This is a genomic window from Kitasatospora sp. NPDC087271, assembly GCF_044744605.1.
GTDB lineage: Bacteria > Actinomycetota > Actinomycetes > Streptomycetales > Streptomycetaceae > Kitasatospora.
The window spans coordinates 1-225,599 of the sequence record NZ_JBIUYQ010000004.1; the positions used below are offsets into that span (position 1 = coordinate 1).

Annotated in this window: 207 protein-coding genes, 2 tRNA genes and 1 riboswitch (1 of these 210 running past the window's edge); of the genes, 115 read left to right on the plus strand and 94 right to left on the minus strand. The window is 73.1% G+C overall.

Annotated elements, in window-relative coordinates:
- Positions 1–130: 130 nt before the first annotated feature.
- Entirely contained in the window at positions 131–1,078 is a 948-nt protein-coding gene (locus ACIO9K_RS08780) for an ROK family protein (protein WP_363619089.1), read from the minus strand.
- 293 nt (positions 1,079–1,371) lie between these two features.
- On the opposite strand from ACIO9K_RS08780, the gene ACIO9K_RS08785 reads away from it, so the two are divergent.
- Positions 1,372–2,652 carry an extracellular solute-binding protein gene (locus ACIO9K_RS08785; RefSeq protein WP_363619090.1) on the plus strand — a complete coding sequence of 427 codons (1,281 nt, stop codon included), beginning with the start codon at positions 1,372–1,374 and terminating at the stop codon, positions 2,650–2,652.
- A gap of 49 nt (positions 2,653–2,701) precedes the next feature.
- On the opposite strand, the gene ACIO9K_RS08790 is transcribed toward ACIO9K_RS08785, so the two are convergent.
- On the minus strand, positions 2,702–3,052 hold the full coding sequence (locus tag ACIO9K_RS08790) for a cupin domain-containing protein (RefSeq protein WP_363584874.1): 351 nt from the start codon (positions 3,050–3,052) through the stop codon (positions 2,702–2,704).
- A 67-nt stretch (positions 3,053–3,119) separates the two neighbouring features.
- Here ACIO9K_RS08790 and ACIO9K_RS08795 point away from each other — a divergent pair, with 67 nt between their 5' ends.
- Together ACIO9K_RS08795 and otsB are read left to right on the plus strand one after the other, a co-directional pair.
- Complete coding sequence (locus ACIO9K_RS08795; protein WP_363584876.1) at positions 3,120–3,380, plus strand: DUF3263 domain-containing protein; 261 nt, start codon at positions 3,120–3,122, stop codon at positions 3,378–3,380.
- A 30-nt stretch (positions 3,381–3,410) separates the two neighbouring features.
- Positions 3,411–4,250: a trehalose-phosphatase gene (gene otsB, locus ACIO9K_RS08800; protein ID WP_400328070.1), complete on the plus strand. Its 840-nt coding sequence runs from the start codon at positions 3,411–3,413 to the stop codon at positions 4,248–4,250.
- Positions 4,251–4,296: 46 nt separating this feature from the next.
- Here otsB and ACIO9K_RS08805 read toward each other — a convergent pair whose 3' ends face one another.
- On the minus strand, positions 4,297–5,763 hold the full coding sequence (locus tag ACIO9K_RS08805) for a trehalose-6-phosphate synthase (RefSeq protein ID WP_400328072.1): 1,467 nt from the start codon (positions 5,761–5,763) through the stop codon (positions 4,297–4,299).
- A gap of 50 nt (positions 5,764–5,813) precedes the next feature.
- Complete coding sequence (locus ACIO9K_RS08810) at positions 5,814–6,791, minus strand: glucosyl-3-phosphoglycerate synthase (protein ID WP_400328400.1); 978 nt, start codon at positions 6,789–6,791, stop codon at positions 5,814–5,816.
- Between the two features lie 171 nt (positions 6,792–6,962).
- Positions 6,963–7,099, plus strand: a riboswitch (SAM riboswitch).
- Positions 7,100–7,116: 17 nt separating this feature from the next.
- On the opposite strand from ACIO9K_RS08810, the gene thrC reads away from it, so the two are divergent.
- The 8 genes from thrC to ACIO9K_RS08850 all read left to right on the plus strand — a co-directional run bounded on the left by thrC (position 7,117) and on the right by ACIO9K_RS08850 (position 14,185).
- Positions 7,117–8,397: a threonine synthase gene (gene thrC, locus ACIO9K_RS08815; RefSeq protein WP_363584884.1), complete on the plus strand. Its 1,281-nt coding sequence runs from the start codon at positions 7,117–7,119 to the stop codon at positions 8,395–8,397.
- A gap of 40 nt (positions 8,398–8,437) precedes the next feature.
- Positions 8,438–8,716 carry a MoaD/ThiS family protein gene (locus tag ACIO9K_RS08820; protein ID WP_363584886.1) on the plus strand — a complete coding sequence of 93 codons (279 nt, stop codon included), beginning with the start codon at positions 8,438–8,440 and terminating at the stop codon, positions 8,714–8,716.
- 589 nt (positions 8,717–9,305) lie between these two features.
- A complete protein-coding gene (locus ACIO9K_RS08825) occupies positions 9,306–9,509 on the plus strand; it encodes a cold-shock protein (RefSeq protein ID WP_030289665.1) in 204 nt (67 codons plus the stop codon).
- Positions 9,510–9,855: 346 nt separating this feature from the next.
- On the plus strand, positions 9,856–11,478 hold the full coding sequence (gene groL / locus ACIO9K_RS08830; RefSeq protein ID WP_063348228.1) for a chaperonin GroEL: 1,623 nt from the start codon (positions 9,856–9,858) through the stop codon (positions 11,476–11,478).
- A gap of 95 nt (positions 11,479–11,573) precedes the next feature.
- Positions 11,574–11,930 (plus strand): hypothetical protein, encoded by a 357-nt coding sequence (locus tag ACIO9K_RS08835; protein ID WP_363619095.1) that lies wholly within the window; start codon positions 11,574–11,576, stop codon positions 11,928–11,930.
- A gap of 132 nt (positions 11,931–12,062) precedes the next feature.
- Entirely contained in the window at positions 12,063–12,446 is a 384-nt protein-coding gene (locus ACIO9K_RS08840) for a PadR family transcriptional regulator (RefSeq protein WP_363619096.1), read from the plus strand.
- The gene (locus ACIO9K_RS08845; protein WP_363619097.1) at positions 12,443–13,441 is read left to right on the plus strand and encodes a hypothetical protein; all 999 of its coding nucleotides are present in this window, start codon (positions 12,443–12,445) and stop codon (positions 13,439–13,441) included. Before ACIO9K_RS08840 ends, ACIO9K_RS08845 begins: the two co-directional genes overlap by 4 nt.
- Before the next feature lie 57 nt (positions 13,442–13,498).
- A complete protein-coding gene (locus ACIO9K_RS08850) occupies positions 13,499–14,185 on the plus strand; it encodes a copper homeostasis protein CutC (protein WP_363619098.1) in 687 nt (228 codons plus the stop codon).
- A gap of 57 nt (positions 14,186–14,242) precedes the next feature.
- On the opposite strand, the gene ACIO9K_RS08855 is transcribed toward ACIO9K_RS08850, so the two are convergent.
- Positions 14,243–16,294 carry an AAA family ATPase gene (locus ACIO9K_RS08855; protein ID WP_363619099.1) on the minus strand — a complete coding sequence of 684 codons (2,052 nt, stop codon included), beginning with the start codon at positions 16,292–16,294 and terminating at the stop codon, positions 14,243–14,245.
- A 340-nt stretch (positions 16,295–16,634) separates the two neighbouring features.
- On the minus strand, positions 16,635–18,272 hold the full coding sequence (locus tag ACIO9K_RS08860) for a DNA repair helicase XPB (protein WP_063348223.1): 1,638 nt from the start codon (positions 18,270–18,272) through the stop codon (positions 16,635–16,637).
- Between the two features lie 189 nt (positions 18,273–18,461).
- On the opposite strand from ACIO9K_RS08860, the gene ACIO9K_RS08865 reads away from it, so the two are divergent.
- Positions 18,462–18,713, plus strand: coding sequence for a hypothetical protein (locus ACIO9K_RS08865; RefSeq protein WP_280678786.1), 252 nt, complete (start codon positions 18,462–18,464; stop codon positions 18,711–18,713).
- A 20-nt stretch (positions 18,714–18,733) separates the two neighbouring features.
- Here the strand turns inward: ACIO9K_RS08865 and ACIO9K_RS08870 are convergent, their stop codons facing one another.
- Positions 18,734–21,235 (minus strand): helicase C-terminal domain-containing protein, encoded by a 2,502-nt coding sequence (locus ACIO9K_RS08870; RefSeq protein ID WP_363619100.1) that lies wholly within the window; start codon positions 21,233–21,235, stop codon positions 18,734–18,736.
- Positions 21,236–21,578: 343 nt separating this feature from the next.
- On the opposite strand from ACIO9K_RS08870, the gene ACIO9K_RS08875 reads away from it, so the two are divergent.
- A complete protein-coding gene (locus tag ACIO9K_RS08875; protein ID WP_363619101.1) occupies positions 21,579–22,418 on the plus strand; it encodes a hypothetical protein in 840 nt (279 codons plus the stop codon).
- Here ACIO9K_RS08875 and ACIO9K_RS08880 read toward each other — a convergent pair.
- Positions 22,315–23,049, minus strand: a complete 735-nt coding sequence (locus ACIO9K_RS08880; RefSeq protein ID WP_400328079.1) for a TetR/AcrR family transcriptional regulator — start codon at positions 23,047–23,049, stop codon at positions 22,315–22,317. The two genes, ACIO9K_RS08875 and ACIO9K_RS08880, sit on opposite strands and share 104 nt — an antisense overlap.
- A gap of 102 nt (positions 23,050–23,151) precedes the next feature.
- On the opposite strand from ACIO9K_RS08880, the gene ACIO9K_RS08885 reads away from it, so the two are divergent.
- Positions 23,152–23,802 (plus strand): hypothetical protein, encoded by a 651-nt coding sequence (locus tag ACIO9K_RS08885; protein ID WP_400328081.1) that lies wholly within the window; start codon positions 23,152–23,154, stop codon positions 23,800–23,802.
- A gap of 123 nt (positions 23,803–23,925) precedes the next feature.
- Complete coding sequence (locus tag ACIO9K_RS08890) at positions 23,926–24,402, plus strand: hypothetical protein (RefSeq protein ID WP_363584906.1); 477 nt, start codon at positions 23,926–23,928, stop codon at positions 24,400–24,402.
- 78 nt (positions 24,403–24,480) lie between these two features.
- On the opposite strand, the gene ACIO9K_RS08895 is transcribed toward ACIO9K_RS08890, so the two are convergent.
- Together ACIO9K_RS08895 and ACIO9K_RS08900 are read right to left on the minus strand one after the other, a co-directional pair.
- The gene (locus tag ACIO9K_RS08895) at positions 24,481–24,843 is read right to left on the minus strand and encodes a nuclear transport factor 2 family protein (RefSeq protein ID WP_363584908.1); all 363 of its coding nucleotides are present in this window, start codon (positions 24,841–24,843) and stop codon (positions 24,481–24,483) included.
- A 253-nt stretch (positions 24,844–25,096) separates the two neighbouring features.
- Positions 25,097–25,702, minus strand: coding sequence for a TIGR03086 family metal-binding protein (locus tag ACIO9K_RS08900; RefSeq protein WP_400328083.1), 606 nt, complete (start codon positions 25,700–25,702; stop codon positions 25,097–25,099).
- A 235-nt stretch (positions 25,703–25,937) separates the two neighbouring features.
- Here ACIO9K_RS08900 and ACIO9K_RS08905 point away from each other — a divergent pair, with 235 nt between their 5' ends.
- On the plus strand, positions 25,938–28,040 hold the full coding sequence (locus ACIO9K_RS08905) for an MFS transporter (protein ID WP_400328085.1): 2,103 nt from the start codon (positions 25,938–25,940) through the stop codon (positions 28,038–28,040).
- Between the two features lie 33 nt (positions 28,041–28,073).
- Here the strand turns inward: ACIO9K_RS08905 and ACIO9K_RS08910 are convergent, their stop codons facing one another.
- Positions 28,074–28,940, minus strand: a complete 867-nt coding sequence (locus ACIO9K_RS08910) for a LysR family transcriptional regulator (RefSeq protein WP_400328087.1) — start codon at positions 28,938–28,940, stop codon at positions 28,074–28,076.
- Between the two features lie 122 nt (positions 28,941–29,062).
- Here ACIO9K_RS08910 and ACIO9K_RS08915 point away from each other — a divergent pair, with 122 nt between their 5' ends.
- Entirely contained in the window at positions 29,063–29,662 is a 600-nt protein-coding gene (locus ACIO9K_RS08915) for a short chain dehydrogenase (RefSeq protein ID WP_363584918.1), read from the plus strand.
- Between the two features lie 30 nt (positions 29,663–29,692).
- Here the strand turns inward: ACIO9K_RS08915 and ACIO9K_RS08920 are convergent, their stop codons facing one another.
- Complete coding sequence (locus ACIO9K_RS08920; RefSeq protein ID WP_363584920.1) at positions 29,693–30,136, minus strand: MarR family transcriptional regulator; 444 nt, start codon at positions 30,134–30,136, stop codon at positions 29,693–29,695.
- A 100-nt stretch (positions 30,137–30,236) separates the two neighbouring features.
- Between ACIO9K_RS08920 and ACIO9K_RS08925 the strand changes: the two genes are divergently transcribed.
- A complete protein-coding gene (locus tag ACIO9K_RS08925; RefSeq protein ID WP_400328090.1) occupies positions 30,237–31,070 on the plus strand; it encodes a DUF6597 domain-containing transcriptional factor in 834 nt (277 codons plus the stop codon).
- Here the strand turns inward: ACIO9K_RS08925 and ACIO9K_RS08930 are convergent.
- The 4 genes from ACIO9K_RS08930 to ACIO9K_RS08945 all read right to left on the minus strand — a co-directional run bounded on the left by ACIO9K_RS08930 (position 31,033) and on the right by ACIO9K_RS08945 (position 34,982).
- Complete coding sequence (locus tag ACIO9K_RS08930; RefSeq protein WP_400328092.1) at positions 31,033–32,004, minus strand: ABC transporter substrate-binding protein; 972 nt, start codon at positions 32,002–32,004, stop codon at positions 31,033–31,035. The two genes, ACIO9K_RS08925 and ACIO9K_RS08930, sit on opposite strands and share 38 nt — an antisense overlap.
- Before the next feature lie 67 nt (positions 32,005–32,071).
- Positions 32,072–32,878, minus strand: coding sequence for an ABC transporter ATP-binding protein (locus ACIO9K_RS08935; RefSeq protein WP_063348212.1), 807 nt, complete (start codon positions 32,876–32,878; stop codon positions 32,072–32,074).
- Positions 32,878–33,954 carry an iron ABC transporter permease gene (locus tag ACIO9K_RS08940; RefSeq protein ID WP_363584926.1) on the minus strand — a complete coding sequence of 359 codons (1,077 nt, stop codon included), beginning with the start codon at positions 33,952–33,954 and terminating at the stop codon, positions 32,878–32,880. The genes ACIO9K_RS08935 and ACIO9K_RS08940 overlap by 1 nt, the downstream gene beginning before the upstream one ends.
- Entirely contained in the window at positions 33,951–34,982 is a 1,032-nt protein-coding gene (locus ACIO9K_RS08945) for an iron ABC transporter permease (protein ID WP_363377332.1), read from the minus strand. Before ACIO9K_RS08945 ends, ACIO9K_RS08940 begins: the two co-directional genes overlap by 4 nt.
- Positions 34,983–35,082: 100 nt before the next feature.
- Between ACIO9K_RS08945 and ACIO9K_RS08950 the strand changes: the two genes are divergently transcribed.
- Entirely contained in the window at positions 35,083–35,709 is a 627-nt protein-coding gene (locus ACIO9K_RS08950; RefSeq protein WP_400328095.1) for an HAD family hydrolase, read from the plus strand.
- A 46-nt stretch (positions 35,710–35,755) separates the two neighbouring features.
- Here ACIO9K_RS08950 and ACIO9K_RS08955 read toward each other — a convergent pair whose 3' ends face one another.
- A complete protein-coding gene (locus tag ACIO9K_RS08955; RefSeq protein WP_350877480.1) occupies positions 35,756–35,998 on the minus strand; it encodes a hypothetical protein in 243 nt (80 codons plus the stop codon).
- 472 nt (positions 35,999–36,470) lie between these two features.
- On the opposite strand from ACIO9K_RS08955, the gene ACIO9K_RS08960 reads away from it, so the two are divergent.
- Positions 36,471–36,854 (plus strand): cold-shock protein, encoded by a 384-nt coding sequence (locus ACIO9K_RS08960; RefSeq protein WP_063348207.1) that lies wholly within the window; start codon positions 36,471–36,473, stop codon positions 36,852–36,854.
- An 8-nt stretch (positions 36,855–36,862) separates the two neighbouring features.
- On the opposite strand, the gene ACIO9K_RS08965 is transcribed toward ACIO9K_RS08960, so the two are convergent.
- From ACIO9K_RS08965 to ACIO9K_RS08980, 4 genes are all read right to left on the minus strand, one after another.
- Entirely contained in the window at positions 36,863–37,714 is an 852-nt protein-coding gene (locus tag ACIO9K_RS08965; RefSeq protein ID WP_400328097.1) for a 1,4-dihydroxy-6-naphthoate synthase, read from the minus strand.
- Positions 37,707–38,471: a futalosine hydrolase gene (locus tag ACIO9K_RS08970; protein WP_363619114.1), complete on the minus strand. Its 765-nt coding sequence runs from the start codon at positions 38,469–38,471 to the stop codon at positions 37,707–37,709. The genes ACIO9K_RS08965 and ACIO9K_RS08970 overlap by 8 nt, the downstream gene beginning before the upstream one ends.
- Positions 38,472–38,481: 10 nt before the next feature.
- A complete protein-coding gene (locus ACIO9K_RS08975) occupies positions 38,482–39,012 on the minus strand; it encodes a hypothetical protein (protein WP_363584940.1) in 531 nt (176 codons plus the stop codon).
- A 72-nt stretch (positions 39,013–39,084) separates the two neighbouring features.
- Positions 39,085–40,440, minus strand: coding sequence for an MFS transporter (locus tag ACIO9K_RS08980; RefSeq protein WP_400328402.1), 1,356 nt, complete (start codon positions 40,438–40,440; stop codon positions 39,085–39,087).
- A 588-nt stretch (positions 40,441–41,028) separates the two neighbouring features.
- Between ACIO9K_RS08980 and ACIO9K_RS08985 the strand changes: the two genes are divergently transcribed.
- On the plus strand, positions 41,029–41,910 hold the full coding sequence (locus tag ACIO9K_RS08985) for a DUF3027 domain-containing protein (protein ID WP_363585068.1): 882 nt from the start codon (positions 41,029–41,031) through the stop codon (positions 41,908–41,910).
- A 170-nt stretch (positions 41,911–42,080) separates the two neighbouring features.
- Complete coding sequence (locus tag ACIO9K_RS08990) at positions 42,081–45,377, plus strand: sacsin N-terminal ATP-binding-like domain-containing protein (protein ID WP_363619115.1); 3,297 nt, start codon at positions 42,081–42,083, stop codon at positions 45,375–45,377.
- Positions 45,378–45,381: 4 nt separating this feature from the next.
- On the opposite strand, the gene ACIO9K_RS08995 is transcribed toward ACIO9K_RS08990, so the two are convergent.
- From ACIO9K_RS08995 to ACIO9K_RS09005, 3 genes are read right to left on the minus strand one after another with little or no spacing between them, the layout of a single operon-like run.
- Positions 45,382–45,639, minus strand: coding sequence for a hypothetical protein (locus ACIO9K_RS08995; protein ID WP_363619117.1), 258 nt, complete (start codon positions 45,637–45,639; stop codon positions 45,382–45,384).
- A gap of 57 nt (positions 45,640–45,696) precedes the next feature.
- Complete coding sequence (locus ACIO9K_RS09000) at positions 45,697–48,171, minus strand: HAD-IC family P-type ATPase (protein WP_363619118.1); 2,475 nt, start codon at positions 48,169–48,171, stop codon at positions 45,697–45,699.
- A 52-nt stretch (positions 48,172–48,223) separates the two neighbouring features.
- Positions 48,224–48,526 carry a DUF2530 domain-containing protein gene (locus ACIO9K_RS09005; RefSeq protein ID WP_363619119.1) on the minus strand — a complete coding sequence of 101 codons (303 nt, stop codon included), beginning with the start codon at positions 48,524–48,526 and terminating at the stop codon, positions 48,224–48,226.
- A 162-nt stretch (positions 48,527–48,688) separates the two neighbouring features.
- Here ACIO9K_RS09005 and ACIO9K_RS09010 point away from each other — a divergent pair, with 162 nt between their 5' ends.
- The 3 genes from ACIO9K_RS09010 to ACIO9K_RS09020 all read left to right on the plus strand — a co-directional run bounded on the left by ACIO9K_RS09010 (position 48,689) and on the right by ACIO9K_RS09020 (position 53,252).
- Positions 48,689–50,149, plus strand: coding sequence for an NCS2 family permease (locus ACIO9K_RS09010; protein ID WP_363584950.1), 1,461 nt, complete (start codon positions 48,689–48,691; stop codon positions 50,147–50,149).
- Positions 50,150–50,354: 205 nt separating this feature from the next.
- Complete coding sequence (locus ACIO9K_RS09015) at positions 50,355–51,278, plus strand: DUF4231 domain-containing protein (protein ID WP_400328101.1); 924 nt, start codon at positions 50,355–50,357, stop codon at positions 51,276–51,278.
- A gap of 261 nt (positions 51,279–51,539) precedes the next feature.
- Positions 51,540–53,252: a hydrogenase maturation protein gene (locus ACIO9K_RS09020; protein ID WP_400328103.1), complete on the plus strand. Its 1,713-nt coding sequence runs from the start codon at positions 51,540–51,542 to the stop codon at positions 53,250–53,252.
- A gap of 143 nt (positions 53,253–53,395) precedes the next feature.
- Here ACIO9K_RS09020 and ACIO9K_RS09025 read toward each other — a convergent pair whose 3' ends face one another.
- Together ACIO9K_RS09025 and ACIO9K_RS09030 are read right to left on the minus strand one after the other, a co-directional pair.
- A complete protein-coding gene (locus ACIO9K_RS09025) occupies positions 53,396–54,211 on the minus strand; it encodes an MHYT domain-containing protein (protein WP_363619122.1) in 816 nt (271 codons plus the stop codon).
- Positions 54,212–54,520: 309 nt separating this feature from the next.
- Positions 54,521–54,952 (minus strand): VOC family protein, encoded by a 432-nt coding sequence (locus tag ACIO9K_RS09030; RefSeq protein ID WP_363619123.1) that lies wholly within the window; start codon positions 54,950–54,952, stop codon positions 54,521–54,523.
- Positions 54,953–55,103: 151 nt separating this feature from the next.
- On the opposite strand from ACIO9K_RS09030, the gene ACIO9K_RS09035 reads away from it, so the two are divergent.
- Together ACIO9K_RS09035 and ACIO9K_RS09040 are read left to right on the plus strand one after the other, a co-directional pair.
- Positions 55,104–55,538, plus strand: a complete 435-nt coding sequence (locus ACIO9K_RS09035; protein ID WP_063348195.1) for a MarR family winged helix-turn-helix transcriptional regulator — start codon at positions 55,104–55,106, stop codon at positions 55,536–55,538.
- A 357-nt stretch (positions 55,539–55,895) separates the two neighbouring features.
- Positions 55,896–57,185, plus strand: coding sequence for an MFS transporter (locus tag ACIO9K_RS09040; RefSeq protein ID WP_363619241.1), 1,290 nt, complete (start codon positions 55,896–55,898; stop codon positions 57,183–57,185).
- Positions 57,186–57,243: 58 nt separating this feature from the next.
- Here the strand turns inward: ACIO9K_RS09040 and ACIO9K_RS09045 are convergent, their stop codons facing one another.
- Positions 57,244–57,762 carry a GNAT family N-acetyltransferase gene (locus ACIO9K_RS09045; protein WP_363619124.1) on the minus strand — a complete coding sequence of 173 codons (519 nt, stop codon included), beginning with the start codon at positions 57,760–57,762 and terminating at the stop codon, positions 57,244–57,246.
- A gap of 45 nt (positions 57,763–57,807) precedes the next feature.
- Between ACIO9K_RS09045 and thpR the strand changes: the two genes are divergently transcribed.
- Complete coding sequence (gene thpR / locus ACIO9K_RS09050) at positions 57,808–58,395, plus strand: RNA 2',3'-cyclic phosphodiesterase (protein ID WP_363619125.1); 588 nt, start codon at positions 57,808–57,810, stop codon at positions 58,393–58,395.
- Between the two features lie 314 nt (positions 58,396–58,709).
- Here thpR and serC read toward each other — a convergent pair whose 3' ends face one another.
- Entirely contained in the window at positions 58,710–59,828 is a 1,119-nt protein-coding gene (serC, locus tag ACIO9K_RS09055) for a phosphoserine transaminase (protein WP_063348193.1), read from the minus strand.
- A gap of 183 nt (positions 59,829–60,011) precedes the next feature.
- Positions 60,012–61,112: a citrate synthase 2 gene (locus ACIO9K_RS09060; protein WP_350877533.1), complete on the minus strand. Its 1,101-nt coding sequence runs from the start codon at positions 61,110–61,112 to the stop codon at positions 60,012–60,014.
- 416 nt (positions 61,113–61,528) lie between these two features.
- Here ACIO9K_RS09060 and pdxH point away from each other — a divergent pair, with 416 nt between their 5' ends.
- From pdxH to ACIO9K_RS09085, 5 genes are all read left to right on the plus strand, one after another.
- The gene (pdxH, locus tag ACIO9K_RS09065; protein WP_363619242.1) at positions 61,529–62,161 is read left to right on the plus strand and encodes a pyridoxamine 5'-phosphate oxidase; all 633 of its coding nucleotides are present in this window, start codon (positions 61,529–61,531) and stop codon (positions 62,159–62,161) included.
- 507 nt (positions 62,162–62,668) lie between these two features.
- Positions 62,669–62,851 (plus strand): FxSxx-COOH cyclophane-containing RiPP peptide, encoded by a 183-nt coding sequence (gene fxsA, locus ACIO9K_RS09070; protein ID WP_350877535.1) that lies wholly within the window; start codon positions 62,669–62,671, stop codon positions 62,849–62,851.
- Between the two features lie 41 nt (positions 62,852–62,892).
- A complete protein-coding gene (locus ACIO9K_RS09075) occupies positions 62,893–65,358 on the plus strand; it encodes an FxsB family cyclophane-forming radical SAM/SPASM peptide maturase (RefSeq protein ID WP_400328107.1) in 2,466 nt (821 codons plus the stop codon).
- A gap of 15 nt (positions 65,359–65,373) precedes the next feature.
- The gene (locus tag ACIO9K_RS09080; RefSeq protein ID WP_400328109.1) at positions 65,374–66,213 is read left to right on the plus strand and encodes an aminoglycoside N(3)-acetyltransferase; all 840 of its coding nucleotides are present in this window, start codon (positions 65,374–65,376) and stop codon (positions 66,211–66,213) included.
- Positions 66,214–66,503: 290 nt separating this feature from the next.
- Positions 66,504–67,739, plus strand: a complete 1,236-nt coding sequence (locus ACIO9K_RS09085) for a cytochrome P450 (RefSeq protein WP_400328111.1) — start codon at positions 66,504–66,506, stop codon at positions 67,737–67,739.
- Positions 67,740–67,876: 137 nt separating this feature from the next.
- Here ACIO9K_RS09085 and ACIO9K_RS09090 read toward each other — a convergent pair whose 3' ends face one another.
- From ACIO9K_RS09090 to ACIO9K_RS09120, 7 genes are all read right to left on the minus strand, one after another.
- Entirely contained in the window at positions 67,877–68,995 is a 1,119-nt protein-coding gene (locus ACIO9K_RS09090; RefSeq protein ID WP_363584975.1) for a hypothetical protein, read from the minus strand.
- Between the two features lie 9 nt (positions 68,996–69,004).
- On the minus strand, positions 69,005–69,679 hold the full coding sequence (locus ACIO9K_RS09095) for a histidine phosphatase family protein (protein WP_363632108.1): 675 nt from the start codon (positions 69,677–69,679) through the stop codon (positions 69,005–69,007).
- A 10-nt stretch (positions 69,680–69,689) separates the two neighbouring features.
- Positions 69,690–70,685, minus strand: coding sequence for a nucleotidyltransferase domain-containing protein (locus ACIO9K_RS09100; protein ID WP_363584978.1), 996 nt, complete (start codon positions 70,683–70,685; stop codon positions 69,690–69,692).
- A 34-nt stretch (positions 70,686–70,719) separates the two neighbouring features.
- Entirely contained in the window at positions 70,720–71,622 is a 903-nt protein-coding gene (locus ACIO9K_RS09105; protein ID WP_371517495.1) for a phosphotransferase, read from the minus strand.
- Positions 71,623–71,722: 100 nt separating this feature from the next.
- On the minus strand, positions 71,723–72,556 hold the full coding sequence (locus ACIO9K_RS09110; RefSeq protein WP_400328115.1) for a helix-turn-helix domain-containing protein: 834 nt from the start codon (positions 72,554–72,556) through the stop codon (positions 71,723–71,725).
- A complete protein-coding gene (locus ACIO9K_RS09115; protein WP_363632112.1) occupies positions 72,553–73,068 on the minus strand; it encodes a DUF6879 family protein in 516 nt (171 codons plus the stop codon). The genes ACIO9K_RS09110 and ACIO9K_RS09115 overlap by 4 nt, the downstream gene beginning before the upstream one ends.
- On the minus strand, positions 73,052–73,264 hold the full coding sequence (locus ACIO9K_RS09120) for a hypothetical protein (RefSeq protein WP_363584986.1): 213 nt from the start codon (positions 73,262–73,264) through the stop codon (positions 73,052–73,054). Before ACIO9K_RS09120 ends, ACIO9K_RS09115 begins: the two co-directional genes overlap by 17 nt.
- 352 nt (positions 73,265–73,616) lie before the next feature.
- On the opposite strand from ACIO9K_RS09120, the gene ACIO9K_RS09125 reads away from it, so the two are divergent.
- A complete protein-coding gene (locus tag ACIO9K_RS09125) occupies positions 73,617–74,036 on the plus strand; it encodes an NUDIX hydrolase (RefSeq protein ID WP_363632113.1) in 420 nt (139 codons plus the stop codon).
- 49 nt (positions 74,037–74,085) lie between these two features.
- Here ACIO9K_RS09125 and ACIO9K_RS09130 read toward each other — a convergent pair whose 3' ends face one another.
- Together ACIO9K_RS09130 and ACIO9K_RS09135 are read right to left on the minus strand one after the other, a co-directional pair.
- Positions 74,086–74,280: a DUF397 domain-containing protein gene (locus ACIO9K_RS09130; protein ID WP_400328118.1), complete on the minus strand. Its 195-nt coding sequence runs from the start codon at positions 74,278–74,280 to the stop codon at positions 74,086–74,088.
- Between the two features lie 2 nt (positions 74,281–74,282).
- Positions 74,283–75,152: a helix-turn-helix transcriptional regulator gene (locus ACIO9K_RS09135; protein ID WP_363619132.1), complete on the minus strand. Its 870-nt coding sequence runs from the start codon at positions 75,150–75,152 to the stop codon at positions 74,283–74,285.
- Between the two features lie 170 nt (positions 75,153–75,322).
- On the opposite strand from ACIO9K_RS09135, the gene ACIO9K_RS09140 reads away from it, so the two are divergent.
- Positions 75,323–75,691, plus strand: coding sequence for an ATP-binding protein (locus ACIO9K_RS09140; protein ID WP_063348181.1), 369 nt, complete (start codon positions 75,323–75,325; stop codon positions 75,689–75,691).
- Entirely contained in the window at positions 75,688–75,939 is a 252-nt protein-coding gene (locus ACIO9K_RS09145) for a hypothetical protein (protein ID WP_380491337.1), read from the plus strand. Before ACIO9K_RS09140 ends, ACIO9K_RS09145 begins: the two co-directional genes overlap by 4 nt.
- A gap of 160 nt (positions 75,940–76,099) precedes the next feature.
- On the opposite strand, the gene ACIO9K_RS09150 is transcribed toward ACIO9K_RS09145, so the two are convergent.
- A complete protein-coding gene (locus tag ACIO9K_RS09150) occupies positions 76,100–76,294 on the minus strand; it encodes a DUF397 domain-containing protein (RefSeq protein ID WP_363584996.1) in 195 nt (64 codons plus the stop codon).
- Between the two features lie 194 nt (positions 76,295–76,488).
- Between ACIO9K_RS09150 and ACIO9K_RS09155 the strand changes: the two genes are divergently transcribed.
- The 3 genes from ACIO9K_RS09155 to ACIO9K_RS09165 all read left to right on the plus strand — a co-directional run bounded on the left by ACIO9K_RS09155 (position 76,489) and on the right by ACIO9K_RS09165 (position 82,978).
- Complete coding sequence (locus ACIO9K_RS09155; protein ID WP_363619134.1) at positions 76,489–77,868, plus strand: TIR-like protein FxsC; 1,380 nt, start codon at positions 76,489–76,491, stop codon at positions 77,866–77,868.
- An 83-nt stretch (positions 77,869–77,951) separates the two neighbouring features.
- Positions 77,952–81,872: an FxSxx-COOH system tetratricopeptide repeat protein gene (fxsT, locus tag ACIO9K_RS09160; protein WP_363619243.1), complete on the plus strand. Its 3,921-nt coding sequence runs from the start codon at positions 77,952–77,954 to the stop codon at positions 81,870–81,872.
- Positions 81,873–81,925: 53 nt separating this feature from the next.
- The gene (locus ACIO9K_RS09165) at positions 81,926–82,978 is read left to right on the plus strand and encodes a 2-hydroxyacid dehydrogenase (RefSeq protein ID WP_400328121.1); all 1,053 of its coding nucleotides are present in this window, start codon (positions 81,926–81,928) and stop codon (positions 82,976–82,978) included.
- Positions 82,979–82,982: 4 nt separating this feature from the next.
- On the opposite strand, the gene ACIO9K_RS09170 is transcribed toward ACIO9K_RS09165, so the two are convergent.
- The 3 genes from ACIO9K_RS09170 to ACIO9K_RS09180 all read right to left on the minus strand — a co-directional run bounded on the left by ACIO9K_RS09170 (position 82,983) and on the right by ACIO9K_RS09180 (position 85,754).
- Positions 82,983–83,837: an alpha/beta hydrolase gene (locus ACIO9K_RS09170; RefSeq protein WP_363585072.1), complete on the minus strand. Its 855-nt coding sequence runs from the start codon at positions 83,835–83,837 to the stop codon at positions 82,983–82,985.
- Positions 83,838–83,860: 23 nt separating this feature from the next.
- Entirely contained in the window at positions 83,861–84,769 is a 909-nt protein-coding gene (locus tag ACIO9K_RS09175) for a DUF4231 domain-containing protein (RefSeq protein ID WP_363585002.1), read from the minus strand.
- Between the two features lie 220 nt (positions 84,770–84,989).
- The gene (locus ACIO9K_RS09180; RefSeq protein WP_363619136.1) at positions 84,990–85,754 is read right to left on the minus strand and encodes a sugar isomerase domain-containing protein; all 765 of its coding nucleotides are present in this window, start codon (positions 85,752–85,754) and stop codon (positions 84,990–84,992) included.
- Between the two features lie 222 nt (positions 85,755–85,976).
- Here ACIO9K_RS09180 and ACIO9K_RS09185 point away from each other — a divergent pair, with 222 nt between their 5' ends.
- A complete protein-coding gene (locus ACIO9K_RS09185; protein ID WP_350877579.1) occupies positions 85,977–86,669 on the plus strand; it encodes a metal-dependent transcriptional regulator in 693 nt (230 codons plus the stop codon).
- Positions 86,670–87,224: 555 nt separating this feature from the next.
- On the opposite strand, the gene ACIO9K_RS09190 is transcribed toward ACIO9K_RS09185, so the two are convergent.
- The gene (locus tag ACIO9K_RS09190; protein WP_400328405.1) at positions 87,225–87,929 is read right to left on the minus strand and encodes a bifunctional DNA primase/polymerase; all 705 of its coding nucleotides are present in this window, start codon (positions 87,927–87,929) and stop codon (positions 87,225–87,227) included.
- A gap of 315 nt (positions 87,930–88,244) precedes the next feature.
- Here ACIO9K_RS09190 and ACIO9K_RS09195 point away from each other — a divergent pair, with 315 nt between their 5' ends.
- Both ACIO9K_RS09195 and ACIO9K_RS09200 read left to right on the plus strand, forming a co-directional pair.
- A complete protein-coding gene (locus ACIO9K_RS09195; RefSeq protein WP_363619137.1) occupies positions 88,245–89,621 on the plus strand; it encodes a transcriptional regulator in 1,377 nt (458 codons plus the stop codon).
- A gap of 209 nt (positions 89,622–89,830) precedes the next feature.
- Entirely contained in the window at positions 89,831–91,060 is a 1,230-nt protein-coding gene (locus ACIO9K_RS09200; RefSeq protein ID WP_400328124.1) for a hypothetical protein, read from the plus strand.
- A gap of 121 nt (positions 91,061–91,181) precedes the next feature.
- On the opposite strand, the gene ACIO9K_RS09205 is transcribed toward ACIO9K_RS09200, so the two are convergent.
- Complete coding sequence (locus ACIO9K_RS09205) at positions 91,182–92,480, minus strand: ABC transporter substrate-binding protein (protein WP_400328126.1); 1,299 nt, start codon at positions 92,478–92,480, stop codon at positions 91,182–91,184.
- A gap of 174 nt (positions 92,481–92,654) precedes the next feature.
- Between ACIO9K_RS09205 and ACIO9K_RS09210 the strand changes: the two genes are divergently transcribed.
- Together ACIO9K_RS09210 and purU are read left to right on the plus strand one after the other, a co-directional pair.
- Positions 92,655–93,170 (plus strand): hypothetical protein, encoded by a 516-nt coding sequence (locus tag ACIO9K_RS09210; RefSeq protein WP_079135686.1) that lies wholly within the window; start codon positions 92,655–92,657, stop codon positions 93,168–93,170.
- A 185-nt stretch (positions 93,171–93,355) separates the two neighbouring features.
- The gene (gene purU / locus ACIO9K_RS09215; protein WP_371517487.1) at positions 93,356–94,222 is read left to right on the plus strand and encodes a formyltetrahydrofolate deformylase; all 867 of its coding nucleotides are present in this window, start codon (positions 93,356–93,358) and stop codon (positions 94,220–94,222) included.
- A gap of 67 nt (positions 94,223–94,289) precedes the next feature.
- Here purU and ACIO9K_RS09220 read toward each other — a convergent pair whose 3' ends face one another.
- Both ACIO9K_RS09220 and ACIO9K_RS09225 read right to left on the minus strand, forming a co-directional pair.
- Positions 94,290–95,525 (minus strand): zf-HC2 domain-containing protein, encoded by a 1,236-nt coding sequence (locus ACIO9K_RS09220; RefSeq protein ID WP_400328128.1) that lies wholly within the window; start codon positions 95,523–95,525, stop codon positions 94,290–94,292.
- Complete coding sequence (locus tag ACIO9K_RS09225; RefSeq protein ID WP_400328130.1) at positions 95,522–96,181, minus strand: sigma-70 family RNA polymerase sigma factor; 660 nt, start codon at positions 96,179–96,181, stop codon at positions 95,522–95,524. Before ACIO9K_RS09225 ends, ACIO9K_RS09220 begins: the two co-directional genes overlap by 4 nt.
- 631 nt (positions 96,182–96,812) lie before the next feature.
- Here ACIO9K_RS09225 and ACIO9K_RS09230 point away from each other — a divergent pair.
- On the plus strand, positions 96,813–97,286 hold the full coding sequence (locus ACIO9K_RS09230) for an ATP-binding protein (protein WP_063348164.1): 474 nt from the start codon (positions 96,813–96,815) through the stop codon (positions 97,284–97,286).
- Positions 97,287–97,724: 438 nt separating this feature from the next.
- Here the strand turns inward: ACIO9K_RS09230 and ACIO9K_RS09235 are convergent, their stop codons facing one another.
- Positions 97,725–98,696 (minus strand): helix-turn-helix domain-containing protein, encoded by a 972-nt coding sequence (locus tag ACIO9K_RS09235; RefSeq protein ID WP_363619143.1) that lies wholly within the window; start codon positions 98,694–98,696, stop codon positions 97,725–97,727.
- 198 nt (positions 98,697–98,894) lie between these two features.
- Between ACIO9K_RS09235 and ACIO9K_RS09240 the strand changes: the two genes are divergently transcribed.
- The 4 genes from ACIO9K_RS09240 to ACIO9K_RS09255 all read left to right on the plus strand — a co-directional run bounded on the left by ACIO9K_RS09240 (position 98,895) and on the right by ACIO9K_RS09255 (position 102,501).
- Positions 98,895–100,226, plus strand: a complete 1,332-nt coding sequence (locus tag ACIO9K_RS09240) for an MFS transporter (protein ID WP_400328133.1) — start codon at positions 98,895–98,897, stop codon at positions 100,224–100,226.
- Positions 100,227–100,284: 58 nt separating this feature from the next.
- Positions 100,285–100,812: a GNAT family N-acetyltransferase gene (locus ACIO9K_RS09245; RefSeq protein ID WP_363619144.1), complete on the plus strand. Its 528-nt coding sequence runs from the start codon at positions 100,285–100,287 to the stop codon at positions 100,810–100,812.
- 121 nt (positions 100,813–100,933) lie between these two features.
- Entirely contained in the window at positions 100,934–101,278 is a 345-nt protein-coding gene (locus ACIO9K_RS09250; RefSeq protein ID WP_363619145.1) for a DUF4229 domain-containing protein, read from the plus strand.
- Positions 101,279–101,505: 227 nt separating this feature from the next.
- Positions 101,506–102,501 (plus strand): LacI family DNA-binding transcriptional regulator, encoded by a 996-nt coding sequence (locus ACIO9K_RS09255; protein WP_400328135.1) that lies wholly within the window; start codon positions 101,506–101,508, stop codon positions 102,499–102,501.
- 73 nt (positions 102,502–102,574) lie between these two features.
- Here the strand turns inward: ACIO9K_RS09255 and ACIO9K_RS09260 are convergent, their stop codons facing one another.
- Positions 102,575–103,783, minus strand: a complete 1,209-nt coding sequence (locus tag ACIO9K_RS09260) for an MFS transporter (RefSeq protein WP_363619147.1) — start codon at positions 103,781–103,783, stop codon at positions 102,575–102,577.
- A 424-nt stretch (positions 103,784–104,207) separates the two neighbouring features.
- Here ACIO9K_RS09260 and ACIO9K_RS09265 point away from each other — a divergent pair, with 424 nt between their 5' ends.
- A complete protein-coding gene (locus tag ACIO9K_RS09265; protein WP_400328138.1) occupies positions 104,208–105,554 on the plus strand; it encodes a dicarboxylate/amino acid:cation symporter in 1,347 nt (448 codons plus the stop codon).
- Between the two features lie 283 nt (positions 105,555–105,837).
- Here ACIO9K_RS09265 and ACIO9K_RS09270 read toward each other — a convergent pair whose 3' ends face one another.
- A complete protein-coding gene (locus tag ACIO9K_RS09270) occupies positions 105,838–106,041 on the minus strand; it encodes a cold-shock protein (protein ID WP_052580872.1) in 204 nt (67 codons plus the stop codon).
- Between the two features lie 368 nt (positions 106,042–106,409).
- On the opposite strand from ACIO9K_RS09270, the gene ACIO9K_RS09275 reads away from it, so the two are divergent.
- From ACIO9K_RS09275 to ACIO9K_RS09300, 6 genes are all read left to right on the plus strand, one after another.
- Positions 106,410–107,312 (plus strand): menaquinone biosynthetic enzyme MqnA/MqnD family protein, encoded by a 903-nt coding sequence (locus ACIO9K_RS09275; protein WP_063348157.1) that lies wholly within the window; start codon positions 106,410–106,412, stop codon positions 107,310–107,312.
- A 175-nt stretch (positions 107,313–107,487) separates the two neighbouring features.
- Entirely contained in the window at positions 107,488–108,708 is a 1,221-nt protein-coding gene (gene mqnC / locus ACIO9K_RS09280) for a cyclic dehypoxanthinyl futalosine synthase (RefSeq protein WP_363585027.1), read from the plus strand.
- Between the two features lie 16 nt (positions 108,709–108,724).
- Positions 108,725–109,366, plus strand: coding sequence for an imidazolonepropionase-like domain-containing protein (locus ACIO9K_RS09285; protein WP_363585029.1), 642 nt, complete (start codon positions 108,725–108,727; stop codon positions 109,364–109,366).
- A 247-nt stretch (positions 109,367–109,613) separates the two neighbouring features.
- Positions 109,614–110,201 (plus strand): hypothetical protein, encoded by a 588-nt coding sequence (locus ACIO9K_RS09290; RefSeq protein ID WP_363585031.1) that lies wholly within the window; start codon positions 109,614–109,616, stop codon positions 110,199–110,201.
- A gap of 138 nt (positions 110,202–110,339) precedes the next feature.
- Positions 110,340–111,035 (plus strand): demethylmenaquinone methyltransferase, encoded by a 696-nt coding sequence (locus ACIO9K_RS09295; protein ID WP_363585033.1) that lies wholly within the window; start codon positions 110,340–110,342, stop codon positions 111,033–111,035.
- Between the two features lie 134 nt (positions 111,036–111,169).
- Positions 111,170–112,459 (plus strand): geranylgeranyl reductase family protein, encoded by a 1,290-nt coding sequence (locus ACIO9K_RS09300; protein WP_350877772.1) that lies wholly within the window; start codon positions 111,170–111,172, stop codon positions 112,457–112,459.
- Positions 112,460–112,520: 61 nt separating this feature from the next.
- Here the strand turns inward: ACIO9K_RS09300 and ACIO9K_RS09305 are convergent, their stop codons facing one another.
- The 3 genes from ACIO9K_RS09305 to ACIO9K_RS09315 form a co-directional block, all read right to left on the minus strand.
- Positions 112,521–112,883 (minus strand): MazG-like family protein, encoded by a 363-nt coding sequence (locus tag ACIO9K_RS09305; protein ID WP_363585035.1) that lies wholly within the window; start codon positions 112,881–112,883, stop codon positions 112,521–112,523.
- A 103-nt stretch (positions 112,884–112,986) separates the two neighbouring features.
- Entirely contained in the window at positions 112,987–113,685 is a 699-nt protein-coding gene (locus tag ACIO9K_RS09310; RefSeq protein ID WP_400328142.1) for a peptidylprolyl isomerase, read from the minus strand.
- An 85-nt stretch (positions 113,686–113,770) separates the two neighbouring features.
- On the minus strand, positions 113,771–114,502 hold the full coding sequence (locus ACIO9K_RS09315; protein ID WP_400328144.1) for a TetR/AcrR family transcriptional regulator: 732 nt from the start codon (positions 114,500–114,502) through the stop codon (positions 113,771–113,773).
- Positions 114,503–114,596: 94 nt separating this feature from the next.
- Here ACIO9K_RS09315 and ACIO9K_RS09320 point away from each other — a divergent pair, with 94 nt between their 5' ends.
- The 20 genes from ACIO9K_RS09320 (at position 114,597) to ACIO9K_RS09415 (ending at position 138,665) form a co-directional block, all read left to right on the plus strand.
- The gene (locus ACIO9K_RS09320; RefSeq protein ID WP_363585041.1) at positions 114,597–115,262 is read left to right on the plus strand and encodes a CatB-related O-acetyltransferase; all 666 of its coding nucleotides are present in this window, start codon (positions 114,597–114,599) and stop codon (positions 115,260–115,262) included.
- A gap of 230 nt (positions 115,263–115,492) precedes the next feature.
- Positions 115,493–116,533: a DMT family transporter gene (locus tag ACIO9K_RS09325; protein ID WP_400328146.1), complete on the plus strand. Its 1,041-nt coding sequence runs from the start codon at positions 115,493–115,495 to the stop codon at positions 116,531–116,533.
- Between the two features lie 542 nt (positions 116,534–117,075).
- The gene (locus tag ACIO9K_RS09330) at positions 117,076–117,435 is read left to right on the plus strand and encodes an NADH-quinone oxidoreductase subunit A (RefSeq protein WP_030060100.1); all 360 of its coding nucleotides are present in this window, start codon (positions 117,076–117,078) and stop codon (positions 117,433–117,435) included.
- Between the two features lie 100 nt (positions 117,436–117,535).
- Positions 117,536–118,090 carry an NADH-quinone oxidoreductase subunit B family protein gene (locus ACIO9K_RS09335; protein WP_063348147.1) on the plus strand — a complete coding sequence of 185 codons (555 nt, stop codon included), beginning with the start codon at positions 117,536–117,538 and terminating at the stop codon, positions 118,088–118,090.
- Positions 118,087–118,800: an NADH-quinone oxidoreductase subunit C gene (locus ACIO9K_RS09340; protein ID WP_400328148.1), complete on the plus strand. Its 714-nt coding sequence runs from the start codon at positions 118,087–118,089 to the stop codon at positions 118,798–118,800. The genes ACIO9K_RS09335 and ACIO9K_RS09340 overlap by 4 nt, the downstream gene beginning before the upstream one ends.
- Complete coding sequence (locus ACIO9K_RS09345) at positions 118,800–120,176, plus strand: NADH-quinone oxidoreductase subunit D (protein WP_363619154.1); 1,377 nt, start codon at positions 118,800–118,802, stop codon at positions 120,174–120,176. Before ACIO9K_RS09340 ends, ACIO9K_RS09345 begins: the two co-directional genes overlap by 1 nt.
- Positions 120,173–120,928 (plus strand): NADH-quinone oxidoreductase subunit NuoE, encoded by a 756-nt coding sequence (gene nuoE / locus ACIO9K_RS09350; RefSeq protein ID WP_363585048.1) that lies wholly within the window; start codon positions 120,173–120,175, stop codon positions 120,926–120,928. Before ACIO9K_RS09345 ends, nuoE begins: the two co-directional genes overlap by 4 nt.
- On the plus strand, positions 120,928–122,289 hold the full coding sequence (nuoF, locus tag ACIO9K_RS09355) for an NADH-quinone oxidoreductase subunit NuoF (protein ID WP_363619155.1): 1,362 nt from the start codon (positions 120,928–120,930) through the stop codon (positions 122,287–122,289). Before nuoE ends, nuoF begins: the two co-directional genes overlap by 1 nt.
- On the plus strand, positions 122,286–124,820 hold the full coding sequence (locus ACIO9K_RS09360) for an NADH-quinone oxidoreductase subunit G (RefSeq protein ID WP_400328152.1): 2,535 nt from the start codon (positions 122,286–122,288) through the stop codon (positions 124,818–124,820). Before nuoF ends, ACIO9K_RS09360 begins: the two co-directional genes overlap by 4 nt.
- Entirely contained in the window at positions 124,817–126,145 is a 1,329-nt protein-coding gene (gene nuoH, locus ACIO9K_RS09365) for an NADH-quinone oxidoreductase subunit NuoH (RefSeq protein ID WP_363619157.1), read from the plus strand. Before ACIO9K_RS09360 ends, nuoH begins: the two co-directional genes overlap by 4 nt.
- 6 nt (positions 126,146–126,151) lie before the next feature.
- The gene (gene nuoI / locus ACIO9K_RS09370) at positions 126,152–126,754 is read left to right on the plus strand and encodes an NADH-quinone oxidoreductase subunit NuoI (protein WP_363619158.1); all 603 of its coding nucleotides are present in this window, start codon (positions 126,152–126,154) and stop codon (positions 126,752–126,754) included.
- Positions 126,751–127,767 carry an NADH-quinone oxidoreductase subunit J gene (locus ACIO9K_RS09375; protein ID WP_400328154.1) on the plus strand — a complete coding sequence of 339 codons (1,017 nt, stop codon included), beginning with the start codon at positions 126,751–126,753 and terminating at the stop codon, positions 127,765–127,767. Before nuoI ends, ACIO9K_RS09375 begins: the two co-directional genes overlap by 4 nt.
- Positions 127,764–128,063, plus strand: coding sequence for an NADH-quinone oxidoreductase subunit NuoK (nuoK, locus tag ACIO9K_RS09380; protein WP_363585058.1), 300 nt, complete (start codon positions 127,764–127,766; stop codon positions 128,061–128,063). Before ACIO9K_RS09375 ends, nuoK begins: the two co-directional genes overlap by 4 nt.
- Before the next feature lie 13 nt (positions 128,064–128,076).
- Positions 128,077–129,972, plus strand: coding sequence for an NADH-quinone oxidoreductase subunit L (gene nuoL / locus ACIO9K_RS09385; RefSeq protein ID WP_363619160.1), 1,896 nt, complete (start codon positions 128,077–128,079; stop codon positions 129,970–129,972).
- A 34-nt stretch (positions 129,973–130,006) separates the two neighbouring features.
- Positions 130,007–131,641 (plus strand): NADH-quinone oxidoreductase subunit M, encoded by a 1,635-nt coding sequence (locus tag ACIO9K_RS09390; RefSeq protein WP_363619161.1) that lies wholly within the window; start codon positions 130,007–130,009, stop codon positions 131,639–131,641.
- A gap of 11 nt (positions 131,642–131,652) precedes the next feature.
- Positions 131,653–133,275: an NADH-quinone oxidoreductase subunit NuoN gene (nuoN, locus tag ACIO9K_RS09395; RefSeq protein WP_350877774.1), complete on the plus strand. Its 1,623-nt coding sequence runs from the start codon at positions 131,653–131,655 to the stop codon at positions 133,273–133,275.
- Positions 133,276–133,578: 303 nt separating this feature from the next.
- On the plus strand, positions 133,579–134,589 hold the full coding sequence (locus tag ACIO9K_RS09400; RefSeq protein WP_363585063.1) for a polyprenyl synthetase family protein: 1,011 nt from the start codon (positions 133,579–133,581) through the stop codon (positions 134,587–134,589).
- A gap of 115 nt (positions 134,590–134,704) precedes the next feature.
- Positions 134,705–135,367: a response regulator transcription factor gene (locus tag ACIO9K_RS09405; protein ID WP_363585065.1), complete on the plus strand. Its 663-nt coding sequence runs from the start codon at positions 134,705–134,707 to the stop codon at positions 135,365–135,367.
- 248 nt (positions 135,368–135,615) lie between these two features.
- Positions 135,616–137,613 (plus strand): 2-oxoacid:acceptor oxidoreductase subunit alpha, encoded by a 1,998-nt coding sequence (locus ACIO9K_RS09410; RefSeq protein ID WP_363619162.1) that lies wholly within the window; start codon positions 135,616–135,618, stop codon positions 137,611–137,613.
- Positions 137,610–138,665, plus strand: a complete 1,056-nt coding sequence (locus ACIO9K_RS09415; RefSeq protein ID WP_363619163.1) for a 2-oxoacid:ferredoxin oxidoreductase subunit beta — start codon at positions 137,610–137,612, stop codon at positions 138,663–138,665. The genes ACIO9K_RS09410 and ACIO9K_RS09415 overlap by 4 nt, the downstream gene beginning before the upstream one ends.
- Before the next feature lie 128 nt (positions 138,666–138,793).
- On the opposite strand, the gene ACIO9K_RS09420 is transcribed toward ACIO9K_RS09415, so the two are convergent.
- The gene (locus ACIO9K_RS09420; RefSeq protein WP_363619164.1) at positions 138,794–140,446 is read right to left on the minus strand and encodes an LCP family protein; all 1,653 of its coding nucleotides are present in this window, start codon (positions 140,444–140,446) and stop codon (positions 138,794–138,796) included.
- A complete protein-coding gene (locus ACIO9K_RS09425) occupies positions 140,439–140,792 on the minus strand; it encodes a DUF6542 domain-containing protein (RefSeq protein WP_363585403.1) in 354 nt (117 codons plus the stop codon). The genes ACIO9K_RS09420 and ACIO9K_RS09425 overlap by 8 nt, the downstream gene beginning before the upstream one ends.
- A 526-nt stretch (positions 140,793–141,318) precedes the next feature.
- Here ACIO9K_RS09425 and ACIO9K_RS09430 point away from each other — a divergent pair.
- Entirely contained in the window at positions 141,319–141,975 is a 657-nt protein-coding gene (locus ACIO9K_RS09430; RefSeq protein WP_400328159.1) for a TetR/AcrR family transcriptional regulator, read from the plus strand.
- Positions 141,976–142,313: 338 nt separating this feature from the next.
- Here the strand turns inward: ACIO9K_RS09430 and ACIO9K_RS09435 are convergent, their stop codons facing one another.
- From ACIO9K_RS09435 to ACIO9K_RS09450, 4 genes are all read right to left on the minus strand, one after another.
- Positions 142,314–142,871, minus strand: coding sequence for an RICIN domain-containing protein (locus ACIO9K_RS09435; protein ID WP_400328161.1), 558 nt, complete (start codon positions 142,869–142,871; stop codon positions 142,314–142,316).
- Between the two features lie 51 nt (positions 142,872–142,922).
- Positions 142,923–143,780: a peptidoglycan-binding protein gene (locus ACIO9K_RS09440; protein WP_400328163.1), complete on the minus strand. Its 858-nt coding sequence runs from the start codon at positions 143,778–143,780 to the stop codon at positions 142,923–142,925.
- Positions 143,781–143,834: 54 nt separating this feature from the next.
- Positions 143,835–144,734, minus strand: a complete 900-nt coding sequence (locus ACIO9K_RS09445; protein ID WP_400328165.1) for a CAP domain-containing protein — start codon at positions 144,732–144,734, stop codon at positions 143,835–143,837.
- Between the two features lie 170 nt (positions 144,735–144,904).
- Positions 144,905–147,937, minus strand: a complete 3,033-nt coding sequence (locus ACIO9K_RS09450; protein WP_400328167.1) for an AfsR/SARP family transcriptional regulator — start codon at positions 147,935–147,937, stop codon at positions 144,905–144,907.
- A 131-nt stretch (positions 147,938–148,068) separates the two neighbouring features.
- Here ACIO9K_RS09450 and ACIO9K_RS09455 point away from each other — a divergent pair, with 131 nt between their 5' ends.
- Positions 148,069–149,565: a BTAD domain-containing putative transcriptional regulator gene (locus ACIO9K_RS09455; RefSeq protein WP_363619170.1), complete on the plus strand. Its 1,497-nt coding sequence runs from the start codon at positions 148,069–148,071 to the stop codon at positions 149,563–149,565.
- Positions 149,566–149,590: 25 nt separating this feature from the next.
- Here ACIO9K_RS09455 and ACIO9K_RS09460 read toward each other — a convergent pair whose 3' ends face one another.
- From ACIO9K_RS09460 to ACIO9K_RS09495, 8 genes are all read right to left on the minus strand, one after another.
- The gene (locus ACIO9K_RS09460; RefSeq protein ID WP_400328170.1) at positions 149,591–150,088 is read right to left on the minus strand and encodes a hypothetical protein; all 498 of its coding nucleotides are present in this window, start codon (positions 150,086–150,088) and stop codon (positions 149,591–149,593) included.
- Between the two features lie 124 nt (positions 150,089–150,212).
- Positions 150,213–150,794: a DUF4157 domain-containing protein gene (locus tag ACIO9K_RS09465; RefSeq protein ID WP_400328172.1), complete on the minus strand. Its 582-nt coding sequence runs from the start codon at positions 150,792–150,794 to the stop codon at positions 150,213–150,215.
- A 189-nt stretch (positions 150,795–150,983) separates the two neighbouring features.
- A complete protein-coding gene (locus ACIO9K_RS09470; RefSeq protein ID WP_363619172.1) occupies positions 150,984–151,499 on the minus strand; it encodes a DUF6879 family protein in 516 nt (171 codons plus the stop codon).
- A gap of 5 nt (positions 151,500–151,504) precedes the next feature.
- Positions 151,505–151,747, minus strand: a complete 243-nt coding sequence (locus ACIO9K_RS09475) for a hypothetical protein (protein WP_363585394.1) — start codon at positions 151,745–151,747, stop codon at positions 151,505–151,507.
- A gap of 196 nt (positions 151,748–151,943) precedes the next feature.
- Complete coding sequence (locus ACIO9K_RS09480) at positions 151,944–152,462, minus strand: DUF6879 family protein (protein ID WP_363585393.1); 519 nt, start codon at positions 152,460–152,462, stop codon at positions 151,944–151,946.
- 276 nt (positions 152,463–152,738) lie between these two features.
- On the minus strand, positions 152,739–153,314 hold the full coding sequence (locus ACIO9K_RS09485) for a DUF1707 domain-containing protein (protein WP_400328175.1): 576 nt from the start codon (positions 153,312–153,314) through the stop codon (positions 152,739–152,741).
- A 94-nt stretch (positions 153,315–153,408) separates the two neighbouring features.
- Positions 153,409–153,615, minus strand: coding sequence for a DUF397 domain-containing protein (locus tag ACIO9K_RS09490; protein WP_363585391.1), 207 nt, complete (start codon positions 153,613–153,615; stop codon positions 153,409–153,411).
- A 10-nt stretch (positions 153,616–153,625) separates the two neighbouring features.
- Entirely contained in the window at positions 153,626–154,510 is an 885-nt protein-coding gene (locus tag ACIO9K_RS09495) for a helix-turn-helix transcriptional regulator (protein WP_363585390.1), read from the minus strand.
- Positions 154,511–154,718: 208 nt separating this feature from the next.
- Here ACIO9K_RS09495 and ACIO9K_RS09500 point away from each other — a divergent pair, with 208 nt between their 5' ends.
- The 5 genes from ACIO9K_RS09500 to ACIO9K_RS09520 all read left to right on the plus strand — a co-directional run bounded on the left by ACIO9K_RS09500 (position 154,719) and on the right by ACIO9K_RS09520 (position 156,651).
- Positions 154,719–155,090, plus strand: a complete 372-nt coding sequence (locus ACIO9K_RS09500; protein ID WP_363585389.1) for an ATP-binding protein — start codon at positions 154,719–154,721, stop codon at positions 155,088–155,090.
- Positions 155,090–155,353 carry a hypothetical protein gene (locus tag ACIO9K_RS09505; protein ID WP_400328178.1) on the plus strand — a complete coding sequence of 88 codons (264 nt, stop codon included), beginning with the start codon at positions 155,090–155,092 and terminating at the stop codon, positions 155,351–155,353. Before ACIO9K_RS09500 ends, ACIO9K_RS09505 begins: the two co-directional genes overlap by 1 nt.
- A 105-nt stretch (positions 155,354–155,458) precedes the next feature.
- Positions 155,459–155,863: a hypothetical protein gene (locus ACIO9K_RS09510; protein ID WP_400328180.1), complete on the plus strand. Its 405-nt coding sequence runs from the start codon at positions 155,459–155,461 to the stop codon at positions 155,861–155,863.
- A 78-nt stretch (positions 155,864–155,941) separates the two neighbouring features.
- The gene (locus ACIO9K_RS09515; RefSeq protein WP_363585386.1) at positions 155,942–156,142 is read left to right on the plus strand and encodes a hypothetical protein; all 201 of its coding nucleotides are present in this window, start codon (positions 155,942–155,944) and stop codon (positions 156,140–156,142) included.
- A 104-nt stretch (positions 156,143–156,246) separates the two neighbouring features.
- Positions 156,247–156,651: a DUF3052 domain-containing protein gene (locus tag ACIO9K_RS09520; protein ID WP_400328182.1), complete on the plus strand. Its 405-nt coding sequence runs from the start codon at positions 156,247–156,249 to the stop codon at positions 156,649–156,651.
- 54 nt (positions 156,652–156,705) lie between these two features.
- Here ACIO9K_RS09520 and ACIO9K_RS09525 read toward each other — a convergent pair whose 3' ends face one another.
- Positions 156,706–157,428 (minus strand): DsbA family protein, encoded by a 723-nt coding sequence (locus ACIO9K_RS09525; RefSeq protein ID WP_400328184.1) that lies wholly within the window; start codon positions 157,426–157,428, stop codon positions 156,706–156,708.
- 324 nt (positions 157,429–157,752) lie between these two features.
- Between ACIO9K_RS09525 and ACIO9K_RS09530 the strand changes: the two genes are divergently transcribed.
- On the plus strand, positions 157,753–158,022 hold the full coding sequence (locus tag ACIO9K_RS09530; protein ID WP_363619176.1) for a hypothetical protein: 270 nt from the start codon (positions 157,753–157,755) through the stop codon (positions 158,020–158,022).
- Between the two features lie 97 nt (positions 158,023–158,119).
- On the opposite strand, the gene ACIO9K_RS09535 is transcribed toward ACIO9K_RS09530, so the two are convergent.
- The gene (locus tag ACIO9K_RS09535; protein WP_400328186.1) at positions 158,120–158,848 is read right to left on the minus strand and encodes a chitinase; all 729 of its coding nucleotides are present in this window, start codon (positions 158,846–158,848) and stop codon (positions 158,120–158,122) included.
- A 283-nt stretch (positions 158,849–159,131) separates the two neighbouring features.
- Between ACIO9K_RS09535 and ACIO9K_RS09540 the strand changes: the two genes are divergently transcribed.
- The gene (locus ACIO9K_RS09540) at positions 159,132–161,039 is read left to right on the plus strand and encodes a hypothetical protein (RefSeq protein WP_400328188.1); all 1,908 of its coding nucleotides are present in this window, start codon (positions 159,132–159,134) and stop codon (positions 161,037–161,039) included.
- 49 nt (positions 161,040–161,088) lie between these two features.
- Here ACIO9K_RS09540 and ACIO9K_RS09545 read toward each other — a convergent pair whose 3' ends face one another.
- The 3 genes from ACIO9K_RS09545 to ACIO9K_RS09555 all read right to left on the minus strand — a co-directional run bounded on the left by ACIO9K_RS09545 (position 161,089) and on the right by ACIO9K_RS09555 (position 163,529).
- Positions 161,089–161,331 carry a DUF6011 domain-containing protein gene (locus ACIO9K_RS09545; protein ID WP_363619179.1) on the minus strand — a complete coding sequence of 81 codons (243 nt, stop codon included), beginning with the start codon at positions 161,329–161,331 and terminating at the stop codon, positions 161,089–161,091.
- A gap of 206 nt (positions 161,332–161,537) precedes the next feature.
- Positions 161,538–161,873, minus strand: coding sequence for a hypothetical protein (locus ACIO9K_RS09550; RefSeq protein ID WP_400328191.1), 336 nt, complete (start codon positions 161,871–161,873; stop codon positions 161,538–161,540).
- A gap of 102 nt (positions 161,874–161,975) precedes the next feature.
- On the minus strand, positions 161,976–163,529 hold the full coding sequence (locus tag ACIO9K_RS09555) for an MFS transporter (RefSeq protein ID WP_400328408.1): 1,554 nt from the start codon (positions 163,527–163,529) through the stop codon (positions 161,976–161,978).
- A gap of 262 nt (positions 163,530–163,791) precedes the next feature.
- On the opposite strand from ACIO9K_RS09555, the gene ACIO9K_RS09560 reads away from it, so the two are divergent.
- Positions 163,792–164,787, plus strand: a complete 996-nt coding sequence (locus tag ACIO9K_RS09560) for an AsnC family transcriptional regulator (protein ID WP_363585379.1) — start codon at positions 163,792–163,794, stop codon at positions 164,785–164,787.
- 82 nt (positions 164,788–164,869) lie between these two features.
- Positions 164,870–165,637: a TetR/AcrR family transcriptional regulator gene (locus tag ACIO9K_RS09565; protein ID WP_400328193.1), complete on the plus strand. Its 768-nt coding sequence runs from the start codon at positions 164,870–164,872 to the stop codon at positions 165,635–165,637.
- Here the strand turns inward: ACIO9K_RS09565 and ACIO9K_RS09570 are convergent.
- Positions 165,624–165,965, minus strand: coding sequence for a helix-turn-helix domain-containing protein (locus ACIO9K_RS09570; protein ID WP_350877776.1), 342 nt, complete (start codon positions 165,963–165,965; stop codon positions 165,624–165,626). The genes ACIO9K_RS09565 and ACIO9K_RS09570 overlap by 14 nt on opposite strands.
- A gap of 205 nt (positions 165,966–166,170) precedes the next feature.
- Between ACIO9K_RS09570 and ACIO9K_RS09575 the strand changes: the two genes are divergently transcribed.
- Together ACIO9K_RS09575 and rarD are read left to right on the plus strand one after the other, a co-directional pair.
- Positions 166,171–167,019: an SDR family oxidoreductase gene (locus tag ACIO9K_RS09575; protein WP_363585377.1), complete on the plus strand. Its 849-nt coding sequence runs from the start codon at positions 166,171–166,173 to the stop codon at positions 167,017–167,019.
- 176 nt (positions 167,020–167,195) lie between these two features.
- The gene (gene rarD / locus ACIO9K_RS09580) at positions 167,196–168,164 is read left to right on the plus strand and encodes an EamA family transporter RarD (protein WP_400328195.1); all 969 of its coding nucleotides are present in this window, start codon (positions 167,196–167,198) and stop codon (positions 168,162–168,164) included.
- 50 nt (positions 168,165–168,214) lie between these two features.
- On the opposite strand, the gene ACIO9K_RS09585 is transcribed toward rarD, so the two are convergent.
- Genes ACIO9K_RS09585 through ACIO9K_RS09595 form a run of 3 tightly spaced genes read right to left on the minus strand, consistent with a single transcriptional unit; the run spans position 168,215 to position 171,515 of the window.
- Complete coding sequence (locus ACIO9K_RS09585; protein ID WP_400328196.1) at positions 168,215–169,150, minus strand: ABC transporter permease; 936 nt, start codon at positions 169,148–169,150, stop codon at positions 168,215–168,217.
- Complete coding sequence (locus tag ACIO9K_RS09590; RefSeq protein ID WP_400328198.1) at positions 169,137–170,222, minus strand: ABC transporter ATP-binding protein; 1,086 nt, start codon at positions 170,220–170,222, stop codon at positions 169,137–169,139. Before ACIO9K_RS09590 ends, ACIO9K_RS09585 begins: the two co-directional genes overlap by 14 nt.
- 3 nt (positions 170,223–170,225) lie before the next feature.
- Complete coding sequence (locus ACIO9K_RS09595; RefSeq protein ID WP_400328200.1) at positions 170,226–171,515, minus strand: outer membrane lipoprotein carrier protein LolA; 1,290 nt, start codon at positions 171,513–171,515, stop codon at positions 170,226–170,228.
- A gap of 182 nt (positions 171,516–171,697) precedes the next feature.
- Here ACIO9K_RS09595 and ACIO9K_RS09600 point away from each other — a divergent pair, with 182 nt between their 5' ends.
- A complete protein-coding gene (locus ACIO9K_RS09600) occupies positions 171,698–174,304 on the plus strand; it encodes a bifunctional FO biosynthesis protein CofGH (RefSeq protein ID WP_363619185.1) in 2,607 nt (868 codons plus the stop codon).
- Between the two features lie 227 nt (positions 174,305–174,531).
- On the plus strand, positions 174,532–175,647 hold the full coding sequence (locus ACIO9K_RS09605) for an ADP-ribosylglycohydrolase family protein (RefSeq protein WP_350877669.1): 1,116 nt from the start codon (positions 174,532–174,534) through the stop codon (positions 175,645–175,647).
- 207 nt (positions 175,648–175,854) lie between these two features.
- On the opposite strand, the gene ACIO9K_RS09610 is transcribed toward ACIO9K_RS09605, so the two are convergent.
- From ACIO9K_RS09610 to ACIO9K_RS09620, 3 genes are all read right to left on the minus strand, one after another.
- A complete protein-coding gene (locus tag ACIO9K_RS09610) occupies positions 175,855–176,064 on the minus strand; it encodes a DUF397 domain-containing protein (protein ID WP_363585371.1) in 210 nt (69 codons plus the stop codon).
- A complete protein-coding gene (locus ACIO9K_RS09615) occupies positions 176,064–176,924 on the minus strand; it encodes a helix-turn-helix transcriptional regulator (RefSeq protein ID WP_350877673.1) in 861 nt (286 codons plus the stop codon). The genes ACIO9K_RS09610 and ACIO9K_RS09615 overlap by 1 nt, the downstream gene beginning before the upstream one ends.
- Positions 176,925–177,561: 637 nt before the next feature.
- Positions 177,562–178,305, minus strand: a complete 744-nt coding sequence (locus ACIO9K_RS09620; protein WP_363585370.1) for a GPP34 family phosphoprotein — start codon at positions 178,303–178,305, stop codon at positions 177,562–177,564.
- A 298-nt stretch (positions 178,306–178,603) separates the two neighbouring features.
- Between ACIO9K_RS09620 and ACIO9K_RS09625 the strand changes: the two genes are divergently transcribed.
- Positions 178,604–180,853, plus strand: coding sequence for a hypothetical protein (locus ACIO9K_RS09625; RefSeq protein WP_400328203.1), 2,250 nt, complete (start codon positions 178,604–178,606; stop codon positions 180,851–180,853).
- Positions 180,854–180,960: 107 nt separating this feature from the next.
- On the opposite strand, the gene ACIO9K_RS09630 is transcribed toward ACIO9K_RS09625, so the two are convergent.
- Positions 180,961–182,493 (minus strand): glycosyltransferase family 39 protein, encoded by a 1,533-nt coding sequence (locus ACIO9K_RS09630; RefSeq protein ID WP_400328205.1) that lies wholly within the window; start codon positions 182,491–182,493, stop codon positions 180,961–180,963.
- An 804-nt stretch (positions 182,494–183,297) separates the two neighbouring features.
- Between ACIO9K_RS09630 and ACIO9K_RS09635 the strand changes: the two genes are divergently transcribed.
- The 4 genes from ACIO9K_RS09635 to ACIO9K_RS09650 all read left to right on the plus strand — a co-directional run bounded on the left by ACIO9K_RS09635 (position 183,298) and on the right by ACIO9K_RS09650 (position 189,200).
- Entirely contained in the window at positions 183,298–184,743 is a 1,446-nt protein-coding gene (locus ACIO9K_RS09635; protein WP_363619188.1) for a hypothetical protein, read from the plus strand.
- Positions 184,744–184,891: 148 nt separating this feature from the next.
- Positions 184,892–186,184, plus strand: coding sequence for a transglycosylase family protein (locus tag ACIO9K_RS09640; protein WP_363619189.1), 1,293 nt, complete (start codon positions 184,892–184,894; stop codon positions 186,182–186,184).
- Between the two features lie 213 nt (positions 186,185–186,397).
- Positions 186,398–186,473 (plus strand) — tRNA-Arg (locus ACIO9K_RS09645).
- 243 nt (positions 186,474–186,716) lie between these two features.
- Positions 186,717–189,200: an ABC transporter permease gene (locus tag ACIO9K_RS09650; protein ID WP_400328208.1), complete on the plus strand. Its 2,484-nt coding sequence runs from the start codon at positions 186,717–186,719 to the stop codon at positions 189,198–189,200.
- A gap of 77 nt (positions 189,201–189,277) precedes the next feature.
- Here ACIO9K_RS09650 and ACIO9K_RS09655 read toward each other — a convergent pair whose 3' ends face one another.
- Together ACIO9K_RS09655 and ACIO9K_RS09660 are read right to left on the minus strand one after the other, a co-directional pair.
- Positions 189,278–190,150: a carbon-nitrogen hydrolase family protein gene (locus tag ACIO9K_RS09655; RefSeq protein ID WP_400328210.1), complete on the minus strand. Its 873-nt coding sequence runs from the start codon at positions 190,148–190,150 to the stop codon at positions 189,278–189,280.
- A gap of 85 nt (positions 190,151–190,235) precedes the next feature.
- Positions 190,236–191,048 carry a phosphatase PAP2 family protein gene (locus ACIO9K_RS09660; RefSeq protein WP_400328212.1) on the minus strand — a complete coding sequence of 271 codons (813 nt, stop codon included), beginning with the start codon at positions 191,046–191,048 and terminating at the stop codon, positions 190,236–190,238.
- A gap of 441 nt (positions 191,049–191,489) precedes the next feature.
- Here ACIO9K_RS09660 and ACIO9K_RS09665 point away from each other — a divergent pair, with 441 nt between their 5' ends.
- Both ACIO9K_RS09665 and ACIO9K_RS09670 read left to right on the plus strand, forming a co-directional pair.
- Positions 191,490–192,461 (plus strand): sigma-70 family RNA polymerase sigma factor, encoded by a 972-nt coding sequence (locus ACIO9K_RS09665; RefSeq protein WP_363585362.1) that lies wholly within the window; start codon positions 191,490–191,492, stop codon positions 192,459–192,461.
- A gap of 140 nt (positions 192,462–192,601) precedes the next feature.
- Positions 192,602–192,853, plus strand: a complete 252-nt coding sequence (locus tag ACIO9K_RS09670; RefSeq protein ID WP_400328214.1) for a hypothetical protein — start codon at positions 192,602–192,604, stop codon at positions 192,851–192,853.
- Positions 192,854–192,863: 10 nt separating this feature from the next.
- Here ACIO9K_RS09670 and mscL read toward each other — a convergent pair whose 3' ends face one another.
- The 5 genes from mscL to ACIO9K_RS09695 form a co-directional block, all read right to left on the minus strand.
- Complete coding sequence (gene mscL, locus ACIO9K_RS09675; protein ID WP_363619194.1) at positions 192,864–193,283, minus strand: large conductance mechanosensitive channel protein MscL; 420 nt, start codon at positions 193,281–193,283, stop codon at positions 192,864–192,866.
- Between the two features lie 30 nt (positions 193,284–193,313).
- Positions 193,314–193,577: a hypothetical protein gene (locus tag ACIO9K_RS09680; protein ID WP_380491757.1), complete on the minus strand. Its 264-nt coding sequence runs from the start codon at positions 193,575–193,577 to the stop codon at positions 193,314–193,316.
- A gap of 295 nt (positions 193,578–193,872) precedes the next feature.
- Complete coding sequence (locus ACIO9K_RS09685; protein ID WP_350877692.1) at positions 193,873–194,205, minus strand: FmdB family zinc ribbon protein; 333 nt, start codon at positions 194,203–194,205, stop codon at positions 193,873–193,875.
- A gap of 193 nt (positions 194,206–194,398) precedes the next feature.
- A complete protein-coding gene (locus ACIO9K_RS09690) occupies positions 194,399–195,790 on the minus strand; it encodes an MFS transporter (protein ID WP_400328217.1) in 1,392 nt (463 codons plus the stop codon).
- Positions 195,791–196,198: 408 nt separating this feature from the next.
- The gene (locus ACIO9K_RS09695; RefSeq protein ID WP_363619196.1) at positions 196,199–197,683 is read right to left on the minus strand and encodes a potassium/proton antiporter; all 1,485 of its coding nucleotides are present in this window, start codon (positions 197,681–197,683) and stop codon (positions 196,199–196,201) included.
- A gap of 311 nt (positions 197,684–197,994) precedes the next feature.
- On the opposite strand from ACIO9K_RS09695, the gene ACIO9K_RS09700 reads away from it, so the two are divergent.
- Positions 197,995–200,706: a penicillin acylase family protein gene (locus tag ACIO9K_RS09700; RefSeq protein WP_363585357.1), complete on the plus strand. Its 2,712-nt coding sequence runs from the start codon at positions 197,995–197,997 to the stop codon at positions 200,704–200,706.
- Between the two features lie 63 nt (positions 200,707–200,769).
- Here the strand turns inward: ACIO9K_RS09700 and ACIO9K_RS09705 are convergent, their stop codons facing one another.
- Positions 200,770–201,345, minus strand: a complete 576-nt coding sequence (locus tag ACIO9K_RS09705) for a 5-formyltetrahydrofolate cyclo-ligase (protein WP_363585356.1) — start codon at positions 201,343–201,345, stop codon at positions 200,770–200,772.
- 101 nt (positions 201,346–201,446) lie between these two features.
- On the opposite strand from ACIO9K_RS09705, the gene ACIO9K_RS09710 reads away from it, so the two are divergent.
- From ACIO9K_RS09710 to ACIO9K_RS09745, 8 genes are all read left to right on the plus strand, one after another.
- Complete coding sequence (locus ACIO9K_RS09710) at positions 201,447–202,358, plus strand: GGDEF domain-containing protein (protein WP_363619199.1); 912 nt, start codon at positions 201,447–201,449, stop codon at positions 202,356–202,358.
- 50 nt (positions 202,359–202,408) lie between these two features.
- Positions 202,409–203,329: a UTP--glucose-1-phosphate uridylyltransferase GalU gene (galU, locus tag ACIO9K_RS09715; RefSeq protein ID WP_363585354.1), complete on the plus strand. Its 921-nt coding sequence runs from the start codon at positions 202,409–202,411 to the stop codon at positions 203,327–203,329.
- 25 nt (positions 203,330–203,354) lie between these two features.
- Positions 203,355–204,695: a gephyrin-like molybdotransferase Glp gene (glp, locus tag ACIO9K_RS09720; RefSeq protein ID WP_400328221.1), complete on the plus strand. Its 1,341-nt coding sequence runs from the start codon at positions 203,355–203,357 to the stop codon at positions 204,693–204,695.
- A gap of 153 nt (positions 204,696–204,848) precedes the next feature.
- The gene (moaC, locus tag ACIO9K_RS09725; protein ID WP_350877780.1) at positions 204,849–205,289 is read left to right on the plus strand and encodes a cyclic pyranopterin monophosphate synthase MoaC; all 441 of its coding nucleotides are present in this window, start codon (positions 204,849–204,851) and stop codon (positions 205,287–205,289) included.
- Positions 205,290–205,327: 38 nt separating this feature from the next.
- Complete coding sequence (locus ACIO9K_RS09730) at positions 205,328–205,831, plus strand: molybdenum cofactor biosynthesis protein B (RefSeq protein ID WP_400328223.1); 504 nt, start codon at positions 205,328–205,330, stop codon at positions 205,829–205,831.
- Entirely contained in the window at positions 205,828–206,454 is a 627-nt protein-coding gene (locus tag ACIO9K_RS09735; RefSeq protein ID WP_363630191.1) for a GNAT family protein, read from the plus strand. Before ACIO9K_RS09730 ends, ACIO9K_RS09735 begins: the two co-directional genes overlap by 4 nt.
- 149 nt (positions 206,455–206,603) lie before the next feature.
- A complete protein-coding gene (glpR, locus tag ACIO9K_RS09740; protein ID WP_400328225.1) occupies positions 206,604–207,728 on the plus strand; it encodes a gephyrin-like molybdotransferase receptor GlpR in 1,125 nt (374 codons plus the stop codon).
- A gap of 82 nt (positions 207,729–207,810) precedes the next feature.
- Positions 207,811–207,884: transfer RNA gene (locus ACIO9K_RS09745), tRNA-Ala, on the plus strand.
- A 259-nt stretch (positions 207,885–208,143) separates the two neighbouring features.
- On the opposite strand, the gene ACIO9K_RS09750 is transcribed toward ACIO9K_RS09745, so the two are convergent.
- Entirely contained in the window at positions 208,144–208,404 is a 261-nt protein-coding gene (locus tag ACIO9K_RS09750; protein ID WP_400328227.1) for a hypothetical protein, read from the minus strand.
- Between ACIO9K_RS09750 and ACIO9K_RS09755 the strand changes: the two genes are divergently transcribed.
- Entirely contained in the window at positions 208,391–208,687 is a 297-nt protein-coding gene (locus tag ACIO9K_RS09755; RefSeq protein WP_400328229.1) for a transposase, read from the plus strand. The two genes, ACIO9K_RS09750 and ACIO9K_RS09755, sit on opposite strands and share 14 nt — an antisense overlap.
- A gap of 54 nt (positions 208,688–208,741) precedes the next feature.
- Here ACIO9K_RS09755 and ACIO9K_RS09760 read toward each other — a convergent pair whose 3' ends face one another.
- The 4 genes from ACIO9K_RS09760 to ACIO9K_RS09775 form a co-directional block, all read right to left on the minus strand.
- Positions 208,742–209,947, minus strand: coding sequence for a cytochrome P450 (locus ACIO9K_RS09760; RefSeq protein ID WP_400328231.1), 1,206 nt, complete (start codon positions 209,945–209,947; stop codon positions 208,742–208,744).
- A gap of 93 nt (positions 209,948–210,040) precedes the next feature.
- Positions 210,041–210,259: a ferredoxin gene (locus ACIO9K_RS09765; protein WP_359896573.1), complete on the minus strand. Its 219-nt coding sequence runs from the start codon at positions 210,257–210,259 to the stop codon at positions 210,041–210,043.
- A 669-nt stretch (positions 210,260–210,928) separates the two neighbouring features.
- Entirely contained in the window at positions 210,929–211,816 is an 888-nt protein-coding gene (locus ACIO9K_RS09770; protein ID WP_400328233.1) for a peptidase, read from the minus strand.
- Between the two features lie 2 nt (positions 211,817–211,818).
- A complete protein-coding gene (locus ACIO9K_RS09775; protein ID WP_371517392.1) occupies positions 211,819–213,138 on the minus strand; it encodes a VWA domain-containing protein in 1,320 nt (439 codons plus the stop codon).
- A 186-nt stretch (positions 213,139–213,324) separates the two neighbouring features.
- Here ACIO9K_RS09775 and ACIO9K_RS09780 point away from each other — a divergent pair, with 186 nt between their 5' ends.
- The 6 genes from ACIO9K_RS09780 to ACIO9K_RS09805 all read left to right on the plus strand — a co-directional run bounded on the left by ACIO9K_RS09780 (position 213,325) and on the right by ACIO9K_RS09805 (position 221,178).
- Positions 213,325–214,170, plus strand: a complete 846-nt coding sequence (locus ACIO9K_RS09780) for an ATP-binding cassette domain-containing protein (protein WP_363619205.1) — start codon at positions 213,325–213,327, stop codon at positions 214,168–214,170.
- A complete protein-coding gene (locus tag ACIO9K_RS09785; RefSeq protein ID WP_400328236.1) occupies positions 214,167–214,850 on the plus strand; it encodes an ABC transporter in 684 nt (227 codons plus the stop codon). The genes ACIO9K_RS09780 and ACIO9K_RS09785 overlap by 4 nt, the downstream gene beginning before the upstream one ends.
- Positions 214,851–215,036: 186 nt before the next feature.
- The gene (locus ACIO9K_RS09790; RefSeq protein WP_400328238.1) at positions 215,037–216,395 is read left to right on the plus strand and encodes an FtsW/RodA/SpoVE family cell cycle protein; all 1,359 of its coding nucleotides are present in this window, start codon (positions 215,037–215,039) and stop codon (positions 216,393–216,395) included.
- Entirely contained in the window at positions 216,395–217,915 is a 1,521-nt protein-coding gene (locus tag ACIO9K_RS09795) for a penicillin-binding transpeptidase domain-containing protein (RefSeq protein ID WP_400328240.1), read from the plus strand. Before ACIO9K_RS09790 ends, ACIO9K_RS09795 begins: the two co-directional genes overlap by 1 nt.
- 160 nt (positions 217,916–218,075) lie before the next feature.
- Entirely contained in the window at positions 218,076–219,644 is a 1,569-nt protein-coding gene (locus ACIO9K_RS09800) for an amino acid permease (RefSeq protein ID WP_400328242.1), read from the plus strand.
- A 124-nt stretch (positions 219,645–219,768) separates the two neighbouring features.
- Positions 219,769–221,178, plus strand: a complete 1,410-nt coding sequence (locus tag ACIO9K_RS09805) for a glycosyltransferase 87 family protein (protein ID WP_400328244.1) — start codon at positions 219,769–219,771, stop codon at positions 221,176–221,178.
- A 25-nt stretch (positions 221,179–221,203) separates the two neighbouring features.
- Here the strand turns inward: ACIO9K_RS09805 and ACIO9K_RS09810 are convergent, their stop codons facing one another.
- Both ACIO9K_RS09810 and ACIO9K_RS09815 read right to left on the minus strand, forming a co-directional pair.
- Positions 221,204–222,970 (minus strand): penicillin-binding transpeptidase domain-containing protein, encoded by a 1,767-nt coding sequence (locus tag ACIO9K_RS09810; protein ID WP_363619211.1) that lies wholly within the window; start codon positions 222,968–222,970, stop codon positions 221,204–221,206.
- Positions 222,971–223,144: 174 nt separating this feature from the next.
- Positions 223,145–225,031 carry a dolichyl-phosphate-mannose--protein mannosyltransferase gene (locus ACIO9K_RS09815; RefSeq protein ID WP_400328246.1) on the minus strand — a complete coding sequence of 629 codons (1,887 nt, stop codon included), beginning with the start codon at positions 225,029–225,031 and terminating at the stop codon, positions 223,145–223,147.
- A gap of 106 nt (positions 225,032–225,137) precedes the next feature.
- Between ACIO9K_RS09815 and rsmI the strand changes: the two genes are divergently transcribed.
- Positions 225,138–225,599: the 5' portion of a 16S rRNA (cytidine(1402)-2'-O)-methyltransferase gene (rsmI, locus tag ACIO9K_RS09820; protein ID WP_400328248.1), read on the plus strand. The gene runs 420 nt beyond the window's last position; only the first 462 of its 882 coding nucleotides appear in the window; its start codon is at positions 225,138–225,140; its stop codon lies beyond the right edge, outside the window.

The following is a 225,599-nucleotide window of genomic DNA, read 5'->3' on the forward strand; positions in this document are numbered from 1 at the left end:
CCGGGCTCGCTCTCGCCTCCGAGGCCGGCGATCCGGTCGCCCCCGACGGCCAGGCGGCCGCCCTCGACGACGCCGCCGGGCAGGACCAGCCGGGCGCCGGCCAGTGCGGTACGGTCACGGTCCGCGGTGGTCACGCGGTCACCTCCATGGAGAGCAGATCCCAGGCGAGCAGGCCCGCGCCCAGGGACGCGGCGGTGTCTTTGAGCATGGCGGGTACGACCTTCGGGGGCATCTGGAAGGTCAGGCGCTCGGTGACCGCCGTGCGCAGCGGGCCGAAGAGCGTGTCACCGGCCTCGGCCAGCCCGCCGCCGACGATCACCGTGGACGGGTCGAGCAGGCTCTGGGCGAGCACGATCCCGTCGGCGAGGGCGTCGACGGCGCCCTGCCAGACCGCGAGCGCGCGGTCGTCCCCGGCGTCCACCGCGGCGGCGCAGGATGCCGCGTCGGCGTCGGGGTCGCCGCTGGCCGCGGCCCAGGCACGGGACACGGCGGAGGCGGAGGCGAGCGTCTCCAGGCAGCCGCGGGCGCCGCAGCCGCACTGCGGTCCGCCCGGGCGGACCACGACGTGGCCGATCTCGCCGCCGTAGCCGTGCGCGCCGGCCTCGATCCGGCCGCCGATGCCGATGGCACCGGCGATGCCGGTGCCCAGCGCGATGAACAGGAAGCGGTCGACGCCCCGGCCGGCGCCGAGCCGGCCCTCGGCCAGGCCGCCCGAGCGCACGTCGTGGCCGAGCGCGACGGGGATGGCGGCGCGGTCGGGCCCGGCCAGGCGCTCGCCCAGGAGCTTGCGCAGCGGGAGGTCCCGCCAGCCGAGGTTGGCCGAGTAGACCGCGATGCCGTTCCTCTCGTCGATCGTGCCGGGGACGGCGACGCCGGCCGCGAGCGGGGCGACGCCGAAGCGGCCCCGGCCCTCGTCCGCCAGGTCGGCGGCGAAGTCGAGGATGGCGGCGACCACGGCGTCCGTGCCGTGCTCCCGCCCGGTCGGTCGGCGTGCTTCGAACAGCACGGAGCCGTCCTGGGCGAGCAGCGCGGCCTTCATGCCGGTGCCGCCTACATCGAGTGCGATGACGTGCTTCACGGAGGACAGTTTCCCTTGGTCGGGTAGAAGAGGTCTAGTCCAGTTGTCGGATTGGTCTGGTCCAAAGTAGGTGAGCTTTGTCGCAGATGGGGGCAGTGTGAGCGGCTTTGCGCCAGGCGCCTTCCGTTCACCTTCTGTTGCGCATCGTGCAATGACGTCCGCACTTCGATAACTACTCGGCGGGCTCGGCGCAGTGGTGTGGACCACTGCCGGGTGGGTTTGGCAGTGTTGCGCCTCCCCCCTCCCGGATTCCCCCGTCCGGTCGCAGTTCTCCCCTGAAGGCGGTACCCGCGTTGAACAGGCGCGCCCACGTTCCCACCCGCGTCCTCGGCACCGCGCTGGCCGGAGCACTGGTACTCACCGCCGTCAGCGCCTGCGGCGGGCAGGAGGACGGGCCGGTCACCCTCAAGCTGGTCGCCGCCGACTACGGGGAGAGCGCCGACACCAGCTCCAAGCTGTACTGGGACGAGATCGCGCGCGGCTTCGAGGCCGCCAACCCCGGCATCAAGGTCGACGTCGAGGTGGACAGCTGGACCGACATCGGCAAGAAGGTCGACGACATGATCGCGGCCGGCAAGTCCCCCGACCTGCTGCAGACCGGCGGCTTCGCCGACCAGGTCGCGGCGGACCGGCTGTACCCGGCCGCCGACGTGCTCTCGATGGACACCCAGGCCAATTTCCTGGACACCTTCGCGCACGCCGGGCAGGTGCTCGGCACCCAGTACGGCATCCCGTTCGTCTCCTCCTCCCGGGTGCTCTTCTACAACAAGGCGGTCTTCCGCCAGGCCGGCATCACCCAGCCGCCGGCCACCTGGAACGAACTGCGCCAGGACGCCGAGAAGATCAAGGCCAAGGTGCCGGGCGTGACCCCGTACGGGCTGCCGCTCGGGCCGGAGGAGGCGCCGGCCGAGTCCATGCTGTGGACGCTGAGCGGCGGCGGCAGCCTCTCCGACGACGTCGGCAACTACACCATCGACAGCGCCCAGAACCAGGCCACCTTCAGCTGGCTGAAGAACAACCTGGTGGCCACCGGGCTGACCTATCCGGACCCGGGCAAGATGAACCGCACCCCGGTCTTCCAGGACTTCGCGGCCGGGAAGGTCGCGATGCTGAACGGGCACCCGACGCTGCTGCGGATGGCCACCGCCGGGAAGATCGACTTCGGGACGGCGCCGATCCCCAAGAAGGACGGCGTGGGCAAGACCGGCAGCCTCGGCGTCGCGGACTGGATGATGGCGTTCAAGGCCAACGGGCACAAGAACGAGATCAAGAAGTTCCTGTCCTTCGCCTACTCCCGCGAGTTCCAGCTGAAGTTCGACGAGCAGTACAACCTGCTGCCGGTCACCCAGGACGCGTTCAACCAGATGACGTCCGACCCGAAGCACGAGGACCTCAAGCAGTTCGCGGTCGGGCTGACCAACGCCAGCTTCTACCCGTTCGGGGACCCGGCCTGGGGCGACGTCAGCAACCGGATCAAGGCCGGGATCGGGCAGGCCGTCACCGGGGACCCGAAGCAGGCGCTCGCCGGGCTGCAGGACGCGGCGGTCAAGGAGGCGGCCCGGGTCCGCAAGTGAACCCGGGCCGGGGCGCCCTCCAGGGGCGGGGTCGTCAGGGGCGGGCTCGTCAGGGGAGCGTGATGGCGTAGGCCTTGCGGAGCGTCTCGTGGACCGTCCAGGTGGTCCGGTCGCCCTCGCGCAGCACGGCGCAGTCGCCCGGGCCGACCTCCAGGGTCGGGCCGCCCTCGACCTCGATGGTGGCCCGGCCGCTGAGCACCACGAACAGCTCGTCGGCCTCCACGTCGGTGACCACGCCGGGGGTGATCTGCCAGATGCCGCGCAGCTGGCGGCCGTCGGGGGACTCGGCGAGGACCAGTCCGGAGACCTCCGGGGTGCCGGAGACGATCTGGGCCGGGTCGAGCGGATCGGGTTCGAGGTCGGCGGTGGGGATGTGCACGGCGAAGCTGGGCGTGGTCATACCGCCGACGCTAGCCGGGGCGGCCGGGTGCCGGAGGGCGCACAGTGTGTCCGGCTCACGCGGGAGAATGACACTCCGTAGTGATGGCGGAGGTGTCCTGGTGGGCGAGCTGAGTGAGCGGGACGTGGCGGTGCTGGCCCTGGAGGGGCGGCAGTGGCGGACGGCCGGGGCCAAGGAGCGGGCGATCCGGGAGGAGCTGGGGCTCTCCTCCACCCGGTACTACCAGCTGCTGAACGCGCTGCTGGACCGGCCGGAGGCCCTGGCGCACGCCCCGGTCCTGGTGAACCGGCTGCGCCGGATCCGGGAGGCCCGGCGGGCGGCACGGTAGCGGGACGGGGCCGCGGGGTAGGGCTCGGGCATGGGCTTTGACGAGAAGTGGGCGCCGGTCACGGCTGCCGGTCGGGACGGGCTGCGGGCGATCCTGGCGGCGCCGGGCGAGGCGGTGATCGCGCTGGACTTCGACGGGACGCTGGCGCCGATCGTGGCGGATCCCGATCGGGCGCGGGCACATCCGGGGGCGGCGGCCGCGCTGCGGGCGCTGGTGCCGGCGGTGCGGGCCGTGGTGGTGGTGACGGGTCGGCCGGCCGCGCTGGCGGCGGAGTACGGCGGCCTGGACGGGCTGCCCGGGGTCGTGGTGCTGGGGCACTACGGCGCCGAGCGCTGGGAGGGCGGCGAGGTGACCGCGCCGCCGGTGCACCCCGGGGTGGCCGGGGCGCGGGCGGCGCTGCCTGGCCTGCTGGCGGCGGCGGGGGCGCCCGAGGGGACGTGGCTGGAGGACAAGGGTCGCTCGCTGGCGGTGCACACCCGGCGCACGGCGGCGCCCGAGGAGGCGCTGGAGCTGCTGCGGGCGCCGGTCGGCGAGCTGGCGGCCGGGCACGGGCTGGTGGTGGAGCCCGGGCGGCTGGTGCTGGAGCTGCGGCCGCCGGGGGTGGACAAGGGCGCGGCGCTGACCGGTTTCCTGCGCGAGCGCGGGGCAGGTTCGGTGCTGTACGCGGGGGACGACCTGGGGGACGTGGCGGCCTTCGCGGCGGTGGAGAAGCTGCGCGGCGAGGGGGTGGCGGGGCTGCTGGTGTGCAGCGGCGCGGTGGGGGACGCGCCGGTGCGCGAACTCGCCGACCGGGCCGACCTGGTGGTCCCGGGCCCGGCCGGCGTGGTGGAACTGCTCGCGGCGCTGGGCGCGGCCGTCGGCGCGGTCTGAGCCGGACGGCAGCGCGTTGAGCGGGCTCAGAGCGCGTTGAGCCGGTTCACAGCGCGTTGAGCTGGTCGAGGAACCACTGCTGCGGGGGCAGCGCGGTGGCCGCCGCCGCGAGGCGCTTGGTGCGGTCGGCGCGCTCCCCATCGGGCATGGTGAGGCCGGCGTGCAGGGCGTCGGCGGTGGCGATGACGTCGTACGGGTTGACGGTGAGCGCGTCCTCGGCGAGTTCGGCGTGCGCGCCGGCCTCGCGGGAGAGCACCAGGGCGCAGCCGTGGTCGGACACCACCGGAACCTCCTTGGCGACCAGGTTCATGCCGTCCCGGATCGGGTTGACCAGGGCCACGTCGGCGAGCCGGTAGGCGGCCAGGGAACGCGGGAAGTCGTCGTCGACGTGCAGGATCAGCGGCTGCCAGGCGGGGGTGGCGAACTCGGCGTTGATGTCCTCGGCGAGCCGTTGGACCTGCGCGGTGTAGGCGCGGTACTCGGCGAGGTCGGTGCGCGAGGGGTAGGCGAAGGCGATGTGCACCACCCGGTCGTGCCATTCGGGGCGGGTGCGCAGCAGGTGCCGGTAGGCCTGGAGGCCGCGGACGATGTTCTTGCTCAGCTCGGTGCGGTCGACCCGGACGATGGTGCGCCGCCCGCCGACGGCCTCGCGGAGGGCGGCGAGGCGTTCGTCGACGTCCGGGCGGTGGGAGCGCTCGCGCAGGAAGTCGGCGTCGGCGCCGAGCGCGTGCACGCCGAGCCGGGTGGTGCGGCCGGCGTGGGTGACGGTCATGGCGTCCCGGTCGACCTCGGCACCGAGCAGGTCGGCGCAGCAGTCGGCGAAGGCCAGCGCCCAGCGGCGGGTCAGGAAGCCGGCCCGGTCGGCGCCCAGGATGCCGGTGAGGACGGCCTCGGCGACGTCGTCGGGCAGCAGCCGGAAGTACTCGGGCGGGGCCCACGGGGTGTGCGAGAAGTGGCCGATCCGCAGGTCGGGGCGGGCGGCGCGGAGCAGGGCAGGGGTCAGCGAGAGGTGGTAGTCCTGGACCAGCACGGCGGCCCCGGGGGCGGCCTCGGCGGCCAGCGCCTCGGCGAAGGCGGCGTTGTAGGCGCGGTAGGCGGCCCACTCGGTGCGGAACCCGGCGTCGAAGGCGGGGGCGGTGGGGGTGGCGTAGAGCAGGTGGTGGACGAACCAGAGGGTGGAGTTGGCGACGCCGTTGTAGGCGCGGGCGAAGGTGTCGGGATCGATGTCCAGCATGCGGACGGCCTGGCCGCCCACGTCGTGCCCGGCGAGGTCGAGGCGGCCGTCCGGGGCCCCTCTGGCGGCCTGCCGGTCGGCCGCGCCGAGGGCGGCGCAGACCCAGACGGCGTCGGGGTCGTCGATGGCGGAGAGGCCGGAGACCAGGCCTCCGCCGCCGCGGCGGAGGGTCAGCGTGCCGTCGTCCGCGGTGCTGAACGACACCGGTCCCCGATTGGAGGCCACCAGGACGGGGGCGGTGCCGGTCGCACTCGAACGTTCGGTCGTGAGATCGCCCATGGTTGGTACGTTGCCGGGGCTCCGGAGCGGCAAACCCTTTCGGTGGGTGTTCAGTGTCGGGTCGCGTACTCGGGCACGGTGTGCATGGGCGGGCGTTCCAGGGCGGTCACCGGGTGGGTGTGGGCGGTGAACTCCCGGCTCTGCGGGTCGCGGGTGAACTGGGTCAGCAGCGGGTGGACCAGGTCGGCCGAGGCCTTCAGCCGGTGGGTGCGGTCGAGGCGTTCGAGGGCGGTGCGGTAGATGGTGGCGGCCATCCGGCCGAGGGCCTGGCCGTCCTGGTGCCGGTGGTGCCGGACGCCGACGTCCACCTGGGCCAGGGCGTCCAGCCCGACCGTCTCCAGCGCGTCGACCAGCAGGCCGAGTTCGACGCCGTAGCCGGTGGGGAAGGGGAGCCGTTCGAGCAGCGCGCGGCGGGCCGCGTACTCGCCGCCGAGCGGCTGGACGAAACCGGCGAGTTCCGGCCAGTGCAGGTTGAGCAGCGGGCGGGCGACCAGTTCGGTGACCCGGCCGCCGCCGGCCGGGACCACCGCGCCCTCGGTCTCCAGCGGCCGGTCGTACATGGCCTTGACCAGCTGGATGTCCGGTTCGGTCAGCAGCGGGCCGAGGATGCCGGAGACGAAGGCCGGGTCGAACTCGCGCAGGTCGGCGTCGACGAAGCAGACGATGTCGCCGCGGGTGACCAGCAGCGAGCGCCAGAGCACCTCGCCCTTGCCGGGGACGGCGGGCAGCCGGGGCAGGATCGCGTCGCGGTACTCCACCCGGGCGCCGGCCCGGGCCGCGACGGCGGCGGTGGCGTCGGCCGAGCCGGAGTCGACCACGACGAGTTCGTCGACCAGCGGGAGGCGCTCCATCAGCTCGCGGCGGATGGTGCGGACGATGTCGCCGACGGTGGCCTCCTCGTCCAGCGCGGGCAGCACCACGCTGACCGTGTGGCCGGTCCGGCGCTTGGCCTCCAGCAGGGAGTGCACCGGCCGGTCGACCGCGCTCCACGAGCGGCGGCGCAGCCAGGACGCCGCCTGCGGGAGCAGCGCGGGGGTCGGTTCGGCGGGCACGGGACTCTCCTCGGCGGGGTCGGTGGGACGCGCCATCTCGCGTGGCGGACGATCCCGTTCGGGGTTGACGCCTTCGGATACAGTCTTCGTACAGCGGCCGGACCTTTGCACGCCGGGGTCGCCGTTGAGCACCACCACAATTTCACAAGCTCATCCAGAGGGACTGAGGGAACGGCCCGTTGACGTCCCGGCAACCTTCTCGCGCGGCTGTCTGTCGACAGGCCCCGGCGGGACAGGTGCCAATTCCGGCCTGTGGCGCGACCGTGCCACGGGGAAGATGAGGAGAGAGGCCTCCGCCATCATGGCTATCGACACTGTCGCACCCGCATCCGTGGACCTCGGCCCCGCCACCGCGCTGTCCTGTCGGGAGTGCGGCACCCGCTTCCCGCTCGGTCCGAGCTTCGCCTGCCTGGAGTGCTTCGGCCCGCTGGAGATCGCGTACGACTTCGGCAGCGAGGACGCCGAGGCGCTGCGCCGCCGGATCGAGGCCGGCCCGAGCTCGATCTGGCGCTACGCGCCGCTGCTGCCCGTCCCGGCCGACGTCGCCACCAAGCCCAACCTGAACCCCGGCTGGACCCCGCTGGTCAAGGCGGACAACCTGGGCCGCGAGCTGGGCTTCACCGCGCAGCTGCACATCAAGGACGACTCGGGCAACCCGACCCACTCGTTCAAGGACCGCGTGGTGGCCTGCGCCATCGAGGCCGCGCGGGCCTTCGACTTCACGACGCTCTCCTGCTCCTCCACCGGCAACCTGGCCGGCGCGGTGGGCGCGGCGGCCGCCCGGGCCGGCTTCAAGTCCTGCGTGTTCATCCCGCACGACCTGGAGCAGGGCAAGGTCGTCATGGCCGGGGTGTACGGCGGCGAGCTGGTCGGCATCGAGGGCAACTACGACGACGTGAACCGCTTCTGCTCGGAGCTGATCGGCGACCCGGCCGGCGAGGGCTGGGGCTTCGTCAACGTCAACCTGCGCCCGTACTACGGCGAGGGCTCCAAGACGCTGGCGTACGAGATCTGCGAGCAGCTCGGCTGGCGGCTGCCGGAGCAGATCGTCATCCCGATCGCCTCCGGCTCCCAGCTGACCAAGATCGACAAGGGGCTGCAGGAGCTGATCAGGCTCGGCCTGGTCGAGGACCGGCCGTACAAGGTCTTCGGCGCCCAGGCGGCGGGCTGCTCCCCGGTGTCGGCGGCGTTCAAGGCCGGCCAGGACGTGATCCGCCCGGTCAAGCCGGACACCATCGCCAAGTCGCTGGCGATCGGCAACCCGGCGGACGGCCCGTACGTGCTGGACATCGCCCGGCGCACCGGCGGCGCGGTCGAGGACGTCACCGACGCCGAGGTGGTGGACGCGATCCGGTTGCTGGCCCGGACCGAGGGCGTCTTCGCCGAGACCGCGGGCGGGGTGACCGTCGGCGTGCTGAAGAAGCTGGTGGAGACCGGCCAGCTGGACCCGGCCAAGGAGACCGTCGCGATCAACACCGGCGACGGCCTGAAGACCCTGGACGCCGTCGCCGGGGCCGGGATGACCGCCGTCATCCGCCCGACCCTGGCGTCCTTCCACGACGCCGGCCTCGCGTCCGCCTGAACACCCCCCACCCCGCTGGGCCCTGTCCGCTAGGAGAACCATGAGCGCCAACGTCCGTATCCCCACCATCCTGCGCACCTACACCGGCGGCGCCGCCGAGGTGGCCGCCGAGGGCGCCACCCTGGGCGAGGTCATCGCCGACCTGGAGAAGAACCACGCGGGGATCGCCGCCCGCATCCTGGACGACGCCGGCAAGCTGCGCCGCTTCGTCAACGTCTACGTGAACGACGACGACGTGCGCTTCGCCGAGGGCCTGGCGACCGGGATCGCGGACGGCGCCAGCGTCTCGATCATCCCGGCGGTGGCCGGCGGCTGCTGAGCCGCGCCCCGATCCGGGCACCCCGCCCGAGCCGCTCGTCCGACCGGCCGTCCGCGCGTACGGAATTCCGTTCTCCGTACGCACGGGCGGCCGGCCGCATTTCGGCGGGAATATGGCGGGGTCAAGTCGGAGTAGAGTGTGGCTCGGTTGGGAACAGGGCTTCCCCTCATCCTCACCCGCGAATCACCCGCGAATCGCCGGACGGTCGTCCGGCCGCTGAGACCGGTCGGGTGCCTGGGCCGTGAAACATGTCAGGCAGATGTCAGAATTCCCGCGGGGATTTGTAGTAATCCGTCCGCTATGTCCGGCGTGAAATGCCGAATTCCTCCCGCTTTGGCCCGTCCTGCCCCTTGGCGCGGTGCCGGAATTCCCCGCAGCTGACCCTGTTGCAGAGGGCGTCGATCCGGATACATTCAGCCGCGGTCGACGTAATCACCCGCTCACAGGGCGCCGTCAGGCACCCCCGGCGGAGGGTTGCGGCGTGCACGGCTGCGCCCAGGGGGGGTTCCCCGGGCCGGCCTTCAAACCAGACCCGGGCCCGCGACCTGCGGGCGCGTGAAGGGCCAGCACAGCACTAGGGGAGTTCGGAATGGCTCAGGGCACCGTCAAGTGGTTCAACGCGGAGAAGGGCTACGGCTTCATCGCGGTCGACGGTGGTGCGGACGTCTTCGTCCACTACAGCGCGATCCAGATGGACGGCTACCGCACCCTCGAGGAGGGCCAGCGGGTCGAGTTCGAGATCTCCCAGGGACAGAAGGGCCCGCAGGCGGACATGGTCCGCGCCGCGGTGTGACCCCCTTCCGACCCCAGGAGCTCGGCGCGGCCCACGGCTGGTGACCACTCGCTTCTCGACGGGCCCGTGCGACACGCGTCGTACGGGCCCGTCGGCGTTCCCCGGCGGGGAGTTGCGCGGGTCGGCGGGAGCGCCCCGGGCGGCTCGCGGGATCGCGATTGGGCTTGCACTCGACCACCCCGAGTGCTAATTATTGGCGTTAGCACTCACAGCGTGAGAGTGACAGCGGACCGGGTCGGTGAGGCCCCCGGGAGCGGTAGGGGAAAGGACCCCCGCACACCAGGGCCGTCCGTCGCGGGCACCCCTTGGTCCGAGCAGTCGACCGTGTCCCGGAGGACCACTTCTGATGGCCAAGATCATCGCCTTTGATGAGGAAGCTCGCCGCGGCCTTGAGCGTGGCATGAACCAGCTCGCCGACGCAGTGAAGGTCACGCTCGGCCCCAAGGGTCGCAACGTCGTGCTGGAGAAGAAGTGGGGCGCCCCCACGATCACCAACGACGGTGTCTCCATCGCCAAGGAGATCGAGCTCGAGGACCCCTACGAGAAGATCGGCGCGGAGCTCGTCAAGGAGGTCGCCAAGAAGACCGACGACGTCGCGGGTGACGGCACCACCACCGCCACCGTGCTCGCCCAGGCCCTGGTTCGCGAGGGTCTGCGCAACGTCGCCGCCGGCGCCAACCCGATGGCCCTGAAGCGCGGCATCGAGAAGGCCGTCGCCGCCGTCTCCGACCAGCTGCTGGCCCAGGCCAAGGACGTGGAGACCAAGGAGCAGATCGCCTCCACCGCCTCCATCTCGGCCGCCGACACCCAGATCGGCGAGCTCATCGCCGAGGCCATGGACAAGGTCGGCAAGGAAGGCGTCATCACCGTCGAGGAGAGCAACACCTTCGGTCTGGAGCTCGAGCTCACCGAGGGCATGCGCTTCGACAAGGGCTACATCTCCGCCTACTTCGCGACCGACCTGGAGCGCATGGAGGCGACCTTCGAGGACCCCTACATCCTCATCGCCAACTCCAAGATCGGCTCGGTCAAGGACCTGCTGCCGCTGCTGGAGAAGGTCATGCAGAGCGGCAAGCCGCTCGTCATCATCGCCGAGGACGTCGAGGGCGAGGCCCTGTCGACCCTGGTCGTGAACAAGATCCGCGGCACCTTCAAGTCCGTCGCCGTCAAGGCCCCGGGCTTCGGCGACCGCCGCAAGGCCATGCTCGGCGACATCGCCATCCTCACCGGTGGCACCGTGATCTCCGAGGAGGTCGGCCTCAAGCTGGAGAACGCCGGCATCGACCTGCTGGGCACCGCCCGCAAGGTGGTCATCACCAAGGACGAGACCACCATCGTCGACGGTGGCGGTGACAGCGAGCAGGTCGCCGGCCGCGTGAACCAGATCCGCGCCGAGATCGAGAACAGCGACTCGGACTACGACCGCGAGAAGCTCCAGGAGCGCCTCGCCAAGCTGGCCGGCGGCGTGGCCGTCATCAAGGCCGGCGCGGCCACCGAGGTGGAGCTCAAGGAGCGCAAGCACCGCATCGAGGACGCCGTCCGCAACGCGAAGGCTGCCGTCGAGGAGGGCATCGTCGCCGGTGGCGGCGTCGCGCTGCTCCAGGCCTCGGTCGCCTTCGACAAGCTGGAGCTGGAGGGCGACGAGGCCACCGGTGCCAACATCGTCAAGGTCGCGCTGGAGGCCCCGATCAAGCAGATCGCGACCAACGCCGGCCTGGAGGGTGGCGTCGTGGTGGAGAAGGTGCGCAACCTCCCCGCCGGTCACGGCCTGAACGCGGCCACCAACACCTACGTCGACCTGATCGCCGAGGGCATCATCGACCCGGCCAAGGTGACCCGCTCCGCGCTGCAGAACGCCGCCTCCATCGCGGCGCTGTTCCTCACCACCGAGGCCGTCATCGCCGACAAGCCGGAGAAGGCCGCTGCGGCCGCCGGCGGCGGCATGCCGGGCGGTGACATGGACTTCTGATCCTGATCGCACCGATCGGATCGGCTGGTTCCCGATCGTGTGGGCGGTCCCCTTCGGGGGGCCGCCCACACGGCGTTCTACCGGAGAATGGACAGATGGCTTCCGACGACATCGAGACCGCGCTGCACAACGCGCGGGCGCTGATCCTGGCCGACCTCACCGCGCGGGACGTGGCGGACGCCGCCGTCGTCTCCCTGGTGGAGCAGGCCGTGACGCACCGCCGCTGGTGGCTGGAGCAGTGGCCGGACGGCACCGGGTACGTGCTCGGGCTGGTCGCCCAGGACGTCCAGGACGCGCTGCTGGAGGCGTACGGGCGCTGGCCGCTGTGCACCGCCTGCGCCGCCGACGGGGACCCGCACGCGCTCGGCGTGGAGCCGGAGCTGGGGCCGGAGCCGCACTGGGTGTGCGGCAAGCAGGGCGCGGTGGTCGCGCCGGTGGGGGAGCTCTCCTAGCCCGCTCGTGGTCCGTTCCCAGCCTGCTCCTGTCCCGCTCCTGGGCCGTTCCCAGCCCGCTCGTGGTCCGCGTCGTGGACCGGGCGGCGGGAGTACTGGACCTATAGGTAGGTTGACGATATATGTAGTCGTATGACTGAACGCTCGATGCAGGAGCCGACGCTGCTGCTGCTCACCGCTCTGGCGGACGCCCCGAGACACGGCTACGCCCTCATCCAGGAGATCGCCGCCATCTCCGAGGGCCGGGTCAAGATGCGCACCGGCACCCTGTACGGCGCCCTCGACCGGCTGCTCCAGCAGGGGCTGATCGAGGTCGCCGCGGAGGAGGTCGTGGACGGGCGGGCGCGGCGCAGCTACGCGCTGACCAGCGTCGGCCGGGAGGCGCTGGCCTCCGAGGCGGAGCGGCTGCGGGCCGTCGCCACCGAGGCGGAGCGCCGTCTCGCGAACGTCTGGTCGGCGCTCCAGGGCAAGCCGGAGCCGGAGGGGAAGTCGACGATGAGGGGGTTCTTCGCATGACGATGACCACACCGACGATGGGGGCGCCTTCGGCCGCGCTGCGGGCGGCGTTGCAGTTCTACCCGCCCCGCTACCGCCGGGAGCGCGGCGAGGAACTGGCCGCGGTGTTCGCCGACACCACGGCGGAGGCGGGCCGCTCGGCCGTCGCCCGTGAGGCGTTCGACCTGGCCGCGTACGGGCTGCGGGTGCGGCTCGGGCTGACCGGCTCCTCGCTGGCCGGGCGGGTGCTCGCGCTGGCCGCGCCGATGGTCGCCGGGGCGCTGGCCGGTGCGGCGCTGGTGCCGTGGGTGAGCGATGCGGAGCGGGCCGCCCGCCGGCTGACCTGGGACCCCTCGTACACCACGTACGCGCTGACCATCGCGCCGCCGGTGATCGCGCTGCTGCTCGCGGTGGCCGTCGTGACGGGGCGCTGGACGGCGGTGCGGGTCATCTCGCTGCTCCAGGCCGTCTCCGCGCTGTTCGTGCTGGCGCAGGCCGTCGTGCTGCCGCCGGAATTCGACCTCTGGGGGGTGGGGGACAGCAGCGTGGCCACCATGCCGTTCGTGCTGGGGGCGCTGCTGCTGGCCGCGGCGCCGACGGAGTTGCTGCCCAGGGCCTCCTGGCGTTCCGGCGGGCTGGCGCTGGCATCGGTCCTCGGGGGCGGGCTGCTGGTGGCGCTCCAGCACTGGGGCGACTCCACCTTCCCGCTGGACATGCAGTGGTTCGCGGCGCTGCTGATCGGGCCGCTGCTGCTGACCTTCACCGCGCTGCGCGGCCGGGTGCTGCCGGCGGCCGTCGGGGTCGCGGTGCTGTCGCTGACGATGTTCGCGGGCCTGTTCAACATCTGGCGCGAGGGCCGCGGGTTCTGGCACGTGCTGCCGATGGCGGCGCCGGTGCTGCTGCTCCTGGTGGCGGCCGCGGTGGCGATGCGCCGGATCGGGGCCGGCGACGGGCCCGGCGGACGGTTCGGCGGATGGTTCGGCGGGGACTCCGGGAAGGGGCGCAGCCTGGCGTGACCCGGGGGGCGGGGCGAAGTGCTCGCCGGGCCCGGCCGGATGTGGCAACCTACTGATATGTCTAGACCAATTTTCGAAGTCATCGCGCTGACGCCCCAGGACGCCCAGGCTGCCGAGTCGGGCGGCGCCGACCGGCTCGAACTGGTCACCGACATGGCCGCGGACGGGCTCACCCCGTCCGTCGAGGACTTCGCCCGGATCCGGGCCGCCGTCGACATCCCGCTGCGCGTCATGCTCCGGATCCGGGACGGCTTCGCGCCCGGCGACCTGGACGAACTGGCCGCCCGGGCCGCCGCGTTGCGGGCCGAGGGCGCCGAGGAGTTCGTCTTCGGCTTCCTCCACGCCGACGGCGCCGTCGACCTGGCCGCCACCGCCGCCGTCGCCGAGGCGGTGGCCGGCTGCCGCTGGACCTTCCACCGGGCGATCGACCACAGCACCGACCGGGCCGCCCTGCGGTCCGCCGTCGGCGCGCTGCCCGGGCTGGACACCTTCCTCACCTCGGGCGCGCCCGCCGGCGTCGACGCCGGGTACGAGGTGCTCCTGGCGGAGCTGGCCCGCGCGGGCGAGCCCGGGTACGGGCAGCGGATCCTGATCGGCGGCGGCCTGCGGGCCGAACACCTGAAGGGGCTGCGGGCCGAGGGCTTCGACGGCTTCCACGTCGGCGGCGCGGTGCGGGTCGACGGCTGGCGGACGCCGGTGGACGCGGCGAAGGTCGCCGAGTGGCGGGCCCAGATCGACGCCTGAGCGCGCGAGGAGGGCGGGGGCCGGTCCCGGTGGGGCCGGCCCCCGCCGCTCGGTTCCTCAGCGCAGCTGCGCGGGCAGCGGTTCGCCGTGCAGCACCGTCAGGCCGGAGACGGCACGGGTGAGCGCCACATACAGCCGCCGCAGGCCGGTCCGCTCGTCCGGCTCGCCCGCGATCACCGCGGCCGGCTCGTCCAGCACCACGTAGTCGTACTCCAGACCCTTGGCCAGCGAGGCCGGCACGAGCGTCAGCCGGGCCTCGGCGCTGGTCTCGGCGCCGGGGGACAGGTACGGCAGGCCGGCCGCGGTCAGCGCCTCGGCGAGCAGCGGGATCCGGGCGTCGGCGGCGATCAGTCCGGTCGAGCCCTCGTGCTCCAGCGCCTCGCGGCAGGCCGCCACGACGGCGGGCACGGCCTCCGCGTCCGGGAGGCGGCGGATCGTCAGCGAGCCGGGGGCGTCGCGGACGGAGGTCGCCGGGGCCAGGCCCGGGGCGATCGCCGGGAGCAGCCGGGAGGCGTACGCGATGACCTCCTCCGGCACCCGGAAGCCCTTGGTCAGCTCCTCGACGTGGGCGTCCGGCTTGCCCAGGTGGCGCAGCGCGTCCGGCCAGCTCGCCGTCGCCCACGGGGTGGTGCCCTGGGCGAGGTCGCCGAGGACGGTCGCCGAGCCGGTCGTGCAGCGCCGGCCGACCGCTCTGTACTGCATCGGGGAGAGGTCCTGCGCCTCGTCCAGCACCACGTGCCCGAGCGAGGGGGTGCGCTGCACCAGGTCCGTCGCCTCGTCGACCAGGACGGCGTCGGCCTGCGTCCAGCGGGCCGTCTTCACCGAGCGGCCCGGCTTGGGCCACAGCACCGCCTGCTGCTCCTCCGGGGTCAGCACGCCCTCCGCGCAGGCGGCCAGGAACTCCGGGTCGGAGAGCAGCCGCAGCACCAGCTTCGCCGGGTCGACCGCCGGCCAGCACTCCTTGGCCACCGCCTTGACCGCGGCGTTGCGGGCCACCGCGTCCTGCACCCGGTCGTCGGGGGCCTCGCCGGACTGTTCCATCTTCAGCAGCACGGTGTGCGCGATCCGCTGCGGCAGGGCGTCCCTGGCGGCGCCGTAGCGCACCTCGCGGCTCTTCAACTCCTCGATGATCGCGGTGAGTTCGTGCACCTGGACGCGCCAGCGGCGGGAGCCGCGGACCACCACGCAGGGCTCGGTGGGCAGCGTGATGCCCGCGCGCACCGCCCGGCGCAGCACCTCGGCCATCCGGGCGTCGCCCTTCAGCCGGGCCGCCCGCGGGTCGTCCTCGCCGCGCACCTCGACGTGCCCGACCAGCTGCTGCACGGTCGCCTGGTTGACGTCCAGCTCGCCCAGGGCCGGGAGCACCTGCTCGATGTAGGAGAGGAAGGCGTTGTTCGGCCCGATCACCAGCGTGCCCGTCCGGGCGAGGCGCTCGCGGTGCGCGTACAGCAGGTACGCGACGCGGTGCAGGCCCACGGCCGTCTTCCCGGTGCCGGGGGCGCCCTGGACGCAGATGGTGCCCGTCACGTCGGAGCGGACGATCTCGTCCTGCTCGGGCTGGATGGTGGCGACGATGTCGCGCATCGGGCCGACGCGGGGCTTCTCGATCTCGGCGGCGAGCAGGGCGGAGGCGGTGTCCGCCTCCGCCGGGTCGCTCAGGTGCTCGTCCTCGTAGGCGGTGAGCTCGCCGCCGGTGTAGCCGAAACGGCGGCGGCGTTCGACGTCCAGCGGCTCGGTGCGGCTGGCCCGGTAGAACGGTTGGGAGACCGGCGCGCGCCAGTCGATCACCATCGGGTCGCCGTCGGCGTCGTGGACGTGCCGGCGCCCGATGTAGAAGCTCTCCCCGCCGCCTCCTTCGCTCAGCTCCTCGCTGATCGTGTGCAGGTAGTCCAGGCGGCCGAAGAACAGCGGGGTGTGCGAGAGGTCGGCGAGGGCGGCGATCCGGGCCTCGATCTGGTTCTGGAGGACGGCGGCGGACACCCAGGTGCCGGTCACGTCGCGCAGGTCCAGCGACTGGACGTCCTCGCGCATCGCTCGCAGCGCGGACCGGGACGCGGCCAGGTGGTCGCGTTCGCGCTGGAGGGGGTCGGTGGTGGGGGTGGCGGGCACAGCGAACCTTCCCGGCTGCGCCGGAAGCGGGCGCAGCGGATCGATGGAGCTCACGGTGGGTACGGCCGACCGGTTGCCGTGCGGTCGGCGCCTCCCCCGGCTGCCCGCGCGACTTCAGCGGGTACCACGGTTCGGGAGGGGGCAGACGGACGATCCTAGACCCGTGCGCCCCGGGGTTCCAGCCCCGCAGGTCCCGGGCCCGCGGGTCCCGGCCCCCGTACGGCCCGGAGGACGTGCGCGACGGCGGCGCCGCCCCGGGCACCGCCGCGCGCGTGGTCCTCCTCGGGCGCGACGGTGTCCGGTACCGGGGCGTGTCCTGCCGCACGCCCGGCCGCACGCCCTACAGCACGTCGTCCGCGTCGATGATGCGGTACGCGTAGCCCTGCTCGGCCAGGAATCGCTGCCGGTGGGCGGCGAAGTCCTGGTCCACGGTGTCCCGGGCGACCACCGAGTAGAAGTGCGCCGAGTGGCCGTCCGCCTTCGGACGCAGGACGCGGCCCAGGCGCTGGGCCTCCTCCTGGCGGGAGCCGAACGTCCCGGAGACCTGGATGGCCACGGTGGCCTCGGGCAGGTCGATCGAGAAGTTCGCGACCTTGGAGACCACCAGGACGCCGATCTCCTTGTTGCGGAACGCCTCGAACAGCTTCTCGCGCTGGGCGTTGCTGGTCTCGCCCTTGATCACGGGCGCGTCCAGCACCTCGCCGAGCTCGTCCAGCTGGTCGATGTACTGGCCGATGACCAGCGTCTGGTCCTTCTCGTGCTTCTTCACCAGCGCCTCCACCACCCGCCGCTTGGTCGCCGTGGTGGCGCAGAAGCGGTAGCGCTCCTCGGGCTCGGCGGTGGCGTACGCCAGGCGCTCCGAGTCGGTCAGGGTGACCCGCACCTCGCAGCAGTCGGCGGGCGCGATGTAGCCCTGTGCCTCGATCTCCTTCCACGGCGCGTCGAAGCGCTTGGGCCCGATCAGGCTGAACACGTCGCCCTCGCGGCCGTCCTCGCGCACCAGCGTCGCGGTCAGGCCCAGGCGGCGGCGGGCCTGGAGGTCGGCGGTGAACTTGAACACCGGCGCCGGCAGCAGGTGCACCTCGTCGTAGACCACCAGGCCCCAGTTGCGGGCGTCGAACAGCTCCAGGTGCGCGTAGGCGCCCTTCCGCTTGGTGGTCATCACCTGATAGGTGGCGATGGTGACCGGGCGGATCTCCTTGCGCGTCCCGCTGTACTCACCGATCTCCTCCTCGGTGAGCGAGGTGCGCTTGACCAGCTCGTGCTTCCACTGGCGGGCCGAGACGGTGTTGGTGACCAGGATCAGCGTCGTCGACTTGGCGTGCGCCATCGCGGCCGCGCCGACCAGCGTCTTGCCGGCGCCGCAGGGCAGCACCACGACGCCCGAGCCGCCGTGCCAGAAGCCCTCGACGGCCTGCGCCTGGTACGGGCGCAGCCGCCAGCCGTCCTCGTCCAGCTCGATCGGGTGCGCCTCGCCGTCCACGTACCCGGCGAAGTCCTCGGCCGGCCAGCCGAGCTTGAGCAGCACCTGCTTGATCTGGCCGCGCTCGGAGGGGTGCACCACCACCGTGTCCGGGTCGACCCGGGCGCCGACCAGCGGCGCGATCTTCTTGGAGCGCAGCACCTCCTCCAGCACCGGCCGGTCGGTGGTGGCGAGCACCAGCCCGTGCGTCGGGTGCTTGAGCAGTTGGAGCCGCCCGTAGCGGCCCATGGTGTCCGCCACGTCCACCAGCAGCGCGTGCGGCACCGGGTAGCGCGAGTACGTCACCAGGGCGTCGACCACCTGCTCGGCGTCGTGCCCCGCCGCCCGCGCGTTCCACAGCCCGAGCGGCGTCACCCGGTACGTGTGCACGTGCTCGGGGGCGCGTTCCAACTCGGCGAACGGCGCGATGACGCGGCGGCACTCGGCGGCCTTGGGGTGATCGATCTCCAGGAGAAGAGTTTTGTCGCTCTGGACGATGAGCGGTCCGTCGTTCACGCGGGGAAGCCCTCCACTGGCTGACAGGCTGGATTGACGCAGACCCTCCAGTGTCGCGCATTCCGCGGCGAACGTGGTCGGGCTCCTTCCGAACGGGAACGGGCTCCTTCCGTTCGTACGGGCGACCGAGCCCGCGCTCCGGGCGACGGCGCCGGGTGACCGCGGTGCGCATCGCTCGTTGAGCCGGTCATGAAGAAGTCGAAGCGCGTTCTCACCGCTCTCGCCCTGATGGGCACGGCCTTCGCGGCCACCGCCTCGTCCGCAGGCTCCGCGCACGCCCTCGCGGGGATCGGGGAGGGGCCCGGCGGGCTGCTCGCCGCGCCCGGATTCCTGATCGCCGACCAGGTCGGCGGCGGCTCGCTGCCGGTCGGGCAGGGGGAGATCGGCAGCCTGGCGGACAAGGCCGTCAAGGAGAAGATGAAGGAGTCGCAGGGGCACTGAGCCCGGCCCTGCCGCCGGGGTTACTCGTCGAGCTCCGCGACGCCGGTGATGCGGTGCAGGGCGAAGGTGCGGAGCTCGTCGGCGTGGTGGTCGAAGGCGGTGACGAAGCCGCCTTCGACCTTGACCGGGTCGATGATCCGCTGGCTGGCGATGCCCTCGGCGTTGAGGTAGCCGATCCACATCCGTTCGCCGAGCAGGACGGCGGTCTGCAGGGCCGCGAGGGTCTCGGCGGCGGCGGTGCGGGGCAGCTGGCGCGGGTCGGGGGTGGAGTCCCGGCGGTTGACGGTGGCGGCGCGGTCGCCGGCCCGGATGGCCTTGATGGCGGCGGCGAGCAGGGTGTCGTCCGGGGTCGGCGGGCCGTCCGGGACGGGCGCGGGGGCGGTGCGGGGCGGGGTGCGGTGGCTGTCCTGGCGGGTGATCAGGACGTCGCCCTCGGCGGACTCGGCGGCCGGGGCGTAGCCCATCGCGCGCAGGGCGGCGAGCAGGGCGTCCGGGGCGGCCTGGGCGGCGAGGACGGTGGGGGCGAGCAGCCGCAGCCGCAGGTCGGCGGAGCGGCGGTCGGCGAGGACCTCGTTCAGCAGGGACGGGTCGTCGCAGCGCAGGTAGGAGGAGGCGGCGCCGACCCGCAGGACGCCGTGCCGGCGGGCGACGTCGTCGATCAGGTAGGCGAGCGGCTGCGGGACGGGCGTCCGGGAGTGCTGCTCCAGGAAGGCCCGCAGGTCGGCGGCGGTGCGTCCGGCGTCGAGGGCGCGGCGGACGGACACCGGGGTGAAGCGGTAGACGGTGGCGCCGCCCTTGGACTCGATGTCGGCGCACAGCGCGAGGGCCTGGGCGAGCGGGGTGAGCAGCGGGCCGGGGGCGATCGCGGTGAGGTCCGGTTGCAGGATCACGTGGTCGAGCGGCTGCGGCAGCAGCGGGGCGAGCACCTCGGCCGGGTCGGATTCGGCGGTGAGCAGGGCGCGGGCGGGGGCGGCGAGGGCGCCGCGGCCGGTGACGCCGAGGAGTTCGGCCTCGGCGAGGGTCCAGGCGGTGAGGTCGTCGCGCAGCTCGTGGCCGTCCGGGCCGGTCGGGCCGCCGCGCAGCGGGCGCTGCCAGCGCAGGGTGGGCAGGAGTTCGGCGGCGGTGGCGGGGGTGCCGGGCGGGAGCTCGGCGAGCAGCGCGAGGGTGGCGCGGCGGACGGACGGGGCGAGGGTGCGGTCGAGTTCGGGCCCGAGGGCGGCGCGCGGCTTGCCCTTGCCGTCCGGGGTGCCGGTGAGGGCGGGGACGCGGGTGGCGGCGAGCCAGGCGGCGGCGAGGACGGACCAGCGTTCGGCGGTGTCCCGCTGGAGCCAGCCGTCGTAGGCCGGGGTCGGGGCCCAGCGTTCGTCGGCCTCGCCGTCGGGGGCCAGCAGTCCGGCGGCGTAGGCGAGTTCGAGCCAGAAGGCGGCCTGCTGCTCGGTGGTCTCCAGGGCCTGTGCGGTGCGCTTGAGGTCGCGGACGCCGAGGCCGCCGGCGCGCAGCGTGGGCGGCGGGGTGAGGCCCCAGGTGTCGAGGAGTTCCTCGACGGTCTTGACGGCGGTGTGGGCCTGGCCGGCCGCCGCGCCGTCCACAGCCTGTGGATCGCGCGGGGCGGCGGCCGGGGCGGGCTCGGGCTGGACCGGCTCGACGGCGCGGTGGGTGCGGCCGCCGCGCAGGTGCAGGGCCAGTTCGCGCGGCAGGACGACGCTGCCCGGCCCGCTGGGCAGCAGCAGCCCGCGGGCGAGCAGCCACTCGACGGGGCTCTGCGCGTCCTCGGCGGTGACCGGGCGGGTGGCGTCCGGGACGGTGCCGGTCGGCGGCCCCCAGACCAGCCGTTCCAGCAGCCGCAGCGCCGCCTCGGGGGCGGTGTCGAGCAGCGCCGCGCAGCGGGCGCGGTCGTTCAGCAGGGAGGTGAGCGCGTCGACGGCGGTGACCGGGTCCGGGGTGGCGGGCTGCCCGGCGGAGGCGAGCAGCTGTTGCAGCCGGGCCGGGGACATGCCGACGGTCGCGTCGGAGAGGGTCGGGCCGAGGCCGGTGCGGCCGGGGTTGGCGGCCGTCGGGGCGAGTGCCTCGCGGACGGCGAGGACCAGCCGCAGGCCGTTGTCCGGGCCCCAGAGCAGCGCCCGGTCGCGCAGGGTGGCGATCGCCCGGGGGAGGGCGGCGGCGACGGCGGACCGGTCGGCGGGCGTCAGCGGGGTCGCGCCGGGGTGCGGCTTGACCTTGGCCGGGCCGGTCAGCAGGGTGCGGACGGTGGCCAGGCCGGTGCCGTCCGGGGCGGTGGCCAGGGCCTCGGCGACTTGCAGGGTGAAGCGGTCCAGGCGCTCCAGGGCGCGCAGCGCCGAGGCGCGGGAGGAGAGCCGGGCGGACAGCTGGGTGAGGTCGCCGGGGACGGGGTTGAGCAGGTCGGGGCGGGAGCGGAGCAGGGCGGCGAGCGCGTCGTCGGGGCGGGCGCGCAACTCCTCGGCGAGGGTGCGGGGGCCGGCGGCGGACCTGCCCTGGCGTTGAGGGCCCTGCTGTGTGGTCATTCGACCTAGGTTAGTCGGGCGGGCGGACGGCGGGGTGTCCGTGCGGCGGCCCGTGGTGGACCGGTCCTCAGGACTCGCGCGGGCGGGGGCGGGGTGGGTAGCGTCACGGCCGAGGGTGGTCCGGTGGGCCGGGGTTCGGGCGCGAGGCGGGGTGTCGGTGATGACGGACGGCGAGTGGTGGCGCAGGAGCGGGCCGTGGAGCGGCCGTTCGGGGGGCGGGGCCGGGGCCTCCGGCGGGTCTGCCGGGTCCGGTGCTGCCGGTGACAAGGGTGGTTCGGGCGGTTCGGGTGCATCCGGCGCCTCCGGTCCGTCCGGTCCGTCCGGTGCCTCCGACGGGGACAGCGTGTACGACACGGCGGCGCCGGGCGGCGGGACCCCGTCGGTGCCGTTGGACCCGCCCCGGACGCCGCGCACCCCGGGGGCCGGGGCGCCGCCCGTCCAGCTGGACAAGCCGCGCTTCGACGGGCCCGAGGACGATCCGGGCTCCATCCCGCCGCCCCAGGTGTACAGCTCCGGCGCGAACGGCTGGGATCTGGTGCTGCTCAACTTCTCGGACGCGCCGCAGGCTCCGCCGAAGCCGATCCCCGAGCAGCGTGCCGGGGACGGGGCGGGAGCGGCGGGTGCGCAGGCCGCCGATCCGGCGGGGGCTGCGGCTGGGGCGGCTGCGGCGGCCTCGGCGAAGGGGAAGAAGCAGCGCAAGGCCAGGTGGAGGGCCGCCGCCGCGGGGAAGGCGAAGGCGCAGCCGACCGCCCCCGCCGGCCAGGCCGGTGCCGGTGCGGGCGCAACTGCCGGTGCGGGCGCAGGTGCGGGCGCGGGCGTCGGGGCCCGTCGGCCGTCCCTGCTGGTCCTGCTCTCCTGCGGGCTGCTGATCGGCGGCGCCGCCATGAGCTTCTTCCCGGCCATGCTGGTCGGCTGGGCCCTCGGCTACCTGTCCCGCCAACTCTCCGATCTGATGCGCAAGTTCGTCATCCTCGGGATCCCGCTGATCACGATGAGCGCGGCCACCCTGCACGCCATGCAGGCCAAGCCGGGTGCCCAGGGCGGCGCGGGCGTGCAGGCCGGTGCGCAGTTCAGTCAGATCAGCTGGTCGGCGGCCCCGGGCGTGCTGCGCCTGTCGGCGGTGCTGTCGGCGGTGGTGCTGCTGCTGTTGAGCCTGCGCCGTCGTCCGCCGCAGCAGGGCTGACGCCCGGGACGAGGGCGGCGAAGCCGGTGCAGAGCAGTCGGATGCTCTGGGTGAACTTCTCGTCCTGGCCGATTCGGGGGATCAACTCGCCCATGATCAGCGGAAACTCCGCGCACAGGTCGGTGTAGAGCTCGGCGCTGACGGGTGGTGGGGCCGGTGGCTGGTTCTGTTCCTGGAGGACGAAGCCGGTGACGTGGCTGAGCAGGATGTCGGCGGCGATGCCGCAGTGGACGGTGGGCAGGCCGGCGTCGAGGAGGGTGCGCAGCAGGCGTTCCATCAGGGAGAGGCCGCCGGAGCTGAGGACGCCGGGGCTCTCGGCGAGGAGCAGTGCGCCGCCGGGGTGTTGCTGGATGCTGCGGCGCAGGGTGGCGGCCTGGGCCTCGACCCGGTCCCGCCAGGTGGTGTCGGGGGGGAGGGCGGCGAGGGCCGCGGTGCCGGTGTCGTAGGCCTGTCGGCAGACGCGGTCGGCCATCAGGGTGAGCAACTCGTCCTTGCCGCGCACGTGGTAGTAGAGGCTGCCGGCGTGGGCGTCGAGGCGGTCGGCGACCTGGCGCATGGACAGGTTGTGGTAGCCGACCTCCGCGAAGACGGCCATGCCCGCATCGACGATGCGCTCCTTGGTGAGCTTCATGGCTCCACCGTACAACGCTTTCCAACACTGTTCGAAAACTGTGCTAGCTTTGCCCTGCCCGGTTTTCGAACGGCGTTGGAATGTGATGGGGGAGGGGCAGTCATGGGGGCGATCCTGTTCAACGTGACCACGGCCGCGCTGATGGTCATGATGGTCAACTGCGGGCTCGGCGTGGTCGGCCGGGACACGCTGCGGGGGCGGCCGATCCCGTGGGCGGCGGTCGCCCTGACCGCGCTCGCCGTAGGCGGCGTGCTGCTCCAACTGCTCTGGTCCGGCGCCATGGACGCGCTCGACGCCGACCCCGCCAAGTCCGGCTGGTGGCGCGAGTTCACCTCGGTCTTCATGCAGAACGGCGGCCTCGGCGGCGGCCTGTGGAACCTCGCCACCCTCGCCGCCGTCGCCGCGCTCGCCCAGTGGTACTGGGGCGGCCCGCTCACCCTCGCCTTCTTCCTCGCGGGCATCCTGCTGCCCGGCCGGATCGACGACCTGCTCGGCTTCGGCGACGGCCCCAGCACCGACCCCCGCAACTTCGCCGGCAGCTCCGGCGCCACCTACTTCCTCGGCGCCACCCTGGCCCTCGCCTTCCTCACCCGCACCCGCCTCCCCAAGGAGCGCGCCCTGGCGGTCGGCGTCCCGGTGCTGGGCCTCGCCATGTGGCTCGCCCAGGACAACGGGCACGGCCTGGTGGCGGTCTACGGCTTCGCCCTCGGCGCGGCGGCCTGGGCGGTTCGCGGTCGCCTGGCGCGACGGTAGCTGCGACCGCCTGGCGCGACGGTAGCTGCGACCGCCTGGCGCGACGGTAGCTTGGGCCCGACCCGCTGAGCCCCGCCCGACCCGCTGAGCCCCGCCCGACCCGCCACGACCCGGAGGTGCCCGATGGCCCGCCTGTACGTACGGCCCGGCCCGAATCCCGACGAACCGGACGCGCCCGCCGCGGTCCTGGTCGTCGACCCCGACGGCACCCCCGGTGAGCGCGCCCTGGACCGGCTCGGCTCGTACTGCTACGAGGGCGACGGGGTGTTCTACCTGGTGCAGACGGACGGTTGGTTCGAGCCCTCCCTGGAGGGGGACCGGCTGGCGATCTCGGTGGCCGTCTACCCGGTGGCGCTGGAGCAGGTGGGCGTCGACCCCGCCGACTTCCCCGACCGCTCGACCGTCGACCCGCGCGCCCACCTGGTCCTGCGCGCCGGGACGACCGTCGATCCGGTGCTGCCCGCCTGGTTCGACGAGGGGCTGGCCGTCTTCACCGCCGGCCCCGGCACCCCGCTCGAAGACCTCCTCGCCTCCGAGGACGACTGGCCGATCATCCTCGCGCCGCCGCCCGAGGAGATCCAGGACGGCGACGACGAGTAGGGCATCGCCCCGCCGGGCCCGGATCGCCCGCCCTGTCGGGCCCGGATCGCTCAGCCCGGCGGCCGGTGCGACCTCCGCTCAGCGCGCGAAGCCCGCCAGCAGCCCCCGCGGGTCGAAGGTCACCCGGATCCGGGTGATCCTCCCGTTCTCCACGTGGCTCCAGTTCGCCGTCGGCGCCGGTGGCGCGATGCTCGTGTGCAGGTCGAACCAGGTGATCACGTCGTCCCCCTCGGCGACCCGGGCGTGCACCTCGATCTTCTCCAGCACCTGCCCGAGCCCCTTCAGTCCGGCCAGGGCCTCCTCCACCCCCGACACCGTGGCCAGCGGGCCCACGAAGTCGACGTCCTCCGCCAGCAGCCCCCGCAGCGTCTCGAAGTCGCCCGCCTGCCAGGCCGCGAAGTAGGTCTCGGAAATCCCACGTGCAGTCTTCGTCGTCGTCATGCCTCCATCCCCGTCGTCGACGCACCGGTCCGGGCCCGCCTCGGCCTGGTCGCCCGACCCGACCAGCACTCGCCGGCCGTGCGCCTGCTGCACGCCCGGCTCCGTGCGTCCCTGCGGGCGGCGGACTGAGTGCGCGGCCGGCTGAGCGCTCGGGCAGCCAGGCGGTCAGGCGGTCAGGTGGTCAGGTGGTCGGGCGGTCGGGCGGTCGGGCGGTCGGGCGCTTGGGCGCTTGGGCGCTTGGGCAGCCAGGCGCTCAGCCGTTCCAGCGCGGATCGCGCCCGGAGGCGGCCAGCGCGCGGTCCAGCGCCGGGGCGCCGTCCGGCACCGCCACCGGGGCGGCGAAGCCGCCGTACTGGCGGTACAGCTCGGCGTTCTCCTCGACGACCTCCAGCACCAGCCGCGCGAGCTCCTCGTCGATCCCGATCGGACCGCCGGTCGCCCGGGCGACGTCCCAGCCGTGCAGGACGAGCTCCGCGATCAGCATCCGGGCGATGCCCTCCGCCGGTGCCGGGGAGCCGCCGAGGTCGACGTCCCCCGTCCAGGCGGCCGGGTCGGCCCAGGCCGCGACGGCGCGGTCCAGCTGGGCCGCGTAGGCGGCGGGCCAGCCGGGGTCGGCGGTGAAGTCGTGGTCGACCAGCGCCTCGGGCAGTTCGGTGCGGTGGGCCCGGCGCTCCAGGCCGTGCGAGGTGTAGAGCACCCAGTGGTTGACGAGCGCGCGGGCGTCGAAGTCCGTGCAGGGTGTCGGGCCGTCCAGCGGGTGGTTCGCCGGGACGCCGTCGGCGACGCGGGCGGCGGCCGCGGCGGCGCGGGCCAGTAGGGGGTGCAGGGGGTGGGCGTCCGGGGTCGGGTGATCGTTCATGCCCCGATCCTGCGCCGGTCGGGGCCGCCGGGTCTTGAAGAAACGCGACAGTCGGCGCCCTGACCAGGAGCATCGGGCCGGGGCTCGCGGCGGCCCGCCCCGAACGGCCCGAACGGTTCAAAATAGGCAGGTAGGCTGCTAATATTCAGCAGGTAGCCTGCCTATCTCCACCGGGATCTCCCCAGCAGGCCCCGCCCCGTCGCAGAGGTCCCGGAGGAAGCGGAAGGAACCCGGCATGCCTCTCCCCGGCGACACCCGCACCCCGCGGCAGGCGACCCCGGCGCCCGCCGGCAACGCCTTCGGCCCGCGCTTCGTGGCCCCGCTGTACCTGGGGGCCTCGCTCAACCCGGTCAACAGCTCGATCATCGCGACCGCGCTGGTGGCCATCGCGGCCGCCCTGCACCTCCCCGTCGGGGACACCGCGGTCCTGATCTCCTGCCTGTACCTCACCAGCGCGCTGGCCCAGCCCGCCGCCGGGCGGCTCGCCGAGGAGTTCGGGCCCCGGCGGATCTTCGTCGCCGGCATCGTGCTCGTCTTCGCGGCCGGGATCGTCGGCACGCTGGCCCACTCGATGGCCGCCCTGATCGCGGCCCGGGTGCTGATCGGCGCGGGCACCTCGGCCGGCTACCCGGCCGCGATGCTGCTGATCCGCCGCCGCGCCGAACAGGCCGGGTACCAGGCCCCGCCGCGCGGGGTGCTCGGCGGCCTGGCGATCACCGGCGCCGCCACCGTCGCCGTCGGCCCCGCCCTCGGCGGACTGCTGGTGGGCTGGTTCGGCTGGCAGACCGCCTTCTGGATCAACATCCCGGTCGCCGCCGTCGCCCTGGTCCTGGCCGTGGTCGGGATCGCGCCGGACCCCGATCCGCTGCGCCTCGGTTCACCCCGCGCCCTCGCCTCCCGCCTAGACCTGCCCGGCATGCTGGGCTTCGGCGGCTCGCTCACCGCCCTGATGGTCTTCCTCGCCGCCCTGCCGCGCCCGGACTGGCCCGCGCTCGCCGCCGCCCTCGTCCTCGCCGCCGTGCTGGTCGGCTGGGAACTGCGCGCCGCCCACCCGTTCCTCGACGTCCGGCTGCTCGCCTCCAACGGGGCCCTGACCCGCACCTACGTGCGCAACGGCCTGACGCTGATGGGGACGTACGTGATCCTCTACGGGCTCACCCAGTGGCTGGAGGCGGCCCGCGGACTGTCCGCCTACCAGGCCGGCCTGGCGCTGATGCCGATGGGCGTCCTGAGCGCCGTGACCGCCCGGGTGGTGGCACGACGGACGGGCGTGCGGCTGCCGTTGATCGCCTGCTCGGTGCTGCTGCTGCTCGGCGCGGTGGCCGTGCTGTTCGTGGGCGTCGGCACCCCGATGGCGGCGGTCGTCGCCGTCAGCGCGGTGTTCGGGCTGACCTCCGGCGCCGGGACGGTCGCCAACCAGACCGTCCTCTACCAGGAGGCCCCCGCCGCGACGGTCGGCACCGCCTCCGGACTGCTGCGCACCTTCGGTTACCTCGGCTCCATCGCCTCGGCGGCGATCACCGGCGCCGCCTTCCACGACCGGGTGGGCGACGCCGGCCTGCACTCCATCGCCTGGGTGCTGGTCGCGATCTCCGCCCTCCTCCTCGTCCTGACCGTCTGCGACCGCCGACTCGCCGAGTCCTGGCCGCCGCAGGCGAACCGGCCCGGGCCCACCCGGCCCGGGCCCACCTCAACCCGCAGAGAGCCGATCCACGACATGACCACCATGACCACCGTGACCGAGACCGCGCCCGCGATCGACCCAGCCCGCACCGCGCTGCTGTTGATGGACTTCCAGCCCGCCGCCCTCGGCGCCGTCCCCGACCCGGAGGGTCTGCTGGCCCGCGCGGGCGAGGCACTGGCCTGGGCCCGCGCCCACGGCACGCACGTCGTCTTCGTCCGCGTCGCGTTCGCCGAGGCGGACCTCGCCGCCGTCCCCGACCGCAACAAGGCCTTCGCCCGGGTCGCCGAGGCCGGCCACCTCGCCGACGGCCACCCCGCGACGGCCGTGCACGAGTCCCTGGAGATCCGCGAGGACGACGTGGCCGTGCGCAAGACGCGCTTCGGCGTCTTCGCCGGTGACACCGATCTGCGCGCCGAACTGCGCGGGCGGGACGTGGACACCCTCGTCCTCGCCGGGCTCTCCACCAGCGGGGTGGTGCTGACCACCCTCCGGCAGGCGGCCGACGAGGACTACCGCCTGTTCGTCCTGGCCGACGCCACCGCCGACCCCGACCCGGAGGTGCACCGGGTGCTCATGGAGAAGGTCTTCCCGCGCCAGGCCTGGATCGTCGCCACCGCGGACCTGACCGCCCTGAGCGTGCCCGGGAGCCGGTGAGGCGCGGCGGAGACGTGCGACGGTCGAGCCAGACTAGCCGCTCACCACTTCCCGGACCGCCGTGAGGAAGTCCGCCGTCCGGGGATGGGTGGGGTGAGCGGGGTGGGCGAGGTAGACGGTGGCGCCAGGGGCGTCCGAGACCGGGAGGAAGCGGACGCCCGGATGGCTGTGGCTCTCCGCGGTACCTGCCGCGCCGAGGCCGAACGCACCGCCGGTGGCGATGAGGTTCAGCCACTCGTCCACGTTGCCCACCTCGACCGTCCCGACCGGGCGCTGCTCCGGGGGCCACAGGTCCGGTGAGGCGGTACCGACACCCGGCCACAGGGCCAGCGGGAGGTCCTGGCCGACGGTGAGTTCGGCCAGCAGCACCCCGTCCCGGTCCGCAAGGGGGTGGTCGTCGGACAGGGCCGCGACCTGGCCCTCCGTATAGAGGGCCTCGGTGCGGATACGCGGATCGGCGGGGGCGGTGCGGAGCACCGCCACGTCGGTGTCCCCGGTGGCGAGGCCCGCGGTGCTGTTGTCCCGTCGGACCACCTCGAGCGGGGCGTGCGGGTGCGTGCGGCGCCACGACCGGAGCAGCGGGACGGTCTGCTGTCCGAGCACCGCGCAGGTGTAGCCCAGCCGCAGGGGGCGGGAGATCGTCCGGGCGTCCGCGAGGGCCGCATCCAGGTGGGCGAGGATCGCCCGGGCGTGTTCGAGGAGGGTGGTGCCGGCCTGGGTGAGGGCCAGGTGCCGGGAGGAGCGGTCGACGAGCCGGACGCCGACGCGGGTCTCCAGCTGGGCGAGCGTGCGGGAGAGGGCGGGCTGCGTCATGTGGAGCCGGGCCGCGGCGGCGGTGACGGTGCCCGCCTCGGCCAGCGCGTCCAGGGCCCTGAGGTGACGCAGTTCCACATCATCCATGCCTGTGGAGCATAGTCCCTGCCCAAACGGCATTTCCGGGGACGGGGCGTGATCCGTAGCGTCACAGGTACCCGGGGCGGTTCCCGGGGTTCGGTCCCGAGACGTGATGGACGGTGTGGGTCATGAGGATTCTTCTGGTCGGTGCGAGTGGAACGCTGGGCAGCGCGGTGCGCCGGGCGCTCGCGGAGCGCGGCCACGAGGTGATCGGCGCGGGCCGCACGGGCGGGGACCTGGTGGCCGATGTCACCGACCCGGAAGCGGTGGCCAGGCTGTACGCGCAGGCAGGCCCGCTGGACGCGGTCGCGGTCGCGGCGGGCGCCGCCGTGTTCAAGCCGCTCGGCGAGCTGACCGCCGGCGATGTCGCGGCGACGTTCCGCGGCAAGGCGCTGAGCCAGTTGGAGCTGGTCCGCCAGGGCGCCTCCCATGTTGCCGGGACCGGCTCGTTCACTCTGGTCAGCGGGATCCTCACCGAGGAGCCGATCGTGGCCGGGGCTGCCGCATCCGCGGCGAACGGTGCCGTCGAGGCGTTCGTACGAGCCGCCGCGATCGAACTCCCGCCCCAGCGGATCAACGCGGTGAGCCCGACCGTGGTCGAGGAGTCCCTGCCCGCCTACGGGCCCTTCTTCCCCGGCATGGAGGCGGTACCCGCCGCCCGCGTGGCGACGGCGTACGTCCGCTCGATCGAGGGCGCGCAGACCGGCCAGATCTACCGGGTCCGCTAGAAGCAACCGAGCCGGCGCGAAGGACGGGCCCTAGCTGTCCGCCAGGCGGTTCATGATCTCCGCCGCCCGGTCGAGCGTCTTGCGCTCGCCGGCCCGGAGGGTGGATCCGATCACCTCGGCCAGCCACGCCTCCCGCGCCGCCGGGATCCGCTCGCACAGGTCGGCTCCGGCCGGGGTCGCGCTGAAGAGGGACTTGCGCCCGTCGTTCGGGTCCTTGGCGGCGCTGACCAGGCCGCCGGCCCGCAGCGCGGCCACGGTCTCCGCCATGGACTGGCGGCGCACGTGCTCGGCCTGGGCGAGTTCGGTCACGGTCGCCGGGCCCTCCTGCACGACGCGGTGCAGGGTGGTCAGGTGCGACCAGTTCCACGGCAGGTCGTCGATCGGGGCCTCGGTGCGCAGCCGCGCCCGCAGCCGCGTCATCGCGCGCATCAGCTCGACGGCGGTGTCCTCGGGCGGGGCCGGTTCGCTACTCACCGTGCCAGCTTATGGCAGGGCGCAGCCGCCCCGACCGGCGCCGGAACCCCGGCGTCGCGGGCCCGGAAAGACCGGCCGGACGGGATCTAGCCTGGCCGGTATGGACTCTCCCGACCTCGGACGCGGCGTGCTCCACCCCGCCCGCGCGGCGGAGGCGGTCAGGGTGGAGCGGCGCGTGCCCGCCCCCGCCGTGGCGCGCTTCGTCGAGTTCTACTGGCTGGTCCGCTGGGACCGGCGTGGCCGGCCCCCGTACGAGCAGAAGGTGCTCGCCCACCCGAACGTGCACCTGGTCTTCGAGGCCCCGCGGGCCAGCGTCTACGGGGTCGACCGGTCGCTCTTCGTCCGCCGCCTGGAGGGCGCCGGGCACGTGCTGGGAGTGAAGTTCCGGCCGGGCGCGTTCCGTTCGTTCGCCGGGCACCCGGTGGCCGGGCTCGCGGACCGGTCGGTGCCCGCGGCCGCCTACTTCGGCCCCGAGGCGGACCGGCTCAACGAGGACGTCCTCGGCGAACGGATGCGGGACCAGGCCGCCCTCGTGGACGCCTTCCTGCTGCCCCGGCTGCCCGCGCCCGACCCGGTCGCGCAGGAGGTCGCCGCCATGGTGGAGCGGATCACCGGCACCCCCGACCTGTGCCGGGTCGACGACCTGGCGCGGGAGTTGGGCCTCACCGTCCGCCGGCTCCAGCGGCTGTTCGCCGAGTACGTCGGCGCCTCCCCGAAGTGGGTGCTGCGCCGCGCCCGCCTCCACGAGGCCGCCGAACGCGCCGACGCGGGCGGCACGTTGGACCTGGCGGCGCTCGCGGCCGAACTCGGCTACGCCGACCAGGCCCATCTCACCCGCGACTTCACGGCCGCCGTCGGCACCTCCCCGGCCCGCTACGCCGACGCCGCGCGGCGGGTCATGCCTCCAGGAAGCGCTGCAGCTCGGCCAGCATGAAGTTGGCGCCGGTGTACCCGATCCCCTGGAACCACAGCTGGTCGTCCACCGGGAACGCCCGGTGCGCCTTGACCGCCCCCAGCGCCTGCCAACCCGGGCTCTCCAGCGCGGCGTCGGTGCCGGCGAGGGCCGGATCGCCGGAGGTGGCGTACAGCAGCAGGTCGCCGTCCGCCTTCGCGATCTGGTCCAGCGGGATCTCGACGTCGGACTGGTCGACGTTCTGCGCGTCCGGCCGCCCCACCTGGGCGTCCGACAGCACGATCCCGGGGAAGCTCTGCTTCCCGAACAGCCGGATCCCGCCGCCCTCCACGAACCGCACCAGGCTCACCTTCCGGCCGGACGCCTTCGCCGCCGACAGGGCCTGCACCACCTGGTTGGCGTGCCGCTGGTACGAGGAGACGAAGGCCGCCGCCGCGGCCTCCCGGCTCAACGCCTGGGCGTGCACCTGGAAGTCGGCCTTCCACGGCGCGCCGGTGGTCTGGGTGAGCACGGTCGGCGCGATCTCCCGCAGCTGGTCGTAGCGGTCGCCGTCGCGCGCCTGGTTGGAGAGGATCAGGTCAGGCCGCAGCGCCCGGATCGCGACCAGGTCCGGGGCGCCGGCCAGGCCGACCCGGTGGATCCCGGCGACCCGGGAGGCCGGCCAGTAGCTCGGGAACCGGATGTCGGCGGCCGGCAGCGCGGCGCCCACCGGGGTGATGCCGAGGGTCAGCGCGGAGTCCAGCACGTCCGTGTCGAGGACGACCACCCGCAGCGGCTCGCCCGGCACCAGCACCGGCCCGGTGGCCGCGTCCACCGTGACCGGCGGCACCGGGGTGGGCGAGGCGGACGCGCCCAGGCCGTCGGCGGTCGGCGGCGCCGACCGCCCGGTCGTGCAGGCCGCGAGCGCGGCCCCGCCGAGACCGGCGAGGAACGAACGGCGGGCGATCCGGTGCATCGGCGGTCCTCGGGCGGTGAGGCTTCGGGGGCGCGCCGATTATGTCCGGTTTGGCGTGGAATTGCCGTCAGGCGTCCACGGCCGCCGCCCACGGGGCCCCCGGAACGACCAACGGCGTGCCCGTCACCGGGTCCGGCACCACCACCGACTCCAGCCCGAACACCTCCCGCACCAGCTCGGCCGTCACCACCTCGGTCGGCGCGCCCTGCGCCACCACCCGGCCGTCCCGCATCGCCACCAGGTGGTCCGCGTACCGGGCCGCCTGGTTGAGATCGTGCAGCACCGCCACCACCGTCCGGCCGCGCTCGACGTTCAGCCGGCGGACCAGGTCCAGCACCTCCACCTGGTGCGCGATGTCCAGGTAGGTGGTCGGCTCGTCCAGCAGCAGGATGTCCGTGCCCTGCGCCAGCGCCATCGCGATCCACGCCCGCTGCCGCTGGCCACCGGACAGCTCGTCCATGCTGCGCTCGGCCAGCTCCGCCGTGGACGTCCGCTCCAGCGCCTCCGTCACCGCCGCCTCGTCCTCCGGCGACCACTGCTGCCACCAGCTCTGGTGCGGCTGGCGGCCCCGCGAGACCAGGTCCGCCACCGAGATGCCCTCCGGCGCCGTCGGCGACTGCGGTAGCAGGCCCAGCCGCTGGGCGATCCGCTTCGTCGGGATCCGCGCCAGCTCCTCGCCGTCCAGCAGCACCGCGCCCCGGACCGGCTTCAGCAGGCGCCCCAGGGCCCGCAGCAGCGTCGACTTGCCGCAGGCGTTCGGGCCGACGATCACCGTCACCCGCCCGTCCGGGATGCCGACGTCCAGGCCCTCGACGACCGTGCGCGCCTCGTAGGCCAGGGTGAGGCCCCGGGCCTCCAGACGGTGAGCGGACATCAGGAACCTCCACGACGGGAACGAATCAGCAGCCACATCAAGTACGGCGCGCCGACCATGCCGGTCACCACGCCCACCGGCAGCTCGGTCGGCGCCATCAGCCGCCGGGCGATCAGATCGGCCAGCACGACCACCAGCGCGCCCGTCAGCGCCGAGCAGAACAGCGGGACCTGCGCGGACCGGACCAGCCGCAGCGCGATCTGCGGGGCCATCAGCGCCACGAAGTCCACCGGCCCGGCGGCGCCCGCCGCGCACGAGGCCAGCACGATGCCCAGCAGCGCCATGCCGAGGCGGATCCGGTCCAGCCGCAGGCCCAGACCGACGGCCGTCGCGTCGTCGAAGGAGATCGAGCGCTGCGCCCGCGCCGCCCACAGGACGACGGGCACGGCGGCGAGCAGCACCCAGGCCAGCCAGCCGGCCTGGTCGTAGCCGGCGCCGTTCAGGCTGCCCGTCATCCAGACCTTCGCGGCCTGCGCCTGGAAGCCGTCGCCCTTGGTCAGGAACACGGAGGTCAGCGAGGACAGGGCCACGCTGATCCCGATCCCGATCAGCACGAAGCGCTGCGCGTGCAGGCCGCGCCGCCACGCCAGCGCGTACACCAGCAGCCCGGCCACCAGCCCGCCCGCCACCGCCGCGTACGGGGCCTGACCGGTCGAGCCGACCACGCCGTACGCCATCAGCCCGACGACGGTGGCGGTCGCGCCCCAGGTCACGCCCACCACGTCGGGGCTGGCCAGCGGGTTGCGGGCGACGGTCTGGATCAGCGCCCCGGCCAGCCCCAGAGCGGTGCCGACCAGCAGGCCCACGACCACCCGGGGCAGCCGGAACTCGCCGACCACCAGCTCGTGCGGGCTCGGCTGCCCGAGCACCACCTTCACCACCTCGACCGGGGACACGGCCGACTCGCCCAGGCAGAGCGAGGCGACGACCGTCCCGGCCAGCGCGACCAGCAGGCCCAGCGCCACCACCGCCGACCGGCGGTGCAGCAGCACGGACGCCCGCCCGGCCCGCAGCACGGCGTACCCGCGCGGGGAGACGGCGCCGCGCCCGACGGTTCGCACGCCCTGCGCGCTCATGACGCGACCACCTTCCGGCGGCGCACCAGCGCGACCAGGACCGGGACGCCGACGAGCGCCGTCATCACGCCCGCCGGGACCTCCGACGGCGGGAAGAGGACCCGCCCCAGGGTGTCGGCGAGCAGCAGCAGGGCCGGGCCGAGGACGGCGGAGAAGGCGAGCACCCAGCGGTGGTCCGCGCCGGCGACGGCCCGCGCCGCGTGCGGGACGGCGAGGCCGACGAAGGCGATCGGCCCGGCGGCCGCGACGGCCGAGCCGGTCAGCACCGTCGCGCCGAGCGCGCCGACCGCCCGGACCAGGCCGGTCTTGGCGCCGAGGCCCTTGGCGGTGTCCTCGCCGAGCGCGAGCGCGTCCAGGCCGCGGGCCACCGCGACCACCAGCACCGTGCCGACGGCGAGGAACGGCAGCAACTGCCAGGCCACGTCCGAGGTCCGCCCGGAGAGCGAGCCGACGTGCCAGAAGCGGAACTGGTCCATGGTGGCCGCGTCGGTCGTCAGCACCATGGTGTTGAGCGAGGCGATGAACGCGGACATCGCCGAGCCGGCCAGCGCCAGCTTGATCGGCGTGGCCCCGCCCCGGCCGCGCCCGGCCAGGCCGTACACGAGCACGGTGGCGATCACGGCGCCCGCGAAGCCGAACCAGACGTAGCCGGTGAGGGTGGAGACGCCGAAGCCGGAGATGGCGAGGACCACGCCGGCCGCCGCGCCCTGGGAGACGCCGAGGATGCCGGGGTCGGCGATCGGGTTGCGGGTGAGCCCCTGCATGACGGCCCCGGCGAGGCCGAGCGCCGCGCCGACGGCCAGTCCGACGACGGTGCGCGGCACCCGCAGCTCGCGGACGACGACGGCGTTGGCCGTGTCGCCGCCGTGCAGCAGGGCGTCGAGGGTGTCGCCGAAGGGGATGGTGCGGCTGCCGACCGCCAGGCTCAGCAGCACCGCGGCGGCCAGGACGGCCAGCGCGGCGGCGAGCCACAGTATTCGGCGGCGCGCTGTCCGTCGCGCGCCGGGTGGCGCGGTGGTGTCGGTCATGGGCCCTCTCCGCAGACAACTCAGGTAAACCTAAGTTCCCGTCGGAAGCCGGGGCAAATTGCCCCGTCCCCCCGAACCGCCCGTTGGATAGCCTGGCGGCATGCCCGAGACCCGCACCGCCCCGCTCACCGTCGGCTTCGACCTCGACATGACGCTGCTGGACACCCGGCCGGGGATCCACGCCACCTACCTGGCGCTCGCGGCCGAGACCGGCGCCCGCATCGACGCCGACCTGGTGGTCACCCGGCTCGGCCCGCCGCTGCTGGACGAGATCCGCAACTGGTTCCCGGAGGACGAGGTGCAGCACGCCGTCACCCGCTACCGCGAGCTCTACCGCGACCTCGCCTTCGCCCCGACCGTCGCCCTCCCCGGCGCGCACGCCGCCGTCGAGGCGGTCCGCGACCACGGCGGCCGGGTCGCGGTGATCACCGGCAAGTACGAGCCGAACGCCCGCCTCCACCTGGAGCACGCCGGGCTGCACGCGGACGCGCTGGTCGGCGACCTCTGGGCGGAGACCAAGGGCGAGGCGCTGCGCGAGCACGGCGCGAGCGTCTACGTCGGCGACCACCTCGGCGACATCCGGGGCGCCCGGCACGCGGACGCCGTCGCGGTGTGCGTGGCCACCGGCCCGTACAGCGCGGACGAACTGCGCGCGGCCGGGGCGGACGTGGTGCTGGCGGACCTCACCGGCTTCCCGGCCTGGCTCGACGCCCACCTGGCCGGCTGAGCCCCGGCCCCGGGGCACGCCCGGAGCCACGCCCCGGGGCCGGGTCCTAGGACGCGCCCGCGGACTCCACCCGGCGCCGCTGGGCCCGCGCGTTCAGGAACAGCCCGGTCAGCGCGGCCAGGAAGCCCGCCGGCATCAGCATGCTCAGCCAGTACGCGGCCGTCGGCAGCGGCGTCAGGTGCAGGAACAGCGGGACGAAGGTGACCAGGGTGGCGAGCGCGCCCAGACCGAAGACGATCGTTCCGGCCTTGACGTACACGTCGCCGGGGTCGGCGCTCTGGCTGCTCACGTCTGCTCGCTCCTCGGGGCTGGTCGGGCGGTCGGTCCAGTCTGGCAGAGCGGCCGCCGGCCCCCGCCACCGGAGCGACCCGGTCACGTTGCGCAGTTTCTCGGAAGCTGAACGTTTTGATCCCTGCTGGGCGGGGGTATGCAGGGGGTGCCGAGGGGTGCGACAGGTGCGCCCCGTTTCCTCAGACCCGGGGGTGTGAGCCGATGGACCGTGCTGAGCCGCGCCCCGGCCGTGCCAGTACCGGGTCGCCCGTGATCGCGAGACCGCCGCGCCCGTACCGCCCCCAACGGGCCTTGGAACGCGGATCTTTCGCGGAACGCGGATGAGGCAGTGACGGACCGTTAGTCTGCTCCTGACAGCGTGCTGACCATGAGCGCCCGCGGGCGCCGAGCCGAGGTCGGCTGCCTTCCCCACCACCCAGTGATCCCCGGCCAGGGCCGGGATCCCTCACACCCATTCGAGGACTGTCGAGATGCCCACCGGCCAGGTCAAGTGGTTCAACGAGACGAAGGGCTTCGGCTTCCTGTCGCGCGACGACGGCGGCGACGTCTTCGTCCACACCAAGGCGCTGCCCGCCGGTGTCACCGTGCTGAAGCCGGGCCAGCGGGTCGAGTTCGGCGTGGTCGCCGGCCACCGCGGCGACCAGGCGATGGCCGTGCAGCTGCTGGACGCACTGCCGTCGGTGGCCGCCGCCCAGCGCAAGAGCGCCGACGACATGGCGCCGATCGTCCAGGACCTGATCACCACGCTGGACGCGGTGCTGCCGGGCCTCCAGCACGGCCGCTACCCGGCCAAGGCGACCGGCCAGAAGCTGGCCGGCCTGCTGCGCGCGGTGGCCGACCAGTTCGACGTCTGACCGGGGGGTCAGAACGCCAGCGCACCCGGGTCGAGCGGCGGCACCAGCCCCTCCGCGGCGGCCCGGGTGAGCAGCGCGCGGACGGCCGCGTAGCCCTCCTCGCCGAGGTCCGCGGTGAACTCGTTCACGTACAGGGCGATGTGCTGGTCGGCGACGGCCGGGTCCATCTCCTGGGCGTGCGCCAGCACGTACTCCCGGCTGGCGCCCGGGTCCGCCCAGGCCTGCCGGACGGAGGCACGGACGGCGTCGGCGAGCGCGCGCAGCCGTTCGGCACCGAGCGAGCGCCGGGCGACGATCGCGCCGAGCGGGATCGGCAGGCCGGTCTCCTGCTCCCAGGCCTCGCCCATGTCGGCCAGGCTGTGCAGGCCGTACTGCTGGTACGTGAACCGGGCCTCGTGGATCACCAGGCCGGCGTCCACCCGGCCGTCCCGGACGGCGGGCATGATCTCGTGGAACGGCAGGACGACGATCTCGCCGAAGCCGCCGGGCACCGCCTTCGCGGCCCAGAGCCGGAACAGCAGGTAGGCGGTGGAGCGTTCGGACGGCACCGCCACCGTCTTCCCGGTGAGGTCCGCGGGGGCGTCCGTGCCCGGCCGGGTGAGCACCAGCGGGCCGCAGCCGCGCCCGAGCGCGCCGCCGCAGGGCAGCAGGGTGTACTCGTCCAGGACCCAGGGCAGCGCGCCGTAGCTGATCTTCAGGACGTCCAGTTCGCCGCGCTCGGCCAGGCCGTTGGTGACGTCGATGTCCGCGAAGGTCACCTCGGGGGCGTCCGCCCCGGGCACCAGGCCGTGCGCCCAGGCGTGGAAGACGAAGGTGTCGTTCGGGCAGGGCGAGTACGCGATGCTCAGCCGTTCAGCCACGGCCGGCCTCCTCGATCAGTTCGTGGACGGGCAGTGCGGCGAAGGCCCGCTCCAGGGCGGCCAGCGCCTCGCCGATCCGCCAGGCGGCCCGGTCGCGCGGGCCGACCGGGTTGGAGACGGTCCGCAGTTCGAGCACCGGCACGCCGTACCGGGCGGCGGCCTCGGCCACGCCGAAGCCCTCCATCGCCTCGGCCAGGGCGCCCGGGTGGCGGGCGGCCAGCGCGGCGGCCCGCTCGGCGCTGCCGGTGACGGTGGAGACGGTCAGCACCGGGCCGGTGGCGGCGCCCAGGGCCCGGGCGGCCAGTGCGACGGCGGCCGGGGGAGGGGTGTGCCGGACGGTGCCGAAGCCCAGTTCGGTGACGTCGGCGAACCCCTCGGGGGTCTCGGCGCCGAGGTCGGCGGTGACGATCGCGTCGGCCAGCACGGTGGTGCCGACCGGGGCGTGCGGGGCGAACCCGCCGGCGATCCCGGCCGAGACGACCAGGCCGTAGCGGCCCCCCGAGGCCGCCCGCGCCCCCAGCGCGGCGGAGGCGGCGGCCGCGGCGGCGGCCGGGCCGACCCCGCCCGCCAGGACGTCCACCGGGGCGCCCGCGGCCCGGTGCAGCGCACCGCCGGGCAACGGCAGCACGGCGGCCGGGCCGGGCAGGCCGCGCAGGACGGCCTCGGCCTCGGCGGGCACCGCGACGACGACGAGCAGCCGGGCCCGGTCGGGGCCCGGCTGCTCGTCGCGCTCGTCCGTGACGGCGTGTGCGGTCATCGCGGGAGCGTCAGCTGTCCTGGGTGTTCAGCTGGAAGTACCAGACGGCGACCGGGTTGTCCGAGTTCTTGTCGCCCTCGACCACGGTGACCAGGGTCTTGCCGGAGGCGTTCAGCACCTGGCTCGCCGGCTGGGAGCCGGAGAAGGTCGGGCCCTTGGCGTAGGAGAACAGGCTGTAGCGCCCGCCCTGGCCCTGCGAGCCGCCGTTGCTGAAGGCCCACCAGCCCTTGTCGGCCACGTTCGGGGAGACGCCGACGCCGACCCGGTCGCTCACCACGACGTCGGAGGTCGGGAGGGTGCCCTCCGCGAGGGCCTGGGTGGCCTTCTGCTGGCACTCCTGCTGCAGGTCCTCCGTGATCGGGCTGCCGCCGTTGAAGCACAGCGGGTCCGCGACGATCGAGGAGTTGCCGACCGTGAGGGTCGCGCGGTGGGAGCTGTGCTCGGTCTGGCCGCTCGCGATGGCGACGGACGTGCCGACCGTGGCAGCACCGACCACGACGACGGCGCCGAGGGCGGCGATGGCACGGGTATTGAGGCTCATGCGTCAGAATCTACCGGGCTTCGCCGATCACGCTACGCGGGGGTCGGCCGCCGCGTGTTGCCCGTGGCCGGTTCAGGCCACCCTGGGCGCCGTCGGGCGCCGCCGCAGGCCCACCCGGAACAGCGTGCGGACCGTCCACAGCAGCATCAGACCCACCACCCCGGCGGCCACCGACAGACCCAGCACGCCGTTCAGCGGCAGCAGGATGCCGACCGCGCCGCCGGCCACCCAGGACAGTTGGAGCAGCGTCTCCGACCGCGCGAACGCCGAGGTCCGCACCGCCTCCGGGACGTCCCGCTGGATCAGCGCGTCCAGCGACAGCTTGCCCAGCGAGGCCGCCACCCCGGCCACGCCGGCGACCAGGACCACCGTCACCACGCCGTACCAGAGCGCGGCCGCCGCCGTCGCGCCGGTCGCCAGCAGCAGCATCGCGGTGACCGTCGCCTCCGGGCCCCGGGTGCGCAGCCAGGAGCCCAGCACCGAACCCAGCGCGTTGCCCGTCCCCGCCGCCAGCGCCACCAGGCCCAGCGCCAGCGTCGGCCGCAGGCCCCCGATCGGCTCGTCGCGCAGCAGGAACGCCAGGAACATCACCAGGAAGCCGACCAGCCAGCGCAGCGCCGACATCGCCCGCAGCGCCAGGATCACCGACGGGCCGACGGTGCGCAGCGAGGCCTTCGGGGCCCGGGCGTCCTCCGGCGCCCGCTCGCCGTGCACACCGCCGTGCATCTCGGCGTGCAGGAGCGCGCGCTGCTCGCCCTTGGCGGAGTCCACCGCGTGCGGCAGGTGGAAGGCCATCAGGGTGCCGATCACGAAGACCAGGAACGCGCCGCGCAGCGGCCAGCCCGGCCCGATCAGGTGCAGCAGGCCGCCCACCCCGGCCGCCACCCCGGTGGCCAGCAGCCCGGCCAGGGTGACCCGGGAGTTCGCCTTCACCAGCGACAGCCGGCTCGGCAGCAGCCGCGGCACCACCACGCTGCGCACCACCCCGTACGCCTTGGACGCCACCAGCACGCCCAGCGCCTCCGGGTACAGCGCCAGGCCGCCGCCGGTGACCACCCCGGCCATCGTCCAGGCCAGCACCGCCCGGGCCAGCATCGACATCGCCATCGCCGCCCGGCGGCCGTGCGGCAGCCGGTCCAGCAGCGGGCCGATCACCGGGGCCAGCAGGGCGAACGGGGCCATCGTGATCAGCAGGTACAGCGACACCCGGCCGCGGGCCTCGCCGGTGGGTACGGAGAAGAAGATGGTCGAGGCCAGCGCGACGGTGATCAGCATGTCGCCGAAGGAGTTCAGCGCGTGCAGTTCGATCAGCTTCGCCAGGCCGGATTCGCCCGCGCCCTCCGCGGAAGTGGCCTTGCGGATCCGGCGGCCGGTGCCGTGCACCACCCGGCCGGTGCGGGCGCCGGCGGCGGAGGCGGTCCGGACCAGGAGGTTGCGGCTCGGCTCGGAGTCCTCTTCGCCAGGGTCCCCGTCCGGCGCGGCGAGCTGCCGGGCGTGGACGGCCGGGTCGGCGCCGGTGTCGGTGTCGGTCAGGGTGGCGATCGCGGCGCCGGTCTTGACGAGGCTCACGGGGGCGGCGGGCGACTCGAAATCGCCCCCCGGCTGCGGTTCGCCCGCAGCGGGGGCCGGAGACTGCTGTCGCGGCACGGCGTCCGCCTGGTCGGGGCTGCCGGCCTGCGAGGCGTGCAGTGCGTGCTGCGACGGGTCCTCGTCCGCCACATGCCCATCCTGCCCCAGAATCGCCGCAGTGACGCGGGAATCCACCCCCCTCGGCGCGGCCCCGGAACGGCCGCCACCGCCCCGGACTGTGCCGGGGCGCCGACCGGCGGGTAGCCTGCCCAAGGGCCGCGCGCCGAGCGCCGGGGCGCCGGCAGGCCCGGACGAGCGGCGCGGCCGGTATCCGCGGCGGCCCCTGGTCGCGCAGAATGGACAAGGGACTATCGAGCCGCGACGGAACAGGCAACACGCCGTGGGCGACAGAAGAACTGGGAGAGAATCGACGCCGTGAGTGCTGCGATGCGAAGCCGTACCCCCGATCGGCTCTGTGCCGAGGCCGTCGAACTCGCCCGGAAGGCGGCCGAGGAGGCCGTCGGCCCGGAGACCGTCGGACCACATCTCGGCGCCCAGGCGGACGCCGACCGCGTCGTCACCCACACCTTCGAGTGCCTGGACGCCGCCTACCGTGGCTGGCACTGGGCGGTCACCGTCGCCCGTGCCCCGCGCGCCAAGAACGTCACCCTCGACGAGGTCGTCCTGCTGCCCGGCGCCGACGCCGTCCTCGCCCCCCAGTGGGTGCCGTGGAGCGAGCGACTGCGCCCCGGCGACATGGGCCCGGGCGACCTGCTGCCCACCGGCGCCGACGACGCGCGCCTGGAACCCGGCTGGAGCGGCGAGGACGAGCCCGCCCCGAACTCCGCGGTCGCCCTCGCGGCCGAGGAGGACGTGGTCGTCACCGACCCGGGCATCCAGCCCGCCCCGGCCCGGGCCCGGATCAACGCCGTCGCCGAGGAGCTCGGCATGGGCCGCAGCCGGGTGCTCTCCCGGCTCGGCCTGCACCTGGCCGCCGACCGCTGGGAGAAGGCGCACGGCGCGCAGACGCCGATGGCGCAGGCCGCGCCCGCCGCGTGCGGCAGCTGCGGCTTCCTGATCCCGATCGGCGGCTCGCTCGGACAGGCCTTCGGCGTGTGCGGCAACGAGTTCGGGCCGGCGGACGGGCAGATCGTCTCCTTCGCGTACGGCTGCGGCGGGCACTCCGAGGCGGCCGTCATCCCGGCCCCGCCGGCGCCGTCCGAGCTGATCCTGGACGAGCTGGTGGTCGAGCCGATGCAGCTGCACCCGGACCGCACCTCCGGCTCGGTCGAGCCGGACGCCCCGGCTGAGGAGCTCGGGCACTCCTGACGACGTGTGCTCCGGCCCGCTCCACCGAACCGGTGGGGCGGGCCGCGGCGTTCGTGCGGGTGGGGGGCCCTGCGGGCGCCCGGCGGCGGGGGCGCGGTCCGGAGCAGCGGCCGGGGCGGGGGAGAATGCCCCCCGTACGAAGTACAGGGCGGCGGAAGGCGGCAGGTCCAGTGGAACCTCGGATCATCGGCAGCGGCACGGACGAGCACCTCGCGGACCCCTTCGGGAGCGCCGCGCTGCGCCGGCGGGTGCTGGACGCCTGGGCCGCCTCGCCGGCCCGGTTCCGGGAGGACGCCAACGCCGAGGAGGAACTCGCGCTCGGCGGCTACCGCGACCGCCTGGTCGTCGAGTTGGCGCAGAACGCGGCCGACGCGGCGGTCCGGGCCGGGCACGGGCCCGGCCGGCTGAGGCTCACCCTCGCCGACGGCGTGCTCGCCGCCGCCAACACCGGAGCCCCGCTGGACGCGGCCGCCGTCGAGTCGCTGTCCACCCTGCGCGCCTCCTCCAAGCGCGGTGAGACGCCTGCCGTCGGCCGGTTCGGCGTCGGTTTCGCCGCCGTGCTCGCCGTCACCGACGAGCCCGCCGTGCTCGGCGCCGCCGGCGGGGTGCGCTGGTCGCTCGGCGAGGCCCGCTCGCTGGCCCAGGCGCAGCCCGCGCTGGCCGAGGAACTGCGCCGCCGGGACGGCCACGTGCCGCTGCTGCGGCTGCCGTTCGCCGCCGAGGGCCCGGCCCCCGAGGGCTACGACACGGTGGTGGTGCTGCCGCTGCGGGACGCCGCCGCCGAGGACCTGACCCGCCGTCTGCTCGCCGGCATCGACGACGCGCTGCTGCTCACCCTGCCCGGCCTCGCCGAGGTCGTGGTGGAGACCCCGGAGGGCACCCGGACGCTCACCCGTGCCGCCGCCGAGCCCCGCCCGGACGGCGTCACCGAGGTCACCGTGACCGACGACGCGGACGGCCGGCCGCGGCGGACCCGCTGGCAGACCGCCGGTGCCACCGGCACCCTGGCCGCCGAGCTGCTCGCCGACCGTCCCACCGAGGAGCGCGCCCGCCCGTACTGGACGGTCACCTGGGCCGTCCCGGTCGCCGCCGACGGCACCCCGCAGGCGCCCGGCATCGCGCCGGTGCTGCACGCGCCCACGCCCAGCGACGAGCCGATCGGCCTGCCCGCGCTGCTCATCGCCTCCTACCCGCTGGACTCCACCCGCCGGCACGTCGCCCCCGGCGCGCTCGCCGACTTCCTCACCGAGCGCGCCGCCGACAGCTACGCCGACCTGCTGCGCGCCCGCGGCGCCGACCTCGGCTCGCTCGGTCTCGTCCCCGGGCCGCTCGGCCAGGGCGCGCTCGACAACGCGCTCCGCGGGGCCGTCCTCTCCCGGCTGCCCGGCACGCCGTTCCTGCCGCACCCGGCGCCGGTCGAGGCGGGCACGCCCGCGCTGCGCCCCCGGGACGCCACCCTGCTGGAGGGTGCGGACGGCTCGGTGGTCGAGGCGTTGGCGCCGATCTTCCCCGGGCTGCTGCCGGCCGGGCTGGAGCGCCGCACCGAGCTGCGGGTGCTGAACGTGCGCCGGGTGCCGCTGGCCGACGTGGTCGACCAGCTCGGCGGTCTGGACCGCGAGCCCGCCTGGTGGCGCAACCTGTACGCGGCGCTCGGCGCCGCCGACCCGGAGGCGCTCGGCGCGCTGCCCGTCCCGCTCGCCGACGGCCGGACCGTCACCGGGCCCCGGCGCGTCCTGCTGCCCTCCGAGGACGCCGACTGGGCGGCCTTCCCCGGCTACCCCGAGTCGCTGGCCGACGCGCTCGCCGCCCTCGACCTGCGGCTCGCCCACCCCGAGGCCGCCCACCCGCTGCTCGCCAAGCTCGGCGCCGGCACCGCCACCCCGGCCGGGGTGCTCGACACCCCCGAGGTGCGGGCCGCCGTCGCCCGCTCCTACCAGGTGGCCGAGGACGACGTCGAGGCCGCGCTCGAACTGGCCGACGCCGTCCTGGCGCTGGTCAAGGTCGCCGGCCCGACCGCCGGCGAGCACCCCTGGCTGGCCCGGCTGGCCCTGCTCGACGACGAGGGCGAGCCCGCCCGCGCCGGTGAACTCGTCCTGCCCGGCAGCCCGTTCGCGGCCCTCGCCCGCGAGGAGGACGCCGGCTGGGTGGACGACGAGCTGCTGGAGCGCTGGGGTCCGGAGGTGCTCACCGCCGTCGGCGTGCTCGCCGACTTCGTCCTCGTCCGCGCCGAGGACGTGGTGCTCGACCCGGACGACCTGGAACGGCTCGACCCCACCGCGCCCGCCGACCGCGCGGCCGGCGGCCACCCCACCGGGCTGCTCGACGAGGCGCCCGACGGCCTCGCCGACTGGGCCGAGGACGCCCTCGAAGCCTTGCAGGCCGACGACGTCGTGGGCGTCCCGCCGGTGGCCGCCGAACTGCTGGCCGTCCGTGACCTCGACCTGGTCGACGACGACGCCTGGCCCGAGGCGCTCGCCGCGCTCTCCCGCCCGCCGTACCGGGACGCCGTGGTCAACCCCGTCCGCACCCTGCTGCCGGACGGCTCCTACACCGACCTGCCGCCGTACACCGCCTGGTGGCTGCGCGACCACCCGGTGCTGGACGGCCGGGAGCCCGCCGGGCTGCGCGCGGCCGGTGCCGACCCGCTGCTGCGCGGCCTCTACGACGAGGCCCGGACGACCCTGGACGAGCAGTTCCTGCACGCGCTCGGGGTGCGCACCACGCTGGCCGCGCTGCTCGCCGAACCGCACGGCCCGGACGAGGTGCTGGACCGGCTCACCGATCAGGCCTCCGATGTCGGCCACCGCCAACTGCACGGCTTGCACAGCGCGTTGGCGCGGGTCGAGATCGAGCGGATCGAACCGGTCGACGTGGTGCGGGCGCTGCCGCCGCTCGACCCGGACACCGGCCGCCGGCCGGCCCACACGGTGATCGTCGACGCCTCCAGGGCGGTCGTCGCCGACGCGCCCGACCTCGTCCAGCTCCTGCACCCGTACCCGCTGGTGCCGGTCGCCCCGGCGCTCGCCGCCGACCTCGCCGAGCGGCTGCACGTCTCGCTCGCCAGCGAGGTGGCGGGCGGGCGGGTGCTCTCCGAGGGCGTGCTGCACCGGGTCCCCGCCGTGGTGCGGGAGCTGCTGCCCGGCTGCCCGGTCGCCTACGAGGAGCACGAGGAGCTGCTGGTGGTCGGCCCGGACGGCAACGACGCCGCCGTGGACTGGCGTTGGGACGTCGAGGCGGACGCCCCGGAGGCGCCCTACGACCCGGACGCGGCCGAGGCCGCCGACGAGGACGACGAGTTCGAGCTCCCGCCGGTGCCCGGGCTGCTGCACGCGGCCACCCCGGAGGGCCTGGCGGCCGGGCTCGCCTGGTCGGTCGGGCAGTGGCACCGGCGGTTCGAGGTGCTGGCCGCGCTCACCGATCCGGACCGGGCGTACGAGCTGTCCGCGGCGCGGGACTTCGAGGGCTGAGAGTTCAGCGGGCCCGCCCGCGGCGCTTGAACCGCAGGTAGACGGCGGTGGTGGTGGCCAGCCAGACGGCCGCCACCAGGGCCTTCACGGCCGTCGGCACCCCCGGCAGCGCCGGGGCGGTCACCTCGCCGGCGTTCGTCAGCCAGCGGCCGCCCATCAGAGCCAGGACCGTCAGTCCGGCGGCCAGCAGGCCGGCCAGGAAGGCGGCGAACGCCTCCACCTGCCCGGTCTCGCGCTCGGTTTCCCCACCTGTGCGGGCCATGTCGGCACCCCCTTCCGCGATCCATCATCCAGGCTGCGGGCTGGGGGTGCCAGGGCCTCACTCCATCCCGCGGCGCTTCATGAAGCGCCAGGCGATCTCCAGGGCCAGGCCGCAGACCACCGCGATGCCGACGCCGACCAGGGGGTCGCGGGTGCCGACCAGCGAGAGCTGGAAGAACTCCGCCAGCCAGGGCACCAGCAGGACCAGGGCGAAGGCGCCGCCCATGGTGCCGATCAGCAGCAGGCGCCACCAGCTGTAGGGGCGGGCGACGATGGCGAGCACCCAGATGGCGATCAGGAAGAGCGTCAGGGTGGCCACGCTGGTGTCGGCCTTGAGGTCGGTCGCGTGGTCGGCGCGGGCCAGCGCGTAGGCGACGAAGGTGCCGGTGCCGGCGATGACGCCGCCCGGCACGGCGAGCCGCAGGACGCGCTTCACGAAGCCGGTGCGGGCCCGCTCGTTGTTGGGGGCGAGGGCGAGGAAGAAGGCCGGCACGCCGATGGTGAGGGTGGAGAGCACGGTGGAGTGCCGGGGCAGGAACGGGTACGGCGAGTGGGTGAAGATCACCAGCAGGGCCAGCAGGACCGAGTAGACCGTCTTCACCAGGAACAGGCCCGCGACCCGCTCGATGTTGCCGATCACCCGGCGGCCCTCGGCGACCACCGAGGGCAGGGTGGCGAACGAGTCGTTGAGCAGCACGATCTGGGCGACCGCCTTGGTGGCGTCGCTGCCGGTGCCCATCGCCACGCCGATGTCGGCGTCCTTGAGCGCGAGCACGTCGTTGACGCCGTCGCCGGTCATCGCCACGGTGTGTCCGCGGGACTGCAGCGCGGCGACCAGCTGGCGCTTCTGCTGCGGGGTGACCCGGCCGAAGACCGTGGTCCGTTCGGCCGTGTCGGCGAGGGCGTCCGGTTCGGCGGGCAGCGTCCGGGCGTCCAGCGGGTGGTCGGCGCCGGGCAGGCCGAGGTGGCCGGCGACCGCGCCGACCGAGACCGCGGCGTCGCCGGAGATGACCTTGGCCTGCACCTGCTGGCCCTCGAAGTAGCGCAGGGTCTCGGCGGCGTCGTGGCGCAGCCGCTGCTGGAGCACCACCAGGGCGAGCGGGGCGAGCCCGGCGGCCGGGTCGGGGGAGTCCAGCGGGGTGGGGGTGCGGCCGAGCAGCAGCACCCGCAGGCCCTTGGCGCCCAGCTCGTCGACCTCGGTGAGCGCCGGGTGCCCGGCGGGCAGCAGCACGTCGGGGGCGCCGAGCAGCCAGCTGGCCTCGCCGCCCTGCGGCTCCAGCAGCTGCACGCCGCTCCACTTGCGGGCGGAGGAGAACGGCATCGCCTCGATCACCCGCCAGCCGTCGGCGCCCCGGGCGCCGCCGGCCCCCGGGGCGCCGCCGTCGCCGCGCCCGTAGGCGTCGATGACCGCCTGCATGGAGGGGTTGGGGCGGGCGTCGGCGCCGGCCATCACGCCGAGCGCGTGCTTGATGGTGTCCGGGTCGAGGGCGCCGGGCTCGCCGTCGGAGAGGACCCGCAGGTCGACGACGTCCATGCCGCCCTCGGTGAGGGTGCCGGTCTTGTCCAGGCAGACGGTGTCGACCCGGGCCAGGCCCTCGATCGCCGGGAGCTCCTGGACCAGGCACTGCTTGCGGCCCAGCCGGATCACACCGATCGCGAAGGCGACCGAGGTCAGCAGGACCAGCCCCTCGGGGACCATCGGTACGATCCCGGCCACCATCCGGCGCACGGCCTCGCGCCAGTCGCGGCCCTCGACGGCCAGCTGGCTGATGATCAGGCCGATGGCCGTGGGGATCAGCAGGTAGGTGATGAAGCGCAGGATGCTGTTGATGCCGCTGCGCAGCTCCGACTTCACCAGGGTGAACCGGCTGGCCTCCTCGGCGAGCTGCGCCGCGTACGCCTCGCGGCCGACCCTGGTGGCGGTGAACGCGCCCGCGCCGGCCACCACGAAGCTGCCGGACATGACCTGGTCGCCGGGCTGCTTGAGGACGGGGTCGGGCTCGCCGGTGAGCAGCGACTCGTCGATCTCCAGGCCGTCCGCCTCGGTGACCTCGCCGTCGACGATCACCTTGTCGCCGATGCCGAGCAGCACCGTGTCGTCGAGCACGATCTCGGCGACGGCGATCTGTTCGACGGTGCCGTCCCGGCGGACCTCGGGGCGGGCCTCGCCGATCAGGGCCAGGCTGTCCAGGGTCTTCTTGGCGCGCAGCTCCTGGATGATGCCGATCGCCGTGTTGGCGACGATGACCAGGCCGAACAGGCCGTCCTGGATCGGACCGACGATCAGGATGATCCCGAACATCACGCCGATGATCGCGTTGAAGCGGGTGAAGACGTTGGCCCGGACGATCTCCTTGGCGGAGCGGCTGGACCGTACGGGGACGTCGTTGACCTGTCCGCGCGCGACGCGTTCGGCCACCTCGGCGGAGGTCAGTCCGCCGCGCCGGCCGGGCAGCAGCCCGAGGGGGTGCGCACCGTCGGGGCGGTCGGCGTCGCCGGGCTGCTCTTCCGCGGGGTGGGCAGGCTGCGTCATGGCACCGACTCTACGGGTGCCTTATGTCCGGTGCGTGCTACTAAAGGACTATTCAGTCCGACCGGGTGGCCGGGTCCTGGCCGTCGGTTCCGGCCGCCCGGTTCGCGGCCTCGGCGGCGCGGTCGCGGGCGATGGCGTCCCGTCGGGCGCGGCAGTACCAGAGGCCGATCAGGCCGAGCAGGCCGCCGGAGAGGCAGATCCACGGCCAGGTGCCGTGGCCGTGGTCGGAGAGGGTGCCCTGGAAGGGGAGCAGCGCCAGGAAGGCGACGAACCACAGCACCGTGCCGCCGCCGACGATGGCGACGTCGTTGGCCTCCAGCGGAGGGGGCGAGGGATGCAGCGGCTTCTTGGGCATGGGGCCTAGCGTAGTGTGCGGCGGCCGGCCCTCAGGGGCCCTCGGGCTTCTACGCGCGAAGATAGCGCGTGTGCGATCGGGAAACCATACTGAAAGTTCCCCGCCCGGCCACCGTCGCCCCGGGCGTCCCCCCTCCTCAGCTCCCCCACAGAGGACGCACGCATGCCTGTGGTCCAGCCGACCACCGAGTCGCCCGAACCCGCCTCCAGCGCCCCCAAGCCCCCCGCCGGCGCCCTGGACCGCTACTTCCGGATCAGCGAGCGCGGCTCCACCCTGCCGCGCGAGATCCGCGGCGGCGTCGCCACCTTCTTCACCATGGCGTACATCCTGGTGCTCAACCCGATCATCCTGGCCAGCGCCACGGACATGACCGGGGCCCACCTGGACAGCGCCCAACTGGTCACCGCCACCGCCCTCACCGCGGGTCTCACCACCCTGCTGATGGGCGTGATCGGCAACGTCCCGATCGGCCTGGCCGCCGGCCTCGGCGTCAACACCATCGTGGCGCTCCAGCTCGCCCCCAAGATGACCTGGCCGGACGCCATGGGCATGGTCGTGCTGGCCGGCTTCGCGATCATGCTGCTGGTCGCCACCGGCCTGCGCGAGCGGGTCATGAACGCCGTGCCGCTCGGGCTGCGCAAGGCCATCGCGATCGGTATCGGCCTGTTCATCAGCCTCGTCGGCCTGGTCGACTCCGGCTTCGTCAGCCGCATGCCGGACGCCGCGCACACCACCGTCCCGCTGCAGCTCGGCGGCAGCGGGCACCTGCTCGGCTGGCCGGTGCTGATCTTCGTGTTCGGCCTGCTGCTCACCCTCGTCCTGCTGATCCGCAAGGTGCCCGGCGCCATCCTGATCAGCATCGTGGTCAGCACCGCGCTCGCCGTGGTGATCGACAAGCTCGTCGACGTCCCGGCGCTCAAGTGGGGCCTGACCGTCCCGGCCTGGCCGGGCAACCCGGTCGCCGCCCCCGACTTCGGCCTGGTCGGCAAGGTCAGCCTGTTCGGAGGCTTCGAGAAGGTCGGCGTGCTGACCGGCGTGCTGTTCGTCTTCACCGTGCTGATGTCCTGCTTCTTCGACGCGATGGGCACCATCCTCGGCGTCGCCGACGAGGCCCACCTGCTCGACGAGAACGGCGACCTGCCGGGCATCAACAAGATCCTGATGGTCGACGGCATCGCCACCGCGGCCGGCGGCGCCACCTCCGCCTCCGCGAACACCTGCTTCGTGGAGTCCACCGCCGGTGTCGGCGAGGGCGCCCGGACCGGCTTCGCGTCGATCGTCACCGGCCTGCTCTTCGTGGTCGCGCTCTTCCTCACGCCGCTCGCCACCATGGTCCCGGCCCAGGCCGCGACCCCGGCCCTGGTCACCGTCGGCTTCCTGATCCTGGCGGGCTCGATCAAGGAGATCGACTGGTCGGACCACACCATCGCGATCCCGGCCTTCCTGACGATCGTGATGATGCCGTTCACCTACAGCATCACCAACGGCATCGGCTTCGGCTTCATCGCCTTCTGCGTCCTGCGCCTGGCCGCCGGGCGCGGGCGCAGCGTGCCCGTCCCGCTGTACGCGGTGGCGGCGGTGTTCGCCTTCTACTACCTGATGCCGGCCCTCGGCCTGCTCTGACGCCGTACCGCTCCACCGGCGGCCCCGTCCTCTCCCCCTGGGGGAAGGGCGGGGCCGCTGCCGTTCCCGGGGGACCGGTGGAGGCGGAGCCCGTTGTCCTCGGGGCCGGCCTGGCGCCGCGCGGGAAAATGTCAAGAATGGTCCTGTGTAGCGAAGTTGACGGAGGGAATACTGCCTGGACGGACACGGGGAGGGGGCTCGACCGATGGTGCAACAGGATCCGCCCGGGGGAGACGAGGCGAAGCTGCTGCCGGAGCTGTTCTGGACGGCGGACAAGGCCTCGCTGGACGGCCAGCGCGAGACGCTGCGCTGGTACCGCGGACTGATCGCCATGCTGGTGATCGCCGCCGTGATCGGCTCGTTCCCCGGGCCGAAGGACCGCGACTCCTTCGACAGCGTGCCGCTGTACTCGGTGGGCGCCTTCCTGATCGCCGGCTACTTCTGGTCCCGGCTGCGCCGCAGCAACCCGCAGGGGCGCTGGTACGAGGCCCGGGCGGCGGCCGAGTCGGTCAAGACGCTGGCCTGGAAGTACACCGTCCGGGCCCGGCCGTTCGACGGCGAGGCGGAGTCCGCGGACGTGGACCGCGGCTACCTGCTCCAGGTCGAGGACGTGCTGCGGGCCTTCGAGGACCCGGAGATCGTGCCGCCCGGCACCGTCCCCGAGATCACCCCGGAGATGCGGCGGATGCGGGCCGGCAGCCTGACCGCCCGCCGCATGCTCTACCTGCGCACCCGGGTCGAGGGCCAGCGCACCTGGTACCGCGCCCGGGCCGAGGCGTGCGAGACGCAGGCGGTGTCCTGGGGGCTCGGCATCGCGGCGCTGATCATCATCGGCGCGGCGGCGGCCGTCGCCCAGGCCACCGGCGCCCTCCAGGTGCACGTCTTCGGCGCCAGCTCGGCCGCGGCCGCCGCCGTCATCGCCTGGACCCAGCTCAAGCAGCTGCGCCCGCTGGCCGCCGCCTACCAGCTGGCCGCGCGCGAACTGGAGAACGTCGGCAACCAGCTCTCCGACCTCGACCTCAAGACGCCGGACGCCGAGGCGCGCTGGGCCCGGATGGCCGCCGAGGCGGAGGACGCGGTGTCCCGCGAGCACACCACCTGGCGGGCCCGCCGGGCGTTTCCGAGGTAGCGGCCGGGGGCCGTCAACGCCGGGGAGCGATCGGGGCCGTCAACGCCGGGGAGCGGCCGCTGCGGTCGATGCCGGCGAGCGGCCGCTGCCGTCAACTCCGGGGACGGGCTGGGGAGATCCGGCGAAGCGGGCGCCACGCCGAGGGCACAGGTGTGCGGAGTGCGTGAGGGTCGGGCGGGAAGGCGTAGAACGTAATCATTACGTGTCCATGCCCTGGTTTCATCGCCTGCGCGCGACCCCAGTCCCTGTCCGGAGGCCCTCTTGCGCATTCTCCTGATCGCCAGCGCGTTCAACAGCCTGACCCAGCGCGTCCACACCGAGCTGCGCGGGCGCGGCCACCAGGTCGCCGTCCAACTCGCCCTCGGCGACGAGGCGATGAGGGCGGCGGTGGACCGCACCGACCCCGAGCTGATCATCTGTCCGATGCTCACCAAGGCCGTCCCGCAGGACATCTGGTCCACCCGGACCGTCCTGATCGTGCACCCCGGGCCCCAGGGCGACCGCGGCCCCTCCTCGCTCGACTGGGCGATCACCGAGGGGGCGGACCGCTGGGGCGTGACCGTCCTCCAGGCCGTCGAGGAGATGGACGCCGGTGACATCTGGGCGTCCGTCGAGTTCCCCGTCACCGGCTGCGGCAAGAGCGAGCTGTACCGGGGCGAGGTCGCCGACGCCGCCGTCGAGGCCGTCCTGCTCGCCGTCCAGCGCTTCGAGGGCGGGCTGTTCACCCCCGAACCGCTCGACTACGACCGGCCGGACGTCCACGGCAGGCTGCGGCCCCTGCTGCGGCAGGACGCGCGCCGGATCGACTGGGCCGCCGACGACACCGCCACCGTGCTGCGCAAGCTCCGCGCCGCCGACTCCCAACCCGGCGTGCTCGACGAGCTGTTCGGACGCGAGTACTTCCTGCACGGCGGCCACCCCGAGGACGAGCTGCGCGGCCCGGTGCCCGGCGCCGTGCTCGCCACCCGCGACGGCGCGATCTGCCGTGCCACCGTGGACGGCGCGGTCTGGATCCCCCAACTGCGCCCGCGCCGCACCCCGGGCGGGCCCGCCACCTTCAAGCAGCCGGCCGCGACGGTGCTCGCCGGCCGGCTGCACCGGGTCCGCGAAGTCCCGGTGACGCCGACCTCGGCGGCCCGCCGCGACACCTGGTCGGAGCTGCGCTACCGCGAGGAGGGTGACGTCGGCTACCTCGAATTCGCCTACGCGGGCGGGGCGATGAGCACCGGGCAGTGCCGCCGGCTGCTGGCCGCCTACCGCGAGGCCGCCGACCGGCCCACCTCGGTGCTGGTGCTCGGGGCGCCCCGGGACTTCTACTCCAACGGGATCCACCTCAACGTCATCGAGGGTGCGGCGTTCCCGGCGCTGGAGTCCTGGGAGAACATCAACGCGATGGACGACCTGGTCCACGCGGTCCTCACCACGACCGACAAGCTCACCGTCGCCGCCCTGGCCGGGAACGCGGCGGCCGGAGGCCTGATGGCGGCCCTCGCCGCCGACGAGGTGTGGTGCCGGGAGTCGGCGGTGCTCAACCCGCACTACCGGCTGATGGGCCTCTACGGCTCCGAGTACTGGACGTACACCCTGCCGCGCCGGGTCGGCGACGAGCAGGCCGCGCGGCTGACCACCGAGGCGCTGCCGGTCGGCGCCGAACACGCCCGCCGGATCGGCCTGGTGGACCGCACCTGCGGCGGGGACGCGGCCGCCTTCCGGCGCTGGGTGGTCCGGGAGGCCGCCGCGCTCGGAGCCTCGCCCGAACTCACCGGGCGGCTGGTCGACAAGAAGCGCCGCCGGTCCGCCGACGAGGAGGCGAAGCCGCTGGCCGAGTACCGGGCGGAGGAACTGCGGCGGATGCACGCCAACTTCTACCGGGCGGGCGAGCCCTACCACGCGCTGCGGCGGGACTTCGTGCACAAGGTCTGCCCGGTGGCCACGCCCGCGCACCTGACCGGGCTGCTGGGGCGGCCGGAGTGAGCGGGCGGTTTCGGCCGGAGTGAGGCGGCGACGCCCGCCGGATCGAGTCGGGGGCGGTCGCCGAAAGTGAGCCGAGGGCGCCCGGCCGGGGTGGGGGACCCGGTCGGACGCCCTCGGGGCTTGGGGGGTGGGGCCCGCCCGGCTCAGCGCCTGGCGCCGGCCTCGTCCCGCCGCCGCGGCCGGCGCGGGACCAGCGGGACCAGTGGGGCCGCCGGGCCGAGCAGGAGCGGCTGCGTGGTGCCGCGGCTCGGCGAGACCGCGAAGGCCAGCGAGCCGAAGAAGACGTAGCAGCCGAGCCCGACCCCGAGCGGGAAGATGAACTGCAGCGCCATCACTCCGCCCTGGGTGGAGTGCGAGAAGTCGAGCCGCACCGAGAGCGCCGCCATGCCGGTGTAGTGCATCGCGCACACCGCCACGCCCATGACCGGCGCGGCCGCCAGGACGGCGAGCGTGCCGCGGATGTTCAGGGTGGCCCACAGCGCGGCCGTGGCCGCGAACACGGCGATGGCGACGGACAGTCCGACCGTGAGCCGGTCGTAGCCGAGGTGGCCGGGCAGGACCATCGCGGCCATTCCGAGGTAGTGCATCGCCGCGACCCCGAGGCCGGTGGTCAGCCCGCCGGCCAGCAGGGACAGGACGGGCCGGCGGCTGTACCCGACGGTGAACAGGCCGATGCCGACGACGGCGATGGCGACCAGCAGGCTGAGCACGGTCAGTCCGGGCCGGTAGCTGATGTCGACCCCGGTGACGGAGAAGCCGAGCATCGCGATGAAGTGCATGGACCAGATCCCGGCGCCGAGCGAGGTCGAGGCGAAGAGCAGCCAGAGCACCCGGGTGCGGCCCTGCGAGACGAGTGCCCAGCGGGCGCTGCGCAGGGCGACGAAGGCGCCGAGGCAGGCGACGAAGTACGAGACCGCCGGTGTCACCCAGCCGTGGTCGGCATGATGGATCTCACCCAAGAGAGCTCCCAGGACGGATGCGGGGGAGGAAGGGCGCCAGGCCTCGGGCGGACACGGGTGGTCGGGAGGGAACGCGGCAACGGGCGCGGGAACGGCGCCGCCGAAGGGAGACCTGGCGTGTGGTGCCCCTGACAACGGGGGACAGTAGCCACTACCGGACGGTCGCACAAGGTTCGCGCTTTTCGTGAAGTCCCTGGTCAGGATGGACCTTTACGCGGCCTGCATGATCTTGGCACCAACTCCTGACACCGCCTGCGCACGGCCGCCGGGCGGTTCGTCCGTTACTCCGGGTTCGTTACTCCGGGTTGGTCACTCCAGCGGGGCTAGCCCGAACGGGTGGCCGGCCGGGTCGATCAGCACCTTGAGCGTCCGGCCGTGCTGGTACGTCGGCTCGGTCGCGCCGAGCGCGAGCGCCTTCGCGATCGCCTCGTCCAGGTCGTCCACGTAGAAGTCCAGGTGGAAGTGCTTGCCGCCGTCCGGCTCCGTCCACGGCTCCGGCCGGTAGCCCGAGACCCGGCCGAAGCCCAGCGGGCTGCCGCCCTCCGGGTTGTCCAGGATCGCGAACTGCTCGTCCAGGTGGCGGCTCTCCCAGCCCAGCAGCTCGCCGTAGAACCCGGCCAGCGCGATCGGGTCGGCGCAGTCGATGGTGACCATGGCGAGGCGGGCGAAGCCGGTGTCGCCCGGCCCGGCGGCGAGGCCGGAGGTGAGGCCGGAGGCGGGGTCGGCGGCGAGGTCGGACATGTCTGGTCGGCCCTTCCAGTCGAGATCATTCGAGACCCAGCACCAGCATCGCACCGGGCCGATCTTCCGGCGCGCGGTGAACGGACGGGGCCGGCGGGGTGGAATGGGAACGCATTTTCCTTAGCGAGAGTAATGACGTAAGCTAAAGAACATGCCCGAGATGTCCGAGCAGGACCTCGCAGCGATCAATCAGCTGCGATCGTCCACGATGCGCCTCTCCCGTCGACTCAAACACCAGCGGGTCGAGGAGTCGCTGAGCCCCACCGAGATGGGGGTGCTCGGCACCCTCGCCAGATGCGGAAAGGCGACACCGGGTGAGCTCGCCCGGAAGGAGCACGTGCAGCCGCCCTCCATGACCAGGATCGTCGCGATGCTGGAGGAGAAGGGGCTGGTGCGGCGCGAGCCGCACCCCGAGGACCGCCGCCAGGTCGTCGTCAGCAGCACCGAGCAGGCCGAGGCGATCCTCGCCGAGAGCCGCCGTCGCCGCAACGTCTGGCTCGCCGAGCTCGCCGAGGGGCTCGACGAGGAGGAGTGGGCCGTCCTCCGGGAGGCCGCGCCCGTGCTCTACAAGCTCGCACACCTCTAGGCACGCCGACCCCGGCCCGCCGGCCGGGAGAAGAAGGAGCACCGCATCACCGCAGGACCGACCACCGAAACCAGGAGCGCGACGGCCGCAGTTCGGGCCGCCGCGCCGCGAGGGGAGACCACCGTGACACCGCCGGCCGCAGCCAGCGCCGCCGCCATCCGCACCGACGACCAGACCACCGACCCCGCCGCGGCAGGCGCCGCGGCCGCCGACCTCCAGGCGCCCGCCCCCGCGGGGCTGCCCGGCAGCGGCGACGACGACCCCGACGAACGCACCGCGGCGGACGACCCCGCCGCTCCCGGACGCACCCACGCGTCCACGTCTCCCACAGGTGCCCGCTTCACGAGGCCCGGGGGGATGTTCTCCTCCCTTCGCGTTCGCAACTACCGCTACTACTTCGCCGGCCAGGTGGTGTCCAACACCGGCACCTGGATGCAGCGGATCGCCCAGGACTGGCTGGTCCTCAGCCTCACCGGCAGCCCCCTCGCGGTCGGCATCACCACCGCCATGCAGTTCCTGCCGATGCTGCTGCTCGGCCTGTTCGGCGGCGTGCTCGCCGACCGGATGCCCAAGCGCCGGCTGCTGATCTACACCCAGGGCGCCATGGGCCTGCTGGCCGCCGGCCTGGCCGTCCTGACCATCGGCGGCGTCGTGACGCCGTACTACGTGTACGCCTTCGCGCTGCTGCTCGGCCTGGTCACCGTGGTCGACAACCCGACCCGGCAGGCCTTCGTGTCCGAGATGGTCGGGCCCAAGGACCTCGCCAACGCGGTCAGCCTGAACGCCGCCAACTTCCAGACCGCCCGGCTGGTCGGCCCCGCCGTCGCGGGCCTGCTGATCGCCGTGGTCGGCAGTGGCTGGGCGTTCGCCGTCAACGCGCTGTCCTTCGCCGCCGTGATCGGCGGGCTGCTCGCCATGCGGGAGAGCGAACTGCGCCCGACCGAGCCGATCGCCCGCGAGAAGGGCCAGCTGCGGGAGGGCCTGCGCTACGTCAAGGAGCGGCCCGAACTGCTCTGGCCGATGGTCCTGGCCGGGTTCATCGGCACCTTCGGCTTCAACTTCCCGACGCTGCTCTCCGGCTTCGCCTACGACACCTTCAAGGTCGGCGCCGGCCAGTACGGCCTGCTGAACACCGCGATGGCGGTCGGCTCGCTGGCCGGCGCGCTGCTCGCCGCCCGCCGGGGCGTGCCCAGGCTGCGCCGGCTGGTGGCGGCGGCGCTGGCCTTCGGCTCGCTGGAGGTGGTGGCCGCGTTCGCGCCCGACTACTGGACCTTCGCGGTGCTGTTGACGCTGATCGGGGTGTTCGGACTCAGCTTCAACACCTCCGTCAACTCCACGCTGCAGCTGGCCACCGACCCCGCGATGCGCGGTCGCGTGATGGGCCTGCTGGTGCTGGTCTTCACCGGCGGCACGCCGATCGGCGCCCCGATCGTCGGCTGGGTGACCGCCTCGTACGGGCCCCGGCTCGGCCTGCTGGCCTGCGGGCTGGTGTCCGCGCTGGCGGCCGGCGTGGTGGGCCTGGTGCTGGCCCGGAGCGCGGACCTGCGGGTGCGGTTCGACCTGCACCCCGGCCGGGGCGGCCGGGTGGTGGCCTTCGTGCCGCGGACCATCACCGCCAACAAGTCGGAGCTGGCGCCCGCCTGCTGACGAGGCGTCATGCCCCGGGGTGGTGGTCCGCCCCGGGGCTTCGGCGCAGGGTCGAGGGTCAGAGCCGGATCGCGAGGACCTGACCGGGCCAGACGCCGTCCGGCTGCTCGACCTCGAAGGACTCGGTCTCGGTGAACCCGAGTGCCCGGTACTGGCCGACCAGCCTGCGGTCGGCGCCCGCGTAGCAGTCCACCCGTAGCAGGCCGAGGCCGCGCCGGCGGGTCTCCTCGACCGCGTCGGCGATCAGCGCGGCGCCGATCCCCGAGCCCTTGCGGCTGCGGTCGGTGACCAGGATGCGGACGAACAGCTCGGGCTCGTCCACCGGGGGGATGTACTTCCCCCGCTGCTCGGACAGCACGCAGCAGCCGATGGCGCGGCCCTCGTCGTCCTCGGCGAGGCGGATCAGGAACGGTTCGGCGGCGAACCCGGCGACCTGCTCGACCCGGGCCGGGATGGTGCTGAAGGGCTGGTCCCCCCACTGGCCGGTGCGGCCCTGGCCGGCCAGCCAGCCCACGGCGCTGTCGAGCAGGGCGAGGATGTCGGGAATGTCGTCCGGTCCCCCGGTGCGGATCTTCATACGAAAAGTTCTAGCCCAAACGGCCTCGCGCGGGAAGATGTTCCCATGAGGCTCTTCGTGGCGGTCCTGCCGCCGGTCAACGTGCTCCAGGGGCTGTCGGACGCGGTGGCGCCGGTGCGCGGGCTGCCCGGGGCGGACCGGCTGCGCTGGACCACCGTCGAGGGCTGGCACCTGACCCTGGCCTTCCTCGGCGAGGTGCCGGCCGAGGAACTGCCGGAGCTGGAGGCGGGCCTGGCCGCCGTCGCCGAGGTGCATCCGGTGCACCGGCTGCGGCTGTCCGGCGCCGGGCGGTTCGGCGACCGGGTGCTCTGGGCCGGGGTGGAGGGGCAGACCTGGGCGCTGCGCAGGCTCGCCGAGGCCGTGTCCGAGGCCGCCGCCGGGGTGACCGGGGAGGTCGACGCCTTCACCTTCCACCCGCACCTCACCCTCGCCCGGGCCGGTTCCTCGCGCGGCCACCGGCGGGCCGTCCAGCGGCTCGCGGCGGCCGAGCTGGACACCCTGGCGGCCGCGCTGGCCGACTACCGGGGGCCCGAGTGGGAGGCCGCCGAGCTGCACCTGATGCAGAGCGACCTGGACGGTGGCTTCGCCCACTACTCCTCGCTGCGCGCCTGGCCGCTCGCCGACTGGAGCTGAGCCGGGGTGTGCCCGGGTCCGGGGCGGGGGTTGGGTCCGGGGCGGCCGTTGAGCCCGGGGTGGCCGTTGGGCCCGGGGCTCCGCTCCGTCGGCGGGTGGTCCGGAGGTACGCTCGTTGACCGTGGATCCCAAGACTCGTATGCGTATCGTGACCGGCACCCTGGTGCTGCTGCTGGTCGTCGTGCTGATCAGCTCGATGGTCGGCGGGTAGCCGGGCCGGCGGGCACGCCTACCCGGCCCGGCGGGTCGCCCCCGCCGCAACGGCTGAGGGCCACCGCCCGGAGGCGGTGGCCCTCAGCCGTGCACGGGATCGCTCAGAGCTGCTCGACCACGTAGTCGATGCAGTGGGTGAGCGCCTCGACGTCCGCCGGGTCGATCGCCGGGAACATCGCGACGCGCAGCTGGTTGCGGCCCAGCTTGCGGTACGGCTCGGTGTCCACGATGCCGTTGGCACGCAGTGCCTTGGCGACGGCGGCGGCGTCCACCGACTCGTCGAAGTCGATGGTGCCGACCACCTGGGAGCGCTCGGCCGGGTTCGCCACGAACGGGCTGGCGTAGGAGGACTTCTCGGCCCACGCGTACAGCCGGGACGAGGAATCAGCCGTACGGGCGACGGCCCAGTCGAGCCCGCCGTTGCCGTTCAGCCATTCCAGCTGGTCGGCCAGCAGGAACAGGGTGGAGATCGCCGGGGTGTTGTACGTCTGGTCCTTCGACGAGTTGTCGATGGCCGTCGGCAGGTCGAAGAACGGCGGGATGTACCGGCCGGAGCCGGCGATCTCGGCGGCGCGCTCCAGGGCGGCCGGGGAGAACGCGGCCAGCCACAGGCCGCCCTCGGAGGCGAAGGACTTCTGCGGGGCGAAGTAGTAGACGTCGGTCTCGGTGATGTCCACCGGCAGGCCGCCGGCGCCCGAGGTGGCGTCCACCAGGACCAGCGAGCCCTCGTCCGCGCCCACCGGGCGCTTGATCGGCATCGCGACGCCGGTCGAGGTCTCGTTGTGGGTGAGCCCGTAGACGTCGACGCCGGCCTCGGCGACCGGCAGCGGGTGGGTGCCCGGGGCGGTCTTGATGACGCTCGGCTCGGCGAGCCACGGCGCGGCCTTGACCGAGGAGGCGAACTTGGAGGAGAACTCGCCGAAGTCCAGGTGCTGGGACTTCTCCCGCACCAGGCCGAACGCGGCGATGTCCCAGAAGGCGGTGGAGCCGCCGTTGCCGAGGACGACCTGGTAGCCCTCGGGGAGCGAGAAGAGGCTGCTCACGCCCTCGCGTACGCGCTTGACCAGGTTCTTGACCGGGGCCTGGCGGTGCGAGGTGCCGAGCAGGGAGGTCTGGGTGGCGGCGAGGGCACTCAGGGCCTCGGGGCGCACCTTGGACGGTCCGCAGCCGAAACGGCCGTCTGCGGGCTTGATGTCAGCGGGGATCTGGATCTGAGCCACGCGCGCAGCCTACCGGCCGGGGAGCCGCCCGGGGTACGGTCGTCCGCCCGCTGAGACTGTGATCTTCACGGCTCCCAGCTGCGGAAACAGCGGGCCCGACGGAGGTCGGACCCGCTGCTCAGGGGTGGTGCGGACGCGGGGCGCCCGGGGCGTTCGGCGGGCGCTCGGGGGCGCTCGGCGGGCTCAGTGGCCGATGGCGTCCCAGCCCTCGATCTCCTCGGGGCGGCGCGGGCCGGGGCCGATGTAGCGCGCGGCGGGGCGCACGAGCCGGCCGGTGCGCTTCTGCTCCAGGATGTGCGCCGACCAGCCCGCGGTGCGCGCACAGGTGAACATCGAGGTGAACATGTGCGCCGGCACCTCGGCGAAGTCCAGCATGATCGCGGCCCAGAACTCGACGTTGGTGGCCAGCACGCGGTCGGGGCGGCGGTTGTGCAGCTCCTCCAGCGCGGCCTTCTCCAGCGCCTCGGCGACCTCGAAGCGCGGGGCGCCGAGCTCCTTGGCGGTGCGGCGCAGCACGCGGGCGCGCGGGTCCTCGGCGCGGTAGACGCGGTGGCCGAAGCCCATCAGGCGCTCGCCGCGGTCCAGCGCGTTCTTGACCCAGGTGGTGGCGTCGCCGGTGCGCTCGATCTCCTCGATCATGCCGAGCACGCGGGACGGCGCACCGCCGTGCAGCGGGCCGGACATCGCGCCGACCGCGCCGGAGAGCGCGGCCGCCACGTCGGCGCCGGTGGAGGCGATGACGCGGGCGGTGAAGGTGGAGGCGTTCATGCCGTGCTCGGCGGCGGAGGTCCAGTAGGCGTCGATGGCCTTGACGTGCTTCGGGTCCGGCTCGCCGCGCCAGCGGATCATGAACCGCTCGACGACCGTCTCGGCCTTGTCGATCTCGCTCTGCGGGACCATCGGCAGGCCCTGGCCGCGGGCCGACTGGGCCACGTAGGACAGCGCCATCACGGCGGCGCGGGCGAGGTCGTCGCGGGCCTGCTCGGCGGAGATGTCGAGCAGCGGCTTGAGGCCCCAGACCGGGGCGAGCATGGCGAGCGCGGACTGCACGTCGACCCGGATGTCACCGGAGTGCACCGGGATCGGGAACGGCTCGGCGGCCGGCAGGCCGGGGTTGAACTTGCCGTCCACCAGCAGGCCCCAGACGTGGCCGAAGGAGACGTGGCCCACCAGGTCGTCGATGTCGACACCGCGGTACCGCAGCGCGCCGCCTTCACGGTCGGGTTCGGCGATCTCGCTCTCGAACGCGACGACTCCCTCAAGCCCGGGTACGAAGTCGGACATACGACGGCTCCTTCAGTTCTGCGATCGGCGCTGCGCCGTGGTGGGGCGGCGCGCCAGTGACCGAATGGTGGTTGGCACTCGGTGCCAGAGTGACAGGCACCGGGTGCATTGCGCCATACACCACCATGGTGATGTTGCGCTTGGGCCCGCTTGACTTTTCCGCCGAGGGTCGGTCGTGCCCGGGAATCTCCGGAACCAAACGCCTGGTTCGGGACAATTCACCGTACGGGGGGCGGTCGAGCGGTGGCGGGACACCTTATCTCCCACCGGGGTTTGTCCGGAGGTAGCGGTGCCGGTTGCTTGTCGTACGGGATGATGTTGACGTGCAGACCCCGGAACGCGCCCAGTCGACGCCCCTGAGCCCCGCCACCCGGATCCTGGCCGACGATGCCCGGCCCGGACCGGACCTCACCGTGATGCGCAAGCACTACACCCACGAGGGCCTGGTCGAGGAACAGCTCGCGCCCGAGCCGATCGCCCAGTTCACCCGCTGGTTCCACGAGGCGGACGACGCCGGGGTGGTCGAGCCCAACGCGATGGTGCTCTCCACCGCCGACGCCCAGGGGCGGCCCAGCTCGCGCACCGTCCTGCTCAAGGGCTACGACGCGCGCGGCTTCGTCTTCTTCACCAACTACGGCTCCCGCAAGGGCTCCGAGCTCGCCGCCAACCCGTACGCCGCACTGCTGTTCCCGTGGATCGCGCTGGCCCGCCAGGTGATCGTCCAGGGGCGGGTGGAGAAGGTCGGCCGGGACGAGACCGCCGCCTACTTCCGCACCCGGCCGCACGGTTCGCAGCTCGGCGCCTGGGCCAGCGAGCAGTCCAGTCCGGTCGGCGGGCGCGACGTCCTCGAACAGCGCTACGCCGAACTGGAGCGCCGCTACCCGGAGGGCGAGGGCGTGCCCGTGCCGCCGTTCTGGGGCGGGTACCGGGTGATCCCGGAGAGCGTGGAGTTCTGGCAGGGGCGGGAGAACCGGCTGCACGACCGGCTGCGCTACCTCGCCGATCCGGCCGGAGCGGGCGGGTGGCGGGTGGAGCGGCTCTGCCCGTAGCGGGCGGGTCTGCGAGGCGTTCGAATACCGGCGCGTCCGTCGGTGGGTCCGCCGTCGGGCCCGTCGGGCTCGTCGGGTCCGCCGTCGGGCTGGCCGTCGGGCTGGCCGTCGTGCGGTGGCGGGGGAGTGCGGGGCGCTGTCGAATCGCGCCAACCGGCCTTCGCCGACCGGTGGTTCGGATGGGGCACGAGCGCCGGGGGAGCGGGCTCCGGCCGCGCCGGGGGAGCGGGTCGGGCCGGGGCGGCAGCCGTACGTCGGCGGAGGGGTGCCGCCGGGGTGGGTTCGGCGGCGCGACGCCGGTCCCCTGTGCGCCGGTCAGGTGCCTTCACGCGACCGCCGAGTGGGTGAACTTTTGGCGAGACTTCGCTGCGTGAAGGGGGTAGTGGGCTGTTAGGGGCGCGCAAGAGCACGGCGCAGCCCACGTGCTGGCAGTACCCTGGTCGACTAGGCCGACCTATATACCCGGCCCTGCTTCTCTCTAACCCCCATCGTGGAAGAGAATCGAACATGACACCCGCACTGGACACCATGCCCCGCACTGAACTGACGGAGCCTCAGGGCGAAACCCGGCCTTCACTGGCCGACCTCGCCCAGCTCGGCGCCGAGGAGCTCTCCACCAGGATCCGACGAGCCCTGCCCGACACCGGTGCGGGTGCGGTGCCGGTCGCGGCCTTCAACTCCTCCATCTGATCGGCCGACTGACCATCGGCTCCGGCTGAATCCGATCGACCATGACGCCAACTCCGCTGCCTTTCACCCAATTCGTCGTGAAAGTGCACAGCCGGTGTGATCTCGCCTGCGATCACTGCTACGTGTACGAGCACGCCGACACCAGTTGGCGTCGACGCCCCAAGGTCATCGGTGACGAAGTCCTGAGCAAGATCGCCGAGCGGATCGGCGACCACGCGGCCGCACACCGGCTGCCCGCCGTCCGGGTCGTCCTGCACGGGGGAGAACCCCTGCTCGCCGGCCCGGACCGGTTACGCCACGCGGCCAAGGCGCTCCGGGCGGCCCTGCCGCCCGGCTGCGCACTCGACCTGCGCATCCACACCAACGGCGTCCAACTGGACGACGCCTACTGCGAACTCTTCGCCGAGGTCGGCATGAGGGTCGGCGTCTCGCTCGACGGCGACCGCGCCGCCAACGACCGCCACCGCCGCTTCGCCGACGGCCGCAGCAGCCACCCGCACGTCCTGCGGGCGGTCGAGCGGCTGCGCCGGCCCGCCTACCGGCACCTCTACGCCGGGCTGCTCTGCACCGTCGACATCGAGAACGACCCGGACGCCGTCTACCGCGCCCTGGCCGAACTCGACCCCCCCGCCGTCGACTTCCTGCTGCCGCACGCCACCTGGGAGGACCGGCCGAAACCGGCCGCCGACGGCGCGCGAACGCCGTACGCGGACTGGCTGTTGGCCGTGTACCGGAGATGGGACGCCGACGGCCGCCCGTTCGCCGTCCGCACCTTCGAATCCGTCCACCGGACGTTGCACGGGCTCTCCAGCCTCACCGAATCGCTCGGCCTGGAACCCTCCGACCTCGTCGTCCTGGAGACGGACGGCACCTTCGAACAGGCCGACAGCCTCAAGACCGCCTACGACGGCGCACCGGAGACGGGGTACGACGTCTTCACGCACAGCCTCGACCAGGTCGCGCTGCACCCCGGCATGACCGCCCGCCAGTCGGGGCTGGCCGGGCTGAGCGCCGCCTGCCGGGCCTGCCCGGTCGTCCGCAGCTGTGGCGGCGGCCTGTACGCCCACCGGTACCGGGCCGACACGGGCTTCGACAATCCCTCCGTCTACTGCGGTGACCTCATGAAGCTCATCAACGAACTCGCCGGCGAAGCCGCCGGTTCCGCCGCCGGTTCCGCCGCCGGTTCCGTTGCCGGTTCCGCCGCCGGTTCCGTTGCCGGGTCTGCTGTCGCGGCGGGTCCTTCCGTACCCGCCCAGGCCGGGGAGCCGGTGGTGCCGGCCACCCTCACCGAGCGGCAGCTCGACCAGCTCGCCCGCGGGTACGGGGACCAGGACACCGTACGGGCCCTGTCCCGCGCCCAACTCGCCCTCACCCGGGCCATGCTGGCCGCCGCCTGGGACGCCTCCGGGCAGCCCGGATCGGCGGCCTGGGCTCTGCTGTCCGAACTCGACGCGAGCGCACCCGCCGCCGTCGACACCGTCCTCGCCCACCCGTACGCCCGCGCCTGGGCCGCCCGCCGGCTCGCCGGGGACCTCACCGTCGGGCTCGGCCCGCTGGCCGCCCTGGCCGCCGCCGCCGCCGTCCGTGCCGGGCGGGGGGACGCGGTCGCGGTGCCGGTGCGCGGCGGGTGGCTGCACCTGCCGACCCTCGGGCGGACCGCCGCCCCGGACGGGGAGGCGGTCGTCACCGGCCTGGCCGACGGGTTCAGCGTGCGGGCGTCCGACGGATCGGTGTCCGCCGCCCTGGACGAGCCGCTGCGGCGGGTCCGGCTGGCCGGAGGGTGGACGGTCACCCTGGAGGACGTCGACCCGCTGCGCGACAGCCACGACCACGCCGTGGCCGGCCGGCTCTCCGACGGCGAACTGCTCGACTGGACGGGCGCGTTGCGCGAAGCCTGGGAACTGCTCGGGCACGACCTGCCCGCGTACGCGGAAGGCCTCCGGGCCGGCCTCACCACCATCACCCCGCTACGGCCGGGCCCCGCCGGGCGGGACGTCAGCTCGGCCGCCCGGCAGGCCCACGGCGCGGTCGGCATCGCCCGGCCCGCGACCGCGCCGACGCTCGCACTGCTGCTCGCGCACGAGTTCCAGCACGTCAAACTCGGCGCCGTACTCGACCTGTTCGACCTCCACGACCCGGCCGACGACCAGCAGTACCTCGCGCCCTGGCGGCCCGACCCGCGCCCGCTCGAAGGCCTGCTCCAGGGCACCTACGCGCACCTCGCCGTCACCGAGTACTGGGGCACCCGCGCGCTCGCCTACGACGGGCTGCCGGGCGAGGCCGCCGACCGGGCGCGCACCCAGTTCGCGCTCTGGCGCCGGTACACCGCCGAAGCCGTCGACCGGCTGGCCGGATCCGGCGCCCTCACGGCGCTCGGCCTGCGCTTCGCCGACGGCATGCGTGAGAGCGTCGCTCCGTGGCTCGCCGTGCCGTTGCCCGCCGCCGCCGAACGGGCCGCCGAACGGGCCCGCCACGAGCGCGGCCACGCCCGCCCCGCCGAGGTCTGACCCAGAGGAGCGGCCATGCGCACCGTCACTGCTCTCACCGACACTGCTTTCACCGGCACTGCTTTCACCGGCACCGCCCTCACCGATACCGCCCTCACCGCGGGGGGCCTGGTCGCCGGGTTCGCCCAACTCGGCGTCCGCCCGGGCATGGTGGTGCACGTCGAGGCCTCCCTGCGCGCCCTCGGCCCGGTGGACGGCGGCGCCGCCACCGTCGCCGACGCGCTGCTCCACGTCCTCGGCCCCGGCGGCACCCTGGTCGCCTACACCGCCACCCCCGAGAACTCCGCCACCTCGCGCATCCACCAGACCGCCACCGCCGGCCTCACCCCGGCCGAGACCGCCGCCTACCGGGCCCGGATGCCGCGGTTCGACCCGGCGAACACCCCCTGCTCGCCGACCATGGGCGCCCTCTCCGAGGAGATCCGCACCCGCCCCGGCGCCCTGCGCAGCCGCCACCCCCAGACCTCCTGGACGGCCCTCGGCCGGCACGCCCGCGAGATCACCGCCCACCACCCCCTCACCTCCCACCTCGGCCCCGAGTCCCCGCTCGGGCGCCTCTACGACCTCGACGCCAGGGTGCTGATGCTCGGCGTCCCGATGGCCCGCTTCACCGCCTTCCACCTCGCCGACCAGCGCATGCCCGACGTCCCCCTGCGCGAGTACCGCTGCGTCGGCCCCGACGGCTGGCTCACCTTCCGGGCCCCCGAGCTCGACGACCTCCACTTCGCCGACCTCGGCACCCAGGTCCTCGCCGCCGCCACCGGCATCACCACCATCCACCTCGGCACCACCGACTGCCGCCTCGTCCCCGTCCGCGAAGCCGTCGACCTCGCCGAACACCTCCTCCGCCCCTGACGGTCCTGTTCAGCGCCTTGGTGCGTAGGAAGTCGGCCCCACCGACTTCCTACGCGATCGAAGTGCGGTCGGCAGTGGGGGGAGGGGATGCCGGACCTGGGCCGGTCCGGCGTGACCGTCGGTGTAGACGGTGCACAGTCCGTCTGACTGGATGATCCTGGTAACACCGTCCCGGCCCGTTGACGACCGCTCCGCGCCGCTCTAGAACGGAGCACAGGCCCCGGACACGGCAGGACGTGTCGCGGCACGGACTGCCGGGGCACCCCCGAGAGATCCTGAGGAGCAATGCCATGGCTCCAGACGACAACGGCTGCCCTGTGCTGGACATGACCGCCCGGGCCCTGCACCAGCAGAACGCGGAGCTCCGCGCCGCCGGGCCCGCCGTGCGGGTCGAACTCCCCGGCGGCATCATCGCCTGGTCCGTGACCCGCAGCTCGGTGATCCGCGCCCTGACCGGCGATCCGCGGGTCTCCCGCGACCCGCGCAAGCACTGGCCCGGCCTGGCCGCGGTGCCCGAGGGGTGGCCGATGGGCCCGATCGCGTTCCAGCAGAACTTCTTCAACCGCTACGGCGACGAACACCGCTCGGCACGACGACGGATGGCGCCCTCGTTCTCGCCCCGCCGGGTGTCCGCGCTGCGGCCCGGGATCGAGGCGACGACCGCCGCCCTGGTCGGCGCGTTCCGTGACCTCGCCCCCGGCGAGGCCGTGGACATCCGCCGGGCCCTCTCGCTCCCGCTCACCATGACGGTGATCTGCGACCTCTTCGGCGTACCCGCCGACATGCGGCCGCAGATCGGCCGGTCGATGGACACCCTGCTGACGACGACGGCGACGACCGAGCAGATGACGGTCGCCCGGGCGGAGATCAACGTGGTGCTGGTCGAACTGCTGGAGCTCAAACGGCGCGATCCCGGGCCCGACCTCGCCAGCGACGTGGCCGCCGTCAGCACCGGCGGCGACACGGGCCGCGCCGAGGAGGAGTCCCGCGACGAGCTCTTCCTGATGCTCGGCGCCGGGTACGAGACCGCCGTCAACCTCATCACCAGCGCCGTCCAGGCGCTCCTCACCCACCCCCGCTACCTGGCCCAGGTCCGCGAGGGCACCCTCGCGTGGGAGGACGTCATCGAGGAGACCCTGCGCCACGAGAGCCCGGTGATGCACATCCCGCTCCGCTACCCGCTGGAGGACATCGACCTCGGCGAGGGCGTGGTCATCCGGCAGGGCGAGCCGATCCTGCTCGGATTCGGCGCGGCCGGCCGGGACCCGGAGGTCCACCCGGACCGGCCGGACGACTTCGACCCGACCCGCCCCGACAAGGAACACCTGTCCTTCGGCTACGGCCCGCACTTCTGCCTCGGCGCACCCCTGGCCCGGCTGGAGGCCGAAGTGGCCCTGGGCGGCCTCTTCGGCGCCTACCCCGGCAGCGTCCTGGACCCGGCCAGCCCGACGCCGGCCCGCCTGGAGTCCGTCATCATCAGCGGCCCGGCCGAGCTCTGGATCGTCCCGAGGCCCACCGCAGTGTGACGGCGGCACCTGGGGGAAGGGCGGCTCCCGCGAGTTCGCGGGAGCCGCCCTTCCGTCGAAGGCGGCGACGTTCCTGTCGAGCCTCCCTGTGCATAGGAAGTCGGTGGGCCCGACTTCCTATGCAGGGCCGGATGCTTCTACACAGTGGCCTCACAAGCTGTCATCGCGGCGGCCAGCACGCGTTTCCGAGTGATCCATTCCGTATTGCCGGCTTCGACTGAGCACCGTAGGGCCTCGATCATCTCTTCGTCGGCTGCAGCCGGTCTGGCCAGGTGCGCCCGCATGTAGTGCCTGAAGATTGCCGGCAACTGCTCGGGCCGGGTTGCGGCCTTGGCCTGCAGGGAGAAGAGGGGGAGGAACCAGGCTTCGAAGCTCTCCTTGATCGCCGGGGTGGCTCGGTATGCGTCGTGGAGCGGTTGAAGATCTGCCGTGTGGTTGTAGGGCAGGTGTCCGTGGAGGGCATAGCGGAGGCGGATGCCGTCGTGTTCGCGGAAGTGCAGGCCGTGGGCGGCGATGTGGTTGGCGGCATTCTGGGTGGTGGCCATGACGGCCACCTCCGCCCGGTGCCTTCGGGCTGCGGCGAGGACGGTGGCATGGATGCCGGCGCGCGGGTCGAGCACGAGGCGGTCGAGACCGACTGGCGACAGGTCGATGCCGTGGTCGCGGGTACGGGAGAGGATCAGGCGCCCTGGAACCTTGCCGACGGTGCCCTGAAGGTGTCTGGGCTGCTGTCGGTGACTGGCGTGGATGTCCGAGCGGTCGAGGATGGGGCGGTCCTTGGCGAGTTCGGCGACAAGGTGAAGGCTTGTGCGGTCCCGGGTGTCGGTGCTGCCGCAGGCGTTGCAGGGGCGGCCACCGGTACCGGTCATGTGGCCGCAGGCCCGGCAGGTGGGAACGGTCTCACGGCTGATGGTCAGGGTGCCGGCGCGGAGGTTGTTCTCGATCATCTCCAGGGCGAGGCTTGCGACCTCAGTGTCGGTGTCGGTCATGATGCCGCCTGCCGGAGACTGCCCCGGCGCGTACTTGCTCGCGATGAGGTCGGCCTCAAAGCGCTGACGGGGGATCTTCGGCCCCTCAGCCTCGCGGTGGCGGAGGTCTCCGGCGAGGGTGGCGGTGTTCCACAGGTGGGGTGCGGGCGGTGAGCCGAGGATGGCGTTGAGGGCGGCGGCGAGGCGGATGCCGACGGCCTTGCCGGGGCGGGTGCCGAAGATGAAGGTCCCGTTCTGGACAGGGCCGTTGAGGAACAGGTGTCGCACGGACTCCTCCTAGATCGGCGGGGTCGTGGTTCGCGTCCGGGTGAACCGGCCGTCTCGCAGTTCGTAGTGGAGGATCGCGGCGTTGGGCATCTTGCCCTTCCGCTCCTCGGCGAGGATCTCGGGCAGGGTGCAGGCTTCGAGTAGGGAGCGGAGTGCCACTGCGGCGGTCTGGTGGGTGAAGGCGACGATGGTGCTCGATTCCTGGAGTTCGGCCTGGGCGAGGGCGGCGAACTCGGTGGCCCGGTTGAGTACGCCTTCGGCGAGCGACTCGCCGCCACCCGGTGCGGTCCAGAGGTGCTTGCGCAGGCGGCGGTCCTCGGCGAGTTCGGGGTAGCTGTCGTTCAGCTCACGCTTGGTCATGTAGGTGGCGTCGCCGTAGTGCTGCTCGTCGAGGAGCGTGGTCTGCTGGGGCCAGCCGTCGGGGATGTCGGGCAGGGCGATCGCGGCGGTGTCGATCGTCCTGCGGTAGGTCGACGTGTAGACGCGTGGCGTGGGGCCGGCGAGCTTCGGCAGGATGCCGGCGAGCCACTGGGCCTGCCGGAAACCGTGCGGGGTGAGGCCGACGATCGTGCGGGAGATGGTGTGGGCGACGGCTCCGGTGCAGGGGCGCGGGTCCTGGTAGAAGCCGTGGTACTTGTCGGCGTTCTCGACGGACTCGGCGTGCCGGATGACGAGCAGGGCCACCGCGCGGCGCCTACGCGGCGAGGTTGGCGACGTAGGAGCCGCTGACGGTCCAGGGGGTGAGCTCGATGCCGAAGCTGCTGCGGTCGCCGTCCTGGGAGTGGACGAGTTTGCCGGACAGGTGCACGGTGTCTCCGGATCGGAACGCGCCGGTGTAGGCGCCGAGGTAGGAACGCATGTGGGTGATCCGGCGGGCGAAGGAGTCGGGCTCGTCGATGGTCGAGCTCAGGATGGTCCTGACCTTGATCCCATAGAGCGCCGGGGTGGTGAGGCCTTCGGCGTGGTCGGTGATTCTCGCGAGGAGGGAGATCTCTCCGATCTCCTTGGAGGAGATGCGGGAGAAGGGTCTGTCGCGGTCGGAGCGGATGGGTTCGCAGTTGATGTGCGCGCCGGAGCTGGAGGTGAGCCCCTGGAGCTTTCGGCGTTCCTGCTTGATGAGGGCCTCGAAGGAGCTGCCCTCCATGTACTTGGCCCGGCGGATGTACAGCCGGGTCAGGTCGTCTCCGTCGTAGGGCTTGATCAGAGCGGTCTGCTGGAACAGGTCCTGGGCGGCCTCGTAGCCCTCCGGCCCGTAGCAGACGAGGTCGATGTCCGAGCGTTCGTTGAAACAGCCGACGAGAAAGGACCCGGTGACACCCAGGAGATCCCGGGCGCCGTTCGTGGCGACCCACTCGGTGATCGCCAGGAGGTCCTTGCCTGCCGGATTGTCGGCGACCGATCCGGGTTCCTCATGGATGGCAGAGAGGGCCTGGCGGCACGAGTAGTGGACGGCGACGTCCTCGCGCGGAATGCCCGTGATGACGCAGCCGAGGGCGTCGGAGTAGACGTAGCACTCCGGTCGGTCGGCAAGGATGCCGAAGGATTTCGACACGACACTGTTCTGCCGGTAGGTCCGGCCGAACACCCGCCGGTCCCCCTTCTCGTCCGGGTGGTACTTGACGTAGCCCAGGTAGTGGCTGCCGGGGTGGCTGTCCCCGATGACCTTGAAGACGACGCCGTGGTGATCCATCAGGTAGTCACGGTCGCGGACGATGGGGACCGGCCTACCGGTGTTCAGCGGCGAACTGCTCCAGAGCGGGGAAGGCTCCGGTGTCGATCGTGGTGGACGACTCATACTGCTCAAGTCCCATCGAGAAGAGGGCGCGGCGGTACTGCCACTTGATGTGCTTGTCATGCCCTGCGGGGTGAGTGGGCCGCATGAGGGCGAGGAAGAAGAAGCACTTGACGAGCAGGAAGTCGCCCAGGTGATCGCTCACCCGCCGGCCGATCAGGGACGTGCTGGTCCGGTCGAGTGCGACGGTGTACGTGGCGCGCTGCTCCGAGGTGATGGTGTAGCCCTTGCCTCCACCTTTGAAGGCCACGATGTCGAGCGCCGGGTACACGTCGTAGCCGAACGGGATCGGTCCGTGGTGCTGCCAGTCGATGATCCCGGCCGTGAGGATGTTGGGCAGACCGTAGTCCAAGTGCCCGTGCACGATGGGGAGTCGGGACAGCCGGTCGAGGGCGTGCTCGACGGCCTGGTGGACCCGCGGCGTGTCGAAGTCCGGGTTCTCCTCGAAGACGGCCGCTGCGAAGGCCGCCTTCTCGAACCACGGGGTCGAGGGCAGAGGGTGCCTCGCCTGGGCCTGTAGGAGCTTCGAGGCGACGGCGGCCGCGGTGCTGATCACGTGGTCGCCGACCTGTCCGGCCCGCTGAGTGTCGGCCAGGGCGTCCTCGTGCAGTGAGCTGTTGCCGATGGTGCGTTCGATGGCGAAGTAACTTCCGCCTTCGAATCCGCTGTCGACAATCGCAGGTACGGGGTATCCAAGTCCGGCGGCCAGCTGCTGGAACTCGACTTCCGCCCGCAAGTCCTCTCCGCCGGTCCGCTTGTAGAGCGAGCCGTCAGCCGATCTCCAGACCGCACCCCGGGTGGCGGTCCGGTCCTTCACGAACTCCCAGGTGTTCATCGGCCCGTCCTTCTGCCGTACCGAGTCGCCGTAGCGCAGGCGTCCAGACTAGGAGGGTTCGAGCAGGCCGGACAACGATATTCCCGTCAGTGAATAAATATCACCCACGGTAAATCATCGACCATTCGCTGAGCCGCCCCCTGGCCTCGTCGCCGAAGAGGGCGGATTCTTCGAATATCGAGAAAATTTCACGATAGCGCTGGATGTCCCGGTGATCGCGAAATGCGAGACGGCCGGTGAACGACTCCACAGTGGCGAGGCGGTCGTCGTACACCGTGAACGTGTTCATTGGTCCGCGAGTAATAAGTGTCCCATATGGAATCACGCCGATTCGAACGGACGGCAGATGGGTGAGCGATGCAAGGCGGTCAATCTGGACGGCCATTGCCTGAGGAGGAAGCAGTGCCCACTTCACCGCCTGCTCCGTGAGCAGGAACGTGAATGACTTTGATTCGTCGTAGAGAGCCACCTGGCGTTCCAGCTTGCGGCCCACGATGATCGCCCTGTCGCCGGGGGAGTGGCTCAAGCTGGCCCGAATGTACTCGGGCGTGGCCAGGAGGCCTGTGATCATTGCCGGCAGGAAATATCGCAGCTCTGTCGCGTCCGACTCCAGCGACGCCAGCTCCGCCTGTCGCTTTTCGATGCCCCGGCGCCATGAGGTTCGCTTGTCCTGCCACTCGGTATTGGCCGTACGAGCCAGCGAGGATACTTCCCGGACGAGGGCGGCCGGAGCCCCAAGAGCCCTGAGGATGCGCTCCACATCGACGAGGGTCGGGGTCAGTTTTCCGGTCTCGATCTTACTGATCTTGCTCTGGGAGATGCCACAACGCACCGAAAGCCGGTCTCCTGTGAGACCGGCTTCCAGGCGGAGCCTTCTGAGCGTTTCGGCCAGATCGGACTTCGACCGGCCGAGCTGATCTGGATCGAGCGTCACCCGAGCTCTTTCAGATATTCGGAAAACGGCACGGAGTGAGCCAGGGCGATTCTTTTCCACTCGCGGTGGCGGCGCATGTCGCCGCTGACCAGCTCCCGGTTGATCTGGGTGCCGTCAGGTCGGAAGTTCAGGTGGACCGCCGAGGTGTCATCGAACAGCCACCAGTCCTGGTCGGGGATACCGAAGTTCCCTTCAGTGGCGTCCAGGATTCGAATGTCTTCCCCGGCGGCGATGTTGCCGGGGATGCCCCAGGCGAACTGGTACCGCTGGTAGTCCGTGAGGGGGCGGCGCACCACCCGGACGCGGCCGATCGTCCGCCCCGAGGAGACGAAGCCGTGCACCCTCCGGTGCCACGCCGCGTTGTGATCGACCGGCTTCGGCTCGCCGCGCAGAAAGCGGGCCAGGCTCTCTGCTTCCCTGGGCATGGTGTAGGCGGGCTGCGCCTCGAACCGGAACGCTTCGTGCTGGTAGCTGTCGAAGTGAGCGCGCCACTGGTCACCATCCAAGAGCACGGATGGCCTCCTCCAGGACGTGTCGGGGAATCTCGACGGCGGACTCCCCGGTGGGCACCTTCAGGGCCGTGAAGTGGTCGCCCTGGACCACGAACGTCCCTCGGTCGGTGGCGTACACGTTCGGGCAGTCGTCATCGTCGCAGTTCGGGCCGTTGAACTTGCCGGTAAGACGCAGCAGTTGCGGGTACTCAGCCATGCTGACCCCTTCCAGGTCGAGTGCCTCCCAACCCATCAACGACGCTAAGGCCGGCTGCGGCGCCCGTCCAAGCCGTATCGGGCATATTCCTGATCTGGAATAAGAATCTTGCCGGGGGTCTCCCGCTCTGACGCTCCGGGGAGCTGTTGACCGGCGGCTCCTTGCGAGGGGCAACCGCTGGTCCGGCTGAAGTCCGTCATCATCAGAGGCCCGGCCGAGCCCTGGAGCTGATGTGCTCCAGAAAGCGCTTGGAGAAGATCGTCTCGGCACTGGTGTCGGCGAGAGAAGGTGACCCGCTTCATCGCGCCGATACGATCTTTCCACCCGTCCTGGCCGCGCTGGAGGAGCAGACGTGACACAGCAGACTGCCGAGGAACGCCCGGGAATCGCCGCCGCGATCGTGGCCCACGAAGGCCGCGTCCTGATGGTCCGGCGGCGGGTCAGCGAGGGCCAGCTCTCGTGGCAGTTCCCGGCTGGTGAGATCGAGTCCGGCGAGTCGCCCGAGCTGGCGGCTGTCCGAGAGACGGCGGAGGAGACCGGGCTCGGTGTGGCCGCGATCAAGCTCCTGGGTGAGCGCGTGCACCCGAAGACCGGCCGACTGATGTCGTACACGGCCTGTGAGGTCGTCAGCGGCACCGCCGAGGTGGTCGACACGGAGGAGCTGGACCAGCTCGCGTGGGTGGCTCTCGCCGAGATCCCCGAGTACGTGCCGTACGGGCTGTTCGAGCCGGTGCAGGAGTATCTCGATACCGCGCTCAGCGCCGATCGGTAGGCGGCGGCTCCCGCGAGTTCGCGGGAGCCGCCCTTCTGCGCTGTGTGGGTCAGGCGGTGAAGTGGTCGAACTCGCCGGCCTTGGCGCCGAGGAGCCAGGCGTTGAGCTTGGTGCGGGTGGTGGTGACGATGTGGGCGGGGTCGTCGGACTCGCGGATGTAGACGAGGTTGCTGTCGGAGGCGATCTCGACGCAGTTGGCTTCCTCCCCGCTGAAGCTCGACTTCTGCCAGGTGAGTTCTTGCATGGCTACCTTCCTTGTACTCCGTAGCGGACGTGCTGGAGCAGGCCCCAGGAGTCACGATAGGCGGGTGAAGGTCCGACAGATTTGGCCTCCAGAGGAGGGAGTGCAAGGCCCTTGAGTCGGTCGAACTTACGCCGGAATGAAGCTACTGCTTCGGGTTCTCCCAGGAAGGACGCGCCTTGTGGCGTCTCCAGCAGGACCGTGTTCAGCTTGGCGTGAGGGCCATGGAGCGTCATGAACGACGTATCGGTCGAAGCGAAGACGGGGCAGTCGAACGGGAGGATCTGGATCGTCACGTGAGGCAGCGTGCCTACCTCCATCAGGTGGTTCAGCTGGTCGCGCATGACGGTAGGCCCGCCGTACATCGTGCGTAGTGCCGCTTCGTGGATCACGGCATGGAATGGCACCCCGTTATCGATGCTCAGGATCTGTTGGCGCTTGCGGCGGAACTCGACCTTCTTCTCGGCGTATTCGAGGATGATCTCCATGTATCCCTTGGTCTGGAGGAGCCCGGGGATCAGGAGGGTTTCGTACGTGTCCAGGGCGGTGGCGGCGGCCTCGAACTCGGCCAGGTCGAGCGCTGGGGTCACGACGTACGGCTTGTAAGCGTCCCACCAACCCTTGCCGCTGCTCTGGCACAAACTGATGAGCCCGGCGCGATAGTTGGGGTCATCCGAACCGCACACGTCGAGCCAAACGTGCAACCGTTCGAGGTTGAGGCTCAGCCTTCCGGCCTCGGTGTGGCTCACGGCGGGGCCCTTCATGCCGAGCAACTCGCCAATCTCAGGGCCGGACATTCCGGCACCCTCGCGTAGACGGCGAAGTTCCTCACCGAACCGGCGCTGGCGTTCGGTGATGTAGACCCTGAGTCCCATGGCAGTCCCTTCTCGGATGGACGGTGCGACTGCTACGCACAGTGTAGGCGCGTGCGCAGGGTGTGTTGCAAAACTGGTCTTGTCGTGGTTACAGTCTTTGCGCACTGCTCGCCAGGCGGGTCGTCAGTTGCGTCTGTGCGTAGCCCCTCTGCACCGCTGGGAGATTCCCCATGTGTGACCCCAACCTCAACTCCCCCTCCCTCACCGTCTCTCGCGAGGCGTTGCGCGACACCATGGCGCGCGCCGGGTACCCCAACTCCTCCATCGGGGATGCCGAACTCGCGCTCGTGGAGCTGGTGGTGAACGCCTGGCGGCACGGGTTGACCGCCGCGCCCGTCGTCCTGGTCGCCGTCGTCCACGGGACGCTCCGCGTCACCGTCGCGGACCGCAGTCCCGTGCTGCCCGAGCAGCGGAAGCCTGACCCGTTCGCCCAGTCCGGGCGGGGGTTGATGCTGGTGGAGGGGCTCATGCACCGCTGGGGTGCGGAGCCGCAGAAGCTCGGCAAGCGCGTCTGGTTCGAGCTGGACGGCGCCGCGTGATCGCCCACCACCCGATCCACCCCGCCGACCCGGCCCTGCGGCAGCTCACCGGGCGGCAGATCACCGAACTGATCGTCGATCTCCGTACAGAGGGGCGGGAGTTCGGCCTCCTCTGGCCGTCCGCCCAGTCCGGCGAGACCGATCTGAACGGCCGCGCCCTGGTCTCCATCGGCAACATCCCGGCCAGCACCTTGATCAACCTGCTGGCTCTGCTGCGCGAGTTCAAGCGCCGGCGGGGCCGGGCGTGACGGGCATGCTGGTCCTGATCCTGCTGGCCGCCGCCGTCGGCGGTGTGTGCCAGGCCCGGTCCGAGCGGCTTCGGGATCGACGGGATCGGACGTAGGTGCCATGCATGGCACGCGGGCCCGCCTTCTCCAGGCGGGCCCGCGCCATGCCCGGCCGTGGAGGTCAGGCGATGAAGTGGTCGAACTCGCCGGCCTTGGCGCCGAGGAGCCAGGCGTTGAGCTTGGTGCGGGTGGTGGTGACGATGTGGGTGGGGTTGTCGGACTCGCGGAGGTAGACGAGGTCGCCGTCGGACGCGATTTCGAGGCAGTTCGCCTGATCGCTGCTGAAGCTCGGCTGCTGCCAGTTGAGGTGCTCCATGGCTACCTTCCTTGTACTCCGTGGCGGACGTGCTGGAGCCACGATAAGCGGGCGCACAGCCGCGTCGTTTCGGTCATGTCAATTCGTACGACTCGTTGTGCTATTCCCTTGGGTCCTCAGTCGTTCCTACACTGAGACCCCGCCGCACGGGGGCTGCGGGAACCAGGTTGCCGACGGGCCCGGGGGAGGCGCGTGTGAACGACCGTGGCTGGGACGAGGACGATGCCCGGCCGTACTTCTTCCTCTCCTACGCGCACACCCCGAAGGCCGGCACGCGCGGCGCCGGTGACCCGAACCACTGGGTCCGCCAGCTGTACCGGGACCTGTGCGAGGCGGTGCTGCAGCTGACGACGGTCCCGGCCGGGGTGCCGGTCGGCTTCATGGACGAGTCCATGCACCAGGGGGAGTTGTGGGCGGAGCGGCTGTCGGAGGAACTGGCGACCTGCCGGGTGTTCGTACCGCTGTACTCGCCCCGGTACTTCAACAGCGTCCCGTGCGGGCAGGAGTGGCACGCCTTCACCCGCCGCCCGGTGTACCCGGCGACGATCGATGCGGAGCGCACCAGCGGCATCGTGCCGGTGCTGTGGGCGCCGATGAGCCGCTACCGGCTGCCCAAGGTGGCCAGTGAACTCCAGTTCAACCACGCCAGTTTCGGCCCGGACTACGCCACCGAGGGCCTGTACGCGCTGATGAAGCTCACCTACTTCCGCTCCGCCTACGAGCTGGCCGTGCACCGGTTGGCGGCGCGGATCGTGCAGGTGGCGGAGGAGACGGTGATCCCGGTCGGGCGGCGGCTGGACTTCAACGGGCTGCCCAGCGCCTTCGACGTGAGCGCGCCGACCAAGCAGCTGCGGATCTCCGTACTCTCCTACCATCAGGGCGAGTTGCCGCCCGACCGCAATCCCGACTTCTACGGCGCCCGGCGCACCGACTGGCACCCCTATCGCCCGGCCGGCTCGCCGATCGCCCAGCACGCGGTGCGGCTGGCCCGGCAGTTGGGGTTCCAGCCGACCGTGCACGAGTTCGACGACGAGGTCGAGTCCATCATCGAGGGGGAGGCGGCCGCCCCCGGCCTGCTCCTGCTCGACCGGTGGGCGCTGCGCGATCCGGACCGCCGGGAGCTGGTCCGCCGCTTCGACCGCTCGGACGCCACCTGGGTGAGCGTCCTGGAGCCGTGGAACACCGAGGACCCCGAGTGCGAGGAACGCGGCGGCGACCTCGGAGAGTTGAGCGACCAGGCGCTGCGCATCACCCGGCGGGCGAGCCGCCCCAGCTTCCTCGGCGTGACCGGCCCGACCGGGCTGAACACCCTGGAGGACTTCGACGACGCGCTGCCCCGGGCCGCCATGAAGGCCAAGTACGCCTTCGAGGGCCGCACCAGGGCCGAGCCGGAGGATCCGCCGCCGCCCCGCCCGAACCTGCGGGACGCCTTCCGGCGCGGCCCGGGCGCGGCCCCGTTCGGCCGCGACGCCCCCTTCGGGCAGGACGGCTCCGGACCCGACGACCACCCAGACCGTGACGACGGCGATGACCCCGATGACGGGATGGCGCCCTTGGGAGGACGACCCAGATGAGCGAGAACCCCACCAGGAACTTCCGCGTCGGGGGCCTCACCGTGGCCGAACTGGCCGCCCAGCGGGAGGCCGAGCGACGGTCCGTGGAGCAGGACCGCAACGGCCGGATCATCACCTTCTACTCCTACAAGGGCGGCACCGGGCGCACCATGGCGCTCGCCAACACCGCCTGGATCCTGGCCGCCAACGGCTACCGGGTGCTCACCGTGGACTGGGACCTGGAGGCGCCGGGCCTGGCCAAGTTCTTCCACCCCTTCCTCGATCCGGCCTCGTTGGCCGGCACGACCGGGATGATGGACCTGATCGCCGAGTACCGCGAGGAGGCCCTGCGCCCGGTCGAGCACGCCGAGGGCTGGCACCTGGACTTCGCCAGGGTCCACCCGCACGCGCTGTCGCTGTCCTGGCCGCTGTTCCCGACCGGGGGCAGCCTGGACTTCCTGTCCGCCGGCCAGTTCAACCGGGACTACTCCGAGGCCGTCACCCACCTGGACTGGGACATCTTCTACGACCGCTTCGACGGCGGGCAGTTCTTCGACGCCCTCAAGGCCGACATGAGCAAGCGGTACGACTACGTGCTCATCGACTCGCGCACCGGACTGTCCGACATCGCCGAGATCTGCACCGTCCAGATGCCCGACGACCTGGTGGTCTGCTTCACCCTGAGCGACCAGTCCATCGACGGTGCCTCCCGGATCGCCCAGCACATCCACGACCGCTACCGCGAGCGCGGCATCCGCATCCTGCCCGTCCCGATGCGCATCGACGAGGGCGAGAAGGAGAAGGCCGACGCCGGCCGCTCCCTCGCCCGGGTCCGCTTCGACGGGCTGCCGGCCGGCCTCAACGGCGAGGAACTCGCCTCCTACTGGGGCTCGGTGGAGATCCCGTACCGGCCGTTCTACGCCTACGAGGAGATCCTCGCCACCTTCGGCGACCAGACCGGCACCCCCACCTCGATGCTCGCCGCCTGCGAGCGGCTCACCGCGATGATCACCCAGCGCAAGGTCACCTCCCTGCCGGTCATGGACGAGGAACTACGGCTGCGCTACGTGGACGCGTTCACCCGCCGCCGCCCGTCCGTCCCCGCCGACCTCTACCTCTCCTACGTCCCCGAGGACCGGATGTGGGCGGACTGGATCGAGTCCGTGCTCACCCGGGCCGGCTTCCGGGTGCTGCCCCGCGACCTCAGCGCGGGCACCGACACGCGCGAGGAGACCGAACGCGGCATCGACGCCGCCTACCGGACCGTCGCCGTGCTCTCGCCCGCCTACCAGCGCTCCCCGCAGGCCCGGGCGCTGTGGGAGTCCGTGGTCAACTCCGACCCCGCCGGCACCCGGCGCCAGCTCGTCCCCGTCCGCGTCGGCGACGTCAGGCTCACCGCACCCTTCAGCAACCGCAACCCCGTCGACCTCGTCGGCCGCGACGAGACGCAGTCCGTCCAGACCCTGCTGCGCGCCCTCGGCCGCGGCGACGTCGTCCTGAACGAGCCCAACGGCGGCGGGCCGCGCTTCCCCGGCAGCAAGCCGACCGTGTGGGACGTGCCGCCGCGCAACCCCTCCTTCACCGGCCGCGCCGCCGTCCTGGAGCAGCTGCGCAACCAGCTGCGCGGCGGCATGGCGGCCGTCCTGCCCACCCCCCAGACGCTGTACGGGCTCGGCGGCGTCGGCAAGACCCAGGTCGCGCTGGAGTACGCGCACCGGTTCATGTCCGACTACGACCTGGTCTGGTGGATCGACGCCGAACAGACCGAACTCGTCGCCCCCGCCCTCGCCGACCTCGCCCGCCGGCTCGGCCTGCGCGTCGGCGACTCCGTCACCGAGGCCGCCGAGGCCGCCCGGGAGGCGCTGCGCCGCGGCGTGCCCACCTCGCGCTGGCTGCTGATCTTCGACAACGCCGACGAACCGGCCGAGATCCGCCGCTTCTTCCCCGGCGGCTCCGGCCACATCCTGGTCACCTCCCGGAACCAGGCCTGGACCGGGCACGCCGAGGCGCTGGAGGTGGACGTCTTCACCCGCGGCGAGAGCGTCGAGCACCTGTGCCGGCGCGCCCGCGGCCTGTCCCGCCCGGACGCCGACCGGGTCGCCGAGGCGGTCGGCGACCTGCCGCTCGCCGTCGAGGTCGCGGCCGCCTGGCTGGACACCACCGGCACCCCGGTGGAGACCTACGTCGCCCAACTGCACGCCGAGGCGGCCCGCGCGCTGGCCGTCGCCCGCCCCGCCGACTACCCGACCCCGGTCGGCGCGACCTGGAACGTCTCCATCGGCCGGCTGCGCCAGCAGTCCCCGGCCGCCGTCCGGCTCCTCCAGCTCTGCGCGTTCTTCGCGCCCGAGCCGATCTCGATGAACCTCTTCTACAGCGACCAGATGATCCGGGCGCTGGTGAAGTACGACGCCGACCTCAGCGACAAGTTCATGCTGGGCAAGGTGATCCAGGCGATCGGCCGGTACGCGCTGGCCAAGGTCGACGCCGGCAGCAACAGCTTCCAGGTGCACCGGCTCGTCCAGGCGGTGATCCGGGCCGAGATGACCGACGACGAACAGGAGATCGCCGTCCACGAGGTGCATCGCATCCTGACCGGCGCCCGGCCGGTCCTCGGCGACACCGACGACCCCGCCAACTGGCCCGCCTTCGACGAGATCTGGCCGCACCTGTCGCCCTCCAAGGCGCACAACTGCGACGAGGCGGACACCCGCCAGCTGCTCATCGACCGCGTCCGCTACCTCTGGAAGCGCGGCGAACTCGACCGCGCCCGCGACCTCGGCCACGCCCTGGACACCGAGTGGACCAACAAGCTCGGCGAGAACGACCGGCAGACCCTGCTGCTGCGCTTCCAACTCGCCAACGTGCTGCGCTCCCAGGGCAACTACGCGGAAGCCCTGGCCCTGGACGAGGACACCCTGGAACGCCAGCGGGCCCTGCTCGGCGAGCACCACCCGTACACCCTGATGACGGCCGGCTCCCTCGGCGCCGACCGCCGGGCACTCGGCCGGTTCCAGGCCGCACTCGACCTCGACCGCGAAATCCTCGACCAGTTCCGCGAGTTGTTCGGCGACGACAACCCGCGCACGCTCTCCATGGCCAACAACCTGGCCATCGACTACCGGCTCGTCGGCAACAGCGAGGCCGCCCGCGAACTCGACCAGGAGACCCTCGACCGGCGCACGGCCGTCCTCGGCCCCCGGCACCCCTACACCCTCTCCACCAAGTCCAACCTCGCCCGCGACCTGCGCGAACTCGGCGACTACCGCGGCTCGGTGGACCTGCTCCAGGAAGTCACCTCCGACCTCGGCGACGTCCTCGACCCCGACCTGCCGGAGAACCTGCGCAACGCCAAGTCCCTGGCCGTCTCACTGCGCCGCATCGGCGCGCTCGCCGAAGCCCGCCGGATCACCAAGGAGACCTACGAGCGCTACCTGGAGCGCTACGGCGCCGACGCCCCCGACGCGCTCGCCTGCGCGCTCAACCTGGCCGCCGACCACAGCGCCTCCGGCGACAAGGAGGCCGCCCGCGACCTCTGCTCCACCGTCTTCGAAGGCCACCGCCGCCTGTTCGGCGACGAACACCCCTTCACCCTGGCCTGCGCCAACAACCTCGGCATCTACCTGCGCGGCAGCGGTGACATCCAGGGCGCCATCGAACGCGGCCGGCTCACCGTCGAGGGGCTCACCGACTCCGTCGGAGCGGACCACCCGTACACCCTCAACGCGGTGATCAACCTGGCCAACGCCTACGGCGACGACGGCCAGATCGGCCTCGCCGAGGAACTCGGCCGGGCCGCCTACCAGGGCCTGTGCGAGCGCTACACGCCCCGGCACCCGGACGCCGTCGCCTGCGAGGCCAACCTGTCGATCACCCTGCGCTCGGCCGGCCGGCACACCCAGGCCGCCGAACTGCGGGCCCGCGCGATCGGCGAGCTGATCCGGCAGTTCGGCGAGGAGCACCCCAACACGGTCGCGGCGCGCGGCTGGAAGCGGATCAACCGGGACCTGGAGCCGCAGCCGGTGTAAGCGGCAGGGTGAGCACGGCCGACGCGCGGGGGCGGCGGGTACGCTGCGGCACCATGAGCGAGCGAAGCGAGCGAGTCATGGAAGGGAGCGCGTCTCACGAAGGGACCGCCGAGCGAAAGCGAGGTGGGCGCCTGAGCGAGCAGACCCCGCCCCCGCCCCCGGTCCTGGTCACCCGGCGCCTCGCGCCCGGGGTGATCGAACGGCTCACCGCGCGCCACGCCGTCACCAGCCACGACTCCGACCAGGCGATGGCCCGGGCCGACCTGCTGGCCGCCGTCCGCGGCCGCCGCGCCGTGCTCACCACCCTGGACGACCGGGTCGACGGCGAGTTCCTGGACGCGGCCGGGCCGTCCCTGGAGATCGTCGCCAACCACGCCGTGGGGCACCACAACATCGACCTGGCCGCCTGCGCCGAACGCGGCGTGCTGGTCTCCAACACCCCCGGCGTGCTCACCACCGCCACCGCCGACATGGCCTGGGCGCTGCTGCTGGCCGCCACCCGCCGCCTCGGCGAGGGCGAGCGCCTGCTGCGCTCCGGCAGCCCCTGGACCTGGGCGCCGAACTTCCTGCTCGGCATGGAGCTGGCCGGCACCCCGCTGGGCGTGCTCGGCATGGGCCGGATCGGGCAGGCGGTGGCCCGCCGGGCCCGCGCCTTCGACATGCCGGTCAGCTACCACAACCGCCGCGAGCTGCCGCCCGAGCAGGCCGACGGCGCCACCTGGCGGCCGCTGGAGGACCTGCTCGCCCACTCCACGGTGCTGGTCGTCACCGCCCCGCTCAGCGCCGCCACCCGGCACCTGCTGGACGCCCGCCGCCTCGCCCTGCTGCCGCGCGGGGCGGTGGTGGTCAGCATGACCGCCGGAGTGGTGGACGAGGAGGCGCTGGCCGCCGCGCTGGAGTCCGGCGCGCTGTTCGCCGCCGCCGTGGACAACTTCGAGCACGAGCCGGCCGTCCCGTCCGCGCTGCTCGCCCAGGAACGCGCCGTCCTGGCCCCGCACCTGGGCAGTGCCACCGTCGCCACCCGGCAGGCGATGGGCGGCCTGGCCGTGGACAACGTCCTGGCCGTGCTGGGCGGGGGAGCGCCGGTCACCCCGGTGACGGTCTGAGGCCTCAGCCCGCCGCCCAGGCCAGGGCGGTGGTCAGCACCCGGAAAGCGCCGAAGTGCGCGGCGCCGGGCTCCAGGAAGAGCTCGGCGCCGGGGATGTGGTCGCCCAGCCAGCGGGAGTGCTCGACCGGGGAGAACTGGTCGTCGGTGCCGTGCCACAGCCAGCTCGGCACCGCGATGTCCTCGACCTTGAACCCCCAGTCGGCGGTGAACGCCAGCACGTCGTCGATCCAGCCGTCCGCGCCGTGCCGGAACGCCTCCCGGTAGTTGCTCTGCAGCATCCGCCGCAGCCCGCTGTCGGCCACCACCTCCCGGTCGGCGGGCGACAGTTCGGGTCGCAGCCCGTTCAGCAGCCGGACCGGGTCGTCCTTGATCTGCCGGGAGCGGAACTCCATCGCGTCGGCGATCCGGCCGTGCCCGCGCTCCGCCTCCTGGTAGGCGTGCACGTTCGACGGGGTCATCCCGGCGTACCAGTCCAGGCCGGCCGCGTTGCGCGGCGCCAGGCCGACCAGCACCGCCACCCGGCTGACCCGCTCCGGCAGCAGCGCCGCGCAGGCCAGCGCGTGCGGGCCGCCGCCGGAGCGGCCGAGCACCGCGAAGCCGTCCAGCTTGAGGTCGTCCGCGATGGCCCGCACGTCGGCGGCCGCCGCGCTCACCCGGCGGCCGAACTGGCGGGTCGAGTCGCCGTAGCCGGGCCGGTCGTAGGAGATCAGCCGCACCCCCAGCCGGTACAGCACGGTGCTGCGCGGGTGCGGGCCCACCCGGCTGCCGGGCATGCCGTGCAGCAGGAACACCGGGCGGCCGCGCGGGTCGCCCAGGGATTCGACGGCGAGGGCGCGACCGTCCGGGGCCTTGACCATCCGTAACGACACCTGCGGCCTCCTCAGTGGTCCCGGTCGGTGGTGGTGCGGATCTCCCGGCGGGCCTGCCAGGTGGTGTGCTCGCGGGAGACCGCGTCCTCGGCGTCCCGGGCCAGCCGGGCCCAGAGCTCCTCGGCGTCCGCCGACTCCACGTCCAGCCGGGCCAGTTGGCGCCGGATGAGCTCCAGCTCGTCGGCGGCCAGCCCGTACGCGGCGGCCAGCGGGCGGTACTGGCGCAGCTGCGCCCACGCGGTGATCGAGGCGGCCACCGCCGAGACGGTGCCCAACGCGTCGTAGGTGAACGCGCCGAGCGCCCGCAGCACCGCGAGCACCAGCCCGAGCGCCGGGAGCACCACGCCCAGCACCCCCGCCAGGGCCCCGGCCCGGGCGCAGTACCGGGATTTGGCGCGGTACCAGTCGTGCTGCACCTGGATCCGCTCCCGCAGGTACACCTCGCGCCGCACCGCGAGCGGTTGCTCGCGCAGGTCGCGCATCGCCGCCGTGATCCCGGCGAGCTCCGCCCCGGCGCCCGGCGTGACCACCCGGCTGTCCCGGAAGGCGCCCAGCACCCCGCCGAGCTGGACGCGGTACAGGCCCTCCGCGTCCGGCAGGGTGTGCGGCGGCGGCTGGTAGGCGTCCGCCCGGACGGCGAACTTCCAGGCCAGCGTCTTGACCGACTCGGCGGCGGCCCGGCCCTCGTACCAGAGCCCCTGCGGGTTCTGCCGGCTGATCACCACCGCGAGGACGATCGCGCCGAGGTAGGCGGCGGCCGCCGGCCAGGCCCACGGCTCGCCGTCGGCCGAGCCGGTCGCGGCGGCGGCCACCAGCAGGAGCAGCTCCCAGGCGGAGAGCAGCACCGAACGCCGCTGGCCGCGCAGCGAGGCCGCGTCGGCGGCCCAGAAGAACCCGGGCAGCAGTTCCCGCTCGCGCACCCACCCCGTCCGTCCCGCCCCAGACGCCATGTCCGGCCCCCACCCGTCGCTCCGGTCGCACCGCCCTCCTGCCCCGGGCGGCTTCCCGGTACGCCTGGCCCGCCCCCGGGCCGCCCGCAATGGCCGGGATGCCCCGGTGGATTGTCCGGCCCGGGTACTTTCGGTGGGCGGGCGGACACCCTGCGTGGCCCGGCGTGCCCGTGGGCGCGACCGGTGGGCGTCAGTAGGTGTAGAGGATCCGGTCGGCGTTGTCGGCCATCTGCTTGGCGTTCCACTCGGTGCCGCCGGGGACGTTGCCGGAGCGGAACAGCGGCGGGGCCGCGGCGGTGCCCCCGGCCGCCGCGTCGGCCAGCCGGCCGACCGCCGAGGCGACCACGGCCTGCATGAGCGCGCTGGTCACGATGGTGGAGACCGGGCCGAAGGTGGTCTCGGCGGCCGGGTGGGTCAGCTCGCCGTCCCCGACCGCGATCTTGCTGTCCAGCACCACGTCGCAGTTGTCCTTCAGGTACGTGCCGGACGGGTGCGCCGGGGGCACCTCGCCCGGGTACGCCAGCGAGGTCACGCCGATCACCTTCAGACCGCGCTCCCGGGCGTACCGGGCCAGCTCGACCGGCATCACCTGGCGGCCGGACAGCGAGATCACGAACAGCAGGTCGCCGGAGGCGGCCGGGGTCAGGTCCAGGGTGGTGGTGGCCAGGCCGGACACCCGCTCCAGCGCGCTGGCCAGCGGCGCGGGCATCACCGTCACCCCCGCCATCCCGGGGACGTTCAGCAGGTTCATCGGGACCAGCCCGCCGGCCCGGTAGACCACGTCCTGGGCCGGCAGCGCGGAGTGCCCGGCACCGAAGGTGAACACCCGGCGGCCCTCGGTGATCGCCTCGGCGAGCAGTGCCGCGGCGGCCTCGATGGCGTCGGCCTCCTCCTCCCGGACCCGCTGGAGATGGGCGATCGCGGCGTCGAAGTACCGGCCGACCAGGTCGTTCATCTGTTGCCTTCGCTCTCTGCCGGTGGGGGAGCCGGCCGGGTGGGGCGGTCCGGTCGGGTCCGGGCCGCCAGTGGAGAAAGCTACGGCGAGCACCGTGGCGCCCCGGCGGCACCGCTGTCAACAGGAACGAAAACCGGGACCCGGGGCCCTTGCGCGGGCCCGGTTGTCGGTGCAGTACGTCAGAATTGGCGGTGAGGACACCGAAGAACGGAGCCAGCGGCGATGTCTGGGCTGATCGACACCACTGAGATGTACCTTCGCACCATCCTGGAGCTGGAGGAGGAAGGCATCGTCCCGATGCGCGCCCGGATCGCCGAGCGACTGGAGCAGAGCGGCCCGACGGTCAGCCAGACGGTCGGCCGGATGGAGCGCGACGGGTTGTTGCAGGTGGCGGGGGACCGCCACCTCGAACTGACCGACGACGGGCGCCGGCTCGCCGTGCGCGTCATGCGCAAGCACCGCATCGCCGAGTGCCTGCTCGTCGACGTGATCGGACTGGAGTGGGAGCAGGTCCACGAGGAGGCCTGCCGCTGGGAGCACGTGATGAGCGAGACGGTCGAGCGCAAGGTGCTCGCCATGCTCGGCCACCCGACCCAGTCCCCGTACGGCAACCCGATCCCGGGCCTGGACGAGCTGGGCGACGCCAAGGCCGAGGGCGAGGGCTTCGACGCCGCGCTCGTCCCGCTGGACACCGTCAAGCCGGGTGACGGCGGTGCCAGCGTGGTGGTCCGCCGGATCGGCGAGCCGATCCAGACCGACGGCGAACTGATGCGCACGCTGCGCCGGGCCGGGATCCGGCCGGGCTCCACCGTGCGGGTCAGCGCCGGCGTCGGCGGCGTGCTGGTCGGCACCGGGGAGAACGCGGCGGAGCTGGGCAAGGACATCGCCCAGCACGTCTTCGTCGCCCAGGCCTGAGGAACGCGCCCTCCGGGTCCGGTGGAACGCTTCCGGGCCCGGGGAACGTGCTTCCCGGAACGACGCGAAGGGCCCGCTGCTCCCCGTGCAGCGGGCCCTTTCGCCTCCCCGTTCCCTCCCTGTCCCCTCCGTCCCTCCCGTCCCCTCCATCCCCTCCATTCCCTCCCGGCCCCTCCACCGCCTCGCCCGGCTTCCCCGTCCGAGCGCTCCCTCCGGCGTCCCCTCGCACCGCAATTCCTCCCCTCGGCCGATCATGGCAATCCTTGAGCGTTGTCACTCGTCCGGGGGGCTTTCGCCCATGATCAGCGGGTACACGGAGGCCTTATCCGCACATGCGTGTGACGGGCCTCGCCTCCGGTGGGAGACAAGGCCCGTCAGCCGGGCGCGGGGTGTCGCGCGCTGCGCGCCCTCACCCGATAGGCGGAGGGCGGCCGTTCACGGGGCGGTGAATCGGGGCAGTGAATCGGGGCGGTTCACGAGGCCGTTCACGAGACGGTGAACCAGGGGGGTGAACCGCGGCGGTGAACCGTGGCGGTGAACCGTTGCCGCGCCCGTTCAGCGCACCGCTGCCGCCAGCTGGGCGGGCTGGGGGTGGGCGGCCGCGGGCGCCTCACGTCCGCAGGCGTACGCGAGCGGGCTGATCAGCTCGGCGGCGTCGGGCAGCCAGCGGTTGAGCGCCGAGGGGGAGCGGGCCCACTGGGCGTAGCCGGTGCCGCCGATCCGGGAGGGCGGGGCGACCGTCCAGTCCCCTTCGCCGCGGGCCACCAGGTCCAGCCGGCCGGGCGGCCAGCCGAGCTTGCGGAGCATCTCCGGCAGCTTGGCCGCGACCCCGGGCAGCACCAGGAAGTGCAGCCGCCGGCCGATCCGGCCGGGCGAGGCGGGCAGCACCGCGACCGGGCCCAGCTGGAGGTCCATCCGCTCCATCCGCGCCAGCGCCAGGCAGCCGGCCGTCTCCGGGACGTCCAGGACGTCGAAGGACCGGCCGGTGGGCAGCAGGATCGAGGCCTGCGGCCGCTCGGTCCACCAGCGCCGCACCGCCCCCGGCCCGGCGCTCGCCTTGCGGGCCCAGTCCGCGTCGAGCGGGTGGGCCCCCGGCAGCAGGCAGCGCCGGTCGCCGCAGGAGCAGCGGGCGGGCCCGTCGCCGTCGATCAGCCAGGCGCCGGGAGCGACCTCCCAGTGGCGGTTCTCGGCGTAGCCGACGGCTTCGATGAGCAGCGGGGGCAGTGCGGCGGTCTTGCCCTGGTCGGGGGAGTCGGGGATGTCTTCCACGCGCTGCTCAACTACCGTGTGTGAGGCTGGTTACGGCCCGGCGCAAGCCGGTTGGGCGCATACCGGCAATGTCACCCGAACCGGTTACTCGACCGAGTTGAGGCGGGCGGGGGCAGGCGCAGTGGGGGCGCACAGGAGCATTTCCCAGGGCGCGTGGGGGGTGCGGATCGTCACCGTGGGTATCCCGCTGGCGTTGCTGATCGCTAACCTGGTGTCAGATTCCTTGGACGGTCGGACAGTCGGCAACAGATCAGCAGAATCGTCGCCCGCCGGCCGGGACCGGAGGGTGTGGGGAGGCGAAACCCAATGGCCGCAAGACCACTCGTCGCACGACAGCCCAACGAGCGTCTGCAGCAACTGATCCAGGAGGCCAGCTGCTCCAACGCCGGCCTGGCCCGGAGGGTCAACCTCTGCGGCGCCGAGCACGGTCTGGACCTGCGGTACGACAAGACCTCCGTCGCCCGCTGGCTGCGCGGGCAGCAGCCGCGCGGGCAGGCGCCGGCCGTGATCGCCGAGGCCCTCGGCCGCAAGCTCGGCCGCAGCGTGTCGGTCGAGGAGATCGGCATGGCCGACGGCAAGAACCTCAGCTCCGGCATCGGGCTCCAGTTCGCGCCGACCCTGAACGCCGCCCTGGAGCAGGTCTGCGAGCTCTGGCGCAGCGACGTCGGGCGGCGGGACTTCCTGACCGGGGCCACGGTCGCGGCCTCTGCGCTGGTGGAGCCCAGCCGGGACTGGCTGATCACCCCGCCCGACCCGGTGGTGGCCCGCACCGGCGGCCCCCGGGTCGGCCCGACCGACGTGGCCGCGATCAAGGCCACCACCGCGATGCTGGTCGACCTGGACCACCGCTTCGGCAGCGGTCACGTGCGCCCGGTGGTCGTGCACTACCTCAACTCGGTGGTCTCCAGCCTGCTCGGCGGGGCGTACCGGGACGAGACCGGGCGCCAACTCTTCGCCGCGGTGGCCCGGTTGACCGAACTGGCCGGATACATGGCGGTGGACACCGGCCAGCCCGGCCTGGCCCAGCGCTACTACATCCAGGCGCTCCGGCTCGCCCAGGCGGCCGACGACCGCGGCTACGGCGGCTACGTGCTGGCGGCGTCGATGAGCCACCTGGCGGCGACGCTCGGCAACCCGCGGGAGATCGCCCAGCTCGCCCGCGCCGCGCAGGAGGGCGCCCGGACGGTCGCCACCCCGACGGCGATGGCGATGTTCTACGCCGCCGAGGCCCGCGGCCACGCCCTGCTGGGGGACGCCCGCTCCTGCGAGGCGGTGTCGGCCAAGGCGCTGGAGATGATGGAGAAGCGCCGCCCGGAGGACGACCCGGACTGGATCGTCCACTTCGACGACGCCTACCTGTCGGACGAACTGGCCCACTGCCACCGGGACTTGGAGCAGGCCGGCCAGGCCGAGCACTACGCCCGCCGGGCGCTCGACCTGCACCCGCCGACCCGGGTCCGCCGCCGCGCGGTGGACCTCGTCCTGCTCGCCACCGCCCAGTTGCAGCAGCGGGACCTCGAACGCGCCTGTGAGACGGGCGCGCAGGCGGTCCGGCTGCTGAGCGGGCTGCGGTCCAACCGGGGCGTGGAGTACCTGGACGAGTTCCGGCGCAGGCTGGAGCCCTACCGGGAGCAGCGGGTGGTCCGCGAGTTCCACGCCCGGGCGGATGCGGAGGCCGCCTAGTGTCGCGCCCGGGGCACCAGGGCGGGTCCAAGGCCCCGGGCCCCGGCGGGGCGGCGTGAGGGGAGCGTGAGGGATGTCCCGCCCGCGTGGTCACCCGGTTCGGCGAACCGGTAGCGTGGGTGTGACGTCCAAGGAACTGTGATGCCCCCAAGAACCGACGAGATGTGGTCCGCCGTCAGCGCGCGGTCGTGCACAGGTGAGGAATCGCGTTGAGCCAGCGCCGCTCGTACCCCAACTCGGGTGACTTCAACCTGGACGACCTGTTCCGCCCCGAGCCCGGCCAGACCCAGGGCGGCGCGCCGGGCCAGCCGCAGGGTCACCCCCAGGGCCACCCGCAGGGGCAGACGGGCGTGCCGCCGGTGGGGCAGCCGTCCGGGCAGCCGGAGTACCTCGGCGAGGGCGGGCACGCGCGGCCGACCCAGGCCATGCCGGCCCAGCCCGCCCCGTGGGCCGGCGCTCCGCAGCCCGGTTACGGCGTCCCGCAGCACGAGCCGGCGCCGGAGACGCAGCACCTCCCGCCGTACCCGGGCGCGGACCCGTACGCGGGCGGGTACCCCACGGGCCAGTCCCAGGCCGGCTACCCGCAGCAGCCCGGCCCGGGCGGCTACCAGGGCTACTCGCAGGCCGGGCAGCCGCAGCCGGCGCCGGCCTACCCCGGTCAGGACTACGGGCAGAACTACGGCCAGGGCTACGGGCAGGACCACGGGCACGGGCAGGGCTACGCCCAGGACCACGGGCAGGGCTTCGACACCACCCAGGCGGGCGCGCAGGCTCCGGCCGCCCGGGGCGGCCGCCCGTCCAACAAGCTGATCATCGGTGGGGTGGTGGCCGGTTTCGCGGTGGCCGGCATCCTGGTCGCCGTCCTGGTGAACGGGGACGACACCACCCCCGCCGCCGACGCCAAGAAGACCCTCCCGGTGGCCGCCACCGGCAGCGCCACCCCCGGCACGGCGAGCGCGAGCAGCTCGGGCACCACCGTCGACCCGGCGGTCAAGGCCCAGGCGCAGCCGCTGTCGGACCTGCTCGGCACCGCGAGCGACAGCCGCTCGGCGGTGGTCGGCGCGGTCGCCGCGGTGCAGAAGTGCGACAAGCTGCCCGAGTCGCAGCAGGCGCTCACCGGCGCGGCCGGCAAGCGGCGCGAACTCCAGACCAAGCTCGGCCAGCTGAAGGCCGACAAGCTGCCCGGCGGCCAGCAGCTGGTCGAGCAGCTCAATGCGGCGTGGACCGCCTCCGCGCAGGCCGACGACGAGTACGCGGCCTGGGCCGGGGACTCGCAGGCGCCCGGCGCCTGCGACCCCAAGAAGCTGGACAACCAGCACTACAAGAACGCCGTCCAGGCCAGCGGCACGGCGACCACCGCGAAGAAGCAGGCCTCGACCCTGTGGAACGCGATCGCCGCCCAGACCGGCCTGCCCAGCCGCAGCGACGGCGACCTGTAGGACGGACGGGGGAACGGGCCCGCCGGCCCGCCCCTTCGCCGTCCGTCCCCCCTGTCGTCCGTGCTGCGCCGCCCGTGCTGCGTCGGCTGTCCTTCGCCGTCCGTGCTGCGCCGCCCGGGCGTCACGCCGGCGGGCGGCCCCCGGTGAGCACCCAGCGGATGTCCACGAAGCCCGGCTGCTGCAGGGTCATCCGGCCGCCCTTGACCACCTGGTAGGTGACCCAGGTGTTCACCAGCCGCGGGGACTCGGTGCTGGGCAGCATGTTGGGGGTGCCCCAGTTCAGCGGCGGGGTGAGGCCGACGTCGATGCCCTCGCCGCTGTCCAGCAGCCCGGTGACGGTCTTCTCGGTGACCTGCCGGCCGGACGCCGCGACCTTCTCGGCGACCAGCCGGAACACCTCGTACGCGACCCAGGTGGTCTGCACGCCGGGATCGGAGACGTCGATGGTGTGGCCGCCGGTGGTGTCGGCGCGCACCACCGCGCGCAGCCCGTCCCAGACCTTCGCCGACTCCGGCGGGTACCAGCTGGTGACGTAGGTGCCGGCCAGCGGGCCGGAGTCGCCGCCGGTGGAGTCGACCACCGACTGCTGCACGCTGCCGATCACCGAGGCGAACCGGGTGTTCCTCGGGTTCAGCCGACGGTAGGAGTCCAGCAGGTTGCCGGTCGGCTCGGCGGCGAGGGCGCTGGTGACGCAGTTCGCCGCTTCGTCCCGGCCGATCGCCTTGCGGGCCACCGCCGTGTAGTCGGTGGACTGCTCGGGTGCCTTGACGTCGAGCAGCTTGATGCCGGCCGGCTTGAGCGCGTTGGCCAGGTAGCCGAGCAGGTTGTCGCCGGACGGGGTGTCCGGGCGGACGAGTGCGACGGCCTTGCAGCCGGCTTCGACCAGCTGACGGCCGCTGCCGCCGATCAGTGCGGGCATGCCGCCGTCCACCGGGTACGAGAGCGGGCTGCTGAACTCGGGCTGGGAGAGCCCGTAGCCGCCGATCAGGGGGATGCCGGCGCGCTCCAGGACGGGCATGAAGTCGAAGCCGTACTGGCTGTAGGAGCCGATCACGGCGACCGCCTTGGCGTCCACCGCCCGCTGGGCGCAGGCCTTGGCGCCTTCGGAGGTGTTGTGCTCGTTGCAGGTGAGCACCTGCAGCCGGCGGCCGTTCAGTCCGCCCTTGAGGTTGACGTCCCGGCCGATCGCCTCGGCGAGCGCGGTCATGCCGGGCCGGTCGGCGGAGCCGGTGCCGGACGGGGACCAGGTCATCACGGTGAGGTCGCCGCCGTTGGTGGAGGCATCGGCCGGTCCGCCGCACGCGGAGGCCGAGAAGAGGGTGGGGAGCAGGGCCGCGGCGGTGGCGGCCGCGGCGATCGGGCGGCGGCGGCGCCGCGCGAACTGGTGCCGGGGTCGGAACGGGTCCCTTCGGCTGGTCATCGGTCTTCCCTCTCTGGGGCGCCATCCGGCGCACCGGAGCAAGCCAAGCCCCGGCGCCACACGCCGAGAGGGCCGAAGTACGAACGGCCGGGTAACGGGAGCTGAAATCAGGCGGGGTACGCGTGTAGATCGGGAGTGGAGTACGAACGGACAGGGAACGTACGATCGTTCTCCATGTCCGCCAGCACAGATTCTTCGCATCGGTCTGCCCGAAACACTTCTCGTCCGGGCCACCGCTCCAGCACGATGAACGGCATGCCGCTCAACGACCTGCCCTGGTGGCGCTGGCGAGCCCGACTGCGCTCGGCGCTGCACATGTTGTCCGACCCCGGTTTCCAGCAGGAGACCTGGCTGAACGGCCGGGAGGGGTACGGCGACGTGACCGACGCCGTCTACCGGCTGGTCGAGGACACCTGGCTGGACCACTGGTCGGCCGAGAAGTACGTGGGCACGATCTTCCGCGACTCCGCCGAGGCCGCCCTGGTCGACGTCGCGGTGCTGCGGGTGGTCCAGCTGCTGCACGAGGTCGGCGCGGACGCCCACGCCTCCGCCTACTTCGGCCACCCCGGCTGGCCGGAGGCGGTCCGGGCCGCGCGCGAGGCGCACGTCGCGCTGGCGGTGAACGACGGGGACGACCCGGACGCGGCGCCCAAGTCGCTGGACGTGCTGCGCATCCTCACCCGGGTCTGAGCCCGGGTCTGAGCCCGGGCCGACGGCGGGGCCGCCGGGGGGCGCCGGCCGGGCGTCCGGTCGGGTGTCCGGTCGGGCCGCTGAGCAGTGCCGTCCCGCAGTACGGGCAGCGGGGCGGCGGCTGTCCAGGATGTGACACGCTGGACCACCCACGAACGCCACGACCTCAGGACGGGATACCCCCAGTGGACCAGCAGCCGGCCAGCGCCCAGTACGTCCTCACGCTGTCCTGCCCCGACAAGCAGGGCATCGTCCACGCCGTCTCCAGCTACCTCTTCATGACCGGCTGCAACATCATCGACAGCCAGCAGTTCGGCGACGGGGACAGCGGGCTGTTCTTCATGCGGGTGCACTTCTCCGCCGCCGAGCCGGTCACCGCCGACAAGCTGCGGGCCAGCTTCGCGGCGATCGGGGCCTCGTTCGGGATGGACTGGCAGATCCACCCGACCGAGCAGCGGATGCGGATCGTCCTCATGGTCAGCAAGTTCGGGCACTGCCTGAACGACCTGCTCTACCGCACCCGGATCGGCGCCCTGCCGGTGGAGATCGCCGCGGTGGTGTCCAACCACACCGACCTGCGCGACCTGACCGAGAGCTACGGCGTCCCGTTCCACCACATTCCGGTCACCCGGGACACCAAGGCCGACGCCGAGCAGCAGCTGCTGGACCTGGTCGCCAAGGAGGACGTCGAGCTGGTCGTGCTGGCCCGCTACATGCAGGTGCTCTCGGACCAGCTGTGCACCGCGCTGTCCGGCCGGGTGATCAACATCCACCACTCCTTCCTGCCGAGCTTCAAGGGCGCCAAGCCCTACCACCAGGCGCACGCCCGGGGCGTGAAGCTGATCGGCGCCACCGCGCACTACGTCACCGCCGACCTCGACGAGGGCCCGATCATCGAGCAGGAGGTGGCCCGGGTGACCCACGACGTCACCCCGGACCAGCTGGTCGCGCTCGGCCGGGACGTCGAGTGCCAGGCGCTGGCCCGTGCGGTGAAGTGGCACAGCGAGCACCGGGTGCTGCTGAACGGCACCCGCACGGTGGTCTTCGCGTAGCGAGGTCGGGGCGGTCGGCGGTCGGTGTGGTTGCCGCCGTTGCCGCCGTTGCGGCGGCTGTGGCCGCTTACGGCCGCGACAGCAGCGGCAGGGCGTGCAGCACCTCGCGGATCGCGGCCCGGTCGCCGTGCTCGCCGACCGGCAGCCGGTCCGGATCGCGGTGCGCGGCGGCCAGGTGGCAGAGCTCCAGGCCGTCCAGCACCATCGAGGCCACCGGCTCGCCGCCGGGCGGCCCCGACTCCGGCCCGTCCAGCGGTATCAGCCACTCGCCGGCCGCCGGGCCGTCGATCACCAGCCGCAGCCGCCGGCCCCGGCCCTGACCCTGGTCCGCCACGGGCGGGAGGGCCGGGGCCCCGGCGGGCTCGGGACGGGTGGCGCGGGCGGCACGCAGGTCGGCCAGTGCCCGCGGGACCATCCGGACCGCCAGGTCCACCATCTGCCGCAGGTGCTGGGGCGCCGGCGGGTCGTACGGGTAGGCGACCGCGCGGGCCACGTCCTCGCCGTGCACGTAGCACTCGAAGGCGCGGTCCACGAAGGCGTCGCGCAGTGGCAGCACGGCGAAGCCGTAGTCGACGGGGGTGTTGCCCTGCGGGGCGAGCGCGGCGGTGCGCACCAGGTCGTGGGTCTGCCGCCGCCACCGCTCCCGCACCGACTGCGGCGGGAGGCCGGCCCGGTCGGCGACCAGCCGGGCGGTGCGTTCGGCGATCCCGGCGTACGGCCCGCCCTGCGGCGGGACCCGGGGCGGGATCCGGAGCGCCGGCGGCCGCGCGGCCGGCTCCTGCGGCGGCACCCGCCGGGCGGCCGGGGCCGGTGCGGCGCCCGGGCCGGCCGGCACCGGGTCGGGCAGGCCGAGGGCGAGCGCCAGATAGCCGTCCACGGCGGCGAGGTGGCACAGCACCTCGGCCGGGCGCAGCCGCCCGGTGCCGCCGTGCCACGGCAGGTCCGCCACCTCCTGCCACTCCTCCGGGCCGAGGTCGCGCAGCAGCGCGTCGAGCTTGGCCGTCTCCGCGGTGTACGGCATGCCCCAGGCGGGGACGGGCAGTTCGGCCGGTCGGCGGGCCAGGCACCAGTCGAGCACCTGCTGGCGCAGCGAGTTGGGCTGGTCGAGCGGCTCGTCCAGGGCGAGCCAGCCCGCCGCCTCGCGCAGCCGGGCGGCCTCCTCGGCGCACTCCGGGCAGGTGCGCAGGTGCCGCTCCAGCTCGGCGGCGTCATGGCTCGGGCAGGCGCCGAGGGCCCAGGCGCCGAGCAGCGAGCGCAGGGCGTCGTGCTGCTCCTCGGTGGTGGGCTCGCTCCGCTCGCTCATGCGCCCCTGTCCCCGTCGTCCCTGTCGCCCGCGTCGTCCGTGTCTTCCCGGTCGTCCTCGCGGCCGTGCCGTTCGTCGTGGCGGGCGCGCTCCTCGGCCAGTTCGGTGGCCAGCAGTTCCAGGCCGAGCCGCATCCGCTGCTTGGCGGCCTGCTCGCTGATGCCGAGCAGCCGGGCCGTCTCCTGGTAGGTGCGGCCGTCGTAGTACGTCACCGCGATGGTCTCACGCAGGGGTTGGGGCAGGGAGTCCACCACGTACTGCATGCGCGCGGCGGTGGCCACGGCTCGGATCTCCGCCTCGGCCGCGCCCTCGCTGCCTCCCGGTCCGTCAAGTCCGCCGCCCGGGACGCCCGGTACCCGCTCGGCGGCCCGCCGCGCCCGCAGCCGGTCGACCGCGCGGCGGTGGGTGAGCGCGCCGAGCCAGGAGCGCAGCGAGCCCTGGGCGGGGTCGAAGTCCTCGGGGTGCTCCCAGACCTGGGCGAATATCTCCCGGGTGAGCTGGGCGGCGGCGGCCTGGTCGGCGAGTATCCGCCCGGCCAGTCCGTGCACCATCGGCGCGAGCTGGTCGTAGATCTCGCCGAGCGCGGTCTCCTCGCCGCGGGCGAGGCGGCGTTGGAGCTGCTCGTCCCAGCGCGGCGCGCGGTCGGGGGTGGCCATCGGGAACCGACCCTCCTGCCCGGGTTTCGCTGGCGTACCCAACGGTATCTTGCGGCCGGTCGGCGGCGGGAGCATTCCCCGAAGAACGGAACCCGGGCCTGCGGATCGTCGCCCGGGTCGCCAGCCGGGTCGTCGCCCGGCCGTCGCCCGGTTGTCGCTCGGACCGGCGGCCCGTGCGCGGGGCGGTCCTTGGAGGCCACTGTTCGAAGGCCGTTGGACATATGTCGCACGGGTGGTTCGCGAGTGGCGGGCCGGGTGCGCGGGGCGTCCGGAGGTAGGTTCGCCACTGCGGGACCGGCGGGTCGGCCCGGGCCGGACGAGTGCCGGTGCGAGGCTCGCGAGAGTGAACGGGACAGTATGCACTGAGCTGTCCCCCGATCGCTGGAATATGCCCGAAGCGCTTGCCGAGGTCCGTCCGCCCACTCATCCTGAGGCGTAATCGAGTCGCGGCCAGTGCGCGACGGACGAGTTGGCCCGGACGAGTTGGCCCGGACGGGACAGGTCGGGTGAGCGCCGGGCGGGAGCCCGGCCGAGGGCCCGGGTGGCACCGGGCGATGTGCGAGGGTTCGCCGGCTGGACGATCCGGCCCGATCGGGACGATGGCCGAACTGCGAGTGCGGGTGGTGGAGCGGTGCAGGTTCTTCAGGTACAGCTGGCGGTGCAGGCGGACCCCGCCGAGGTCGGCCGGGCCCGTCGGTGGGTGCGCTCGCGGCTGCTGAACCACGGGGTGGACCCGGACGCGCCGGTCGCCGAGACGGTGGTGCTGGTGGTCTCCGAGCTGGTGACCAACGCCGTGGTGCACACCGGGTGTCCGGCGGTGCTACGGCTCTGTCTGCCGGTGGAGGAGGACCAGGCGGGCGGCGAGCCGGCCGGCCCGCTGCGGGTGGAGGTCGCCGACGCGAGCCGGACGGCCCCCGCCCCGCGGCACGCCGGGGCGGACGAGAACGCCACCAACGGGCGCGGCCTGGAGCTGGTCGAGCTGCTCTGCGAGCGCTGGGGCTGGTTCCCGGACGGCTCGGGCAAGCGGGTGTGGTGCGAGATCGGTGCGGATGCCCGGCCGGCGGACCCGTTGGCGGGCGTGGACTGGGCGGCGCTGGCGCAGTAGCGGCAGCGGCAGCCCCGGGGCCCGCGCGGTTCGCTGCCGATCCCGCCGGTGATCGCCGGCGGAGATCACCGGCCGAAAGTTGACGCAACCATTCCGAATTTCGGACTACCCATTGACGTGACGTATCCGACTGATCACGCTTGGGTGCGGCTCTCCGTCAGTGAGGGGACGCCGAGGGGACGCCCGAACGCCGCCGCGGTGCTGTTGTCCAGGGGGACCACGCCAGCAGGGGGGCCGTGGATCGCCGGTCGCGGGCGCTCCTTGGCGAGTGCGGAGGGCGCGGCGCGGGTTCAGGGCCCGTGCGTCGCGATTGGATGGCGGCCGGCCGCGCCGTGCTCGGGGTGCACGCGGCCGGCTGCCATCCGACCCGCCGTCATCCGGCGGCGCTTTCCGGCCACTCGGCCGAGAGCCGCCCAGGGCACCTGAAGCCGCCCGGGGTCACCCGGGGACGGTGCGGAAGGTGCGCCGGTAGGCGCTCGGGGCGACGTCCAGCCGGTCGCGCAGTTGCAGCCGGAGCGAGGCGGCGGTGCCGAAACCGGACTCCCGGGCGACTTGGTCGATCGTCAGGTCGGTGCGCTCCAGCAGCTGCCGGGCCCGCTCGGTGCGCTGCACGGTGAGCCACTTCCCGGGGCTGGCGCCGGTCTCCTCGCGGAAGCGCCGGGTGAAGGTCCGCACGCTCATGCCCGCCCGGTCGGCGAGTTGGCGCAGCGCCAGCGGCTGGTCCAGGTGTTCCAGTGCCCACGCGCGGACGGCGGCGGTGCCGTGGCCGGTGGAGTCCACCGGGCTCGGGGCCTCGACGTACTGCTTCTGGCCGCCCTCGCGCCACGGCGGCACCAGGCAGCTGCGGGCCACCGCGTTGGCCACCGCGCTGCCGTGGTCGCGGCGGACCACGTGCAGGCACAGGTCCACCCCGGCGGCCACCCCGCCGGAGGTGAGGAGGTCGCCGTCGTCGGTGTAGAGCACGTCCGGGTCCAGCCGCACCTTCGGGTACAGCTCGGCGAAGCGCCGCGTGTAGCGCCAGTGGGTGGTGGCCGGGCGGCCGTCCAGCAGTCCGGCGGCGGCCAGCAGGAAGGAGCCGGTGCAGATCGACATCAGACGGGTGCCGGGCCGGATCCGGCGCAGTGCGGCGGCCAGTTCGGGGGTGAAGGCGGCGTCGACGGTGGCCGTGCTCGCGTCGGCGGAGGCCGGGATCACCACCGTGTCGGCCCGCTCCAGCAGTTCCGGCCCGTGGTCGACGCTGATCCGGAAGTCCGCGCTGGTGGCGACCGGCCGGCCGTCCAGCGTGCAGGTGGCGACCTCGTAGAGCGGCCGTCCGGCCGGGTCCTTGGCGCCGCCGAAGATGCGGGCGGGGATGCCGAGTTCGAAGGCGATCACGCCGTCGAGGGCGAGTACCGCGACCAGGTGGGCCATGCCGTTCCCCTTCGGTGGTGCGGCCGCCCGGGCCGGTCGGATCGGGTCGGCGGGTTGAGTCGGTTCGGTCGGTTCGGTCGGCTTCGGGCCGGTCCGGCCGGTCCGGGCCAGGGTACGCCGGGACCGTGGCCCGATTCTTGCGAAAGCTGTCATTCAGGCCACTCGTCGCGGCCGCGCCGCTTCGGGACACTCGTCCGCGTGACCGAACGCAACGCCTTCGCCCCCGCCCCCGCGCCCGCCCCCGAAGGACCCGTCCGCCCGGCCCGCCCGGCCCGCTTCCGGGTGCACTACGCCTGGGTGGTGGCCGGTGTCTCGCTGCTGGTCCTGCTCGGCTCGGCCGGCTTCCGGTCCACGCCCAGCCTGATGATGGACGCCCTGCACAACGAGTTCGGCTGGTCGCTCGGGACGATATCCATCGCCACCTCCGTCAACCTGACCCTCTACGGCCTCACCGCCCCCTTCGCCGCCGCCCTGATGGACCGTTTCGGCGTGCGCCTGGTGGTGGTCTGCGCGCTGCTGACCATCTCGGTCGGCTCCGGGCTCACCATGCTGATGCGCGAGCCCTGGCAACTGGTGCTCTGCTGGGGCGTGCTGGTGGGCCTGGGCAGCGGCTCGATGGCCGGCGCCTTCGCCACCACCATCACCGGCCGCTGGTTCCAGGCGCGCCAGGGCCTGGTCACCGGCGTGCTGACCGCCGCCGGGGCAGCGGGAAACCTGGTCTTCCTGCCGGTCGGCGCCTGGCTGGTCGAGCACCACGGCTGGCGCTCGGCGGTGATCGTGGTCTCGCTCGCGGCCAGCGCGGTCGCCGTGCCCGTCCTGCTGCTGATGCGCGAGCGGCCCGCCGACCTCGGCCTGCTCCCGTACGGAGCGACCGAGGAGACCCCGGCGCCCGCCGCCGACGGCCGCGCCCTGACCCGCTCGCTGCGGGTGCTGCGGGATGCCGCCCGGAGCCGGGCGTTCTGGCTGCTGTCCGGCTCCTTCGCGATCTGCGGCGCCACCACCGCCGGCCTGGTCGGCACCCACTTCATCCCGGCCGCCCACGACCACGGCATGCCGGTGACCACCGCGGCCGGTCTGCTCGCCCTGATCGGCGTCTTCGACGTGATCGGCACCATCTTCAGCGGCTGGCTCACCGACCGGGTCGACTCCCGGATCCTGCTGGTCACCTACTACGGGCTGCGCGGGATCTCGCTGCTCCTGCTGCCGCAGCTGCTCGCAGGCTCGCTGGAACCGCCGATCCTGGCCTTCGTCATCTTCTACGGCCTGGACTGGGTGGCCACCGTGCCGCCGACCGTCGCGCTGTGCCGCCGGCACTTCGGCGGGGACGCCCCGATCGTCTTCGGCTGGGTGCTGGCCAGCCACCAGATCGGCGCGGCCGTCGTCGCCGGGCTGGCGGGCCTGGCCCGCGACGCGCTCGGGAACTACGACCTCACCTGGTACGGCGCCGGCGCCCTGTGCGTGGTCGCCGTCGGGCTCTGCCTGGCGCTGCGCACCAGCCGGCCGGACCGCCCCGTCCCGGCCCTCCCGTAGGGCGGGCTCCCCGGGCGGGTCGGGGGCCTGTCGGACCGGACGGCTAGGCTCCGCAGCCATGGCGCTCATCTTCACCCTGGACCCGAAGCTCGACCCGGACCTGCGCACCGCCGTCGTCCGGCTGTGGGCCGACGTCACCAACGCCGGCGGCGCGGTCGGCTTCGTGGCGCCGGTGACGGAGGACGAGGTCTGGGACACCGCCGACCACCAGTTCGCCGGGGTCGCGCCGGACGGCCCGGACCGGCTGCTGGTCGCCCACGAGAGTGACACCGGCCGGCTCGTCGGTGTCCTCTTCTTCGAGTCGATGCGGTTCGGCCTGATGGAGCACTGGCGGATGCTCAAGCGGGTCATGGTGCACCCCGACTGCCAGGGCCGCGGCCACGGCGTCCGGCTGCTCGCCGAGGCCGAGCGGATAGCCCGGGAGTGGGGCCTGGAGAGCCTGCGGCTGACCGCGCGCGGCGGCCAGGGCCTGGAGCGTTTCTACGCCCGCTGCGGCTACCGGGAGGTCGGCCGGGTGCCGGCCGCGGTCCGGGTCGCCCCCGGGGACGACCGCGACGAGATCACCATGTGGCTCGACCTGCGCTGATCCGCAGGACGGCCGGGCGGCGGCGGGCGGGGGGACGGGCGCCCCCTTCCCCGCGCCGCCCGTCAGGCATGCTTCACTGGGAGACCGGCCCCCGCCCAGACCAGTGAAAAGGATGTGTCCCGTGAGCAGCACCGGCCAGGAGAAGTCGCACGCCACGCTCCGCTACACCTCCCTGCGGGTCAGCATCTTCCTCGGCTGCCTGCTGGTCGCCCTGCTGCTCGGGCACTTCAAGATCATCCCGGTCAGCGGCCAGGCCGGAGTGATCTTCCTGTTCCTGCTGGCCGCGATCGCGTCCGCGCCGCTCAGCTACGTGCTGCTGAGTCGTCAGCGCGACGACATGTCCGCCCAGATCACCACCAAGGTCTCCGGCCTGCGCAGCCGTACCGCCGAGCGGATCGCCGCGCAGAACGCCGAGGAGGACGCCGCCGACGAGGCGGCCCGGTCGGCCGCCGTCCGGCAGAGCTGACCCCGGCCGGACCCGCAGCCGCAGCCGCCGTGCCCGACTCCGCCGCCTCGGACGCCTCCGCTTCCGACCCCGACCCCGCTTCCGCTTCTGCGGCTTCCGAGCCCGGACCGGCCGACCCGCCGTCCGGGCCGTCCGCGTCGCTCGGGCCGTCCGCGTCGCTCGGGTCGTCCGTCGGGGAGGAGGCCGGGACCTGGCCGGCCCCGGTGCGCCGGCCCACCGGCCGGGACGTGGCCAGGCTCGCCGGGGTCTCCCAGGCCACCGTCTCGCTGGTCTTCTCCGGTGCCGAGGCCGGCCGCCGGGTCTCCGACGCCACCCGGGAGCGGGTCCGGGAGGCCGCCCGCAGCCTCGGCTACCGCCCGCAGGCGGCCGGCCGGCAGCTGCGGCTCGGCCGTAGCGGGATGATCCTCCTGGCGGTGCCGAACATCCTCGGCCCGTTCTTCGGCCGGGTGCTGGAGGGCGTCCACGAGGAGGCCGGCCGGCACGGCCTGGCGGTCGTGGTCAGCTCCGGCTGGGGGAGCGCCACCCTCGCGGAGGCCGCCACCACCAGCCGCTTCGACGGCCTGCTGATCTGCTCCCCGGACGACAGCCAGCTCGGCGAGCTGCCCGCCGACACCCCCGTCGTCTTCCTCGACGCCGACCCGGGCACCGACCGGGCCCGGCCGACCGTCGAACTCGACGTGGCGGGCGGGATGCGCGCCGCCGTCGAGCACCTGGCCGGGCTCGGCCACCGCCGGATCGGGCGGCTGCGCTCCACCCACTCCGCGTACACGTTCCGGGTGAGGCAGGCCGCGTTCGAGCAGGTCGCCGACGAACTCGACCTGGAGGTCGTGGAGTTGGGCGTGAGCCTGAACGAGGGCCAGCCGGCCGCGCGGAGCGTGGCGCACCGCCTGCTGGAGCGCCCGGACCGTCCGCGCGCGGTGATCTGCGACGACGACGTGGTCGCCTCCGGGGTGTACCAGGCCGCCGCCGAGCTGGGGCTGAGGGTGCCGGCCGACCTGTCGGTGGTCGGCATGGACAACGTCGCGGTGGCCGCGCTGCTGGCCCCGCCGCTGACCACCGTCGACCTGCCCGGCGAGGAGCTGGGCCGGGTCGGCGCGGCGGCGCTTGCGGGCCTGCTGCGCGGCGAGCGGGCGGCGCCCGTCCCGCCGCTGGCCACCTCGCTGGTGCTGCGCTCCTCCACCGCGCCGGCGGCCGGCGCGCCGGGGCGGGGCGCGAAGCCGTAGGCAGGAGCAGGGGAGGACGAAAGACCGCGCCCGCCGGCCAGACCCCGGTGGGCGCGGTCGTCTGTGGGGGGCCTCAGCCCACCGGCACCGGTCGCATCGACGGCGCCGGCGGCACCGGGTGGAACCAGCGGCGGGCGCCGAACAGCAGCAGGGCGCCGAGCGCGATCCCGCCCGCCGCGCACAGCGCCACCGGCCGCAGCGAGTCCTCGGCCAGGTTGCCGGACACCGCGTAGCCGAGCGAGTTGCCCGTCGCGAACAGCGTCACCAGCCAGGCGAACGCCTCGGTCACCGTCCCGGTCGGCGCCAGCTCGGCGACCAGCACGAACGCCGCCGCCAGCAGCGGCGCCAGCCCGATCCCGGAGAGGAAGGCCAGCGCGGCCATCGGGTACGGCCCGGGCAGCAGCACCAGCGGCAGGTAGGACGCGGCCATCGCGAGCGCCATGACCCAGGTGCGGGTGGCCGTGCTGCTGCGCCACTTCACCGCGCCGTAGGCGAGCGCGCCGAGCAGGCCGCCGAGCGCCGCCAGCGCCAGCAGGGTGCCCGCGCCGCCGGGCAGGGCGTCGGCGTGGTGCTCGGCGTAGGCGATGAACAGCACGTTCTGCGCGCCGACCGCCCAGCCGGCCCCGGCCAGTCCGACCAGCAGCAGCACCAGGCCGGGGGAGCGCAGCGGGCCGAGCAGTCCGGCGGAGTGCGCGCGGGCCGGGGCGCGCCAGGCCCGGGCCGGGGCGGTGGTGGCCACGATCAGCGCGCCGGCCAGCCCCAGTCCGGCGGCCATCCAGAGCGCGGCGACCGGGCTGAACAGGCCGGCGATCCCGGCGACGGCCAGCGGGCCGGCCACGTAGAGGATCTGCTGGGAGGCGGAGTCGAAGGCGTAGGCGGTGTCGAGCTGCTCCTCCTCCACCACGTCCGGCCAGAGCGAGCGCAGGCAGGGTTCGAGCGGGGGCATGGCGAGCCCGGCGATCGCGGCGCCGAGCGGAGCGGCGATCTCGGAGCCGGGGGCGAGGGCGAGCAGCGCGTACCCGCCGCCGGCGAGCACGGCGGAGGCGAGCAGGACGCGGGGCTGCCCGGTGCGGTCCACGATCCGCCCGAGCACCGGCCCGCCGACGGCGGCGGAGATCGCGTAGGCGGCGGTGGCCAGTCCGATCCGCCCGTACGGCGCGCCGGCCTCGCGCAGGGCGAGGGCGATCACCAGGGCGGTCATGCCGGCGGGCAGGCGGCCGAGCAGGGTGCCGAGGAGCAGGCGGCTGACATGGGGGGCGCGGAGCAGGGCGAGGTAGCCCATCGGGCGTCTTCTCCGGTCTGGGCAGGCGGGGGCGGGGACGCCGTCAAAGTTATACGTATAACCGCTCAGCGGTCAATCGGGCCGGTGGGGATGATCTGATGGTGCGTCAGCTTCGTTCGTGTCCGGATCTCATCCCAACCTCAAACAACTACTTTGAACATCTCAAACCTTTGCTGCTAATGTGTCGGCCATGACCACCTCAGACGCATCGCGGAAGCACGGCCGGGGCTCGCTGCCCGGTGCCGCCCGCCCGTGCGCTCTGACCGGTGCTGTGGACAGCCCGCGCCGTTGTCGCGCCATGAGCTGTATCCCGGCGGCACGCCCCTGACCGGGGGCCGGGACCTCCCCGCCCGGCCCGCGCGCCGTGCCGCCTCCTCCGCCACACCCCACCGTCAGCAACGCCCTCCCCCGGAGCCGCACCGTCATGTCCACAGCGCCCGAGGCGACCCCGTCGCCGTCCGTGCTCGCGAGAATCCGCAAGACCCCGTTCTGGGTCCAGATCGTCGGCGGCCTGCTGCTCGGCGTCGGCCTGGGCTACCTGGCCCGCGCCGCCGACATCTCCTGGCTGGCCACCACCCTGGAGACCATCGGCAAGATCTTCGTCCAGCTGCTCAAGCTGGCCGTCCCGCCGCTGGTGTTCACCGCGATCGTGGTGAGCGTCGCCAACCTGCGCAACGTCACCAACGCGGCCCGCCTGGCCACCCGCACGCTGCTCTGGTTCATGATCACCTCGCTGATCGCGGTGGCCGTCGGCCTGGGCCTGGGCCTGCTGACCAACCCCGGCCAGGGCACCAACCTCAAGACCGACGGCCTCAAGGCGCTCGACTCCAAGGGCACCTGGATCGACTTCCTGACCGGGATCTTCCCGACCAACATCGTCGACGCCTTCGCCAAGGTGAACGTGCTGCAGATCGTCTTCATGGCGGTCGTGGTCGGCGCGGCGATCATCAAGCTCGGCAGCAAGGCCGAGCCGGTCCTCAAGCTCAGCGAGTCCGTCCTGGAGCTGACCCAGACCGCCCTGTGGTGGGTCATCCGGCTCTCCCCGCTCGGCACCCTCGGCCTGATCGGCAAGTCCGTCGCCAAGTACGGCTGGGACCTGCTCAAGCCCTTCGCCACGCTGACCCTCGACATCTACGTCGGCTGCGCGCTGGTGCTCTTCGTCGTCTACTCGCTGCTGCTGAAGTTCGCCGCCGGCCTGAACCCGGTCAACTTCTTCAAGGGCGCCTGGCCCGCCATCCAGCTGGCCTTCGTCTCGCGCTCCTCGGTCGGCACCCTGCCGGTCACCCGCCGCGTCACCGAGCGCCTCGGCGTCCCCAGCGAGTACGTGTCCTTCTCCGTGCCGTTCGGCGCCACCACCAAGATGGACGGCTGCGCCTCGATCTACCCGGCGATCGCCGCGATCTTCGTCGCCCAGGTCTACAACATCGACCTCGGTATCCGGGACTACCTGCTGATCGCCTTCGTCTCGGTCGTCGGCTCGGCCGCCACTGCGGGCCTCACCGGTGCGATCATCATGCTGACGCTCACCCTCTCCACCCTGGGCCTGCCCCTGGAGGGCGTCGGCCTGCTGCTCGCCATCGACCCGATCCTCGACATGATGCGCACCGCGACGAACGTCGCGGGCCAGGTGCTGGTGCCGGTCCTGGTGGCCTCGCGGGAGAAGATCCTCGACGTCGCCGCCTACAACCGCCCCTCCGGCGACCTGTACGAGGACGCGCCGTCGGCCGTCGTCCCGGCGCAGGCGGACAAGGCGGCCCCGGTGGCTGCCTGATCCCGGCCGGCTCGGCGACAAGGGCCCGCCTCCGCACCGTTCCCCGGTGCGGAGGCGGGCCCTTGTGCGCGCTGCGGGGGCGCGGGTGCGTGCGCTGCTTCCCGGGGCGGTGGCCGGGAGGAGAGGCCGGGGAAAGGCCAGGGGAAAAGGCACGGGGAAAAGGCAGGGGGCCCGCCGGTCGGGCGGGCCCCCTTGGGTGTTGCTCTTGTGCTCATGGTGACGGCTGTCGGGAGCCGCCGACGGACCCGCTGGGGTCCCGAGCGATCAGAACATCAGAGGATGGTCAGATGGGGGTGACGTTCTCCGCCTGCGGGCCCTTCGGGCCCTGGGTGACGTCAAAGTTCACCGCCTGGTTCTCCTCCAGCGAGCGGAAGCCGCTCGCGTTGATGGCGGAGTAGTGGACGAAGACGTCGGGGCCGCCGCCCTCCTGGGCGATGAAGCCGAAGCCCTTCTCAGCGTTGAACCACTTGACGGTTCCCGTGGCCATGCCGTTCTCCTTGCGAGGGACGTGTCGGGGCCACACCGTGTGGCACCCGGTCCGCTGCGCTGATCGCCCTGCCTCCGGACGAGTCCGAAGTTTTTCGATATTGCTGAAAAACTACAAAAAGCCCGCGGTTACATGCTCCGCAGGCTTCAAGTACTGCAAGGGGAATCAAACTGCAACTGAGGGCAACGCTAGCATGCGGTCGCTGTGACGACCAGGGGTGAACTGCGGCCCCCACGGCGCGTGTCGTAGGGCCCCGCAGGGGCGTCCCGCAGGCCTCGCGAGCGCGTGTCGGGTGCCCGGTGCAAGCCTCTGTGAACAGCAGGCATACGCTGCGGGAAAGCGCACGAACAGTACAAGGGAGCGGCGCAGTGGCAGCACCGGACGGACAATCGCGGGAGCCCCAGGAACACACCCCGGTCAGGCCTCGCGTCGGCCACATCCAGTTCCTGAACTGCGTCCCCCTCTACTGGGGCCTCGCCAGGACCGGCAACCTGCTGGACCTCGACCTCACCAAGGACACCCCGGAGAAGCTGAGCGACCAGCTCGTCGACGGCTCGCTGGACATCGGTCCGATCACCTGCGTGGAGTACCTGCGCAACGCCGACGACCTCCTGGTCCTGCCCGACATCGCGGTCGGCAGCGACGGCCCGGTGATGTCCTGCCTCATCGTCAGCAAGGTGCCGCTCGCCGACCTGGACGGCCGCCGCGTCGCCCTCGGCTCCACCAGCCGCACCTCCGTCCGGCTCGCCCGGCTGCTGCTGGAGGAACGCGAGGGCGTCCGCCCCGACTACTTCAGCTGCCCGCCCGACCTCAGCTCGATGCTCGCCGAGGCCGACGCCGCCGTCCTGATCGGCGACCCGGCGCTGCGCGCCTACCTCGGCCAGGCCGCCGACCTCGGACTGACCGTCCACGACCTCGGCGAGATGTGGAAGGAGTGGACCGGCCTGCCGTTCGTCTTCGCCGTCTGGGCCGTGCGCCGCGAGTTCGCCGAGCGCCGTCCGGAACTGACCGCGGCCGTGCACCGGGCCTTCCTGGAGTCCCGCGACCTCTCACTGGTCGAGGCCGCCAAGGTCGCCGAACAGGCCGCCCGCTGGGAGGCCTTCGGCGCGGACGTGCTGGAGCGGTACTTCAGCGAGGCCCTCGACTTCTCGCTCGGCGAGCGGCAGCTGGCCGGCGTCGCCGAGTTCGCCCGCCGGGTCGCGCACGACAGCGGCTTCGCGTCGGACGTCGCGGTGCGGCTGCTGGAGCCGGCGGCGCTGCCGGTCGGTTGAGCACGGTGGTCGGTTGAGCGCGGTGGTCGATTGAGCGCGGTGGTCGACGGGCAGCGGGCTGACGCGGACGCTCGAAAGGCCTGGCGTAGGCTGGTTCGGCCGTACCCGGACGCCCGCCGTCCGGGGGGGCGGCAGCGCCGAGAACTGCAGTATCCGAGAGAGAGAAGGCGGCCAGGTGACCGAGCTCGCAGCGACCACCCTCGATGCGCCCAGCACCGATTTGCAGGCCGTGCTCGACCGGGCCGCCGGCGGTGGCCGGATCACCCCGGAGGAGGCGCTGGAGCTGTACCGCTCGGCGCCGCTGCACGCGCTCGGCTCCGCCGCCGACGCGGTGCGCCGCCGCCGCTACGCCGGTACCGAGCACATCGCGACGTACATCATCGAGCGCAACATCAACTACACCAACGTCTGCGTGACGGCGTGCAAGTTCTGCGCCTTCTACGTGCCGCCGAAGAGCGACAAGGGCTGGTCCCGCGAGCTCGACGAGATCCTGCGCCGCTGCGCCGAGACCGTCGAACTGGGCGGCACCCAGATCATGTTCCAGGGCGGCCACCACCCGGACTACGGCGTGGAGTACTACGAGCGCGCGTTCTCGGCCATCAAGGCCGACTTCCCGCAGCTGGTGATCCACTCCCTGGGCGCCTCCGAGGTCGACCACATGGCCCGGATCTCGGGCGTCTCGATCGAGGAGGCCATCACCCGGATCCACCGGGCCGGCCTGGACTCCTTCGCCGGCGCCGGCGCCGAGCTGCTGCCCGCGCGGCCGCGCAAGGCGATCGCCCCGCTCAAGGAGTCCGGCGAGCGCTGGCTGGAGATCATGGAGGCCGCGCACGGCCTCGGCGTGGAGTCCACCTCCACCATGCTGATGGGCACCGGCGAGACCAACGCCGAGCGGATCGAGCACCTGCGGATGATCCGCGACGTGCAGGACCGCACCGGCGGCTTCCGGGCCTTCATCCCCTACACCTACCAGCCGCAGAACAACCACCTGAAGGGCTCGACGCAGGCCACCGTCTTCGAGTACCTGCGGATGATCGCGATCGCCCGCCTGTTCCTCGACAACGTCGCCCACATCCAGGGCTCCTGGCTCACCACCGGCAAGGAGGCCGGCCAGCTGTCGCTGCACTACGGTGCGGACGACCTCGGCTCGGTCATGCTGGAGGAGAACGTCGTCTCGGCGGCCGGTGCCAAGCACCGCTCCAACCTCACCGAGCTGATCCACCTCATCCGGGCCGCCGACCGCGTCCCGGCGCAGCGCGCGACCACGTACGAGCACCTGCGGGTGCTGGACGACCCGGCCAACGACCCGGTGGACCCGCGGGTCGCCTCGCACATCGCCTCCACGGCGATCGAGGGCGGCACCGCGCACCCCGAGCTGAAGATCCTGGACAACTGAGGCCCGGGGCACCGTCGTGCTGACCCTGCACCGGGCGGCCCTGGTGCTGCCCGACCCGGCCGACCCCACCGCCCCGTCCCTCCCGGACGGGGCGGTGCTGGTGCGCGGTGACCGCGTCGAGGCCGTCGGACCGTACCGGGAACTGGCCGCCGCGCACCCGGGGGCGCGACTGCGGGACTGGGGCGCCGCGGTGCTCACGCCGGGGCTGCGCAACCCGTACGGGCACCGGCTGCTGGAACACGCCTACCACCCGGACCCGCGCGAGGAGATCGGCGTCGAGCCGGTCGCGGACGGGCTGACGGGCTCCGTCGACGAGGGGCGCTGCGGCGCGAGCGCCCGGCGCGGGCTGCAACGGATGCTCGGGTTCGGGGTGACGGCGGTGGCCGGGCCGTTCGAGCGGGCCGCGGTGCGCACGGCCGTGGCGCGCTCCGGGCTGGTCGCGCTGCCGGGCGCCCCGGACGCGACGGCCCCGGCGGACGGCCCGCTGGACCCGCTGTCGGTGCTGCCGCTCGCGGCGGCCGTGCACGGCCGGGTGGCGGCGGGCGGCCGGGCCGACTTCGCGGTGTTCCCGGCCGTTGGGGAGGGCTTCGCCCAGCCATCGCCGGGCGGTTGCCTGGCCGCCGTGCTGGGCGGGCGGTTGGTGTACCGGCGGCGCTGAACGGGGCCGGGAACCGGACGACGTACTCGCCGGTAGTCGGACTTCCTTGCGGCGTACGGCACTTCCTTCGTGTGCCGCCGAACTCCACTGTCCACCCTGTGGGGTGATTCCCCCTTCGCCGTGACCTGAGGGCCCGCCAGCGGATACGATCCCGGACAGCTCACTCCGTACCCTCACCACCTACCGCCCGTGCCCGCGGGTGGCGGGGCCGTGTCCCAGGCCCCGAAGGCAAGCCAGGACAGGAACCATGCGATCCGCGACCGTCCCCCCGCCGCGATCCCCGCGGTTGGGCCGTGGTTGGTACCTCGCCGCCGTGCTCAGCGCCGTGCTGGCCGTCGGCATGTGCCTGCTCGGCTGGCGCCAGGCCGACCAGGCCGACCGGATCGGCGCCCACCCCGTGAGAGTCGAAGGCGTCGTCACCCAGCTCCCCACCGGCGGCGGCTCCTACAGTGCCGTCAGCTACCGGGCGTCCGGCCAGTCGCACACCGCGGCCGCGCTGCCGCTCGCCGACGGCGCCAGGATCGGCGACCCGATCTGCCTGGAGCACGCCGCCGACGACCCGGGCGCGGTGCGGATCTGCGGCGACACCTACCCGCAGCCGGTCGGCGTCGGCCTGGCCCGGTTCAGCGTGCCGGTCGCGGTCGGGATGTTCGTGATCTGCGTGCTGCGCATCCGGCGGCACCGGCGGGCGCTCGCGGTCCGCGCCGGGCAGGGCCGGCTGGCCACCACCGTCGCACTGGCGACCGGGGCGCTGGCCGACGGGATGCCCGCGATAACCCACGGCAAGCGCTCCCGGCGCCGGCGGCGCGCGAGCGGGCGGCGCGCGCAGCACTGACGGGGCGCGCGGCACCGGTGGGGCCGGGCGGGGGCGCTGGACGGCGGGGGCGTGCGGCGGGGCCCGTGCGGCGGGTGCGGACGCCCCGCGGCGTGCCCCGTTGGTCGGGGTGTCGGCGCCAGGGTGAACAATGGGGGCGTGACCCGAGCCTCTCTGGACAAGCAGCCGCACGAAGTCGCCGCCATGTTCGACGACGTCGCGGCCAAGTACGACCGCACCAACGACGTGCTGTCCCTCGGCCAGGCCCGCGCCTGGCGCCGGGCGGTGGCCGAGGCGGTGGACGCCGGACCGGGGGACCTCGTGCTCGACCTCGGAGCCGGCACCGGCACCTCCTCGCTGCCCTTCGCCGAGGCCGGCGCGCAGGTCGTCCCGTGCGACTTCTCCGTCGGCATGCTCGTCGAGGGCAAGCGCCGCCACCCCGAGCTGCCGCTCACCGCCGGCGACGCCACCCGGCTGCCGTTCGCGGACGGCACCTTCGACTCGGTGACGATCTCCTTCGCGCTGCGCAACGTCCAGGACACCGACGCGGCGCTGCGCGAGATGCAGCGCGTCACCAAGCCCGGCGGCAAGCTGGTGATCTGCGAGTTCTCCACCCCGACCTGGACGCCGTTCCGGACGGTCTACACCGAGTACCTGATGCGCGCCCTGCCGCCGGTCGCCACCGCGGTCAGCAGCAACCCGGACGCGTACGTGTACCTCGCCGAGTCCATCCGCTCCTGGCCCGACCAGCCCGAGCTGGCGGCCCGGCTGCAGGAGAGCGGCTGGTCCAAGGTCGCCTGGCGCAACCTCACCGGCGGCATCGTCGCGCTGCACCGGGCGTACAAGCTCGGGTAGCCGTTGCACCGGCGGGGTGGGGGCGTGGTCGTTTCCGGCGGCGGGGACGGAACTAGACTGCCGGAGACAGAAGCCGCCGTCCCCACAGCCGCAGCTCCAGGAGAGTGTCCACCGTGTCCGAGACCGCAGCCGATCTGACGAAGCCGGACAGCCCGGTCGAGAGCACGGCCGACGTCATCGTGGTCGGCGCGGGTCCGGCCGGCTCCACCACCGCGTACTACCTCGCCCAGGCCGGGCTGGACGTGCTGCTGCTGGAGAAGACCGCGTTCCCGCGCGAGAAGGTCTGCGGCGACGGCCTCACCCCCCGCGCCACCAAGCAGCTGGTGGACATGGGCATCGACGTCTCCACCGAGAACGGCTGGCTGCACAACAAGGGCCTGCGCATCATCGGCGGCGGCGTCCGGCTGGAGCTGGACTGGCCCGAGCTGTCCGCCTTCCCCGACTACGGCCTGGTCCGCAAGCGCGCCGACTTCGACGAGCTGCTGGTCCGTCAGGCCGAGAAGGCCGGCGCCCGGCTCTACGAGCGCTGCAACGTCAGCGGGCCCGTCCTGGACGAGCGCACCGGCCGGATCGTCGGCGTCACCGCCAAGCTCGGCGACGAGAAGCGGCCGGTCACCTTCCGCGCCCCGCTGGTGGTCGCCGCCGACGGCAACTCCACCCGGCTCTCGCTCGCCATGGGCCTGCACCGCCGCGAGGACCGCCCGATGGGCGTCGCCTACCGGACGTACTTCACCTCGCCGCGCCACGACGACGACTACCTGGAGTCCTGGCTGGAGCTGTGGGACACCCGCGGCGGCCAGCGCAAGCAGCTGCCCGGGTACGGCTGGGTCTTCGGCATGGGCGACGGCACCTCCAACGTCGGCCTCGGCATCCTCAACTCCTCGCCCGCGTTCGGCGAACTCGACTGGCGCGAGGTGCTCAAGGCCTGGTGCGCCGGCATGCCGGAGGAGTGGGGCTACACCCCCGAGAACATGACCGACCCGATCCGCGGCGCCGCGCTGCCGATGGCCTTCAACCGGCAGCCGCACTACACCCGCGGCCTGCTGCTCGTCGGCGACGCGGGCGGCATGGTCAACCCGTTCAACGGCGAGGGCATCGCCTACGCGATGGAATCCGGCCAGATCGCCGCCGGCGTCATCGTCCAGGCCCACGCCCGGGTCACCGAGACCGGGCGCGAGCGCGCTCTGCAGGGCTACCCGCGCGTCCTCAAGGACGTCTACGGCGGCTACTACACGATGGGCCGCGCCTTCGTGAAGCTCATCGGCAACCCCAAGGTGATGCAGCTCGCCACCCAGCGCGGCCTCACCCACCCGATGCTGATGCGCTTCACCCTCAAGATGCTCGCCAACCTCACCGACCCGCAGGGCGGCGACGCGATGGACCGCATCATCAACGGCCTCGCGAAGGTCGCGCCCAACGCGTAGCGGGCCCGGGGCCTTCTCCCGGCCCCTCGGTCCCCCCGGTCCCCCGGTCCCTTCCAGGACCTCAGGGCGTCTCCTCCGCCGTCTTCCGCTCCCCGTCCGCCGGGCGGCGGGAGGCGGCGGAGCGCTGTTCGACGTAGGCGAGGCGGTCGGCGAAGACCCGGGCCGCGTCGGGGGTGAGCGTCCGGAGGGCGACGAGGGCGGTGAAGACGACGTCGCAGAGCTCGTGCTGGACGTCCTCCCAGCTGTGGGTGACGCCCTTGCGCGGGTTCTGGCCGGTGGCGCCGATCACCGCGGCGCCGACCTCGCCGACCTCCTCGGAGAGCTTGAGGATCCGCAGCAGGCGCTCCTCCCGGGGCGACTGCGTGCCCTGCTCGTCGAGCCACGCGACGAGGTGGTCCACGCTCTCCCAGATCCGGCTGTCCATGCGCGCTGCTCCCGTGCGGTGTCGTTGGTGCTGCCACCGTACGGGAGGCGCCGCGGACGCACGGGAACAGCGTGGGGGCGGGGGGTGAGGGGCGGGCTCCCGGTCAGCGGGTGCTGATCTTCACGTGGCGGATGTTCACGGGGAGGGTGGGGAAGCCGTCGCCGGGGTTGTTCTGGTCGTCCTCGCCGCCCGCGGCGATCTTCTGCAGGACGTCCAGGCCCGCCGTGATCCGGCCGAACGGGGTGTAGGCGGGGGAGAGCTTGGTGTCCTTCCAGACGAAGAAGAACTGGCTGCCGTTGGTGTTCGGACCGGCGTTGGCCATCGCCACGGTGCCGGCCGGGTAGGTGGCGCCGGTCAGGTTCTCGTCCGGGAAGGAGTAGCCGGGCCCGCCGCTGCCCGTTCCGGTCGGGTCGCCGCACTGCAGGACGTAGAGCCGCTGGGTGGTGAGGCGGTGGCAGTGGCTGCGGTCGAAGTAGCCGTGCTCGGCGAGGAAGCGGAACGAGAAGGTGGTGCAGGGCGCCTTGTCGGTCAGCGCCTGGAAGGTGATCGCGCCCTGGCTGGTGCGCAGGGTGGCGCGGTAGGGCTGGGCGGCCTTCTCGGCGTCGAAGACGGGGATGCCCTTGAAGTTGTCGGCCGGCACCGCGGGCGTGTAGGCGCAGGCGGGCGCGGGCGGCGGGGTGTCCGCGACGGCGGTGCCGGTGCTCGCCGTGAGCGGGAGGACGGTGGCGACGGCGAGCAGGGCCCAGGGTGCGCGCTTCACGTGACGGGCCTTCCGGAGGGTGGTGGACGGCGGGGTTGGCATGGCGCCATCATCCACGCCGGGGCGGCGATCCGGTAGGGGTCGGTAGGGGCCGTCGGGTTTCAGGCCCCGTCGGGCGGGTGGAGGGTCAGGAGGGCTCCGGGGGAACGGGGTTGGCCCGGGGTGCGGAGGTGAACAGCCCGGCGCGGGCGGCCAGCGCGGCGGCGTCGGCGGCCCGCTCGGCGGTGTGGGCGTCCAGCGGCTCGCCGGTGACGAACAGCCGGTAGTAGAGCGGGGCGGTGGCGGCCCGGACCACCTCGGCGCCGTCCGTTCCGGTGGGCAACTCGCCCCGGGCGACGGCTCGTTCGGCGACCTCGGCGGCCTGGCGGTGGCGGGAGGCGAAGAAGGCGCGCAGGGCGGTCGCGCCGGTGTCGGAGCGCTGGGCGGCGAAGATCAGCGCGGTGGGGGTGGCCCCCAGGTCGGGATCGGTGAAGACGGTGAACACCTCCCGGGTGATCAGCCGCAGGTCCTCGCGGAGGTCGCCGGTGTCGGGCAACGGCCAGGGCTGGTCGGCCGAGGCGGTCAGGGCGTCCGCGACCAGGCCGTCCACTCCGCCCCACCGCCGGTACAGCGTCGCCTTGTGGACGCCGGAGCGGCTCGCGACCGCCTCGACGGTGAGGCCGTCGTACCCCTTCTCGGCGACCTCGGCGAGTGTGGCGGCGACCACCCCCTCCCGGACCCGGGCGCTGCGGCCGCCGGGGCGGGGGGTCGGGGTGCGGGGCTCGGGGTGGGTCGTTTCGGGGTGGGTCGTCGCGGGCTGTGCGGTGGTGGCGGGGTGGGTCGTCGCGGGGTGGGTCGGCTCCGGGGCGTTCTCGTTCAAAGTCGACTCCAGTCGCGTTAAGGCTTGCTGTGGTGTGGCGGCCGTGCCATGCTCATCGTAATGCGACGTTGGTCGCGTTACGAGAGGAGTCTGCGTGACCGCCACCGCCATTCCCGACCCCACTGCCCTGCACCCGCTCGCCGGCCACGACCGGGTCGTCCTGCTGCGCCCGCTCGTCACCGACCCGCGGATCGAGGTCGGCGAGTACACCTACTTCGACGACCCCGAAGGGGCCACCCGCTTCGAGGAGCGCAACGTCCTCTACGCCTACGGACCCGAGCGGCTGGTGATCGGAAAGTACTGCGCGATCGCCACCGGGGCCCGCTTCCTGATGGCCGGCGCCGCCCACCCGACCATCGGCGTGTCCACCTTCCCGTTCACGATGTTCGGCGGCGAGTGGACCGAGCGGACCCTCGACCTCGTCACCGGCCTGCCCAGCCGGGGCGACACCGTGATCGGCAACGACGTCTGGTTCGGCTTCGGCGCCACCGTCCTGCCCGGCGTCCGGATCGGCGACGGCGCGATCATCGCGGCCGGTGCGATGGTCACCGCCGACGTCGAGCCGTACACCATCGTCGGCGGCAACCCCGCCCGCCCGATCCGGCGCCGCTTCGAGGGCGCCGACGTCGAGCGACTGCTCCGTGCGGCCTGGTGGAACTGGCCGGTCGAGCTCGTCACCGAGCACGTCCGCGCCATCATGTCCGGGACCCCGGCCGACATCGAGGAGATCGCCGCGGCGAACGGCCTGCTCGCCCGCTGACCTGCCGGGCCTGGGAAGGACGTCGGCCCCGGGGGCGCTGGAGCCCGCCGGAGATCCGGTGAGTTGCGGCAGGGCGTTGATCACGGGTGCGCCGGTGCGGGAGGATGGCGTCCCCCTGCTCCATGCTCCGCCCCGTCGATAGCTGCGCCCTCCGCCCAGCTCCAGGGTCCGTCCGACGCCGTACGGTACTCGCGCCCCGCCGGTTCCGTTCGCTCGGAGGGATCTGACTCATGCGTGCCTCCCAGTCCGTGTCTTCGTCCTCATCGGCCCTTCGCGACCTGCCGGTTCTCCTGGTGGCGGTGGTGTGGGGGTCGAGCTTCCTCGCCGTCCAGCGGGTGGCGGAGCCCGGGACGGCCGTGGCGATGCTGGTCCTGCGGTTCGGGCTGGTGCTGCCGCTGCTCGGGATGGTCGCCTGGCCGGCGCTACGGAGGCTGAGCCGCGCCGAGTGGCTGGGCGGCGGCGCACTGGGGCTGGTGCTCAGCGGGATCTTCCTGCTGGAGACGTACGGTGCCGTGCACACCTCCGCCACCAATGCCGGGCTGATCATCAGCCTCGCGATGGTGCTCACCCCGCTCGGCGAGAGCGTCCTCAGCCGGACGGCGCCGCCGCGCGCCTTCCTCGCGGCCGCCGCGCTGGCCGTGCTCGGCGTCGCGCTGCTCACCGGGGACGGCGGGCTGCGCCCGCCTTCGCCCGGCGACCTGCTGGTGCTGGGCGCCGCCCTGGTGCGCTCGGCCTTCGTCCTGGCGACGGCCCGCGCCCGCGCCGTCCGCGGAACCGACATGCTGGCCCTGACCTGGGTCCAACTCGCCGTCGCGACAGCCGTGTTCGCGGCCGTCGCGCCAGCCGTAGGGCCGTCGCCGTGGGCCGTCGCCCGCTCGTACGGTCCCGGCCAGTGGGCCTGGTTGCTGCACCTGTCCCTGTTGTGCACGCTGTTCGCCTTCTTCGTTCAGATGTGGGCTGTCCGCGCCACCTCGCCGTCCCGGGTGAGTCTGTTGCTCGGCACCGAACCGCTGTGGGCCGCCGTCTTCGGCATCACCATCGCGGGGAACCGGATGGGTCCGCTCGCCCTGGTCGGCGGAGCCCTGGTCATGGTCGCCACCGAGTGGGGCCGCCGCACCGCTCCCGCCTCCGTCCCCGCTCCCGCTCCCGTCCGGCGCGGGGAGACCGAAGCCGTCGAGTCCGAAGCCGTCGAGTCCGAGGCCGCTGGATCTGTTGTCGCCGAGTCCACGACCGGGGTCGGGGAGCGGGGCCCGGAGCCGGCCCCGGTGTGATCCGCTGTGGTGGTCACCGGCGACTCGGCGGCCGACGGGCGTAGACCGTGCCCCAGCCCGGCTGGTGCTCGGCGTACCGGGCGGCGGGCGGGGTGGGGCCCCAAGGACCGTTTCGCGCGCTTGTGAACGAAGGGTCAAGCGAGCGTTCGGCCCCCCGCCACCCCTCAGAGTGAGCCGCTATAACACGTCAACATGGCGCCTCGAAATTTGCTCCTGTCGACGCATAGTTGATATAGGGGTGCGGCTCTGACCAGCCGCTTCACAAGTAAATGCGACTGGTTGTGACCATTTGACTTCTTTGTGTTGACAACTCTGGGCATGTTCATATTCGTCACGATTCCCATCGTGGCGTAGATCACAAAGATGACGTTGAACTGCGTGTCGCAGATCACAAGCCGACGGGCATAGGATGCGCTCGTTCCAGGCTTTGTGAACTGCCTCACATGAGGCGGATCCCGGGAACCGGAACGCGGGTTCACCTCAGCGTGACCCGCCGGTTCCGATCTGCAGTCAAGGACGACTGGACGGAGGGAGCGGGGGCTATGAATGCCTACGCGCCGATCCTCGTACTCGGTGCCATCGCGGCGGCGTTCGCGGTCGGCTCCGTCGTGATGGCCTCACTCACCGGCCCCAAGCGCTACAACCGGGCCAAGTTGGAGGCGTACGAGTGCGGCATCGAGCCGACCCCGCAGCCCGTGGGCGGCGGTCGGTTCCCGATCAAGTACTACCTGACGGCGATGCTCTTCATCGTCTTCGACATCGAGATCGTCTTTCTCTATCCCTGGGCGGTGACCTTCGACGCCCTGGGGATCTTCGGGTTGGTCGAGATGCTCCTGTTCATCGCCACGGTCTTCGTCGCCTACGCCTACGTGTGGCGCCGCGGCGGCCTGGAGTGGGACTGAGCGCGGGGTGGCCGCCGCCTTTGTGAACGAGCGGACAAGCCCGAACGGGCCGACGTACCACAGGACTTGAGGGCTTCTTGAGGGCATTGAGAGGGATCTGATGGGAATCGAGGAGAAGCTGCCGAGCGGCTTTCTGCTCACGACCGTGGAGACGGCCGCCGGTTGGGTGCGCAAGGCGTCACTCTTCCCGGCCACCTTCGGTCTGGCCTGCTGCGCGATCGAGATGATGACCACCGGCGCCGGCCGCTACGACCTGGCCCGGTTCGGCATGGAGGTGTTCCGGGGTTCCCCCCGGCAGGCCGATCTGATGATCGTGGCGGGTCGGGTGAGCCAGAAGATGGCCCCGGTGCTGCGCCAGGTGTACGACCAGATGGCCAACCCGAAGTGGGTCATCTCGATGGGCGTCTGCGCCTCCTCGGGCGGGATGTTCAACAACTACGCGATCGTGCAGGGCGTCGACCACATCGTCCCGGTGGACATCTACCTGCCCGGTTGCCCGCCCCGCCCGGAGATGCTGATGGACGCCATCCTGAAGCTGCACGACAAGATCCAGCACGAGCCGCTGGGCGCGAACCGGATCCGGGCCGAGGAACTGGGCGAGGCGCTCGCCCTCAAGGCCACCCCGGTCAGCGAGATGCGGGGGCTGCTGCGATGAACGAGCAGGTACCCGAGACCCGTCGCGAGCACCCGGTCCGCGAGATCCCGGTCGAGGTGGTCGGCCGCCGGCAGGGCATGTTCGGTGCCCAGGACAGCGGCGACACCTCCGGCTTCGGCGGCCTGGCCGCGCCGATCGTGCTGCCCGGCCCGAGCGAACGGCCGTACGGCGGCTGGTTCGACGAGGTCGCCGACGAGCTGGAGGGCGCCCTGGAGGAGCAGGGCCTGGACCCGGTCGAGGTGATCGAGAAGACCGTCGTCGACCGCGGCGAGCTCACCTTCCACATCGACCGCGCCCACCTGCTCCGGACCGCCCGCACCCTGCGCGACGACCCGGCGCTGCGCTTCGAACTGTGCCTGGGCGTGAGCGGCGTGCACTACCCCGACGACAAGGGCCGCGAGCTGCACGCGGTCTACCACCTGCGGTCGATCACCCACGGACGGCTGATCCGGGTGGAGGTCACCGCGCCGGACGCCGACCCGCGCATCCCCTCCGTGGTGAGCGTCTACCCGACCAACGACTGGCACGAGCGCGAGGCCTACGACTTCTTCGGCCTGGTCTTCGAAGGCCACCCGGCGCTCACCCGGATCATGATGCCGGACGACTGGCTGGGCCACCCGCAGCGCAAGGACTACCCGCTCGGCGGCATCCCCGTCGAGTACAAGGGCGCCCAGATCCCGGCTCCCGACCAGCGGAGGTCGTACAGCTGATGAGTACTCGGCACCACGAAGATGCTCGGCACGACGAAGAGACTCGACCCCACGAGGAGACCGAGCAGGCAGAGGCCCGGGAGACCACCGAGGGCCGGGTCTTCACGGTCACCGGCGGCGACTGGGGCGAGGTGGTCGAGGCGGTCGGCCGGGCCGACGACGAGCGCATCATCGTCAACATGGGCCCCCAGCACCCGTCCACCCACGGCGTGCTGCGGCTGATCCTGGAGATCGACGGCGAGACGGTGAAGGAGGCCCGCTGCGGCATCGGCTACCTCCACACCGGCATCGAGAAGAACATGGAGTTCCGCAACTGGGTCCAGGGCACCACCTTCGTGACCCGGATGGACTACCTGACCCCGCTGTTCAACGAGACCGCGTACTGCCTGGCCGTCGAGAAGCTGCTCGGCATCACCGACGACATCCCGGACCGGGTCAGCGTGATCCGGGTGCTGATGATGGAGCTCAACCGGATCGCCTCGCACCTGGTCTGCCTGGCCACCGGTGGCATGGAGATCGGCTCCACCACCCTGATGATCTACGGCTTCCGCGACCGCGAGCTGATCCTGGACGTCTTCGAGCTGGTCACCGGCCTGCGCATGAACCACGCGTACGTGCGCCCCGGCGGCCTCGCCCAGGACCTCCCGCCCGGCGCCGTCGACCAGATCCGCGAGTGCGTGAAGACCCTGCGCTCCCGGATGCACGAGTACGACAAACTCGCCACCGGGAACCCGGTGTTCAAGGCCCGCCTGGTCGACGTCGGCTTCCTCGACCTGCCCGGCTGCCTGGCCCTCGGCGCCACCGGCCCGATCCTGCGCGCCACCGGCCTGCCGCACGACCTGCGCAAGACCGACCCGTACTGCGGCTACCAGGACTACGACTTCGAGGTCGCGACCGCGGACAGCGCCGACTCCTACGGCCGTTTCCTGATCCGCCTGGAGGAGATGCGGCAGTCGCTGGGGATCGTCGAGCAGTGCCTGGACCGGCTGCGGCCGGGCCCGGTGATGGTGGCCGACAAGAAGATCGCCTGGCCCGCCCAACTCGCCGTCGGCCCGGACGGGATGGGCAACTCGCTCGACCACATCCGCAAGATCATGGGCACCTCGATGGAGGCCCTGATCCACCACTTCAAGCTGGTCACCGAGGGCTTCCGGGTCCCGGTCGGCCAGGCGTACGCGGCGGTCGAGTCGCCCAAGGGCGAGCTGGGCGTGCACGTGGTCAGCGACGGCGGGACGCGCCCGTACCGGGTCCATTTCCGGGACCCGTCGTTCACCAATCTGCAGACGATGGCGGCGATGTGCGAGGGCGGCCAGGTCGCCGACGTGATCGTCGCGGTGGCCGGGATCGACCCGGTGATGGGAGGCGTGGACCGGTGACAGACGTCCAGTTGGGGATGCCGGCGCTGCCGGCCACACCGTACCCCGAGGAGGTGCACGCCCGGCTGGCCGCCGACGCCGCGGAGCTGATCGGCCGCTACCCGCAGGCCCGGTCGGCGCTGCTGCCGCTGCTGCACCTGGTGCAGGCCGAGGAGGGCTTCGTCAGCCCGACCGGCATCCGGTTCTGCGCCGAGCAGTTGGACCTCACCACCGCCGAGGTCACCGCCGTCGCCACCTTCTACACCATGTACCGGCGGCGCCCGGCCGGGAAGTACCACGTCGGGGTCTGCACCAACACCCTGTGCGCGGTGCTCGGCGGCGACCAGATCTTCGACGAGCTCCAGCAGCACCTCGGCGTGCGCAACAACGAGACCACCGGGGACGGCGAGATCTCGATCGAGCACATCGAGTGCAACGCGGCCTGCGACTACGCGCCCGTGGTGATGGTCAACTGGGAGTTCTTCGACGACCAGACCCCGGAGAGCGCCAAGCGGCTGGTCGACGACCTGCGCGCGGGCCGGGAGGTCCGGCCGACCCGCGGCGCCCGGCTGTGCACCTTCAAGGAGTCCGCCCGGATCCTGGCGGGCTTCCCCGACGAGCGCCCGGGTGCCAACGACGAGTCCGGCGCGGGCGGCGCGCCCTCGCTGGCCGGCCTGCGCCTGGCCAAGGGCGAGGCGCTGCCCGGCACCGGCGGCACCAAGGTCGTCGCGCCCCGCCACGAGGGCACCGGCCACGAAGGGACGGAAGCGTGATGACCGCCGCCGAGCCGGCCGAGAAGCTGCTCACCCCCGTCCTGTCCGCCTCCTGGGACGACGAACGGCCCTGGACGCTGGCCACCTACCGCCGCCACCACGGCTACGACGGCCTCAAGGCGGCCCTGGCGATGCCGCCGGACGACGTGATCGCCCTGGTGAAGGACGCCGGGCTGCGCGGTCGCGGCGGTGCCGGCTTCCCCACCGGGATGAAGTGGCAGTTCATCCCGCAGAACGACGGCAAGCCGCACTACCTGGTGGTCAACGCGGACGAGTCCGAGCCGGGCACCTGCAAGGACATCCCGCTGCTGTTCGCCAACCCGCACGCGCTGATCGAGGGCATGATCATCGCCTCCTACGCGATCCGCTGCGACCACGCGTTCATCTACCTGCGCGGCGAGGTCGTCCCGGTGCTGCGCCGCCTGCATGCGGCCGTCGCCGAGGCGTACCAGGCCGGGCTGCTCGGCCGGGACATCCTCGGCTCGGGCGTCGACCTCGACATCACCGTGCACGCCGGAGCCGGCGCCTACATCTGCGGCGAGGAGACGGCACTGCTGGACTCGCTGGAGGGCCGCCGCGGCCAGCCCCGGCTGCGGCCGCCGTTCCCGGCGATCGCCGGCCTGTACGCCTGCCCGACGGTGGTCAACAACGTCGAGTCGATCGCCTCGGTGCCGCCGATCCTGGCCCGCGGCAAGGAGTGGTTCAAGGGCCTGGGCACCGAGAAGTCCCCCGGCTTCACGCTGTACTCGCTCTCCGGCCACGTCACCAACCCCGGCCAGTACGAGGCGCCGCTGGGCATCACGCTGCGCCAGCTGCTGGACATGAGCGGCGGCGTCCGCCCCGGGCACCGGCTCAAGTTCTGGACCCCGGGCGGCTCGTCCACCCCGATGTTCACCGACGAGCACCTGGACGTCCCGCTGGACTACGAGGGTGTCGGCGCGGCCGGCTCGATGCTCGGCACCAAGGCGCTGCAGGTCTTCGACGAGACCACCTGCGTGGTGCGGGCGGTCACCCGCTGGACCGAGTTCTACGCCCACGAGTCCTGCGGCAAGTGCACCCCCTGCCGCGAGGGCACCTACTGGCTGGTCCAGCTGCTCAAGCGGATCGAGGCGGGCGCGGGCGTCGACGGGGACCTGGAGAAGCTCCTCGACATCGCCGACAACATCAACGGCAAGTCCTTCTGCGCACTGGGCGACGGCGCCGCGAGCCCGATCGTCTCCTCCCTCCAGCACTTCCGGGCCGAGTACGAGCAGCACCTGGCCGAGCGCCGCTGCCCGTTCGACCCGGCCGCCTCCACCGTCTGGGCCGACGGCCCCCGCCCCGGCCACCAGTCCGCCACCGAAAGGGAGGTGCACGCGTGACGATCACAGAGCCATCCACCTCCACGGGCGACAAGGCCGCGGTCGAGCTGGTCACGCTCACCATCGACGGCGTCGAAGTGCAGGTCCCCAAGGGGACGTTGGTGATCCGGGCCGCCGAACGGATCGGCACCCAGATCCCGCGCTTCTGCGACCACCCGCTGCTCGACCCGGCCGGCGCCTGCCGGCAGTGCATCGTCGAGATCGAGGGCCAGCGCAAGCCCGTCGCCTCCTGCACCATCCCGGTCGCCGAGGGCATGGTGGTGCGCACCCAGGTGAGTTCACCGGTGGCCGAGAAGGCGCAGCGCGGCGTGATGGAGCTGCTGCTGATCAACCACCCGCTGGACTGCCCGGTCTGCGACAAGGGCGGCGAGTGCCCGCTGCAGAACCAGGCGATGTCCACGGGTGACGCCGACACCCGCTTCGAGGGGATGAAGCGCACCTACGAGAAGCCGATCCCGCTCAGCACCCAGGTGCTGCTGGACCGGGAGCGCTGCGTGCTGTGCGCGCGCTGCACCCGCTTCTCGCAGCAGATCGCCGGGGACCCGTTCATCGACCTGCTGGAACGCGGCGCGCTCCAGCAGGTCGGCACCGGGGACGACGAGCCGCTCGACTCGTACTTCTCCGGGAACACCATCCAGATCTGCCCGGTGGGCGCCCTGACCTCGGCGGCCTACCGCTTCCGCTCCCGCCCGTTCGACCTGGTCTCCTCGCCGAGCGTGTGCGAGCACTGCTCCTCGGGCTGCGCCCAGCGCACCGACCACCGGCGCGGCAAGGTGCTGCGCCGGCTGGCGGGCGAGGACCCGGCGGTCAACGAGGAGTGGAACTGCGACAAGGGCCGGTTCGCGTTCCGCTACGCCCAGCAGCGGGACCGGATCGCCACCCCGCTGGTGCGGGTGGACGGCGAGCTGGTGCCCGCCTCCTGGCCGGAGGCGCTCGCCCGGGCCGCCGAGGGACTGCGCGGCGCCCGCGCCGGGGTGCTGACCGGCGGCCGCGTCACCGTCGAGGACGCCTACGCGTACGGGAAGTTCGCGCGGGTGGTGCTCGGCACCAACGACGTGGACTTCCGGGCCCGCCCGCACAGCGGCGAGGAGGCGGACTTCCTGGCCGCCGCCGTCGCCGGGCGCGGGGTGGACGTGGACGGCGAGGGCCTGACCTACGAGCAGCTGGAGCAGGCTCCGGCGGTGCTGCTGGCGGGTTTCGAGCCGGAGGAGGAGTCGCCGATCGTCTTCCTGCGGCTGCGCAAGGCCAGCCGCGACCGGGGCCTGAAGGTGTACTCGGTGGCGGCGTTCGCCTCCCGGGGCCTGGCCAAGCTGCGCGGCGCGCTGCTGCCGGCCGCCCCGGGCACGGAGGCGGAGTGGTTCGCCGCGCTGGCCGCCGACGAGCCGCTGAACGACGAGGCCGGGCGGGCCGCCGAGCTGCTGCGCGGCCCGGGCGCGGTGATCCTGGTGGGCGAGCGGCTGGCCGCCGCCCCGGGCGCGCTGACGGCGGTGCTGCGCCTGGCGCACGCGACCGGCGCCCGGCTGGCGTGGGTGCCGCGCCGGGCGGGTGAGCGCGGTGCGGTCGAGGCGGGCCTGCTGCCGGGGCTGCTACCCGGCGGCCGTCCGGTGGCGGCTCCGGCCGCCCGGGCGGAGGCCGCCGGGGTGTGGGGGGTGGCGGAGCTGCCGTCCCGGCCGGGCCGGGACACCGAGCAGATCCTGACGGCCGCGGCGCACGGCGAGCTGGACGCGCTGCTGGTCGGCGGCGTCGACCCGGACGACCTGCCGGATCCGGCGCTGGCCGACGCGGCGCTGGCGGCGGTGCCGTTCGTGGTGTCGCTGGAGCTGCGGCCCTCCGCGGTGACGGCGCGCGCGGACGTGGTGCTGCCGGTGGCGGCGGTGGCGGAGAAGGCCGGCGCCTTCCTGGACTGGGAGGGCCGGCTGCGGATGTTCGAGGCGGCGCTCAAGCCCGATCAGCAGATGGGCCGCCATCTGTACCCGGACCTGCGGGTGCTGACCATGCTGGCGGAGGCGCTGGGCCACCGGCTGGGTCTGCCGGACGTCCGGGCGGCCCGGCTGGAGCTGGACCACTTCACCCCGTGGACGGGTGACCGGTCCGCGGACCCGGCCGCGCACCCCGGCGTGCTGCCCCGCCCGGCCACCGGCCAGGCGGTGCTGGCGGGTTGGCGCCAGCTGCTGGACAACGGCACGTTGCAGCAGGGCGATCCGCACCTGGCGGGCACCCGGCACCGGGCGGTGGCCCGGGTCTCGCCGGCCACCGCGAAGGAGGTCGGTGCGCCGGAGGCCGGCGCCGAGGCGGGCGGGGCGCTGCGGCTGACCGGCCCGGCCGGCTCGCTGACCCTGCCGCTGGAGGTCACCGACTCGATCCCGGACCGCACGGTCTGGATCCCGCTCAACTCCACGCCGGGCGGCGCCCACCGCGCGCTCGGCACCACCGTCGGCCATCTGGTCACGATCGCCGTGGCCGCCCCCGAGCCGGCCGCGAGGGCCGGGGCCGCGGCGGGCGACGCGGGCAGCGAAGGGGAGGAGCGATGACTCCGCAGCCGTACGAGACGCTCCACTTCTTCGGGCAGGACCCGTGGTGGCTGGTGCTGCTGAAGGCGGTGTTCTGCTTCGGCTTCCTGGTCCTGACGGTGCTGATCGCGATCGTCTGGGAGCGCAAGGTGGTGGCCTGGATGCAGCTGCGCATCGGGCCGAACCGGCACGGGCCGTGGGGGATGCTGCAGTCCCTGGCGGACGGCGTGAAGCTGGCGCTCAAGGAAGACCTGGTGGTCAAGGGCGCGGACAAGGCGGTCTACGTCCTGGCCCCGATCGTCTGCGCCGTCCCGGCGTTCATGGCCTTCGCGGTGATCCCGTTCGGGCCGGCCGGCAACGAGGTGTCGATCTTCGGCACCCGGACGGCGATGCAGCTGACCGACTTCCCGGTGGCCCTGCTGTACATCCTGGCGACGGCCTCGATCGGCATCTACGGCATCGTGCTGGCCGGCTGGTCGTCCGGTTCGACGTACCCGCTGCTGGGCGGGCTGCGCTCGGCCGCGCAGATGGTCAGCTACGAGATCGCGATGGGCCTGTCCTTCGCGGCGGTGTTCATCTACTCGGGGTCGATGTCGACCTCGGAGATCGTGGCGCACCAGCAGCCGACCTGGTTCGCGGCGCTGCTGCCGGTGTCGTTCATCGTGTACATCATCGCGATGGTGGGCGAGACCAACCGGGCGCCGTTCGACCTCCCGGAGGCCGAGGGCGAGCTGGTCGGCGGCTTCAACACCGAGTACTCCTCGCTGAAGTTCGCGATGTTCATGCTGGCCGAGTACGTCAACATGGTGACCGTCTCGGCGGTGGCCTCCACCCTGTTCCTGGGCGGCTGGCGGGCCCCGTGGCCGGTGTCGACCTTCTGGGAGGGCGCCAACCACGGCTGGTGGCCGATGCTGTGGATCACGCTGAAGATCCAGCTGCTGCTGTTCTTCTTCATCTGGCTGCGCGGCACGCTGCCCCGGTTTCGCTACGACCAGTTCATGAAGCTGGGCTGGAAGGTGCTGATCCCGGTCTCGCTGGTGTGGCTGGTGCTGATCGCGAGCGTGCGGGCGCTGCGCAACGAGGGCTACGGCTTCGGCGAGGTGGTGCTGTACGTCGGCGCGCCGGTCGGGGCGATCCTGCTGCTCGCCCTGCTGCGGGACTTCCTGAAGAAGGAGCCCGAGCCCGAACCCGCCCTGCCGAAGGGGGACTTCGACCCGATGGCGGGCGGATACCCGGTGCCCCCGCTGCCCGGACAGGAGCTCCCGCCGGTGCCGCGCCGGCGCAGCCGGGCCCCGAAGCAACTCCAGGACGCCCTCAACGGGGCCGACCATACCGAAGGGAGCTGAACCGAGATGTCGTCCGACCAGACGGAGCGGGCCGAGCGGCCCGACAAGCCGTCGATCCTCGGCCCGGCCGCCGGCTTCGGCGTGACCTTCAAGGCCATGTTCAAGAAGCGGCTCACCGAGCAGTACCCGGAGCAGAAGAAGCCCACCGCTCCGCGCTTCCACGGCCGCCACCAGCTGAACCGGCACCCGGACGGCCTGGAGAAGTGCGTCGGCTGCGAGCTGTGCGCGTGGGCCTGTCCGGCCGACGCCATCTACGTGGAGGGCGCGGACAACCGGGAGGAGGAGCGCTACTCGCCGGGCGAGCGCTACGGCGCGGTCTACCAGATCAACTACGCCCGCTGCATCCTGTGCGGGCTGTGCATCGAGGCCTGCCCGACCCGCGCGCTCACCATGACCAACGAGTACGAGCTGGCCGACTCCTCGCGCCGGGACCTGATCTTCACCAAGGAGCAGCTGCTGGTCGGCCTGTCCGAGGGCATGGTGGACTCCCCGCACGCGATCTTCCCGGGCGCCGACGAGGGCGCGTACTACCGGGGCGAGATCACCGCGGCGGCGCCCGGGACGGTCCAGCAGGAGCGCACCGACCGGGAGCGGGAGGTCCAGCAGTGACCTCCCTCAACCTGGCCGCGACCGGGACGACCTCCGTCGGGGAGGCCGTCCAGTTCTGGGTGCTCGCGGTGATCGCGGTCGGCGGCGCGCTCGGCATGGTGCTGATGCGCAAGGCCGTGCACAGCGCGCTGTGCCTGGCGGCCACAATGATGGCGCTGGCGGTCTGTTACATGGCGCAGGGCGCGGTGTTCCTGGGCGTGGTGCAGATCGTCGTCTACACCGGCGCGATCATGATGCTGTTCCTGTTCGTGGTGATGCTGGTCGGCGTCACCAGCGAGGACTCCCTAAAGGAGCAGCTGAAGGGCCAGCGGTTCGCCGCGGTGCTGTGCGGGCTGGGCTTCGGCGTGCTGCTGATCGCCGGGATCGCCAACGCGCGGCTGGACCACTTCACCGGCCTGTCCGAGGCGAACGCCGAGGGCAACGTGCCGGGCCTGGCCCGGCTGATCTTCACCCGGTACGTGTGGGCGTTCGAGGTCACCGGCGCGCTGCTGATCACCGCGGCGATCGGTGCGATGGTGCTGACCCACCGCGAGCACGTGAAGGCGCCGAAGACGCAGCGCGAGCTGGCCGCCCAGCGGGTCGTGGACAACATCCAGCTGCCGCCGCTGCCGGCGCCGGGCGTGTACGCGCGGCACAACGCGGTGGACGTTCCGGCGCTGCTGCCGGACGGCACGATCGCCGAGGACTCGGTGATGGCGACGCTGCGCGAGCGCGGCCAGGTCCGGGACGTCAGCCAGGAGATGCTGCGGCGGATGGCCGAGCTGGAGAACACCACGGCGGACTGGCTGGGCCGGCCGTCGTCCGAGCGGCCGGCGGTCGCCGGACCGCGCAAGTCCCTGGAGCCGGTGCCGGCGTCGGTGCCGGCGTCGGTGAACGGCAAGGACGGCAACGGCGGTCCGAACGGTCTGAACGGCAACGGCGGCCTGAACGGCAACGGCGGTTCGAACGGCAAGGACGGCCTGATCGGCAAGGACGGCCTGAACGGCCGCGCCGACGAGGAGGGAGCGGAGTGAACCCGGCCAACTACCTGTACCTCGCGGCCCTGTTGTTCACCATCGGCGCGGCCGGAGTGCTGATCCGGCGCAACGCGATCGTGCTGTTCATGTGCGTGGAGCTGATGCTGAACGCCTCGAACCTCGCCCTGGTGACCTTCTCCCGGCTGCACGGCACCCTGGACGGCCAGATCATCGCGTTCTTCACGATGGTGGTCGCGGCGGCCGAGGTCGTGGTCGGCCTCGCCATCATCGTCTCCATCTTCCGGACCAGGCACTCCGCTTCGGTCGACGACAGCAATCTGATGAAGCTGTAGGCGGAGGGCCTCGGTGAACTCTCTCATTCCGCTGCTGGTGGCGGCCCCGCTGGCCGGCGCCGCCCTGCTCCTGCTCGGCGGCCGCGCGCTGGACCGCTTCGGCCACTGGCTGGCCACCGCCCTCGCGGCGCTCTCGTTCGGCTTCGGCCTGGCGCTGTTCCGGGACATGCTGGGCCGCGAGGCCGAGCACCGGGCCGTCACCGAGCACCTGTTCAGCTGGATCCCGGTGAACGGGTTCCAGGCCGACATGTCGTTCCGGCTCGACCAGTTGTCGATGACCTTCGTCCTGCTGATCACCGGCGTCGGCACGCTGATCCACCTGTACTCGGTGGGCTACATGGCGCACGACGAGCGCCGGCGCCGCTTCTTCGCGTACCTGAACCTGTTCCTGGCCGCCATGCTGCTGCTGGTGGTCGCCGACAACTACCTGCTGCTGTACTTCGGTTGGGAGGGCGTGGGCCTCGCCTCGTACCTGCTGATCGGCTTCTGGCAGCACAAGCCGAGCGCGGCGACGGCGGCGAAGAAGGCGTTCATCGTCAACCGGGTCGGTGACCTGGGCCTGTCGATCGCGATCATGCTGATGTTCACCGAGTTCGGCTCCTTCGCCTTCGAGCCGGTCTTCGGAGGGGCGGCGCAGGCGAGCGAGGGCAAGCTGACGGCGATCGGCCTGATGCTGCTGCTGGCGGCCTGCGGCAAGTCGGCGCAGGTGCCGCTGCAGTCCTGGCTGGGCGACGCGATGGAGGGCCCGACCCCGGTGTCGGCGCTGATCCACGCGGCCACCATGGTGACCGCCGGCGTCTACCTGATCACCCGCTCGTCGGCGATCTTCGACCTGGCGCCGGACGCGCAGACCGCCGTGGTGGTGGTCGGCGCGGTCACGCTGCTGTTCGGTGCGATCGTCGGTTGCGCGAAGGACGACATCAAGAAGGCGCTGGCCGGGTCGACGATGTCGCAGATCGGCTACATGGTGCTGGCGGCCGGGCTCGGCCCGATCGGCTACGCCTTCGCGATCATGCACCTGGTAACGCACGGCTTCTTCAAGGCCGGGCTGTTCCTCGGCGCCGGGTCGGTCATGCACGGCATGAACGACGAGGTGAACATGCGTCACTACGGTGGCCTGCGCAAGTACATGCCGGTCACCTTCGTCACCTTCGGCCTCGGCTACCTGGCGATCATCGGCTTCCCCGGCCTGTCCGGCTTCTTCTCCAAGGACAAGATCATCGAGGCGGCCTTCGCCAAGGGCGGCACCGAGGGCTGGATCCTCGGCCTGTGCGCGCTGACCGGCGCCGCCGTCACCGCGTTCTACATGACCCGGGTGATGCTGCTGACCTTCTTCGGCGAGAAGCGCTGGCAGCCGGACGCGGAGGGCAACGCCCCGCACCCGCACGAGTCGCCGAAGACCATGACCATCCCGATGGTCCTGCTGGCCTTCGGCTCGGTCTTCGCGGGCGGGCTGTTCGCCTTCAACGACTCGTTCCTGACCTGGCTGGAGCCGGTCACCGGGCACTCCGAGGGCAACTCGCCGCTCGCCCCGCTGGTGGTCACCGTGCTCACCACGGCCTGCATGCTGGCCGGCGTCCTCGTCTCGTACCTGATGTACGGGCGCTCCGCCGTCCCCGTGGTGCCGCCGGTCGGCTCCCCGCTCACCCGGGCCGCCCGCCGCGACCTGCTCCAGGACGACTTCAACCACGCCGTCCTGGTCCGCCCGGGCTCGGCGCTCACCGCGACGCTGGTCTACTTCGACAGCCGCGGTCTGGACGGCTTCGTCAACGGCCTGGCCGCCACCATCGGCGGCGTGTCCAGTCGGCTGCGGCGGGTCCAGAACGGCTTCGTCCGCTCGTACGCGCTCTCCATGTTCGGCGGCACGCTGGTGCTGGTCGCCACGACTCTCCTGATGAGGTCCGTCTGATGACTCGCGCAGATTCCACGTGGGGGGTGCGGCCATGAGCGCGTTGCTGACCGCCACCTGTGCCGTCCCGGCGGCCGGCGCGGTGCTGACCGCCGCCCTGCCCGCCGGGTCGACCGAGCGCCGCCGTTCGACCACCAAGGCCGTCGCCCTGGGCGTCTCGGTCGTCACCCTGGTGCTGGCCGCCGTGGTGGCGACCCGCTTCGACCCGCACGGCGATCGCTACCAGCTGACCGAGTCGTACAGCTGGATCCGCTCCTTCGGCATCACCTTCTCGCTCGGCGTGGACGGCATCGGCGCCGTCCTCGCCCTGCTCACCGCCGTCCTGGTGCCGGTGGTGATGCTGGCCTCCTGGCACGACGCCGACCCGGGGCCGGCCGCCCCCGACGGCACGTTCGCCCCCGACACCTTTGAGAACAGGCGCCGCACCCAGGGCTTCTTCGCCCTGATCCTGGCGGTGGAGGCGATGGTGGTCGTCTCCTTCTACGCCACCGACGTCTTCCTCTTCTACGTGTTCTTCGAAGCCATGCTGATCCCGATGTACTTCCTGATCGGCGGCTTCGGCGACCGGGCCGGCGGCCCCGACGCGGCGCGCCAGCGCTCGTACGCGGCCGTGAAGTTCCTGCTCTACAACCTGCTCGGCGGCCTGGTGATGCTGGCCGCCGTGATCGGCCTGTACGTGATCGCGCAGGACCAGGGCTTCGGCACCTTCGACCTCCGGACCCTCACCTCGGCGATCGCCGACGGCAAGCTCCAGCTGTCCGGCACCGCCGAGAAGGCGCTGTTCCTGGGCTTCTTCTTCGCCTTCGCGGTGAAGGCCCCGCTGTGGCCGCTGCACACCTGGCTGCCGAACGCGATGGGCGAGGCCACCGCCGGCACCGCCGTGCTGATCACCGCCGTGGTGGACAAGGTCGGCACCTTCGCGATGCTGCGCTTCTGCCTCGGGCTGTTCCCGCACGCCTCGAAGACCTTCGCCCCGGTGATCCTGGTCCTGTCGGTGATCGGGATCATCTACGGCGCGCTGCTGGCGGTCGGCCAGAAGGACATCAAGCGGCTGGTCGCCTACGCGTCGATCTCGCACTTCGGCTTCATCATCATGGGCATCTTCGCGCTGACCAGCCAGGGCCAGAGCGGCGCCACCCTCTACATGGTCAACCACGGCATCTCCACCGCCGCGTGGATGCTGGTGGCGGGCTTCCTGATCTCCCGCCGCGGCTCGCGGCTGATCGCCGACTACGGCGGGGTGCAGAAGGTCGCCCCGGTGCTCGCCGGGACGTTCCTGATCGGCGGTCTGGCCACCCTGTCGCTGCCCGGGCTGGCCCCGTTCGTCAGCGAGTTCCTGGTGCTGGTGGGCACGTTCACCCGCTACCCGGCGATCGGCATCGTGGCGACCTTCGGCATCGTGCTGGCCGCGCTGTACGCCCTGCTGCTGTACCAGCGCACCATGACCGGCCCGGTGAAGGCCGGCGTCGGCGGGATGCCCGACCTCAAGGTCCGCGAACTGGCCGTGGTCGCCCCGCTGGTGGCGCTGACCATCCTGCTCGGCGTCTACCCCAAGCCGCTCACCGACCTGGTCAACCCCTCGGTGAACGCGACGCTCTCGCAGGTCCACGAGACCGACCCGGCGCCGGCCCACCCGGTCGCCGCCACCTCAGGAGGTGAGCAGAAGTGAGCACCACCGGCATGCTCGCCGCCGCCGGCGGCAACACCGCCAGCATCCCGGCGCCGCACCTGGAGTACGGCCAGCTCTCCCCGATGCTGGTGGTGTTCGGCGCCGCCGTGGCCGGCATCCTGGTGGAGGCCTTCGTGCCCCGCCGGTACCGGCACTGGACGCAGGTGTCGCTCGCCCTGGCCGGGCTGATCGGCTCCTTCGTCGCCGTGGTGGTGCTGGCCTCCCAGGGCTTCGGCTCCACCCGGGTCGACCTGCTGGCCATGGAGTCCGTCGCGCTGGACGGCCCGGCGCTGTTCCTGCAGGGCGTGATCCTGCTGGCCGCCGTCGTCGCGGTGCTCACCTACGCCGAACGGAAGCTGGAGCCCAAGGCGGGCGGCCTGCCCGCCGACGCCTTCGCGGCCCAGGCCGCCGCCACCCCCGGCGGCGAGCAGGAGCGGGCCGCGGTCCGGGCCGGCTTCGCCACCAGCGAGGTCTTCCCGCTCACCATGTTCGCGGTCGGCGGGATGCTGCTGTTCCCCGCGGCCAACGACCTGCTGACGATGTTCGTGGCGCTGGAGGTCTTCTCCCTCCCGCTGTACCTGCTCTGCGCGCTGGCCCGGCGCCGCCGGCTGCTCTCCCAGGAGGCGGCCGTCAAGTACTTCCTGCTGGGCGCCTTCGCCTCGGCGTTCTTCCTGTTCGGCACCGCGCTGCTGTACGGCTACGCGGGCAGCGTGAAGCTCGGCGACATCTCGGACGTGATCTCCGGCAAGGCGATGACCACCCCGGCGCAGCTGAGCAGCACCCAGAGTGACGCGCTGCTGCTGATCGGCCTGGCGATGCTCGCGGTCGGCCTGCTGTTCAAGGTCGGCGCGGTGCCGTTCCACTCCTGGACCCCGGACGTGTACCAGGGCGCGCCGACCCCGGTGACCGGCTTCATGGCGGCGGCGACGAAGGTCGCGGCCTTCGGGGCGTTCCTGCGGCTGTTCTACGTGGCCTTCCCGGGCCTGCGGCTGGACTGGCGGCCGGTGCTGTGGGGGGTGGCGATCCTCACCATGGTGGTGGGCGCGGTGCTGGCGGTCACCCAGCAGGACGTCAAGCGGCTGCTGGCGTACTCCTCGATCGCGCACGCCGGGTTCATCCTCACGGGCGTGATCGCCACCAACAAGCAGGGCCTGTCCTCGGTGCTGTTCTACCTGCTGTCGTACTCCTTCGTGACGCTCGGCGCGTTCGCCGTGGTCACCCTGGTGCGCGACTCCAAGGGCGAGGCGACCCACCTGTCCAGCTGGGCCGGGCTGGGCCGGCGCTCGCCGCTGGTGGCGGCGGTGTTCGCGCTGTTCCTGCTGGCCTTCGCCGGGATCCCGCTGACCTCCGGGTTCACCGGGAAGTTCGCGGTGTTCCAGGCGGCGGCGGCCGGCGGGGCGACGCCGCTGGTGATCGTCGGTGTGCTGAGTTCGGCGGTGGCCGCGTTCTTCTACATCCGGGTCATCGTGCTGATGTTCTTCTCCGACCCGAAGCCGGGCGGCCCGACGGTGGCGATCCCGAGCGCCTTCACGGCGACCGCGATCGGGGTGGGGGTGCTGGTCACGCTGGGTCTCGGCCTGCTGCCGCAGTACTTCCTGGACCTGGCGTCGAAGGCCGCGCTGTTCGTCCGCTGACCGCCACCGGGGCGGCGCCGCCGCCCCGGGCCCGTCCGGGCCGCGCCCTCGGCGCGCGGTCCGGACGCGCGTTTGCCGCCGGCCCGCCGGCGGAGGGGCTCCGGCCCGTGTTTTCCAGCTGAATTCGCCCCCACCGCAGTACTGCCCCCACAGCCGCCCTGACCAGGGCATCCGGCCCGATCATGACAGGATCCGCACGCCCGTGCAGTGATCCACTCGTGACCGGATACCCTGCCTGTATGGCCAGCGGCGGCACTCAGGGACCAGGCCGCTAGATCGACCAGGGACAGAGGAGTGGTCTTCGTGACCGTCGTGGGACCCTTCGGGCTCAGCGTGCAGGACCGCGACCTGACCCGGGACGTTCAGGCCGGACTGGACGCGGTGGAGACGGCGCTCGCCGAGGCCGTCAAGAGCGACGTCCCGTTCATCACCATCACCGCCAGTCACCTCATCGAGGCCGGCGGCAAGCGCTTCCGTCCGCTGCTGCTGCTGCTGGCGGCGCAGTTCGGCGACCCGGGGGCGCCCGGCGTGGTGCCGGCGGCCGTCGTCGTCGAGCTCACCCACCTGGCGACCCTGTACCACGACGACGTCATGGACGAGGCCCCGGTGCGCCGCGGCGCCCCCAGCGCCAACTCCCGCTGGGACAACTCGGTGGCCATCCTCACCGGCGACTTCCTGTTCTCCCGCGCCTCCCAGGTGCTCGCCGACCTCGGCCCCGAGGCGGTGCGGATGCAGGCCGACGCCTTCGAGCGGCTGGTCACCGGCCAGATCCTGGAGACCCGCGGCCCCGGCCCGGACGGCGACCCGCTGCTGCACTACCTCGACGTGCTGGCCGGCAAGACCGGTTCGCTGATCGCGGTCTCCTGCCGGATAGGAGCGCTGATGGCCGGCGCCGAGCCGTGGATGGTGGACACCCTCAGCGAGTTCGGCGAGCGGATCGGCATCGCCTTCCAGCTGGCCGACGACGTGCTGGACATCGCCAGCGACGGCCAGGAGTCCGGCAAGACCCCCGGCACCGACCTGCGCGAGGGCGTGCCGACCCTGCCGACCCTGCTGCTGGAGCAGATGCCGGCCGACCCCGCCGACCCGGCCGACACCCGGCTGCGCGAACTGCTCACCCTGGACCTCGCCGACGACGAGCTGCACGCCGAGGCGCTGCGGCTGCTGCGCCGCCACCCCGCGCTGGAGCGCGCCCGCCGGGAGACGCTGCGCCAGGCCGAGGACGCCCGGGCGCTGCTCGCCCCGCTGCCGGACTGCGCGGCGAAGGCGGCCCTGGAGGGGCTCTGCGACGCGGTGGCGATCCGGACCATGTGACCGGGGCGCGGCGGGCGGCAGCCCCTGACCGGCGGATCCGCGGACGGCGGGCCGGGTGTTCACCCGGATGGGGGAGACTGGCCCCTGTCAGCTCTGCCCTGCCGGGAAGGTCACCATGCGCCGCGTCGTCATAGCCGAGGACTCCGTACTGCTACGGGAGGGCCTGACCCGGCTGCTCACCGACCGGGGCCTGGAGGTCGTGGCGGGTGTCGGGGACGGCGCCGCGCTGGTGAAGACCATCCACGACCTGGCCGCGGCCGGGCAACTGCCGGACGTCGTGGTCTCCGACGTGCGGATGCCGCCGAGCCACACCGACGAGGGCCTGCGCGCCTGCGTCGAGCTGCGCGGGCGCTACCCGGAGCTGAACGTGCTGGTGCTGTCGCAGTTCGTGGAGGAGCGGTACGCCTCCGAGCTGCTGGCCGGTTCGACCCGGGGCGTCGGCTACCTGCTGAAGGACCGGGTCGCGGAGGTGCGCGAGTTCGCGGACGCGGTGGTCCGGGTCGCCGAGGGCGGCACCGCGCTGGACCCGGAGGTGGTGCAGCAACTCCTCAGCCGCAGCCGCAAGGGCGACGTGCTGGCCAACCTCACCCCGCGCGAGCGGGAGGTGCTCGGGCTGATGGCGGAGGGCCGCACCAACAGTGCGGTGGCCAAGCAGCTGGTGGTCTCGGACGGCGCGGTGGAGAAGCACGTCAGCAACATCTTCCTGAAGCTGGGCCTGGCGCAGAGCCCGGAGGACCACCGCCGGGTGCTGGCGGTGCTCACCTACCTCAACTCGTAGCCGTCCCGGCGGCCGGGCAGCTCGGGGGTAGCTCGGGGGCAGGGGGAGCGGCCGTCGGACGCGGAATGATCTCCGGCGGCCGGACGTTGTACCCCGTGTGCGGTTCGGGCGCGGGCCGGTGTTTTCCCGCCGCACGTGGGAGTTCCGTCCGGGATCAAGTGCCCGCGCATAGGATGCGGGAGGTGCACCAAGCGGACGGGGCACGGGGCCGCGCCCGCGGTGGTGTGCCCTCGAGGAGGTCCGCGGCAGTGACCAGTCAGGTCGATCAGTCAGAGGCAGTGGACGGCTCGGACGGCGACGGTGGTCGTTCCGGGAACGGTGACGGACGCCCCGGTGCGGCCGTGCCCGCCGATCCAACGGCCCCGGGAGGTTCGCCGCCGAGGCGCGGCAAGCCGATCCGCCGACTGGACCGGGTGATCATCCGTTTCGCCGGTGACTCGGGCGACGGCATGCAGCTCACCGGTGACCGGTTCACCTCGGAGACGGCGTCGTTCGGCAACGACCTCTCCACGCTGCCGAACTTCCCGGCCGAGATCCGGGCGCCCGCCGGGACGCTGCCGGGCGTGTCGTCCTTCCAACTGCACTTCGCGGACCACGACATCCTCACCCCGGGGGACGCGCCGAACGTGCTGGTGGCGATGAACCCGGCGGCGCTGAAGGCGAACCTGGAGGACCTGCCGCGCGGCGCGCAGATCATCGTCAACACGGACGAGTTCACCAAGCGCGCGCTGGCGAAGGTCGGTTACGCGGCGGACCCGCTGGCCGACGGCTCGCTGGAGGGCTACCACCTGCACAAGGTGCCGCTGACGACGCTGACCCTGGAGGCGTTGAAGGACAGCGGGCTGGCGCGCAAGGACGCCGAGCGGGCCAAGAACATGTTCGCGCTGGGGCTGCTGTCCTGGATGTACCACCGCCCCACCCACGGGACGGAGACCTTCCTGCGCGGCAAGTTCGCGAAGAAGCCGCAGATCGCCGAGGCGAACATCAGCGCCTTCAAGGCGGGCTGGAACTTCGGTGAGACCACGGAGACCTTCGCGGTCTCCTACGAGGTGCCGCCGGCCAGACTCCCGGCCGGGCGCTACCGCAACATCTCGGGGAACCTGGCGCTCTCCTACGGCCTGATCGCCGCCGCGCAGCGCTGCGGGCTGCCGCTGTACCTGGGCTCGTACCCGATCACGCCGGCCTCGGACATCCTGCACGAGCTGAGCCGGCACAAGAACTTCGGGGTCCGTACCTTCCAGGCCGAGGACGAGATCGCCGGGATCGGTGCGGCGCTCGGCGCGTCCTTCGGCGGCGCGCTGGGGGTGACGACGACCTCGGGCCCCGGGGTGGCGTTGAAGAGCGAGACGATCGGCCTGGCGGTGTCGCTGGAGCTGCCGCTGCTGGTGGTGGACATCCAGCGCGGTGGGCCGTCGACCGGTCTGCCGACCAAGACGGAGCAGGCGGACCTGCTGCAGGCGATGTTCGGGCGCAACGGCGAGGCGCCGGTGCCGATCGTCGCTCCGGCGACGCCGGCGGAGTGCTTCGACGCGGCGCTGGAGGCGGCGCGGATCGCGGTGACGTACCGGACGCCGGTGTTCCTGCTCTCGGACGGCTACCTGGCGAACGGCTCGGAGCCGTGGCGGATCCCTGAGGTGGACGAACTCCCGCTGGTCAGTCCGGATTTCGCGACCGGGCCGAACCGCGAGGACGGCTCGTTCTGGCCCTACCTGCGGGATCCGAGGACCCTGGCCAGGCCGTGGGCGCTGCCCGGTACGCCGGGGCTGGAGCACCGGATCGGCGGGATCGAGAAGCAGGACGGGACGGGGAACATCTCCTACGACCCGGCGAACCACGACTTCATGGTCCGCACCCGGCAGGCGAAGGTCGACGGGATCGCCGTCCCCGACGTGGAGGTCGACGACCCGAGCGGCGAGGCGCGGGTGCTGGTGCTCGGCTGGGGTTCGACGTACGGGCCGATCACCGCGGCCGTGCGGCGGGTGCGGGCGGACGGCGGGGAGGTCGCCCAGGCGCACCTGCGCCACCTGAACCCCTTCCCGGCCAACCTGGGCGCGGTGCTCAGGAGTTACGAGAAGGTCGTCGTGCCGGAGATGAACCTGGGCCAGCTCGCGCTGCTGCTGCGGGCGAAGTACCTGGTGGACGCGGAGTCCTACAACCAGGTGCGTGGACTGCCGTTCAAGGCGGCGCAGTTGGCGGACGTGCTGTCGGCGGCGATCGGCGCCCTGGACGAGGAGGACCACCGATGAGCGAGAACGGCTTCCCGTCCCTGAACCTGGTGCCCAAGGCCGAAGGGCCGCAGAGCGCCCGGGACTTCAAGACCGACCAGGAGGTGCGCTGGTGCCCGGGCTGCGGGGACTACGCCGTCCTGGCGGCGGTGCAGGGCTTCATGCCGGAGCTCGGCATCAAGCGCGAGAACACCGTGTTCATCTCCGGGATCGGCTGTTCCTCGCGTTTCCCGTACTACATGAACACCTACGGGGTGCACTCGATCCACGGGCGGGCGCCGGCGATCGCGACCGGGCTGGCGTCCTCGCGGCAGGACCTGAGCGTGTGGGTGGTGACGGGGGACGGTGACGCGCTGTCCATCGGCGGCAACCACCTGATCCACGCGCTGCGGCGCAACGTCAACCTGAAGATCCTGCTGTTCAACAACCGGATCTACGGCCTGACCAAGGGCCAGTACTCGCCGACCAGCGAGCTGGGCAAGATCACCAAGTCGACGCCGATGGGCTCGCTCGACGCGCCGTTCAACCCGCTCTCGCTGGCGATCGGCGCCGAGGCGACCTTCGTCGCCCGCACGATCGACTCGGACCGCCAGCACCTCCAGTCGGTGCTGCGGGCGGCGGCCGCGCACGAGGGCACGGCGCTGGTGGAGATCTACCAGAACTGCAACATCTTCAACGACGGCGCGTTCGAGGCCCTGAAGCAGCCCGGCACCCGGGACGAGGCGCTGATCCGGCTGGAGCACGGGCAGCCGATCCGCTTCGGCGCGGACCTGGCCGGCGGCGTGTTCCGCGGCCCGGACGGCGAGCTGTTCACCGCGCCGGTGACGGCGGACAACGAGGCGCGGGTGCTGGTCCACGACGCGCACGCGGCCAACCCGGCCACCGCCTTCGCGCTGTCCCGGATCGCCGACGCCGACACCCTGCACCACACCCCGATCGGCGTCCTGCGGGACGTCCACCGACCCGTCTACGACGAGCTGATGGCGGGGCAGCTGGCCGCCGCGCAGGCCGATCGCGGGCCGGGCGACCTGGCCGCGCTGCTGGCGGGCGGCGACACCTGGACGGTGGACTGACCGGTCCGGTCCGGTCACTGCGGCGCCCCCTCGGCCGATGGCCGAGGGGGCGCCGCGGGAAAAGCCGTGGGGAGGCTCCCTGGTGGGAGCCTCCCCACGGCTCGGTGCGGCGCGTCAGGTGCGGGGTGTCAGTAGACGCAGGGGATGCCGCCGTCGCTCTGGGCGTCGACCGACGGGCCCTGCACGGGCAGGTTGGCCGCCGGGTCGGACGGGGCCCCGGTCGCGCCGCCGCCCGGCGCTGCGGCGCCGGTCTTGTCGTCGGTCGCGCCGGTGAAGCCGGTGCCGAGGGTGACGACCACCCGGTCGGCGGGGGCCGACGCGGACTCCGTGGCCGTGACGCCGTAGCGGGCGGCGATCTGGTCGGCCGCCTCCTTGGCGCCCTTGCCGTAGGCCACGGTGGTGGTCTTGGGCTTCGCGGCGGCGCTGCCGGTCTTGCCCGCCTTGAAGCCCATCGCGACCAGGGCCTTGGATTCGGCGGTGGAGGATACCCCGGCGGCCGTGGAGGCGTTGAAGACGTCCACGGTGGTGGGGGCGGCGGCCTTGGTGGTGGGCGGCGCGGTCGTGGCCGGCGCGGAGGGGGCCGCCGGGGCGGGCGTGTCGCCCGCCGCGTCGGGGGCGGCCGGTGCGGAGTCGGCGTAGCCGAAGATCTGCTTGACGACCTTCTGGAGCTTCGCGGGGGTGACCAGGTTGACGTCCTGGCCGTTGCGGGTGCCGAAGCCGTCGAAGGTCAGGGTGTTGAACTCGACGTTGCCGCCGGTGAGGTTGGGGGCCTGCTGGGCGAAGTCGAGGACGTTCCACTCGTTGTCGATGACCAGGTCCTTCTGCACCACGCCGAACAGCTGCTGCAGCTTGCCGAGGTCGCTGATGACGCCGTCCTGCTTGAGCTTGTGCACGACGGAGGAGATGAAGGCCTGCTGGCGGTGGGTGCGGGCGAAGTCGCCGCTGTTGCCGTCCGGGCCGTCCAGGTTGTGGCGCTGGCGGACGAAGGAGAGCGCCTGGGAGGCGTTGAGCTTGTTGATGCCCTTGTGGAAGTCGGCACCGGAGCCCTGGCCCTCCATGGCCGGGTCCTTGGTGTCGTGGGTGAGGCAGACCTCGATCGGCTCGACGGCCTTGGCGATGTCGTAGAAGCCCATCAGGTTGACTTCGGCTATGTGGTCGACGGGCTGGTCGAGGAACTTCTGCACGGTCTGGATGGTGGCCGCCCGGCCGGCGTCGCGGCCGGCCTTCTCCAGGTCCGCGCCCTTGAGCCCCTTCGCCTGGAGGGCCGGGGTGGCCTTCTCCTTGGCCTCGCCGTAGGCCTCCTTGATCTTGCGCATGCCGGCCTGCTTGCCGTCCCCGGTGTAGGTCATGACGTAGTCGTCACGGGGGATGGAGACGGCCTGCGCCTTGCCGCCGCCGGCTGGGATGTGCAGCAGGATCAGGGAGTTGGTGTTGTAGCCGCCGATGTCGGAGCTGTGGCCGGCGTGCAGTTCGTCCTGGACGAACTCCGGCGGCAGGTCCGTCCCGTCCATGTTCTTGCGGCTGTCGAGGCCGATCAGCAGGATGTTGACGGAGTTGTCGAGGTGCTTGGGCGCGTTCTTCTTGGTCTCGGCGATGGCGTTGGAGGTGGTCATCCCGTCGGTGAGGGACGTCACCTCGTACCAGACCACCCCGCTGGCGGCGAACACCGCCAGGGCGACCGAGCAGGCCAGCGTCCGGCCCGCGATCAGCAGGGGGGAGGTGCGGCGGGTCGGGGGCGCGGCGGCGCGGCCGCCGTCCCGGGTCTGCGGGTTCTCAGCCATGGTCCCTCCTCCGGTCCCGGACCAGCCGGACCACGATCACCAGGGCGGCCGCTGCGGCGGCCGCGGCCATCACGGGAAAGTCGTGGACCACCCACTTCGCGGAGCCGGTGGCCAGGTTCTTGCCCCGGTAGGCGTCGCCGTTGGCCAGCAGTTCCGCGCCGGCCGTCACCCCCAGGACCAGCAGCGGAGTGGAGGCGAGGACCCACCACCAGCCATTGCGGCTGCTGAGTGCGGCCGCCAGGCCGGTGCCGAGCACGGCGCCCACCAGGAAGGCCGTCCCCATGCCGGGGCCGGAGAGCTCGTCGATCCCGGCGCCCACCGCCGGCAGCCCCACGGCCAGGGCCACGGGCAGGGCCGCTCCGCCGGGGAAGGGGCGGACGGGGGCCTTGCTCGCCCGCCGACGGGATCCCTGGTCGGAGGTGCGCCCCGGTGCCCGCCGGTCGGGTGTCCGCCCCGGTGACCGCTGGTCGGGTGTCCGCCCCGGTGACCGCTGGTCGGCGGTCCGTTGGTCGGTCGTCCGCGCCTGCGTCTCCTGGCCGGGCGTTCGCCCGCGTGCCTCCTGGTTGGACGTCCGTCCTCGCCGCCCCGCCACGCACTCACCCCCGGTGTTCCCGTGCTTTGCGCCCCTGTGGCGCCTGCGCCCGGTCCTCGTGTGATGAGCCGTTGTGCGCTGCCACTTCTGGACGCTGCTGTTCGGCCGGCCGGTTCCCGCGCTCGGCTTCCGTGTTCCGGTCGGGGGCAGGCGTGCTGTTGAATTCCCTCTACACGGGTGTAGAGGTTGTAGGCAGCATAGAGCACCCTTGTTCGATGGCAACCCGGCTCAGGCGGGCTCGGGAGACACTACACCGGGCAGTTTTCGAGAGTCCCGGTAGATGAGGAGTGACGCCGTGGCGGCGACGGGCGGAGCGGGACGGCCGGAGAAGCGCAAGGCGATCACGCGGGCCGCGACGGCGGTATTCGGGCGCGAGGGATACGTCCGGGCCAGCATGGACGCGATCGCGGCGGAGGCCGGGGTGTCCAAGCGCACGGTCTACAACCACTTCGCCGACAAGGAGACCCTCTTCCTCTCCGTCGCACTCCAGAACTCGGCCGAACTGACCGACGCCATGCGCGAGTTGATGGAAAAGCACCTCGACCGGGTGGTGGACCTGCGCCGGGGCCTCACCGACTTCGCGGTCGAACGGGCCCGGGCCGTCCTCTCGGCCGGGGACCGCGGCGCGCTCGGCCGGGCCATCCGCGCCGAGGTCGCCAACATCCCGGCCGACGTCCTGGAGGCGTGGCTGGAGGCCGGCCCGATCGCCTCGCAGCGCGACCTCGCGCAGCGGTTCGAGGCGATCGCGGACCGAGGCCTGCTGGCCGTCGACGACGCCCCGCAGACCGCCGAGCAGTTCACGCTGCTGACCTTCCACGGCGTCGCCGAGCGCTCGTTCTGGGGCGCCCTGCCGGTGGCGGACGAGGAACTCGCCCGGATCGCGGCGCTCGGTGTCGACGCCTTCCTGCGGATCCACCGGGTTCCTGTGGCGCGGTGACGGCGCGGGTGCCTGCGGCGCGGTGACGGCGAGGGTGCCTGCGGCACGGTGGCGGCGGACGCCGGAGCGTGAGACGCCCGCAGCGCGGTGACGGCGGACGCCTGACCGTGACACGCCGTCGGGGAGGGGTTCGGCGGCGTGTCACGGGGCCCACTCGTGGGCGAGCAGGTCGAGGACCGGCTTGCCGACGAACCCCTCCGCCGGCCCAGGGGTGGCTCGGGCGGAGGGTGGTGGGCGCGGACCGGTCCGCCCGCCGGAGTCGGCGAACGGACCGGGGACGGGTCGGGTCCGACGATTCGCGCCCCGGGCGGAACCGTCGGACCCCTCTCGGGGAGCCGTCAGCCGATCTTCCAGCGCTGGGCCGGGTCGCTGCCGTTGCAGGACGTCACCGAGGTGAGCTGGGCGACGCCGTTGGACTTGAGGCACTGGCCGGTGGCCACGTTCTGGATCAGGTACCAGCCGCGGTCCTCGCTGGTGCGGATCCACTTCTGGTTGGCCGGCAGCCAGTCGCCGGCCGGGCGGTTGAGGCCGTCCCAGCCGCCGGGGGTGTCCCAGAGCTGGACGGCGCCCGAGCCGGTGTCGAGGTCGACGACCTTGCCGGCCGAGCCGTGCGAGATGGCGGTGGTGCCGTCGCAGTAGCCCCAGAACGACCAGGTCTGCGCGGGGCTCTGGTTGCCCTGGTAGACGCCGATCCGCCGGCCGTTGCTCTCCGTGTTGGCCGGCAGGTCCAGGACGCCGGTGGCGCCGTTGTAGACGGCGGTGACGGTCTGCAGGTTCGGCGCCAGCTCGCAGCCGGCGGCGTGCGCGGCCGGGGCGGTGACCACGGCCGCCCCCGCGACGGCCGCGACGGCGCCGAGCCCGGCGAGGAACCTGAGGGTACGGGTGACGGGTTTCATCGGGTTCTCCTTCTTGGGTGTGGTGGATCCGGGTGTGGTCGAGGTGCGGCGTCAGCCGCGCGGGACCTGGAGGGCGTCCCACTGCTTGGGGCCGGGGATTCCGTCGGCGTCGCTGCCGGAGTCACCCAGCTTGTGCTGCCAGTTGCGGAAGGATTCGAGGTCCGCCCCGGACCACTCGGGGCCGGGGCCCTCGGCGTAGGCGGAGCAGCCCTCGGCGACCAGGCGCTCTCCCATCCGGGTGATGACGTCGCTCTTCTGGCCGTCCTGGAAGAAGTCGGCGCCGGGGAAGGGCTCGTAGCCGCCCTCGCCCCCGCCTCCGTCCCCGCTGCTGTCGGCTTGGGGCCGGGCGCCGCCGTTCGGCTGGTCGGCGGCGGAGGCCTCCTGCCCGAAGTAGACCGCCCCCTGGCGGTCCCGCCACTGCGGGTCGGCGAGGATGACGCCGTCGGCGAAGTCCGGGACGCCGTACCCGTACACCCAACTCGACTTGCGGTCACGGGTCTTGAGGTAGACGCCGTCGCCCTCGGAGCTGCCGTCGTCGTTGGTGTTGCCCTCGACGGTGGTGATGGTGGAGCTGGTGTAGGCGACGCAGATGCCGGTGTGGCTGCCGCCGCCGGGGCCGTAGAACACCTGGCCGCCGATCACCGGGTAGTCGGTGAAGCGGTCGCGGTCCCTGAACCAGGCGACGCCCTCGGCGCAGGAGGCCGTCACCGGGAACAGCCCGGCGTTGCCGGACTGCTGGGCGCACCAGGCGACGAAGGTCGCGCACCAGGCCTCGCCCTGGGACCACTCCAGGCCGGGGACGGTCGGGGAGTACTTCTGGATGTTGTTCCAGTGCGAGCCGCTGCGGCCCTCCTGGTATCCGACCTCGTCTCGGGCGACGCGGATCAGGTCCGCCGCGTTCGAGGACATGAGGGTGGCTCCTTGCTTGCTGTGGCTGCTGTGACGGCTGAGGGGGCGGGGCGGTCAGGCCTGGGCGAAGGTCTGGACGTAGCGGCCCCAGTTGCCGCGCTGGCGGGGGGTGTAGCCGATGCCGATGGAGGTGAAGTCGCGGCCCAGGATGTTGTCGCGGTGGTGCGGGCTGTTCATCCACATCTGCATGGCCTCCGCCACGCTGTTGCCCGGGGTGACGTTCTCGGCGGCCGAGCGGAACTGGAAGCCGGCGGCGTGGATGCGGTCCCACGGGTTGCTGCCGTCGGTGCCGTCGTGCTGGGTGAGGTCGTGGGACGCCATGTCGTTGGCGTGCCGCTGGGCGGCGGCGCTCAGGCGGTCGTCGAGCCGCAGCGGCTGGAGGCCGGCCCGGCCGCGCTCCGTGTTGACGGAGGCCAGCATCTCGGTGCGGAAGTCGCCGCCGGGCTGCGGCTGCGGCTGGGGCTGGGGCTGCTGCTGGCCGCCGGCGCCGCCGTTCTGGCCGCCGGCCGGGATGAGCTGCCAGCGCTGCGCCGGGTTGTTGTCGTCCTGCTTGGTGAGGGTGAGCGGGGCGCCGGGGGCGGCCGCGGTGAGGAACAGCTGGCCCTCGTCGCCGCGGACGGTCCGGACCCGGAACCAGTCGTTGTCGATGACCTCCAGCACCCAGCGCTGGTTGGGCTGCCCGTGCTCGTTGAACAGCCAGGTCTGGCCGGTGGAGTAGTTGTAGTCGACGACGACGGCCTGGCCGGGGGCGTGCCTGCCGTTGGTGAGCTGGGTCTCCAGGAGCCAGCTGCCGCCGTCCTTGGCCCAGAAGACCCAGCCCTGGGCGGTGGTGCCGTTGGGGCCCCAGGACTGGACCGGGGTGCCCGGGCTGCTCTGGCTGGAGCGCACGTCGGCGACCGTTCCGTTCGCGGACTTGAGGGTCCAGACCTGGCCGTTCTGCGGGAGCGTGGGCATGAGTGGCGCCTATCTTCGATGGGAGTGGCCCCGGCTCCGCACTGGTGCGGTCCGCGACCTGACGAGAGAGAAGATCGCGGACCGCGGTAGACAAGTGATCAACAAGGGGGGGCGGCTCCCGGGCCCAGGGCCTGCCAGGTCTCGTCCGGCCCGCCGAGATCGGCCGGGACCTAGGGCTGCGGCAGGCCGTCCAGCAGGGCCCTGGTCCGCTCGGCGTCCTCGCCGAGTCCGAGCCGCTCGTACACCTCCAGCGCGTCCGCCAGGCAGGCACGGGCCTGGAGGGGGCGGCCGAGGCCGGTGAGCGCGGTGCCCAGGGTGCGCAGCAGCGCGGCCTCCAGGGCGGCGCTGGTGCGGCGGGCGAGCGGCAGCGCCGCCTCGGCGGCGTCGGCGGCGAGCAGCCAGCGCTCGGCCTCGGCGTGGATCCGGGCGGCGAGGTCGCCCGCCGCCGCCGCGAACACCGTCACCTGGAGGGCGGCGAACTCGTCGCGGGCGCCGGCCGCGTGGGCGAGCGCCGCCTCCGGGTCGCCGCACAGGCGCAGGACCCGGGCCAGGTAGTAGCGCCCGGTGGCGGCGGACACCGGGCCGGAGCCGCTCATCAGGCGGGCGCCGCGCTCGGCGGCGTCCCGGGCCTCGGCCAGCCGGCCGGTCTGGGCGCAGCTGAACGCGAACTCGCCGAGGGCGCTGCCCTCGGAGCGTTCGGCGCCGAGGCGGCGGAACAGGTCGGCGGCACGGCCGGCGTGTCGGGCGGCGTCGGCGTAGCGGCCGTGGACGCGGGCGTTGCCGCCGAGGGTGAGCAGGGCCTTGGCGAGGACGCGGACCTTCGGGCCGTCGCCGCTGCCCCCGTTGCCGCCGTCGTCGTCCTGGCAGAGCGCGACGGCCTGGCGGATGTCCTGCTCGGACTCGGCGTAGCGGTTGATGTGCCAGAGCATGCCGCCGCGCACGTAGCGGGCGAGGGCGAGCGGGCCGTGGTCGCCGCGGGCGGCGGCCTCGCGGGCGACGCGGTCGGCGAGGTCGGCGATGTCGCGGGTCTGGGTGCGTTCGGCGAGTACGGAGCCCATCCGGTCGGCGAGTTCGGCCGCCCGGTCGAGCGGCAGCGCCGGGTCGGCGCAGCTCAGGGCGATGGCGGAGGCGTGCACGCCGGCCTGTTCGCGCATCCAGCGGACGGCGGCGGGCCCGTCCGTGATCGTCTTCCCGGGGGAGCGGACGGGTGCGTCGAGCAGGCTGAGTTCGACCGGGTCGGCCTTGCGGGCGGCGCGGTCGGCGTTGCGGGCGGTGGCCAGGCAGTAGTCGACCAGCCGGTCGGCGGCGGCGGTGCGTTCGGCGGCGGGCTCCTCGGCGGCGAGCCGGCCGCGGGCGTAGTCGCGGACCAGGTCGTGGAAGCCGTAGCGGCCGAAGCGGGGGGAGTGCAGCAGGTTGAGGTCGACGAGCGCTTCGAGGAGTTCGTCGGTCTCGGCTTCGGTGCGGCCGAGCAGTGCGGCCGCGCAGGGCAGCGGGACGTCCGGGGCGTCGGGCAGGGACAGCAGGCGGAAGGCGCGGGCGAGTTCGGCGTCGAGGCGGTGGTAGGAGAGGGCGAAGGTGGCCTCCACGGTCCGTTCGCCGTCGCTGAGTTCGGCCAGCCGGTGTTCCCGGCGCAGCCCGTCGGCGAGCGCGGCCAGGGTGAGCGCGGGGTCGGCGGCGAGCCGGGAGGCGACGATGCGCACGGCGAGCGGCAGCAGTCCGCAGGCCCGCACGATCTCCTCGGCGGCCCCGGGTTCGGCGTCGACGCGGTCGGCGCCGACGATCCGGGTCAGCAGTTCCAGTGCCTCGGCGGGCGGCAGGGTGTCCAGGCGCATCTGGTGCGCCCCGGCGAGGCCGGCCAGCCGGACGCGGCTGGTGACCAGGACGGCGCAGCCGGACGAGCCGGGCAGCAGTGGTTCGACCTGGCCGAGGGTGGCGGCGTTGTCGAGGACGACGAGGACCCGCCGCCCGGCCAGTGCCGAGCGGTAGAGGGCGGAGCGCTCCCCGGTGTCGAGCGGGATCTCGGCGGCGGCCACGCCGAGGGCGCGCAGGAAGCCGGCGAGCACCGCGCCCGGGTCCAGCGGGGTGCGGTCGGCGCCGCGCAGGTCGGCGAAGAGCCGCCCGTCGGGGAAGCGTCCGTGGGCCTGTCGGGCGACGTGCACGGCGAGCGTGGTCTTGCCGACCCCGCCCATGCCGTCCAGGGCGGAGACCACGACGGCTCGCCCGCCGGCCCCGGCGAGGCGGTCCACCAGGGTCTCGACCTCCTCGGTGCGGCCGGTGAAGTCGGCCAGGCCGTCGGGCAGTTGGTCGGGCGGCTGCCAGGCGGCGGCGGGTTCGGCGCGGGCGGAGGCGGAGGCGGAGGGGGCGGGCAGCAGGGACGGGTCCTCGCGCAGGATCCGCAGGTGCAGTGCGGCGGGACCGTCCTCGGCCGTCGGAGCGGCGGCGGCCGTCGGCGGCCGGCGGGTGTCCTCGCGCCGGGTGGGCCCGTCCCCGCCGGACGGCAGTCGGCGGCGGGCGTCCTCGTACACGGCGAGCGCCTCGGCCTTGCGGCCCGCCTGGTAGAGGGCGCGCATCAGGACGGCGGTCAGCCGGGGCCGTTCGGGGTGTTCCAGGGCGAGTGCGGCGGCCTCGGCCGTCAGACCGGTGTGGTCGCCGATCTCCGCGTCCAGCTCCAGCCGCGTCTCCTTGGCGTGAAGTCGCTGTTCGGCGAGCCGGGAGCGGACGGCCTCGGCGTGCGGCCCGGGCAGCCCGGCCAGCGGTTCGCCGACCCACAGCCGCTGCGCGGCCAGCAGGACCTCCCGGACCTCCTGCGGCGGGGCCTGCTCGTCGCGCAGCCGTCCGGCCGTGGCCAGCAGTTCCTCCCAGCGGGCCGCGTCCACCTCCGCGTCCGGCACCCGCAGCGCGTACCCGTCGCCGACCCGCACCAGCGGCATCCGCTGCGGATCCGGCCCGGTGTACGGCTTGAAGGCCGAACGCAGCCGGGAGACGGCCAGCTGGACGGCCTTGCGGGGGTCGGCCGGCGCGGCCCCGCCCCACACCCCCTCCACCAGCACCGGCGTCGCCACCGTCCGTCCGGCGGCGTCCAGCAGCACCGCCAGGACGGCCCGCTGCTGCGGTCGGCCCAGTTCGATCTCCCGCTCCCCGTGCCAGGCGCGCAGTGGTCCCAGCAGTCCGAACCGCAGCCCGGACGCCCCGATGTCAACCATGTCCCGTCCCCGAATGTCGTCCGGTGCCCGGATCACGCCACTTCCGTACGGACGGCGGCGCCCCCTGATCCGGTCACCTATGCTCTGTCACGGATTGTGTACTTGAACTCATGGCTTCGAGGGGTGGGGGCATGGGGCTCGAATTCCGTGTTCTGGGGCCGCTGCGGGCCCGGTGTGACGGCCACGAGATCGACCTCGGTCGGCCGCAGCAGCGGGCCGTGCTGGCCGCCCTGCTGCTTGCCCCGGGCCAGCTCGTGCCCACTGAACGGCTGGTCGAGGGCTTGTGGGGCGAGGATGTCGCCCGTTGGCCCAAGGCCCCGGCCGGCCAGATCGGCACCCACGCGCACCGGCTGCGCCGTGCCCTCGCGGCCCCCGGCCTGCTGGTCGCCACCGCCGGTGGCTACCGGTTGGAGGTGGACCGGGCCGCCGTCGACCTGTTCCGCTACGAGGCCGGGGTGGGCGAGGCCGTCACGCTGCGCTACGACGACCCGGTGCGGGCCCGGGAGCTGCTCGCCGGCGCGCTCGCGCTGTGGGAGGGGCGTGCGCTGGACGGCGTGCCCGGCGGTTTCGCCGAACGCGCCCGCGAACGGCTCGCCGCCGGTCACCATGCCGCCGTCAAGGTGCTGCACGACCTGGACCTGGCGCTCGGCCGGCACGCCGAGGCGCTGCCCGCGCTGGACGCGCTCGCCGCCGCACACCCGCGCGACGAGGAGGTGCAGCGCCTCCACCTGCTGGCCCTGCACCGCTGCGGGCGGACGGCCGAGGCGCTGGCCGCCTTCGAGGCGCTGCGCGAACGGCTGGACCGCGAGCTGGGGCTCGAACCGGCACCGGCGGTCGCGGACCTGCACGCCCGCATCCGGAGAGGGGACACCGAGCTCGCGGCGCCGTCCGCCCCGGTACCGCCGCGCCGGCCCGCCCGGCCCTGCCAGCTGCCGCCGGACATCCCCGACCTGGTCGGGCGGGCGGCCCAGGTGCGGGAGGCCGAGCGGATCCTGCGGTCCGGTGGCGGCGACGGTGCCGGTGCCGGTGATGTCGACGGCGGTGATGCCGGGGCCTCGCCGGTGCTCGGCCTGTCCGGGCCGGCCGGCAGCGGCACCTCCGCGCTCGCGGTGCACCTGGCGCACACCGTCCAGGACGCCTTCCCGGACGGGCAGCTGTACGCGGCCGGCGGGACGGCGGAGCCGGGAGCGGTGCTGGCCGCCTTCCTGCGGGCCCTGGGGGAGCGGCCCGTCGAGGACGCCGGTGTCGGCGAACTGGGCGTGCGCTACCGGGCCGCGCTCGCCGGACGGCGGGTGCTGGTCGTGCTCGACGGCGTCACCGACCCGGCGCCGCTGCTGCCCGCGGTGGCGGGCTGCGCGGCCGTCGTGGCCGGCGCCGAACCGGGCGCCCTGCCCGCCGACGCGGCCCGGCTGGCCGTCGGCCCGCTGGAGCCGCACGACGCGTACGAGCTACTGGCCCGGGTCGTCGGCGCCGAGCGGATCCGCCGGGAGCCGGGCCCGGCCGCTGAGGTCGCCGAGCTCTGCGGCTACCTGCCCGTACTCCTGCGGTCGGTGGCGGCGCGCCTCGCGGCCCGCCCGCAGTGGTCCGTCGCCGACCTGGTCCGCTGGCTCGCCGAACGGGGCGCCTGAGCGGCGCTCCGGGCCGGTGCGGTGGTCAGTAGAGGTCCGAGGACATCGCCCACATGCGGATGTCGTTGGTGGGCGTGGTGACGATGGGGACCTCGCCGTCACCCCAGTAGATGGCGACGCCGCCGAGCTTCTTCACCACCAGCCGGGCGCCCGGGTGCCCGTACGTGCCGGAGGACCAGCAGACGCCCCCGGAGGCGGAGTAGACGACCAGGTTGCCGTCGGACTGCATGACCGCCTTGTACCCGCAGTGGTTCACGTGGGTGCCGGAGTTCCAGACGGCCAGCGGGTTCGGGGTGTTGTACCCGCGGTAGACGACCAGGTTGCCGTCGGACTGCATGATCAGCCGGGAGTTCTCGGAGTCGACGTGCCAGCCCGGGTAGAGCGGCTCGTCGTTCCAGAGCGTGTGGGTCGTCGGGTCGTACGCCGCCTGCGCGGCGCCGGCCCCCAGCATCGTCCCCGTCAGCGCCAGCGCCGTGGCCGCCACCCCGACGGCCATGCGTCGCACTGCCTTCACTGCCTTCATCCCCGGGTACCTCTTTCGTCCATATCGCGCCCGTGAAAGTTCGCGGCGCCCCGTGGGACTGACCATGGGACAAGGCGGTAGACAAACGATGAACGATCCCGTTGACGGGCGGGGGCGGGACGGCTCAGCCCCGGTGCTCCTCGTCCTCGTGGGTGGCGGCGTGGTCGGCTCGGCGGCCTGCGGTCGGGCCGGACATCACCCGCCGGGCGTTGGCCTCGGCCTCGCGCTCGAAACGGTCGGACGGGTCGCTGACGCTCAGCCCGGAGCCGTTGTCGGAGCCCGCCACGGGGCCCTGCCGCTGCTGGAGCACGTGGGTCAGCTCGTGGGCGAGGGTGTGCCGGTCGCCGCCGCCGTCGCCGATGACGACGTGGTTGCCGGAGGTGTAGGCGCGGGCGCCGATCTCGGCGGCGGAACTCCGGGCGGCGCTGTCGTCGTGGATCCGGACGTCCGAGAAGTCGGCGCCCAGGCGGGCCTCCATGTCGGCGCGGGTGGCGCCGTCGAGCGAGCGGCCGCCGCTGCGCAGCACGTCGTGGACGGCGGCGACGGAGCGCTGCACCTGGCCGGCCCGCTGGAGTCGTCGGACGACGGCGGTGTTCCCGACGGACGCCTGGAGGCCGAGCAGCGCGGGTGCTGGTGCGGGCGCGTGCGCGGGTGTCCGGGCGGTCGAGGGGGCGTGCGCCTTGTCGTCACTGTCGCTGGTCCTCATCGGCGTCCCTTCGGGTCGATGGCCGGTGAGTCCTGGATACCCCGCCCACACCCGGAGCGATAGGGATGGCGGGGGCAGCAACCCTGCCCACCGGGGGCAGCCCCGCCCGCCGGTCGGTCCCCAACGCGCGGGCAGGGCGGGGGGATCGCCGTCGAGGGCAGGGCGTGCAGGCGAGGCGGCCATGGTGGATCAGTGAAGCCGGTACTCCTCGTGCGGTGTGGCCCGGTCCCACACCGCCTCGAATGCCGACTTCACCAGTTCGACGACGGCCGGCTCGGTGCGCCATTCACGGTCGACGACCTCACCGACACCCGAGAAGTACGTGAACAGCACCGACGACCCGTCGAACAGCCACAGGTCGGTGCCGGGCAACGCGATGTCGGCCGCCTTCCGGCGGGGAAGCCAGCGGATCTGTTCGCCCGCCCGGACGTTCGGGAACGTCACGTCGTACTCGTACCGGATGTAGTCGGTGACCGGTTCGGAGACGACCCGGGCACGCCTCATCACGACACCGCGCGCCGTCGTCTCGGCCACCACGTCCAGGAACGGGCGCCACCAGGACGACCGCTCGGCAGCAGGGTCAAGGTGTTTCCCCTGCTGCCATGCGATGAACTCGGGGTCGCTGGGCTGGTAGGCGTCGCGCATCTCAAGATGCACGGCGGAAACCTTGGCCTCGGCCAGGCCCTCAAGTACCGGGTTCGTCATCGCTCCTACTCACTGTCGGGCTTGGGGATGAACTGAAGCATGATCTCGGGAAGCCTGATGATCGTCTCGTGATCGGGCACGTCGGTGGAGTGGCCGGGGATCGAACCGATCTCCTGACATGCCTTCACTTCGTTGTCCGTGGCCTTGTAGGACTGGATCAGCAAGTCTCCGGTTTCCTCGTCCAACCAGATCGTCGGCGAGTCCGTGTCCGGGGTGTTCGGGATGATGCCGAGGAACCTCAGGGCCATTCTCACTCCCGTAGTCGAGTGGGGTGCACCGGTGTGCGTGAGCCTCACCCTTCCGGTTGATCGCCGCCAAGAGGGCGGTAGGACGTTTGCCGCCCGCTCGTTGGAGCCCAACGAGCGGGCGGGTGCGGCCTCCTCCTACGGCACCTGGCCAACGCCAGATTGCCTTGCTGGACGCCGGATGGCGCGCGTGCACCGGTCAGTGGAGCTGGAAGTCCTCGTGCGGGACCGCCCGCTCCCAGACGGCCTCGAACGCGGAGTGGGAGAGCTTCACGGGTTGCGGGTCGGTGCTGATCTCGTCGTCGACGAAGTCGCCCTCGCCGCTGAAGTGGTGGACGACGAGCAGCCGCCCGTCGATGAGCCAGAAGTCGTTTCCGGGGAGCGCCAGGTCGGTCGTCTGCTGACGGGGGAGCCACCGGACCTGCTCGCCGGAGGCGATGTTCCGGAACGTGATCTCGTGTTCGAACCGGATGTACTCGCTCACCGGCTCCGACACCACACGGGCGCGCCGGACCTCGACGCCTCGGGCGGTGGTTTCGTGGATCAGCTGCAACCACGGGTTCCACCACGACGAGCGGTCGGCCGGGTCGTCCCGGTGCCCGTCGAGCCAGCGGAGGAACAGTGGGTCGTCCCGCATGTAGCCGTCGCGCATCTCAAGGTGAAGCGCGGAGCGGGTGCAGGATCGCAGCAGGTCCTCAAGTGGGGGATCTGCGGGCATCGTTCACCTCCGGGAAGAACTGCATCGTTCGTCTGGGAGATTCGACCACGGCCTCGACCCTCCGGGCGCCGATCTTCGCGGGACGGCCGGGGTTCGCGCGCAGCCGAGATGCTCGAAGAGGAGGTCACCGGCGTGGTCGTGTCGGAAGGCGGGAATCGGCCAACGATGCGTCATGGCGGGCTCTTTGAGGGCGGGAGACCGGCCGGGCAACGGGAGGTGCCCGCTCGTCGGGATCGACGAGCGGGCGAGGAAGCGTAGCTGTGGAGCGGGGCTGCCTCAGATGGCGAAGAGGCGGCGGCGGGGAGGGCGCGCGATGACCTTGGCGTGTTTGAGGGTGCCGGTGATCTCGATCCGGAGCCGGGGGCTGGTGGCGTCGCCGCCGCCGTTGGAGCGCTGCTTGACCTTGGAGAAGACGAGGGTGAGATCGTCGGTGTCGAGGGTGACGAGGCCCGGCGGGCTGATGATGAGCAGCTTGCCGTGCCGCAGGGCCGCGTCGATCAGAAGGGTGTCGGCCGTGATGACCGCTTCGGTGAAGTCGAGGACGACCGTGCAATGTTTCGGCCGCAACTCGATGTGCCGGGGGACCACCCAGCGCCCGGCCCGGGTGTACTTGCCGCCGCGCTGGTCGATGACCAGCACGTCCTTCGGCGTGGGCACGGCCGACGCGAAGCTCGGCAGGTCGGTGGTCAGCTCAGCCAGCTCGGCGAGCGTCCGGGCCGAGAGCGCGGATTCCAGCCGGGCTTCGAGCTCCTCGGGGGTGAGCCGGCCGTCTGCGGCGGCGACCTGCAGCGTTTCTACGGTGCGGTCCCGGTCCTGATGGGATGCCCGTAGCGCGGGCAGGTCTCTCGACATGGGTCCACGCTAACCCAGTGCGGGCGGCCCGGAACAGGGAGCTGAGCGGAGGCGGTCAGCACCGAGTGTGCTGACCGCCGGGCGTGCGTGGAGTTCAGGCTCGGACGAGATGGTCGAACTCGCCGGCCTTGGCGCCGAGGAGGAAGGCGCGGAGTTTGGGGACGGTGGTGGTGACGATGACGTCGGGGTCGTCGGACTCGCGGAAGTGACGGAGGCTGTCGACCCCAGTCGCTAGTTCAAGACATGTGCTGCCGCCGTCTGCGTCGCTGAAGGATGACTTCTGCCAGGCAAGGTCGGACATCGGGCGCCTTTCACGTTTGAAGCTGGTAGATGAGGTGCTGAAGGAGTCCCCACGAGTCACGAGAGGAATCACGCCTGGGCTTCGACGCATCCACGGCCGGTAATGAGAGATCGCAGGCCTCGCGAAACTTCTGGTGGTAGGCCACTACATCTGATGGATCCCCAAGGTGAATAGCGCGCTTGGGCCCATCCAGGATGATGGTCGACAGCGCGGTGCACCCGGGGTCGCAGATCAGGAAGGCGCCTGTGTAGGGGACCTTCTTGGGGGCGTCGAATGGAATGATCTCGATCGTGACATTGGGTAGCTCCGCCATATCGACGAGGTGAAGAAGCTGCTCGTGCATGACCGACTTGCCGGCGAACCGCATCTGAAGAGCTGCTTCGTGGATGACGAATCGAAACTGACGCCTACTGTCGGTCAGGACGCGCTGCCGCTGTAGACGGAACTGGACGGCGGTCGCCGTGTCCCAACGGCCATCTTGGTAAGCATCCTTGTAGATAGCTTCGATATAGCCCGGGACCTGCAAGCTGCCGGGGATATGGAGCGTATCGAACACTGAGAAGGTCTGTGCCCTGTCCTCCGCCTCGGCCAGATCCAGCGCGAGTGTCGGAACTTTGCCCTCGAACTCGCTCCACCAGCCCTTGCCGCTGCTCCGCCCCATCTCGGTAAGACCCGCGCGGTATACCGGGTCCGTGCAGCCATAGGCGTCGAGCCAGACTTCGAGGCGTTCGGGGTTGAGAGTGATCCGACCAGCCTCGGTGTGGCTCACTGCCGGAACCTTCATACCGACCAGTGCCCCGGCGTCGGCAGACGACAGCCCGGCGGCTGTCCGCAGGTGCTGCAGCTCCTCGCCGAATCGGCGCTGCCGTTGGCTGATTGGTCCCTTGTATCCCACGATCGTCCTTCCCTGTCGGCGCAGTCTCGCGCACAACCCCTCCGGGATGCCACCAACGAGTGATGGCTGGTACGAGTCTCCTGGATCTGCTTGCAACCTTGCCAGACAGACCCCTACTCTCAGTGTTGCACTGATCACATGACGGAGCGTCAGTCCGGTTCATGGCGACGTTTCCGCCGATTCCCCTCCTCTCCTCCTGGGGTCTCCCATGCGTGCTTCCAACCCTCCCGACTGGACCGCCGCCCGCACCGAGCTGTGCGACCTCCTCACCACCGCCGGCTGGCCGCCCCCCACCATCTCCGACGCCGAACTCGCCCTCCACGAACTCTTCTTCAACGCGTGGAAGCACGCCGGGAGCCTCGCGCCCCTCGTCGTGCTGTCCCTCCTCAACCGCAGGCTCCGGGTCTCGGTCTGCGACGACAGCCAGACCCTCCCGCCCGAGCCGTGCGTCCCCGCCGACCCCCTCGCCCTCTCCGGCCGGGGCCTCCACCTCGTCCGTTCCCTCACCCACCGCTTCGGCACTGACCTGCGTAAGCAGGGCAAATCCGTCTGGTTCGAACTGCAGTTGGACGCCGCCTGATGCCTCTTCCCCGCCGCTACCCGATGCTGCCGACCGACCCCCGGATCCGGTACTACACCGACGACCACATCCGCACGCTCCTCGCCGAAGTCGACGAGCGCGGCCGCAGGTTCGGCCTCATCTTCCCCTCCGCGACCACCGACCGCACCATCGACGGCCGCATCCTCGTCCGCTTCAACACGGCCCCCGCCTCCACCCTCCTCAACCTCCTCTCCCTCCTCCTCGCCGCCGAACGAGACCGCGACGACCCGTGCGCTTCCTGATCGCCGCCGCCTTCGCCGTCCTCCTCGCCCTGGCGATCGCCACCGTCGTCCTGGGCGTCATCACCGCACTCAACGTTGCAAAGCCCGACGAGGAGGACTCCTGACATGCCCGACCCGGACCCGGACCCGGACCCCGACTTCGGCCCCAACCCCCTGGCCAACGCCCTCGCCGCGACCCACTACGCCGTCGCCGCCGCCTTCAATACCCTCGCCCCCGGCGCCGCCCAGCCCGTCCCCGACGACTTCGACTGGCGCGAACTCGAAGCCTTCATCTTCCACTTGGGCTTCGCCGCCGACGACTCCGACGCCGCCCTCAACCTCTACCGCCTGCTCGCCGCCGTCCAGCGCATCGCCTACCGCGAGGCCGCCGGTCGCAACGCCGCCGGCCACCCCGCCCGCCTCAACCCCCACCCCGCCCGCCTCAACCCCCGCCTCAACCCCCACCTCGGCCCCGGCTCCGGCCCCCGCCCGTCCTCGACCGCATTCACCCGTGGGGGTGGTGCCGGGTGAATGCCACCGACCGCGCCCCGCGCGGCCCCTAGCGTGGGCAGCGCCAAGCGCCAGCCACCCCAGGGGAGGGGACCCGACGTGTCCGACGTCGCCGAATACCTGCTGCTCTACGTCGAGGGCGACGCGGTCGTGGCGCACGACGCCGACCTGCGCCCGCACACGTTCCCCCTCCCGCCCGGCGAGCTGGGCGCCACCATTGCCCGGGCCGACGCGGCCGGCGGTGCGCAACTCCTGTTGACCGTCAGCTCGTCCGTGGTCATCTCCTGCCGCAAGATCTGACGGATCGTCAATCTCCGGGCGTGTTCCGCGCCGACCGCCGTCCGTGTCTGGTTGGCTACCCGGATGCGAGGCGACAGGCGCCTCCAAGTCAAAGGAACACCGGCATGACGACAGAGCGCACCAACCCGGCGGCCCGGCTCGGGTTCGAGCCCGGGCAGGTCGTCCAGGAGATCGGCTACGACGAGGACGTCGACCAGGATCTCCGCGAGGGCATCGAGGTGCTGATCGGCCAGGACCTCGTCGACGAGGACTACGACGACGTGGCCGACACCGTCCTGCTCTGGTTCCGCGAGGACGACGGCGACCTCACCGACGCCCTGGTCGACGCCATCGGCCTCCTCGAAGAGGGCGGCATGATCTGGCTGCTCACCCCGAAGCCGGGCCGGGACGGCTACATCGAGCCCAGCGACGTCAACGAGGCCGCCCAGACCGCCGGCCTCGCCTCGACCAAGGCCATCAGCGCCGCCGCGGACTGGACCGGCATCCGCCTCATCGCCCCCAAGCGCTGACACCCCCGGAGCAGGAAGTCGGCCCCGCCGACTTCCTGCTCCACGCCCTTCGCCTCACCGCTGCGGCAGCTCGCACCCGTCCGGCCCACAGGCCTCGCCGCTGCCGTCACCGCCGGCGCCGCCGACCAGCAGGGGCACCGACACCCGGCTCTCCCAGGCCTGCTCCAGTGCCGCCGTGAACGTCTCGGCGGGCTGGGCGCCCGAGACCCCGAGCCGCCGGTCGAACACGAAGAACGGGACCCCGGTGGCGCCCATCGCGCCCGCCGTCGCCTCGTCCTCGCGCACCGCCTCCGCGTAGGCGTCCGGATCGGCCAGCACCGCCGCCGCGGCCTCGCCGTCCAGCCCCGCCTCGACGGCCAGTTCCACCAGTCGTCCTTCCGCGAACGCGGATCGCGCGTCGGCGAAGTTGGCCCGGTACAGCGCGTCCAGCAGTTGCCCCTGCCGCCCGTGGTCCTTGGCGAAGTGCAGCAGGCGGTGCATGTCGAAGGAGTTCGCCGCGTCGCGCCCCTCGCGGAGGTACGCGAGCCCCTCCCCGTGCGCGTTGTCCGCGATCCGCGCCTCCGCCGCTTCGGCCTGGTCCAGGCTGAGCCCGTACTTGGCGGCGATCAGCGGGACGACCGGCCGCGCCTCGGCCGGCGAGTGGGGGTCGAGCTCGAAGGAGCGGTGGACGACCTCCACGTCCCCGCGGTGGGGGAACCGCTCCAGGGCCTGCTCGAACCGGGCCTTGCCGATGTAGCACCACGGGCAGTTGATGTCGGTCCAGATCTCCACGCGCACGGCGTCGCTCCCGTCTCCAGCCGTGCGGGGCCTTCCCGCACCCGGCTCCGTGGCCAACGCCGACGACCGCCTGAATATTTCTCGTGATGAAATATTCAGGTGCCCGACGGGACCGGCCTCACCGCAGCCGCGCCGTCGCGAGCAGGCCTACAGGAACGCCTCCTGCCATGCGGTCGCCGTCGCCACGTCCCCGAACCCAGGTGCTCGGCGCTCTGCCCGCAGGCCGTTCCGTGGATCGGCAACGGTGGCCGGGACGGCGCCATCGCCGGTCTCCTGCACGGCAGTTACCGTGTCGGTGGCAACCCGAACGGAAGGCGGACAGCGATGGGAACCTCCGCGCACGTCACGGCGCCGCCGCTCCTCGCGGTCGCGGTGCTCCTGCTCGCCGTCAAGTGGGTCAGGCGGCGGCGGAACGGCAGGCCCGTTCCCCTGCTGCCGCGATCGGGACCGGCCTGGGCGGGCGCGTTGGCCGTCGTCGCGTTCGTGCTGGTCACGGGCGCGCTGGCCGGCCGCGCCGGGGATGTGGTCGTGCCGGCCGTCGCGCTCGGGGGACTGGTCGGGGCCTTCGTGGACCTTCGCTTCGGTGCCCGGTGATGACGCCCGGTGATGACGCCGCCGCTGGCCGTGGCCGCGAAACGACCCCGTGCGTGGGAAGTCGGCCCGGCCGACTTCCCACGCAAGCCGTCGCCGGTCAGCAGGAGATGTTGCCGCCGCCGACGTCGGTGCCGAGGACGCCGACGAACTTCTTGTAGAGGTTGATGCGGTCGTTGCGCTCGTCCGGGTTCTTGCCGTTGCACTCCAGGTCGCCGTTGATGCTGCGGATGGTCTCGCCGAAGCCCTTGCCGTTGACGATGGCGTCGTGCGCGGTCATCGTCCCGGCGCCCTTCTGGGTGTTCCAGAACCAGAGGCCGGTCTTCCAGGAGACGGCCGGGTCCTTCTCGGCCAGGTAGGGGTTGTTCAGCAGGTCGATGTGCAGGGCGTCGCCCGCGGCCTTGTAGTTGAAGTTCCAGCTGATCTGGAGCGGGCCGCGCCCGTAGTAGGCGCTCTTGCCGGCGGGACAGCCGTAGGGCTGCGAGGCGTCGCAGTAGTGGCTGTAGTTGGCGGTGTTCTGCTCGACGACGTACCGCAGGCCGCCGGTCTCGTGGCTGACGTTGGCGAGGAACGCCGCGGCCTCGCGCTTGCGGGTGGCGTCGTTGCCGGTGGTGGTGAACCCGGGGTAGGCGCTGAGGGCGTCGGTCAGGCCGCGGTAGGTGTAGAAGGAGTTCCGGCTCGGGAACATCTGGTTGAACTGGGTCTCGCTGACCACGAACGAGGCGGCGGCCGCTGGTGTGGCGTGCCCGGTGAGGGCGGTGGTGCCCAGGGCGACGGTGCTCAGGACGGCGGCCGAGGCGGCCATGGACAGGGTGCGGGAGAGCTTCATCGTCACTTCTCGCTTGTCGTCGGGGTGGGGGGTGCTCCGGTGGGTGCACCGGGGGGTGCTTCGGGAGCGAAGCGTCGGGAACATCGTGGTGCGCCGATTTCGGGAAAAGGCGCCGACCAGCACCCAAACCACTCGTTCGGGGTGTATCCGACCTAGAGGTGAGCGCGATTCAGGCCAATTCCAGCTCGTCCGACACACCGACAGATTGATCATCCGGTCATCAGATACGCGGGATAGCCTCGTCCGCGCACAAGGCAGACACCGCGAGCGGGGGGACGACCACATGGGGCACGCCGACGACGAGGGCGACGAGCGGCTGGCGGCGGAGGGCGAGGTGGCGGTGGCCCGGCTGGCCATCGACTCCGGAGACCTCCCGCACGCCGCCGACCACCTGGCCGACGCGATCCTCGCCGACCCCCAGCTGCCCGAACTGCATGAGGCGCTGGCCGAGTTGTGCGCCGCCGCCGGAGGACCGGCCGCCGCCCGCGACCTGTTCCCGCTGGACGGCCAGGTCTACCTGGGCACCGTCGCCTGCCGGGCCCACGTCGAGGCTGCCGCCGGGGACTGGGACACCGCCGTCGGCCTGCTCGCCTCCGCGATCCAGTACGAGCCCGCGAGACCCTGGGCGCACACCGCCTGGCTCGCCCGCGAGGACCTGCCCGCCCTCGTCGACCCGGACGCCGTCGCCCAGGCGGTGGCCCGGGCCGCCGGCGGACTGCCCGACCCGCTGCCCGCCGAACTCGCAGAAGCCGTCCAGCCGTTCGAGGACTTCGTCCAGTCCGTGGTGGCCCGCCACGGCGACCACGCCTTGCTGCTCGCGATGGCCTCCGGCCTCACCCGCCGCCTCGGCGCCACCGACCGCGCCGTCGAACTCGCCGAACTGGCCCACCTGCTGGCCCCCGGCTACCTGCCGTCCGTGATGCTCGGCAACGCCCTGCGCGCGCACGGCCGGCCGGAACGGGCGCTCGCCGTCTGGGAGGCCGAACTGGCCCGGGTCGAACCGGAGCGGGACAACTCCAGCAGCTACCTCGCCGTCGACGTCGCCGAGTTGTACGGCGCCCTCGGCCGTCCCGCCGACGGCCTGCCCTGGCTGGACCGCGTGCTCGCCACCGAACCCGACCACCCCAAGGCGGCCCCCGCCCGGTACGGCCTGCGGCACGCCGCCGACGGCGACGCCGCCCACCTGCTCGCCCTGGCCGACCACCACCGCGCCCACCCGGACCACGAGTACGCCCAGGACCTGCTGGAACGGCTCAGCCACCGGGAACCCTGGCTCGGCATGGTCTCCGGCGCCACCGAGGCGACCGTCAACGTGCTGCACCAGCTGCTCGCCGCCCCCGGCACCACCCGCGACAGCGAGATCGAGTGCAGCGCCTCCGCCGTGGAACCGCCCAGCTCCCTGCTGGCCGTCCGCCTCGCCCTGCCGCGCTCCACCGTCGACTACCGGTCCGTCGCCGAGCCCGACCCCCGGCTCCCGCTGGTCGAACCGGCCACCCGGATCTGGGCCTGGGACGGCACCGACCCGCGCCCGGCCGTCGCCCCGCCCGCGCCGGACAGCGCCGAACTCGTCCGGGCCACCGCCGAGATCGTCTGGGCGACCGTCCCCGCCGCCTACGACCACGCCGTCCGGCTGGCCGGGCTGCCGCTCGACGACCTGCTCGGCGCGCTCGTCCACCCGCCGATGCCCCGGGAGGACGACCTCGGCCGGGCCCTGCTCGCCCACCAGCCCGAACTGTGGGTGCGGGCCGTCCAGGTCTTCGCCTGCCTCGGCATCGCCCACCACCGCACCGACCAGCCGTGGGAGGACTCCGACCGCCGCCGCGTGCTGGTCGACCTGCTGCTCGGGCCCGAGGACTGGGTGGTCGAGGCGGCCGGCTTCGCCCTCGTCGCGATCGGCTGGACGCACCCCGAGACCCGCGCCGACATCGCCGACCGGCTCCGGCAGCGGCTGCACTACAGCGCCCGGGCCCGCCGCACCCGCGTGGTGACCGTCCTGCGCTCGCTCGCCGCGCTGGCGCTCACCGCGCCCTGGCTGCCCCGGGCCGACCTCGACCTGGCCCGGCGGCTGATCGAGCGGGCCGAGGCCCAGGAGGCCAGGGAAGCCCGGGAAGCCCAGCAGGCCGAGGTGGTGCCCCGGGAGCAACCGGAACCCCGCCCCGGCCTCCTGCGCCGCCTCTTCCGGCGCGCCTGACGGGCGCTACAACAGAGGTCGGCGGGCGATGCCCGTCACCCGACGCCCGTCACCCGATGCCCGGCAGCGGATCCTGGTCGACGTCGAAGCGCGCGACCCGCTCCGCCGGATCGCGGCACTCCGGGCCGAGCCGCAGGATCCGCGACTCCGGGTCGTGCAGCGGGCGATGGCAGCGGCGGCAGGTGACACGGGGCCGGATGGCCTCGGGAGTGTCGGTGCCCGGGATCGGGTCCGGGCCGCCACCGGTCGAGCCGCCGCCACTCGGGCCGTTGCTGGTCGGGACGCTGGTCATGGGGAGACGTTAGCCCGGCCTCGGGGAACACCGGTACAGCGGTTGGTGCCGAGCTTGATCATGGTCGGCTAGGACCTCTCTTTCGGATCTTGTCGAATCAGCGCGGCATCGGGCGGCCGGGAAGACCGGAGTGAGCAGGCCTGAACGTCTGCGTGGAACGGGAGAGGAGCCGGCGTCGACTGGTTGATCGGCTTCTGGACGCGGGGTCAGCCGTGGTACTCAAAGTCCTCGATGCAGAAGCAGGCCGCGCTGACCGAGGTGTCCCCTGCCCGCTCCGCCCGTGCCCACACCTGGGAGTCGCCCGGGCTGATGTCCCCGCCGCAACCCATGCGCAGGTCCAGGCCGCGGTCCTGGATGTAGCGGATGATGTCCGCCTCGACGGCGGAGGGCTTGCGGCCGATCAGTTCGATCCCGCAGAGGGACACTAGGGGGCCGCTGCGCCCGTGGACGCTCACCCGGACCAGCACGGAACCCCTGCCCGCCTGCGACGCGTAGAAGTAGTGCGCGCTCGCCCCAGCCCGGGCGTAGTACTCCTTGCTCACGTGCCACTCCTCGGGAGTGCCCTGGCCCTCCCAAGGGCTGCCCACCGGGAAGGGGTGGTGGGGTGCAGTACCACCGCTGTCGGTCCCCCTGCTTCCTGTTCCTCAGGCTGGCTGCGCCGCAACCGGGACCGCGGCCTGCTCCGCTTCCGGCACTGGCCGTCCCGGACCCGCCGCCCTCGGTGCCGCGCTCGACGGGCTCTTCAGCAGCAGGGCGCAGGCCAGCGCGGCCAGCAGGGCGAGGCCGGCGGAGACCAGCAGGCACAGCCGCATGCCGTCCAGGAAGGAGTTGCTCAGCGCGGTCAGGGCCTGTCCCGTGGCGGGGCCGAGGTCGAGTCCGGCGACGGCGCCCAGGCCGTGTTCGCGGGCGGAGTCCAGGACACGCGCGCCGGTCTGGGCCGGGACGCCGGCGTTCGCGAGCTGTGCGGGCAGGGCGTTCAGGGCACGGGTGGTGAGCAGCGCCCCGAGGACGGCGGGGCCGAGCGCGGCGCCGACCTGGCGGATCGCGTTGTTGCCGGCCGCGGCCATCCCGGCCAGGTGGAAGGGAACGGCGGAGACTGCGGAGGCGGTCATCGGGGTGAGCACCGCGCCCATGCCGAGTCCGAGCAGCACCAGTCGCCAGGTCAGCGCCGCGTAGGAGGTGTGGGCGTCGACGCCGGTCATGGCGAACATCGCGGCGGCGACCAGCGCCAGCCCGGAGGTGATCAGCACCCTCGGCGGGATCCGGTGCATCAGGCGTCCGACAGGGAGGCCGGCCACCAGCGAGGTGCCGGACACCAGCACCATCCGCAGTGCCGCCTGCATGGTGCTCAGGTGCTGGACCAGGCCGAAGTACAGGCTGAGCACGAAGAAGAAGCCGATCAGGCCGAGGAAGCTGACCACGGCCACCAGTGCGGTGGCGGTGAACGCGGGGCTGCGGAACAGCGCCAGGTCCAGCATCGGGCTGGTACTGCGGAGTTCCACCAGGACGAAGGCTCCGGCGGCGACCGCGCCGAGCGTCAGCGCGGTGATCACAGCGGGTTCGTCGAAGCCGTCCGCGCCGCCCTCGATGACGCCGTAGACCAGTGCGGTGACGGTGGTGGCGGCGGTGATCTGGCCGGGCCAGTCGAGCCGGCGGCCGTGCGGGGCGCGCGAGTCGGGCAGCCGGAACGCGGCGACGGCCAGCAGGGCCACGGAGAGCGGTATCGGCAGCAGGAAGATCCAGCGCCAGGTGGTGTGCTCCAGCAGGGCGCCGCCGATCAGCGGGCCGACGGCGAGCGGGGCCGTCAGGCTCATCGCCCAGAAGCCGATGAACTTGCCCCGCTCACGGTGGTCGGGCACGGCATGGCTGATCAGTGTGAGTGTGGTGGGCAGCAGAGCGGCGGCGCCGATGCCGGAGACCGCCTGCCCGACCCACAGTGCCTGCACCGAGCTGGACAGCAGCGAGATCGCGGCGCCCAGCGCACAGAAGACCATGCCGGTCTGGAAGACCTTCTTGCGGCCGTGGACATCGCCCCAGACGCCGGTGGTCAGGATCAGCGCGGCCATCGGCAGCACGAACGCGTCCGACACCCAGGACAGTTCGGAGGTCGACGTGCCCAGCGCGCGCTGGATCGCCGGCAGGCTCACCGACACGGTGGTGACGGGCAGGTAGGCGACGAAGACACCCAGGCAGGCCATGACGAGCGTGGCGGCCCGTCCGGCCCTGAGGTCCGGCGTCGTTGTGGAGTTCACGGGGTCGTTCCTTCGGCTGCTGCGGGGGAGGCCCCGCATTCTCGGAGCGCCGCCGGGAGCGTGCGCCCGCTCCCGGGGGCGACGGCCGATGGCAGCCGCCCGTGGAGCCGCCGATCAGCTTCTCCCCGAAGCGCCCGAAACCCGCAGTCGATCCCAAGAAGCCTCCCGGAACCTCCGCCTGAGCGCCTGGCGATGGGACCATTCCTCCATGGCTGATGATCTGGACCGCAAAATCATCCACGGTTTGCAGTGCGCGCCCCGGGTCTCGTTCCGGCGGCTCGGGGAGGTCATCGGCGTGTCCGAACAGACTGTGGCGCGCCGCTACGCCGCCCTGCGGCGGGACGGCCTGCTGCGCGTCGTCGGACTGGGCAACCTGAACGCCGACGGCCAGGCGGAGTGGATCGCCCGGCTGCGCTGCCGACCTGATGCGGTGGCACCGCTGGCCCAGTCACTGGCCCGCCGGTCCGAGGTGGCGTACGTCGGCATCGCCTCCGGCGGCTCGGAGATCATCTGCATCATCCGGTCCCCCGCCGGAACCGACCATGACGACCTGCTGCTGCGCCAGCTGCCGCGAGCGGGCGCGGTCCTGGACGTGAACGTCGACCTGGTCGTGCGTATCTACGGCGGTCCCGGAACCGCGCCCTGGACCGACCCCGACGCCTCGCTCACCCCCGAACAGGTGCGGCGGCTGACCTCCGGCCACCCCACCCCCGCAGTGGCCTCGTCGACGCCCCTGGGTGAACAGGACCTGCCGCTGCTGCGCGCGCTCGCCGAGGACGGCCGGGCCACCCATACCCACCTGGCCAAGGTCACCGGCTGGTCCAAGCCCCGGGTCGCCCGTCGCCTGGAGGCACTGGAGGCAGCAGGCTCGCTCACGTACGACGTCGACACCCTGGCCGAGCGCCTCGGCTACCGGCTCAACGCCACCCTGTGGCTGCAGGTCGACCTACCGCGGCTGCACCAGGTCGGCGAGGAGGTCGGCGGCCACCACGAGTGCGCGTTCGTCGCCGCGATCAGCGGACGCCACAACCTGATGGCCGTGGTCGCCTGCCGGGACACCCCCGACTTCTACCGTTACCTCACCGGCCGCCTGGCCCACGTCGAGGGCATCCGCGGCTACGAGATCAGCGTCCGGGTGAACCGGCTCAAGCAGTCCGCCTCGCTCATCCACCACGGGCGGCTGATCCACCCGGCGCTCGTATGACGCCGGCACCGGGCTGCCGGACCGCTGAGCGACCGGCCGTCGCTCCGTCGAGCTGTCGGCGGGGCCGTGAAAAGATCCCCCCATGGCCACGGACCGCAGCAGCGCAGGAGATCCGGCGCGCACCCTCGCCCTGCTCTGGGGGCTGACCGCCGAGGAGAAGCCCGGCCGGCGCGGCCCGCGGCAGGCCCGGTCGACCGGCGAGATCGCCGCCGTGGCCATCGCCCTGGCCGATGCCGAGGGCGTGGACGCCGTCACCATGCGCCGGGTGGCGCAGGAGCTGGGGCTGTCCCCGATGGCGCTGTACACCTACGTCCCCGGCAAGGCCGAGCTGCTCGACCTGATGCTGGACACCGTCTACGCGACGACGCCGCGCAGCACCCCCGCCGACGACGGCTGGCGGGCCAGGGTGACCGCCGTCGCCGACGACAACCGGGCGCTGCACCGAGCCCACCCGTGGGTCTCGGCGGTCTCCACCAGCCGCCCGCCGCTCGGCCCGGGCCTGATGGCCAAGTACGAGTACGAGCTGCGCGCCTTCGAGGGCACCGGCCTGCCCGACGTCGAACTGGACGCGGCGCTCACCCACCTGCTGGGCTTCGTCCAGACCTGCGCCCGGATGGCCGCCGACGAGCGCGCCGCCCGGCAGGACAGCGCGATGACCGACGCGCAGTGGTGGGCCGCCAACGCCGAGCTGCTCGCCAAGGTCTTCGACGCCGAGCGCTACCCGGTCGCGGCCCGGGTGGGCGCCGCCGCCGGCGAGGTCCACGGCGGCGCGTACGACCCGGACCACGCGTACGCCTTCGGCCTGGCCCGCGTGCTGGACGGGCTGGCGGCCCTGATCAGCGAACGCTAGGCCGGGCGTCGTACTCCGCGCGGGCGGCCTCGACGGCGGGGACCCGCTGCTCGGACCAGTGCGCGAGGGCGGCGACCAGTTCGGCGGCCTCCCGGCCGAGCGGGGTGAGGCTGTAGTCGACCCGGGGCGGGATCACCGGGTGGGCCTCGCGGTGCACGAAGCCGTCGCGTTCCAGCGTCTGCAGGGTCTGCGCGAGCATCTTCTCGCTGACGCCGGAGACCCGTCGGCGCAGTTCGCTGAAGCGGTAGCCGCGCTCGCGCAGCGCGCCGAGCACGAGGACGCCCCAGCGGCTGGTGACGTGCTCCAGCACGCCCCGGGACGGGCACATGCGGTCGAACACGTCCGCCGGCGGCAGCTCGCGCACCGGGACGGCCGGGCGGCCTTCCTCCAGGGTCTTCATGACTGTCCTGCCATTACCTTCATGTCAGTACCGTACTTTGAAGTGCGTACTTTCGAAAGGTTAGTGCAGTCCCTAGGGTGAGTTTCGAGGCGGGAACCCCGTCGAGGCAGAAACCCACCCAAGGAGCATCCCCATGTACGTCGTCACCGGTGCCACCGGCCAGCTCGGCCGTCTCGTCGTCGAGGGCCTGCTGGCCGCGGTCCCCGCGAGCGAGGTGGCGGTCGCCGTCCGCTCCGCCGAGAAGGCGGCCGACCTGGCCGCGCGCGGGGTGGCCGTCCGCGTGGTCGACTACGACGACCCGGCGTCCCTGGCCGGCGCCTTCGCGGCCGGTGACCGGGTGCTGCTGATCTCGGGCAGCGAGGTCGGCCGGCGGATCCCGCAGCACCGCGCGGTGGTCGACGCGGCCCGTGCGGCCGGCGTCGCGCTGTTCGCCTACACGAGCGCGCCGGGCGCGGCGACCTTCCGGCTGGCCGACGAGCACAAGGCGACGGAGGAGCTGATCCGCGCATCCGGCCTGCCGTCCGTCCTGCTGCGCAACGGCTGGTACACCGAGAACTACCTGGGGGACGCGGCCGGCACGGTGGCGCGCGGCGTGGTGCTCGGCAGCGCCGGGGACGGCCGGGTGGCCACCGCCCCGCGCAAGGACTACGCGGACGCGGCGGTCGCCGTGCTCCTCGGCGAGGGCCACGAGGGCCGGGTGTACGAGCTGAGCGGCGACGCCGCGTGGAGCCTGGCGGAGCTGGCGGCCGAGCTGGCGCTGGTCTCCGGGCAGCCGGTCGCGCACCAGGACGTGGCACCGGCGGAGCACCTCGCGGCGTTGGTCGGCGCGGGCCTGCCGGAGGGCTTCGCCGAGGTGCTGGTGGACGTGGACGCGGGCATCGCCCGTGGCGAGCTGGCCGGCACCCCGGGCGACCTGGCCCGGCTGATCGGCCGCCCGACCGTCCCGCTGGCCGAGTCGGTGCGCGCCGCGCTCCGGGCCTGAGGCGCTCCAGGCCTGAGGCGCTCCGGGCCTCAGGTCCTCCCGCACTCCGGACCCGCCGTGGGCCCGCGTTTCCCGAGGTCAGCGATGTCATGACCAAAATGCGGAAACGGAGATGACAGCCTGCCCCTCCGCCCGCTACCGTCACCTCGACACACGCGCGCGGAGGGCAGGCGGCCATGCCAGAGACAACCCAGCAGGACAGCGGCCGAGGCCTCTGGTACGGCGTCGCGGCCTACGGCATCTGGGGCCTCTTCCCCCTGTTCTGGCCACTGCTGGAGCCCGGCGCCGCCGACGACATCCTGGCCAACCGGATGGTCTGGTCCCTGGTCGCCGTGGTGCTGCTGCTGATCGCCCAGCGGCACTGGAGCTGGATACGCCCGCTGCTGCGCCAGCCCCGCCGGCTCGCCATGCTGGCCGGCGCGGCCACGGTGATCTCGATCAACTGGGGCGTCTACATCTGGGGCGTCAACGCCGGGCACGTCGTCGAGACCAGCCTCGGCTACTTCATCAACCCGCTGGTCACCATCGGCTTCGGCGTCCTGGTGCTCAAGGAGCGGCTGCGGACGGCGCAGTGGGCGGCGGTCGGTGTCGGCGCGGCCGCCGTCGCGGTGCTCAGCGTCGCGTACGGGCGGCTGCCGTGGATCGCGCTCACCCTGGCGCTCTCCTTCGCCACGTACGGGCTGCTGAAGAAGAAGGTCGGGCTGAGCGGCCTGGAGAGCCTGGCGGCGGAGAGCGCCTTCATGTTCCCGTTCGCGCTCGGCTACCTGGTCTACCTGGAGGTCAGCGGGCGCGGCACCTTCGGCCACACGGTGACCGGCTCGTACGGCTGGGGGCACTCCGGGCTGCTGATGCTCAGCGGGGTGATCACGGCGATCCCGCTGCTGTTCTTCGGCGCGGCGGCCGTGCGGGTGCCGCTGACCGTGCTCGGGCTGCTCCAGTACCTGGCGCCGGTGTTCCAGTTCCTGATCGGCGTGGCGGTGTTCCACGAGTCGATGCCGCCCGCCCGCTGGGCCGGCTTCGGCCTGGTCTGGCTGGCGCTCGCGGTGCTCACCTGGGACGCGCTGCGCCAGGTGCGGGCCGACCGCGCGGGGCGGGCCGCGGCCGTGCCGCAGCCCGCCCCCGCGAAGGCGGCCGTCAGGCACTGATCCGCCCCTGCTGATCCGCCGCTTCCGATCCGACCCCGCCGAGGCGCCGGTCAGACGCTGATGTCCCGGCTGGTGAAGCGGGACCAGGCCGCCGCGCCGAACACGGCGACGTAGGCGGCCTGGAGGCCGAGGTCCTTCCACACGCCGTCCCAGTACATCGGCTGGCGCAGGAGGTCCGCGAAGCTGAGCCAGTAATGGGTGAACAGGAACGGCCTGACGGCGTCCAACTGCGGGAAGGCGTCCAGGATCTGCACGGTGACCACCAGCCCGACGGTCGCCGCCATCGCCGCGATGCCGCTGCCGGTGAGCGTGGAGACGAACAGCCCGATCGCCACCAGCCCGGCCAGCGAGGCCGCCACCACCCCGGCCACGAGCACCGCCCGCAGCAGCGCGTCGCCGAAGCCGATGGTGTCGCCGGAGATCAGCGTCACCTCGCCGAGCGGGAACAGCGCGGCGCCGGTGGCCAGCGCCGCCGCCGCGACCGCCACGGTGGCGGCCAGGCAGAACACCAGCCCGGCGGTGAACTTGGCGGCCAGCAGCCGGGTGCGTCCGGCCGGCGCGACCAGCAGGTAGCGCAGCGTGCCGGTGGCCGCCTCGCCGGCGACCGAGTCCCCGGCGACCACGCCGACCGTCATCGGCAGGAACACCGGCAGCGCGACCGCGAGGGCGGTGAAGACCAGGAACAGGCCGTTCTGGGTGGTCTGCGCGATGAAGTTCACCCCGCCGCCGCCCTCGTGCGGGCTGCCCGTGTTGAGCTTGACGACCACGCCGATCAGGATCGGCAGCACCGCCAGGATCCCCAGCAGCACCTTGGTACGCATCCGGCGGAAGGTCAGGTGCAGTTCGTTGCGGAACAGCGCCAGGAACCCGGCCGCCGTCTGCGGCCTCCGCCCGGTCCGGACCGGCTGAGCCCCGACCGGCACCGCCCCGGCCTGCGACATCCCGGCCTGTGACACCCCGGCCTGCGACAGCTCAGCCTGCGACATCGAAGCCCTCCCCGGTCAGCGCCACGAAGGCGTCCTCCAACGTGCCCCGCTCCAGCCCGAACCCGTGCACCCGCACCCCGGCCTCGACCAGCGCCGCGCACAGCTTCGGCAACGCCTCCTCGACCGGGGAGCCGAGCGCGCCGAGCTCGCCGTCCACCCGCCCGTCGCCGGGCAGCAGGGAGCCGACCCGGTGGGCCGCCAGCACCTCCACGGCGTGCGCCACGTCCGGCGTGCGGACCACCAGCCGGCCCTGCGCGCGGGCGGCCAGTTCGGCGACGGTGCCCTGCACCACCAGCCGGCCCCGGGACATCACCGCCGCGTGCGTGCAGACCTGCTCGATCTCGTCCAGCAGGTGCGAGGAGAGGAACACCGTGGTCCCCTCCGCCGCGACCTCCCGCACCAGCGCCCGGATCTCGCGCATGCCCTGCGGGTCCAGCCCGTTGGTGGGCTCGTCCAGCACCAGCAGCTCGCGCGGCTGGAGCAGCGCCGACGCCAGGCCGAGCCGCTGCTTCATGCCCAGCGAGTACGCGCGGGCCTTCTTGGCCGCCGCGGCGCTCAGCCCGACCCGTTCCAACGCCGTCTCGACGCGCAGGCGCCGGGTGCGCGGGTCGGCGGTCGGGTCGGCGGCGTCGAACCGGACCAGGTTGTCCCGCCCGGAGAGGAAGCCGTACAGCGCCGGGCCCTCGATCAGCGCGCCCACCCGGGGCAGCACGGAGGCGACGGACTGCGGCATCGGCTCGCCGAGGACGGTGGCGACGCCGGAGGTGGGGGCGATCAGGCCCATCAGCATCCGGATGGTGGTGGTCTTGCCGGAGCCGTTCGGGCCGAGGAAGCCGAAGACGGAGCCGCGCGGCACGCTCAGGTCCAGGCCGTCCACGGCGAGCTGGCCGCCCCGGAAGCGCTTGGTCAGGCCGCGGGTCCTGATCACGTCGTCGGGACGGGAGGAGCCGGGGGAACCGGGGGAGGAGGTGGAGGGGGAAGAGGAGGTGGAAGGCACGGGGCCCGGGCGCTGCTCGGCGCCCGGACCCCCGGCCGACTCCGTAACGTCCCCCGTTACGGGAGCCTTCGTCATCCGTCAGTTCACCCCGGCGGCGTGCTGGAGCACCGGCAGGGTCACCGCGCCGGCGAACACCCGGCCGTCGTCGGTGACCAGGACGTTCACCACCTTGGTGCTGATCAGCGTGCCGCCGCCGACCGGCTTGCCGAGCGACTTCACCAGCGCCTGCGGGTTCAGGGCCGCGCCCCGGCCGCCGTGCTTGCCGCCCTTGCCGCCGTCCTGCGGCGCGTCGACGGCGCCGCCGGGCAGCTGCGCCGAGACCACGGTCGTCCAGCCCTCGCCGATCACGTTCACGCCGCCGTGGTCCCGGCCCGAGGCGTCCTGACCGGCCTTGCCCCCGGGCGCGGAACCCTTGGGCGCGAAGCCCTGCGGCACCTCACCCTTGGCGCCCCCGTCCGCCTTGTGCTCCGTCACCTTGGCGCCCTTGGGCACGGTGAAGTCGAAGGTCTTGGCGGCCGGCTTGGCGAAGGACACGTCGGTGAAGTGGACGTCCAGCACGGTGGAACCGTCGACGCCCTTGACCACCACCGAGAGCGGCACCCCGTTGTCGGCCGCGACCGCGATCCGGACCTCGGCGACGGTCGAACCGGACTGCGCGGGCTTGACGCTCAGCTGGTACGCCTTCTGCCCGGCCACGTTGGCGGTGCCGGCCACGGTGACCGACGTGGTGCCCGCGCTCGCGGTCAGGAACTGTCGGGCGGCCTCCTGCGGGGTCGTCGGCACCCCGGTCAGCGGGGCCCCGGCGTGCTTGCCGGCGGTGTCGGGGTGCTGGGCGGGCGCCTGGCCGGTCAGGCGCACGGCGGTGTTGGTCGAACTGTCCCAGGCCCAGGCCTGGTCGCCGTTGTGGACGACGGTGTAGCCGGCCATGTCCTCCAGCAGGTCGACCCGCTGGCGGTCCGGGCCGTCCACCGCGACCCGCAGCGTCTGGTCGCCGCCGAGCAGGCCGAGCAGCTTGGCCTGCGGGTCGGCCGAAGAGGAGCCCTGGCCGCCGCCGCGCCCGGCCGCCGCGCCGAGCCCGCCGGCCGCGACGCCCAGCAGCTGGCCGGGCAGGCCGAGGTCGGTGGAGACGGACACCGTGCCGGAGAGGCTCTGAGCGTCGGAGCCGAGCACCTTGGCCACCAGCTGCTCCGGCGTCAGCGAGGGAAGTTCGGGCGGGGCGTCGGCGGCCAGTGCGGGCACCAGGCCGATCCCGGCGGCGATCACCGCGGCCACCGTCAGCGGCACCCCGGCCCGCACCAGCATGCGCCGCCGTGAGCGGTACGGCACGCCGCCGTCCACGTTGTCCCCCGCCGCCGTGTCATTGGTCATGGCGTCCTCAACTCCTCTACGAACACGAGCGATTGGCTGTGCCCCTCCATTAGAGGCCCGCACCCGGGCCCCGTCATCGCCCTGCGGGGCCAGTTCGGGGTAAACCTCACGGGTACATCGACCCTGAGACGCCCTCAGGGTTGGCTACTCCGAACGTACGACACCTGGCGTAGGGTCGCGCCATGGACGGAACCGCCATGGACGCAAGCAACCCCCCGACCGCTAACGCGATGCGGCGCGCCCTGCGCCGAGCCCGGGACGGCGTCGCCCTGGACGTCACCGAGACCGCGGTGCTGCTCCAGGCCAGAGGCGAGGACCTGAACGACCTGTGTGCGAGCGCCGCCCGGGTCCGCGACGCGGGGCTGGCGGCGGCCGGGCGGCCCGGCGTCATCACCTACTCCAAGAGCGTCTTCATCCCGCTCACCCGGCTCTGCCGCGACAAGTGCCACTACTGCACCTTCGTCACCGTCCCCGGCAAGCTGCGCCGGGCCGGCCACGGGATGTTCATGTCCCCCGACGAGGTGCTGGACGTCGCCCGGCGCGGGGCCGAACTCGGCTGCAAGGAAGCCCTGATCACCCTCGGCGACAAGCCCGAGGACCGCTGGCCCGAGGCCCGCGAGTGGCTCGACGCGCACGGGTACGACGACACCATCGCCTACGTGCGGGCGATGTCGATCCGCATCCTGGAGGAGACCGGCCTGCTCCCGCACCTCAACCCCGGGGTGCTCGGCTGGACGGACTTCCAGCGGCTCAAGCCCGTCTCCGCCTCCATGGGCATGATGCTGGAGACCACCGCCACCCGGCTGTGGAGCGAGCCCGGCGGCCCGCACTTCGGCTCGCCGGACAAGGAACCGGCCGTCCGGCTGCGGGTGCTGGAGGACGCCGGGCGCAGCTCCGTCCCGTTCACCAGCGGCCTGCTGATCGGCATCGGCGAGACGTACCAGGAGCGCGCGGAGTCGCTGTTCGCGCTGCGCAAGGTCTCCCGGGCCTACCACGGCGTCCAGGAGCTGATCCTGCAGAACTTCCGCGCCAAGCCGGACACGGCGATGCGCGGCATGCCCGACGCCGAACTGGACGAGCTGGTCGCCACCGTGGCGGTGGCCCGGCACGTGATGGGCCCGGCGGCCTGCCTGCAAGCGCCGCCGAACCTGGTGGACGGCGAGTACGGGCGGCTGATCGCGGCCGGCGTCGACGACTGGGGCGGCGTCTCCCCGCTCACCCCCGACCACGTCAACCCCGAACGCCCGTGGCCGCAGATCGAGCGGCTCGCCGAGCGCTCCGCGGCCGCCGGCTTCGAACTGCGCGAACGCCTCGCCGTCTACCCCGAGTACGTGCGGCGCGGCGAGCCCTGGCTGGACCCGCGGGTGCTGCCGCACGTGCGCGCCCTCGCCGACCCGGAGACCGGGCTGGCGAACCCGGACGCGGTGGTCCGCGGCCTGCCCTGGCAGGAGCCCGAGGACCTGCCCGTCTCGTACGGGCGGACCGACCTGCACGCCACCATCGACACCGAGGGCCGCACCGGCGACCGCCGGGCCGACTTCGAGGACGTCTACGGCGACTGGGAGGTGCTGCGCGAGCAGGTGCTCGCCGAGGGCGCGCCCGAGCGGCTGGTCGGCGACCTGCGCGAGGCGCTGGCGGTGGCCGCCGACGACCCGACACGGCTCACCGACGACCAGGCGCTGGCGCTGTTCCACGCGGACGGCCCGGCCCTGGACGCGCTCTGCCGGATCGCCGACGACGTCCGCCGGGACACCGTCGGGGAGGACGTCACCTACTGCGTCACCCGGAACATCAACTTCACCAACGTCTGCTACACCGGCTGCCGCTTCTGCGCGTTCGCCCAGCGCCGCACCGACGCCGACGCCTACACCCTGTCGCTGGAGCAGGTCGCCGACCGGGCCGCGCAGGCCTGGGAGGTGGGCGCCACCGAGGTCTGCATGCAGGGCGGCATCCACCCGGACCTGCCCGGCACCGCCTACTTCGACATCGCCCGGGCGGTGAAGGAGCGGGTGCCCGGCATCCACGTGCACGCCTTCTCGCCGATGGAGGTGGTCAACGGCGCGACCCGCACCGGGCTGTCCATCCGCGACTGGCTCCAGCGGGCCAAGGAGAACGGCCTGGACAGCATCCCGGGCACGGCGGCCGAGATCCTGGACGACGAGGTCCGCTGGGTGCTCACCAAGGGCAAGCTGCCGGCCGCCACCTGGGTCGAAGTGGTCACCACCGCGCACGAACTGGGCATCCGCTCCTCGTCCACCATGATGTACGGGCACGTGGACACCCCGAAGCACTGGCTCGGGCACCTGCGGCTGCTCGCCGAGATCCAGCAGCGCTCCCTCGCGACCGACGGCACGGGCGGCTTCACCGAGTTCGTGACCCTGCCGTTCATCCACACCAACGCGCCGGTTTACCTGGCCGGCATCGCCCGGCCAGGCCCGACCGCCCGGGACAACCGCGCGGTGGTCGCGATGGCCCGGCTGCTGCTGCACCCGCACATCCCCAACATCCAGACCAGCTGGGTCAAGCTGGGCGCGGAGGGCGCCGCCGAGATGCTCCGCTCGGGCGCCAACGACCTGGGCGGCACGCTGATGGAGGAGACCATCTCGCGGATGGCCGGCTCGGCGTACGGGAGTTACAAGTCGGTGCGCGACCTCCAGGCGATCGCCGAGGCGGCGGGCCGCCCGCACCGCCAGCGCACCACCACGTACGGCGAGGTGCCGGCCGAGCGCCGGGCCGCGGCGCTGGCCTCGGACGGGCACCTGCCGGAGCTGCTGCCGGTCCTGGACTGATCACGCCACCGGCCTCCCGGTTCCGCCGGTCCCGGCCTGCTGGTTCCCCCGGCCTCGGCCTGCTGGTTCCCCCCGGCCCCGCTGCCGCCCGTACGGCGCCCGGGGCCGGGGAACCGGAGCACGAGGGACGCCCTTGATTCGCTCGGGTCTTCGAATACAGTGCCAGGGCGCGCGCCGCGGCCGTGCGTCGCGCAGCCCCCTGCCCCGAGGAAAGGCGCCCCGTCGTGATGCCACTGTGGTCACGCGCCCAGCAGCAGGACTTCCGCAGCCGGGTGCGGGGCTGTCTGCTCGGCGGTGCCATCGGCGACGCGCTCGGCGCCGGCGTCGAGTTCGAGCCGCTGGAGAAGATCCGGGCCCAGCACGGCCCGCAGGGCGTCACCGGCTACGTCCCCGCGTACGGGCGCACCGGCGCCGTCACCGACGACACCCAGCTCACCCTGTTCACCGTCGACGGCCTGATCCGCGCCCACATCCGGCGCGACACCGGCAGCTGGCATCCGCCCACCGACCTGCACCTGGCCTACCTGCGCTGGGCCGCCACCCAGCGCGACTGGGGCCCCGACGAGCGCCGCCCCGACCTCGGCTGGCTCGGCCGCGAGGAGTGGCTGTACGCCCAGCGCGCCCCCGGCCAGGGCTGTTTGTCCGGCCTGACCGGGGCCGACGCCGAGTTCCTCGGCACCGTGGAGCGGCCGAAGAACCCGCACTCCAAGGCCTGCGGCACGGTGGTGCGGGCGGCGCCGTTCGGCCTGCTCACCAGCTGGGAGCCGGGCCTGGTCTTCCAACTCGCGGTGGAGTGCGCGGTGCTCACCCACGGCCACCCCACCGGCTACCTCGCGGCGGGCGCGCTCGCGGTGATCGTCCAGAGCGTGGCCCGCGGCGGCACCCTGGAGGAGGGCGTCCACCTCGCCCTGGCGCTGCTCTCCGAGCGGCAGGCGCACGAGGAGACCACCGCCGCGCTGCGGGCCGCGCTGGACGCGGTCCGGGCCGGCGAGCCGTCCGCGGACCGGGTGGAGGCGCTGGGGGAGGGCTGGGTCGCCGAGGAGGCGCTGGCGATCGGGGTCTACTGCGCGCTGGTCGCGCACGACGTGCGCTCGGGCCTGCTGCTCGCCGTCAACCACTCCGGGGACAGCGACTCCACCGGCGCGGTCTGCGGGAGCCTGCTCGGGGTGCTGCACGGTGACACCGCGCTGCCGTCGGGGCTGGTGGCCGGGCTGGAGGGGCGAGGCGCCATCCTCGAACTCGCCGACGACTTCGTGCTGGAGCTGATGCACGGCACCGAACTGCACGATCCGCGCACCCCGGAGGGGCTGACCTGGTCGGAGCGGTACCCGGTGGTGCGCTGAACGGGGCGGACGGGGCGGACAGGACGGACGGGGCGGATGGGGCGGACAGGACGGACAGGGCGGATGGGGCGGGAAGTTCGGGCGGGAACGACGTTTGCCCGTAGCGTCGGCCGCCGGCGAGGGCGACGGCCACTGCTACGGGCAAACGGGCCGAGCTCGGATTCGCACCGGGGGCGCGGGGCCGGGTCGGTGGCCGCCGCCGCAGGGTCAGCGGCGGCCGAACACCCCGGTGGCCGCAGCGCTCGCGAACGCGGTCCAGGCCTCGGCGGAGAAGCGCAGCTGCGGCCCCTGAGGGTCCTTGGAGTCCCGTACCGCCACCGCCCCCGTGGCCGGCGTGGCGATCTCCACACAGGCGCCGTTGCCGCCGCTGTGGCTGCTCTTCCGCCAGCGGGTTCCGTGCTCGGAGGTGGTGCTCATCAGTGGTATCCCTCTTCAATCTCAGCTATCAGTGCCCGGCTCTCCGCCACGCCGAGTGCCGCCGCCCGCAGGTAGTCGTACAGACCGGTATAGCGGCGGACGTCCGCGTCCTTCTCCAGGTAGAGATCGCTCGTCACCCCTTCGAAGTAGACAACCGTGGAATCGGCTGACTCGGGGAACTCCAGCAGGGAGAATGTCCCGGTCATACCGGGGTGGGCCCCGGCCGAGAACGGGATCACCTGGATGGTGATGTTCGGGTGCTGGCTCAGCTCCATCATGTGCTTGAGCTGCTCGGCCATCACCTCGCGGCTGCCGACCTCGCGGCGCAGCACCGCCTCGTCTATGACGGTCCACAGGCTGCCGAGCTGGTTCTCGCCCTGGATGCGGTCCTGGCGCTTCATCCGGACCTGCACCCGGCGCTGCACGGCGAGCGCGTCGGTGTCCGGCTGGGTGCCCTCCACGACGGCCTGCGCGTACTGCTCGGTCTGCAACAGGCCCGGGACGAAGGAGGATTCGTACGCGCGGATCGAGGAGGCCTCGGCCTCCAGCCCGATGTAGACGCTGTACGGGGTCGGCATGTCGTTGAAGTCGTGCCACCAGCCGCGCTGACGGGACTCCTTGGCCATCTCCATGAGGCTGGCGCGCATCTGCTCGTCGTTCACGAGATAGACGTCGCAGAGGTCGCGCACGTCGCGCTGGCTGATGCTGCGGCGGCCGTTCTCCAGTCGGCTGATCTTCGACTGGGAGACCATCAGCCGGCCCGCCACCTCCTCCGCCGTCATCCCGAGGCCCTCGCGGAGTTTGCGCAGCTCCGAGCCCAGGCGCCGACGGCGCACGGTGGGATTGATGCTCGTCGACACATCGACCTCCGGCCGGACCTCTGGTGATCGTTGGAACGGCAGCCCTCGGAACACTTCGGACATTGGGACCAACCCCCCTGACTTGGAGCAGCATGTCACCTCGGGCCAGGTCGGCGTCAGGGAATCACAGCAGCGCAGTAGAACAGATCGTCGGAAAAGCACTTCTGTGAGACGGCGAGGGCCCTCAAGTGGTAATGCGGCTCAGCGGCTCGAACCGGTACGGGCTAAGGATGTGCTCCCCGGCGGCGCAGGTGCCAGTGGCACCTGCGAGGGCAGGACTGCCGGGCTCCCCGCACGGGCCCCGAAGGGCCTTCGGGGACGGCAGAGGGGCGGTCGCCGGGCGACTTCCGTCGCGGGGCGACCGCCCCTCCGTGCTCCTGGTGGTGCGGGTGCTGCTTCGGTGGTGCGTCGGGTCCTTCAGCGCCGTTGCTCAGCGCCGTCGGGCGGCGTGAACGGGGCGGCGCGCGCCGTCGGAGGTGCCGCCGGGCTCGTGGTGCCCGTGGTGCCTGCCGGGCCCGTCGTGCCTGCCGGGCCCATGGTGCCCGCCGTCACGGGCCGTACGGGCCGTGCGGGCTGCACGTGCCGCGCAGGCCGTACGGCGATCGGTGCGGCGTCCCGCGCGCCCGGGCGGTCCCGGTCAGCGGACGCCGACCCGTGAGGCGGCGACCCGCCCCGAGCCCCGGCCCGCCGCGCGGGCGCCGGAACGCCCGGTGCCGGTACCGGTCCCGGAACCCTGGGCAGAACGGTTCTGCTGCGCCGGCAGGCCGTTCTGCACGTCCATCACGGCGTGCGCGACCATCCCGCCCAGCGGGTCGTACCGGATCAGGTCCCGCAGCCGCGACCGCGAGGACCGGCCCTCGTTGCCCGGATACAGGTGCTTGCCCAGGCCCACGGAATGGGCCAGGGCCGCCAGCGCCGCCGTCCGCGGGTCCGGCGGCACGCCGGTGCGGATGGCGGTGTCCAGCCGCTGTTTGATCGCGGCGTTGGTGCAGTCGTCCGACGCCTGATAGCGGGTCGTCGGCAGCACCCCGCACACCTGGCCCGGCACGGCCGTGACCATGCCGCAGCGCTCCAGGTGCGCCAGGTAGGTCTGCCGCAGCCCCAGCCGGGGCCCGCCGATCCAGTGCGCCGCGCGGACCGGACTGCCGCGTCGGCGCAGCAGTTCCAGTGCGTGGTCCAGGGTCGGGTCGCCGGTCGGCCGTGCGAGCACGACAGCGATCCGGTCTCCCTCCGGTACGATCCGTCCGGCCAGGGACAGCTCGACGAGCTGGGCCCCGGCGAGTCCGAGGTCGAGGGTCTGCGGCTGCGCCGTGGTACCCGTGGTCGGGTCCAAAGCGAGCAGCAAGAGTTCCTCGGGAACAGTTCTGCGGCTCTTGCCCATCCAAGCCTCCCCGCGTGGATGAGAGACAGGGTGACGCCTCTCACACGGGCTTGTCGAGTACGCCTCCGAATCGTGACCTTGCGGTGGAGGCGGGGAACCAGGGGCGGCGGGCCCGGCGTCTGACCGGTGAACAGACCGCAGTACGCCCGTGCGACGGCAATAAGCGCCGGTCGGGCGGGGTGTGCGCGGCCGGATCGGCCGACGGTGGCGGAGACTGTACAGGTACACGGGGCGGGGCGTCGGCTTCCCGAAATCGGGTCTGCCGGTGCCCCGCCGGGCGTTGAGGAGGCTGGGATACGTGGGCGAGTCCCCCGACAGGGTGCTGAGGGACGGCGAGCGGGCGCAGGAGCGCGAACGCGAACGGACCGGGACGGCCGGCGGTGCGGGTCCGGACCCGGACGGTGCTCCGGACGGCAACCCGAACGGCAGCCGGGAGGCCGAGACCGGCCCCGGCGACACGCCGGCGGCGGGGGCCAAGCGCGGCTCGACCGTACAGCTCCGTGTCCGGGATGTGGACAGCAAGACCACGATGCTGCGGCTGCCGGTGGACAGTGCGACCACCGCGCTGCGGCCGCCGGAGGAGCTGACCAAGCCCGCCGGTGACGGAAGTTCCGACGTCGCGGCCGGGGAGGCGGAGGCCGTGACGGCTGCCGACGGCGAGGAGAAGGCGGCCGGACGGCCGACCGGAACCGACCCGCGTCTCGCCATGCGGACGGCCGCGGCGGGTGCGGGAGCCGTGGCGGGGAGTGCGGAGAAGGGCACCGAGAAGGGCACCGAGAAGGGGGCGAGGGAGGCCGGGGAGAAGGCCGCGTCCGAGGGCGACACGCCCGGGGCCGTCGCACCCGTCGCACCCGCCGAGGCCGCCGAGGCCGCCGCGCCCGAGAGCGACGAACCGGACGAGGCGGCAGCCGGGCCGGCCAAGCCCGAGGAGCCGGCCAAGCCCGCACCTGCGCGCGCCTCCGCCTCCGCCGTGGCCCCCGCGGCCGCCGCGTCCGGCACCGTGCCCGAGCCTCCGGCGCCGACCCCGCAGCCCGAGCCGTCCCCCGTCCCGGAGCCGGTGCCCGAGCCGCACCCGGCGCCCAAGCCCCTCCCCGAACCCGAGCCGCAGCCCGGTCCGGAGCCGCTGCCGAAGCCGACTCCCGCCCCCGTGCCCGGCCCCGCCCCGGCCCCCGAGCCACTGCCCACCCCCGACCCGCGGCCGGTGCCGCCCGTCCCGCCGCTGCCGAAGCCCGAGCCGCTGCCCCTCCCGGAGCCGCCGCCCGCGCCGGAGAACACCGCCGAGGCGATGGAGGTCCTGGCGACCCTCAACGCGCGCCCGGTCTCGCCGCTGCGCCGCGCGCTCAAGCGGATCACCATCTGGACGGCCTTCCTCGCCGTGGTGCTCGGTGCGGCGGTGGTGGCCCAGCTGCTGCGCCCGCTGCCGGACGCCAAGGTGCGGATGTCCGCCGCGGGCAGCTTCAGCTTCGCCGGCGACCAGCTCGACCTCGCCTGGCCGGCCAAGGGCCAGTCCGCCGCCGAGGTGGTCGGCGTCGGCAGCCTCGGCAGCTCCGGGCAGGAGACGCCGTCCTCGATCGCCAGCGTCACCAAGGTGATGAACGCCTACCTGATCCTGCAGAAGTTCCCGCTGAAGAAGGGGGAGAGCGGCCCGAAGATCACCGTGGACAAGCAGGCCGCGCAGGAGTCCGGCAACGTCGACGAGTCCCGGGTCACCCTCACCGAGGGCCAGGTGCTCACCGAGTACCAGGCGCTGGAACTGCTGATGCTGCCCTCGGCCAACAACGTGGCCCGGCTGCTCGCCCGCTTCCACTCCGGCTCCGAGGACGCGTTCGTCAAGCTGATGAACGAGACGTCGGCCAAGTTCGGCATGACCAACACCACCTACGCCGACCCGGCGGGCTTCCTCGCGGACACCAAGTCCACCGCCAAGGACCAGCTGAAGCTGGCCGAGCAGGTCATGCAGGACGAGATCTTCCGGCAGATCGTCTCCACCCCGGAGACCAACTTCAACAACGCGAAGATCTCCAACACCAACAACCTGATCAACCCGAAGACCGGGGTCATCGGCGTCAAGACCGGCTCCAGCACCCCGGCCGGCGGCTGCCTGATGTGGGCCGCCTACAAGGAGATCGGCGGTGTGAAGCGGCTGATCATCGGCGTCACCCTGGGCCAGCAGGCCACCTCGCCCAACCCCGGCGACGGCATCCTGCCGACCGTGCTCAAGGTCAGCGGCAAGCAGATCCAGGCCGCGCAGGGCGGCCTGACCGGCCAGACCGTGGTGAAGAAGGGCGACGTCGTCGGCACCGTGGACGACGGCCTCGGCGGCAAGGTCCAGGTCGTCGCGACCAAGGACCTCGTGGTGGCCGGCTTCCCGGGCATCACCGGCACGGTCACCCTGGACGCGGCCAAGCTCGGCCACACCGCGAAGGCCGGCCAGGAGGTCGGCCTGCTGCGGGTGGGCGCGGGCGACGACAAGACGGAGGTCCCGGTGGCCCTCCAGTCCGACCTGAACCCGCCGTCCATCCAGTCCCGGCTGACCCGCACGCTCTGACACCGCGACGACGGAGGGGGAGCCGGTTCGCCCGGCTCCCCCTCCGTCGTGTTTCCGCGTGCTCCGGGTCTCGCTCGTCAGCCGTCGCGTGCTCCGGGTCTCGCTCGTCAGTTGTCGCGGTCGAGCAGCGCGACCGTGAACCCGCCGAGCGGCGTGACCTGGTCGGGCGCGCCGTACTGCGTGCGGAGAGCCTGCGCCTGGTCCTCCGGCATGGTGGTCAGCGGGTCCTCGGTGTCCCCGAGGACCAGCAGCCAGATCCGCGCCGCCTGCCCCAGACAGGCCTCCGGCTGCGGGCACGGCGTCGGCGACAGGTCCTCCGCGTCGTCGGCGCTCTGCGCGACGAACACCGGGTACGGGTGGACGTCCGACGGCAGGTAGTAGCTGACGCCCGGCCACACCATCGCCCAGGCCTGGTTACCCAGGGGGGCCGCCATCCCGTCCCCGGACCGGTAGCCCGCGGCGATCACCCCGGCGGCCGCCCGGAACGGCTCCTCCGACCCGTTGTGCGAGCCCACGTAGCGCACCGCGGGCTGCTTCGGCAGCGCCGCCACGGCCGGGACGGCGAGCAGTCCCAGCGTCAGCAGTCCCACCGCCGCCCTGGCCGGTCCCGGAGCACGGAAACGTTTCGCCCAGGCCGCCGCGACGCCGTACACCGCGCCGACCCCGCCCCCGGCCAGCACCGCCCACGCGGGCACCGTGAACAGCAGGTACCGCTCGATGAAGTACGAGGTGCCGCCCTGCGACACCACCCACACGCCCATCACCGGCAGCCCCGCGAGCAGCAGCGCCTGCCCGGCCTGCACCCGCCGGCCCGGCAGCAGCAGCACCGGCAGCGCCAGCAGCACGAAGGCGTAGAACACCGTGTGCGAGCCGAACAGGTGCTGGCCGAAGTGCACCAGGCCCCCGAGGTTCGGCTTCTCGATCCAGCCCAGCTGCCGGTCCGACTGCCGGCTGCCGAGCAGCACCACCGGCAGCACCGGCACCGCCGCCACCCCCACCGCCACCGGGTACTGCCACAGCAGCCGCCGCTCCGCCGCCCCGCGCGTGCGCCACAGGTGCAGCAGCACCAGCGCCACCTGCCCGGCCACCGTGCTGAACGAGATCAGGTGCCCGGCGCCGGCCACCGCCATCGCCGCGCAGTACGGCGCCCACCGCCGCCACGTCGGCCGCTCCAGCGCCCGCACCAGGAACCAGGTGGCCGCCGCGATCGCGAAGGTCACCAGCGCGTACGCGCGCGCCTCCTGCGCGTACCGCGACACCTCCGGCGGCACCGCGAACAGCAGCCCCGCGCCGACCGCCGCCACCCGGTTGCCGAACAGCCGCTCGGCGGTCAGCGCCACGAACGCGGCCGCCCCCGCCATCGCCAGCACGGAGGGTATTCGCAGCGCCACCACGGAGTCGCCGAACACCGTCGTCCAGCCGTGCATCAGCAGGTAGTACGCCCCGTTGCTGGCGTCCACGTGCTGGAGCAGCCGGAGCAGGTCGCCCAACGACCGGGTGGCCACCGTCCAGGTCGCCATCTCGTCCCGCCACAGCTCCGGCGTCCCCAGCCGGTACCCGCCCACCGCCAGCATCACCACCGCGGGCCACACCCACACCTGCCCCAGCAGTCGCACCACCGGGTGCCCAGCAGGTCTCATCGGGTCCTTCGTCTCCTTCGCACGGCGCGGCAAGGCGGTCGAACACTTTTCCGGCAGGCTACTTGACCCGCTCTGACCCCTCGTCGGCACCCGCACCCCGACCCGGCCCCGACCTGGCCAGGTGCGGACGCCGACCCGGCCCCGGCGCGGTCCCGACCAGGCCCCGGCGCGGACGCCGGCCCGGCCCCGGTGCGGACGCCGACCGCTCCTGGCCGGAACGGTCCAGGGCCACTTCCGTCCAACCGAAGCCCCTTCCACCGCCGCCGAGCTGCGACGAAGCTGGTGATCGCCGCCAGGGAGCACCGCTCAGGGCGGCACCGGAGAGCGCGCCACCGCGGGACGCGGCCACCGGATCCCACCCTCACGTCGCAGCAGGAGAGGACACCGTCATGCTCCGCACCGTCATGACCGAGGCCACCGCGGTCGCCACCCTCGCCGTCGCAGGCCGGGCCGCCGCCGCGGCTGCTTCTTAGCGCCTGTCCGGGGCTGACGGCCCCACCACCTCGCCCCGGCCCCGCCGGGCCCCATCGACCGGCTGCTCCTGCGGGGCGGCCGTCCAGCCGGGCCCGCTCCCGAGGCAGGCCGATCCGAGCGCCGTACCCCGGCCTCGCCGAGCGCCGCACCCCGCGGCGCCCCGCACCAGCGCGTCGAACCAGCGCGTCGAACCGCCGCCAGGCCGGCTGCTCCCGCAGGGCAGCCGACCGGAATCCGCGCGCCGCGTGAGCCGCCCGTCACCGTCGGGCCCCGAGCACCTCGAAGCCGGGCCCAGCCGCCAACCCCGTCCACCACGTCCGGAGGTCCGCCATGTCCGCCAACCGTTCGAAGCTCGCCAACGTCGCCCTCGCCGGGGCCCTCGCGCTCGGCGCGGTCGTCTCCACCGTGTCGCTGACCGCACCGGCGCAGGCCGTCGGCACCTCGTCCGTCAACGGCCCGATCAGCCGCTCCGAGATCATCGCCCGGGCCCAGAACTGGGTCGACCAGGCGGTGCCGTACAGCCAGAGCCTCTGGCACAGCGACAGCAACGGCTCCTACCGGCAGGACTGCTCCGGCCTGGTCTCGATGGCCTGGCACCTCGGCTCCAGCCGGGTCACCTCCACCCTCGACGACATCTCCACCCAGCTCGGCAGCCTCGACGACCTGCAGCCCGGCGACATGATCGACAACATCAGCACGCACGTCGTGCTGTTCGCCGGCTGGACCGACGGCAGCCACAACACCGCCGTGGTCTACGAGGAGCCGCGGCCGGGCCTGACCGCCCGCAAGATCAACTACTCGCGCAGCTCCCTGATCAGCGGCGGCTTCAAGCCCTTCCGCTACGACAAGACCGTCGACAGCACCCCGCTGCCGCCGAAGCAGGGGGCCGTGGGCTGGGGCGCCCAGGTCGTGGTGAACGGCGGCGGCAACGTCTTCCACACCACCCGTTCCTCCAACGGGAGCTGGACCGGCTTCGGGAACGTGGAGAGCGTCGCGGGCGACATCGGCGGCGTCCAGTCCATCGCGGACGCCGGCATCAACGGCGACACCCACCTGCTCGCCGTCGGCGGCGACGGGAACATCTACCACACCATCCGTCACACCGGCGGCAGCTGGGACCGCTTCACCGACATCGGCCCGCAGACCAACAGGCTGGGCAACGTCACCAAGGTCTCCGCGGTCTCGATCGGCGGCGACCTGCACGTCGTCGCCGTAGCCGACGGCAAGCTCTTCCACACCGCCCGGCTCGCGAACGGCACCTGGCTGCCGTTCGGCGACATCACCCCGGCGGGCGGCGCCGTGACCAGCGCCTCGGTCGCGAGCGTCAACGGCGAACTCCAGGTCGTGACGGTCTCGGGCGGCACGGTCTACCACGCCATCCGCGCCGTCAGCGGCTCCTGGTCGGCCTGGGGCAACGTCTACGACGCCGCCGGGAACGTCGGCCCCGCCCAGGACGTGGCGGTCGCCGGCACCGGATCCGACGCGCAGATCGTCGTGGTGAACAACAACGGCCAGCAGTTCCACGGCGCCCGCTACGGCAACGGCACGTGGCAGCCGTTCGCCGAGCTCGCCCCCGTGATCGGCTCGTTCACCGCCAACCGGGTCAGCGCCGCCAACATCGACGGCGAGTTCCAGGCCGTCTTCATCACCAACGACGACCGGATCATGCACACCATCCGCGACGGCTCCGGCAGCTGGGACCCGGCGGCCCCGATCCAGCTGAACGGTGTGAGCGGCAACCACTACGCCGTCTCCATCGGCGGCACCTACAACTGACCGTCCCCGCCCGCCGGTTCCACCCCCCGGCCCACCGCCGCCCCGCCGCGGTGGGCCGGCCCCCTCGCCGCCGCCCTCCTGCCGTCGCGCCGCTCACCCCCGGCTCCGTCCCGCGCGAGCCGTCCCGCCCCTCCGAGAAGAGGTCACGATGTCCCGCGCCTCCCGCCGACCCCGCGCAGCCGCCCTCACGTTCACCGCCCTCGCCGCCCTGAGCCTGTCCACGGTGGCCGCCGGCTCCGCCCAGGCGGCCTCGGTGGCCACCTGGGACCGGGTGGCGCAGTGCGAGAGCAGCGGCGACTGGAGCTACTACAAGGCCGGCTGGCCGTACTACGGGGGCCTGCAGATCACGAAGAGCACCTGGGAGGCGTACGGCGGCACCCAGTACGCGCCGATGCCCCACCAGGCCACCAAGCAGCAGCAGATCCTGACGGCGGAGCGGATCCTGGCCGGCCAGGGCGCCGGGGCCTGGGCGGCGAAGTGCAACGGCGGCCTGAGCACCGACCACGCCAACCCGTACCCGTCGCCGACCGCGCCGGTGAGCAAGGCCGGCGACCTCTTCCACGCCACGCGCCTGGTGGACGGCAACTGGACGTCCTTCAGCCCGCTGGACGGCTACGCCGGCTCGGCCTTCTTCAACGGCTCGCAGGACGCCATCGCGGCGACCCCGGACGGCTCGACCCAGACGCTGGCCACCGGTGCCGACGGCAACCTGTACCACACGGCGCGCTACCCGAACGGATCCTGGACGGGCTGGGCGCCGCTGGACGGCTACGCCGGATCGGCGCGGTTCGCGGCCCGGGCCGAGGCGATCGCCGGAATGCCGAACGGCGACACCCAGGTGATGGCGATCGGCAAGGACGGGAAGATCTACCACAACGCCCGCTACGCCTCGGGCGCCTGGCAGGGCTGGCTGCCGATCGGAGACTGGGGCGCGCAGAAGATCGCGGCCGCAGGACTGCCGGACGGCAGCATGCAGGTGCTGATCACCGGCAACGACGGCAACGTCTACCACAACGTCCGTTCCGCGAACGGCGCCTGGCAGGGCTGGAACGCCGTCGCGGGCGTCGGCGCCGCGACCTTCCAGGCGAAGGACGTCGCGATCGCCGGAATGCCGAACGGCGACACCCAACTGCTGGCGACCGGCAGCGACGGGAAGATCTACCACAGCGCCCGCTACGCGAGCGGCTCCTGGCAGGACTGGAACGTGGTCGACGGCTACGCCGGCGCGGCGAGCTTCCAGTCCGGGAGCTTCGCGATCACCGGCATGCCGAACGGCGACGCCCAGCTGATCGCCGTGGGCAACGACGGCGTCGTCTACCACAGCGCCCGCTACGCCTCGGGTAGTTGGCAGGGCTGGTGGAGCACCTCCTTCGGCGGGCAGAAGGTCGCCGTCGCCGGCCTGCCGGACGGCAGCGCCCAGATGGTCGTTTCCCGCAGCTGAGCACCGCCCCCGGCCCGGCGGGCAGCCGTCACCGCCCGCCCCGACGCCCCGTCGGAGGCCGGAGGGCGGCGCGCCCGGCCCCGCCATCGGCAAGATCGCGAACCCGCCGCCCGGGCGCCGCCCGACCCGCTACACTGAGCCGGTAGCGGCTTGCCCTCGGGCCGGCCGCCCCGGATCCGCTTACGGGATGCAGTCGCTCCCCGGCGGATCCTCGCCTCAGTAGCTCAGGGGATAGAGCACGGCTCTCCTAAAGCCGGTGTCGCAGGTTCGAATCCTGCCTGGGGCACCAGAGACGCGTGTGTCGCCGTAGGCCCCCCGCCCACCAGGGCGGGGGGCCTACGGCGTTTCCGGGGCCGGGCCGGGTCGGGGGCGGCGTACCTCTCGGGGAGGAGGGGGCGCGGTCGGCCGTCCGTCCTCGGAGTGATCATCGAGGAGACCTCGTGCTGACGGGCCGGGGCGGGTGCGAACCCTAGGCTCGGTGAGGCCCCTGCCAGTGCGTCGTGCCTGGTCAGGGCGGACGAGCCGGGGAGCGATGACGACGTACCGATACACCGTGGCCGAGCTGCGCGGGCAACTGCGGCAGCTGCTCCTGAGCGGGGCCGCGATCGCGCTGGGGGTGGCCTTCCTGATCGCCTCGGTCAGCGGCAGCGGGGCGCTGGTGGACTCCTTCAGCCAGACCGCGGCCGCCGAGGTCGGGTCCGGCGACGTGCAGGTGACCAGGACCGCCGCCGGTGGCGGGCTGGACGCCGCCGCCGAGCGGGCCCGGCGGACGGCCGGGGTGGCCGGGGTGGCACCGCGACTGGTCGGCAAGGGATCGGTGCTGACGGCCGACGGGCGCCCGCTCGACCAGACCGCCGCGGTCAGCGCGGTCGCCGACGACCCGGCGCTGCGCTGGCAGTTGCTCACCGGCGGCCACTGGCCGGCCGGGCCCGGCGAGGTGCTGCTCGACGCCGACACCGCGCACCGGCTCGACGCCGCCCCCGGGGCCGAGGTGCGGCTGGCCCGGGCCGACGGTTCCCCCGCCACCGCCCGGCTGGCGGGCGTCCTGGACGGCCGGGGCGCGCCCAGCCTCGCCGGGCGCCCGATCGTCGGCGTCCCGGCCGGTGCGGTCGCCCAGTACGCGACCGGCGTCACCACCGCCCAGCTGGACGTCCGGGTCCGGCCGGACGCCTCGCGGGCCCGGACCGTCGAGGCGCTGCGCGCCGTCCTCGGCGACGGCGTCGAGGTGCGCACCCGAGACGCCTCCGTCACCGAGGCGACCCGGCAGAGCCGGACCCTCTACGGGGTGGTGCTGATCGCCGCGCTCTCCTTCGTGCTGATCGCGCTCGCGGTGGCGCGGATGGTGGTCGGCAACACCTTCACGGTGGTGCTGGCTCAGCGGACCCGCCAACTCGCCCTGTTGCGCTGCGTGGGCGCCGACCGGCGGCAGCTGCGCCGGCTGATCCGCCGCCAGGGGCTGCTGCTCGGGACGGGAGCCTCGGCGGCGGGCGTGCTGCTGGGGGTCGGCCTGTGCGCGGCGGGGACGGTGGTCGTCGGCACGCTCGACCTCGGCCCGGTGCACCTCTCGCTGGCGCCGGCCCCGCTGACCTGCGCGCTGGCCGGGCTGTTCGGCGTGCTGCTCACCCTGCTGGCCGTCCGCGGCCCGGCGAAGGCCGCGGCGGCGGTGCCGCCGGTGGCCGCGCTCGGCGGCATGCACGGGCCGGTCGGCGGGGCGGCCAAGGCCCGGGCGGCGGTGTGGACGGCGGTGCTGCTGTGCGCGGGGACGGCGCTGCTGGTGGCCGGCGCGGTGGCCCCGCCGCCGCTGTCGCTGCTCGCGGTCACCGTCGGCGCGATCGTCAGCTTCTTCGGCGTGCTGCGGCTCGCCGACCGGCTGCTGCCCGCCGTCGTCGGCGTGCTGGGCGGCCCGGCCCGGCGGCTCGGTGGGACGGCCGGGCGGCTCGCCACCCAGCAGCTGCGGCTCAACCCGGGCCGCACCGGGGCGACCGGCTCGGCGCTGCTGCTCGGCGTGACCGTGATGGTCGGCGCGGTCACCGCGCTGGAGATCACCTCCAACTCCCTGGTGCCGGCGGTGTCCGCGCGCCAGCCCGGGGTCTTCTCGGCGGTCGTCACCGGGGGCGGCGCGCTGCCCGCCGGGGCGGTCACCGCGCTCGGTGCGCAGCGCGGGCTCGCCGTCACGCCGGTCCGCTCGGCCACCGTCGAACTCGACGGCCGGCCCACCCTGGTCGCGGCCGCCGACCTGGCCCGGCTCAACCCCTCGGCGGACGGCGTCGACCAGGCCGGGGCGCTTGCCGACGGCGCCGCGCTGAGCGGTCTCGGCGGCGGCGGGGTGCGCCGGGTCGGGGGCCCGGCGGGCGGGCCCGGCACCGACCTGCGGGTCGAACCCGGACGCAGCAGCCTGCCGCTCACCCTGCAGACCGGTGCGACGCTGCTGGTGACCCCCGCGACCCTGGACCGGCTCGCCCCCGGCGCGGCCGTCACCACGGTCTGGATCAGCCCGGGCGCGGGCGAGGACCGGTCGACCGCCCGCCGGGCGCTGGACCGGGCGCTCGCCGACCACCCGGAGGTGGCCGTCACCGACATCGGCGCGCAGGCGGAGACGCTGCGGTTGCTGCTGGACCGGATGACGACCGTCAGCATGGCCCTGCTGTCCTTCTCGGTCGCCATCGCCGGGCTCGGCGTCGCGGCCACCCTGATGCTCAGCGTCAGCGAACGCGCCCGCGAGATCGGCATGCTGCGCGCCATCGGGATGTCCCGGCGGCAGCTGCGCCGGATGCTCACCCTGGAGGCGGTGCTGCTGTCGCTGGCCGGGGCGTTGGTCGGCACCGGACTGGGCGTCGGCTACGGCTGGGCGGCCGCGCGTTCGCTCACCTCCACGGTGGGGACGGTCGGCGGCCCGCCGGTGGTGCTGGTGCTGGCCGCGCTCGGGCTGACCGTCCTGACCGGGCTCGCCGCCGCCGTCCTGCCAGCCCGTCGGGTCGGCCGGATGACCGTGGTGGACGCGATGCGGACCGCCTGACCGGCCAGCGCACCCGGCTCGGAGCGGCCGGGCCACCCCGCCTGCCCGGAGCGGCCGGGCACGGAGGTTCGACCGGCTCAGGCCAGGGTGAAGAGGGCGCGCGGGGCGGCCGGGCGGGCGCCGGCGACGGCCAGGTCGGCGAGCATGGTCTCGGTCTCCCGGGCGGCGCGCAGGACGGCCGGGTCGAGGTCGACGACCACCAGTTCGCGCCGGTCCTCGCCCGCCTCGGCGAGCAGTCGGCCGTCCGGGGCCCACACCGCGCTGCCGCCGCAGGTGTGCCAACCGCCGGTGTGGCCGATGTGGTTGGCGAGCACCGTGTAGAGGGTGTTGTCGAGCGCGCGGGCGGGGAACCAGGTGCGGGACTCGTGGTGGCCGTGGCCGACGCTGAACAGCGCGCCGACCAGGTAGGCGTGGCAGCCGTCGAGTGCGGCGGCGCGGGCGTGCTCGGGGAAGCCCGAGTCGTAGCAGACGCCGAGGCCGAGCCGCCAGCCGTCCAGCTCCAGGGTGCAACCGGCCGCCCCGGGGCGGTAGTAGTCGCGTTCGGTCTTGAACAGGTGCTGCTTGTCGTAGCGGGTGACGAGGCCGCCGTCCGGGCCGAGGACGAAGGCGGAGACCCGCAGCTCGTCGCCCACCTGCGCGGCGGCGCCGACGATCGCGGCGGTGCCGGTCCCGCGGCAGGCCTCGGCGATCGGCGCGAGGCGCGGATCGCCGGGCTGGACGGCGTACTTGAGCGGGTCGGTGCGGATCAGCTCGGGCTCGTAGCCGGAGAGGAACTTCTCGGCGAACAGCACCAGGCGGGCGCCGGCTGCGGCGGCCTCGCGGATCAACTCGGCGGCCTGGGCGGCGTTGGCGGGTATGTCACCGGCCACGGCCTGGGCCTGGACGGTGGCGATCCGCAGCGGGCGCTCGGGGTGACGGGCGGCGGCGGTGGGGACCGGGTCGGGAGACATGGCCGTCACGCTAGCGGACGGCTTCGGGCAGCCCCGGACGGCCCCGGACGGCCCCGGACGGCCGCGCGTGGATGCCGACGGCCTCTCAGTGGACGGCCCCGTCCGGGTGGTCGGTGGCGGCGCCGCCCAGCGGGTCGGTGCCGCGCGGCGACCGGACCGACGGCACGGTGATCCGCTGGACCCTCGGCCGGGTACGCCAGTTGACCCGCCGTACGTCGCGGGCGAGCGCGCCCGGTCGCCAGAGTTCGACGACGGCCGTCACGGCGCCCAGCACGAATCCGGCGGCCAGCCAGCCGGCGACCACGTCGCTCGGCCAGTGGACCCCGAGGGCGATCCTGGTCCAGCCGATGGTCAGCACCGTCGCCGCCGCCACCGCGCAGGCGGCGATCCGCCCGCGTCGGCGGACCCGGTACCAGACCAGGCCGACCAGCACCGCGCAGGCGATCGCCGAGGCCATGGCGTGCCCGGAGGGGAAGGCCGGGCCGCCGGCGTGCGAGACCGGGTCGGCGAAGGAGGGCCGTTGGCGGTCGACGGCCAGCTTCAGCGCCCACTGGCCGCCCCAGCCGACCAGGGTCTGGGCGGCCACCCAGCCGGCCAGGACCCGGGCGCCGATCAGCCACAGCCAGACGGCCGCGATGCCGAGCAGGGTGCGCATCGTGACCGTGCCGCCGATGTCGGAGAGCGTCTGCACCGAGGCGGTCCAGATCCGGTGCCGCCGGGCGAAGGTGTGCAGTTCGCCGATCCAGCTCTGGTCGAGCTGTTCCAGCGGATGCCAGTGTCGGGTCACCAGGGCGGCCAGGAGGCCGAACAGCGCGGCACAGACCACCGCGAGCGCCGAATCCCGCAAGAGGCGGCGGTGACGCGCAGTGACGGCGGTCGAGCTGTTGGTCAGGTGCATGGCTGACACCTTCCCAGTGTCCCGGGGCGATCAGGACCACGGGTGATAGCGATTCGGCATCGTTTGTGGGGAGAACCTGCGTGCGCCGGGGGGCGGGCGCCGGTGGAAGGCGGGGGGCGCGCGGGAACGCGCGTGCCCGTTCGGGGGTTTCACCCTGTATGGCGGCCGGTGGGGCGGCGGGCGCGTGTGCGGGGCGTGACGGAAGCGTTCGGAAGCGGTCGCGGAAACGACACCGACGGTGCTCGACCGGTCACCCGGTGTCCATGGCCGGGGTGAAAACCGGCAGCATACTGCATCGCGGGGAAGAATCTGAGTGACTTGGGAATGTTGTCCGGATTCTGTTCGTTGGATCGTTACGTGTGAGCCCCGCGGGGCCCGCACTTCTTGCCCTCTCGGGGGGCAGGCAGGCAGACCTCGGCAATTCCAGCAAAGGGAGCAAGCATGGCCACCCGTGCCGTCGTTCGCGACAGGGCCGACCGGACTCGCGCGGCCCGCCCGACCAACCTTGAGGCCGACCGCGACCTGGTCGGTATGTACCTCGACGAGATCGCCAGGACACCCCTGCTCGATGCCGCCGAGGAGGTCGAGCTCTCACTGCGGATCGAGGCCGGCGTGTACGCCCAGCACCTGCTGGAGGAGGGCGTGTTCCCCGAGGGCGTGAAGCGCGAGGAACTGGAGGCGATAGCCGAGGACGCCGAGCGCGCCAAGGACGTCTTCATCCGCTCCAACCTCCGGCTCGTGGTGGCGGTCGCCCGCCGGTACCCGCGCAGCGGCCTTCCGCTGCTGGACCTCATCCAGGAGGGCAACGCCGGCCTGGTGCGCGCCGTCGAGAAGTTCGACTACGCCAAGGGCTTCAAGTTCTCCACCTACGCCACCTGGTGGATCCGGCAGGCGATCACCCGGTCGATCGCCGACCAGTCCCGCACCATCCGGCTGCCCGTGCACCTGGTCGAGGAGCTGGGGCGGATCCGGCGGGTGCAGCGGGAGAAGTCCAAGGAGCTGGGCCGTGAGGCCGAGCCGGCCGAGATCGCGGCCGAGTTGGACACCACCGAGGCCCGGATCAAGGACGTGCTGGACTGGGCCCGCGACCCGGTCAGCCTCAACATGGCGGTCGACGACGAGGGCGAGACCCAGTTCGGCGACCTGGTCGAGGACACCGGGGCGACGTCCCCCGAGGACGCCGTGATGGTGATGCTCCGCCGCGAGGAGCTGGACGGCCTGATCGGGCGGCTGGACGACCGCACGGCCTCGATCATCCGCTCCCGCTACGGGATGGAGGACGGCCGCGAGCGCACCCTCACCGAGGTGGGCAAGCAGCACGGCCTCACCCGCGAGCGGATCCGCCAGATCGAGAAGCACGCGCTGGCCGAGCTGAAGAAGATCGCCGACCACGCGGGCTTCGAGGCCGCCTGAGAACCCGAGCCAACTGCCTGCGGCTCCATCCCGCCCCGGGCCCTGGTGCGGAGCGCTCCGCACCAGGGCCCGGGGTGTGTCGCGGGGCTCTTAGGCTGGAGGGACGGGGCGATCCGGACGGCAGTCGACGGGAAGCGGAAGTGAGCAGGGTGAGCGAGCAGGGGCAGGCGCGGGAGCCGGAGCAGGGACAGGGACAGGGACAGGGTGAGCAGCAGGGGCGGGAGGCGCGGCCGGCGGCGCCGAAGGCCCGGCTGGTCTTCCGGGACCCGCTGGACCAGCAGTCCCGGGACGACACCGACTCCGGCTGGGGTGAGCGCCCCGGGGCGGGGGAGAGCGGTGGGCGGGGGCTGGACTGGTACCTGAGCCAGCGCCCGCCGCACCACGGGGACTGAGGAGCGGTGCTCAGCGCTGCGGGGTGACCAGCGCGTCGCGGATCTCGGTGAGCAGTTGGACCTCCTTGGCCTCGGCCTCCGCCATCGTCTCGGCGGTGCTCTTCCGCCTGGCGGCCAGCCTGTTCATGGGCACGATCAGGACGAAGTAGACGACGGCCGCCGTGATCAGGAACTGCAGCAGGGCGCTGAGCACCGATCCCCACAGGATGAGGATCCCGGACGTGACCTCGCCGGTGGCGTTCAGCTCGCAGGGGCCCTTGAGGCAGGAACTGTAGGACGCCAGGTCCTTCGTTCCGAAGACGCCGACGATCGGATTGATGACGCCCTTGACGAAGGCGTTGACGATGTTGGTGAAGGCCGCGCCGATGACGACGGCGACGGCGAGTTCGACGACGTTTCCACGCAGCAGGAATTCCTTGAAGCCTTTCATGCCGCCGTGAACGACGAAGTCGTTGCCCGGTTACGGGTGATCTTCCGTTGGTCCGGATTGACAACCCGTCCGGCCCACCGGGCCGCCCGGCGGCGATGGCAGCCCGGCCCGCGCGGGCCCGACCGCGAGCGCCGCGGCCACCGCGAGCAGCACCAGCGCGGGCACCCCGGCCCGGCGCCGTACGGCGTGCCGCCAGCGGTGCCACCCGCCGGCCCCGCGCCGGATCGGCGGGAAGCGCGGCACCTCCCGCCGGGGCGGCACGGCGGGTGCGGGCAGCGGTACGGAGAGGCTCATGGTCGTCATGGTCACCACCGAGGTCGTGGGGGCCGCTCCTGTGCGGGCCGGTCGTTCTCCGGCGACCCCTACGATGTGCGCCGCGCGCCGCCCCGGAAAGCCCTTATCCGCAGCCTGTGGACAACTCGGGCCCTGTGGATGAATTCGTACACCCGCACGAGTGCATCCGGCCCGCCCGGGATGACGAACCGGGGCGACGAGTGGTGACGGCGAACCGGGACGACGAAGGCCCGCCGCCCCGCGAAGAACGCGGGGTGGCGGGCCTTGTCGATGCGCTGGGCGTCCGGCGCCGAGGTCAGCTCGCGGCCGGAGCCGGGCTGGAAGAGCTGGAAGAGCTCGAAGAACCGGAGGACGAGGACGTCGATGACGTCGAGGACGACGCCGGGGTCGAGCCGGACGACGACGCCGAGGAGCTACCGGAGGAGCCTGCGCCCACCGTGCTGCTGGAGGACGAACGGCTGTCGGTGCGGTAGAAGCCCGAGCCCTTGAACACGACGCCCACGGCCGAGAAGACCTTGCGGAGCCGTCCCTGGCAGTCGGGGCACGTGGTCAGCGCCTCGTCGGTGAACTTCTGCACCGCCTCCAGGCCGTTGCCGCACTCGGTGCACTGGTACTGGTACGTGGGCACTTGTCTTCCTCCTGGCACTCTCGCCTGATGAGTGCTAACGATGGTCAATGATGCGGCATTCCGCTGGATCAGTCCAGCGACTCCGATGTGAGATGAGCCGTGGCCGAGCCGCGCACGCTCCTCCACCGCGGCTCCGCGCCGCCCCCACCGCGCGCCGCCCACGGCTTCGCGCGGTGCGCCACCGCGTGCCCGCTCAGCCCTTGGCCGCGCCCACCAGCCGCGGCGCGGCGCCGCGCTCCGGTGCGGCCGCGACCACCTGGCCCGGCCCGCCCGGCGCGGTCAGCAGGTGCCGCAGCGACACCAGCGCGATCAGGCCCAGGCCGGCGCCGGCCACCGGCACCAGGAACCCGCTGGACGGCCCGTGGCCGTCGATCAGCTGCCCGGCGATCATCTGGCCGACCGCCAGGCCGAGGCCGATGGCGCCGGTCAGCCAGGTGAACGCCTCGGTCTTGGCGCCGTCCGCGACGAGCGTCTCGACCAGGGTGTAGCCGCTGATCAGGGTCGGCGCGATGGCCAGGCCGCAGACCAGTCCGGCGACGGCGAGCGCGATCAGGTTGGGCATCGCCCACAGCGTCGAGCAGCCCAGCACCAGCAGGGCGTAGCTCATGATCATCCGCTGCTGCACGGCCCGCCGCCAGGCGATCACGCCGTACAGCACGCCGGCCACCATCGAGCCGCCGGCGAAGATCCCGTACACGGTGCCGGCGGCGGCGTGCTGCCCGACCGAGTCGGCGAAGGCGTTCACCGAGACCTGCATGCCGCCGAACACGGCGCCCACCCCGAGGAAGGCCCCGGCCAGCAGCCGGACGCCGGGGGAGGCGAGCGCGGAGGCGCGCCGCACGCCGGGCTGGGGCACCGCCCGGGCGGGCGCGGTGCGCCGCTGGGCGGCGAAGGCCAGGCCGCCGACGAGGGTCAGCGTGGCCTCGGCGATCAGCCCGGCCGAGGGGCTGACCGTGGTGGCGACGGCGGTGGCCAGGATCGGGCCGATCACGAAGGTGAACTCGTCCGTCACGGACTCGAAGGCGAACGCGGTGCCCACCTTGGCCGCGGACGAGGCGGACGCGCCGTCCGCGGTGAACTCGGCGATCCAGCGGGACCGGACCATGGCGCCGATCTGCGGAACGCTCGCGCCGGCCGGGACGGCGGCCAGGAACAGGCTCCAGGCCGGTGCGTGGCCGAGCGACAGCGCGATCAGCGCGCCGACCGAGGCCGCGTGCACCACGACGGTCGGGACGAGGACGGCGGTCTGGCCGTACCGGTCGGCGAGCCGGCCGGTCTGCGGGCCGATCAGGGCCTGGGCGACGGCGGCGACGGCCGCGACGGTGCTCGCGGTGCCGTACGAGCCGTGGGTGTCCTTGACGAGCAGCAGGATGCCCATGCTGAGCATCGCGTACGGCAGCCGCGCGAGGAACGCCGGCGCCAGGAACGTCCAGGCGCCGGGCGTGCGCAGCAGTGCGCCGTACCCGACCCGCACGGGGGCGGGGGCGCCGGCGGCATCGGCGGTGCCGTCGGCAGGGGTGGCGTTGGCGGTGTCACGCGGGGTCGCGGTGTCCGCGGGGTCGTCGACCGTTCGGCGGGCCGTCACGGTCGGTCCTTCCTGCTGCCTGGTAGCGCGGCAGGGCATGGGGTGGCCCCGACGGCGCCGAGAGTCGTCCTCTCGCGCGTCGACCGGGGTAGATACCGGGCCGGCCCGGCGTGGTGGCCGAGGTCCGGACCGCGGCCGCCGAACGGTCGCGCCAACTCTGCTTCAGGCAGATGCTGGGTGTGATCTGACCATCATACATATACGCGCGTAGATGTCGCGCTGATCCCCAGACTACAAGGCCCGTCCAAAATTGTCCTGCCCATCGAAGGTGAACAGCGGGTGAGGCCTTCCGGTCCTCCGGCCTTCCGGTCCTCCGGTCCTCCGGTCTTCCGGCCTTCCGGTCGCCACCCGCCGCCCACCCTCCCGGCTCGGCGCCCGACGGCGGGTCTCAGCGCCCGACGCCGGGCCTCACCGCCCGTTCAGCCACCCCGCGAGCTTGCCGCCCTTGTCCACGGCCCGCAGCCGCCGCTCGGCCGCCTCGCCGACCTCGTCGGTGGTGACCACCAGCAGCTCGTCCCCGCCGCGCAGCACCGTCGCCTTGTCCGGCACGAAGGAGCTGCCCTCCCGCACCACCAGGGTGACGGCGGCCCCCTTGGGCAGCCGCAGCTCGCTGACCTCCACGCCGGACATCCGGGAGCCGGGGGAGAGCGCGACCGACAGCAGGTGCCCGTGCAGCTTCTCCAGCGGGGCGGACTCGATGTCCAGGTCCTGGCCCATCGAGCCCTCGCCGATCCGCAGCTGCTTGGCCACCCAGGGCAGGGTCGGGCCCTGGAGCAGGGTGAAGACGACGACCAGGATGAAGACGATGTTGAAGACGTCCTGGGCCTTCGGCGCGCCCGACACCAGCGGGATGGTCGCCAGCACGATGGGCACCGCCCCGCGCAGCCCGGCCCAGCTGAGCAGTGCCTGCTCCCGGCCCGGCACCTTGAACGGGGTCAGCGTCAGCACCACGGACAGCGGCCGGGCCAGGAAGACCAGCACGCCGCCGATCACCAGCGCGGGGACCACCGCGGAGCCCATGGTCTCGGGCGTGCAGAGCAGGCCGAGCAGCACGAACATGCCGATCTGCCCGATCCAGGCCAGGCCGTCGGCGAAGCCCCGGACGGCCGGGCCGTGCGGCAGCTTGGCGTTGCCGAGGATCACCGCGCTGATGTAGACGGCGAGGAAGCCGGAGCCGTGCAGCAGCGCGCCGCCCGCGTAGGCGAGCACGGTCAGCGCCATCACCGCGATCGGGTACAGGCCGGAGGAGGGCAGCGCGACGTGCTTGATCCCGTACGCGCCGAGCTTGCCGACCGCGAAGCCGACCGCCGCGCCGATCGCCAGCTCGGCGATGATCGTGCCGACCAGGACGTACCAGGAGTCCAGCTCGCCGGTGGTGGCGAAGGCGACGACCAGGATGACCACGGGCGCGTCGTTGAAGCCGGACTCGGCCTCCAGCAGGCCGGTGAGCCGGTGCGGCAGCGGGACCATGCGCAGGACGGAGAAGACGGCGGCGGCGTCGGTGGAGGAGACGATCGCGCCGAGCAGCATCGAGGTCCGCCAGTCCAGGCCGACCAGCCAGTGCGCGCCGGCCGCGGTGACGAACACGCTGACCCCGACGCCGACGGTGGCGAGCACGGTGGCGGCCGGCATCACGGGTCTGACCTCGCGCCAGCTGGTCTTGAGGCCGCCCTCGGCGAGGATCACCACGAGCGCCGCGTAGCCGAGCACCTGGGTCAGCTCGGCGTTGTTGAAGGAGACGCCGATGCCGTTCTGGCCCAGGGCGACGCCGATCCCGAGGTAGATCAGCAGGCTCGGTAGCCCTGAGCGGGTGGATATCCGCACGGCGACCACCGCGACCAGCAGGATCACGGAGAACTCGAGGAGGAGCTGGTTCAGGTGGTCGATGTTCACGCAGTGGCACCTCGTGCAGGCAGGGGCGGGCGGGGTGTCTGGTGGTGCTGGAGGGCGCGACCCGTTAAGAAGGCGTCAATGCTCCTGTTGCGGATCGTTACTCAGTCTAACATTTTGCCATATCTTTAGTTTCTTTTCCTCCCCGGGCCCCCAACCGCCGCTTCCGGGCCTCCTCGTTGACCTCCTCCGATCCCACGGTGAGCGTCCCCCGTGCACGCCGCTCGGCCGACTCGGCCTAATGTGGTGCCCTGTCACGGCCCCCGGCCCTGGACACGCCCGCCCGCCCCGAAGTCAGGACCGCAAGGACCCAGATGCCCCGCTCGAAGAAGTTCCGGCGCGCCCGTCTGATCGTGATCGTGCTGGTCGTGCTGCTGGTGGCCGGCGTCGGCTACGGCGGCTACCGCGGGGTCACCGCGGTCCGCGCGTCCTTCCCGGAGGTCGACGGCACCGTCAAGGTGGCGGGCATGAGCGCGCCGGTCGACGTCAAGCGGGACGCCAACGGCATCCCGCAGCTCTACGCCGACACCAACGAGGACCTCTTCCGCGCCCAGGGCTACGTCCAGGCGCAGGACCGCTTCTGGGAGATGGACGTCCGGCGGCACATCACCGCCGGCCGGCTGTCCGAGATGTTCGGCGACGGCCAGGTCGACACCGACGCCTTCATCCGGACCATGGGCTGGCGGCAGGTGGCGCAGAAGGAGTTCGACACCAAGCTGTCGGCCGACACCAAGAAGAACCTCCAGGCCTACGCGGACGGCGTGAACGCCTGGCTCGCCGAGCACCCCGGCGGCGAGAAGGCCTCGCTGGAGTACGCCCTGCTCGGCGCCGTCAACGGCGACTACCAGCCCGAGCAGTGGAGCCCGGTCGACTCGGTGGCCTGGCTCAAGGCGATGGCCTGGAACCTCTCCGGGAACCTCCAGGAGGAGATCGACCGCTCGCTGCTGGCCCAGGACTTCGGTCCGGACAAGATCGCCGAGCTGTACCCCGACTACCCGTACACCCGCAACGGCACGATCGTGAAGACCGGCACGGTGGCCGGCGACAACTACCGCCCCGCCGACGGCTCACCCCCGTCCGGCGGCGGCACCGCCACCACCCAGGGCGCGGCCACCACCAAGGCGCTGCTCCAGGGCCTCACCGACCGGATCGACGGCATGCCGCAGCTGCTCGGCCGCCCCGGCCAGGGCATCGGCTCCAACTCCTGGGTCGTCGCCGGCACCCACACCACCACCGGCAAGCCGCTGCTGGCCAACGACCCGCACCTCGGCCCCGGCCTGCCCTCGGTCTGGTACCAGATGGGCCTGCACTGCCGCACCAGCTCGCCGGCCTGCCAGTACGACGTCTCCGGCTTCAGCTTCGCCGGCATGCCCGGCGTGATAATCGGCCACAACAAGGACGTCGCCTGGGGCTTCACCAACCTCGGCGCCGACGTGACCGACCTCTACCTGGAGAAGGTCACCGGCCCGGACACCTACCAGGTCGACGGCAAGGACGTGAAGTTCGACCTCCGCAAGGAGACCATCAAGGTCGCCGGCGGCGACGACCGCACGATCACCGTCCGCACCACCCAGACCGGCGCCCCGCTCATCTCCGACCAGAGCACCGAGCAGCAGAACGTCGGCAAGTACGCCCCCAACGGCAGCGCCGCCCCCGACCGCGGCACCGGCGGCTACGGCGTCGCCCTGCAGTGGACGGCGCTGAACCCCGGCAAGACCATGGACGCGGTGTTCGAGCTGGACCGGGCCCGCAACTGGGACGAGTTCCGGGCCGCCGCCAAGGACTTCGCCGTCCCCGCGCAGAACCTGGTCTACGCCGACGCCAAGCACATCGGCTACCAGGCCCCCGGCGACATCCCGGTCCGCGGCAAGGGCGACGGCACCTACCCGGCCCCGGGCTGGGACTCCACGTACCAGTGGAAGGGCTCGATCCCCTTCACCGCCCTGCCGTACAGCCTGGACCCGTCCGCGGGCTACATCGTCACCGCGAACCAGGCCGTGGTGGACCCGAGCTACAAGTACTCGCTCACCAAGGACTGGGAGTACGGCACCCGGGCCAAGGAGATCACCGACCAGATCGAGGGCCTGCTCAAGAACAACGGCAAGATCTCGCCGGACGACATGCAGACCATGCAGCTGGACAACACCAGCATCATGGCCAAGACGCTCGTCCCGCTGCTGCTCAAGCAGCAGATCGACGACCCGTACGTGCGCGAGGCGCAGGACCTGCTGAAGGACTGGAACTACCACCAGGACGCCGACTCGGCCGCCGCCGCCTACTACAACGGCGTCTGGCGCCAGCTGCTCAGCCTCGCCTTCGGCCAGAAGTTCCCGGCCGACCTGCGGGCCAAGGGCAACTGCCTGCTGGTCCGCCAGCAGGACGACCCGACCAGGCCGGACAGCTCCAGCAAGATCGTCACCGAGTGCGGCACCCGCGACCCGGGCAAGGCCCAGCCGGACGGCGGCGACCGCTGGACCGAGGTGGTCCGGCAGCAGCTGGACAAGCCGGACAGCTCCTGGTGGACGTACATCGACTCCCAGCACAAGGAGCAGAAGGGCCTGGACAACCTGCTCAAGGAGGCGATGAAGGACGCCCGGCAGGACCTCACCTCGCTGCTCAGCAAGGACATCTCCACCTGGAGCTGGGGCCGCCTGCACAAGCTGACCCTGCGCGAGCAGACCCTCGGCACCGACGACTCCTCGATCGCCTCCGGCGCGGTCCACCGGCTGCTCAACCGCGGCCCGTACCGGCTCTCCGGCGGCTCGGCGGCCGTCGACGCGGCCGGCTGGAACGCGGCGGCCGGCTACCAGGTGGACTGGATCCCGTCGATGCGGATGGTGATCGACCTGAGTGACCTCGACTCCTCGCGGTGGATCAACGTCGGCGGCGCCTCCGGCCACGCCTTCCACGACAACTACAACGACCAGACCGACCTCTGGCTCAAGGGCAAGCTGCTGACCTGGGCCTACACGCCGGACGCGGTCGAGAAGGCCACCAAGCACAAGCTGGTGCTCACCAACGGCTGACCCCGCACGACCCGCACGACCCCGGTGGCCCCGCTCCCTTCCCGGAGCGGGGCCGCCGCCGTCTCACCCCAGCCTCCGCAGCCCGGCGGGCGTGACCGCCAGGTCCACCGGGCGGTCGTGCGGTTCGGCCGGCACCTCGTCCAGCAGCTCGTGCTCGTAGAGCAGAACCGCCAGCACCGGCCGCGCGCCCGCCCGCCCCAGCCGGGCCAGCACCCGGTCGTAGCTGCCGCCGCCGCGGCCCAGCCGCAGCCCCCGCCGGTCCACCGCCAGGCCCGGCAGCAGCACCACGGAGGCCTCCGTGACCGCCTCCGGGCCGAGCCGGGGGCCGACCGGCTCCAGCAGCCCGCGTCCGGCCGGGGCCAGCTCCTGCGGGCCCCGGTAGGCGGCCCAGTCCAGGTCGTTGTCGGGCAGCAGCACCGGCAGCAGCACCCGCACCCCGCGCGCCCGCAGCGCGTCCAGCAACGGCCTGGTTCCGGGCTCGGCGCCCACCGACACGTACGCGGCCACGGTGGCGCCCGGCGCCGCCAGCTCCCCGGCGTGCCCGGCCAGCGCGAGCGCGGCCTCCGCGCGCCCCTCGGCGGAGAGCGCGCGGCGCCGGGTCAACAGCCGTGTCCTCAGATCGCTCTTCTCGTTGTGCATCGGATCCTCCGCAACTCTGTGCCGTCGAGCCGTGCCGCCGACCGGTCCCGCCGGCCGGCGCCATCGACGCGCAGAGCCTGACACGCGAAAGGGCGCCGCGATTGTCCACCCCGCTGCTGGTCCAGGCCCTGGCCGTGCTCAGCGCCCCCGCGCTGGCCGGCGCCACCGTGCTCGGCCTGCGGCTGCGCCGGGGCGGCGCCGAAGCCGCCGCCCGGCAGGAACGGCTGCGCGAGCGGATCGCCGAACTGGAGACCCGCTGCGCCGACCTGGAGCGCACCGCCTCCTGCGACCCGCTCACCGGCGTGTGGAACTACCGCCACCTGCAGCTCACCCTGGACCGCGAGATCGAGCGCGCCCGCCGCGCCGAGCGGACCGACCAGCCCGAAGGGCCGCGCCCGCTGGCCGTGCTGCTGCTGGAGATCACCGGCTTCGACGCGGTCGTCGCCGAGCACGGCCGCGGCCGCGCCGGCGCGGTGCTGCGCGACCTCGCCCAGCGGCTGGCGATGGAGATCCGCCGTGCCGACACCCTCGGCCGCTACAGCGGAGAGGAGTTCCTGGTGGTGCTGCCGGACACCGGCGCCGAGGGCGCCGCGCAGGTCGCCGAGCGCCTGGTCTGGTCGGTCCGCCGGCACCTGCTGCTCGACTGGTCCTCCGGCCCGCGCGAGTCCCGCCCGGCCCACGGCAACGGCCTCACCGCCGCCGTCGGCGTCGCCGTGCTGCCCGAGGACGGCACCCACGCCGCCGTGCTGCTGCGCGCCGCCGACCGCGCGCTCGCCGAGGCCAGGGCGGCCGGCGGCGACTGCTGGCGGGTCCGCCCGGGCCCCGGCGACCGGTCGGCGGCGCGGCCGGCCGCCCCGCCCGCCGCCGGTGCGCGGCCCAACGCGACTGCCGAGCGTGACCGTTCGGGAAAGCCGGGTAGTCTGTCGCCCTGTGCCGACGGGGACCCCCTCGCCCAGCCGGTCAATTCCCATACGCCTGCCGCCGTGGCCGGGCCCCGCGACGTGCTGTCCTAGCCGTCGACCGCGCCCGGCCGGGCGAAAACGTGCCTGAGTAAGGTAAACGCATGACGACGACCAACTCCCGAATCCCGGTAACCAAGGCCGTGGTACCCGCGGCCGGACTGGGCACCCGCTTCCTCCCGGCAACCAAGGCCACTCCGAAGGAGATGCTGCCCGTCGTCGACAAGCCGGCCATCCAGTACGTCGTCGAGGAGGCCTCCTCCGCGGGGCTGTCCGACATACTGATGGTCACCGGCCGTAACAAGCGGGCCCTGGAGGACCACTTCGACCGCGCCTACGAGCTGGAGGAGCTGCTCGCCCGCAAGGGCGACGAGGACCGCCTGCGCCGGGTCCGCGAATCCGTCGAGCTGGCCAACATGCACTACGTCCGCCAGGGCGACCCGAAGGGCCTCGGCCACGCCGTCTCGGTCGCCGAGCAGCACGTGGCCGGCCAGCCCTTCGCCGTCCTCCTCGGCGACGACCTGATCGACCCGCGCGACCCGCTGCTCGCCCGCATGATCGAGGTCCAGCAGGAGCTCGGCGGCTCGGTCGTCGCCCTCATGGAGGTCGACCCCTCCCAGATCCACCTCTACGGCTGCGCCGCCGTCAAGGCGAACGGCTTCGGCGAGGACGTCTTCCAGGTGACCGACCTGGTCGAGAAGCCCGAGACGAACGAGGCCCCCTCGAACTACGCCGTCATCGGCCGCTACGTCCTCGACCCGCTGGTCTTCGACGTGCTGCGGGAGACCCCGCCCGGCCGCGGCGGCGAGATCCAGCTCACCGACGCCCTGCGCGAGCTGACCACCCGCGAGCCGGAGGCCGGCGGCCAGGTCCACGGCGTGCTCTTCAAGGGCCGCCGCTACGACACCGGCGACCGCGCGGACTACCTGCGCGCTATCGTCCGACTGGCCTCCGAGCGCGAGGACCTCGGCCCGGAGTTCCGCTCCTGGCTGCGCGAGTTCGTCGCCTCCGAGCTGCAGGACTGACACGACGACAGAGAGCGAGCCGCCGATGACCGGGTCCACCCAACACACCACCGGATCCGCCGCAGCCTGCTGCGACGGAACCACGGACCCGGCACCGGCGGCCCCCCGCCTCTGGACGGTGGACGAACACCTCTCCGACGTCCTGGCCGCGGTCGGCCCGCTGCCCGCCATCGAGCTGCAACTGCTCGACGCCCAGGGCTGCCGGCTCGACGAGGACGTCCTCGCCGACGGTGACCTGCCGCCCTTCGACAACAGCTCGATGGACGGCTACGCCGTGCGCACCGCGGACACCGCCGGCGCCACCGACCCGTACCCCTCGGTGCTCGCCGTCGTCGGCGACATCGCGGCCGGCGCGGGCGAACTGCCCCGGGTCGGGCCCGGCCAGGCCGCCCGGATCATGACCGGCGCCCCCGTCCCGCCCGGCGCCCAGGCCGTCGCCCCGGTCGAGTGGACCGACGGCGGCACCGGCACCGGCGTGCCCGCCGACGCGATGACCGCGCCCGTCGAGGACGAGGAGGTCCGCGTCCTGCGCCCGGTCGCCGAGGGCGCCCACATCCGCCGCCGCGGCAGCGACGTCGCGGCCGGCAGCAAGGTCCTGGGGGCCGGCACCCGGCTCGGCCCCACCCAGCTCGGCCTGCTCGCCGCGATCGGCCGCGCCACCGTCAAGGTCCGCCCGCGCCCCCGGGTCGTGGTGCTGTCCACCGGCAGCGAGCTGGTCCAGCCCGGCGAGCCGGTCGGCCCCGGGCAGATCTCCGACTCCAACAGCTTCACCCTCACCGCGGCCGCCCAGGACGCCGGCGCCATCGCCTACCGGGTCGGCGCCGTCCCGGACCAGGCCGACCGGCTGCGCGCCGTCCTGGAGGACCAGCTCGGCCGGGCCGACCTGATCGTCACCAGCGGCGGGGTCAGCGTCGGCGCGTACGACGTGGTCAAGGAGGTCTTCGAGTCCTACGGCGGCGTCGACTTCCGCAGGCTGCGGATGCAGCCCGGCAAGCCGCAGGGCTTCGGCCGGATCGGCGGCCCGGCCGGCGTGCCGCTGCTCGCCCTGCCCGGCAACCCGGTCAGCGCCTACATCTCCTTCGAGCTGTTCGTCCGCCCGGTCATCCGCACCATGCTCGGCGCCGCCGACGTCCACCGCCCGGTGGTCCGCGCGCTCTGCCCGGCGGCGCTGCGCTCCCCGGCCGGCCGCCGGCAGTTCCTGCGCGGCCGCTACTCGGCGGCGGACGGCACCGTCGAGCCGGTGGGCGGCGCCGAGTCGCACCTGGTGGGCGCCCTGGCCCGGGCGAACTGCCTGATCACCGTCCCCGAGGCCGTCACCGCCCTGCCCGCCGGCAGCGAGGTCGACGTGGTCCTGCTCGGTTCCTAGGACATGTCTCGCGGACCAGGCCCCTCCCACGGGGTGCGGCGGGGGAGCTGTACGGTAGCGCGGTATTCGACCTGCGTGCCCCTGGAGCCACCCGTGACGACACCTTCCCCCGGCGACCGCCTCACCCACGTCGACGACCAGGGCGCGGCCCGGATGGTCGACGTCTCCGAGAAGGCCACCACCGCGCGCACCGCCGTCGCGGCCGGCCGGGTCCGGGTCTCCCCGAAGGTGGTCGAGCTGCTGCGCGGCGAGGGCGTGCCCAAGGGCGACGCCCTCGCGGTGGCCCGGATCGCCGGGATCATGGGCGCCAAGAAGACCCCCGACCTGGTCCCGCTCTGCCACCCCATCGCCGTCTCCGGCGTCACGGTGGACCTCACGGTCGCGGACGACGCCGTCGAGATCACCGCCACCGTGAGGACCGCCGACCGCACCGGCGTCGAGATGGAGGCGCTGACCGCCGTCGCGGTGGCCGGCCTCACCGTCATCGACATGGTCAAAGCCGTGGACAAGGGCGCCGCCATCGAGTCCGTCCGGGTGCTCAGCAAGACCGGCGGCAAGAGCGGCGACTGGTTCGCGCCGGAGGCGGGCGAGTGAGCGGGCGGAGCGAGCTCACCACCGAGGGGTCCGGGCGGATGAGGGCCCTTGCGGTCACCGTGTCCAACCGGGCCTCGGCCGGCGTCTACGAGGACAGGGGCGGCCCGCTGCTGGTGGCCGGCCTGACCGCGATGGGCTTCACCGCCGACGGCCCCCGGGTCGTCCCGGACGGCGAGCCGGTGGAGGCCGTCCTGCGCGAGGCCGTCGCGGCCGGCTACGACGTCGTGCTCACCACCGGCGGTACCGGCATCTCGCCGACGGACCTCACCCCGGAGATGACCGCCCGGGTGATCGACCGGCAGGTCCCCGGCATCGCCGAGTCCATCCGCGCGTACGGCCGGGAGAAGGTGCCGACCTCGGCGCTCTCCCGCGGGCTCGCCGGGCTCGCCGGACGTACCCTGATCGTCAACCTGCCGGGCTCGACCGGCGGCGTCAAGGACGGCCTGGCCGTCCTCGAACCGCTGCTCGTCCACGCCGTCGACCAGCTCGGCGGCGGGGACCACCCCCGGCCGGACGCACCAGCTTCCGGGAGAACGCACTGAACGCCGGTTGGCCGGTAGAACTCCACGAGGGGGAGGTCGCGCTGCGCCCGATCCGGGCCCGCGACCAGCGCGAGTGGCAGGAGGTCAGCCTCCGCAACCGGGACTGGCTGCGCCGCTGGGAGGCGACCGTCCCGCCCGGTCCGGCCGGGCAGGCCGCCGGGCCGCGCCCGACGTTCCGGCAGATGGTGCGCTTCCTGCGCGGTGAGGGCTCGGCCGGGCGGATGCTGCCCTTCGTCGTGCTCTACAAGGGCCAGCTGGTCGGCCAGCTCACCGTCGGCGGCATCACCTGGGGCTCGATGTGCTCGGCGAACGTCGGGTACTGGATCGACGAGGCGGTGGCCGGCCGGGGCATCATGCCGACGGCCGTGGCGCTTTCCGTCAACCACTGCTTCCGCACCCTCGGCCTGCACCGGATCGAGGTCTGCATCCGCCCGGAGAACGGCCCGAGCCGCCGGGTGGTGGAAAAGCTCGGCTTCCGCTCGGAGGGAATCCGCCCGCGCTATCTCCACATCGACGGCGCCTGGCAGGACCACCTGGTGTACGCGCTGACCGCCGAGGAGGTGCCGGAGGGGATGCTGGAACGCTGGCGCTCGATCAGTTCAGGTCACGAGTCAAGTAATTGAATATTTGTTCGAAACAAATATCGATATGGCATCGTCGCGACGGCGGACTGGCACAAATACCGGCAAAATAGTCGGAGAATCAGCTTGATCACACGACACGCCGAGCCAAATTGCTGCCAGGCCTTCCCGGCGCCCGTACGGTGTGGATCGTGAGCAGTAGCGGCCTTATCTACGCCGTCATCGTAGGGGCCTGGGCCGCCTATCTGGTGCCGATGTGGCTCCGCAGGCAGGACGAACTCAACGAGGCGCGCCCGACGGAGCGCTTCAGCACCGCCATCCGCCTGCTGGCCGGGCGTTCGGGGCTGGAGCGGCGGGCAGCCCGGGCCCTGGGTGACGAACCGCGTGACGACGAGCACAGCAGCGACGGCCCTCCCGGGCGGGACGGGGCCGCCCCTGGCGACCCTGCGGCGGACTCCGCGCCGCCCGCCGTGGGGCCCGAGTCCCCGCCCTCCGTCGAGCCTCCGCCCGCGCCGGTGCCCGCGTCCGCGCCCGCGTCCGCATCCTCGTCCTCGCCCGAGCGGGGTGCCCGGGGAGAGCGTCCGGGCTCCGCGCCGCACGGCGGGGCGCAGCGCCGGGCCCGGCTGCTGGCCCGCCGGCGTCGGATGGTCACCGCCCTCTTCCTGGCCTTCGCGCTCGGCGCCGTGGTCGCGGCGGTGGCCGGGCTGGCCTTCCTCTGGGTCCCGGCCGTCCCGGCGATCCTCCTCACCCTGTACATCGGCCACCTGCGCAAGCTGGAGCGCCAGCGCTACGAGGTGAAGCTCGACCGCGCCCGGGCCGCCCAGGCGGCCGAGCGGCTGCGCAAGCGCGAGCAGCAGCGCGCCGCGGCCCGGAGCGTCCCTGCCGAGGCCGTTGACACCCAGGTCCACACCCAGGCCCACATCCGGGCCCAGGCCCCGGTTCGTGCCCAGGCCCCGGCCGCCGAGGGGCGGGCCGGGCGCCGCCCGCACCTGCGGCTGGCCGCCGACCCCGGCGAGGCCGCCGTCTCCGCGCCGTCCGCCTCCGCGGTGGCCGAGGCGACCGAGCACGAGGAGTGGGTCGACGGCATGCGCGAGCGCGGCGCGGCCGGCCCGGACTCCTGGGAGCCGGTGCCCGTCCCGCTGCCGACGTACGTCACGGCGCCGGTCGCCCCCCGGGTCTCCCGCGGTCTCGACCTGACGGCCCCCGGCACCTGGACCGCGGGCCGCCCCGCCGAGTCCGCCCGCAACACCCCGCTGTTCGACCAGTACGCCGAACCGTCGGCCCCGGAGGCCCGCCCCCGGGCGGCCAACGAGTGACCTTCCCGGCCCCCGGACCAGCGCCGCATCGCCGGGGGTGGTCACGGACCCCCTCCGGAAGGTGCTAGAGTTTCTTCTCGTTGGGGCTGTGGCGCAGTCCGGTAGCGCACCTCGTTCGCATCGAGGGGGTCAGGGGTTCGAATCCCCTCAGCTCCACCCAACGACTGTTCACGAGTCTGATTCGTGAGTGGTCACGAGATCCCGCTCGACCGATTCGGTCGGGCGGGATTTCTGCTTTGAGCGGGTCTGTTCGAGGCGGCGTGCGATGGCGATGGGGCTTCGTGACGTAGATCACGCGACTGTGCGGGCTTTCTCGGGGCCGGCCGAGCTGTTGCGGTCGTGCGGAAGCCGCCGTCGAGCGGCTGGCCAACGGCTTTGTGGGGTAGGCCACTTCGGGGTGTCTGCGAGTCGTTCGTCAGCTGTGCGGCGGGGGCGGGCCGTTGAAGTCTGCGGGGGCGGGCGTGAGGCCGTCGTAGTCCTCGATGCTGTTCGCCGCTGTCAGCCCGGGGCTGCTGGCGCGGAGCCGGTCCTGGACGGTCAACAGGTTGATCATGAAGACCGTCAGGGCGAGCAGGACCGCTTGGGCGACGCGTCCGCCGGTACCGGAGAAGGTCCGTGTCCCGCGGCCGGGGCCGGGCAGGCCCCGGAAGACGCCCGACAGCGTGGCCGCCGACAAGGCCTACAGCGGCGGCCCGTGCCGCGCCTGCCTGCGCAGGCGCGGCATCCGGCACACGATCCCGGGGAAGGCGGACAGCCAGGCCGCCAGCCTGCGCAAAGGCTCACGCGGCGGGTGCCCACCGGCCTTCGACGAGAAGCGGTACAAGAAGCGCAACACCGTCGAACGGGCCGTCAACAAGCTCAAGCGCGCCCGAGCGGTCGCAACCCGATACGACAAGCGCGGATACGTCTACCTCGGCACCGTCACCGCAGTCGCTCTCGTCAGCTGGCTCCGCACGTGACCGCCCGGACAGCTCCGCCTGGTACTCCAGCGAGAGTTCTCCATTGGGCCCCGCTCACCAGGTCACGGGCAGTGACCGCATCCCGTAGATGAACGACTCGGTACGGAACTCGCGCTCGCCGGTCAGCCGCAGCCCCGGCAGCCGGCGGAACAGCGTCTCCAGGGCGATCTGGAGTTCGGCGCGGGCCAGCGGCTGGCCCAGGCACTGGTGTACGCCGAAGCCGAACGCCAGGTGCCGCCGGGCGTCCCGGTCCAGGTCCAGCTCGTCCGTCGCCCGATGGCCGGTGCCGCCGAACACCGCCTCGTCCCGGTTGGCGGTGGAGAGCATCGCCATCACGCCCTCCCCGGCCCGGACGGTGACGCCGCCCAGCTCCACGTCCTCCAGCGCCACCCGGGGCAGGCCGGTGTGCACGATGGTCAGCAGCCGCAACAGCTCCTCCACCGCGCCCGGCAGGGTGGCCGGGTCGGCCAGGCCGGGGATCTGCTCGGGGTGCTCCAGCAGCAGTGCGGTCGACAGCGAGATCATGTTCGCGGTCGTCTCGTGCCCGGCGATCAGCAGCAGCACGCCCATGGCGGCCGCGTCGTCCAGGGTCAGGTCGTCCCGCGCCGCGAGTCGGCTGAGGGCATCGTCCTCCGGTTGTGCGCGCTTGCGGGCCGTCAGGTCGCGAAGGTAGTCCCGGACCTCCTCCTGGGCCTCCCGGAGCTGCTCCACGGTGCTCTCCCGGCTGAGCATCGTGCGGCTCAGGCTCTGGAAGCGGTCGTGGTCCTCGTACGGCACGCCGAGCAGCAGGCAGATCACCAACGAGGGCACCGGCAGCGCGAAGTCGGTGACCAGGTCGGCCGTGGTCCGGCCCGCGGTCATCCGGTCCAGTGCCTCGTCCACGATCCGCTGGATCTCCGGGCGCAGCGCCTCCACCCGCTTGACCAGGAATTCCCCGGTGATCATGCGGCGCTGGCGGGCGTGCTCGGGGTCGTCCAGCCGCAGGAAGTCCGGATTGTCGGTGATCAGCTCGCGAGCGCCGGCGACCAGCAGCGGGAAGGCCGGGTGGCGTATGTCGGCACTGAACCGGCGGTCGGACAGCACGGTGCGAACCTCGGCGAAGCCGGTGACCAGCCAGCAGAGGTCGCCGTCGGGCAGCTCGGCTCTGGTCACCGGCCCGGTGGCGGCGGCCTCGGAGTACGCGGGCGGCGGGCCGAACGGGCAGCCACCGGAGTGCCGGGCCGGCAGCGGGAGGACGGGGGTGGTGGATGCGGTGGTCAAGGCGGGGGTCTCCTCACGTCGCGGGTGTTCTCGTGGGGTTCGGGGCCCGGGAAGGTTCCCGGCGCGGCCTGCGGGGCCGGCGGCGGGGGTCCGTCAGGCCCCGGTCCGCGCGGGCTCGTCCCCGGTGACGGTGATCGCCCGGCCCGGGCAGAGCTCGGAGGCGAGTCTGACGTCGTCGAACTGCTCGGGCAGCAGCACGGTCTGGCGGAGTCTCACGAGACTGTCCCGGTCGTCCTGGTCGAAGACCGCGGGGGCGTTCATCACGCACATGCCGGAGCTGCAGCAACGGTCCCGGTCGACGCTCACCTGCATGTCGGGCACCTTTCGCCAGGGCGGCGCCGGCTGCCCGGCGGCCGCCTCTCGTTGTCACGGTCAACCTAGCCGTCGCTGGTCCGTTCACGGAGGGGTACGGTGGCCGGATCGAGAATGGCTGACTCGGCCCCTGTGTGTGAACCCCCGTTGCGGCGCAATGCGTTTCAACCGGCGGTACTTCGCCGGACGGGTCGGCGGACCCGGCCGCGCGGACGGCCTCACAAGAGCCTTCGGCGTGGCCAACTCCCCTACGGAGGCCACCGTGTCGGCCTCGGCGGCGCTCCTGTCCGGCCGGTAGCGACCACCCGGGCGAACCGCAGGGCCAGCCCGGCGGGGTAGCGGGGGCTGCGCTGGAGGCCGTCGAAGGCGACCTCGACGACCAGTTTCGGCCGGACCGGCACCGCGTCCGGGCGTCCCGCCCGGTCTCCCGGGCGAGCAACTCGGCGGTCTGCCAGGCGAGCGTCCGCTCGGTCAGCCCCTTGAAGGTCTTGCCGAGCATCACCCACGGGCCGAGCCCCGGCTCGCCGGCCGCCCGGGCGGCCGGCGAGGCCCTCGGACGGTCCCGGTCGCCGGTCGGTCGCGCACGGGGGCGGGAGCGGGAACCGGAGCGGGAACGGCCGAGGGCCGGCCGGGGGAGTCCGGCCGGCCCTCAGGGTTGGGCGGGGTGGGTCAGGGGCGCTGGGAACCGGCGTAGGGGCCGGGCTGGGGGGTGCCGGACTGCGGCGGGACGGCGCCGTAGCGGGGCGGGCGGTAGCCGCGTGGGTGCCGGGTCAGGTTGTAGCCCAGGACGCCCGCCAGGGCGGCCAGGGCGCCGCCGCCGATGGTCCAGTACCAGCGGCTGTTCCAGCCGGAGAACCAGCCGGTGTACCAATGCTCCTCGGCCGCCACCGGGGCGGCCGCCTTGGCGGTGCTGGCGCCGCCGCCGGCCGGCGGGACCAGCGGGGCCTTGAGCTCGCCGCCCTCCGGCTGGGCGTTGTCCGCGTTGCCCTTCGCGCTGACGTGCAGCTGGACGGAGGTGGCCAGGCCCAGGTCGGTCTGCGGGACGTCGCTGACCGAGAGCCGCACGTAGTAGGTGCCGGGCAGCGGGTCGCCGGACCACGGCTCGGCCCAGGAGCGGATCTCGCGCAGGGTGCAGCTCAGCGTGAGCGTGCCGGTGTTCTGGTCGCCGGTGGCGTTCTGGGTGCCGGCGGTGCAGGACTGGCGGCGGCGGAGCCCGTCGAAGACCTCGGCGGACCAGGTCTGCGGGCCGTGCCGGTCGGTCGCGGGGGCCAGGTTGACGGTCAGGCCGATCGTCGGGGTCTGGCCCTCGGAGGCGCCGAACGCCCAGTACAGGTAGTCACCGGTGGAGGCGGCGACGTTGGCGTCCTGGCCGGGGGAGAGGTTGGTCGCGGTCAGGAAGGAGGTGCCGGCCTTGGTGGCCGGGGCCGGGGCGCCGCTCGCGCTCGCCGAGGGCGAGGGGGAGGCGGCGGAGGCGGTCGGGGCGGCCAACGCGAGGGCGGGCAGCAGGGCGAGGGCGGCGAGGGCGCCGCGAAGGGTCGTGCGCGTGGTCGGTCGCATGGTCAGTTCTCCCGCCAGACAGAGATCCGCCAGCGGGCGATCCAGCCGAACACCAGGCCGAACAGCAGTCCGGCGAGGGTGAGGGTGAGCAGCAGGATCCAGCCGCGGCCCAGGCCCATCGCCGCGCCCTCGGGGGCGGACGAGGCGGTGGCCAGGTCGACGGTCAGCTCCAGCGGCAGGCCGGGGTCGGCCTGGACGCCGGCCTGCGGGGCCAGCGAGTTGCTGACGACCAGGCAGACGGTGGTCTCCGGCTTGGCGCTCGACGAGGAGGTCGGGCCGGTGGTGATGTAGCCCTTGGAGTCGCTGGTGGACCAGCGCAGGCCGGTGGAGATCACGTCGGTGCGGCTGCTACCGGCGTCGGTGCCGCGGACCAGCTCCTGGCCGGTCGCGCTGGTGGCCTGCAGCAGGACGCCGTAGTCCCGGGCCACCGCGCGGTCCAGGCCGACGCTGACCGAGGCGCGCAGTTCCTGGCCGGACTTGACCGGGACCTTGTAGACGCGGTGCTCGGAGAACTTCTCGCGGTCGCTGTACACGCCCGGGGCGAGCACCGGGGCGCTCTCGCACTTGTCGGCGCCGGAGGTCTTCACCGGGGTCACCGCGTAGGTGTCGTTGGAGCGGTCGACCAGCTGCTTCACCTTGTCGGTGAGCTGCTCCTGGGTGCGGACGTCGGTGTAGGTGCCACCGGTCGCGTTGGCGATGCAGAGCAGCTGCTGGCGGGTCTTGTCGTCGTGGGCCAGGCCGAGGGTGTCGACGACCAGGTGGATGCCCTGGGAGGCGAGTTCACGGGCGACGTCGCAGGGGTCCGGCGGGGTGCAGGTGTCCTCGCCGTCGGTGATCAGCACCACCCGGCGGGTGGTCTCGCCCTTGCCGAGGTCCTGGGCCGCGCCGCGCAGGGCCAGGCCGATCGGGGTCCAGCCGGTGGGTCGCAGGGTGGCGACGGCCGTCTTGGCCTCGACCTTGTTGGTCTTGCCGACCGGGTACAGCTGCTTGGTGTCCTGGCAGCCCTGGGTCTTGTCGTTGCCGGGGTAGTTCGCGCCCAGGGTGCGGATGCCGAACTCGGTCTCCGCGGGCAGCGCGTCGATCACGTCGTTCAGCGACTGCTGGGCCACCGAGATCCGGCTCTTGCCCTGGATGTCCCGCTCGTTCATGGAGCCGCTGACGTCCAGGACGAGGTCGACCCTGGGGGCCTCCTTGGGCGCGGCGGCTCCGGCTGATGGTTCGTCGGCGTGGGCGGGCAGGCCGATGAGCAGCGAGGCGCCCGTTATCGCCAGGGCGCCCAGCAGGCTGCCGAGCCTGGTCTTTGGTCGTCGTCCGGTAGTCACCCGGTGATCCTAGGGATCATCAGTTCGCGATGGCCAAACGAGAGCGGATCGTGCGCCACCCCGCCACGGCGTGAACTCCGGCGCGTGGAAAGGCCGTCGGGCCTGCGTGGACTTACGTCCGCCCTACCCGGGCTGGATAGCCTTCCGTGCGGGTTTCGTGCGAGTCCGGGCGGGAGTGGGGGCGCGGTGGAGCTGACGGGGGTCGGAAAACGGTACGGGCGGCGCGGGCGATGGGTCCTGCGCGGGGTCGATCTCGCCGTCGGGCCGGGGGAGTTGGTGCGGATCGCCGGGGCGAACGGGAGCGGCAAGTCGACGCTGCTCCGGCTGGCGGCCGGGATCGAGCGGCCGACCGCCGGGCGGGTGGCCCGCGCGGGCGGTGCCGCGTACGTGCCCGAACGCTTCCCGCCCGCGCTGCCGTTCGACGCCGCCTCGTACCTGCTGCGGGTGGGCCGGGTGCACGGGCTGTCGGCGGAGCGGGCGCGGCGGCGGGCGGGGGACTGGCTGGACCGCTTCGGCATCGCGGACCGGGCGGGCACGCCGCTGAGCCGGCTGTCGAAGGGCACCTGCCAGAAGGTCGCGGTCGCGCAGGCGCTGCTCGCCCAGGCCCCGGTCCTGCTGCTGGACGAGGCCTGGACGGGGCTCGACCCCGACGCCAGGGCGGTGCTGGACGAGGCGGCCGCGGAGCGGGCGGCGGACGGCGGGGCGGTGCTGTTCGTCGACCACGACCCGGCCCGGCTGGCCGGGCTGACCAGCGCCGCCTACCGGGTCGGCGCGGACGGCGCGCTGCGGCCCGCCGAGGAGGCGGGGCCCGTGCCGGACGGCGGCCCGGAGACGGAGGTCGAGGTGGACGTCCCGGACGGCACCCCGCTGCCGCCCCGGCTGCCCGGGGCGCCGCGGCTCACCCCGCTGGCCGGCACGGCCGTGCGGCTGACCGTGCCGGCCGCGCACACGGAAGCGCTGCTGCGCCGGCTGCTGCTCGGCCGACCGGCCGTCCGGGTGCTGGCGGTGCGGCAGCGGGAGGGGCGGCGGTGAGGCAGCTCGGGGCGCTGACCCGGTACCACCTGGAACTGCTGGTGCGCTCGCAGGCCTGGCTGCCGCCGTTCCTGGCGTACGCGCTGCTGCTGGTGGTGGGCGTGTCGGCGGGCAACCCGCTGCTGGGCGACCTCGGCTACGGCGCGGCCGTGCTGCTGCCGGTGAGCGCCTGGTACGTGCGCAGCGCGCTCGGGGCGGAGCCGCCGGCCTCGCGGGCCTGCCTGGTCGCGGCGGCGGGGCCGCCGCGGGTGCACCTGGGCGCGCTGCTGGCGGCGCTGACGGCCGGGCTGGTGCTGGCGGCGGCGGAGTTGGCGGCGCTGTGGTGGCTGAGCGGGACGGTGGCCAACCCGGGGGTGGAGCGGCAGCCGCCGGTCGGACCGGCGCTGGCGGCCGGGGCGTCGGCCGCGGTGGTGTGCGTGCTGCTGGGGGTGGTGGCCGGGGCGCTGGCGAACCGGCCGGTGCTGGCGCGGCCGCAGTACGGCATCGCGCTGGCGCTGGCGCTGGCCGCGCTGGCGCTGGTGGCGCCCCTCTCGCCGGCCAACGCGGTGGTCCGCGGTCTGGTCTCGGCGGCCCGCACCGGCCGGGTCGCCGTGCCGTGGGCGGAACTGCCGCCCGCCGCCGCCCTGCTGGCCGTGACGGCGGCCGGGGCGGCGGCGCTGGCCGGACGGCGGCCCGAGTGAGCGGAGGATTCACGCCAAGGGAGGACACACCGCAGCAAAAAGCCGATAAATATGGATAGTGCTCGTTAGGGTGACGAACCTGGGTGAACCGGCTTCGTGTCGCCGGTCCATTCCGATTGGCATCCCCCGGAACAGCGCTCCGGCTCCCCGCGACCCCCAGGACGGTCCGTGGCGACACCCCCCGCCGTGACGAGAACCGCAGCCCGGCCGAGCCGGCCGGTGCCGACCAGGCGCACCACCGAGCTGCTGCTGGTCCTGGCCGCCGTGCTGATCGCCGTGTTCGGCTACGTCGAGGTCGGCGTCAACCTGGACGGCAGGGTGCCGGCCGACGCGGCCGAGTACGGCGCCGCGCTCGGCGTGCTCGCCCTGCTGGCGCACGCCGTGGTCCGGCTGCGGGCCCGGTACGCGGACCCGCTGCTGCTGCCGATCGCGGTGCTGCTCAACGGGATCGGCCTGGTGGTGATCTACCGGCTCGACCGCGCCACCTCGGGCGTCGGCGCGGCCTCCACCCAGCTGCTCTGGTCGAGCCTGGGGGTGGCGCTGTTCATCGCGGTCGTGCTGCTGGTGCGCGACCACCGGCGGCTGCAGCGGTACGCCTACCTCGGGGCGCTGGTGGCGCTGGTCCTGCTGGTGCTGCCGATCTTCTTCCCGCCGGTGTACGGCTCGCGGATCTGGATCGTCGTCGGGCCGCTGTCCTTCCAGCCGGGGGAGTTCGCCAAGATCCTGCTGGCCGTCTTCTTCGCCGCCTACCTGGCGGTGCACCGGGACGCGCTGGCGCTCACCGGCCGCCGGGTCTGGCGCTGGCAGCTGCCGCGCGGCCGGGTGCTCGGGCCGGTGCTGCTGATCTGGGCGGCGTTCGTCGGCGTCCTGGTGCTGGAGACGGACCTCGGCACCTCGCTGCTGTTCTTCGGCCTGTTCGTGGTGATGCTGTACGTGGCCACCGCGCGCACCGGGTGGATCGTGATCGGGCTGGTCCTGGCGGCGGTCGGGGCGGTCACGGTGGGCTGGCTCTCGCCGCACGTGCACAGCCGGGTGACGGACTGGCTGGACCCGCTGGGCTCGATCGCGGCGGGCAAGGGCGCCAACCAGATCGCCCAGTCGCTGTTCGCCTTCGCCTGGGGCGGGGAACTGGGCACCGGGCTCGGCGACGGGCACTCGGTGCTGATCGGCTTCGCCGCCAAGTCGGACTTCATCCTTGCCACCATCGGCGAGGAACTCGGCCTGACCGGGCTCGTCGCGGTGTTCCTGCTGTACGCGCTGCTGATCTCCCGGGGGTTCCGGACGGGCATCGCGCTGCGCGACCCGTTCGGGCGGCTGCTGGCGATCGGCCTGGCCGCGATCGTCGGCCTCCAGGTGTTCGTGGTGGCCGGCGGGGTGCTCGACCTCATCCCGCTGACCGGGATGACGCTGCCGTTCGTCGCGCAGGGCGGCTCCTCGGTGGTCACCAACTGGATCATCGTGGCGTTGCTGGTGCGGATGAGCGACATCGCGCGCCGGCCGGCCCCGGCCCTGCCCGTGTCCGCGTCTCTGCCGGAGGAGGACTGATGGCGCGCACCCGCTCCCGTCCGCGCGCCCGGGGCAACGGGCCGCAGGGCCTGCCGGGCATCTCCGTCACCGGGCGCCGCGCGGGCGTCTTCTGCCTGCTGCTGGTCGCGGCGCTGTGCGTCCAGGCCACCCGGGTGCAGGTGTTCCAGGCCAAGGACCTCAACCACAACGCCGCCAACCAGCGGCTCACCATCGAGCGGTACTCGCAGCCGCGCGGCGACATCCGGGTCGGCGCGGACACCGTGACAGGCTCCGAACCCACCGGCGGCCGGTACGACTACAAGCGCACCTACACCGACGGCCCGACGTACGCGGCCGTCACCGGCTTCGCCTCGCAGGCGTACGGCAACACCCAGCTGGAGGGGATCGAGGACGACCTGCTGTCCGGGACGGACAGCAGACTGGCCGGCTGGGCGGTCTGGGACGCCGTCGCCCGCAGGCAGAACCCCGGCGGGGACGTCTACACCACCCTGAACCGGGCCGCCCAGGAGGCCGCGGTGCGCGGGCTCGGCAGCCAGAAGGGCGCGGTGGCCGCGATCGAGCCGGCCACCGGCCGGATCCTCGCCCTGGCCAGCACGCCGTCCTACGACCCGGGCAGCTTCGCCGGCTCCGCCGCGGCCGACCAGGCCGCCTGGAACCGGCTGCAGGCCGACACCGACCAGCCGATGCTCAACCGTGCGCTGCGCCAGACCTACCCGCCGGGCTCGACCTTCAAGGTGGTCACGGCGGCGGCCGCGCTCGCGGCCGGGGTGGTCACCGACCCCGACGCGCCGACCGACGCGCCGTACCCGTACGTGCTGCCCGGGACGACCACGCCGCTGGTCAATGACACCTCGGCGTGCGACCGGCCCGGCCAGTCGCTGGACACCGCGATGGTCTACAGCTGCAACAGCGTGCTGGGCTACCTCGGGGTGCGGACCGGGCTGGACCCGATGGTGGCGATGGCCGAGAACTTCGGCTTCAACGACGCCAGGCTGGACATGCCGGTGCGCCCGGCCCGGTCCAACTTCGACACCACGATGAACCAGTCGCAGGTGGCGCTCTCCTCGATCGGGCAGTTCGACACCGCGGCGACCCCGCTGGTGATGGCGATGGTCGCGGCCGGGATCGCCAACGACGGGACGGTGATGCGTCCACAGCTCGTGGACAGGCTGACGAAGGGCGACGGCACCGTGGTGCAGCTGATGAAACCCGCCGTGTACCGGCGGGCGATGACCCCGGCGGTGGCCGGGCAGGTGCAGAAGCTGATGACCGACGTGGTGGAGAACGGCACCGGCGGCAACGCCCGGATCGGCGGCGCGGTGGTCGGCGGGAAGACCGGCACCGCGCAGCACGGGGTGGACAACAGCGGGACGCCGTACGCCTGGTTCATCTCCTGGGCCAAGCCCGCCGGCTCGGACGCGGTGCCGCCGGTGGCGGTGGCCGTGGTGATCGCGGACAGTGACGCCACGGACGTCACCGGCGGCGGGCTGGCCGCGCCGATCGCCCGCTCGGTGATGCGGGCGGTGCTGGGCCGCTGAGCTGCTGCTCTAGCTGCTGGACGGCGAATCCGCCGTCTGCGAAGTGTCCGGTTTGTATAGACTCATGCGCCAATTCGTACAATGCGCCGATCCGGACTGTTCGTTTGCGACACTGGTGCTTTCGCGGGGTACTGTCCCATCTTTGTTCGGTTGGTCCCCGATGACACCCCATGACGCGTCGAGTGACCGGCCGCCAGGACACCCTCCCCCGCCCAGAAGGACCGCAGCTGTGACCAGCAACTCTCTCGGTGCGCGTCTGCTGCGACGCAAGCCCGTCTCGTCCCTCATCGCCGAGAGCGAGGGCCGGGACGGCCTCCCGGCCGGCGCGCCCGAGGAGGGCGGACGCTCCGGCATCCACCTGCGCCGCACGATCGGCCTCTGGCAGCTGTCCTCGATCGGCATCGGCGCCACCATCGGCACCGGCATCTTCTTCGTGCTCAGCAGCGCGGTGCCCTCGGCCGGCCCGGCCGTCATCCTGTCCTTCGTGCTCGCCGCGGTCACCGCCGGACTCACCGCGCTCTGCTACGCCGAGATGGCCTCCGCGATCCCGGTCTCCGGTTCCTCGTACTCCTACGCCTACGCCACCCTCGGCGAGGGCGTCGCGTTCGGCGTCGGCATCTGCCTGCTGATGGAGTACGGCGTCTCCGCCTCCGCGATCGCGGTGAGCTGGGCCGAGTACCTGAACAAGTTCTTCGACCTGGCCTTCGGCTTCACCATCCCGGAGCAGCTGTCCGGCGCGCCGAACGACACCCACTGGTTCAACCTGCCGGCGCTGCTGCTGGTCGCGATGGTCTGCGTGCTGCTCATCCGCGGCGTCAGCGAGTCGGTGAAGGTCAACGCGGCCATGGTCGGGATCAAGATCCTGATCCTGCTGCTGTTCGTCGGCGTCGCGCTCACCGGCTTCCACTCGGGCAACCTGACCCCGTTCATGCCGCTCGGCATCGGCGGCGTGCAGGTCGCCGCCTCCAGCATCTTCTTCTCCTTCATCGGCCTGGACGCCGTGTCCACCGCCGGTGAGGAGGTCAAGAACCCGCGCCGCACCCTGCCGCTGGCGATCATCATCTCGCTGGTCGTGGTGACCCTGCTCTACATCCTGGTCGCCCTCGCCGGCATCGGCGCCCAGCCGTGGCAGAAGTTCCAGGGCCAGGAGGCCGGCCTCGCCCAGATCCTCCAGGACATCACCGGCCAGACCTGGCCCTCGATGGTCTTCGCGATCGGCGCGATCCTCTCGATCTTCAGCATCACCCTCGTGGTGATCTACGGCCAGACCCGCATCCTGTACTCCATGGGCCGCGACGGCATGCTGCCCAAGCGCTTCGCCGAACTCTCCCCGCGCACCGGCACCCCGGTCTGGAACACCCTCGTGGTGGGCCTCGGCGTCGGCGCGCTGGCCGCCTTCGTCCCGCTGAAGGAGCTGGCCGACATCACCAGCCTCGGGACGCTCATCGCCTTCTCGGTCGTCTCGATCGGCGTGATCATCCTGCGCCGCACCCAGCCCGACCTGCCGCGCGGCTTCAAGGTCCCCGGCTACCCGGTCGTCCCGCTGCTCAGCGTCGCCTTCTGCGCCTACCTGATCACCGGCCTGCACGCCGACACCTTCCGGGCCGGCGCGATCGCCCTCGCCGTCGCCGTGGTCGTCTACTTCGGCTACAGCATCAAGCACTCCAAGCTGGAGCAGCAGGCGCAGGCCGCCACGGCGGACAGCTCCACCGGCCACCGCAACAGCTGAGCCGGACGAATCCGGACATGGGGGGCCGCCGATCACGACACCCGGCGGCCCCCCTCATGCCACCTCCCGCCACGTGCCCCACGCCATGGCGACAGGGCCCGGCCACCACCCATAACCTTCCACCATGGTGAGCACCCGCACGCCCGGCTTCTCCCGCCCGCGCGGCCGCTTCACCGGCCGCAGCAGAACGCCGGCCCCGCCGACCCCCGCCGGAGCGCCGTCCGGACCAGGACGACCGCCCCTCGGCTTCTCCAGTCGGCCGTTCCCCCGCCAGCGTGGCGAGAGCACGTTCCCGCCCACGCCCGATCGGCTGAATCCCGCCCGACTCGCCTCGATGCGCACCGTCCAACTGCTCGGCTGCCTGATCGCAGCCGGCTGGGCGGCCGCCTTCCCGCTCGTCTCCGACCTGCCCAACCAGCGGATGTGGGGTTTCATCGCGGCCCCCGCCTACGTCCTGGCCGGGCTGCTCTGCCTCACCCTGCCGCGCCGCTACGCGGCCCGCGCCGCCGCCGTGGTCGCGCTCGCCGGGGCCGTCCTCGCGCCGCTCGCCCTGCTCGCCGTGCAGGGCCGCCACCAGTCCGAGGTGATGGTGGTCGAACGCTCGGCGCACCTGCTGCTCACCACCGGCAGCCCGTACCTGCCGCACCCGGTGGTGGTCACCGACTACAACCCGTACCTGCCGGCCATGACCCTGTTCGGGATGCCGCGCCAACTGCTGGGCGACGGCTCCGACCTCGCCCAGGTCGCCGGGGACGCCCGGATCTGGTTCGCGCTGACCTTCGTGGTCTGCCTGCTGGCCAGCTGGCGGCTGCTGCGGCCCACCCGCGAGCGCGCGCCGCTGCTGCCGCTCGCCGTGCTCACCGCCTCGCCGCTGATCTCGCTGGCCCTCGTCGTCGGCGGGGTGGACCTGCCGCTGATCGGCCTCTGCTGCCTCGCCATGGCGCTCGCCGAGCGGGACCGCACCGTCGGCGCCGGCCTGGTGCTCGCCCTCGCCTGCACCCTCAAGTGGACGGCCTGGCCGGCGCTGCCGGTCGCGGCCCTGCTGCTGTGGCGGCTGTACGGCCGCCGGCCCGCCGCCCGGACCACGCTGATCGCGCTCGGCACCGGCCTGGCCGTGCTCCTGCCCTCCGTGCTGACCCGGGCGGACGCGCTGCGCGAGCAGGTGGTGCGCTTCCCGCTCGGGCTCACCGCCATCCGCACGCCGGCCGGCAGCCCGCTGCCCGGCAAGGTGCTGGCCGGCTTCGGGCCGACCGGGCACTCCGTCTCGCTGGCGCTGATGACCATGGGCGGGATCGGGGTGGCCATCTGGCTGCTCGCCCGGCCGCCGGTGTCCGCGATCGCGGCCGCCGACCTGCTGGCCGCCGGGCTGGCGATCGCGTTCATGCTCGCCCCGGCCGGGCGGTTCGGCTACCTCGCCCTGCCGGTGGTCCTGGTGATCTGGCCGCGGCTGGCGGCCCGGCGCTGGAGCAGCCGGCGCCCGATCCCGCCGCACCGGCTGCGTGGCAGACCGGAGCCCGCCCTGCCACGGGGCTGAGCGGGCTCCGTCCGGGCGGGTTGTTCTAGCGGCCCGCGGCCTTGAGCAGCGAGGCGACGGCCGGGCCGGCCGCGTCCACGCCGTGGCCGCCGCCCTGCACCTCGGCGGCGACCGCGATGTTGCCGCGGAAGGCGGTGAACCAGCTGTTGGTGGTGGTCGCGCCGGCGACCTCGGCGGAGCCGGTCTTGGCACCCGCGTTGTCGGTGATCCCGGCCATCACGTCCTTGGCCGTGCCGCCGGTGGCGGTGGCGTTCATCATCGCGCGCAGCTTGCCCGCGACGTCCGGCGCGATCTGGCGGGCCGCCGCCTGCTGCGGCAGGCCGGCGACCAGGATCGGCTGCTTGAACGCGCCGCTCTGGACGGTCGCGGTGATCGAGGCGATGGCCAGCGGGTTCATCTGGACCTTGCCCTGGCCGATGTAGTTCATGGCCTGCTCGTCCTTGCTGCCCGGCGTCGGCGGCACCTTGCCGTCGGTGTTCGGCAGGCCGGTCTTCCACTCCAGGCCGATGCCGAACACGTCCTTGGCCGTGCTGGACAGCGTCTCGGGCTTGAGGCTGGTCAGGCCCTGGTTGATGAAGGCCGTGTTGCAGGACATCATGAAGTCCTGCTGGAGCGTGTTGTTGGGGAAGGCGCCCGGGAAGTCGTTCGGGATCGCGACCGGGTTGCTGCTCTTCTCCGGGCAGGCCACCACGGTGTCCGGGTTGACCCCGGCCTCCAGCAGCGCCGTCGAGGTGACGATCTTCATCGTCGAGCCGGGCGCGAGCAGGCCGGTGAAGGCCCGGTTCTGACCGCTGGCCGGCGCGTTGGCGAAGGCCAGCACCTGGCCGGTGCTCGGCTCGATCGCGGCGATCGACCCGGACTTGCCGCCCAGGTCCGTCATCGCCTTCTCGGCCGCCGCCTGGATGGTGTTGTCGATGGTCACCTTGAACGGCTTGCCGGGCTTGGGCTCGACGATGGTGAACAGCTTGTCCGAGGCCCCCTTTCCGGCCGGGTCGCTGATCACCACCGCGCTGCCCGCGTCCTGGTCCTTGTTCGGGTCCGGCGGCAGCAGCTTGTGGGCGTTGTCCTGGAGGGTGGACAGCAGCGCCGGGGTGAGCGAGGCGCCCTGCAGCGGCTTGCCGTTGCGGTCCACCACGGTGGACGGCGGGGCGAAGACCTGCTGGGTGGCGATCGTCTCGTTGCCGGACAGGTGCGGGTGGATCACCGTCGGCGCCCAGTGCACGGCCGGGGTGTTGTCGCTCATCTTCACGACGTTCAGGAAGCCGTTGTAGTCCCAGACCCGGTTGGTGCCGGCGAACTCGGCGCGCGCCTTGAAGCCCATCAGCACACCGGCGGGGCCGGCCGAGGCGGAGGCCGACGGCGAGTCGGTGGCACCGGGGGTCGCGCCCGCCGACGGCGTGGCCGAGGCTCCGGCGGAGGGCTTGGCCGGCGCGGGGGTGCCGGTGGCCGACGCGAAGGCCTGCGGGGTGGCCGGGCCGGCCGGGGCCAGGGTCAGCGCGCTCGGCTTGACCTGGTCGCGGAACGCCGTCAGCGCGGTGGTGGCCGCGGCCGGGTCGTCCGTCAGCGCGGCGGCCTTGTCCAGGTCGCCGGCCGCCCAGGCCGCCAGGAAGTCCTTCGCACCGTTGGTCGCCTGCTCGGCCGAGGGCGGCTCGGCGACCACCGTGCGGGGCTTCTTCGCCGAGGACGATCCGGAGTCCGAGCCGCCCATCAGGCTGTACGCCCCGTAGCCACCGCCCGCGAGCACGGCGACGGAGACGCCGGTGATGATGCCGATCTTCGCGCCTCTGCGCATGGTGCTGTTCCCCCAAGGGTCTGCCGGACGGGCGCGACCGACCGGGGCCGGACACGCTGTTCCCCCCACCCTAGGCAGCGCCGATCGGTGCGCCGACGAAATGCCCGCGAGTTGTGACGGATCTGGTACGTGTCGTGCACCGCATACGGACGATTCGGGGAACAGCGGTGTCGATCAGATCCAGCTGTTGAACCACATCCGCTGGCGCCAGTCGTCCATCGGAATCGTCTGCCCGGTGAACAGCGGGAAGAAGAAGAGGAAGTTCCACACGATCAGCAGCACCAGCAGCCCGGCCGCCGTCGAACCGATGATCCGGCGGTCCCGGGAGGCCCCCGGAGGCCCGATCAGCGCACCGACCAGCATGGTCACCGCGAGCACCAGGAACGGGACGAACACCACCGCGTAGAAGAGGAAGATCGTCCGCTGCTGGTAGGCGAACCACGGCAGGTAGCCGGCGGCCAGGCCGCACAGCACCGCGCCCGCCCGCCAGTCCCGCCGCGCCACCCAGCGCCACAGGCAGTACACCAGCGCCACCACGGCCGCCCACCACAGCAGCGGGGTGCCGATGCCCAGCACCTCGCGGGCGCACTCGGCGGCCGTGCAGCCGCTCTGGCCCTGCTTGGGGGACTCGTAGAAGAACGAGACCGGCCGGCCCAGCACCAGCCAGGACCACGGGTTCGACTGGTAGGTGTGCGGGTCGCTCAGGTGGGTGTGGAAGTCGTAGACCGTCGAGTGGTAGTGCCACAGGGCGCGCAGCCCCTCGGGTATCCACGGGTAGTCGGTCGAGCGGCCCACCGCCCAGTCCCGGCCCCAGCCGCCCTTGCCCGGCACGTTGCTGCTGGCGAACCAGCCCCACCAGGACGTGACGTAGACGACCAGCGACACCACCACGACCGACACGAAGGCCGGCACCACGTCCCGGGCGAGCGTCGCCAGGTACGGGCGCGGGGCCCCGGCCAGGCGGCGTGCGCCGACGTCCCACAGCACCGTCATCACGCCGAAGGCCGCCGCCACGTACAGGCCGCTCCACTTGGTGGCGCAGGTCAGGCCGACGCAGACGCCGGCCGCGATCCGGTACGGGCGCCAGCCCAGGTTCGCCCGCTGCGCCAGCACCGCGTCCGGCACCCCGCCGAGCCGGTCGGCCAGCCGGGCCCGGGTGCGGTCGCGGTCCAGCAGCAGGAAACCGAAGGCGGCGAGGATCCAGAACATCACCACCAGGTCCAGCAGCGCGGCGCGGCTGAGCACCAGGTGCAGGCCGTCCACCGAGAGCAGCAGGCCGGCCACGCAGCCCAGCAGGGTCGAGCGGAACAGCCGGCGGGCGATCCTGGCCACCATCAGCACCGACAGCGTGCCGAGCAGGGCCACCGCGAACCGCCAACCGAAGGGGTTCATGCCGAACAGCATCTCGCCGGCGCCGATGATCCACTTGCCCACCGGCGGATGGACCACGTAGGAGGCCGCCGAGCGGTACGGGACGGCCGTGCCGGGCGTCATGATCTGCTCGTTGGCGCCGTCCGGCCAGTTGATCTCGTAGCCGCCGTGCCAGAGCGCGTAGGCGTCCTTGGCGTAGTACGTCTCGTCGAAGATGATCGCGTGCGGCTGGCCGAGGTTGGTGAAGCGCAGGATCCCGGCGAACACCGCCACCGCGATCGGGCCCAGCCAGCCGGACCAGCGGCACAGCCACGACCACACGGCCGGCGGCACGGACACGCCCAGCCGCAGCAGCAGCGGCGACGGAGGCACCACCGCCGGGGTCACCCCGGGGCCGTCCGGCATCGGCGGGACCAGGCGCTCGGCCAGCGGGGCCACCGGGCGGCCGACGTAGCCGAACCCGGCCAGCCGCTCGCGCCAGCTGCGCGTGGCGCTGCCGGGCTGGTCGGGTTGGTCGGGCTGGTCCGGGCGGTCGAACTGGTCGGGTTGGTCGGGCCGCGCGGGGCTCCCGGCCTGGTCGGCGGGCCGGGGAGCCGGGACGGCGGAGGACGGCAGGCCGGCCACGTCGCCGCCATCCTGCGCGGTGTGGTCTGTACCAGTGGGCGTGCGCGCCGCCGTGTCGCCGTTCATCCGCCACATCGTAGGGGCGCTTCTCGCACGTGTGACCGCTCCCTCGGAAGCTGCCCGAATCGTCACCAAAAGCCCCCGGGCCGCGGTAGCTGCAAGGATGGGGCCCGTGACAGGAGTACTCGTTCTCGCAGGCACCCCCATCGGCGACGTCTCGGACGCCCCGCCCCGGCTGCTCACCGAACTGGCCACGGCGGACGTGATCGCGGCCGAGGACACCCGGCGGCTGCGCCGGCTCACCCAGGCGCTCGGGGTGAGCCCGGCCGGGCGGGTGGTCTCCTACTTCGAGGGCAACGAGGTCGGCCGCACCCCCGAACTGGTCGAGGCACTGCTCGGCGGCGCCCGGGTGCTGCTGGTCACCGACGCCGGCATGCCGTCCGTCTCCGACCCCGGCTACCGGCTGGTCGCCGCCGCCGTCGAGGCCGACGTCAAGGTCACCGCAGTGCCCGGGCCGTCCGCCGTGCTCACCGCGCTCGCGCTGTCCGGCCTGCCCGTCGACCGCTTCACCTTCGAGGGCTTCCTGCCGCGCAAGACCGGCGACCGGGCCCGGCAGCTCGCCTCGATCGCGGCC

Coding starts and splice junctions, on each gene's coding strand:
- ACIO9K_RS09530 (WP_363619176.1), top strand. CDS start 157,753: ATGGGAACCTCCGCGCACGTCACGGCGCCGCCGCTCCTCGCGGTCGCG.
- ACIO9K_RS08845 (WP_363619097.1), top strand. CDS start 12,443: ATGACGATGACCACACCGACGATGGGGGCGCCTTCGGCCGCGCTGCGG.
- ACIO9K_RS09590 (WP_400328198.1), bottom strand. CDS start 170,222: ATGACGAAGGCTCCCGTAACGGGGGACGTTACGGAGTCGGCCGGGGGT.
- otsB (WP_400328070.1), top strand. CDS start 3,411: ATGGGCTTTGACGAGAAGTGGGCGCCGGTCACGGCTGCCGGTCGGGAC.
- ACIO9K_RS09330 (WP_030060100.1), top strand. CDS start 117,076: ATGAATGCCTACGCGCCGATCCTCGTACTCGGTGCCATCGCGGCGGCG.
- ACIO9K_RS09195 (WP_363619137.1), top strand. CDS start 88,245: ATGGCCGCAAGACCACTCGTCGCACGACAGCCCAACGAGCGTCTGCAG.
- ACIO9K_RS09765 (WP_359896573.1), bottom strand. CDS start 210,259: ATGCAGGTGAGCGTCGACCGGGACCGTTGCTGCAGCTCCGGCATGTGC.
- ACIO9K_RS09810 (WP_363619211.1), bottom strand. CDS start 222,970: ATGCGCAGAGGCGCGAAGATCGGCATCATCACCGGCGTCTCCGTCGCC.
- pdxH (WP_363619242.1), top strand. CDS start 61,529: ATGCGCAAGCACTACACCCACGAGGGCCTGGTCGAGGAACAGCTCGCG.
- ACIO9K_RS08820 (WP_363584886.1), top strand. CDS start 8,438: ATGAGCGCCAACGTCCGTATCCCCACCATCCTGCGCACCTACACCGGC.
- ACIO9K_RS08975 (WP_363584940.1), bottom strand. CDS start 39,012: ATGAGCCTCAATACCCGTGCCATCGCCGCCCTCGGCGCCGTCGTCGTG.
- ACIO9K_RS09560 (WP_363585379.1), top strand. CDS start 163,792: ATGGCTGATGATCTGGACCGCAAAATCATCCACGGTTTGCAGTGCGCG.
- ACIO9K_RS09510 (WP_400328180.1), top strand. CDS start 155,459: ATGCCCGACCCGGACCCGGACCCGGACCCCGACTTCGGCCCCAACCCC.
- ACIO9K_RS09605 (WP_350877669.1), top strand. CDS start 174,532: ATGCCACTGTGGTCACGCGCCCAGCAGCAGGACTTCCGCAGCCGGGTG.
- ACIO9K_RS09480 (WP_363585393.1), bottom strand. CDS start 152,462: ATGCCCGCAGATCCCCCACTTGAGGACCTGCTGCGATCCTGCACCCGC.
- ACIO9K_RS09085 (WP_400328111.1), top strand. CDS start 66,504: ATGGCTCCAGACGACAACGGCTGCCCTGTGCTGGACATGACCGCCCGG.
- ACIO9K_RS08835 (WP_363619095.1), top strand. CDS start 11,574: ATGGCTTCCGACGACATCGAGACCGCGCTGCACAACGCGCGGGCGCTG.
- nuoI (WP_363619158.1), top strand. CDS start 126,152: ATGTCGTCCGACCAGACGGAGCGGGCCGAGCGGCCCGACAAGCCGTCG.
- ACIO9K_RS08880 (WP_400328079.1), bottom strand. CDS start 23,049: ATGAAGCTCACCAAGGAGCGCATCGTCGATGCGGGCATGGCCGTCTTC.
- ACIO9K_RS09345 (WP_363619154.1), top strand. CDS start 118,800: ATGAGTACTCGGCACCACGAAGATGCTCGGCACGACGAAGAGACTCGA.
- ACIO9K_RS08825 (WP_030289665.1), top strand. CDS start 9,306: ATGGCTCAGGGCACCGTCAAGTGGTTCAACGCGGAGAAGGGCTACGGC.
- ACIO9K_RS09130 (WP_400328118.1), bottom strand. CDS start 74,280: ATGCAAGAACTCACCTGGCAGAAGTCGAGCTTCAGCGGGGAGGAAGCC.
- ACIO9K_RS09075 (WP_400328107.1), top strand. CDS start 62,893: ATGACGCCAACTCCGCTGCCTTTCACCCAATTCGTCGTGAAAGTGCAC.
- ACIO9K_RS09700 (WP_363585357.1), top strand. CDS start 197,995: ATGCCCCGCTCGAAGAAGTTCCGGCGCGCCCGTCTGATCGTGATCGTG.
- ACIO9K_RS09270 (WP_052580872.1), bottom strand. CDS start 106,041: ATGGCCACGGGAACCGTCAAGTGGTTCAACGCTGAGAAGGGCTTCGGC.
- ACIO9K_RS09015 (WP_400328101.1), top strand. CDS start 50,355: ATGGTGCAACAGGATCCGCCCGGGGGAGACGAGGCGAAGCTGCTGCCG.
- ACIO9K_RS09445 (WP_400328165.1), bottom strand. CDS start 144,734: ATGCCCACGCTCCCGCAGAACGGCCAGGTCTGGACCCTCAAGTCCGCG.
- ACIO9K_RS09505 (WP_400328178.1), top strand. CDS start 155,090: ATGCCTCTTCCCCGCCGCTACCCGATGCTGCCGACCGACCCCCGGATC.
- ACIO9K_RS09420 (WP_363619164.1), bottom strand. CDS start 140,446: ATGGCTGAGAACCCGCAGACCCGGGACGGCGGCCGCGCCGCCGCGCCC.
- ACIO9K_RS08935 (WP_063348212.1), bottom strand. CDS start 32,878: ATGTCCGCTCACCGTCTGGAGGCCCGGGGCCTCACCCTGGCCTACGAG.
- ACIO9K_RS08995 (WP_363619117.1), bottom strand. CDS start 45,639: ATGGCCCGCACAGGTGGGGAAACCGAGCGCGAGACCGGGCAGGTGGAG.
- fxsA (WP_350877535.1), top strand. CDS start 62,669: ATGACACCCGCACTGGACACCATGCCCCGCACTGAACTGACGGAGCCT.
- ACIO9K_RS09035 (WP_063348195.1), top strand. CDS start 55,104: ATGCCCGAGATGTCCGAGCAGGACCTCGCAGCGATCAATCAGCTGCGA.
- ACIO9K_RS09435 (WP_400328161.1), bottom strand. CDS start 142,871: ATGAAACCCGTCACCCGTACCCTCAGGTTCCTCGCCGGGCTCGGCGCC.
- ACIO9K_RS08905 (WP_400328085.1), top strand. CDS start 25,938: ATGCCTCTCCCCGGCGACACCCGCACCCCGCGGCAGGCGACCCCGGCG.
- ACIO9K_RS09460 (WP_400328170.1), bottom strand. CDS start 150,088: ATGAAGGCAGTGAAGGCAGTGCGACGCATGGCCGTCGGGGTGGCGGCC.
- glp (WP_400328221.1), top strand. CDS start 203,355: ATGACCGGGTCCACCCAACACACCACCGGATCCGCCGCAGCCTGCTGC.
- ACIO9K_RS08840 (WP_363619096.1), top strand. CDS start 12,063: ATGACTGAACGCTCGATGCAGGAGCCGACGCTGCTGCTGCTCACCGCT.
- ACIO9K_RS09030 (WP_363619123.1), bottom strand. CDS start 54,952: ATGTCCGACCTCGCCGCCGACCCCGCCTCCGGCCTCACCTCCGGCCTC.
- ACIO9K_RS09640 (WP_363619189.1), top strand. CDS start 184,892: ATGTCCCGCGCCTCCCGCCGACCCCGCGCAGCCGCCCTCACGTTCACC.
- ACIO9K_RS08790 (WP_363584874.1), bottom strand. CDS start 3,052: ATGACCACGCCCAGCTTCGCCGTGCACATCCCCACCGCCGACCTCGAA.
- ACIO9K_RS09520 (WP_400328182.1), top strand. CDS start 156,247: ATGACGACAGAGCGCACCAACCCGGCGGCCCGGCTCGGGTTCGAGCCC.
- ACIO9K_RS09000 (WP_363619118.1), bottom strand. CDS start 48,171: ATGACGCAGCCTGCCCACCCCGCGGAAGAGCAGCCCGGCGACGCCGAC.
- ACIO9K_RS08885 (WP_400328081.1), top strand. CDS start 23,152: ATGGGGGCGATCCTGTTCAACGTGACCACGGCCGCGCTGATGGTCATG.
- ACIO9K_RS09150 (WP_363584996.1), bottom strand. CDS start 76,294: ATGGAGCACCTCAACTGGCAGCAGCCGAGCTTCAGCAGCGATCAGGCG.
- ACIO9K_RS09265 (WP_400328138.1), top strand. CDS start 104,208: ATGTCCACAGCGCCCGAGGCGACCCCGTCGCCGTCCGTGCTCGCGAGA.
- ACIO9K_RS09325 (WP_400328146.1), top strand. CDS start 115,493: ATGCGTGCCTCCCAGTCCGTGTCTTCGTCCTCATCGGCCCTTCGCGAC.
- ACIO9K_RS08950 (WP_400328095.1), top strand. CDS start 35,083: ATGCCCGAGACCCGCACCGCCCCGCTCACCGTCGGCTTCGACCTCGAC.
- ACIO9K_RS09210 (WP_079135686.1), top strand. CDS start 92,655: ATGTCCGCCAGCACAGATTCTTCGCATCGGTCTGCCCGAAACACTTCT.
- thpR (WP_363619125.1), top strand. CDS start 57,808: ATGAGGCTCTTCGTGGCGGTCCTGCCGCCGGTCAACGTGCTCCAGGGG.
- ACIO9K_RS09815 (WP_400328246.1), bottom strand. CDS start 225,031: ATGAACGGCGACACGGCGGCGCGCACGCCCACTGGTACAGACCACACC.
- ACIO9K_RS09305 (WP_363585035.1), bottom strand. CDS start 112,883: ATGGACAGCCGGATCTGGGAGAGCGTGGACCACCTCGTCGCGTGGCTC.
- ACIO9K_RS08960 (WP_063348207.1), top strand. CDS start 36,471: ATGCCCACCGGCCAGGTCAAGTGGTTCAACGAGACGAAGGGCTTCGGC.
- ACIO9K_RS09415 (WP_363619163.1), top strand. CDS start 137,610: ATGAGCGAGAACGGCTTCCCGTCCCTGAACCTGGTGCCCAAGGCCGAA.
- ACIO9K_RS09630 (WP_400328205.1), bottom strand. CDS start 182,493: ATGAGACCTGCTGGGCACCCGGTGGTGCGACTGCTGGGGCAGGTGTGG.
- ACIO9K_RS09405 (WP_363585065.1), top strand. CDS start 134,705: ATGCGCCGCGTCGTCATAGCCGAGGACTCCGTACTGCTACGGGAGGGC.
- ACIO9K_RS09465 (WP_400328172.1), bottom strand. CDS start 150,794: ATGAGGACCAGCGACAGTGACGACAAGGCGCACGCCCCCTCGACCGCC.
- ACIO9K_RS09665 (WP_363585362.1), top strand. CDS start 191,490: ATGGCCACCCGTGCCGTCGTTCGCGACAGGGCCGACCGGACTCGCGCG.
- ACIO9K_RS09485 (WP_400328175.1), bottom strand. CDS start 153,314: ATGTCGAGAGACCTGCCCGCGCTACGGGCATCCCATCAGGACCGGGAC.
- ACIO9K_RS09570 (WP_350877776.1), bottom strand. CDS start 165,965: ATGTGCCCGTCCCGGGGCGTGCTGGAGCACGTCACCAGCCGCTGGGGC.
- ACIO9K_RS09340 (WP_400328148.1), top strand. CDS start 118,087: ATGAACGAGCAGGTACCCGAGACCCGTCGCGAGCACCCGGTCCGCGAG.
- ACIO9K_RS09310 (WP_400328142.1), bottom strand. CDS start 113,685: ATGCCAACCCCGCCGTCCACCACCCTCCGGAAGGCCCGTCACGTGAAG.
- ACIO9K_RS08865 (WP_280678786.1), top strand. CDS start 18,462: ATGAAGAAGTCGAAGCGCGTTCTCACCGCTCTCGCCCTGATGGGCACG.
- ACIO9K_RS08850 (WP_363619098.1), top strand. CDS start 13,499: ATGTCTAGACCAATTTTCGAAGTCATCGCGCTGACGCCCCAGGACGCC.
- ACIO9K_RS09620 (WP_363585370.1), bottom strand. CDS start 178,305: ATGGGCAAGAGCCGCAGAACTGTTCCCGAGGAACTCTTGCTGCTCGCT.
- ACIO9K_RS08870 (WP_363619100.1), bottom strand. CDS start 21,235: ATGACCACACAGCAGGGCCCTCAACGCCAGGGCAGGTCCGCCGCCGGC.
- nuoN (WP_350877774.1), top strand. CDS start 131,653: ATGCTCGCCGCCGCCGGCGGCAACACCGCCAGCATCCCGGCGCCGCAC.
- ACIO9K_RS08795 (WP_363584876.1), top strand. CDS start 3,120: ATGACACTCCGTAGTGATGGCGGAGGTGTCCTGGTGGGCGAGCTGAGT.
- mscL (WP_363619194.1), bottom strand. CDS start 193,283: ATGAAAGGCTTCAAGGAATTCCTGCTGCGTGGAAACGTCGTCGAACTC.
- ACIO9K_RS09170 (WP_363585072.1), bottom strand. CDS start 83,837: ATGGTCAAGGCCCCGGACGGTCGCGCCCTCGCCGTCGAATCCCTGGGC.
- groL (WP_063348228.1), top strand. CDS start 9,856: ATGGCCAAGATCATCGCCTTTGATGAGGAAGCTCGCCGCGGCCTTGAG.
- ACIO9K_RS09475 (WP_363585394.1), bottom strand. CDS start 151,747: ATGGCCCTGAGGTTCCTCGGCATCATCCCGAACACCCCGGACACGGAC.
- ACIO9K_RS09220 (WP_400328128.1), bottom strand. CDS start 95,525: ATGAGCGAGCGGAGCGAGCCCACCACCGAGGAGCAGCACGACGCCCTG.
- ACIO9K_RS08985 (WP_363585068.1), top strand. CDS start 41,029: ATGCGAAGCCGTACCCCCGATCGGCTCTGTGCCGAGGCCGTCGAACTC.
- ACIO9K_RS09500 (WP_363585389.1), top strand. CDS start 154,719: ATGCGTGCTTCCAACCCTCCCGACTGGACCGCCGCCCGCACCGAGCTG.
- ACIO9K_RS09470 (WP_363619172.1), bottom strand. CDS start 151,499: ATGACGAACCCGGTACTTGAGGGCCTGGCCGAGGCCAAGGTTTCCGCC.
- ACIO9K_RS09010 (WP_363584950.1), top strand. CDS start 48,689: ATGCCTGTGGTCCAGCCGACCACCGAGTCGCCCGAACCCGCCTCCAGC.
- ACIO9K_RS09455 (WP_363619170.1), top strand. CDS start 148,069: ATGGGGCTCGAATTCCGTGTTCTGGGGCCGCTGCGGGCCCGGTGTGAC.
- nuoF (WP_363619155.1), top strand. CDS start 120,928: ATGACCGCCGCCGAGCCGGCCGAGAAGCTGCTCACCCCCGTCCTGTCC.
- ACIO9K_RS09635 (WP_363619188.1), top strand. CDS start 183,298: ATGTCCGCCAACCGTTCGAAGCTCGCCAACGTCGCCCTCGCCGGGGCC.
- ACIO9K_RS09390 (WP_363619161.1), top strand. CDS start 130,007: ATGAGCGCGTTGCTGACCGCCACCTGTGCCGTCCCGGCGGCCGGCGCG.
- ACIO9K_RS09565 (WP_400328193.1), top strand. CDS start 164,870: ATGGCCACGGACCGCAGCAGCGCAGGAGATCCGGCGCGCACCCTCGCC.
- ACIO9K_RS09610 (WP_363585371.1), bottom strand. CDS start 176,064: ATGAGCACCACCTCCGAGCACGGAACCCGCTGGCGGAAGAGCAGCCAC.
- ACIO9K_RS08890 (WP_363584906.1), top strand. CDS start 23,926: ATGGCCCGCCTGTACGTACGGCCCGGCCCGAATCCCGACGAACCGGAC.
- thrC (WP_363584884.1), top strand. CDS start 7,117: ATGGCTATCGACACTGTCGCACCCGCATCCGTGGACCTCGGCCCCGCC.
- ACIO9K_RS09005 (WP_363619119.1), bottom strand. CDS start 48,526: ATGCCCAAGAAGCCGCTGCATCCCTCGCCCCCTCCGCTGGAGGCCAAC.
- ACIO9K_RS09555 (WP_400328408.1), bottom strand. CDS start 163,529: ATGGCCTGCCTGGGTGTCTTCGTCGCCTACCTGCCCGTCACCACCGTG.
- ACIO9K_RS09205 (WP_400328126.1), bottom strand. CDS start 92,480: ATGACCAGCCGAAGGGACCCGTTCCGACCCCGGCACCAGTTCGCGCGG.
- ACIO9K_RS09040 (WP_363619241.1), top strand. CDS start 55,896: ATGTTCTCCTCCCTTCGCGTTCGCAACTACCGCTACTACTTCGCCGGC.
- nuoH (WP_363619157.1), top strand. CDS start 124,817: ATGACTCCGCAGCCGTACGAGACGCTCCACTTCTTCGGGCAGGACCCG.
- ACIO9K_RS08940 (WP_363584926.1), bottom strand. CDS start 33,954: ATGAGCGCGCAGGGCGTGCGAACCGTCGGGCGCGGCGCCGTCTCCCCG.
- ACIO9K_RS09650 (WP_400328208.1), top strand. CDS start 186,717: ATGACGACGTACCGATACACCGTGGCCGAGCTGCGCGGGCAACTGCGG.
- ACIO9K_RS09290 (WP_363585031.1), top strand. CDS start 109,614: ATGCGATCCGCGACCGTCCCCCCGCCGCGATCCCCGCGGTTGGGCCGT.
- ACIO9K_RS08970 (WP_363619114.1), bottom strand. CDS start 38,471: ATGACCGCACACGCCGTCACGGACGAGCGCGACGAGCAGCCGGGCCCC.
- ACIO9K_RS09165 (WP_400328121.1), top strand. CDS start 81,926: ATGAGCGAGCGAAGCGAGCGAGTCATGGAAGGGAGCGCGTCTCACGAA.
- ACIO9K_RS09185 (WP_350877579.1), top strand. CDS start 85,977: ATGTCTGGGCTGATCGACACCACTGAGATGTACCTTCGCACCATCCTG.
- ACIO9K_RS09450 (WP_400328167.1), bottom strand. CDS start 147,937: ATGGTTGACATCGGGGCGTCCGGGCTGCGGTTCGGACTGCTGGGACCA.
- ACIO9K_RS09490 (WP_363585391.1), bottom strand. CDS start 153,615: ATGTCCGACCTTGCCTGGCAGAAGTCATCCTTCAGCGACGCAGACGGC.
- ACIO9K_RS09730 (WP_400328223.1), top strand. CDS start 205,328: ATGAGGGCCCTTGCGGTCACCGTGTCCAACCGGGCCTCGGCCGGCGTC.
- ACIO9K_RS09105 (WP_371517495.1), bottom strand. CDS start 71,622: ATGAACACCTGGGAGTTCGTGAAGGACCGGACCGCCACCCGGGGTGCG.
- galU (WP_363585354.1), top strand. CDS start 202,409: ATGACGACGACCAACTCCCGAATCCCGGTAACCAAGGCCGTGGTACCC.
- ACIO9K_RS09655 (WP_400328210.1), bottom strand. CDS start 190,150: ATGTCTCCCGACCCGGTCCCCACCGCCGCCGCCCGTCACCCCGAGCGC.
- ACIO9K_RS08895 (WP_363584908.1), bottom strand. CDS start 24,843: ATGACGACGACGAAGACTGCACGTGGGATTTCCGAGACCTACTTCGCG.
- ACIO9K_RS08925 (WP_400328090.1), top strand. CDS start 30,237: ATGGACTCTCCCGACCTCGGACGCGGCGTGCTCCACCCCGCCCGCGCG.
- moaC (WP_350877780.1), top strand. CDS start 204,849: ATGGTCGACGTCTCCGAGAAGGCCACCACCGCGCGCACCGCCGTCGCG.
- rarD (WP_400328195.1), top strand. CDS start 167,196: ATGCCAGAGACAACCCAGCAGGACAGCGGCCGAGGCCTCTGGTACGGC.
- ACIO9K_RS09440 (WP_400328163.1), bottom strand. CDS start 143,780: ATGTCCTCGAACGCGGCGGACCTGATCCGCGTCGCCCGAGACGAGGTC.
- ACIO9K_RS09225 (WP_400328130.1), bottom strand. CDS start 96,181: ATGGCCACCCCCGACCGCGCGCCGCGCTGGGACGAGCAGCTCCAACGC.
- ACIO9K_RS09100 (WP_363584978.1), bottom strand. CDS start 70,685: ATGGATCACCACGGCGTCGTCTTCAAGGTCATCGGGGACAGCCACCCC.
- ACIO9K_RS09045 (WP_363619124.1), bottom strand. CDS start 57,762: ATGAAGATCCGCACCGGGGGACCGGACGACATTCCCGACATCCTCGCC.
- ACIO9K_RS09805 (WP_400328244.1), top strand. CDS start 219,769: ATGGTGAGCACCCGCACGCCCGGCTTCTCCCGCCCGCGCGGCCGCTTC.
- ACIO9K_RS09180 (WP_363619136.1), bottom strand. CDS start 85,754: ATGAACGACCTGGTCGGCCGGTACTTCGACGCCGCGATCGCCCATCTC.
- ACIO9K_RS09080 (WP_400328109.1), top strand. CDS start 65,374: ATGCGCACCGTCACTGCTCTCACCGACACTGCTTTCACCGGCACTGCT.
- ACIO9K_RS09260 (WP_363619147.1), bottom strand. CDS start 103,783: ATGGGCTACCTCGCCCTGCTCCGCGCCCCCCATGTCAGCCGCCTGCTC.
- ACIO9K_RS08805 (WP_400328072.1), bottom strand. CDS start 5,763: ATGGGCGATCTCACGACCGAACGTTCGAGTGCGACCGGCACCGCCCCC.
- ACIO9K_RS08900 (WP_400328083.1), bottom strand. CDS start 25,702: ATGAACGATCACCCGACCCCGGACGCCCACCCCCTGCACCCCCTACTG.
- ACIO9K_RS08915 (WP_363584918.1), top strand. CDS start 29,063: ATGAGGATTCTTCTGGTCGGTGCGAGTGGAACGCTGGGCAGCGCGGTG.
- ACIO9K_RS09060 (WP_350877533.1), bottom strand. CDS start 61,112: ATGTCCGACTTCGTACCCGGGCTTGAGGGAGTCGTCGCGTTCGAGAGC.
- ACIO9K_RS09705 (WP_363585356.1), bottom strand. CDS start 201,345: ATGCACAACGAGAAGAGCGATCTGAGGACACGGCTGTTGACCCGGCGC.
- ACIO9K_RS09430 (WP_400328159.1), top strand. CDS start 141,319: ATGAGGAGTGACGCCGTGGCGGCGACGGGCGGAGCGGGACGGCCGGAG.
- ACIO9K_RS08945 (WP_363377332.1), bottom strand. CDS start 34,982: ATGACCGACACCACCGCGCCACCCGGCGCGCGACGGACAGCGCGCCGC.
- ACIO9K_RS09120 (WP_363584986.1), bottom strand. CDS start 73,264: ATGGCTGAGTACCCGCAACTGCTGCGTCTTACCGGCAAGTTCAACGGC.
- ACIO9K_RS09660 (WP_400328212.1), bottom strand. CDS start 191,048: ATGCACCTGACCAACAGCTCGACCGCCGTCACTGCGCGTCACCGCCGC.
- ACIO9K_RS09575 (WP_363585377.1), top strand. CDS start 166,171: ATGTACGTCGTCACCGGTGCCACCGGCCAGCTCGGCCGTCTCGTCGTC.
- ACIO9K_RS08910 (WP_400328087.1), bottom strand. CDS start 28,940: ATGGATGATGTGGAACTGCGTCACCTCAGGGCCCTGGACGCGCTGGCC.
- ACIO9K_RS09680 (WP_380491757.1), bottom strand. CDS start 193,577: ATGAGCCTCTCCGTACCGCTGCCCGCACCCGCCGTGCCGCCCCGGCGG.
- ACIO9K_RS08930 (WP_400328092.1), bottom strand. CDS start 32,004: ATGCACCGGATCGCCCGCCGTTCGTTCCTCGCCGGTCTCGGCGGGGCC.
- ACIO9K_RS09545 (WP_363619179.1), bottom strand. CDS start 161,331: ATGACCAGCGTCCCGACCAGCAACGGCCCGAGTGGCGGCGGCTCGACC.
- ACIO9K_RS09585 (WP_400328196.1), bottom strand. CDS start 169,150: ATGTCGCAGGCTGAGCTGTCGCAGGCCGGGGTGTCACAGGCCGGGATG.
- ACIO9K_RS09135 (WP_363619132.1), bottom strand. CDS start 75,152: ATGGGACTCAGGGTCTACATCACCGAACGCCAGCGCCGGTTCGGTGAG.
- ACIO9K_RS09770 (WP_400328233.1), bottom strand. CDS start 211,816: ATGCGACCGACCACGCGCACGACCCTTCGCGGCGCCCTCGCCGCCCTC.
- ACIO9K_RS09235 (WP_363619143.1), bottom strand. CDS start 98,696: ATGGCCCACCTGGTCGCGGTACTCGCCCTCGACGGCGTGATCGCCTTC.
- ACIO9K_RS09535 (WP_400328186.1), bottom strand. CDS start 158,848: ATGAAGCTCTCCCGCACCCTGTCCATGGCCGCCTCGGCCGCCGTCCTG.
- ACIO9K_RS09595 (WP_400328200.1), bottom strand. CDS start 171,515: ATGACCAATGACACGGCGGCGGGGGACAACGTGGACGGCGGCGTGCCG.
- ACIO9K_RS09245 (WP_363619144.1), top strand. CDS start 100,285: ATGGCGCTCATCTTCACCCTGGACCCGAAGCTCGACCCGGACCTGCGC.
- ACIO9K_RS09600 (WP_363619185.1), top strand. CDS start 171,698: ATGGACGGAACCGCCATGGACGCAAGCAACCCCCCGACCGCTAACGCG.
- ACIO9K_RS09140 (WP_063348181.1), top strand. CDS start 75,323: ATGTGTGACCCCAACCTCAACTCCCCCTCCCTCACCGTCTCTCGCGAG.
- ACIO9K_RS09800 (WP_400328242.1), top strand. CDS start 218,076: ATGACACCCCATGACGCGTCGAGTGACCGGCCGCCAGGACACCCTCCC.
- ACIO9K_RS09335 (WP_063348147.1), top strand. CDS start 117,536: ATGGGAATCGAGGAGAAGCTGCCGAGCGGCTTTCTGCTCACGACCGTG.
- ACIO9K_RS09795 (WP_400328240.1), top strand. CDS start 216,395: ATGGCGCGCACCCGCTCCCGTCCGCGCGCCCGGGGCAACGGGCCGCAG.
- ACIO9K_RS09540 (WP_400328188.1), top strand. CDS start 159,132: ATGGGGCACGCCGACGACGAGGGCGACGAGCGGCTGGCGGCGGAGGGC.